Origin of the sequence: Variovorax nivicola (assembly GCF_051216475.1) — a bacterium.
Lineage (GTDB): Bacteria > Pseudomonadota > Gammaproteobacteria > Burkholderiales > Burkholderiaceae_C > Variovorax.
Map to the genome: position 1 here is coordinate 53,468 of NZ_JBPJZK010000003.1, position 226,098 is coordinate 279,565.

The following is a 226,098-nucleotide window of genomic DNA, read 5'->3' on the forward strand; positions in this document are numbered from 1 at the left end:
TCGGAGCGCAGGGTGATGCCCGCATTGGCGACCATCACATCGACACCGCCGAACTCGTCGGCTGCTTTCAGCAGATCGTCGACTTGCGCCCGCTGGCTGACGTCCGCGCGATGGAATCGCGCCGGCACGCCCAGTTCCTCGATCTCCTCCATCGTGGCGCGGCCTCCTTCGCGGGGCTCGGGCGTCACGTCAGAAACGATCACTGCCTTTGCGCCGTGCTTCGCGGCTTGCACGGCCACAGCCTTGCCGATGCCACTTGCAGCGCCGGTCACGACGACCACCTTGTCTTGAAGAATGTTGGTGTTCATGACTTGTCTCCAGCGGCGCGGGGCCATGCGCCCAGCTGTTGAAGCACGGAGAAGAGATTGGCTACGCCCCAGTGCTCCGTGATCTTTCCGTTTTGCACGCGCATCGCGTCCACAGTTTCGAAATGGATCGCGCGGCCGGTCGGCGCGATGCCGAGGAAGGTTCCCTGCTGCGTGCCGTGATAGGTCTTGTAGGTCGTGACGACGTCGCCATCGGCGCGCTGCCAATGGATCTCGGCATGAAAGTCGGGGAACGCCTCGCGCAGGATGCGATACAGGCCCAGCGCACCGGCCTTGTCGGGCGTGCAGTTCGGCTGTGGTGTGTGGTCGAGGAAGTCGTCCGAGAACAGCTCGTCGAACAGAGCCCAGTTTCCGCGCCCTTGTACTTCCTCGGTATTGCGGCGAATGACGGCCTTTGCCATCTCGCCCGCATTCAAATTGCTCATGGTGTTGCTCCTTGTCGGTTCGGTTTGTTCAAAGTTCGACGCCGCCGATGGTCATTCCACCGTCGACGACCAGCATCTGGCCCATCACGTAGCTGGCGGCATCGGAGGCCAGCCACACGGCGGCGGCAGCTACCTCTGCGGGATGGCCGCCTCGCTTGGCGGGAATCGCGGTGGTCACCAGCCTGGCGAAGGCCGGGTTCTGGTCGCTCGCGACCTTCACCATCGGCGTTTCCGTCCAGCCGGGCGCGAGGGCGTTGACTCGCACGTTGTGGGCGGCGTTTTCCATGGCCGCAACACGCGTGAGGCCATGCACGCCGTGCTTGGAGGCTGCGTAGGCGCTCATTCCGCCGGGGCCCGTCAGTGCTGCCACGGAGGCTGTGTTCACGATGGCACCGCCACCGCTCTTCTTGATGAGCGGCAACTCGTGCTTCATGCCGAGAAAGACGCTGCGCAGGTTGACCGCGATCACCCTGTCGAAGTCTTCGGTCGGATAGTCTTCGATGCGCTGCGCCTTGCCGGTGATGCCGGCGTTGTTGAAGGCCACGTCGAGCCGGCCTGCCTCGCGTTCGATGCGTGCAATGGCGCTGGCAACTTCTTCCTCGACGGCCACGTTGGCGATGACTGCCTGGGCCTTGCCGCCGATCTCGGTGATGAGGTCGACGGTTTCTGCGAGGCCATGCTCGTTCAGGTCGGCGGCATACACGAGGCCGCCTCGCGCCGCGAAGGCCTTGGCGGCTTCCCGCCCGATGCCGGAGCCCGCGCCCGTGACGAGCACGACTCGTCCTGCAAAGTCGTTGGAGACCATGTCTTTCTCGCTTCTACAGATGGAGGGTGCGGGCGCTCAGGCAAAGAGCTTCGCTGCGGTCTTGGCCACCAGCTCGCCTTGATGGCGCGCGCCGGCCAGATCGATCGCCGTCGGTTGCCGCGAGCCGTCGCCGCCTGCGACGGTGGTGGCACCGTAGGGCGCGCCGCCAACGATCTCGTCGACGCTCATCTGGCCCTGGTGGCTGTACGGCAGGCCCACGATGGTCATGCCGAAGTGCAGCAGGTTGGTGATGATCGAGAACAGCGTCGTCTCCTGGCCGCCGTGCTGCGTGGCCGACGACGAGAAGGCCGCACCCACCTTGCCGTTGAGCGCGCCGCGTGCCCACAGCCCACCGGCCTGGTCGAGAAAAGCAGCCATCTGAGAAGACATCCGGCCGAAGCGGGTGCCGGTGCCGACGACGATGGCGTCGTAGTTCTCGAGATCGGCGACGCTCGCGACGGGCGCGGCCTGGTCGAGCTTGAAGTGCGCGGACTTTGCGACCGCTTCGGGGACCGTCTCGGGGACGCGCTTCACGTCGACCTGGGCGCCGGCTTCACGCGCACCAGCGGCAATGGCCTCGGCCATCTTTTCGATATGGCCGTACGACGAGTAATACAGAACGAGGACTTTGGGCATCTCTGAATCTCCTGGTTGGACAGCTCGGCGAGCTGCATGGCCTGAAGATTAGGGATGCGGGATCTATCCAGGAAGCCTGTTTGTTTCGATGGAATGCATCGTCAGGACAGATGGATCAGACGGCGAATGCCGTCAACCAGAGGGCTGGAGCTTTGCAAATATCGGGATCGAGATCGGGCAGGACATTTCGTAGAAGCAGTTGATCGCGCCCACGATCTCGCCTTGTGCGTCTTGAAGCGGCCGTATGTTGACGATCACCGTCACCCTGGAGCCGTCGGGGCGCTCGACCACTACCTGGGCGTCGGTTACTTCGGCGACAGCACCGCTCACCACCTGGGTCATGGGGCATTCGTCGTGCGGCAGCGGCGTTCCGTCAAGAAGGTACATCTGATGAGAACCACAGAATTTCTCGTCGGTGTCACCGAGCACGGGTTCTCTGCCCCATAGCTTTGTCGCAAGGTCGTTGAACTTGACGATGACTCCGGCAGCGTCGATCACGTATGTCGCGATGGGACAAAGGTCGAACAGGACGCGAAATTCTTCAGCGCTCCGGTAGAGCTCGTTTCCGGGGGAAGTAGTGTCATTCATGGCTAGCCTCGGTAAGCGTCGGCCACGTATGGCTATCTGACGAAACTTGCTGCCAGCAGTGGGGAATCTTTCGCTACGCCCATTCTGCGCTTCTGCGAGCCTCTTCAGGGCGATTTCTCGGCCGGGGCAGTCCGAGTCGTGCAGACCCTCGCTCCAGGCAGGTCAACACGGCCTAGAGCTCGAGCCACTCCCAGTGCTTGTAGGCCCACTCGTATTTTCCGCACGCATAGGACACCAGGGTGTCGACGGCCTGATCGGCGCTTAAGGGCTCGGCACTGCGGTAGTGCGCCCCGGTGGTGACCAACTGGTGCTCCAGATGAAAACCCTTGGCATCGGCGAACACCTGCATGTACGTGCCGCCGCGCAGCTCAATGACTGCGAACGCGTTCGCATCGTTCTGCAGCAGCGGGACCCAGTGACGGATGTTGGCTTCGTTCGCCGCCTCCGCCACGCCGAAGTCGGGGCAATCCAGCATGGGCTGCTGGTACTCCGCGCCGATGTCGAAAAGAAGGTGCTCCTGCGCGCTGGATGCGCCGTTCCTGAATATGGCGATGAAGAAGCAATCAGGAATGCCGAGCGACACATGAACCAGCAGTGCATCGTGCGCCTTGGAGCGGCGGGCGAAGACCTGCGCCAACTCGGGAGCCGTCCATGCGTTCAATCGCAGGGGTTCGCGAAGGCTGCCGGCAAGATCCACGGCACTGCGTTTGATTGCATCGCTCGCGGCGTGATCCTCGGTGCCTCCGTGGAGCAGATCGAGGTACTCGTGGAGTTGGATGAGCCTCGAAGGAGGCGGCTTCGGTTTGCGAGAAAAGAACATGTGGATGTAGCTCCCATCGATCCTGCATTCTGTCGCAAGGCCGGGCGACAGCCGTTGGTCGTCAGTTGTCGCAGTGTGTGCCGAACTCTCCCTTCGCATTTTCCGCAGACAGGATGAATACCGCAGCGAAGAACGACAGCGCCGAAGACGTCAGCATTACTCCAAGCACAGCAAGGTGTGCGTTCGAAGCGTTGACAACCAGCCCCGAGAGAAAGGCGACGATCCCGGCGCCGATCACAGTCAAGGCCGCGGCCAGACCCGATGCCGTACCCGCGAGGCTTGGGCGTATGGACAGGACTCGCGCATTTGCCGCAGGCATGGTCAATCCGTTGCCTAGGCCCACGCATGCACACGGGCCGAAGAACGCGAGCGGGTGCGTCAAGCCGCAGGCGACCAGAGCGAGTCCAGCCAGCAGACCCAGGCAAGTAAGAGTTCGACCGGCAAGGATGAATCCGGTCGGCGTATGCCGGGAACTGGCGTGCCCGACAACATAGCTTCCGATGATGAAGCCTGCGGGAACCATCCCCATGTAGAAGCCAAGCGCCGTGCTCGATGTTCCGCCCAGTTGTGCAGCCACCAGCGGTGCTCCACCGAGAAACGCATACAGCGTCCCTATGGCGAATGCCATGCAGCATGCATATGCCCAGAATCGCGGCGAACGGATCAATTCACCATAGCCCTTGAGTTGAAGAGCGGTGGATTTCGTGCGATGAATGTTCGTCTCTCTCAGGCAGAACGCCACGAGGCACAAGCCGACGAGCCCAAGGATCGAAAACACAATGAAGCTTGCACGCCAGCCGAAGTACGAATCGAGTAGTCCGCCGATGGCCGGACCCATCATCGGCGCTACGGCCCAGGCGGAGGAGACATAGCCGATCCGGCTCGCCGCGGTGCGCTCATCGGAGGTGTCCCGAATTGAAGCAAGGGAAACCGCATATCCGGCGATGACGGTGCCCTGGCACAGCCGACACAACAGGAATGTGCCAATGTCGCTCGCCAGGCTGCAGCCGATCGACGCCATCGTGAAGACCACCATAGCGATCAGCGCGATGGGCTTGCGTCCGAATCTGTCGGACAGCGCGCCGGCAATCAGGTGCGTGAAGGCCGTGGCAATTGCATATCCGGCGACTGAGACGTTGACGAGTGCGAAGTCTGCGTTGAGGTCCCTGGCAATGCTCGGCAGCGAAGGCACGAACATGTTGACCGGCAGAACCGCGATCGCGGAAAGGGCAATCAAGACTGGGAGACGTGGGGTTTCCTGCGAATGCATTGCTGTTGAACTCCTTGACACGGCAAGTTAATCACTGAGGGCCGTGCGGTTGCACGACCTTGATCTACTCGTGTCGGGTCAAACAGGAGTCAACGCGTCGCCAATCCTTATGGAGTTGAACGACATGAATGCGAGCAGGTTGAATACTGCTCAAACGAGCGGGTGCGCTCTGGGGCGGATTCTGCCCCATTTGGACTGCGGGTTGCTTCGAAGCCTACTGATTCTGCGACCCGCGATGCGCCCAGCCCGTGGTGTGCTTCTCGATCACGCTGAAGAGCTCATACATCAGCATGGCCATTGCGCCCACCACCATCAGGCCCGCGAAGGCCAGGCCCATCTGCATGGCCGAGCCGGCCGAGATCAGCAAATAGCCGATGCCTTCGTTGGCGGCCGTCATCTCGCTCACCGTGGTGCCGACGAAGGCCAGCGTGATCGCCACCTTCAGCGAGCCGAAGAAGTAGGGCATGGAGCGCGGCAGGCCGATCTTCATGAGCACGTCCCAGCGCTTGGCGCCGAGCACCCGCAGCACGTCTTCGAGCTCGGGTTCGAGCGTGGCCAACCCGGTCGCGATGTTGACCATGATCGGGAAGAAGCTGATCAAAAAGGCCGTGAGAATCGCCGGCCCCACGCCGATGCCGAACCACACCACCAGGATAGGCACGAAGGCCGCCTTGGGCAGGGCGTTGAAGGCGGTCATCAGCGGGTAGATGGCTGCGTACGCGATGCGCGAGCTGCCGATCACGAAGCCCAGCAGCACGCCCACCACGATTGCCAGGCCAAAGCCGGCCATCGTGACCCAGAAGGTGCGCCACGCGTGGCCCGCGATGATTTCCTTGTATTCCCAGAACTGCGTCCAGATGCGCCAAGGGCTTGGGAAGATGAAGTCCGAAACCTCGAAGCCCGCGCAGATAACCTGCCACAGGATGAGCACCGCGACCAGCAGCAGCCATGGCGACCAGCGTTCGATTTGCTTGGTGTTCTTCATGGTGCGCCCGCTCAGTGAGACACGGCCGCGGCCGTCTGCGCCGCGCTGATGCCGGTGTTTCGGATGGCGCCGATGTGCCCGCGCAGCTCCAGCACGATGTCGGTGAACTCCTTCGTGTAGGTGAGCTCGAGTTCGCGCGGACGCGGCAGATCGATCTCGCGCTTGACCACGAAGCGCCCCGGGCTCTTGCTCATCACGTACACCGTGTCGGCGAGGAACACCGATTCGCGCAGGTCGTGCGTCACCAGGATCACGTTGAACTGCTGCTCGGTCCAGAGGTCGCGCAGGATGCACCACAGCTCTTCGCGCGTGAATGCATCGAGCGCGCCGAAGGGCTCGTCGAGCAGCAGCATCTTGGGCTCGTGGATGAGCGCGCGGCAGATGCTCGCGCGCTGCTGCATGCCGCCCGAGAGCTGCCACGGGAACTTGTCTTCATAGCCCGCGAGGCCCACCTTCTGCAGCAGCTTGCGCGCGCGCTCGACGTACTCCTTGCGCTTGGCCTTGAAGTTCGAGCGGTAGGGCTCGACGATTTCCAGCGGCAGCAGCACGTTGTCGACCGTGGTGCGCCACGGCAGCAGCGACGGTGCCTGGAAGGCCATGCCCGAGATCTTGAGCGGCCCGGTCACGGGCTGGCCGTCGATGCGGATCCGGCCCATCGACGGCATCTTCAGCCCGGTGGTGAGCTTCATGAAGGTCGACTTGCCGCAGCCCGAGGGGCCGACGATGGCGATGAATTCGCCGCGCTTCACTTTCAGGTCGATGGCTTCGACCGCGAAGTGGTTGGCGCGCAGCAGCTCCTCGTTGTAGGCGAGCCAGACGTCCTGGAAATCGACGAAGGGGGCGGTCGCGTCTTGCTGTTGCGATGCGTTGTCCGCCATCACTTGCGCAGGATGTTCAGTTCAGCGGCGGGCGGCAGCAGCGAGGCGGTCCACACCGCGTCGGGGCTCACGCGCGTCTTGGTGTTGAACGCATCCGACACCTGCGAGGCCATCAGCGACATGCGGCCCGCGTTGACCGCACCGAAGCCTTCGGCGCGCGCGTCAGGGCTGTTGATGACGGTGTCGATGGCCAGCTGCAGGCGGCGGGTTTCGAGCTTGCTGTCGATGATGCCGTCGCGCGCCTTCACCGATTCGATGGCCACGGCCGGGTTGGCGATGACTTCCTTCGCGCCCTTGGCAAAGGCCGAGAGGAATTTCTTCACCGCCGCCGGGTTCTCCTTGATGAGCTTGGGCGAGGCGATGATGACGTTGCCGTACAGCTTCACGCCGTAGTCGGGGTAGGGCAGCACCACCACGTCGGCCGTCTTGGCGCCACGCGCCTCGAGGTTGAGCAGCGAGGTGAAGGTAAAGCCGGTGATGGCGTCGATGTCGCCGCGCATCAGCATGGTTTCGCGCAGCGTCGGGTCCATGGCGGTCCAGTTGACGGCGCCGATGTTGTTGGCCTTGGCGAAGATCGGGAACGCACGGCGGCCCGCGTCGAACACCGGCGCGCCCAGCTTCTTGCCGGCGAGGTCGGCCGGCTTGGTGATGCCGCTCTTCTTGAGCGCCATGACCGAGGCCGGCGTGTTGTTGTAGACCATCATCACCGCGACCGGCTTGTTGGGGCTGTCGGGGTTGTTGGCGTGGAACTCCATCAGCGCCGCGAGGTCGGCAAAGCCCATGTCGTAGGCGCCCGAGGCCACGCGCGTGACGGTGCCGCCCGAGCCGTTGCCCGCGTCGATGGTCACGTCGAGCCCGGCCGCCTTGAAGTAACCCTTGGCGGCGGGGTGCAGGAACAGGGCGGCCGGTCCTTCGAAGCGCCAGTCGAGCTGGAACTTGATCGGCGTCGGGCTCTGTGCAAGGGCCGGTGTGAGGCCGAAGCAGATGGCCGAGGCGGCGAGGAAGGACTGGAGCAGTTGGCGCTTGTTCATGCGGAGATCGATCCGTTAGGGGAAGGGTGAATGCTTCGGCATTCAAGCAAAAACGGTGCCCGCACGCGATTGGTGCGAACCCTTCCAGTGGATCGAGACGGTGCGCCTTTGCACCCCGCAAATGCAAAAACGCGGCGAGGCCGCGTTTTTGGCACCGAAGGCGGGCAAAAACACCCACCAGCTGAAGGCTCTTACTTGTCGACCGTGACCTTCGCCACCGCCAGCGCCGTCATGTTGATGATGCGGCGCACCGTCGACGAAGGCGTGAGCACGTGCGCCGAGCTCGCGGCGCCCAGCAGCACCGGGCCGACCGTGATGCCGTTGGCACCGGTCATCTTCAGCACGTTGTAGAGGATGTGCGCCGAGTCGAGGTTCGGGCACACCAGCAGGTTGGCTTCGCCGCTCAGCGTGGTTTCGGGCAGGGCGGTGCGGCGGATTTCTTCAGACAGTGCCGCGTCGCCGTGCATTTCGCCGTCGCATTCGATGTCGGGCGCCATCTGCGCGAACAGGTCGCGCGCCAGCCGCATCTTGCGGGCCGAGCCGCGGCTGGAGGTGCCGTAGTTCGAGTGCGACAGGAAGGCCACCTTTGGCGGCAGGCCGAAGCGGCGCACTTCCTCGGCGGCCATCAGTGCGATGCTTGCCAGCAGCTCGGCGCTCGGGTCTTCGTTCACGTTGGTGTCGGTGATGAACACCGTGCGCTTGTCGAGCGTGAGCGCGTTCAGCGTCGCGAAGCCCGGCGCGCCGCGCTTCAGGCCGATCAGGTTGCGGATGTGCTCCAGGTGCACGTCGAAGCGCCCGACCAGGCCGCAGATCATGGCGTCGGCGTCGCCCAGGTGCAGCATCAGCGCGGCAATGGTGGTGTTCGAGCGGCGCACCATGGTCTTGGCGGCCTCCGGCGTCACGCCGCGGCGGCCCATGATCTTGTGGAAGCTCTCCCAGTAGATGCGAAAGCGCGGATCGTCCTCGGGGTTGACGATCTCGAAGTCGGTGCCCGTGCGGATGTGCAGGCCGGCCTTCTTGATGCGCGCCTCGATCACGGCGGGGCGGCCCACCAGGATGGGCCTGGCCAGGCCTTCGTCCACGGCCCACTGGGCGGCGCGCAGCACGCGCTCGTCTTCGCCCTCGGCATACGCCACGCGCTTGGCGGTGGCGATCTTGGCCGCGCTGAACACCGGGCGCATGAACATGCCGGTCTGGTAGACGAAGCGCGTCAGGTGCTGGCGATAGGCGTCCATGTCTTCGATGGGGCGCGAGGCCACGCCCGAAGCGGCGGCGGCCTTGGCCACGGCCGGCGCAATGCGCAGGATCAGGCGCGAGTCGAAGGGCTTGGGAATGATGTAGTCGGGGCCGAAGGCCAGCTCCTGGCCGGCGTAGGCGGTTGCCACCTCTTCACTGATGTCGGCCTTGGTCAGGTCGGCGATCTCGCGCACGCAGGCCAGCTTCATTTCTTCCGTGATCTTGCTGGCACCGCAGTCGAGCGCGCCACGGAAGATGTACGGGAAGCACAGCACGTTGTTGACCTGGTTCGGGTAGTCCGAACGGCCCGTGGCAATGATGCAGTCCGGCCGCACGGCCTTGGCCAGCTCGGGGCGGATTTCAGGCTCGGGGTTGGCCAGCGCCAGGATGATGGGCTGCGTGCCCATGGTCTTGACCATGTCGGCCGTCATCACGCCCGGGGCCGAGCAGCCCAGGAACACATCGGCGTCCTTCACCACGTCGGCCAGGGTGCGGGCGCCGGTGTCTTTCTGGGCGTAGCGTGCCTTGGATTCGTCGAAGCCGCCCGCACGGCCCATGTAGATCAGGCCCTTGGAGTCGCAGGCATGGATGTTGGCGGGCTTGGCGCCCAGGCCCACCATCACGTCGAGGCAGGCAATGGCGGCGGCGCCGGCGCCCGAGACGGCGATCTTCACGTCTTCGATCTTCTTGCCGACCAGTTCCAGGCCGTTGAGCAGCGCGGCGGCCGAGATGATGGCCGTGCCGTGCTGGTCGTCGTGGAACACCGGAATGTTCATGCGCTCGCGCAGCTTCTTCTCGATGTAGAAGCACTCGGGCGCCTTGATGTCTTCGAGGTTGATGCCGCCCAGCGTGGGCTCCAGCGCCGCGATGATGTCGACCAGCTTGTCGGGGTCGCGCTCGGCCAGCTCGATGTCGAACACGTCGATGCCGGCGAATTTCTTGAACAGGCAGCCCTTGCCTTCCATCACCGGCTTGGCGGCCAGTGGGCCGATGTCGCCCAGGCCGAGCACGGCCGTGCCGTTGGTGATGACGCCCACGAGATTGCCGCGCGCGGTGTATTCGTTGGCCGTGGCCGGGTCCGCGGCGATGTCGAGACAGGGATACGCCACGCCCGGCGAATAGGCCAGCGACAGGTCGCGCTGGTTCAGCAGGGGCTTGGTCGGGGTGATCGAGATCTTGCCCTTGACGGGCGAGCGGTGGTATTCGCGCGCTGCCTCGCGAAGTGCTTCTTCTGCGGGGGAAAGGGGTGCAGCCATGAAAGTCTCCTTGTTTCTGACGGGCAATGAGGCTACCGCAAAAGCGTGACCCCTTCTTACAGGGTGAATGCCGAAAACGCCTGGATCTATATCTTTAGCTTGATAAGACGGGCTGGCCGGTTCGCTAAACTGCAGATCGTTACCTACGGTTAACAGGGTATTGGCCGGGGTATCTCCAACAACGACAAAACCAATGAGGGGCAACAGCGCATGACATCCGGACCTTTCACCAGCAGCGACCCCGATGTCGTGGTCATCGGCGGCGGCCCTTCGGGCTCCACGGTGGCCGCGTTGCTCGCGGACAAGGGGCACGACGTGGTGCTGATCGAGAAGGCGCAGCATCCGCGCTTTCATATCGGCGAGTCGCTGCTGCCGATGAACATGCCGCTGTTCGACCGGCTGGGCGTGCGCACCGAGGTCGAGGCCATCGGCATCCGCAAGCACGGCGCCGAGTTCGTCTCGCCCTGGCATGACCACACCAGCCACTTTCACTTCGCCGAGGCCATGGACAAGAGCTTTCCGTACGCGGTGCACGTGCGCCGCTCGGAGTTCGACGAACTGCTGTTCCGCCATGCCGGCACGCGCGGCGCGCGCACCTTCGAGGGCCAGCGCGTCACAGGCGTGGACATGGAGGCCGGCAAGGGCACGCCAGACAACCGCCCGCTGGTGAAGGTCAAGGCCGACGACGGCGCCGAGACCACCTGGCGCCCGCGCTTCGTGATCGACGCGAGCGGGCGCGACACCCTGCTGTCGAACCAGTTCGATGCCAAGCGTCGCAACCGCAAGCACGCCAGCGCCGCGCTGTTCGGCCACTTCGCCAACGCCGAGCGCCGGCCGGGCCGCTTCGAGGGCAACATCACGCTGTTCTGGTTCGACCACGGCTGGTTCTGGTACATCCCGCTGAAGGACGGCACCGTGAGCGTCGGCGCGGTGGCGTCGCCTGCGTACTTCAAGAACCGCAAGGGCACGCTCGAAGAGTTCCTGATGGAAACCATCGCGCTCGCGCCCAAGCTGGCTGCGCGCCTGAAGAACGCCACGCTGATGGAAGGCGCCACCTCCACCGGCAACTACGCCTACGACTCCGCGTTCTGCCGAGGCGACCGCTTCATGATGGTGGGCGATGCCTATGCCTTCGTCGACCCGATGTTTTCGTCGGGCGTGTACCTGGCGATGAACAGCGGCTTCGAGGCCGCCACCGCGGCCGACCACTGGCTCAAGGGCGAGGCGAAGGAAGCCGAAAAGGCCTTCCGCCACTACGAGAAGGTGATGAAGCGCGGGCCACAGATGTTCTCGTGGTTCATCTACCGCATCACCTCGCCGGCCATCCGCCGGCTGTTCATGAACCCGCGCAACATCTGGCGGATGCAGGAGGCGCTGCTGTCCATCCTGGCCGGCGACCTGTTCCGGAACACTCCCATCGGCCCGCGCTTCTGGGGTTTCAAGGTGACGTACTACGCGTCGTGCCTGGGCATCCTGCCGCAGGCCATCAAGACCTGGGCATGGCGCCGGCGCAACCTCAAAGAGTCTCTCGAGGCTGCTGCGAAAACCTGAGCCTCAGTCGGGAGTGACGGTGTGCTGGGCGAGCGCTTCCAAAGCCCGCACCAGCGCCGAGTGGTCCAGCTGACCGTAGCCCAGCGCCGCGCAGGCATTCATCAGCTGCGCCGCCCCAGCCGTCTGCGGCAGCGCCACGCCCAGCGAGCGTGCACTCTGCATCGCGAGGTTCAAATCCTTCTGGTGCAGCGCGATGCGGAAGCCCGGCGCGAAGGTGCGCTTGATCATCCGCTCGCCATGCACTTCGAGAATGCGCGAGCTGGCAAAGCCGCCCATCAGCGCCTGGCGCACCTTGGCCGGATCGGCGCCGGCCTTTGATGCGAACACCAGCGCCTCGCCCACGGCCGCGATGTTTAGCGCCACGATGATCTGGTTGGCCACCTTGCAGACTTGGCCGTCGCCCGCGCCGCCCACCAACGTCACGTTCTTGCCCATCTTGTCGAGCAGCGGCTTCACGCGCTCGAAGGTGCCTTCGTCGCCGCCGCACATGATCGTGAGGCTGGCAGCCTTGGCACCCACTTCGCCGCCGGAGACCGGCGCATCGATGTAGCCGGCGCCGAGCGCGATGATGCGCTTGGCAAAGCCCTTGGTGGCAATCGGGTCGATGGAGCTGCAGTCCACTACGATCTTGCCGCGCGAATCCTTCAGGCCTTCGGCCACGCCCTGCGTGCCCGGCTCGCCGAACAGCACCTTCTCGACGTCGGGCGTGTCCGGCACCATGATGAAGATGATGTCGGCCTGGCGCGCCACCTCGGCGGCCGAGGCGCAGATAGTGGCCTTCGAGATGAAAGGCTCGGGCGTGTTGCCCTGCGTGTTCACGAAGAGCTGGTGGCCTGCGTCGAGCAGGTGGCCCGCCATGGGCGCGCCCATGATGCCGAGGCCGATGAATCCGATTTTTTGTTGGGTCGTCATGTCTCTGGTTTCCTTATCCGATGTTCGCGAGATTCGCGATGTTCATTGCTTCTGCGTGAGCGCCTGGCGCCAGCCGAGGCCTTCCACGGTGGTGGCGCGAGGCTTGTATTCGCAGCCGATCCAGCCGTCGTAGCCGATCGAATCGATGTGCCTGAAAAGCCACGGGTAGTTGATCTCGCCCGTGCCCGGCTCGCCGCGGCCCGGGTTGTCGGCCAGCTGGATGTGGCCTATCTGCGCGAGGTGCTTCGTGAGCGTGTTGCCCAGCTCGCCTTCCATGCGCTGCGCGTGATAGATGTCGTACTGCACGCGCAGGTTGGCCGAGCCGACCTCTTCGATCAGCACCAGCGCCTGCTCGGTGCGCGTGAGAAAGAAGCCCGGAATGTCGAAGGTGTTGATGGGCTCGATCAGCAGGCGCAGGCCCGCCGCTTCGAGTTCGCGCGCGGCAAGGCGAAGGTTGTCCACCACCGTCTTGTGCGCAAGCTCCCTGCTCACGCCGGCAGGCACCTTGCCGACGAGGCAGTTGACCTGCGGGCAGCCGAGCGCCGTTGCGTAGTCGATCGCCACGCCGATGCCTTCGGCGAACTCGCCCGTGCGGTCGGGGTGGCAGGCAATGCCGCGCTCGCCCTTGTCCCAGTCGCCGGCCGGCAGGTTGTGCAGTACCTGCTGCAGGCCGTTGTCGCGCAGGGCGGCGGCAAGTTCCTTCTTCTCGAAGGGGTAGGGGAATAGATATTCGACCCCCTTGAAGCCCGCCTTGGCGGCGGCCTCGAAGCGCTGCATGAAGGGCAGCTCGGTGAAGAGCATCGTGAGATTGGCTGCGAACTTGGGCATGTCGTTTTTCTTTCTTGCAGTCTCAATCCAGCATGGCCGCAACAGCGGTCGGCGCATCGGCGATGGTCTCGGCCAGCGGCTCGAACTCGGTGATGTTGTCGATCTCGGTGCCCATCGCGATGTTGGTCACGCGCTCGAGCATCACTTCGATCACCACCGGCACGCTGAACTCCGACATCAGCGCTTCGGCGCGGCGGATGGCCGGTGCGATCTCTTCCTGCTTGTTCACGCGGATCGCCTTGCAACCCAGGCCCTCGACCACTTTCAGATGGTCCACGCCGTAGCTGCTCTCGATGCCTGCGTCGGGGCCCGCGTTGATGTTGTCGAAGGCGAGCTGCACGCAGTAGTCCATCTCGAAGCCGCGCTGTGCCTGGCGGATCAGGCCGAGGTAGGAGTTGTTGACCACGATGTGGATGTACGGCAGCTTGAACTGCGCGCCCACGGCCAACTCTTCGATCATGAACTGGAAGTCGTAGTCGCCCGAGAGCGCGACGATCTTGCGCGTCGGGTCGGCGGCGCGCACGCCCAGCGCGGCGGGAATGGTCCAGCCCAGCGGGCCGGCCTGGCCGCAGTTGATCCAGTGGCGCGGGTTGTACACGTGCAAAAACTGCGCGGCCGCGATCTGCGAGAGCCCGATGGTGCTCACGTAGCAGGTGTCGTTGCTGAAGTTGTTGTTCATGCACTGGTACACGCGCTGCGGCTTCATCGGCACGTCGTCGAAGTTGGTCTTGCGCAGCATCGTCTTCTTGCGCTCGATGCATTGCTTGGCCCAGCCGCGGCGGTCGGGCAGGCGGCCTGAAGCCTTCATTTCCTCGGCCACTTCGACGAAGAGTTCGAGCGCGGCCTTGGCGTCCGAGACGATGCCGAAGTCAGGCGTGAACACGCGGCCGATCTGCGTGGGTTCGATGTCGACGTGCACGAAGGTGCGGCCCTTGGTGTAGACGTCGACCGAGCCCGTGTGGCGGTTGGCCCAGCGGTTGCCGATGCCGAGTACGAAGTCGCTCGCCAGCATCGTTGCGTTGCCGTAGCGGTGGCTGGTCTGCAGGCCGCACATGCCGGCCATCAGCGGATGGTCGTCGGGAATCGCGCCCCAGCCCATCAGCGTGGGAATCACCGGCACGCCGGTGGCTTCTGCAAAGCGCACCAGCAGGTCGGCCGCATCGGCGTTGATGACGCCGCCGCCGGCCACGATCAGCGGGCGCTCGGCCGCATTCAGCATGCCGATGGCCTTTTCGATCTGGGCGCGCGTGGCGGCCGGCTTGTAGGGCTTGAGCGGCTCGTAGCTGTCGATGTCGAACTCGATCTGCGCCATCTGCACGTCGAAAGGCAGGTCGATCAGCACCGGGCCCGGGCGGCCCGAGCGCATCAGGTGGAAGGCCTGCTGGAACACCTGCGGCACCTGGCCCGGCTCACGCACCGTGACCGACCACTTGGTGACGGGCTTGGAGATCGACTCGATGTCGACCGCCTGGAAGTCTTCCTTGTAGAGCCGCGCGCGCGGCGCCTGGCCGGTGATGCAGAGAATGGGGATCGAATCGGCCCAGGCCGAGTACAGGCCCGTGATCATGTCCGTGCCCGCCGGGCCCGAGGTGCCGATGCACACGCCGATGTTGCCCGCAATGGCACGGGTGTAGCCCTCGGCCATGTGCGAGGCGCCCTCGACGTGGCGCGCAAGAATGTGCGAGATGCTGCCGCGCTGGCGCAGTGCCGAATACATCGGGTTGATTGCCGCGCCCGGCACGCCGAAGGCCTGCGTCACGCCTTCTTTTTCCATCACCAGAACCGCGGCTTGCACCGCTGTCATCTTTGCCATTTGAGTCTCCTTGAGGTAGTCCCACTGTAGGAAGCGGGGGGCATTCGAAGAAGACGGCTGGGGACCATAAAACCTATTCCATGGCGGAATAACTGGCTACGATCCGGCCCATGGACAGATTGTTGGCAATGGAAATGTTCGTGCGCGTGGTCGAGACAGGCAGCTTCTCGAAAGCGGCGCGCGAGTTCAACACCACGCAGCCCACCGTGACCAAGCAGATCGCGGCCACCGAAGAGCGGCTGAAGGTGCGGCTGCTCAACCGCAACACGCGCGGCGTGAGCCTCACCGAACCGGGCGCGCTGTATTACGAGAAGTGCAAGACCATCGTGCGCGAGGCCGAGGAGGCCGACAGCATCGTGCAGCTGCGGCAGACCCAGGCGCAGGGGCTGCTGCGCGTGGGCACCTCGGTGGCGTTCGGGCGGCGCGTGGTGGTGCCGCTGGCGCTGGAATACATGCGCCGGCATCCGCAGGTGCAGCTGGACCTGAGCTTCGAAGACCGCTACGTGGACCTGATCGCGCAGGGCATCGACGTGGCGATCCGCATGGGCAAGCTGGCGGATTCGTCGCTGGGGGCGCGCTACCTGGGCGTGAATCCGTGGGCGATGGTCGCGTCACCGGCCTACCTGAAGAAGCACGGCACGCCCAAGCGCGCGCAAGACCTGAGCGCGCACGTGGCGCTCATCTACAGCAGCGTGGTGGGCGATGAGTTCTGGCGCATGCACACGCCCAGGGGCGAGCCGGTGACGGTGCCCGTGTCGGGCCGCTTCCGCTCGAACAACCTCTCTGCCGTGCTGGCGGCGGCGCGCGACGGGCTGGGCATTGCGTTGATGCCGCGCTACGTGGCCAGCGACTCGCTGGCCGCGGGCAAGGTGCGCGAAGTGCTCGGCGACCACGCGCTGCCCGAGCAAGAGATCCACGCCGTCTTTCCCTCGCCCAAGCTGGTGCCGGGCAAGGTGTCGGGCTTCGTGGCCTTCCTGCAGGGGCGCTTCGACGAAGGCTGGTGGGCGGCCTGAGCTTCTTCAGGCCGACATGAAGGCGCCGTGCAGGCCGAGCGGCAACGCATAAGGCAGTGTGGCCTGCGCTACCGGTCCCGCAGCCAGGTTGTCGGCTGAGAAGCACGACAGCACCGTCTTCTGCCGCCCGAAGTCGAGCACCGTGCCCAGCACCCAGCCCGGCTTGGAGCCGTCCGGCACGAACACGTGTTCTTCCACCATGGTCTGCGCGCCGTAGCTGAAGCGTTGGCTGCGGCCGGTCTCGACGTTTGTGCGCGCGATCGAGCCGAAGCCCGGCAGATCGGGCCGGATCTGCGTGGCATGAACCACGTTGCGGTGGCGCATGCCCACGCGGCGTGGATCGATGCGCGGGAACTCGGCCTCCAGCGGCAGCGCCTGTTGCGTGGCCTCTCCAGTGCCGAGATTCAGCGTGGCGACGGTCAGGTGTGGAAGGGTGCTTCTCACAACGCGTGCACGCATCACTTCGCGGTTGCTCGTGAACACCGAGTCGGCGTTGTCCGAACGCACGTAGTCGATGTGAATGCGCGTGCCGCGCGGCGTGTCTTCCTCCCAGGCATTGCCAACGTGGAACAGGAAGCCAGCCGGCAGCGCGAGCATCTGGCGCTTTTCCCAGTTCTGCTTGTCGACGACCAGCGCGCGCATGCCGAGTTCGGGTCGCCAGACGTGGGCGTCGAGAAAGCTCGCGCCGGCCTCTTTGCGCTTGCCGTCGTAGACCAGCGGCGGCATCAGGAACACCAGGTGCCGCTCTGTCACGGCGAAGTCGTGGACCATCGGCATGTCGGCCACCGGCACCACGGTCGCGCGCCGTAGCGTGCCTTCGGGCGCGATCTCGTACAGCGCCAGCAGGCCCTGGCCGGAGCTCACGCCGAAGTTCCACACCGTGCCGTCCGGGTCGACCTTTGGATGGGCCGAGAACGGCATGCCCGCGAGGTCGGCGCGCCAGGTCTTCACGCCCAGAGTGTCCAGCGTGCGCGCATCGATGCGCGTGGCCGAGCCGCCTTCCCACAGCGCCAGCACCTCGCCGCGCATCGGCAGCACGCTGGTGTTGGCGACGTTGATGCTGTCGGCCGAGGTCGGCGGCTCCACGCCCGGCGGCATGGTGCCGAAGGCTTCCAACAGGTGGCGGCCGGCCTTCACCTCGGCCACGCGCTTGGGCGTGGCGACATAGCGGCCCTGGTGCCGCACATCGGCGCCGTCGATCGCGAAGCTGTGCACCATGCCGTCGCCGTCGAACCAGTGGTGGTAGCGCTCGCCGCCCAGGTCGTGGCCGGCCGGGCCGATGCGGAACAGCGTGCCGGCGACGGCATCGGGGAAGCGCCCGCGCACCGTGGCGCGGGTCAGCGGCAGGTCGCCCGGGGGCGTGGTGAAGCCGGTCTTCCAGGGGGCGCTGGCGGCTTCGAACTGGGCTTGCCAGTCGTCTGTGCCGGCTGCGCGGGCCAGCGGTGCCAGCAGGGGCAGGGCGCTGGCCGAGGCCAGCAGGCGCAGGAGTTCGCGTCGTTCCATGGCGGTTTGCTCCTCAGTGCAGGTGAATGACGGTCTGCAGGTCGGCGTCGACGCTGATCGCCGCGGCCTCGAAGGTGGGCGGGGCGCGGTTGCCCTTGGCGTCGTTCGAGAAGCCGTAGCGCTCGGTCGGCATGCCCATGAGGTTGGTGTCGAGCTTGCCGTTGCCGTTTTCGTCGGCAAACACCCGCAGCGCGTAGCGCCCCGGCGCCAGTCCCGCGAACACGAGCCGGGCCTTGCCTTCGCGCATCGGCGCGGTCTGCGAGGCTACGGCCTTGCTGTCGGCGTAGCCGGCTGCGTCGTTGTACAGCGCGACGTAGAGCGTGGCTTCGGCGGCGGGGCCGTCTGCGACGCTCAGGCTCAGGTCGGCGGCAAGGGCACCGAACGGCGCGAGGGCCGCGGCAGTGCACAGGGCGCGCACGACCGGGCGGGACAGGAGGGCGGGAAGTTGCATGGCAGGCCTCGTTGGAAGTTGGAGGCCCGACGATCTCGCAGGCTGGGCGCGGTGCCCAGCGGCATGTGACGAAACGCAGGTTTGCGCGCGTGAAATGCGCGCGGGCGGGGACAGAACGGGCCGGTGCCCTTGCCTGCCTCAGCCCTTTTTCTTGTCTACGGCACTTTCCGCGCCTTCAGCCGCCTCGTGGCCGTTGCCCACGTGCCCCGAATCGGCGAACAGGCTCCATGCGGCCATGAACAGCGCCGCGATCACAGGCCCGATCACGAAGCCGTTGATGCCGAAAATCGCCATGCCGCCGATGGTCGACATCAGCACGATGTAGTCGGGCATCTGCGTGTCCTTGCCCACCAGCACGGGGCGCAGGATGTTGTCGACCAGGCCGATCACGAACACGCCCACGAAGATCAGCACGCCGCCCTGCCAGAAATGCCCCGTGGCCAGGAAATAGATGGCCACCGGCCCCCAGATCAGCGCCGCGCCCACCGCGGGCAGCAGCGACAGGAAGGCCATCAGCACCGCCCAGAGCAGCGCGCCCTGCACGCCGAGAAACCAGAAGGCCAGCCCGCCGATGGTGCCCTGCGCAATGGCCACCGCCACGTTGCCCTTCACGGTGGCGCGGATCACGGTGGTGAACTTGTTGAGCAGGTAGTGCGTGTGCGGCTTGGCCAGCGGCACGGCATCGCGCATCGTCTTCGACAGCGCCGCGCCGTCGCGCACCAGGAAGTACAACAGATACAGCATCACGAAGAAGCTGACGATGAAATCGAAGGTGTTCTGGCCGATGGCGAGCGCCTGGCTCGCGATGATCTGGCTGGCCTGCCCGGCAGCCGCCGAGATGCGCGCCTGCCAGGCTGCCATGTCGCCGAGATTGAAGCGCTCCACCAGGTTCAGCAGCCATTGCGGCGAGGCATCGAGGATCTGCTGGAAGTAGGCCGCGAAGTTGATCTGCCCCGAGCGGATGTTCTGCGTGACCAGCGCGATCTCTTGCACCAGCGACACGCCCACCATGGCTAGCGGCAGGATCACGATGAACAGGCATATGGCCAGCGTCGACAGAGCCGCGGCATTGGGCTTGCCGCGCATCTTCTTCAGCAGCCACTTGTAGAGCGGCGTGAAAAGAATCGCCAGCGCCACGCCCCACAGCACCGCGCCGAAGAACGGCATCAGCACCCAGAGGAAGGCGGCAGTCACGGCGGCGAGAAGGGCGAGGAACACGCCGCGCTGGAGTTGGGGTGAGTTCATAGTTGTCTCGGACTGTAGCCGAGCGCAGCGGCGGCGGGAGCCGTTCGCCGGTTGTGTCTCACTCGATCGATTGAGGGGCCGCCCTTTTTTGCGTTGCGTATATCGAGATAAATCACGCACCAGAGGCCGTTCGTTTATTTAGATACCCGTATTTGCGCCTGATCGCTTTCTAGAATGATTTGCGGGAAGTGAAAGAGGAGGTGGGCGTGAAGCTCAATTTGCAATCGATATTCGTATAGAGCGAATTAGCGAATTGCCTTTAGGCGGTTTGTCGTATCTGCATGCACTGATTCGGCAATGACCCGGCGCGGCCAAGCCTTCTCTTTTCAATTGATTTTCACAACAGAACAGACGCAGTCAGGGAGACTGGACAATGGGACCAGACACGCCGCAGCAGCCACCATCGAGCACACACCAAGGCCAGCCTGCACCGACATCGACCGCCGAGCGCGAGCCTCAGACGGCTGTCGCTCCGCTGAACACCATCGCCAAGGAAGATATCGCCGCCGCGAGCAAGGTGGTGGACGAGTGGCTACGTTCCTTCACCGGCGGCTACGTCACGCTCGATCGGCTGACCACGGTGCTGGGCAGCATCCCCATCGTGGGCAACATCATGGCGCTGGTGGATGTGTTTCTCGACATCGTCACCATCCTCGAGAAGAGGTCGACCGATGCCGTCACAAGGTTCCTGAACTGGGCCAGCCTGGGCATCAATCTCATCGGCCTGATTCCTGCGCCGCCCACCATGGCCGCAGCGCGCATGAGCCTGCGGCCCACGCTGCATCTGGTCAAGCAAGAGCTCATGCATGGGGCCAGGAATCTTGGCGAGACCATCGTCACCACGCTGGTGGGACATCTGAATGCATCCATCGTCGGTGAACTTGAGACCTTCATCGACGGGGCCATCGCCAGGCTCTCGGGCATTCTGGAAGACTGCGCAAGGCTCTCCGACAGCATCCTGGACAACCTGATCGGCATCCTTCAGCGCGTTCTCGGCGGGCAAGACCTCTTCACCATCGCCAAGCCGGGTGCCGCGGAAACCAACGACTACGACCCCAAGACCCAAAGCACATGGAGCGGCATGTGGCGCCGGGCGGTGAAGTACTCCGAGGGCACGGCCAAGCGAGCCGCCAACTACGCCGCCAGGAAGGCAGCCGGCTACCTGCCTGAAAGCGTCAGGGTCAAGGTCAACGAGGTGATCGCGAGTCTGAGCACCTTGAAGGTGGACTTTCGCAAGCAACTGACGGACCTCGCCAGCCAGGAACTGGAGGGCAGCATCATGTGGCTGCTGCGCAAGCTGCTGGCGGCCATTGCGCAGCGGAAGAGCCCGCGCGCGGCAATCGTGTCGCCAGGTGCCGGTGCCGAAGCAAAAAAAAACAGGGCCGACACCCGGGTCGAGCACCTCCGTGTGCAGGCTCCTGTCAACGGCGACCCCGGTTGCAAGAACTGTCCGGTTTCCGGTGCACCGGTGCCCTCGGCAAGCAAGTTCGCCATCAGCCTTGCGACCGGCTGTGAAAGCTTCACTCACGTCGACTTCACGCTGGCTGCGCCGTTGCCCATCACCTGGGCGCGCACCTACCGCAGCAATCTTGGCGCTTTCGATCAGGGCAGCCTCGGCGCGAGATGGCTCACGCCCTACAGCACTCGCGTGGACATCGCCACGCCGGCCCAAGGTCCGCGAGCCGGCCAGCTCAGCCTGATCTATCACGGCGCGGACGGCCGCAGTCATGCCTACCCGCTGCTGGCCGTGGGCCAGGGCCATCGCGATGCCATCGAAGAAGTGACGCTCACACGTCTGAGCGAGACGCTGTTGACCGTGGATTTCGGCAAGCCCGTATCGGCCGGCGAGGCCAGCGACTGGCGCGAGGTCTACGAACTCGTGAATACCGTGGCTCGCAAGGTTTCGACCCAGAGCAGGCAGCGCTTTCGTCTCGTCGCGCTGCATGCCGGCAAAGAAGCCGTCATCGGCTTGCGCTACGACCACGTGATTGCAGCCACAGGCGAGCAGGTTCTGAGCGACATCATCAGCAAGCAAGGTGGGCTCACGATTGCCCATGTCGGCACGCGCCCCGATGCGCAAAGCGGATTGATCACCAGCCTGTGGGAGATCAAGGGCGGCCAGGTCGTGCGCCAACTCGCCGCCTATGTTCACGATGCCGAAGGCGACCTCGTCTCGGCCCAGGACGAAAACGGCGAGAGCTGGAGCTACAGCTACAGCCATCACCTCGTGACCCGTTACACCGACCGCACCGGCCGCGGCATGAACCTCGAATACAACGGCACCGGCGCCGAGGCAAAGGCCGTGCGCGAGTGGAGTGATGACGGGAGCTTTGCCCTCAAGCTGGAGTGGGACAGGAACATCCGGTTGACCTATGCGACCGACGCGCTTGGCGGCGAGACCTGGTACTACTACGACATCCTCGGCTACACCTACCGGATCGTCCATCCAGACAAGCGCCAGGAGTGGCTCTTCCGCGATGAAGCAAAGAACATCACTCGCCATGTTCATACCGATGGCAGCACGGACGACTTCAGCTACGACGCCGACGGCAACCTGCGGACCCACACCCGGGCTGACGGCAGCCAGGTGCACTTTGCGCACGACAAGCGCGGGCGCATGACGGGACTGCGCGACGCCGAGGGTGGTGTCTGGAAGCGCGACTACGACGCCGACGGCAACCTCGTCGAAGAGATCGACCCGCTGGGGCACAAGACCGAATACGCCTACGACAAGGCCGGCCGGCCGTTGCGAATTACCGATTTGAAGGGCGGCGTCAAGACGCTGGCCTACACGTACGCTGGTCAACTTGCCAGCCACACCGATTGCTCGGGCAAGACCACTCGATGGGAATACGACGAGCAGGGGCGCTTGGTCAAAGCGACCGATGCAATGGGCCAGAGCACCCGCTATCGCTACACCGGGGCGAACGGACAGCGGCAGGCCACGACCGCGACGAACGCCAGCCGTCCAGGCCAGCTCGAGGAAATCACCCTGCCCGACAACACCAGCGAGTATTTCGTGCACGACGCTGAGGGACGCCTGCTCGCGCACTCCGATGCGCTGGGGCGCAGGACGAGCTACGACTACACGCGCTCCGGCCTCGTGTCCGAGCGCACCGACGCGGCAGGCCACACGCTCAAGTACCGCTGGGATCTGCTTGGACGCCTGAGCGAACTGCACAACGAGAACCGCAGTCGCTACAGCTTCCGCTATGACCCGGTGGGTCGGTTGCTGGAAGAAACCGGCTTCGACCGCAAGATCACACGGTATCGCTATGAAGAGTCCACCGGGGTGCTGTCGGAAGTAGTCGAGGGCGAGCACACCACGCTGCTGCAATTCGATCCGATCGGTCGCCTGAGCGAGCGCCAGGCCGGCGGCGACGCCGAAAGCTTTGCCTACGACCGCAACGGCCGATTGATCGAAGCCAGGAACAGCGATGCGAAGCTGCAATGGTTCTATGACCCCGCGGGCAACCTGACGCGCGAGCATCAGCTCTACGTGGAGGGCGCACGCACCGCGGTCTGGCAACACCGCTACGACGAACTCAACCAGCGCATTGCAACCATTCGCCCCGATGGTCACGTGACCCAGTGGCTCACCTATGGCTTGGGCCACGTGCACGGATTGCTCATCGACGGGCAAGACATCCTGGGCTTCGAGCGCGACAACCTGCACCGCGAGATTGCGCGCGAGCAGGCCAACGGGCTCATACAGAAACAGAACTACGACCCGGCCGGCCGATTGCTGGAGCAGCAAATCTCCCAGACCAGACGTGGCGCGCTCGAACCCACCGGCATCCGTCGCAGCTACCAATACGACAAGGCCGGCCAGTTGATCGCCATCGGCGACAGCCGGCGCGGCAACCTGAGCTATCGCTATGACCCGGTAGGGCGACTGCTCGAAGCCAACAGCCGGCTGGGGCGCGAGACCTTCGCGTTCGATCCAGCGGGCAACATCGGCAGTCCGTCCGAAGTCGGCACCGACGTGCAGGCAACTGGGCGCATCACCAACCGCGTGGCCGTTCGCCTCGACGGTGAAGGCCGCAGCATTGCCGGCAGGCTGATGGACAACCTGTTGAAGGACTATGCAGGCACCCACTACAGATGGGACGAGCGCGGCAACCTGACTGAGCGCAGCCGCAACGGAGAAAAGACCACCTTCACGTGGGATGGCTATAACCGCATGCGCAGTGCCGAGACCTTCGGCGAGACCACGCACTTTAGCTACGACGCTCTGGGAAGGCGCATCACCAAGCGGACGTCACACGCTACGACCTTGTTCGGGTGGGATGGGGATACGCTGGCGTTCGAGAGCACCCAGAGTACCGAAGGGCAGCAGGAGCGGGCCTGGCGCGGCGACAGCGTGCACTACATCCACGAACCTGGCTCGTTCGTGCCGCTGGTGCAGATCAGGCAGGCGCAAGCCGTCGCATTGAGCGAGACCACGGATGTGAAGGCGCTGATCGTGGCCAATGGCGGGCACTACGACATCGAGCAGGATCCGTTGTGGAACGGAGAACAGAGCCGAACACCTGCGCCCTTCCGCAAGGAAGAGATCGCGTTCTATCAATGCGATCACCTGGGTACGCCGCAGGAGCTGACGGATCATGAGGGGCGGATCGCCTGGTCGGCCAGCTACAAGGCTTGGGGTGAGGCAAAGCAGGCGATCAGCGAAGCAGGTCGGAAGGCGGGGTTCAGGAATCCGATTCGGTTCCAGGGGCAGTACTTTGACGACGAGACGGGGCTGCACTACAACAGGTATCGGTATTACGACCCGGCGAATGGGCGGTTCGTATCGAAAGATCCAATTGGTCTCTCCGGCGGCATCAATTTGCATACGTATGCCCCCAGTTCAATCGGATGGATTGATCCACTGGGGCTAAGCGGATTTCAACCTAAACCACTTAAAACCGGAAGCGTTTATAGAGGTGCCTCTGGAACTTCCGATAGCATGACTCCGCGTCCAGGGGTAGATGATGTTAGAAAAGGAAGTGGCCCGCCTGGGCTTTCTGCTGCTACAAGTATTGACGGATTGGATTCTGGAAAATATGTCGAATTAGACGTTGCACATGCGTGCTCTTGCGGGTTGGATGTAATACACGACAAATCTGATGGGCATGTCACCATACGGCCGGCAAATGATCCAACTGATGAAAAACTCAAATCCTGGTCAGCTACTCGCGGCACTGGGAAACCACATTTATATACAGAAGGTCTGCTCGGAGGCATTCGATCAAAAGGCAAAAAGTAACCGCACATGAAGCATTTTTTGGAAAAATATCTCAAGGAAATAGAGGTGCGCCTCCTGAGTGCAGGCAACGTGACGAGAGTCAACTCTGGAGTGAATGACAATGGAAGAGTGTTTTATGGTTACGCAAGTTTTTATCCGCAGGAACTTGATTTGACAATTCAACTAAGCGAGCACGAAAAAGGAGATTATCTCGTTGTAGCGGAAATAATGAATCAAGAAGGACAAGAGGATGAGGAAATATTCACTTTCGTGAGCGATGAATTTTTTCTCAAGAAAGAATTAAATGCACGTCAGGATGAGCTGATTTTCAGAATTCTTTTGCGCCTAAAGCAAGTTCTTTGAGTGAAAGCTCCAAAAGCTGCGATTGATCACGTGCACGCATATCAACCGGATGAAATAAAAAAGTTGTGGCGCCAGTTGCTGGAAACGCACATTTCCCGACAAAAGAACCATTAAAATGAAAGGACCTATAAAACGCTACACCTCCGCAGATGGCTGTGTTGATGCTTGGATCGAGCAAGACTCATCTATTCAGTTGAAAGCGATATCAAAATTCGGAGATCCAGTTGAGCTTGCGGCCGGTGAAGTTCGCACACTGGCTGAAAACTTAAAAAGGCTAGCCGAACTATTGGATGAAATGGATCAGTAACTCGTTGAGATCGATCGAAACCGTCGGCATTCGACGCAGCTGTTAGTACGACAAGTCTGGCCAGTGGGGATCATTGCCGGGTATCCCGAATTAGGGTTGGGAGGCTCTGATTCATGCGAATCTTTCTCGACTACATCCATGAGATGTACTACTACTTGCTTTCCATGAGCGATGACGACATCGACAATTTCTAAATTAACGACGAGGTTTGTCGCGCCAAGTTGTTTGATGCGATGAAAATCGACTTCGATACTTATGGGCCGGTGAACAAGCAAAGGGTTCTGGAGGCTATTGAGTTCATTCTGTCATCGGGGGACATCAATGGGTATTGGCGCGCCGTGGTGCCGCATGCGGTGCCACTGGATGAGGCTTAAGACAAACCGGGCTACCTGCGTGCGCTGTACGAGAAACTAACGGGGCATCCGCCTCTGCCAAGAGACTTCGTGTTGAATTCCGCCGACCTCTGAGCCGAGGGTCAATTTTCGGCGGCAATCAACAATGCGGCCCCAACTCGACCCAATTCCTTAGCAATGTCGATCAGCTCGATGCGATTCAACGCGGTATGGCGGAGATGAATCGAACGGGAGCTAATAGAGCAACCGTCCCAATGGGACGAGTTGTTGGCGAGGGCTACAGAAAAGGAGGCGGATGCTCAGAAACCACTGGATACGCAACTGTGGTTAGAGGCCCTCAAGGAATTATCACTGCTTACCCAGAACTCGACCCCTGATGAAAAAGAAAATCTTCCCTCGCTACATCCGTGAATTGGATTACTTCCTTCTGGCCATGAGTGATGATGACCTAGATGAGTTTTACATCAACGAAGAGAGTTGTCGTGCCAGATTGTTTGATGCAATGAAAGCAGACTTTGACCGTTTTGGCCCGGTGAGCAAGCAGAGGGTGCTGGAAGCCATCGAGTTCATCTTGTCGTCCGGCCAATTCGAAAAGTTCTGGGGTTACGTGGTTCCGCAATCAGTACCCTTGGACGAAGTCGAAGATAAGCCCGGCTACCTTCGTGCTTTATACGAGAAGCTGTCGGGCCACGCGCCACCCATGTGCGACTTCGACCCTGATGTGGAGCTGGTTTCCACCATCAGCCCGCCTGGCATCGACATACGCGAGTAGTTGGAGGTGCTGCCGCACCAGCGTTGCGAGTGCGCGTGGCCGAACGCCCCTCAGCGCCGTGCGCGCGGCAGCGCCACCGGCGCCAGCGTGGCCTTGAGCCTGCTCGGCGCATCAGGCTCGGCCGCAGCATCGACTTCCAGCGCGCGCTCGACATTGCCGATGTGCTCCAGCATCAGCCGCCGCGCCCCGGCGGTGTCGCCGGCCTCAAGGGCCGCGACGATGGCGCCGTGCTCCGCGCAGGACTGCCCCGCCTCGTGCTTCGACTGATAGAGCGTGGCCGCCAGCGTGGTGCGCGCCGTGAGGTCGCGCAGCACGTCGACCAGCAGCTGGTGCCCCATCTGCTCGGCCAGGCACACGTGGAAGTCGGCCAGCAGGAAGGCGCGCGTGGCGGCATCGGCACCTTCGATGGCGCGCTGCTCGTCGGCGATGTGGTCGCGCAGCTTGCGGATCACCTTCGACAGCGGCCGCCCCTCGCTCGCTTCGAGGATGCCGGCCTCGACGATGCGCCGTGCCGAGAAGGCATCGCGCGCTTCTTCGGCCGAAGGCTCCACCACGTACCAGCCGCGGCGCGACTGCACTTCGACAAAACCGCGCGCCTGCAGCTGCATCAGCGCCTCGCGCACCATCGTGCGGCTCACCGAGAAATTCTCGGCCAGCGCCTGCTCGCCGAGCCGTTCACCGGGCGCGAGCTTCTGCGCGAGGATGGCCTCGACGACGCGTTCGGCAATGACGGTGGGGCTGACGTCGGCGGGCATGTTTCTCTTCGGCTTCTTTTCTTCAGTGGGCGCGCGATGCTGCTGCGGTGGCGGCGCCCGCGGTGTTTACCACGGCGGGTTCCACCTCGGCCAGCGGCTCGTCGTCGGGCGAGTAGTTGCCGTCGAGCACCGCATGGGCGCGTTCGCGGTCGATGTCGCCTTCCCACGCCGCAATGGCCACAGTCGCCACGCAGTTGCCGATCAGGTTGCCCAGTGCGCGGGCGATGCCCATGAACCAGTCGACCGACAGCACCAGCACCAGCCCGATGGCGGGAATTGCCGGAATGGCGTGCAGCGTGGCGGCCAGCACCACGATGGCCGAGCCTGGCACGCCGTGCGCACCCTTGGACGTGACCAGTGCGATTGCCAGGATCGTCATCAGGTCGGTCATCGAGATCGGCGTGTTGGTGGCCTGCGCGATGAACACCGCCGCCAGCGTGATGTAGATCGAGAAGGCGTCGAGGTTGAACGAGTAGCCCGTGGGAATCACCAGGCCGACGGTCGAATCGCGGATGCCCATGCGGCGCAGCTTGGCCATGATCTGCGGCAGCACGCTGTCCGACGAGGTGGTGGCGAAGACGATGGTGAGCTCTTCGCGCAGGTAGCGCAGCAGCTTGATCAGGCTGAAGCCCGACATGCGCATCACCAGCCCGAGCACCACGAACACGAAGATCAGCACCGCGCCGTAGAAGAGCGCAACCAGCATGCCCAGCTGCTTGAGCGAGCCGATGCCGTATTGCCCGACCGTGAACGCGATGGCGCCCAGCACGCCCAGCGGCGCCAGCTTGATGATGATCCCCATGATCTTGAACAGCACCAGCGAGAGTGCATCGACCACCACGGCTACCGGCTTGCCGCGCTCGCCCAGCAGCGTGAGCGCGCAGCCGAACAGCACCGCGAACAGCAGCACCTGCAGCACGTCGCCAGTGGCGAACGCGTTGACCACCGTGGTCGGAATGAGCTTCATCAAAAACTCGACCGTGCCGCCGCTCGTGAGCTTGTCGGCGTTCGAGGCGTAGGCGCTCATCGCGGCCGGGTCGAGCTTCGACGGGTCGACGTTCATGCCCGCGCCGGGCTGGAACACGAAGGCCAGCACCAGGCCCATCGCCAGCGCGATGGTGGTCAGCACTTCGAAGTAGATGAGCGACTTCACGCCTACCCGGCCCACGCGCTTCAGGTCTCCCGCGCCGGCAATGCCGTGCACCACCACGCAGAACACCAGCACCGGGATGATCATCTTGATCAGCTTGATGAACGCGTCACCGAGGGGCTTGAGCTTGACGGCGTACTCGGGCGCAAAGAGCCCCGCGAGCACGCCGAGCACCAGCGCGATGACCACCTGACCGAAAAGCGATTTGGCGAAGCGGGGCATGGAGTCTCCTGTCTGTCTTGTCTAGGTTTTGCATGCAAGCAACGCCTTGTCTTGCATACAAGAAATGTAGGCAAGAAGACTTCGAGGAGGTCAGAGGGTATTCCCGGGCCCGCCATTCATCGACGGACGATGAAGTTGCAGCGATTCAGAACGCCACGGTCGCCTGCGCCCACAGCCGCGCGCCGCGGCGGCCATCGCTGGCCCGGCCCTCGGTGGCCCAGGCAGAGGTGAGCGAGAACGCCAACTTGTCCGTCACCCAGCCCACGCCCAGACCGGCGCCAGCCAGACGCGCGCGGTTGCTGGTGCTGCCGGTGCGGTTCCACGCACGGTGGTTGAGCTGCACGCCTCCCGCGTCGTAGAAGGCTTGCAGTTGCCAGCCCGGTGCGGGCTGCCAGCGCAGCGCCGCACTGGCCAGCCAGCCAGCGTCGCCAAGGGCCTCGCCTTGCGCATAGGCCCGCACGCCGTTGCTGCCGCCCAGGCTGAATTTCTCCGCCGAAGCCAGGTTCCGGTCGGCCATCTGGCCGCTGAGGTTCAGGGCCAGCGACCAGTCGGGACGCAGGGCCTGCAGGCGTTGCAGCTGGTAGTTCAGCTTGCTGAAGTGCCCGGCGCTTTGGGTGCTGGCCGCGTCTTGCGCCAGGCTGTCGTTGTCCAGCCGCAGTTGGCCGGTTGTCAGGTTCACGGCCAGGGCGTTGCTGGCGCCACCGCCCAGCGCATCCTGCCAGTCGCCGTTCAGCCCCAGCACGACATTGCGCAGCTGGTGCACCGACGTGGTGGCGGTGCTGCCCACGTTGTCGCGCAGATTCTTGGCGTCCACCTGGAGCTGGGCATACCAGTTGTTCTCCAGGCTGCGCAGCAAGGGATGGCGCACATACAGGCTGACGGTATCGGCCTTGCCGTCGGCGTCCAGTGCCGCGAAGTCTTTGCCCAGGCGGTAGTCGAGGTGCGACACGGCCACGCCCACGCGCGTGCCGCTGGAGCCCAGAGGCAGCTGGTAGCCCAGGCGCGCGTAGTGCATGCTGGTGTCGCTGGCCTGCAGCCGCAAGCTCATCTGGTCGCCCCGGTCCAGTGGGTTGTTCCAGTACAGGCTGGTGCCGACGCGGTACTGCCCGGTGTAGGTGCTGCCGAAGTTGTCGATATCGGCAATGCCCTGGAAGGCGCGGGTCTTGTTCACCTCCACCAGCAGGTCCGATGCCCCAACGGTCGTGCCCGGGCGCAGGGTGGACTGCACGCGGGTGCCCGGCAGATCCGACAGTGTGAGCAGCGTGCGGTCCAGGCTCTGGGCCTGCACCGGGGCGTTCAGCGGCAGGGCGCCCAAGGGAGCGAGGGCCGAGTCCTTGAGGCCGGCGTTGTTGGTGACGCTGACCTGGCCCAGGTTGCCTTCCAGCACGGCGATGTCGAGCACGCCGTCTTTGACCGCCTGGGCCGGCAGGTAGGCACGCGCGACCAGGTAGCCGGCTTCGCGATAGTGCCGGCTGACGCGGTCGGCCAATCGTGTCAGCTCGGCAAAGGTCAGCTCCTTGCCGACTGCGTCGGTCAGCAAGGCCTGCAGCGCGGCGCTGCTGAAAGCAGTGTTGCCGCTGAAGCGGACAGCTGAAAGCCGGACCTTCATGCCCCCCTCGGACACGCTGCGCGCCGACGGGGCGTCGACGTTCAGCGCCGGCGTACTGGTGCCCGGGGCTGCCAGGGGCGCGCGGGGTTCCTGCAGGATCTGCCCGGCATCCGGGGTGGCGGCTGAAGCCGTTGTGGTGCCCAGTGCCAAGGTCAGGGAAGCGCCCAGCAGGCTCAGCGGGATTCGAGGCGTGACATGCATGAAAGCTTGTTCTCGTTGCGGGTGAAGAAGTCGGTCGCGGGTTGGTCCATGTTCAGACCGCACAGCTCGATGCGCAGCGGCTCGTGCGGCTGGCTCGGTGGCCTCGGCGAGTCGGGTTGGTCGGCCTGTGCTCGCTGCTGCGCTTCGCGCAGCGAGGAATCGGCGCGCGACGGCGAGGGTCCGGTTGCTGCCGCGCTGACCACTACCACCGGGCCATCGACCGGTGCGGGTCCGGGTGAGGGTCCGGTCGCCGCCGCGCTGATCACCAGCGTGCCGTCGACATAACTCAGCGCGTAGTTGCCCGAGCTCAACCCGCTGGCGGCAATGCTGTAGCCGCCGGCTGCGGTGGCGCCCTGCGCAGTACCGCCGTAGACCAGGTTGCCGCCGAGCACGCTGCTGGTTTCGCCATTGACGAAGCCGCTGTAGTTCACGCCGTTGCCGCCGCTGTAGGCCGTGCCGTCGGCGGTCTTGCTGGCGTCGTTGGCGGTAACGGTCAGCGCAGCGGCGGTGATGCTGGCCGTACCCGCTGAAATCAGGTCGTAGCCCTGCTGGCTGGAATACAGGCCGCCGACGGTGATGGCGTAGCTGCCCACGTTCTTGCTGCTGGTGTTGTAGCTCGCGGTACCAGCGATGAGGCTGGTGTTGGCACCTGGGTCGCTGAGGGTGTAGCTGTCGCTGAAGCTGGTCGTGCCGTCGTAGGTCTTGCTGACGTTGCCGGCCGTGACGGTCAGCGCGGTCAGGAAGCTGCGCAGCAAGGGCATGGTGTCGCCCTCGTAGATGCGCCACACCGCGCTGCTGCCGCCGACGGTGGCGATGTCCCAGCCGGCGGCGCTGTAGGTGCTGGCGCTGGTGGCTTCGCTGATGCTCAGGCCCCGTGTCAGTACATCGACCGAGCCCGCATCGGTGCCCACGCCAGTGTTGCCCGCACCGAGCCAGAACGATGCCGTAATGCTGCCGACGTTGTGGCCCACCAGGCGGCCCACATCGCTGGCGCCGCTGACGACGCCCGTGGCGTAGGTGTTGAGGATGCTCCCGGCATTCCAGCCCATCAGGCCCCCTGCATAGCCATTGGCCGCGCTGACGGCCCCGGTGGCGTAGGCATTGCTGATGTTGCCGGCACCACTCCAGCCCACCAGCCCGCCCGCATAGTTGTTGGACGCGCTGACAGTGCCCGTGGCGTAGACATTGCTGATGCTGCTGGTGCCGCCGAAGTTGTAGCCCACCAACCCGCCCACACTGTCCGTGCCGGCAACGCTGCCGGTGGCGTAGGCCTTGCTGACGCTGCCGTTGTTGAGGCCTACCAACCCGCCCACACCAACAACCCCGCTGACGGAGCCCGTGGCGTAGGCATCGCCGATGCTGCCGCTGTTGAGGCCCACCAGGCCGCCGGCATAGTTGGCACCGCCACCGACCGTACCGGTGGCGTGGGCATCGCTGATGCTGCCGGTGTTGAAGCCCACCAGGCCTCCGACATTGCTGCTGGAGCCGCTGGCATCGCCGCTGACGTCGCCGCTGGCGTAGGCACTGCTGATGCTGCCCCTGTTGAAGCCCACGAGGCCACCGACATCGACAGAACCACTGACGGTGCCCGTCGCGTAGGCATTGCTGATGTTGCCGCTCTGGTTGTAGCCCACCAGGCCGCCGGCCTGGTTACCGCTGACATTGCCCGTGGCATAGGCGTCGCTGATGCTGCCGTTGTTGGAGCCCACCAGGCCACCGACCTCGTTGCCCGGGCCACTGACGTCACCCGTGGCGTAGGCATTGCTGATGCTGCCGATGTAGCTGTAGCCCACCAGGCCACCCAGGGTGCCGGTGCCGCTGACAGCCCCCGTGGCATAGGCGTTGCTGATGCTGCCGCCGGCGTTGTAGCCCACCAGGCCGCCCACGACGCCCGCCACATCGGAACTGCCGACGGTGCCGGTGGCGTGGGCATTGCTGATGCTGCCGCCGTCGAGAAGACCGATCAGCCCCCCCACGTAGCTGCCCGCGCTGGTGACGGTGCCGCTGGCGTAGGCGTTGCTGATGCTGCCGCCGCTGCTGGAGCCCACCAGGCCGCCAACATCGTCGCCGGTACCGATGACGGTGCCGGTGGCGTAGACATCGCTGATGTTGCCGCCGGTGCGGGAGCCCACCAGGCCGCCGATGCTGTTGCCGGTGCCACTGACGGCTCCGGTCGCGTAGGCATCGCTGATGCTGCTGGCATAGCTGAGCCCCAGCAGGCCCCCCACAGCGGAGCCGGCACCGTTGACGGCGCCGGTGGCGTAGCTGCCGCTGACGCTGCTGCTGGAGTTGTAGCCGACCAGCCCGCCCACGTAGCCGCTGCCGCTGACATCGCCCGTGGCATGGGCATTGCTGATGCTGCCGCCGATGCTGTAGCCCACCAGGCCGCCCACGCTCGAATTCCCCGTGACGGTCCCGGTGGCGTAGGCGTTGCTGATGCTGCCCTGGTTGTAGCCCACCAGGCTGCCCACCGTGTCGTTGCCGGTGACGCTGCCACCCAGCAAACCAACGTCGTGGATCGCGCTGGTGCTGCCGGTCTGACCGAACAGCCCGACCGTCGACGTCGCGCTGCGGTTGATCACCAGGTCGGTGATGGTGTGGCTTTGGCCGTTCAGGCTGCCGCTGAACACCAGCGTGCTGCTGCCCACCGGCGAGAAGCCGGCCGTGGTCCACATGCCGCTGGTGTTGGTGCCGTCAGTGGCGCTGGCGTCGACATCGGCGGCCATGCTGTAGCTGGCCGTGAGGTCGTAGGCCATCAGCTGCAGTTGGTGGGCGTTGCGGATGCTGGTGGAGTACTCGCTGTACAGAAAGGGGCGGGTCGCGCCTTCGACCATCACCCACTGCGGGTTGCCGCTGCCGTCCTTGGCCACCCATACGCCGGAGCCCGAAGCCGTTTCGGTCCAGGTGCCGAGGATGGCGTAGCTGCTGTGGCTGTAGGCGGTGCTGCTGGTGACGGCGCTGACGTTGGTGACCGTGCCGCCGCTGCCCGGGCCCACCGCGGCGCTTTGGCCGGTGGTGCTGCTGTCCCAGTAGGCGTTGCCGATGCTGCCGTCGTTCAAGCCCACCAGCCCGCCGACGTCGCCGCCAACCCCCGAGACACTGCCGGTGGCATAAGCGTTGCTGATGGTGCCGGGGTTCCAGCCCGCCAGCCCGCCGATGTAGTTGCTTCCCGAAACGCTGCCGATGGCATAGGCGTTGCTGATGGTGCCGCCGAAGTAGTTCACGCCCACCAGCCCGCCGGCGTAGTCGAGAGTCGCCGAAACGCTGCCGGTGGCATAGGCGTCGCTGATGCTGCCGGCGTTCACGCCCACCAACCCGCCAGCGAAGTGGTTTGCCGAAACGCTGCCGGTGGCATAGGCGTTGCCGATGCTGCCACCGTCGTTCCTGCCCACCAGCCCGCCGACGGCGTTGCCGGCCCCCGAAACGCTGCCGGTGGCATAGGCGTTGCTGATGCTGCTCGCGTTCGTGCCCACCAGCCCGCCGACGTAGTCGCCAGTCCCCGAAACGCTGCCCGTGGCATAGGCGTTGTCGATGGTGGAGTTGTAGCTCGCGCCCACCAGCCCGCCGACGTCGCCGCCAGTCCCCGAAACGCTGCCGGTGGCATAGACGTTGCTGATGCTGCCGTTGCTGTTGTAGCCCACCAGCCCGCCGACCCTGTCGGTTCCGGAAACACTGCCGGTGGCATAGGCGCCGCTGATGCTGCCCCCGTTCGAGCCTGTCAGCGAACCGACGAACTCGCCGCCCGACACACTGCCGCCGACCAGGCCCAGGTCACGGAGGGTGCCGATGTTTCGCGCAAACAGGCCCGTGTAGTTGGCGCTGCCGGCGCTGATGACCAGGTTCGAGATGGTGTGGCCCAGGCCGGCAAAGCGGCCGCCGAAGGTGGTGGCAGCCGAGCCCACCAGTGCACTGGTGTAGGTGGTGCCACCGGCATCCAGGTCCTGCGCCAGCGCATAGTTGCCGTTCAGCCCGGTGCTGTCGATGGCATCGAGCTGCGCCATGCTGCGGATCAGCGTGTAGCTCGTGCCGTTGATGCCCAGCGTGGCGCTGGCCCCGTTCAAGGTGATGGGCGCCTTCACGTTGTAGTCGGTGCCGCTGGTGGCGCTGCCGGCCGTGGCGTAGTTGCCGTAGTTCAACACCAGCCCGGCGCTGGTGCCCGTGGCGGTGATCGCCGCATTGATGTTGATGTCGTGGTAGGCGTTCAGCGTCAACGTGGTGTTGGCGCTCCAGCTCACCGCTGCGTTGACGTTGATGTCGCCGCTGTCGGTGCCCGTGCTGGCATCGGTGGCGAGCGTGACGCTGGTCGTGGCCAGGTTGCTCGACAGCGTGTCGGCCCCGATGCCGCTGGTCGTTTGGGCCCCACTGCCGCTGGCGATGGTGAAGTCGGTCGGGTCGATCAGCCAGGTGCCGGTCTTGCCGCTTTCGGACAGAGTGCTGATCCTGGCCCCGTCGGCGACCTGCACGTGCGCGCCGCTGGTCTCGATGAAGCCGCCGTTGTTGGAGCCGTTGGCTGAGGCATCCAGCGTGCCCGCCACCTTCACGGTGCCGCCGTTGAAGCCGCCGAGCAAGAGGATGGTGCCGCCGCTGCTGTCGATGCCCCGTGCTTCGATCACGCCTTCGTTGTTGACCACGGTATCGAGCAGCGCTTCCTTGGCGCTAGCGGTGAGGATCACCGTGCCGTTGTCGGCGCGGATCAGGCCCTTGTTTTCCACCAGGGCGTTGAGCGTGCCCTCATCCACTTGCACCGATAGCAACTGGTTGCCGCTGAAGTCCAGCGTGATCTTGTCGCCGGCGGCCAGCGCGGCCGTGCCGTTGGCCGTGGTGATCGTGCCTTCATTGCTGACCTTCTTGCCGAGCAACGCGACATAGCCGCCGGTCAGGCTGCCCTGGTTGACCACCGTGCCCTGGGTGCCATCCGCTGTGAAGCTGCGCTTGCCGGCCAGGAAGTCGGCATCGCTCAAGGAGAGCGTGGAGGCCACCAGGCCGCCGACGTTGACGCTGGCCGTGCTGCCGAACAGCACGCCGTTGGGGTTGAGGATCCACACTTGGCCGTTGGCGCTCAGGCTGCCGTTGATCACCGAGTTCTCCGAGCCGATGACGCGGTTCAGTGCGATGGCGCTGGTGCCGGGCTGCACGAAGTTGACGCGCTCTCCGGCGGCAATGCCGAAGCTGGCCCAGTTGATGGACAGGTTCTGGCTGCCCTGCGTGATGGTGGTGGTGGCGCCGCTCTGGCTGATGCTGCCGCTGCCGGCGCTCACGCTGCCACCACTGGGGCCGGCCCACGCGCCGCTGGCCAGCAGCGTCCCGCAGAGCGCCACGACGGCGGCGACACGGACGGACGACCTGCCGCGTCCCTTGGCGGTCTCGGGGGCGGGCACGCAGCATGCGGCGTCGCTCCAGACGAGGCGGTAGGCGTGGTTCATGGAGAAATAGCCCTGTTCTGTGCATGAAAAAGATTGCATGCTGCCCAGGGCGTACCGACCCGCATATAGTCAATATTGACTGATGGAAACTTTTTGCAACTGATGTTTTAATTTGCGCATGCCGCTCTTGCATTTGCTGCTCATAGACGACCACGCGCTTTTCCGCTCGGGTCTGCGTCTGGTTTTGCTGCAGGGCATGGCCGATGTCGAGGTATCGGAGGCAGCATCCCTGGAGCAAGCCGTGCGCACGACGGACGAGCCACCCGCGCTGGTGCTGCTCGACATCCAGCTGCAGGGTGTCAACGGACTGGAGGGGCTGGGGCTGCTTCGGCAACGCTGGCCACAGGTGCCGGTGGTGATGCTGTCCTCCATCGCGACGCCCGACACCATCGCCCAGGCTCTGGCACGCGGCGCGGCGGCTTTCGTCTCCAAGGGCGATACCCCGGACAAAATCATCGCGGTGATTCGCCACACCCTGGCGCCGCCCCTTACCAGCAGCCCCCCGATAAAGCCCAGCGTGCCCCGGCTGACCCCCCGCCAATGCGAGGTGCTGGACCTGCTGTGCGAGGGTCTGCCCAACAAGCTCATTGCCCGGCGTCTGCAGGTGTCGGAGTTCACCGTGCGCGGGCATGTGCAAGCGGTCCTGGGCTTGCTCGGGGTCAACAGCCGCTCGCAGGCCACGTTTGCGGCACGCCAAAACGGGCTGATTGGTTAACAGGACTTGCGCAGCGCCCCCTGTCCGCCCGAGGGTGGACAGGGGGCGTTGCGCAAGCAAATCCTCAACGTGAAACAACGCAGGCTCCGGTAGCTGCCGGAGGTTGCCTAAATGAACCCGTCTCCCGCTTCTGCACCCCTGTCTTCCAAGGCCGAATCCCAGATCCAGTTGCACCAGTTCATCACGTTGCAGAGCAACGTGCCCTTCATCGTGCTTGGTAGTCTATTGGTGGCCACCGCACTGCTGTGGGTGATGCACGAGGTTCTTCCTTTGACCGTGCTGCTGGTGTGGAGCGGGTTGCTGGTTGGGCACGCATTGGTGCGCCTGGCATGCTGGTGGTGGCTGCGGCACCAGACCGTTACAGAAGCGGAGGTCAGCCGTCGGATTCAACTGCACATGGTCCTGTCGCTCGGCTCGGGGTTGCTGTGGGCTGGTGGTGCTCTGTGCTTGCTGCAATACGGCGAAGTCGAGCACCGCTTGCTGATCACCCTCATGCTGGCCGGCCTGGTCTCGAGTTCCCTGATTTCGCAGACGATCCATCTGCCGACCTTCCATGCCTTTTTCCTGCCCTGCGCGGTGAGTGCCGTCGCGGGCAACCTGATGCTTGGCAGTCACTTGTACCAGGCTGTCGGCCTGACGATTTTTGCCTATTCGCTGCTGGCGGTGCGCTTTGCCCGGACGCTCAACGACAAGCTGACCGAATCGTTGCGGGCTCGCTTCCAGATTGCCGACCTGGCCGAACGCCTGCATGTCCAGAAAGAAGCGGCCGAACAGGCAAACCTGGCCAAGTCACGTTTCCTGGCCGCCGCCAGCCACGACTTGCGCCAACCAATCCACGCCCAAGGCATGTTTCTGGACGTGCTGTCACGTACCCCGCTGTCAACGTATCAAAGCGAGGTGTTGGTCAGCACCCAGTCGGCCTGGCGCGCCTCCAGCGACATGCTCAACACCCTGCTGGACTTTTCGCGCATCGAAGCCGGTGTGGTGCAGCCCCAGATACAACCCTTTCTCCTGCAAGACCTGCTGTACCAGATCGAGAACGACTTCGCTCCGCTGGCCGATGCCAAAGGGCTGGTCTACCGCTCGCGGGAAACCCGGCTTGCCGTGCAATCCGATGCCATCCTGGTCGGCATGGTGGTGCGCAACCTGGTCTCCAACGCCATCCGCTATACCCAGCACGGCGGCCTGCTGGTTACCTGCCGAAAACATCGGCACACCGTGAGCATCGAGGTGTGGGACACCGGCATAGGCATCGCACCAGCCGACCAGCAAGCCATCTTTCGGGAGTTTCACCAACTGGGCAACCCCGAGCGCGACCGGCACAAGGGCCTGGGGCTCGGCCTGGCCATTGCCGACGGACTGGCGAGGTCAATGGGCCATGGGCTGACGTTGTCATCCAAGCCTGAGCGGGGCAGCGTATTCCGGCTGGAGCTGCCCCTGTCGGTTGCACCTGTGCCACCTCCGCGACAAAAGGGGCCGCAGTTGCAACCCATGCGGGTACTGGTAATTGACGACGATGCCGCTGTGCGCAGCGCCATGGTGCACCTGCTGCAAAGTTGGGGCTGCGCCTGCGACAACGCCGAATCCCTGGAGGAGGCACTGCCGCTGGCCCTGCAAAATCCCCCTGCGTGCATCATCAGCGACTATCGACTGCGTGGGCCGCGCACCGGGGCTCACGCCATTTCAGAATTGCGTCAGCAATTACATCGGCAGGGGGGGCGTCATACACCCGCCCTCATCATCACCGGAGACACTGCCTCAGAGCGTCTGCGCGAAGCCCTGGCCAGCGGCATTCCACTGCTGCACAAGCCGATCTCGCCCGAGCAGCTGTACCGGGCGCTGGTGGAGTTGCAGACCGATGAGCAATCGCGTTGAACCGGGCTGCCAATTCGAATCCCGCTGACTCAGGTCGACGGGAAGTCCTCGTTCGATTCCGTCAGTTGGTCACACGGAAGGTGGCATCGGCGCGACCGGTCTGATTGCTGATCGGGTCCAGACGCAGCTGGTAGGCGTAGTGGCGGATGTAGTAGCCCGGCTGGCTGTAGGCCTGGAAGGAGCTGGCGCCCGCGTCCGCCAGGCCTGTCTCCTGCTTGAACGTTGCGTCGGCAGCGAACTGCGGCGATCCGTCATAGGGCGCCAGTTCGAACACGAAGTTCTTGTGGCGCAGGTAGTAGCCCGGCAGGTTCACCGACGCAAAGGACACGTAGTCCGCGTTGTTCGCCAGGCCCTTCACCATCCGGAACTTCGAATCGTCCAGCGGGGAAACGTTCGGATCGATGCGCACCGTCGTCAAGTCGGCGTGCCGCACATACCGGTCCGGGAAGTTGGAGGACTGCAGGCGGTTGATGGGCGTGGAGCCGCCCCACTGCGCGTTCAGGCGGCTCATCTCCACGGCGCTGAGGTTCAGGATGCCGCCGTGCCGCTTGCGGTCCGCCCCCAGGTTGTACGAGCCCGATGGCGCGATCTGCCAGTTCTGTGCGCTGCCCATGTTGATCGACGTTAGCGGCAGGTAGCCTTTGCTCGCGGCGTACTGGTCGACCCACAGGCCCCACTTGTTCTCGCCGTTGAACTTGAAGAGGATGGGGCCTTCCACCATGCTGCCCGTGAGGCCGATTTGCGACAGGTCGCCGATGGTCGTCCAGGAACCCAGCACCGACTGGCTGCCTTCCAGGGTGATCTGGCCGTCGCCGGAGGCGCGCACGTACTTGTAGCCGCCCACGCTGCCTGCCACTTCGAGGATCTGCGTGTCGATGATCTGTTGCGTTCCGGGCCGGTCGATGTACATCTGCGGCGCAGTGAAGTTGCGGAAGTCGGTCGTCTTCGAGTAGTAGATGCGAGGCTTGTCGATGCCGTTGAGCGGCGAGATGGTCGTCCAGTACACGATGTAGGCGTTCGACACCGGGTCCCAGATGGCTTCGGGTGCCCATGCGCAACCTGCATTCGGAATGGCGCCGGCAATGTCCACCAGGCGTGGCTCGGACCAGTGCACGAGGTCGGTGGATTCCCAGATGACCAGCTTGGTGCTGCCCCGATGCATCGCGGCGTCCCAACCCTTGCCGCTGGCGATGCGCAGGTCGGTGGCGAGGATCCAGTATTTGGAGCCGTCGGGCGAGCGCACGATGCTGTGGTCACGCACGCCCTTCTCGCCCACGTTCGACATGAGGACAGGCTGGCTGTTGTTCAGGTCCGTCCAATGCATGCCGTCGGTGCTGACGGCCATGTAGGTCTGCTCGCCTTGCGCGGATTCGCCGGTGAAATGAACCAGCAGGTAACCCGCCGATTGCGCCTGAGCGCCGCCGAATGCAGCGACCAGCGCGGCGGCCGCAAAAGCCGAACGGATTGATTTCAAAAAAGTCTTCACTAAGGAATTCCTGTCTCCATATAAAGGCAGCCATTTCGTTTCCACGCCGCCTGCCGGCGAAGGCGTTGAAGGCTTGCCCAAATCCCGTGATCGCAAAACCAGCGTCGTTGAAAGGACGGGTTCACGACTCAACGGGGCTCGTTGCCTCTCGCTCATCCGGCGAGTTGGCGACGGCGATGCTATGGATGCATCCGCGGGAGGACCAATCGTTTTTTTGCGTGTTGTGATACCAGATCAAACAGCCTCACTACTTCGACGGACGGATACACGGATGCCGCGCCTCGAGAACGATCAAGAACGAGTTCTGCAAGTCGCCAGTTGGATGGAGGGACGCTGAATAGGCTCATCAAGCATGCCGTCAAGGTGGGTTCGCCAGCCGCTTACGGGTCTGGCGTCATTGCCCCGAAAAACGAGTGACTGCATTTCATTCCTCGGCGTAGTCGAAAACATTTTTCCCTGCAAATATCGCCGCGCCATCGCGCAGCGCGTCATTTTGGAGAGGGGGCCGCGCCTGCGGAGCAGCCAGAGGCCGGACGCGGTCGTCGGCAGATCCCGGAAGCGAAGTACGCGCCGCGTGCGGTGGCGGTTTCTCTTCAATCTCAAAAAAACTATTCCCATAACTATGTTTTCCCGACGATACGTTTCTGCACTGATGCTTTCGGTGCTCCTGTCTGGCTGCGGTGGCGGAGGTGGCGGCAATCAAGGCAGTGGCTTGGGTGGCCTGATCGGCTTGGGCGCCAATGGTGGCAGCCAAGGCAGCAATGGCAGCAGCCAGGGCAGTGATAGCCAAAGTGGTAGCGGCACAGGTGGCACAGGTGGCGACGCTTCGCCCGTTGCGGCGACCGCTGCGTTGGTGACCAAGCTCGGCAAGCCGGCTCGGGTGTTGATCGGACTTGGCTCCAGTCCCATCGATCAGATGAAAAGCCAGAGCATTCATCCGGACATCGTGGACACCTACCTCGTGGGCGTCGGCGCAGGTGCCTGGCCCACTTGGAACAGTCCCGATGGTGCGTATGTCACATACACCGCGCAGGCCATCCAGGCCTACGGCGCGATTCCCATGTACACGCTGTACCAGATGACGGCGAACGGCGAAGGCAATCTGAGCGGCATCAACGACGCGACGTTCATGAACAACTACTGGGCCCAGGTCCGGCTGATGTACCAGCGCATCGCAGACCTCGGTACGCCCGTTCTGATCAACCTGGAGCCCGACTTCTGGGGATTCGTTGCTTCGCAGGCACCCAACCGCGACGCGACGCAGTTGCCCGCCGTGGTGAACAACCAGCCGGAATGCAGCGGGCTGCCGAACACCGCCGCAGGCCTTGGCCAATGCCTGGTGCAGATGGGCAGGCAGATCGCGCCCAAGGCGCTGGTCGGGTTCCCGCCGGCTTTCTGGAGCGGCACCCCTGCCGAGATCGGTGCCCAGATGCGCGCGGTCGGCGCACACCAAGCGGACTTCATCGTCGCCCAGACCAGCGACCGCGATGCGGGTTGCAGGGAAGTCGCGTCGCCGCCCGACGAATGCAAGGGACGAAGCGGTCCGTTCTATTGGGACGAAACCAACCAGACCAGCCCCAATTTCCACGAATCCCAGAGCCAGATCTCGGACTATCGCGCGGCGTTGGGCAATGGCCTGCCGATCCTGTGGTGGCAGACGCCGATGGGCGTGCCGTCCGACACGCCCGGCGGCACCGACCTGCACTACCGCGACAACCACGTCGACTACATGCTGCGCAACACCCAGGAGTACGGCGATACCCACACGTTCGCGATCGTCTTCAGCCCAGGTGGCGGCCATCAGACTTCGATCACCACCGATGGCGGCCAGTTTGCGCGCCTGTCGGGTCAGTACTTCGCACGAGGCGGCGCGACCTTGAAGTAGCGATCGGCAAAGGAGCTGAGCCCGCCGGCTCCGCACGGACATGCCGAACCCCACCGGAAGGAGGAGCACCGCGAGTAGCGCAGCGGTGCGCTGCGCCATCGCGCACCTCTCTATCCCGCGGCGATACGAGCGATCTCAGCCTGTGTCAGCGCGCCGCTGTATAGCCGGAAGTCCTGCACGGCACCTTTGAAGTAGGGGTCCGAGGCATAGGGAGACCGGCCCAGCCAGTTGTCGGGCGTTTCGCCCAATTGGTAGGGTGCGAAATCCATCGTCGAATCTGTCCCGACGATGTTTCCGTCGAGGTAGAGCGTGCCGGTCGAACCGGAGAGCGTGACGGCCAAATGCACCCAACGGCCAGCGGGAAGGGCTGTGGGGGCCGAAACGCTCTGCTCGCCAAAGTACAGCGTGCCGGTGATGGTGCTGCGCAGGGCCGCTTGCCCATCGGAGGGAAGCACTCCGAAGTACGAGACGTAGCTCGAACTCATGGCAACCAGCCAGGCGTTTTTCGCAGACGCGGTGCAGTTCACCCACAGACACAGAGTGAAATCGTGCAGGTTCGCCATGACGCCGGCAGGCAGCGTGACAAACGCGCCGTTGCCGTCCAGGAGAACTGCCTTTTCTCCCGCGAGCCGGCCTTCAGCCCACGTTGCGCCACCGGACAGGAGCGCGGTTCGCCGCACATCCACTGCGTCGGTGGCCGACGACCCGGTACCTTCGTTGAACGGAACATGAAGAACCAACTGGCCCGGCATGGACACGGTCTGCACCTGCTTGCCGACTCGTTCGCCCGACGGTGTGACCGCAACGATGCGATAGAGCCACGTGCCCGCGCCGGGGACGTCGGTATACGCGCGAGTCTCCGGGACAGAGGCCAAGGTCGTGAAGGGGCCGCACGCCGAACTCGCCCTCTGGACCTCATAGGCCGTCGCGTCGGAACTGCCCCACCAGTCCAACTCGACCGTGTCCTGAACCACGTGCGCAGTCAGCCCGCTGGGTGCCGCCCCCGAAGCAAGTGGATCGAGCGTCGCGGTCAGCGTGCCGAAGCTCGGCTCATCGCCGCCGGTGTCGCGCTTCTCCGGCCTCATCCTGGCAGCCATGGCTGAAACGTATGGGGCCGAAAGCCCCTTTCGATTCACGTAGTGGTTGTAGAAGAGCTCCCAGCAAGGCCGAAGGAGAGGGCGACCGTCCGTCGAAATGGCCGTGAAGGTCCCTTGGATGTTCGTGTACACCGAGAAAGGCAGATCCGGGTACGCGCCGCTCGCGTCCTGCAGGTTGGATGCAGCGACATATTCCGCGCCGGACAGCGTGCGGTTGTTCCAGTAGCCATAGAGGTCGTCTCCCTGCTTCCAGGCCATCTCGCAGGCAGAGGCGAGACAGGCAACGCTCAGCGTCGAATGCCCTTGATCGCGCCCGCTTTCCTGCCATTGCCCCAGGTGCCCGCGATGCAGCCGGTAAACCATGTGCTGCGCCGCGCCATTGCCCAGCCCACTCTTGAAATAGGTGATCGCCTCGTCGTAGAGAGCGAGGTCGTCGCAGAAGACCCCAATGGCCATTACCCCGCATAGGGTGAGCAGGTCCCAGGAGCTCCAGTAGTTCGTGACTGTTCTGCTGCTCGTGTTGGTGCCGTTGTGGTCGGTCAGAAAGCTGTGGCACAGCGGGTAGAAGACCTCCTTCATCAACGCCTGGAAGCTCGCAATTCCCGCAGGAGACCAACCCTCGTAGGTGCGCATGATCTCGGCGGCGTTGGCCCATTGGTAGCCATACAGGCCGGCCGCGATGAACCGGTCTGCATCGCCGGTGAGCGTCTTCATCTTCGAAGACCACTGATCCAGGAATTGGACCGCCAGATCGGCATAAGCAGCGTCCCCGGACACCCTCCAGCGCACGGCCAGTTCATAGGCGGTCAGCATGTCGAACACCATCGTTCCGAAGTTCTCGCCCGAGCCTCCGCGAATGACGGTCTCTTGCGGATTCGGCTTGCGGCTCAGGCTGGTGTAGTCGCCGCTGATCAATTGCTGATATCCACCGAGCCAGGGCTGCGCCTGTGCCTCGACCTTGGCGCGCATGCGCAGCAGGTCTTCTTCGTTGTGCAGCAATCCGGGATGAACGAATGCGCTTCGGGCAGCGATCTGTTCGGGTTCGGTCGCGATGCTGCTTTCACACGTGCCTTCAGGCTGCGGCGAGGGCTGCTGGGCCGGCGCTGGAGAAGGAACAAGCGCAAGAGGCAAGCCAAGCCCAAATGGCTGTCCGCCGCCACTGCCACCGCCGCCACACCCCGACAGCATCATTGCCAGGATCGTGCTGGCCTCCTGGATGAACCGACGCCGGGCGCCCGATTCAACCGGAATGTTCTCGCTCTCAAACTTGCTCATTCGCTCGTGCCAGCCTCGTTTCGTTTATCGGGAAAGCGCGCAGCCGCATTAGCGGCGTACAGGCCTCCAAAGATTCGAAATCTGACGCTTCAAATCACGCTTACAACAGAATTGTTTCACTCCAGATAAGAACAGTCGGGATTGTGTTGGGAAGCCGCACCGATATTCATTTGCCATTTCGAATGCCCTGATTTGGTCAGGATCGGGTCAGCATTAATTTGTTTTTTTATGCCCTCGAATTCGCAAATCGGATTACGTGGAATTCTGAGTTAATGGCGTGTGAATGCCGCGTTTTACGTGGTAATGAATTCACAAAAGCATCATATTACGTCACTAAAGTCTCGGCCGTTCGGGGTCGTCCAGTATCCCGTAAATATTGAATGCCTCACGGAACCGAAGAATGACGAATCAGAAAGATGCCAAGGAAAATTTCATTGATTTGAATGAGCTGGCTCGCGTGCCGGAGACTCGGCGGCGAGAGTTGTTGAAATTGATGATTGCCGGTTCCGCGGCCGGAATTGCAACCTTGTCTGGCTGCGGTGGTGGCAATGGAGGAGGTACTGGCTTTGGAACATTTCCAGCAGCAGGAGCGAGTGGTTCGTCGGGTAATGGGGCGGTATCCGGAGTTCAAAACCCTGCTGCCCAAAATCTCCCGGCGCAAAAGATATCCAGCTTTGCCATTTCAGTTCTTCCGGATACCCAGTTCTACCCTCGATATGCCTCGGAAAAGATGGGTGAGCTGTACCAGAAGCTGTATGCGAACATCAATCCGCAATACGACAATCCATTCAAGACCCAAACGCAATGGATTGCGCAGAATTTCCAGCAACTGAAAATGCCGTTCACGATCCATCTTGGCGACATCGTGGATCAGTCCTGGTATTACAACGACGAAAAATCGGTACCGTGGAGCGATTCGACCGATCTCGTGAGCAACGGTCAATTGAGCAACGGTCAGGTCACGAAGGAATGGGAACTCGCAAGCCAGGCCATGCAGGTGCTCGAGACGGCAAAATGCCCTTATTCGATTTGCGCCGGAAATCACGACGTTGGAGCCGACAAGAACAACAATATGCAATGGGGCCCCGATTGGGGAGTGGGCGTCACCGGCTTTGCCAATAACGACGGCTATCAGGACGGTGGCAGCCACCGAGTCGGCCTTTTTGAACCGTACTTGCAAGTTTTTCCTTCGGCACGTGCCCAAAAGCAGTCGACTTTCGGAGGCCGGCATGCCTCTGGTTTTCACGAATACCATATTTTCCAGGCCGAGGGGAATCAATTCCTGGTGCTCTCCATGTCGTGGAGAGCATCAGACGATGCCATCAGCTGGGCGAATCAGGTCATACAGATCAACAAGAATATCCCGGTCATTCTGGTGAACCATCAGCTGGTTGGCATCGGAACAGACGGGACAACCGCCGCGGATACCGCTTATTCGAATTACATGTGGGACAAGCTCATCAGGAGCAACGACCAGATTTTCATGGCCGTCAGTGGTCATTACCACGGCTCATGCACGAGCACCAAGAGAAATTCATTCGGCAATGATGTTCATTTGATGGTCGTGGACTACCAGATGGCGTACATGGGTGGCAATGGCCTCATGCGGATGTTCGAGTTCGACCTCACCAACAATAAAATAATCGCCAGTTCATTTTCTCCGTGGGTGCCCTTGAAGCCCGCGAATACCCTCAATGAATTCGATGCTGCCTGGCTGACGGATTCGAATCAGTCTTTCTCTATAAGCATAAATTTTGCAGAAAGATTTGCCTCTTTCAATGCAAAGTTTTCTGTTCCAGACGGATCGTCCGAAGTCGGCCTGACCGATACGGCAAAAAGCCTGATCTTGACGAACTTCAGCCAGCCTCCGCAAAAACAGGCCAAACTCCCGTCAGGCACGGAAGACTATCCGAAGGTGGATGGAACCCTTGCGCATTGGCGTTTTTTCAATGCAGCAGCAGCGGAAGGAGATCTTTTCCCTTATCAGGCAGGGCAGCAGATCCTGGATTCATCAGCCGCCGGGAAGAATCCGATTTCGGTGAATATCTGGATGGGAAGCCCGGGCGACCTGGCGTGGTCGAAGAGCCATCACCCCTTGTCGTCCGCACCTGGGAGCCTGCGTTTTCTGAACGCGACCAAGACCCGATCGACCTATTTCACGACCGATCAAAATTCGGCGCTGAATGTGGAGACTTTTCCAAACGGCTACACCATCGAAGCCTTCGTCAATATCGACCCGGCTTTTGACGCGAACATCAATGGCTGGATGGGGATCATCTATCGCCTGGGCGCGCGATCGCAGCTGCCTGGCTTCGACTCGGGCGATGGCGATTGCGCCTTGATGTTCGCTTTTTCGAATCTGATGGAATTCCAGTGGGAAATTGTCCCGGTCGATCAAAACACCAATCTGACCTGCTGGTCCGGAGGCGTATCGGCAGGCCAGTGGCTGCACGTTGCCATCGTCAATGATCCGGCCGCCTCATATTCGACAACCATGTACGTGGAGGGCGCTCCGGTTCTGCGGAACAACACGAACATGAAGGGCATTCGCTATGTAGCTCCCAACCAGCAAATAGCGATTGGCTGCGGCCAATGGGCCGGAAACATGTCCACGGGTTTCCTGGGGAAAATGGGTGAAATCCGCATCGTCGGCGCGCCACTTTCCTCGGACAAATGGCTGACGGCACGAGCGGCCTGAGACTGCCACCAGCGGTATCGGGCAAGGAGGCCTCCAGCGTCCAGGCCTGAGGCGACCTGGCGACAGCAACGGCTATATCCGGCTTGCGGTCGACGGGTCGTCCGGCTCGCACTGCAACGCGGGCCCGTGGCAGTGAATGGAGTCTTGAAGGGAGTGGGCGAGCCAGAGATCGAGCATGTTGCTTGAAGGTGCGGCGCTGCGTTCGTGTTGAGGCGGCGCACTGCCAACATCACGCCGTTGGTCGTGCCCCACCACTTCGCTGGCGAACCATCGGAAGATGTTGCTCCGGCTTTTCAGCCCATCGCTGGATCGCACGAAGAGAAAGCCTTGCTGCTCATTGCCCTCAGCGTCGACCGGGATGCCGGCGGCTCGCAAGGCTATGACCTTCGCGCCGGTCTCCATGTCGAATGGCAGCTTCAAGGTGATGGTTGCGTTGTGGACCGTCCGTCTCGACATATGGCTTTACCCTCATGTTTCCTGGTGGCTCCGTGGACCCGGGAGAGCTTCTCCGAAGGGTCCGTCCCGCGTTGTCGCTCTACTTGTCGTGATGCAGGTATGTCGCCTGCTTCGGCAGCAGCAGGCTCACCAGCAACGCCACGACCATCATTCCCGTCACGTACCAGTAGAAGTACGACTCGTGCCCGATCGACTTCAGCCCCAGCGCCACGTATTCCGCGCTGCCGCCGAAGATCGCGTTGCCCACCGCGTACGACAGGCCCACGCCCAGCGCACGAATCTCGGGCGGGAACATCTCCGCCTTCACGATCCCGCTGATCGAGGTGTAGAAGCTCACCACCGCCAGCGCGAGCGTGATCAGCATGCCGGCCACCAGCGGGCTGCTCACGCTTTGCAGGTTGCTCAGCACCGGCACCGTCATCAGCGCACCCAACGCGCCGAACAGCAGCATGTTGGTGCGCCGGCCGATGCGGTCCGACAGCGCGCCGAACAGCGGCTGCATGCACATGTAGATGAACAGGCAGGCCGTCATCACATTGCTGGCGGTCTTGATCGACATGCCGGCCGAGTTCACCAGGTACTTCTGCATGTAGGTGGTGAAGGTGTAGAAGATCAGCGAGCCGCCGGCCGTATAGCCCAGCACCACGAAGAAAGCGCGCTTGTGGTGGGTGAACAGTTCGCGCATCGTGCCCGCGCCCTTGGCAGCGCGGGTCTTGGTGCTGGCGGTTTCGGTCAGCGTGCGGCGCAGCATGAGTGCGACCACGGCGGCGATGGCGCCGATGACGAAGGGAATGCGCCAGCCCCAGCTCTTGAGCTCGGCTTCGTCGAGCACCTGCTGCAGCACAACGACGACCACCACAGCGAGCAACTGGCCGCCGATCAGCGTGACGTACTGGAACGACGAGAAGAAGCCGCGTTGACCGCGCATTGCCACTTCGCTCATGTAGGTGGCGGTGGTGCCGTACTCGCCGCCGACCGACAGGCCCTGCAGCAGCCGAGCGGCCAGCAGCAGCGCGGGTGCGGCGGCGCCGATCTGTGCATAGGTCGGCAGGCAGGCGATGACGAGCGAGCCCACGCACATCATGACGACCGAAGTCACCATCGAAGTCTTGCGACCCTTGCGGTCAGCCAGGCGGCCGAACAGCCAGCCGCCGATAGGGCGCATCAGGAAGCCGGCGGCGAACACGCCGGCGGTGTTCAGCAGCTGCACGGTCGGGTCCGACTTGGGGAAGAACGCTGGCGCGAAGTAGATGGCGCAGAACGCGTAGACGTAGAAGTCGAACCACTCCACCAGGTTGCCGGACGAGGCGGCAAAGATGGCGAAGATGCGCTTGCGCTTTTCTTCGAAGGTGTACGGGGTGTTGTTGGCGGTGGTCGCGTCGGGGCTGGAGGCGCCGGCGGTCGCACTGCTTGCGATGGCGGTCATGGAAAAGGGTCCTTGCTTGTCTCTTGCTGCGGCCCGCCGCAAAGCCGCGCGAAGCCGTTGCGCCAAGTCTGTCCGGCCGCCGCCGGGCTGTCGTCCGTAGCCTGCCGCCGGGCGGCTACGTATCGGTACGCAAGGGTAAATACCTAGAATGGGGGTGCCGCAAGCAAGCGGACTCGCAATGGAGGTCGATGATGGAAGAGCAAAACATCCGGACGGCTATCGACCGACATTGGGCTGCGTCCGCCGCAGGCGACCAGGTCGTCGAGCATGAGATCTATCACGACGATGCTGTGTGCACCTACCCGCAGTCAGGCGAGGTCATCCACGGCCGGCACAACCTGCAAGCACTTCGCAGCCACCACCCCGGCAAGCCATCGGGGTTCGTGGTCCGGCGGATCGTGGGGGAGGGTAGTCTCTGGATAACCGAGTACGTGATCAACTACGAGGGCAAGAGCGCCTTCACCGTGAGCATCATGGAGTTTCGAGATGGAAAGGTGTCGCGCGAGACTCAATACTTTGCCGATCCCTTCGATGCCCCCGCTTGGCGCGCCCAGTGGGTCGAGCGGGCAGTGTGAGAGACACGGCACCCCGCCAGAAGGAGTTCTCCCCGCCATGACTTGGTCACTGTTCTACTGCTTCGACAACGAGGTGCCCACCGACTTCCACGAATTGCGCCAGTTCGGCAGTTCGCTGTGGGCCGCGAACGGCAAGGTGAAAACCATGGGGCGCTCCAGCGTTGCCGAGTTTGCCAATGCCCAGGCTGCGAAGGACGCTTTCGTGCAGCGCAGCAGCGAGATCGAGGCCCAGGGCTACAAGCGGGTGCGCCAGGGCACACACGACCCCGCTCGCATCGACTTCCCCCTGCTCACCGCCGAGATTCGCGATGGCGCCCGCCGCGCCTTCCAGGCCATTCGCGCGGCCCACCCCGACGAAACCATCCGTCTCTTCGCGCTCGGCAGTGACGACAGTGCGATGACCATCATCCACGCCGCCGGCGTTCTTGCGCTGGGTGAGCCCGGCGACATGGACGACGAAAGCGAGATCTGGTGCTCCGCCGAGTGGCCTCACTCGGAGGGTGACGAGTTCCTCGACATCGCCTACCGCATGATCCTGCCCTGCCACCGCAACGACCTGCCCTGCAGCGTTGAATTCGACGTCTTGCACGCGGGCCTCTTCGAAGCCTGCGTCGCCGCGATGGAACAACTTGATCGCGAAGGATTCTTCGGTACCGGCGCGGTGCGCGAAGAAGTTGTGCTGCTGTGCCAGAGCGAAGGCGCCGAGGACATGGAAGGATCGATTGCCCGGCTCAATACTCCGCGTGTGGTGGGTCGACTTGAACGCTGGATCAGGCTCTGCGAATGAGCTCTGGCCATATCGACGCGTTTGATCCTGGCTGTCCGCTTTGGAGCAAACGAGACGTCGGCTTGGGGCGGCGGATTCAACCGGTCGATGCAACATCTGGCTTCGCCCGCCGTCGCCCGCCCCTCATGTCATCCGTCAGGCCTAGGAGTGCCATTCATGCCAATCGAACTCACGCTAGTAAAGCCGGTTGCTCTCCCCACGCAGTCTGCCGTCGCTACTATTTATGAATCAACGAATCTCGCAGACGCATTTGCGGTTCAACTTCCCTTTGGCACCTCCAGCGATCCAGATGTCCTGTGGCGATTCCTTATTTCACAGCAGCCATCCTGGATCGGATGGCTCACCAACATTCGAGATGCAATCGTTGCGTGCGTTGGTCTGAAGACCGCCAAACACCTTGCGACTCTCTCTGGCGAAGCCAACACTGACCGCATTGGCATCTTCAAGGTCTACGGCAGAAGCGAAACCGAGATCGTCCTGGGCGAGGACGACAAGCACCTTGATTTCAGACTGTCAGTACTCCACACCCCCGACTTGTCTCCAACACTCGGTGGCCAACTGACTGTCTCAACCGTCGTCCACTGCCACAACCTCTTGGGCCGAGCCTACATATTGGTTATCGCTCCTTTTCATCGCCAGGTTGTGAAGGCCAGTCTTCGTCGCGCTGCACATATCGGTTGGCCCAAGGCAGCCGCAAGATAGAGGCATGCGATGTCCGCTCCACCGAGGCCTAAGGATGATCTCCACAACAGGTGCTGCGAGTCCCACTGAGCCATGAGCTTCAAAACGTTGAACGGCCGCTTCCCGGCCCCTGGATCGACGAGCTGAAGGTCTGCAGAGGGTCGAGAGCGGCGTCGAACGGCTGCTTTCTGGCATGCACATTGAATAGCTGGTGATGGCCGTTGGCCGTCGGATTTTCTGGGCTCAAGCCGCCTTAGTTTTTCAGCGCAAGGAGCCCACAGCAGCGAGCGCAGCGTCCAAGTGTGCTTATGCCACTGAAGAATCATTCTTGGGGATTTCAGCTGGAACGACTTTTCCGAGTTCGGCTTCAATCGAAACCCTCATTCCAGGAACGCGCTGCACAAAGTTGTGTAGCGCGAACGGCGTTAAAGAATCCAAAGGCGGGATGAGAAAGGAAAACTCCCGTAGCAGGCTCGAAGCGTCTACCCGATAGAGGAACGCAAGCACTTCCTGCTGCGGTCTAGGGTCCACGTCTTTAGCCTGTAGCTTCTTTTTGTTCTTTCGAACATATTGCTCGACTGACGCCAAGGCGCGCTCGTCACCTGTTACGCCGATGGCCCACAGCGCATAGACCTTGTTGCGGCCGCTCAGTGGGTCTTCAAGGGTCTGTACAAAGTAAGGCGTTTCCGCTGCGCCGGCTATTTGCGCAATCGTCAGAATTGCACTGTCCCTTACATCTTGCTTTGGGTACTCGGATAGCGTTTTTAACGTTGGTACGCTCTGCTGAGTACCGCAGTCACGCAATGCAATCACTGCCCAGAAAACATCATGCTTCGATTTGGCAGTGTCGATTGCTGAAAGAAAAAACTGTTCGGACCACGAGAAGGATTTGTTCCTTTTAAAGTGTTCGCTGATGGTCTCTTTGTTTGATGCGTCAAGTGAAAACATGCAGTCTGATCTCTGTGCTAGGAGTAGTTAAGCCGTTGAATTTATACACGGTGCGTTGCAAATCGCCGTTCCGAGCTTTCCAGCGACTTGGAATGAGTGACCGCTCATGGCCGAATTCAGTCATTGGCCGCTTCAACGAAGTACCGACCATAGAACGTCCGCGCATCCTCCCAATCGTCCTCAAAGGCGTCAAGGTACTTACCGTAGTCTGCGATGGCTGACCAGTCATTCCGAGCGACCGCCAAGCGGGACTGCTCCTCGAAGAAAGAACGCAATTTCGGCCATCGAAGCGCGTGTATGCAGACCTGTACGAACTCTTTTGGCGCGTATACCCGCATCGTTCTGAATTCGTGCTCGAAGTCTTCGCGCAGGGCTGGAAAACTCGCAACTAGATCAATAGCTTTCGATGCGAACGGAAGGACCTCGGGCGCGTCGAAGACCTCGCTGAGCTTGTGCTCGGCTCGCTTCGCAAGGTCAACGAGTTGGTCGGAAGGTCTCAAAAAATCCTCTTACTGGTGGGTACGCACGAATGTCCGGTCTTGGCCGGCAGCCGCTATCCCTTGCAGAACAGTAGAGTGTCAGGGGCGTTCGCTTGCGTCAGGCGGTTCAGGATCAGCCCTCCACTTCTTTGCATCGACAAACGCCACCAGGCGCCGTTCGGCTCCGAGTAGAACGTTACGTCGTCTTCATCTGGTGCTTGCCCAAGATACGGCGATGGAAATCTCGCAGGTACTTCGTAGACGCCCAGCCTGCTCATGTGGCGTCTGACCAACCATACAACCCGGTAGTGCTCGGAGATGCTGGACTCGTCAGTACTCGGCGGGGGATAGGGCCCAGCTAGTTTTTTCTTGTGTTCGATTGCCCAAGGTGGAGGCTCACCCGACTCGATAAACGCATATAGACCTCTCCAAGACTCAGGCTCAGGCCAGATCTCCCGATAGCGGTGGCGGTCTCTTTCATTCAGCGCTAGGAAAAAATTTCGCCATTCACCCCAATACGCTTCACCCCAGCCCATGCGCCACCCGATGCTGCCCCATGGGATGTCAGGATGCTTGACCCATAGCGGCGGCTTTCCTGGAGTCATATTTCTGGATTAGTGAGTTGGAGTGGCTAGTAGATCGATGCTTCGAAGTCGGCTCCTGGCAGAAGTCTAGCCTCCGTGCCGGAGAGACGGGATGGCCACCGGAGCGTGAACTGTCGGTCTCTAGCGCGCTTGCGAAGATGTCCACAATGGCCCCCTTATCGGTCAGGGCCTGTCCGGGCCGCAGGACAGACATCTTCGCGGCCGTGAGTTCGCCAAGAAATGTCAGGTCTTGCCGTCAGCCCGGCTCAGCTTCAGCCGGCGAATCTCGGCGAGCTGGAACCTGAAGGCATCTACCGCTTCCTTGGCCTTGGGCTCCCAGGTGTCGGTCTTCATGTGCGCGAGAACTGCCTCCAGCGCATCACCGAGTTGTCCAATCTGCCGTCCGTAGCTTCCCACGTCATCCAGGATCTGCTGCTCCAGAGCAGGGTCTGACGACTTGCCCATATTGATGTTGATGAACCCAAGCTGCCCATTGGCAATCTTGGTAAACCAAGTCCAGGGGTTGATTTCCTGGCGCACATTGCCGGAGAGCGGCAAGTAAAAGTTCGGCATAGGAGTCCTCCTGCGCAACGCGACTGGCTGCTGCGATGAGGCCAAGCAAGAAGCTCGCCGAGCCACTTCCGGTCGGGTCGCGACAGATATGCTCCGACGGTCGAATCAGGACGAGGACGGGATGACAAACATCGCTGGACATGTCGGCCCGCCGGCCGCCTTCAAGGCGCTACAGCGCGTGTTCCCGCAGGAACCGATCCAACTGATGGCTGTTCGCCAGCCCCAGCTTCGCGAACACGTGCGCGCGGTGGGTTTCCACCGTGCGCTGTTCCAGCGGCGCGAGCTCCAGTGCGATCTGCTTGTTGGGCTTGCCCTCGGCCACCAGCCGGGCCACCTGCATCTCGCGCGGCGTCAGCTTGGCCCATAGAGCCAGTGCGGCCTGGCGAGCCTGCCGGCGCGCGGCGATCTCGCCGGCCTGCTCCAGGGCACGGGCGATGCTGTCGAGCAGGCGCTCGTCGTTGCAGGGCTTTTCGAGCCAGCCGAAGGCGCCGTTCTGCACCGCCTCGACCGCCATGGGTATGTCGCCGTGGCCGGACAAAAAGATCACCACCAGCGGGCTGTCTTGCGCGCGCAGTGCATCGAACACCTGCAGGCCGCTCACGCCGTCCATGCGCAGGTCCAGGATCACGCAGCCTGCGCGCTGCAGGTCGGCGCCGGCCAGAAAGGCTTCGCCCGAGGCAAAGGTCTGCACTGCGTAGCCGCGCGACAGCAGCAGCAGGCCCAGCGAACGGCGCACAGCCTCGTCGTCGTCCACCACGCACAGGTTGTTGGCAAGAGCGCTCATGGCGTTCATGGGGGTGAGATTTCCAGTTCGAGGGTGAAAACTGTGCCACCGCCAGCCCGGTTGGCAAAGGACAGCCGGCCGCGATGGGCCTCCACGATGGTGCGGCAGATGTTCAGCCCCAGCCCCAGCCCGCCGGTCTTGGTGGTGAAGAAGGGCGCGAACACCTGCTCGGCCAGCGCGGCGTCGATGCCCGGACCGCGGTCGGCCACGCGGATGTGCATGCGTTCTTCGAGCACCTCGGCCTCGATCTCCACCAGCCGCTGCTCCGGCGGCGTGGCTTGCATGGCATGCAGGCTGTTGGACAGCAGGTTCAGCAGCACCTGTTCGAGCAGCACGCGGTCGCCGCGCACCTCGGGCAGCCCTGCCGGTATGCGAACTTCGGCGCGCGCCTGGCGCATGCGCATCTCGCCCTGCAGCAGCGCCAGCGCGTTGCTGACCAGCGCCGCCACCGCGCAGTCTTCGGTGCCGGCGGTGCGCTGGCGCACGAAGCCGCGAATGCGCCGCACGATCTCGGCGCTGCGCTGGGCCTGGGCCATGGTCTCGTCAAGGCTGCTCACCAGCAACTGCTGGTTGCCTTGCTCTGCAAAAGCCTTGGCGGCGCTCGCGAAGTTGCTCAGCGCCATCAGCGGCTGATTCAGTTCGTGGGCCAGCGTCGAGGCCATCTCGCCGAGGCTGGCCAGGCGCTGGGCGTGCTGCAGCTGCTCGTCGTTCTGGCGCTGGCGCAGTTCGGCGCGCTTCTGCTCGGTAATGTCCACCACCGAGCTCATCCAGCCGCTGTGCTTGCCGTCGGCGTCGATCAGCGCGGCGGTGTAGACCATGGTGATCACCTCGTGCCCATCGCGGTGCCGCAGGCGCGACTCGAAGCCCGCATGCGCGGGCTCGCCGCTCATCATCGCGTCGTATTGGCGCCAATGCAGCGTCACGTCGTCGGGGTGCCAGTAGGGGTAGGGCGGCAGCCGGCCGAGCAGCTCGTCGGCGCCGTAGCCGGTCATTTCGCAGAAGGCCAGGTTGACGTAGATGATGCGGCCGTCCAGGTCGCGTGCGCGCATGCCCACCAGCAGCGAATCTTCCATCGCCTTGCGGAAGGCGTGGGCCTCGTCGAGTTCGTGGGTGCGCTCGCGCACGCGCAGTTCCAGGTCGCGCCGTGCGTCGCGTTGCTCGGCGAAGCGGCGTTCGCGCAACTGCCAGTACAGGCCGCCCAGCAGCAGCAAGCTGGCGCACAGCAGGCCCAGCATCCAGGCGCGCTCGCGCGCGCGGGTGACTTCGGCATGGTCGGCCATCACCGTCAGTGTCCAGCCGAGGTCGGGCAGCGGCTCGTCTACGGCGAGGAAGCTGCGCGACTGGCCGCCGAGGTTCGTGCGCACCAGATAACCGGGCTCGCCCTCGTCGCGCTCCACCTTCCACGGCAGCATCGGAAAACTGGTGCGCGCACCGTATTGCTGGTCGCGCTGCACGCGATCGAGTTCGGCGGTGCGCAGGGGTCGCGTGGCCTGGTATGTCCACGGCTGCACCGAGCTCAGGAACACGATGCCGCGCGCATCGGTCAGCAGGATGGGGTCGCGCGCGAAGGTCCAGGCTTCCTGCAACTGGCGCAGGCTGACCTTGACCGTCACCACGCCCAGCACCGCGCCGCCGTCCGGCCGCACCGGCACCGAGATGAAGAGCCCAGGCTCGCCGGTCGTCTGGCCCACGCCGTAGAACAGGCCGTTGTGCCCCGCGCGAGCGTCGATGAAGTAGGGCCGGTTGGCATACGACTGGCCGACGAAGGTCTGCGGCGTTGCCCAGTTGCTGGCTGCCAGCGTGAGGCCTTGCAGGTCGATGAGGTAGAGCACGTCGGAGCCCGCCTGGCGGTTCACTTCCTCGATGTAGCGGTTGGCGCGCTGCTTCACCGCCGCGTCTTGCGGATGAGTCAGCGCGGCCAGCACGTCCGGATGCAGGCTCGCCGTGAACGGCAGATAGCTGTACTTGCCGGCGGCGTCGCGCAGGCCCAGCACGTGGACTTCCATGGCGCGGCGGATCGAGTCGGCCTGGAAGTTCGCCTCGCGGTTCGCGGCCCATTGGGCTGCGAGGCCGATCAACAGCAGCGCCAGTGCGAGTGCGGCCGCCCATGCGGCTGCCGCGCGGTAGCGGCGGCGCGGGCGGGTTGGGGGTGGCGGAGGAGCGGGCGTGATTGGCGGCATGGAAGACAGGGGCCGACCGGCGCGGCGATCAGAATTTTGCCCTGATCGCCGGAAGGCCCCCGAATGCCGCTAGCGCTTGGCTCAGGCCGCCACGGGTTGCGCCTGCTCCGTGGCCCGCGCGCGGGCGGCGGGCGCCGCGTCCAGTTGCTTTGCCAGCGCGCCCCATCGCACGCGCGCCGACACCACGCTCTCTTCCTTCACATGCCCGAAGCCGCGGATCTGCTCGGGCAGCCGTGCCAGCGACAGCGCGGTGTCGAAGTCGATGCGATCGAAGCGCGCGAGCAGGTCTTCGACCATCGCGCGGTAGTCAGCGATCAGCTGCCGCTCCATGCGCCGTTCGGCCGTGCGGCCGAACACATCGAAGGCCGTGCCTCGCAGGCCGCGCAACTTCGCGAGCAGGCGGAACGCGCCCATCATCCAGGGCCCGAAGCTCGTCTTTACCGCGCGGCCTTCGGCGTCGCGGCGGCCGAGTAGAGGCGGGGCGAGGTGGAAGCGCAGCACCGGCTTGCCTTCGAACTGCTCGCCCAGCTTTTCCATGAAGCGCTTGTCGGTGTACAGCCGCGCGACCTCGTACTCGTCCTTGTAGGCCATGAGCTTGAAGAGACCCGATGCGACGGCCTTCGCCAGCAGGGTGCTGCCGCGCTCGCGCTGTTCGACCACGCGCACGCGCTCCACCAGCTCGGCATAGCGCTGCGCATACGCCGCGTTCTGGTACGACGTGAGAAACGCGGTGCGGTCTGCCACCAGCGCCTCGAAGCTCTGCGGCCGCTGCAGCGCCACCACCTTCGAAGGCGCGGCTTCGCGCGTCACCGCCGCAAGATCCAGTGCCGCCTTGCGGCCCCAACGGAAGGCTGCCTGGTTCGCCTTCACGGCCACGCCGTTGATCTCGATGGCCTTGTTCAACGCCTCGGCGGACAGCGGCACAAAGCCCTTCTGGAACGCAAAGCCCAGCAGGAACAGGTTCGCCGCAATCGCATCGCCCATGAGTCGCGTTGCAAGCTGCGTCGCATCGATGAAGTCTGTGCGGCCCTCGACCGATTCCTCGATCAGCGCGCGCACCTGCGCGGCCGGAAACTCCCAGTCGGGCTGTTGCGCGAAATGCCCCGTCGGCTGCTCGAAGGTGTTGACCAGCGCGTAGGTGCGCCCCGGCCGCATGCGCGCGATGGCGTCGGGCGCGCCGGCCGTGAGCATGTCGCAGCCCAGGATCAGGTCGGCCTCGCCCGTGGGAATGCGCTGTGCCTTCAGCTGCGCCGCGTCGCGCGCGATGCGCACGTGCGACGTTACCGAGCCGTTCTTCTGCGACATGCCCGTCATGTCGAGCACGCTCACGCCTTTGCCTTCGAGGTGCGCCGCCATGCCGATCAGCGCGCCGATGGTGATGACGCCCGTACCACCGATGCCGGTGATGAGGATGTTGTGCATGCCTTCGAGCGCGAGCGATGCCGGATCGGGCAGGGCGGCTTCTTCCGCCGAAGCCTTCGCCGCCACCGGCGCCTGCTTGCGCGGCTTCACGCCTTCGACCGTCACGAAGCTAGGGCAGAAGCCCTTGATGCACGACTCGTCGGCATTGCAGGCGCTCTGGTCCACGCTGCGCTTCAAGCCCAGGTCGGTCTGCTTGGGCAGCAGTGCGGTGCAGTTCGACTGCTCGCCGCAGTCGCCGCAGCCTTCGCACACCGCGTCGTTGATGAACACGCGCCGCGCAGCCTGAGGAAACTCGCCCTTCTTGCGGCGGCGGCGCTTCTCGGCCGCGCACACCTGGTCGTAGATGAGCACCGACACGCCCTCGAACTCGCGCAGATCGCGCTGCACCGTGTCCATGTCGTCGCGGTGGTGCACGGTGAGCACGAAGCCGTCGCGTTCCGGCGGCAGCACGCTGCGGTCGGCCCAGCGCGTCGGGTCTTCGGCCACCAACGCAAGGCGCTTCACGCCCTCGGCCGCCATCTGGTGCGTGATGCGCGGCACGGTGATGGGGCCGTCGACCGGCTGCCCACCCGTCATCGCGACCGCGTCGTTGTAGAGGATCTTGTAGGTGATGCTCACGCCGGCAGCCACGGCCGCGCGGATGGCGAGCGAACCCGAGTGGTAGTACGTGCCGTCGCCGAGGTTCGCGAACACATGCTTGCGCTTGGAGAACCACGCCTGCCCGAGCCAGGGCGCGCCTTCTCCGCCCATGTGCGTGGTCGTCTTGTTGTGCTCGGGGTAGATGGCCGTCGCCATCACATGGCAGCCGATGCCCGCGAGTGCGAGACTGCCCTCGGGCACCTTGGTCGAGGTGTTGTGCGGGCAGCCCGAGCAATACCAGGCCGGCCGCGAGGGCGTGGCCACGGCTTTGCCGAGCACCACGTCCTTCGCATCGAGAATGGCCAGCCGCATGCGGATGCGGTCGCTGGTGTGAAAGCGCGCCACGCGAGCCGCGATCACGCGTGCGATCTGCGCCACCGAGAAATCGGCCGTCGCCGGCAACAGCCAGCGGCCGCGCGGATGCACCCATTCGCCCTGTTCGTCGAACTTGCCGATCACGCGCGGGCGCACGTTTTCGCGCCAGTTGTAGAGATGCTCCTTGAGCTGGTACTCGACGATCTGGCGTTTTTCTTCCACGACCAGGATCTCTTCGAGCCCGTCGGCAAACTCGCGGATCGAGTCGGGCTCCAGCGGCCACGGCATCGATACCTTGAACAGGCGAATGCCGATGCGCGCGGCCTCGTCTGCATCGATGCCGAGTTCTTCCAGCGCTTCGAGCACGTCGCGGTACGACTTGCCCGAGGCCACGATGCCCAGCCGCGCCTTTGGCGAATCGATGGTCACGCGGTTCAGCCGGTTGGCGCGCGCATAGGCGATGGCGGCGTAGATCTTGTAGTCCTGCATCAGCGCTTCCTGCTTGCGCGCCTGCACGCCGAGCGTGTCGGTCGACAGGCGCGCGTGCACGCCACCGGGCGGAAACACGAAGTCCGAAGGCAGCCGCGTGTGCACCTCAAGCGCGCCGGCCGGTATGGAGCCCGACGATTCGACTGTGTCGGCCAGTGCCTTGAAGCCCACCGGCAGCCCCGCGAAGCGCGACATTGCGAAACCGTGCAGGCCCAGTTCGATGTATTCCTCCACGCTCTGCGGATAGAGCATCGGGATCATCGAGGCGGCGAACAGGTGGTCGCTCTGGTTGGGCAGCGTGGAAGAAGACGCGCCGTGGTCGTCGCCCGCCACCAGCAGGATGCCGCCGTTGGGCGAGGTGCCAGCGTGGCTCATGTGCTTGAACACGTCGCCGCAGCGGTCCACGCCGGGCGCCTTGCCGTACCACATGGCAAACACGCCATCGACCGCGCTCTCGCCGGTCAGGTGCACCTGCTGCGTGCCCCAGACGGCGGTGGCGGCCAGTTCCTCGTTCACGCCGGGCAGGAACTTGACGGCGTTGGCCTCGAGCTGCGGCTGCGCCTTCCACAGCGCTTCGTCCAGGCCGCCGAGCGGCGAGCCGCGGTAGCCGGAGACAAAGCCCGCGGTGTTCAGCCCCGCCTTCTGGTCGCGCCATTTCTGCACGAGCATGAGGCGCACCAGCGCCTGGATGCCGCTGAGGTAGATCCGGCCTTCGGTGGCCGTGTATTTGTCGTCCAGCGCAACGCTGGCCAGTTCGTGGGATGCCATGACTGAAAAAGACTCCGGGTAGGACTCGTTGGAATGCGGGCGTGGCCCCGGTAGAGGGCCGGCTCGCGAGATGCCTCGCCGGGGTAAACGGCGAGGCAGCAACGATTCTTCCGCCTTGTCTTCTGAAAGTGCTTCTTCGTTTTGGCAAAGCGCAGCGCTTTACGGAAGATCTGTCTTTTGCAGGTGCGATCGACCGAAAGGATTTCGGCGGGCTCAAGGCCTCCCGCTGGCCCGACAATGGCGGCCCCCGCAGCACGACGAGAACCCGATGAGACCCGACCTCGATTCGCTGGCGCTTTTCCTGCGCGCCATTGAGCACGGCAGCCTGTCGAAGGCCGCCGCCGAGAGCCACATGGTGCTGTCGGCCGCGAGCCGCCGCCTGTCCATTCTCGAAGGCCACCTGGGCGTTGCGCTGCTGAACCGCACCTCCAAGGGCGTGACGCCCACCGGTGCCGGCGAGTCGCTCGCCATGCACGCGCGCCAGATCCTGCGCGACGTCGATCGCATGCGCGCCGACCTCTCCGACTACGCGCAGGGTGCCACCGGCCGTGTGCGGCTGCACGCCAATGCCTCGGCCATGGGCCAGTTCTTGCCCGACGACGTGGCGAGCTTTCGCCAGCGCTACCCCGAGATCCGCGTGAGCGTGGAAGAGCACCGCAGTGTCTACATCGTGCAGGCCATTCGCGACCGGCAGGCCGACGTGGGCGTCATCACCAGCGAGGCGGCCGACCCAGCGCTCAACTTCATTCCTTACCGAACCGACCGGCTGGTGGCCATCGTGCGGCAGAAGCATCCGTGGCGCGGGCGCGATGTGTCGTTCGAGGAACTGCTCGACTTCGATTTCGTGGGGCTGGAAGACGACTCCGCCATTTCCCGCACGATGGAAGACGCCGCCATGAGCGCGCGCAAGGTGCTGAAGCTGCGTGTGCGCGTGAAGAGCTTCGAGGCGGTGTGCCGGATGATCGAAGCGGGCATGGGCGTGGGCATCTTGCCCGAGGGGGCTGCGGTGACTTATCGCAAGGAGATGAAGCTACGCTTTATCAACCTCACCGACGCTTGGGCTTCGCGCCGGATGTATCTGTGCACGCGGCAGGAGGCGTTGAGTTTTCCGCAGCGCCGGCTTGTCGATCATTTGCTGGCGCGGGGGATGCCTTAGGGCTCGGGGTCGGGTTCGGGTTCATTCAGGGCGACGCTCACGCCGACGGGGTACCTTGCTCCGCGAATGTCCTCCACCCTTCGGGCTCCCCCTTTATTTCGCTGCGCAAGGTACCCCATCGGCGTGAGCGTTCAGAGCCGCTGCGGAAGCTGCATTTGTTGGCAGTCTCCGCGACTTCGTGCTGTAGCAGCGGCTACTTTGCCGGGTTCTTCTCTAGAGTGAATGCCCCTGTCACTCGATACCCCAACAAGGGGAGAAGAAAGGCGCACACACCAAGCCACCACCGAGATGTTTGAAGGCTGCTTGCCTCGCGGCAGGTTGTCGGTGCGAAAGCAGCGATGCAGATGCGAGGTATCAAAAGGCGACGGCCAGGGCGTTATCAGCACCCCAGCCGTCTAACCAAGTTCGTGCAACACCTACGAAGGACCGCACAAAAATGGCTACCAAGACTATAGCCCGGCCTCGCACGCCGGTAGCTTCCGAAGACAACGCCCAAGACCCGGCGGATCTTCTTGAAAACACCCTCTCTCAGCTTGAAGCTCTACTGTGGGTCTGCCATGGGGAAGAGATCGACTGGTGCAGCGGGGATGGGCCTCGACAACTGGACAACCTGCTTTGGCTTGCGGCTGAACTTGCTCGCAAGGCTGGAGAGCTGTTTCAGGTGAGCGAGAAGGCGCGACGCGCAGCGCCTGAGACCTGCGGCTAGCGGCCGGTCTGCGGGCCGCGGGTTTCGCGGCCCGCCTGGCGAACGCGATTCTTCCGGGCACGACGGTTGAAGCCCTCGCAGTGGAGCGAATTCGGCTCGGTTGAGGTTGCTTGTGGGGCAGGCCTCGGTGGCAGCTATGCGCTCCATGGTGATCTTCGACAGACAATGCGGGCGTTCGCTTTGCAAGGCGGATTGTCGTTGGCCGAAGTTAGACTTCAGAGTTCGCCCAAGAGCGGACATTTGGCAAGCAGGAAGTATTCTCGCTATGACTCTCGACGATTTTGCTGAAGTTACTCAGCGCATCATTGCAAAGCAGGGGTTCGCCGACTTCCACCCTACGGCTTGCTTTCCGAGTCGGCGTGAAGTCCGCGTTCTTTCGGAACTGCCGTCCGACCAAGATGTGGAGGCCTCTTCGATGGATTGGGCTCGCGGCTTAGTCGAACCCGATGAAGGTTTCCTAGTCGCAGTCAAGGTCAGTAGCGCGAGCTTCAAGGTCATCCGTGTGGTTGGTGCGACGACTGAGAGTCGGGTCTTCCGAGTCGAATAGGCAGCAGTCGGCCAGAAGTGGCCGCTCAGCACTGCACACAGATTTGACGAAGTGAATCCTTCGATCTTTGTGATTCGCACGAAAAAAACGGGAAATTCACGATGGGTTTGAGCCTAAATTTCGTCGACAACGGCACTGAGCACAACGATATCGTATTGGAGTGGACAGGACAGACTTGGGTTTGCGATTCCTATTATCTAGCGCTTGATGACTACCTGCAGCCAGAAGTCGAAGACGCAGCGAAGACTCGAGCCGTCCTGTGGCGAGTGTTGGAGCAATGGCTGGAAGTGCTAAACGATCTGCGCGTCGATGAGATCGCCTTCCTGCCATATGACTTCTCGGACCAATACACCGGTTGGCTGCGCTGCACTCGTCGCCAAGATGGATTCCTAGTTGCGCGAGGTTGGTCCAACGTCGAAGGGTGGTCTTTCGCTCCATCAAGAGTCGGTGGTCTGCTGCGCAACCTTGACGGATTCCGCACCGATGGTCCGTCTGTCGAACTGCCTACAGAAGAACTCTTGGAATCGATTCGTAAGTCTATGTCCCGTGTTGCGAGCTAAGAGGACACCAGAAGTGGTTGGCCTTGTGAGTTGTCGGTAATGACTGCATGTGCCAAGAACGGACAGCTGCTTTGGGGAGGTTTGAAAGACCGCTCTCGGCTCGCAACGATGGCGGCTTAGGGCCCGATGCTGCGGCACAATCAGCCGGACCGTGAGGCCGCACCCGGCCACAACCAGACATTGCCCAACCCAATGCTTTCACTTCGTATTGATCAATTCGAGTTCACCGATCCCGGCAGCGAAGAGTCGCTCGAGATCGATGTATCGGGTAAGTCAAAATTTCCGCATCCTGATGTGAAGGCGTTTGTCGGATCAACTGTCGGCGCCTCCTGTGCGCTGGTGCTCGCTGAGCCGATGCCTTTCTATCGCGTGACGGATAGGGTGCGCGTTAGCGAATACCTCAAGCGCTTTGCCAAAGTCGACGTGCCGCCGCATTGCGATTGGCCCACCTACTTGCTCTCAAAGGATTCGTGGGACGAGACGCACCTAGTCATATCCGGGCCGGCATCGTTCATCCGCTACTGCTGGTCGACAAGTGCGTAGCGGACTGTGATTTCATGGACTTCAACCAAGAGCTGTACGACCAACGAGTACAAGGACAGCATCGACTTTGTGGTGCGCACAAGGGGACCGTTGCGCCAGTGGAAGACTACAGGCGGCCAAGAGCAGTCCTTCGCTGCTGCAGCGATTGAGTATCTGGTCTGGTGCCAACAATCGAATCATGAAACTGTCGATCGCGCTTTTGCCGGATTTTTCATACACGTCGGGCGGGTTGTCACTGCCGTTTCTTTATCAATTGAAATTCGAGAAGGCAGTTGTGCTGCATGGCCCTATCCATGTCACGGCATGTCTTCTCGTTAATAGTGACGACAGTATTTGCGCGGGGTACACCCAGAACATTTCCAGCTTCCTTCCCGGTGCAGAGTTCGTCGTCCCGCCGGGAAGGGAACTGGTTCTGGCCGCCGATGTGCTGGAGGATCAGGATGGACCGAGTGAACTAATCAGTGGGACGTATGAACTATCGGCAAAGGTTCAAATGCGGGCGCAGGTAGAAGGTAGTTCGAGTCGCTTCTATGAGTTGAGATCTTCGCGCCAGATCCTGCTGTCATAAGGGGAGCACGCACGAGATCGCAGAAGCAAGCCAAAGCCGGGCCGGATGTTTTCTAAGTGGCCGCTTTGGAGCAATGCTTACAGCCGCTTAGGGCCCGAAGCGGCTGTACGCCTTGCTCCGAAGCGGACATCCAATGTGCTCAGCCCAGTGACGTCAGCGCCTTCGAAAAGGCTTGCATGGAAGCCATCTCGAAGCTCCCTTCGTTCGAATCGGTTTGATGAAATGAGCCCGCCACCACGCGGACAAGCAGGCCATCGGGGCTGTACCCATCGAACTGAGCATCAGCTTCGAACGACCGTCGGACACCCCGGTAGACGGCGTCCTTGAACATGTCTGGAATCTGTTCCGGCAGCACCTCCCAGTTGAACGACAGGTTGGCACCGGACGAAGCCTCGACGGACAGCACGACGTGACCGTACCGATGGAGTCCACCGGATTGGCGCACGATTCGACCTTCCCCCCTCACGGGGGCAGGAAAAAGCAGCTTCTTGATCGCTTCGTATGTCCGTTCATGGCCGCTATAAGCAGTAAGGGGGCGTCAATCCGAGAAGGTGCGAGGCCCTCCCGAAAATTGCCAATGCGCCGGTGAAATCTTTTTATGGTCGTCGGAATGCCCATTCCATGTGTATGTGTGATTGCCGACTAGTTCCGTCTCAAGATGCACTCTCACGTATGTGAAGTCGAGCATAGCTACCGCAGACCTGAATTAACGGGGATGCCACCTTGCATAGAGATCGACAAATGCAACCGAAGGCGGCGATTCGGAAGACCAGTTGATCTGAGCAAGCGCGGTGGATTCTGTCGGCTTGCCATCTCTTATTCCTGGTAGAAACTTGCACATGCGGATCGCGGCCAGGGAGGCCGCATCCAGATCGGCATCTCCAGTGGTGCGGTAGATGGTGATGCTTTCCACCACTCCGCCCACTGACACACCCATCTGAGCACTATACGTTGCCGTGCTTGAGCTTACCGAGCCTGCTGGGCGGACCAATGTGCCGCAGCTTCCCGCGACATTCGTTGGCGGGTACTGATTGATTGGCTCCATCCGTCTCATCTGCTGCCCAAACGCCGCGAAGTGAACACACAGCGCAAAGAGAATCGCCAGTTGTGTAAGAGATGAAGACGCATTGCGCGCCGCAACGAACTCCTGCAGGGGTATCAAGGCCATGGCCTTTTCGCACGCTTGACGGCCTGCATTGAGGCCATTCCAGTTCCTCACAAATTGCGCTGCGTTCATTCAAGGAGGCCTGCTGGTTGAAGGGCCGGTTGCGGGCGAATTCTGCTTCGTCGCTGAGCGGCCAGTCATGGCCGAAACATGCGCTTAGCCTAGGCGCTCTGGTGGGACTTGAAATCTGATACTTGATACGTACCATTGCACGCTCCGCAGGAGCAGTTCAGACGAATCAGACGCTGAGAACTCTTGACCCTCAGTGCAATGTGCTGTCTGCACAAGGGGCACATATGCAGAGACTTGTGGCCGGATCTTTTGTACGTTTGCAGGATTGATGCGACGACCGGGGCCACGTCTACCTGTCGCTTGACAGATTCAGCAGGGTCTTCTGGTGCAACCCGCCTGATGAAGTAAATCACGACCGCCAAAAAAAAAACGATACCGATTCCGAGGCCTAGCAAGAACATCTGTTCTCTCATTTTCGACGGCTCGTGTATAGGATAGGTCTCACAGCATGGATCCAGTTCGAGGGTTATCAACTCTAGCCGCCGCGAAGCGGCTGCACGGCACCTCGAAGGAACTGGATGCTCGTGATGACTTCCGCTTTTGGCCGGCAGGCGTCATTTTTGATTCACCCACATGAGTGCAAGAGCTTGCTCAGAATTCCTCGCTCTTCATCGCTGAAAAAGCCCTCCAGGTCCTCGAAGTCGCCTTCAATGAAGTGCTTTTGCATGTTTCTAAGACTTGCTCTCAGCAGGAGTAGTAGCCCTTTGGCGTCGTAGTCATAACCTGGCCCGCTGAAGCCTACCCAGTCCTCTACAAAGTTCAGCAACTCATCGCTGGTTTCGAAGTGCATATTTCGCTCGAATGACTGGTTGTGGACTAAGTTTTCCCAACGGAGCGACCGACCGGTTCTGGCCGACTGTAGCCTGTGAACCCCTACGCAGAATCATCGGCGTAGCCGTCCGTAGACGGAGCCTGACGCAAGGTTGCGCCGTAGTTTGCGGTGACGGCTTCAGCCTGCTTTAGGAAGCGTGTCGCATCCTCATTCGGCCGAAATTTCGTGTACACATCGATGACCAACGGGCGGCCTTTGGCGTTTGGGTATGAGACATAGATTTCACCAGACTCGACGAAGCCAAGGTACACGTTGATTTTGTCCTGCAGGAGACGGAGGTGGTTGGTGTCCCAAGGCAGGTGGTCGAAGATGCCCAGATGAACCTCGCCGGTCTCCTTGTCGGTGTCGACGGTTGAGGTGTTTTCGACGGTCATCAGGAGGCTCGCGGGAAGGTCCAGTTGTGGCCGAGTTCCGTCCTTAGGGACCGTCCGGCACGCGAGGCTTTTTGCCATCGACTTGGATAAGTATGGACTCATCGACCTCAACGATTTCGAATCGATTCCCCTCGCGTTCGTGGACTTCGCCCGACAAGAACCGGATGACAGACGAGTCGACCCTTAGGAGCAATTCAATGACGCTGTTCGCCGCGTCCCGACGAAGCTCCAGCACTTGCATCGGTCCCTTCGGCAGTTCGACGAGTTCTCTCACTCTGTAGATTTCCGCAGCTGGGGTGGTCAGTCGTGATGATGCGTGTGATCCTGAAATCAGGTAAAGCCCATGGACGCCGGTCCCATCCTCGTGCTGCGAAAGCAACGTGAAGTTGCGTCTATCAGCCAGGCTTATGACGACTTCAATCATTTGGAGATGCGGCACCGCCGGGTGGCTCCACTGAACCTCGCCTGGCCGGAAGGATTCCTGCCCCGTGTTGTCTAGCACCCATGCACCGCTCTCGGAGAGAGCCATCTCGCAGCCTGCCCAGCTGACAACGACATGCCCGTCAAGTTCTGAAAGTGAGTGCGGTCGTGTGTTTTCCATGGTTTCAACTGGCCCGGCCCCGGCCCCGGCCACGTCGGCTTCTGGCCGAGTGGCGTCTATGACTCTCGGTGCCAATGAATGAACACGGCATTGGCACGTGAACTCAGCAGTAACACATGCCCAAAACAATGCTCGCATCCATTTATGACACGAAAGCACTCGTCTATCGGCGTCAAAAAATTGATCGTCGCGACACTTTTCACTCCAACAAGATCACGCCGAATGGTTTCTAGAATGCCGTGTAGGCGGGCCGGGTCTGTCGCCTCTATTTGAGCTCGCAGGGGTTCAATGGACTGGTCAGCGCTAAGGCATGATGCCCAGAAGGTGTCGAGTTCATGCTTGGATGCGACCGTGTTCTGCAAGACACGAACATAGCCGGACGCAGTTTCTACTTCTACCCTTAACAGAACGCGGTCGCTTCCCGCGGAGGGAGGCTCAACTGCCTGGAGGAGGATCTGATCGGTGCGATGAGTTGCACTCATGAGTTGAAGTGGTGTGGGCTATTTAGAGATATTCAAGTTTGCTTGCACTGCGCTATTGCCCGGTTTTGGCCGATAGTACTCGTCCGCGCGCGCCCTATCGAACGACAGAAAACCAGTCTGAAGCGAACATTAAACGCAGTCATGCCAATGCCGGCTGTGGTCGACGCCGGCCGTTCAGAGTTCTGCTTGTCCAGCGCCCGTCTCTCGCAAAAGCTCAGTGATGCGCCCGCGCATGTTCATCTGCAATCCGCCGCAGCGGTCGAACCGCAAACGCCACAGCCGCGCTCATCGTGCGCAGGGCATCGGGTGCTCCCCGCAGCGAAATAAAGGAGGAGCCCGAAGGGCGGGGGACATTCGCGGAGGGGAGTACCCGGTGTCCTGTGCACGCGCCCTGAACAACGGCGGCGCACAGAACACAACAAGAAATCAGCGCAGCGCTTCGACCAGATCCAGCACCATCCGGTCAGGTCCGAATTTCTCGACACCCTGAGTCAACAGCGCATCGACAGCCTGCGCAATGCCATGACTGGAAGAAGACTGCTCCGCCATGTCGTTGTAGTACCCCAGGTCCTTCTTGGCATTGGCCATCGAGAACTTCAGCGAATCGGTGCTGCCCGTCAGCAGCTTGGGCTTGACGCGTTCCAGCGCCACGCCGTTGCCACCGCCCTTGGCGAGCACATCGACGAACACATCGGGCTTCACGCCGGCACGCTCCGCGCAGGCAGCGGCCTCGCACAGCAGCGCCACGGTACCCAGCGACACGAAGTTGTGCAGCAGCTTCATCGCGTGGCCCGCGCCGATACCGCCCACGTGCGTGACGTTCTCGGCAAAGCAGCGCAACAGGGGCAGGCACGAGGCCAGCACTTCGGCATCGCCACCCACTAGCAGGTTCAGGCGGCCTTCGGCGGCTTCCTTCGCGGTGCGGGTCATGGGCGCGTCGATGAACTTGCCGCCCTTGGCGCTCACCGCTTCCGCCACCTTGGCGGTGGAGGCGGGAACGGCCGTCGAGCAGTCGATCACCACCGTGCCGGGGCGCAGCGCAGTCAATGCACCCTTGTCGCCGAGCATCACCGCCTCGACCTGCGGCGTGCCGGTAACGCAGAGGATCAGCACGTCGACCTGCGCGGCCAGCGTGGCCACATCTTTCACCGATGTGGCGCCGGCCTTCAGCAGGCCGTCGATGGGCTGGTTGCCCGCGTGCTCCAGCACGGTGAGCTGGTGGCCGTGCTTGACGATGTTGCTGGCAATGCCGTGGCCCATCAGGCCGACGCCGACGAGGCCGACTTTGCGCGGCGTTTGCTGTTCAGTGGTTGTCATGTGTTGTCTTCATCCGTGCTTGATGGCGATGGTCTTGAGGGTCGTGAATCCGAGCAGGGCCTCGAAGCCCTTCTCGCGGCCGAAGCCGCTTGATTTCACGCCGCCGAAAGGCAGTTCTACACCACCCGCCGCACCGTAATTGTTGACGAAGACCTGGCCACAGTGCAGCTTGTGCGCCATGCGCAGTTGGCGCGCGCCGTCGCGGGTCCACACGCCAGCCACCAGGCCGAAGTCAGTGCCGTTGGCCAGGCGCACTGCCTCGGCCTCGTCGGCGAAGGGCATCACGACCAGCACCGGGCCGAAGATCTCGCGTTGCGCCAGGTCGCTGTCGTGGGGCACGTCGCGGAACAGCACCGCCTCCTGGTAGTAGCCGGTGGCCGATGCGTTGGGCGACACCGTGCCGCGCGCTGCCACCTTCAGGCCGCTGGCCTCGGCCGTCGAGACCATGTCGCGCACCTGGCGAAACTGCTTCTCGTTGATGAGCGGGCCCATGTCCAGGTCTTCGGCCGGCGTGCCCGCGCGCACGGCCGTGAAGCGCTTGGCGAGCCGCTGCACCACCTCTTCGTAGACCGACTGTTCCACCAGCACGCGGCTGCCCGCTGAGCAGGTCTGGCCGGCGTTCTGGATGATGGCGTTGAGCAGCACCGGCTCGGCTGCGTCGAGGTCGGCGTCGGCGAACACTATCTGCGGCGACTTGCCGCCCAGCTCCAGCGTCACCGGGCAATGGCGCTCGGCTGCAGCCAGGCCCACGCTGCGGCCGGTCATGGTGGAGCCGGTGAAGGAGATGTGGTCGATGCCCGGGTGCGCGCACAGCGCGGCGCCGGCTTCCTTGCCGTAGCCCGTCACCACGTTGAGTGCACCGGCCGGAAAGCCCACCTCGGTCGCGATCTCGGCCAGGCGCAGCAGCGACAGGCTCGCGTCTTCCGCCGGCTTCACCACACAGGCGTTGCCCGCGGCGAGCGACGCGCCCACGCTGCGGCCCGCGATCTGCATCGGGTAGTTCCAGGGAATGATGTGGCCCGTTACGCCGTGCGGAATGCGCACCGTCAGCACGGTGTAGCCGCGCTCGTAGGGCAGGGTGTCGCCGTGCAGCTTGTCGCACGCACCGGCGTAGTACTCCATGTAGCGGGCCAGCGCGGTCGCGTCGTTGCGCGCCACGCGCAGCGCCTTGCCGGTGTCGCGGGCTTCGAGCTGGGCGAGTTCTTCGTGGTGCTGCATCACGGCGGCGCCCAGCTTGGCGAGCAGGCGGCCGCGCTCCAGCGCGGTCATCGCGCCCCAGGGGCCGTCGAAGTTCTCGCCCATCGCCTTGCGTGCGGCGCGCACGGCCGTGTCGACGTCGGCGGCGGTGCCGCGCGCGATCTGGCCGAATTTCTGGCCGTCGCTCGGGTCGATCACGTCGATGGTGGCGTTGCCTTCGGACGGCACGTGGCGGCCGTCGATGTAGTGGGTTGCGCTCATTTGATTTGTCTCCTTGCGGCCGGTTACTTGGGTTCCGGCCAGGGGTGTTGTGCTTCGCGGATCTGCTCGAAGGCGCGGCTGAACTGCAGCACGCCCAGGTCGTCGAAACGGCGCCCGGCAATCTGCAGGCCGATGGGCAGGCCCTCGGCCGAGTAGCCGCAGTTGATCGAGGCAGCAGGCTGCTCCGACATGTTGTAGGGCACCGTGAAGCCAATGTGCTCCATCGACAGCAGCGGGTTGTTGGTCGGCGAGGCATGGTCCGCTGGCGCGGGCATGTTGGGCGACACCGGCGAGATCACGAAGTCGTAGCCCTTGGTGGCAGCAACGGTGGCCGCGCGCGTGGCGATGAACTGGCTGTAGGCCTCGAAGATGTGCTCGCCGGAGAACCCGGCCGCGCTCTCGGCCCAGGTGCGGATGTACGGCAGGATCTTCGCGCGCTTCTCGGCGGGCATGGCCTGCGTGTCGATGAACGAGCGCATGCGCCAGAAGTGGTCCATGCCCTGCAGCATCTTCGGCGTCATGAAGGGCTTGATTTCTTCGATCAGTGCGCCGGCAGCCTCGATGCGCTTCGCCGCGCGGCGCACCGCCTCCGCGATCTGCGGGTCCAGAGGCAGGCCGCAGCCCGCGTCCATGTGCAGCGCTACGCGCTTGCCCTTGATGAACGACGGATCGACTTCGAAGGCCGCCCAGTCGATGCCCGGCGCCGGCAGTTCCGAATAGTCGCGGTCGTCGGGCTGTGCGACTGAGGCCATCATCAGCGCCGAGTCGGCCACCGTGCGCGTCATCGGTCCGGCGCAGCGGCCCATGTAGGGCGTGCTCAGCGGAATGCGGCCGAAGCTGGGCTTGAGCGTGTAGATGCCGCACCAGCTGGCCGGCAGGCGCAGCGAGCCGCCGATGTCCGTGCCCACGTGCAGCGGGCCGTAGCCCGCGGCAGCCGCCGCGCCCGCACCCGCGCTGGAGCCGCCCGGCGTGCGCGACAGGTCCCACGGGTTGCGCGAGAGCTCATGAAAGCTCGACAGGCCCGACGACAGCATGCCCAGGTCAGGCATGGTGGTCTTGGCGACCAGCACCGTGCCGTCTTCCTTCAGGCGAGCGGCGGGCGGGGAGTCTTGCGTCATCGGCACGAGGTCGTAGGCGGCGGTGCCCAGCGGCATCGGGTCGCCTGCGGTCGCGAGGTTGTCCTTGATGGTCACGGGCACGCCGTCGAGCGTGCCGCGCGGTGTGCCGGCCAGCCAGCGCGCCTCGGAGGCGCGCGCCTGTTCGAGCGCAAGCTCGGGGCGGAACAGCCACGTCGCGTGCAGCTCGGGCTCGTACGCCGCGATGCGCTCGTTCACTGAACGCGCCACTTCCACTGGCGAGAGTTCCTTGGCGGCGTAGGCCGCGTGCAGCTCCTGCACGCTCAGGGAGTACAGGGGCTTGGTCATTGCATCAGCTCCACGAGATTGCGGCCAGGTCGTTCACCACGATCGGCATGCTCGGCCACAGGCCCTTCACTTCCTTGCGCGCGATGGTCGGGAACACCGCCTGGTAGAGGAAGCCATTGACCGCATCGGTTGCCAGCTGGCGCTGCGCCTCGGCCAGCAGGTCGGCGCGGCGCTTCTTGTTCTCTTCGTTCTGGATGGTGATGAACAGGTCGCGGAATTTCTTCGAGTCGTAGCCCCAGTAGTAGTCGGGCTCGGTGTACTTCACGAGGTCGAAGGGCTCCACGTGCGCGACCATCGTCAGGTCGAAGTCGTGCGCGCCGCCGAAGGTGCCGCTGAGCCACTGGGCCCACTCGACGTTCTGGATCTTCACGTTGATGCCGATCTGCGCCAGTTGCGCCGCGATCATCTCGCCGCCCTGGCGTGCATACGAGGGCGGGGGCAGCTGCAGGCGCAGTTCGAGCGGCGTCTTCACGCCGGCCTCGGCCAGCAGCTTCTTCGCCTTCTCGATGTCGAAGGGGTTCATCGCCGTGGTGTCGATGAAGCCCGGCGCGCCCAGGGCGTAGTGGCTGCCGATGGGCCTGCCGAAGCCGTCCGCCGCACCCTGGACGATGGCGTTGCGGTCGATGGCCGCGAGGATGGCGCGGCGCACGCGCACGTCGTCCAGCGGCTTCTTGCGGTTGTTGATGGTCAGAATCACCTTGCCGCGCGTGCCCACCTCGATCACCTGGAAGCGCGGATTGCCCTTGAACTGGCTCACCGAGCGGGTGCCGGCGCGCGGGAAGATGTCGATGTCGTTCGACAGCAGCGCGGCGGTCTGCGCGGCCGTGTCAGACATGAAGCGAAAGACGAACTTCTCGGTCTTCGCAAGGTTCGGATCGCGGTAGGTCGACGACTTCACCAGCGTGCACGAAGCGCCGCGCTGCCACGCGCTCAGCTTGTACGGGCCGGTGCCCACCGGCGCAGTGACGTTGGTCTCTGCACTCTTGGGCTCCACGATGCAGGCGGTCGATTGCCCCAGCATGAACGGCAGGTCGGGGTTGGGCAGCGTGCTGTTCACGCCCACCATGTACTCGTCGAGCACCACGGTGCCGATCTCGCTGAAGAAGCGCTTGTCCTTGTTGGTGCTCTTGGCATTGCCCGCACGGTCGAACGAGAACTTCACCACCGACGCGTTGAAGGGCTGGCCGTTCTCGAAGCGCACGCCCTTGCGAAGCTTGAAGACGAAGGTCTTCATGTCGGGCGACGACGTCCAGCTCTCGGCCAGCATCGGCGTGACGGAGCCGTCGGCGTTCACCTTGGTGAGCGTCTCGAAGATGTTGTACTGCGTGATCTCCGCGATGGCCGATGCGGCGCCGCTCGTCGGGTCCAGGCCTGGCGGTTCGAGCGGCATGCCGATCGTCAGCGTGTTCTTGCCGGCCTGGGCGCGCGCCTGGGGCAGGAAGACACCCGGGATTGCCGCGGCCATGGCGGAAGTCATGAGTGTGCGTCGCTTCAACATTCGATAGTTCCTGGAGGTGAGGGTGGAGGAAAGGAAGGCCTTGTCCGGCTAGCGGGACGGCGTGTGCAGAACGGCGGAGAGCAGGGTGCGCGTGTATTCGTGCTGGGCGTGCTGGAACAGGTCGGCCGGGCGGCCCCGTTCGACGATGCGGCCCTTGAAGACCACGCAGACCTCGTCGCACAGGTGGTTGACCACCGCGAGGTCGTGGCTGATGAGCAGGTAGCTGATGCCGAACTGCTGCTGCAGGTCCTGCATGAGGTTGAGCACCTGGGCCTGCACGGACACGTCGAGCGCACTCACAGGCTCGTCGGCCACGATGAGCTTGGGGCGCGTGATGAGCGCGCGTGCGATGGCGATGCGCTGGCGCTGTCCGCCGGAGAACTCGTGCGGGTACTTGTCCATGTCGGTGGTGCGCAGGCCGACCGCTGCCAATGCTTCGGAAGCACGCTCGCGCTGCACGGCGCGGCTGGTTTCGGCCAGCGCTTCGAGCGGCTCGGCGACGATGCGCGCCACGGTCTGGCGCGGGTCGAGCGAGCCGTACGGGTCCTGGAACACCATCTGGAAGTCTCGCCGCGCGGTGCGCAGTTCGGCTTTCGACAGCGCATGCAGGTTGCGGCCTTCGAGCGAGACGGTGCCCGAGGTGGGCGTGTCGAGCGCCATCACGAGGCGCGCGATGGTCGACTTGCCCGAGCCCGATTCGCCGACGATGCCTACGCTCTTGCCGGCTTGCACCTCGAAGCTCACGCCGTTGAGCGCCTTCACGGTGGGCGGCGGGCCGAAGAGCTTTTCGCGTGGCAGCGCGTAGTGGCGGTAGAGGTTGTTCACGGCCAGCAGGGGCTGGCCGGCGGTGGTGGGCTTGCTCATGCGGTGGCCGCCTTGGCATTCAACGCGGCGATTTCGCCTAGCCGCAGGCAGCGCACCGTGTGGTCGTTCGGCAGCATCGTGGCCTGGGGCCGCGTGCTCTGGCACAGGTCGATGGTGTGGGCGCAGCGGCCCGAGAAGGCGCAGCCCCGGGGCATGTCGACCAGCTCGGGAACGCTGCCGCGAATGGTCGGCAGGCGGCCGGCACGCACAGCCCCGATGGCGGGCCGCGCAGCGAACAAGCCGCGTGTGTAGGGATGCGCACGGCCGGCGAAGACCGTGTCGGTCGGGCCGCTTTCCACCGCGCTGCCGCCGTACATCACGAGCATGCGCTGCACGCTGTTGGCGATCACGCCAAGGTCGTGCGAGATCAGGATCAGCGCCATGCCCATTTCCTTGACCAGGCCCTGGATCAGGTCGAGCACCTGCTTCTGGATCGTCACGTCGAGTGCGGTGGTGGGTTCGTCGGCAATCAGCAGGTCGGGCCCGCAGGCAAGCGCCATGGCAATGCCGATGCGCTGGCGCTGGCCGCCGGAGAACTGGTGCGGATAGGCGTCGAGGCGCGAGGCGGCATCGGGAATGCCCACGCGGTCGAGCAGGCTCAGCGCTTCCTTGCGCGCCTGCGCCTTCGTCAGCCCGCGATGCAGCTGCAGCGGTTCGCCGACCTGGCGCGCGATGGTGTGCACCGGGTTCAGTGCAGTCATCGGCTCCTGGAAGATCATGCCGATGCGGTTGCCGCGGATCTGGCACATCTGCTTTTCTGGCAGGCCGACGAGCTCTTGCCCGTCGAGCTTGATGCTGCCCGCGACCTTGGCGCTCGATGGCAGCAGGCCCATGAGCGACATCACGGTGATCGACTTGCCGCAGCCCGATTCGCCGACGATGCCCAGCGTTTCGCCGCGCTCCAGCGAGAAAGAAATGCCGCGCACGGCCTGCGCCGGCCCGCGCTGGGTCTGCAGGCCGATCTGGAGGTTGTTGACTTCGAGGAGGGGCATGGCGCTTACCGGGCTCTGGCGAGGCGGGGGTCGAGCAAGTCGCGCAACCCGTCGCCAAGGAGGTTCAGCCCGAGCACTGCGAGGGCGATCGCCATGCCGGGGAAGACGGCCAGCAGCGGCTGCTGGAACATGAGGGTCTGTGCTTCACTGAGCATGCGGCCCCACGAGGGTTGCGGCGGCTGCGTGCCCAGGCCAAGGTAGGAGAGGGCAGCTTCGGCCAGGATGGCGATGGCGAAGCGGATCGTGATCTGCACGATCAGCACGGCCGAGATGTTCGGTAGCACGTGCTGCATCGTGATCGCGAACGGGCCCTTGCCGCAGGCGCGTGCGGCGGCGACGTACTCGCGCGACCAGATGGCGTTGGCTGAAGCCCGTGTGATGCGCGCGAAGGTCGGGATGTTGTAAATGCCGATGGCCACGATGGCATTCACGATGCCTGCGCCGAACACGGCGGTCATCATGATGGCCGAGAGGATCGCGGGGAAGGCCAGCGTGAAGTCCGACAGTCGCATCACCGCCTCTTCGACCCAACCGCGCTTCGCAGCCGCGAGCAGGCCCAGCGCGGTGCCGACCACCAGACCAATGCCGACCGCGATCACGCCCACGAGGATGGATGCGCGCGCACCGACCAGCAGCAACGAAGCCACGTCGCGACCGAACGCATCGGTGCCAAGCCAGTGCGAAGCCGAAGGGGCCTGCATCTTGTTCGGCATGTCCATCGCGTAGGGCGACCAAGGCGTCCACACGAAGGACACGAGGGCGGCCAGGAGCAGCAGGGCGGCCAGCACGCCGCCGATGACGAAGCTGCGGTGCTTCAGCGCGCGCTGCCAGAAGCCGGGGACCTTGAGCGCCGCGGCGCTTGGACTTGGAATGGCAAGGGTGCTCATATGTCGCTGGCCTTGATGCGCGGATCGATCACGGCGTAGAGCACGTCGACCACGAAGTTCACGATGACCACCATGGCCGCCAGCAGCATCACGCAGTTGCGCACCACGATCAGGTCGCGGTTGCTGATGGCCTGGAAGATCAGCCGGCCCAGGCCCGGCAGGTAGAACACGTTCTCCACCACGATGGTGCCGGCCAGCAGCTCGGAGAACTGCATGCCCATCACGGTGATGACGGGGATCATGGCGTTGCGCAGCACGTGGGTCCACAACACCGCGCGCTGCGAGACACCTTTGGCGCGGGCGGTGCGCACGAAGTCTTCGCGCATCACTTCGAGCACCGCCGAGCGCGTGATGCGTGCGAGGATCGCGGCTTGAACGACGGCCAGTGACAGGGCAGGCAGCAGCAGCGACTTGATGCCCGAGAAGATGCCTTCGCCCCAGCCTTCGAAGCCGCCTGCAGAGAACCACTGCAGCTGCACCGAGAACACGAGGATCAGCAGGATGGCGAACCAGAAATTCGGGATCGCGATGCCGACCTGGGCCATGCCCATCAGGCCGACGTCGCCGAGCTTGTTGTGGCGGGCAGCGGCCGTGACGCCGACGAGCAGCGCAATCACGACGGTGAGGGCCATCGCCAGCATGGCGAGCGGCACGGTGAGCGCGAGGCGTTCGAGGATCAGGTCGAGCACCGGCGAGCTGTAGGCATAGCTGTCGCCGAGGTTGCCGGTGAGCAGGCCGCCGATCCAGTGCCAGTAGCGGGTCCATGCGGGCAAGTCGAGGCCCAGCTTGGTTGCCAGCGCTGTCACGGCTTCGGGCGAAGCATCCGGCCCCATCAGCATCTGTGCTGCATTGCCCGGAAGAATTTCCAGAACTAGGAACACGATGATCGAGGCGCCCACCAGGGTGCCGATGAGCGTCAGCGTGCGTTTCAGCAGGAACAGGCCCATTTCAGTGACCTCGCTGTTGGTTGTGTTGCGGGATGCTCCTGTTCGGGGCGTGTGCGAATGACACCGGGTACTCCCCTCCGCGAATGTCCCCCGCCTTCGGCTCCTCCTTTATTTCGCTACGGGGAGCACCCGGTGCCATTCGCACATGGGCGCAGCGCTCATGTGAGCCGATCAACCTCCGCGGCCATCGATCACGTCGATGGTGTGCTCTGCGCAGCGAAATAAAGGAGGAGGCCGCAGGCCGGGGGACATTCGCGGAGCAGAGCACGCCGTCGGCGTGATCGCGCCCCGAATAAGAGCAGTGCGTCATGCCGAGATGCAGCTAGCAATCGCGCGACCCACATCCACGGTGTTTGCAGTACCGCCCATGTCGCGGGTGCGCGGACCTTCGCTCAGCACCGTCTCGATAGCCGAGATCACCGCAGCCGAAGCCTCTGCGTACACAGGGTCGTTGTTGCCCAGATGGTCGAGCATCAGCGCGGCCGACCAGATCTGGCCGATCGGGTTGGCGATGCCCTTGCCCGCGATGTCGGGTGCCGAGCCGTGCACGGGCTCGAACAGGGACGGGAATTTGCGTTCGGGGTTCAGGTTGGCCGAGGGCGCGATGCCGATCGTTCCGGTGCAGGCCGGGCCCAGGTCGGACAGGATGTCGCCGAACAGGTTGGAGGCCACGACCACGTCGAACCAGTCGGGGTGCTGCACGAAGTGCGCGCACAGGATGTCGATGTGGTACTTGCTGGTTGCGATGTCAGGATGGCGCTTGGCGATTTCGGCGAGGCGCTCGTCCCAGTAGGGCATGGTCACCGAGATGCCGTTCGACTTGGTCGCGGCCACGAGGTTCTTGCGCTTGCGGCGGCTGGCGAGTTCGAATGCGTATTCGATGATGCGGTCTACCCCGACGCGCGTGAACACCGCTTCCTGAATCGCCATCTCGCGCGGCGTGCCTTCGAACAGGCGCCCGCCCACCGAGGTGTATTCGCCCTCGGTGTTCTCGCGCACCACCAGAAAGTCGATGTCGCCGGGCTTGCGGTGCGCCAGCGGGCCGGGCACGCCGGGCATCAGGCGCACGGGGCGCAGGTTCACGTACTGGTCGAAGTCGCGGCGGATCTTGATGAGCAGGCCCCACACGGCGATGTGGTCGGGCACCTTGTCGGGTGCACCCACCGCACCGAAATAGATCGCGTCGTGGCCCTGGATCTTGTCGGCCCAGTCGGCCGGCATCATCAGGCCCGTGCGCACATAGTGGTCGGAGCCCCAGTCGAAGTGGTCGTACGAAAAATCGATGCCGAAGCGGCGACCGACCGCGTCGAGCACGCGCAACCCTTCGGGCATGACCTCGACGCCGATGCCGTCTCCGGGAATGACGGCAATCCTGTGCTTTTTCTGCATTGACTCAACCTGTTCCAAGTTCGTTTCGTTCGGTGCGCCAGCGCTCGTGACGCGGGGCTTGTCGAAAAATTCTAGAAGCGAGAACTGGGCCCGAAGAGGGGGTTGGCACCCAAATTGCCTTGACAAAATCAGAAGGCAAAGCGGAATGCCTTTGCAGGGAATTTCACAAATTCCCTGTCGTGAAATTGACTTTGACTTCAAAAAATTAGAAGGCGACAGGCATCTACGACCGACCACTTGCCGGCTCCAACAACCGGTTCATGAAGGTTTTCTGAAGCCCCCGGCGCGGGCGTGCCGGATACTCCACGCGCTTGCGATGCGCTCCGCAGAGACCGCCGCCTGGAGGACCATGAATCTTTTGCCTGTCGCCATGACGGCGCTTGCCCGGCGCTGGAAACGGTGGTTGCAGCCCTCGCTGCTGCGGCGCCTGCTGCTGGCGCAGATCGCGGTGGTCGTGCTGCTGTGGAGCGCCATCCTGGCGCTGTTCCTGTACGACTCCAACCGCGTGCTGGACCTGGTGCGCTACGACAAGATCTTCGCCAGCGTCATCGCGATAACGCAGAGCCTTGCGGCCGACCCTGCCCGTCAACAGGAGGCCCTGAAGGCTTTTGACCTTGCGCTGCTCGAAACCTCGGGCGACTTCGCTTCCGAGAAGGACAGGGCGCCCGTCATGCAGGTGTGGCAGCAGGGCCGGCTCATCTACAACTCCACGGCCGCCGCGCCGGTCATGTACACAGCGGTGCCGGGCCAGGTGGAAAACGTGCGCGTCGGCGAGCGCGTGTGGCGTGCGCGCACCATGACTTCGCCATCGCTCGACACCCGCGTGCTGCTGGCGGAGCCGAACGTCCTGCGCTTCAGCTTCACTGTCGACCACCGCAGCTACTACCTGCTGCCGCTGGCAATCAGCCTGCCGTTTCTCGTCTTTCCGGCATGGCTTTCGGTGTTGTTCGCGCTGCGGCCCTGGCGGCAGGTGACGCGGGAGACCGCCGAGCGCGGACCGGCCGACCTGACGCCGCTGAGCTTCGAGCCGCCGCACAAGGAGCTGCAGCCGCTGGTGCGCAGCATCAACGGCCTGCTGCGCAGCGTGCGTGACCGGGCGTCGCGCGAGCGCGGGCTGATCGCCGATGCGGCGAATGAACTGCGTACGCCGCTCGATGCGATGCGCGTGAACGTCGAGGCGCTGAAGGAACAGACCGCCGACGCAGGCCAGCGCGAGCTCATGGTCAACCTGCTGCGCAGCAACGACCGCGCCGCGAGGCTGGTGGGCCAGCTTCAGCAGTTGATGCGCAGCGACGAGATACCGCAGGATGCCGTGCCCATGCGGCTCGCGTTTGATGCGCTGGTGCAGGAGCGCATCCCGTTCGTGGAAGGCCTTGCCCGCGTGCGTGGCATCAGGCTGGACTTCGCGTCCGAGGGCGCGGTGCTGGTGTTCGGAGAGCGCGAGAGCCTGATCTCGATGGTGAGCAATCTCGTTGAGAACGCTATCAAGTACAGCCCGGATGGCGGCACAGTCACCGTGCGTGTCGGGTGCGAACCGGAATCGTCGAAGGCCGTGCTGCGCGTGACGGACCAGGGGCCAGGCATTCCGCCCGAGCTACGCGAACGCGTGTTCGACCGCTTCTTCCGCAACCCGGACCAGACGCAGTCGGGCAGCGGGCTGGGGTTGGCGATCGTTCGCTCGGTGTTGAACAAGCATGGCGGCCGGATTGAACTGGCAGCCGGTGAAGACGGGGGCGGCCTGCTCGCGACCGTGTGGCTGCCGTTGTCGACGGGCTGACAGGGCCTTGCGCGCCCCGTACCATGGCCCGATGCGAACACTCCAACTCCCCACCGGCGGCGAGATGCCGGTCCTCGGCCTCGGCACTTGGCGCATGGGCGAAAACGCCGGGCATCGCGCGGCCGAAGTAAAGGCTGTGCGCGAGGCCATCGCGCTCGGCTACCGGCTCATCGACACCGCCGAGATGTACGGCGAAGGCGGTGCAGAAACCGTCCTGGGCCAGGCCGTCGGCGAGGCCTTGCGCGCGGGCGACGTGCGGCGCGAAGAGCTCTTCATCGTCAGCAAGGTCTATCCGCACAACGCCAGCCGGCGCGGCACGCGCGAGGCCTGCGAGCGCAGCCTGAAGCGGCTGGGGCTCGACGCCGTCGACCTCTACCTGCTGCACTGGCGCGGCAGCCATCCGCTGCGCGAGACGGTCGCGGCGATGCATTCGCTGGTGGCCGACGGGCGCATAGCCCACTGGGGCGTGAGCAACTTCGACACCGACGACATGGAAGAGCTGGTGCAGGCCGTCGGCGACGGTCCTGGGTGCGCGGCCAATCAGGTGTACCTGTCGCTCGGCGAGCGCGGCCCGGAGTTCAGCCTGCTGCCCTGGCAGCGCGAACGCGGCATGCCGCTGATGGCCTACAGCCCGATCGACCAGGGCGCGCTGGCCGAGGACGATGGGTTGGGCGAATTGGCCAAGCGGCTCGGCGTGACGGCCGCGCAACTGGCGCTGGCCGCGGTGATCGCGCGGCCGGGTGTGGCGGCGATTCCGAAGGCGGTGCGCAGCGTGCACCTGAAGGAGAACCTGGCGGCCGCAGAGCTGAAGCTCGATGCGGCGACTCTCGAAGAACTCGACCGGTTGCACCCACCGCCGCGGCGCAAGGGGCCGCTGGCGATGATCTAGCAAAGGCTCAGTGAGCCTCGGCCTGCTTGGCCGCAGCGATCACTGCCTGCTCATCGTGCTTGGCGCCGTTGAGGAACAGGTTCAGCAGCACCGCCGCAATCGACGCCAGCAAGATGCCCGACTCGATCAGCGAGTGAATCGCATGCGGCATCCATTGCTTGAAGTTGGGCGCGATCAGCGGAATCATGCCGATGCCGATGGACACCGCGACGATCATCGCGTTGTGGCGGTTGGTCTTGAAGTCCACACCCGACAGGATGCGGATGCCGGTGGCCGCCACCATGCCGAACATCACGAGGCCCGCGCCGCCGAGCACCACCGTGGGCAGCGACTCGATCAGCGCGGCCATCTTTGGCAGCAGGCCCAGCACGATGAGGATCGCGCCGCCGGCCACGCACACGTAGCGGCTCTTGATGCCGGTGACGGCCACGAGGCCCACGTTCTGCGAGAAGCTGGTGTACGGAAAGGTGTTGAAGATGCCGCCGATCAGCGTGCCCAGGCCATCGGTGCGCAGGCCGCGGGCCAGGTCCTTCTGGCTGATCTTGCGGTCTGTCATTTCTCCTAGCGCGAGGAACATGCCGGTCGACTCGATCATCACCACGATCATGATGAGCGTCATCGTCAAGATCAGGATCGGATCGAACTGCGGCATGCCGAAGTGAAAGGGCAGCACGACGTCGACCCACGCGGCCTTGCCCACTTTCTCGTAGGTCATGAGCCCGGTGACTGAGGCCACGACGGCGCCGATCACGATGCCCAGCAGCACCGAGATGTTGGCGATGAAGCCCTTGGCGTACTTCACGATCAGCAGGATCGACACCAGCACCAGTGCGGCTACGCCAAAGCCCGACAGGTCGGCGTACTTGGGGTTGGGCACCGTCGGCATGATCGCGAAGCCCTTGGGCACGGCGGGAATGGAGCTGCCCGGCGAAGTCACTTCGGCCAGCCACTTCGCATAGACCGGGTCGACCAGCGCGGGTGCCGTCGGGCCCACCGGGTTGCCGAAGATCCAGTTGATGCCCACGCGCATCAGGCTGATGCCGATGACCGCGATGATGGTGCCAGTGACCACCGGCGGAAAGAAGCGCAGCATTCGGCTCACCAGCGGCGCGATCAGTATCGACACCACACCCGCGCCGATGATGGCGCCGAACAGCAGCTGCGCGCCGTTCTGACCGGGGTTGGCATTGGCGATGGCCACCATTGGTGCGACGGACGCGAAGGTCACGCCCATCATCACGGGCAGCTTGATGCCGAAGAACTGCGTGGCGCCCAGTGCCTGGATCAGCGTGGCGATGCCGCAGCAGAACAGGTCGGCCGAGATCAGCAGCGCGACCTCGTCGGGTGTGAGCTTGAGCGCGCGCCCGACGATCAGCGGCACCGCGACGGCGCCCGCATACATCACCAGCACGTGCTGCAGGCCGAGGGCCGCGAGCTTGCCCGAAGGCAGGCGCTGGTCCACGGGATGGACTGTTGAGAGAGAACTGTCGGCCGTCATCGTTGGGCTCCTGCTGCGGCGAGAAGGAAGGTGGGCGACACGGCTTGGCATGCGCACACCCCGTTTTGTGTACGCCAAACTGTATACAACTTATGCAACAATCCGACTCAGGAAAACCCGCATCCGGCGCGGGCCCTCATGGCGCCCCCGCCTGGTGCTACGCGACGGGGTAAGGGCCTTCGTCGAAGGCTTCGGCGTGGTAGCCCTTGCTGCCCACGTCGCGCGCCAGCTGGCTGCGGAAGTCGCGGCCCTCGCGCAGGCACTGCAGCACATGGGCGAAGTCGTGGCGCGGCTGCCAGCCCAGGTAGCGCCGTGCCAGTGCGTTCACGTAGACGCGGTCGAGCTGCGCGGGCAGCTTCCATCCTTGCTTCGCGTACAGCGCCTCGCACTCGGGGAACAGGCGTCGCAGCACCCGTGGCGCGCTTTCGCGCAGCATTGGCAGGTCGTCGCGCGCGAAGGGCGTGGTGGCCGAGACGATGTAGCTGCCGAAGCCCAGCGCCGGGGCGCGCGCGGCGGCGAGCAGGTGCGCTTCGACCACGTCCTCGATGTCGACCCGCCGGTGCAGCAGCTCGTTGGCTTGTGCGTTGTCCAGCGAATAGAGGCTGCGCACGGCGGCATCGTCGTCGTCTTCGGGGAAGAAGCGCGACGTTTTCAGCACGACGACCGGCAGGCGCTGCCTGCGATGGAACAGCTCGCACAGGCTCTCGGCGGATGTCTTCGTCACGCCGTAGATGTTCTTTGGGGTCGGCGTCACGTCTTCCGTGATCCAGGCGGCGGGCATGCCCTCGGCAGGCGTGAGCGCCGAGCCGAAAGTGCTGGTCGTGCTCGTGAACACGAAAGAGTTGACGCCAGCCGCCACCGCTTCTTCGAGCAGCACCAGCGTGCCCGTGATGTTGGTGTCGACGAAGTCCTGTAGGCTGTGCGTTGCCACATGGGGCTTGTGCAGCGTGGCCGCATGGATGACGGTGCGCACACCTTTCATGCACTCGCGAACGAATGCGCGGTCGGCGATGGAGCCGACGCGGTCGGTGAAGGCGGAGGGTGCGATGTCGATGCCGAGTGCGGCTTGCGAAGTCGTGCGCAGGGTGCGCATCAGGGCCTCGCCGAGGTGGCCGGCGCTGCCGGTGATCAGGGTGGTCATGGCCGCGAGACTATCGCCCGACGCCAGGGCCGTCCACGCATAAGTTATGCGCGTGGCCGGGCCTCGCGCACCGTGAGGCCCGAGGCCGTCTGCTTGGCGTCGTGCTTTGCAATGGCGGCTTCGCTCGCCACATCCTCGGCATGGCTGAACATGCCCGGTGGAATGCGCACCGCGCCGATGGACAGCGTCGAGAAGGGCGTGAACCGGACCACGCCATGCCGGTCCTCGCCTTCGATGCCACCGGACTGCCTTTCCGCCTCGTCGTAGAGGCTGGGCGCCTGCCGGTTGAAGTCGTCGATCAGAGCGGTGCAGCGCCGGTGCCAATCAGGGCTCTGGAACAGCACCAGAAAGTCGTCGCCGCCGATGTGGCCGACGAAGTCGCGATGGGCGTCTGCGTGCTGCGTTGCCAGCCGTGCGAGCAGCAAAATCATTTCGTCGCCGCGCCAGTAGCCGTAGTGGTCGTTGAACACCTTGAAGTTGTTCAGGTCGGCGTAGCAGGCAGCAAAGTCGGCGCCGCTGTCGAGCAGGCGCGCGATGTGGATGTTGATGGGGATGTTGCCCGGCAGCGAGGTCAGCGGGTTGGCGTGCCGCGCCGCCTCGATGCGCGCCTCGGTCACCGCGCGCACGAGCTGGTCGCCCGTGCCAAGGCCAACGTAGCGCTTCTTCTCCGTGACGATGAAACCTTCGCTCAGGTAGCGCTGGTCTTCCGACATCAGGATGCCGAGCAGGCTCTCGACGTTCTCCTCGCGCTCCACGATGCGCGGGGTGCTGCTGCCGTAGGCCAGGCAGGGGCGGCGGCCGTGGACCTCGCGGAAGTACATCCGTGCGTAGTCGTTCATGAACGACTGCCGGTTGATCAGCGAAACGGGGGTGCCCTTATCGACCACGGCGAGTGCATGCAGCTCGGGGTGCTTCTGGAAGATTTCAGAAACCTCGTCGATCGGCGTCTGCGGGCTGAGCGCAGGCGCCTGGATGACCAACAGGCTGCGCAGCACATTGGGCTGCGACGTTTGAGACGCATGCGGCATCACCGCGATGCGAGTGTCGCGGATGGTGGCCGCCATGGGCTCGGGCAGGGCTGGCTGCAGCGCCGGTGCCGGCCTGCCGAACAGGTAGCCCTGGCCGTGGGCAATGCCGAGGTCGCGCAGCACGTGCAGGTCTTTCGCGTCTTCCACGCCTTCGGCGATGAGCTCGGTGCCCAGCGCGTTGCCGAAGCCGACGATGGCGCGTACAAGTGCCACGCTCTGCGGGCTGTTCGCGATGCCCTGGGTCAGCAACTTGTCGATCTTCACGAAGTCCGGCTGCAGCTCTTTCCAGCGTCGCAGGTTGGAATGGCCTTCGCCGAAGTCGTCGAGCGCAACGCGCGCGCCCAGCGCATGCAGCGCCTCGACCGCGCGGCCCAGCGCTTCGGGGCTGCCGGTGGCCTGCTGCTCGGTGAGCTCCACGGTCACGTCGCGGGCGCTGACGTCGTGGTGCGCGAGCATGCGTTCGAGCCAGCACGCCGTGCCCACGCCGCCCATGGCCGCGACCAGTGCGTCGGCGCTCATGTTCACGAACAGCCGGCCCGCATCGGGCAGGCGGCCCCACTGGGCGAGGATGGCTTCCACGCACAGCAGCTCGAACTCGGTCAGCCGCGACTCGGCCGCGGCAAGTGCAAGCAGCGCCTGCGGGCTGTGGAGCGGGGTGCCGGCCGGTCCGCGAATGAGGGCTTCATGGCCGAAGACCGTGCCCTTGCGCAGATCCACGATGGGCTGGAAGAAGGGCGAGATCGCAGGAGGCGAGGCAGGGGTGGCGTTGGGCCGGGTTTGCCGGGGCATGCTGTGGAAGTTGTTCGTCGGCGACGCTCGCGCACGGGAAAAACGCGTAAGCCATTTGGGCTACATCATGACGCGGTTGTGTGACAGCCGCACCGGCCCTGCCGGCCGTGGGGTCAGGCGACGGTGGTGACGATGCGGCCCGTGTGCCCATCGGCCAGCGCGATGCGCTCCCACAGCACGCGGCCCGGGAGAATCGGGATGATCCGGTCGGCGTTGGCCTCGGTCGAGATCTCCAGCGAAGAGAGCTCGCCTGCGTGTCAGGCGAGCAGCGCCTTGACCAGGTCAAGTTGGCGGTCGGGCTTGTCGGTGCCGAGTTCGAGGCTGGATTCGATGCGCTCCAGGTGGTCGATCATGCTTGTCACGGCCGCTTCCACGTCGCCCTTGCGGCACAGGCGCAGGAAATCGGCGTGCTCGTCCGACGAGCAATGCGGGTCGTTCGACGAGTGGTAGAGCATGGCGATCAGCGAGCTGCGCGCCACCAGTTCGCGCACCAGTTCGGCCAGTGTGCGGTTGCCGGTGGCCTCGGCCAGCGCCACGTGGAAGTCGCCCAGCAGCTTCTCGCGCACGGTGCCCGTGGTGGTGGTCTGGCGCAGCGCGGTGCGCTCGAACTTGATGTGCTGCTCCAGCACCTGGTAGTCGCGCGGCCGCGCGGCGGCGATGAAGAGGCGCACCACCTCGCTTTCGAGGATGCGGCGCACCGCGAACACCTCGCGGGCCTCTTCCACCGAGGGCTGGCAGACGAAGGCGCCCTTGTCGGGAATCATCTCGATGAGCTTGTCCTTCGACAGCATCAGCAGTGCGGCGCGCACCTTTGTGCGGCTCACCGAATACACCCGGCCCAGCGCTTCTTCGCGCAGCCAGGTGCCGGGCGGCAGGCGCTTTTCGACGATCGCGGTGGCGATGTCGTTGGCGATGCTTTCGATGGAGCTGTTCTTGTCGGCTGCAGCCACGCCGTTCTCGTCCGGAACGGCGGTGGCAGGGGAAGCGGAGGGTTTGGAACTGGCGCGGGGCATGCGCGGATTGTGGCCTAGCGCGGCAGGGTGAAGCCCTCGAGCGCACCAATGATGGGCTTGGGCAGGGGCTTTGCCAATTCGCCGCGCTTGCTGGTGCGCAGCTTCAGGGCAACGAGCGATTCGATGACCTTGGTGCCCGCGGCCACGCCGTCGATCACGGGCACGCCGAGCACTTGCTCGATGTGCGCGCACAGGTCGGTCATGCCGGCGCAGCCGAGCACGATGCAGTCTGAGCCGTCTTCTTCGAGCGCGCGCCGGCACTCGTCGACGATGCGTTCCCGCGCACCCGAGCCGGGCTCTTCCAGTTCGAGCACGGGCAGTTCGCAGGCGCGCACGTTGGCGCAGAAGCGTTCCATGCCGTAGATCTCGGCCAGGTGCCAGGCTTGGCCCATGGTGCGGCCCAGCGTGGTCACCACGCTGAAGTGGCTGCCGATCATGCTGGCCAGGTGCATCGCCGCCTCGGCGATGCCCACCACGGGGCCGCGTGCCAGCTCGCGCGCGGCCTTCAGGCCCGGGTCGCCGAAGCAGGCGATCACGTAGCCGTCGATGCCTTCGCGCTCGCCCGCCGCGATCTCCTGCAGCAGCCCCGGCACGGCCAGCGCTTCGTCGTAGTGGCTCTCGATGGAGACCGGCCCCATGGCCGGGCTCACGGCCACGATCTCGGTGCCGGCATGCGCCACCGCGCGGGCGCAGGCACCGATCTTCTCGGTCATGCTCCAGGTGGTGTTGGGGTTGATGATCTTGATGCGCACGGCGCGGTCCCTTTCTTTCTCTTTCAGTTCAAGTCTTGCTGTTGCGGTTCAGCAGGGCATAGAGGACAAAGCCCAGGCCCATGCCGATGAACCAAGCATAGTTGGCGCCACCGCGAAGCGCCGGCACCATCACGCACAGGATCGGCACGAGGGCCGACGGCACCAGCGCCTGGATCGCCTTCGGGTTGTAGCCGCCGCTGTACCAGTATTCGCCCTTGGGGCTCATGGTGTAGAGCGCGTCCACGTCGATGCGCTGCTTGCGCACGATGTAGTAGTCGGCAATCAGAATGCCGAACAGCGGGCCGATGAACGAACCCAGCACGTCCAGCGTGTAGTGAATGACCTCGGGGCTGTTGTAGAGGTTCCACGGCGTGAGAAACACCGAGCCCACCGCGGCGATCATGCCGCCCGTGCGCCAGCTGATGTGCTGCGGCGCCACGTTCGAGAAGTCGAAGGCCGGCGAGACGAAGTTGGCCACGATGTTGATGCCGATGGTGGCGATCATGAAGGTCAGCGCGCCCAGCACCACGGCGGTGGTGCTGTCGATCTTGCCCACGGTGTGCACCGGATCGGTGATGAGTTCACCAAACACGGGCAGCGTGGCGGCGGTGGTGATGACGGTCAGCAGCGAGAAGAACACGAAGTTCACCGGCAGGCCCCAGAAGTTGCCCTTTTTCACCGCGTCGAAACTCTTGCCGTAGCGCGAGAAGTCGCCGAAGTTGAGCATCGGGCCGCTGAAGTAGCTCACCACCAGCGCAATGGCCGAGAGCATCACGGGCAGCGCGTCCCAGCCCTGGAACTTGATGCCGCCCAGGTTCAGGTCGATGTTGCTCCAGCCGGCCTTCCACACCAGCCAGCCGCAGAGCACGGCCATCACCACGTACACCGCCGGGCCGGCCCAGTCGATGAACTTGCGGATGGCGTCCATGCCGCGCCAGAACACGAAGGCCTGCAGCACCCACATGACCATGAACGCGACCCAGCCGAGGGCCGAGAGGCCGACGAAGCCGTACTGCGCGACATCGGCATACGGCGCCAGGCCGGGCGCCATGTGCAGCGCCAGCACCATGAAGGCCGCCGAGGCGAGGTACGTTTGCACGCCGTACCAGGCCACCGCGATCAGCCCGCGGATGATGGCCGGAATGTTCGCGCCCAGCACGCCGAAGGACGCGCGGCAAACCACGGGGTAGGGCACGCCCGTCACCTGGCTGGGCTTGGCTACCAGGTTGCAGAAGAACTGCACGATCACGATGCCCACCAGCAGCGACACCAGCACCTGCCAGCTCGACAGGCCCAGCGCGAACAGGCTGCCGGCCGTGATGTAGCCGCCCACGCTGTGCACGTCGGACATCCAGAACGCAAAGATGTTGTATTGGCCCCAGGTCTGCTTCTTCAGCGGAGCGAGGTCTTCGTTGGTCAGGCGCGGGTGGTAGCCGGGCTTGATGACGGCGTTCGATTCCGCGTGCGGCGCGATGCCGGCTTCGCTTGCCCCCGCGGGGGCCTGGCTGACGACTGTGCTCATGGTCTTTCCTCGTGCGAGTGGGGTGGATTGAGTGCCTGCTTTTCGGATGCGTTATTTGTATACAAAAAATGCACTCAATCAAGACCATTCGAGGAATCATATATCCGTAGATTCCCTGATGCGCTGTGGGTGGTGCTCCGCAGGAACAAGGTGCGTCGGAAGAACAAGGTGCGTCGGCGTACATCCGGCCCGAACTCGCGCCCGACGCTATGGCGCTGTTCGGCCCACGGCAACCGAATGGCTGCGCAGCGCCGGACGATCTGGTCTATCGATTGCTAGAGAACATTCGCCGGGGCTGAGCCCGGCAACACATGATCCCTGCAAATTTTTCGGCAACTCTCCTGAACACCATGAACATTCGACGCTACATCTGCGCTTTCATTCTCGGAGCCTCCTTCATTGGAGCCCATGCGCAGAGTGCGGCACCTTCAGCGGCAGCCTCGTTGCTCTCGCAGGCCCTGGCACTGTCCGATGGCGCGCAGCCCCAGGTTGTCGAATGGCGCCGGCACATTCACCAGAACCCCGAACTGGCCTACCAGGAGACCGGCACCGCGAAGTACATCGCCCAGGCCCTCGCCGGCATGCCCGGTCTGGAGGTGCATACCGGAATCGCCGGCACGGGCATCAAGGCCGTGCTTCGTGGCGGCCGCCCGGGCCCCGTGGTGGCGCTGCGGGCGGACATGGACGCCTTGCCCGTGGAGGAGCGCAACGAGCTGCCTTTCAAGTCCACCGCCAAGGCGGACTGGTTGGGCAAGCCCGTCGCGGTGTCGCATGTCTGCGGGCACGACTCGCACGTCGCCATGCTGCTGGGTGCGGCCAAGGTGCTGTCCTCATTGCGTGACCAGTTGGCGGGCACGGTCGTCTTCATCTTCCAGCCGGCTGAGGAAATCGGCCCGGGCCTGGGCAAGTCCAGCGGTGCCATGGCCATGGTGCGCGAGGGTGTGCTCGACAACCCCAAGGTCGACGTCGTGCTCGGCCAGCACATCAGCAACCAGGCGCCTTCCGGCGCGATCCGCTACAGGCCGGGTCCGATGCTGGCCAGCATCGACGTGTTCAACATCAAGTTCAAGGGCACGGGCGGACACGGCGCAGCGCCGTGGGCCTCCAATTCGCCCATGCTGGCCGCGGCCGAGACCGTGCTGGGCTTGCAGAACATCGTGAGCCACCGGCTCAACCCGACCATCGACGGCGGGCCAACGGTCGTGACCACCGGCATGCTGCAAAGCGGGAATCGCTTCAACGTGCTTCCCGAGACGGCCGAGATTGCCGGCACGATCCGTGCGCTCTCGTCCACGAACCAGAAGATCGCCCAGGAGGAGATCCGCCGTCGCGCCACAGGCATCGCGGCCAGCTACGGCGTGCAGGCGGACGTGAAGATCGACAGCGGCGATGGCTACGAGGTGCTGGTCAACGACCAGGACGCCACGCTCTCGCTGGTGGGGGCCTTCGGTGCCGCCGCCGGCGGCGCCGCGAAGGTGAGCCAGATGCCGGCTTCCATGGGATCGGAAGACTTCGGCGCCTTCGGCTCGACCGGTGTGCCGGTCGTGTTCTGGATGCTGAACGCTTCGCCGATGGGCGACAAGGACGGGCCGGTGAATCACTCGCCGTTGTTTCAGATCGACGAGTCGGCGATGCGCGTGGGCGTTCGCGCACTGACCGCGGCGACGCTTTCTCAACTGACCAGCGCGCGGTTCCAGGGGCGCTGAACGTTTGCGGCGGCGAACGGCCGCAGAGAGGAGACCGCTCAGTGCAGGCTGTAGTGGTAGTCGTAGCTGCGCAGCCGAAGCCTTGGCTTGCGCGGTTCATCGAAATGAAGCTGCAGCAGATTGCGCGGGTGGGCGGTGTCCACCAGCAGCTGGTTTTCGGACTCGGGCGAGCCCGCCTGCGACAGCGCGAGGCGTTTGAACACGTTGGTTAGGGCGGCTTCGGCGTCCTGTGGCTTGTACTCGTCGTCCAGCAGCAGTCCGGGTTCGGCGATGTGCGCCTGATGGAGCCAGTACCAGACTCCTTCATTCGGTATCGCGGGTTGGGCGCCGGGGTTGCCTTCGTCTGCCGGGGTGTTGGGCGGCTCCTTGGGAGCGACGCCATCCGGGTCCCAGGCCAGGGCGCCGAGGCCGTCGCCGATCTCCACGAACACGGCCACGCTGCGCTGGTAGCGCGCGAGAACGGCGGGGGGCAGCAAGGCGTTCAGGGCCTGGTCGCCACCGCCGAGAGCATGGCCGCCCAAGCCCAGCAGCAGGTCGATGGGCGTCTGCAGGCGGTGGGGAGGCAGGAAGTACGAGTTGCCGATCTCGATGTTTGCCCCGCCCAGCACTTCGCGCAGCACCGCGGGCAACCGGACGTTCAGGCGCGTCTCCGATTCGAGGAGTGCTGCTTCCGCGGTGATGCCGGCAGGCAAGTGCGGCTCGCCCACCTCTACCAGCCGGGACAGATGGGCAAAGGCCTGGACCCGATCGATCAGGGGCTGGCTCCGGTCGTACAGCGGATGGGAGACAGGGGCCATGTCGAGCACGGCCCAACGCTTCTTGAATGATGTGGCTCGCCCTTGCGCGTCGACATGCGATCCGCGCAGTTCGAGTCGCTGGAGTCCGGCGGGCAGATCGAAGACCACCGCAGGGAGCTTCTTCAGCCCGGGCAGCACGGCCTTGTGCTCCAGCCGGGCGACGGTCCTGCCATCGATCAGCACATCGGCATTCACCTGCTCGCCTGCGGCGAGCCAAGGGTGGATTCCGGCCTTGCCGTTCTTGGCTCCCTGCGGCATCGCCTGCGCAGGAGCGCTCTTGCCGAAAATCCGCGACAGCCCCGTCCACAGTCCGGCAAGAGGCGATCGCGGGTGCTGGTGGACATGATCGGCAGGAGAGGGAGGAGTCGCTGGCATCTTCGCTGTGGATTCAGAAATTCGATGCCCCGCAGTGTCGCTCGACTGATGCATCGAAATTGGTGTGGCTCACAAGAAAAATATATCGCTTTCGATAATGAGGGCCGCTGCCTAAAGTTGCGCCCATCCCACCCCTTGATCCGATGGAAAGCCCATGAGCACCACCAGCACCCGCATCCCGTTTCATCTCGCGTTCCCCGTGCGCGACATCGCCGAGGCACGCGCCTTCTACGGCGACCTGCTGGGATGCCCCGAAGGCCGCAGCGCGCCTGAATGGGTGGACTTCGATTTCTACGGCCATCAGATCGTGGCCCACCTGGCGCCTGACGAATGCGGCCACCACCAGAGCAGCCAGGTCGACGGTCACGACGTGCCTGTGCGTCACTTCGGCGCGATCGTTCCCATGGACCAATGGCAGGCCATGGCCGACAAGCTCATCGCCCGCCAGACCAAATTCGTCATTGAGCCCTACATCCGCTTCAAGGGCGAGCCCGGCGAACAGGCGACGATGTTCTTCCTGGACCCCTCCGGCAACGCCATCGAGATGAAGTCGTTCGCAGACCTGAGCTCGCTCTTCGCACGCTGAACGGGCAATGGCCCATGGGTCGCGGGGGCGCTGGTGCCCGATGCGCGCGCGCCTTTAAGATGCGCTCGCCCGCCGCGGTCGCCGACCGCGCGTTAACGCAACAGAGTCGCGCCCATGCTCCAACTTCTCTCCGATCCCCAAGTCTGGATTGCCTTCGCTACCCTGACCGCGCTTGAGCTGGTCCTCGGGATCGACAACATCATCTTCATCTCGATCCTGGTCGACAAGCTGCCGCTGGCCCAGCGGGAGTTCGCGCGGCGCATCGGTCTTTTCATGGCCATGTTCATGCGCATCGGCCTGCTGTTGGTGCTGGCGTGGATCGTCGGGCTGGTGAAGCCGCTCTTCGAGGTGTTCGGCCAGGAGATCTCGGGCCGCGACCTGATCCTGATCCTGGGCGGGCTGTTCCTGATATGGAAGAGCACGAGCGAGGTTCACCAGTCGCTGGAGGGCGAACACGAGCACAAGCAGAGCACGGCCAAGGCGACCTTCGCCTCGGTGATCACGCAGATCATGATCATCGACCTGGTGTTCTCGCTCGACTCGATCATCACCGCGGTCGGCATGGTGGACGACGTGCGCGTGATGATTGCGGCGGTTATCGCCTCGGTGCTGCTCATGATGCTGTTTGCCGGGCCGATCGGCCGCTTCGTCTCCAACCATCCCACCATCAAGATGCTGGCGCTGTCCTTCCTGGTGGTGGTGGGCGTCGTGCTGGTCGCCGAAGGCTTCGAGCATCACGTGCCCAAGGGCTACGTGTACTTCGCAATGGCTTTCTCGCTGAGCGTGGAAATGCTCAACATCCGCATGCGCAAGAAGTCGGCCAAACCCGTGGTGCTGAATCCGCCCCACATACCGGGCGATTGAAGGGCCGAGCCGGTCAAGTCGGCATTACGCCGAACGTCGGCGAGTCGGTGTCGTTGCTTCGGCCGCATCGCGCAGGCACTGGGCGAAGTGCGCCACCACGGGCGGACTGGCGCGGGGCTTGCGATGAAGCAGGCCGATCTCGCGATGGAAGGTGAACTCGCCCAGCGAGACGATGCGCACCCCCGCAGGCATCGGAAGATGCGCCTCGACCAGCGGGACAAGTGCCACGCCCAGGCCTCTGGAGGCCAGGTGGATCAACCCGGGGATCTCGTCGATCTCGATGGCGTCGTTGACGGAAAGGCCTTCACGGCGGAGAAACGCCTCGACCATCCGCCCTCCGAACGAAGCCCTGTCGTAGCGAAGGAACGGCTGTTCCTGGATCAGCGCCCGCCAGTTCTTCGTTGCGGGCATGGCCTTGGGCACGACCAGCACGAAGGGCTCTTGCACCAGCGCCTGCCATGTCAGGTCGGGAGGCATTCCGAAGGGCGGGCGGATGATCACGGCCGCATCGATCTTGCCGGCGTCCAGATCGTCCATCAGACGCATCGAAACACCGGGCGACACATGCACGCGCACAAGGGGAAATGATTTGCGCAACTGCTCGAGCGCACGCGCCAGCAACGTAGGCTGCGCCGAGGCAATCGAGCCGATGCGAAGGAGCCCCCGCGTGGCGTCGTCTTGAGGGAGTTCGCCGAGCTTGGCGAACAGGGCACAGATTTCTTCCGCCCGCGGCAAGGTCGTCTGGCCCGCGACGTTCAAGGTGGCCGATCGGCCCGTCCGGTCGAAGAGCTCGAAGCCCAGGGCTTCTTCGAGCCGCTTCATCTGGCTGCTCACTGCCGATTGCGTGAGGCCGATCCGGTCGCCGGCTGCCGCGAAGGTGCCGAGCTTGCACACCGCAATGAAGGTCTTGAGTTCGTTGATCACGCCTGGAGCATCGCAAACATCGATGCTCGGGTCAATCGAGCTTCAACAGAAGTGATGGATGTCCGGCCATCCAACGGCCATGGGCTATTCTTCGCACCCTTCAAAGCAGGTATGCGCCTCGCACCGATCGATGCCTTCCATCAAATTCCGCTCGCGGCTCTCGCTGGCCTTTGCAGCCCTCGTTGCGCTGGTCTGCGTGCAGGCCGCGTTCATCTACCTGGGCTCCGAGCGCGTCACCTTCTATGCGCAGCACAGCCGGCTGGCGAGCGACATCCAGTCCGACCTGTTGGAGCTGTCCGCCAACAAGCAGCGGCTGCGGGTCTGGGCCTCGCTGCGGCTGATGAACGGCGATGCACCCATCGAGTCGCGCGACCGCTGGCTGGCCGGCATGCGCTCCAGCGCAGCCAGCCTGCGGGACCTGACGCAGCGCGACCTGGCCTGGTGGACCACCGTGACCTCGGCGCGGGGCACGCAGGTGCCCGAAGCGGTGAACCAGCTCGCGGCCAGCATCGACCTGCTCGATGCCAACATCGCCGCGGTCCAGGATCGCCTGCTGCAGCTCACGCCGCTGGAGTCGGGCGCGGAGTTTTCATCGGTGTGGCAGCAGATCAACCAGGTGTTCGACGTGACGCGCGGGCGCGATCTGCGCGAACTCGTCAACGGCGCGATCGAGCGACAGAAGCAGGCAGTGCCGGCCGCGCGCCTGGCCACCGAACACGCCATCGAAGTGCTGCGCCTGCAGGCCGTCGGCCTCGCTGTGCTGACCCTGGCCGCCGCGGTGCTGCTCGCCATTCGCCTGAACCGGCGGCTGCAGGCGCCCATCGCCAGCCTGCTGACCGGCACGCAGGCTTTGCAGGCTGGCCAGATGGACCATCGCATGGCGGTCGGCTCGGGTGATGAATTCGGCCAGGTGGCCGAGAACTTCAACGCCATGGCCGCCGAACTGCAGCAGCGCCGAAGCGATGCCGAAGCCGCACGGCACAAGCTCGAAGAAGCAGTGGACGCGCGCACGGCCGAGTTGCAGACCGCTCACGTCACGCTGCAGAACATCGATCAGCGCCGGCGCCAGTTGTTTGCCGACCTGAGCCACGAGTTGCGCACGCCGGCCACCGCCATCCGCGGCGAGGCCGAGATTGCGCTGCGCGGCACCGACAAGCCGCTGGCCGAATACAAGGAGACGCTGTCGCGCATCGTCGGCGGCGTGGAGCAGCTCGCGCGCGTGATCGACGACCTGATGCTGATCGCGCGCGCCGAGGCCGACCAGCTCGTCATGCGGCAGGACCAGGTGGACCTCGGCCTGCTGGTCGGCGATGCCGCCGAGCAGGCTGAGGCGCTGGGTGCGCTGCACGGCGTGGGGGTTCGCCTCGACGCCTCGCACGACGCGCAGCCGGGCATGCTTTACGTGCATGCCGATGCCGACCGGCTGCGCCAGGCCTTGGTGATCGTGCTCGACAACGCGGTGCGCTATTCGCGCTCGGGCGGCGAGGTTCGTATCGGCTGGCGTGAAGTCGATGGATGCGCGGAGATCGCGGTGCGCGACAAGGGCATAGGCATCGACGCCGACGAGTTGCCCACGGTGTTTCAGCGCTTCACGCGCGGGCAGCGCGCGCGGGCACACCGGGTCGACGGCACCGGCATTGGCTTGTCGATCGCACAGGCCATCGTTGCCGCGCACGAAGGTCGCATCGACATCGACAGCGAACCGTTCGTGGGCACGACGGTTCGCATCCGGCTGCCGCGCTTTGATGGCGCAGTTGCCCCCACAACGCCGGAGGCCGCATGAACAACATCCTCGTGGTCGAAGACGATCCGCGCGTGGCCGACTTTTTGCAGCGCGGCTTGCGCGCCGAAGGCTATGGCGTGCAGCTGGCCCGCACCGGCACCGAGGGCCTGGCGCTGGCGCGCGGCGGCGAGCCGGCGCTGCTCATCCTCGACCTGATGCTGCCCGGCATCAGTGGCCTGGAACTCTGCCAGACGATGCGCGCCGAAGGCCACCACGTGCCCGTGCTGATGCTCACGGCCATGAGCTCGCTGGAAGACAAGGTGAACGGCCTGCGGCTGGGCGCGGACGACTATCTGACCAAGCCCTTTGCCTTCGAGGAACTGCTCGCGCGCATCGAGGCGCTGCTGCGGCGCGGCCGCGAGCAGCGCGTGAAGGCGAGCAGCCTGCAGGTGGCCGACCTGGTGCTGGACCGCGAACGCATGCAGGTCACGCGGGCCGGACAGCCGATTGCGCTGACGGCGAAGGAGCTGGCCTTCCTGGAACTGCTGATGAGCGCACCCGGCCGCGTCTACAGCCGCGAGCGCATCCTTTCGAACGTGTGGGGCACCAACGAGGACCCGCTGACCAACGTGGTCGACGTCTATGTGCGCCGCCTCAGGGCCAAGATCGACGAGGGCCACCCGCTCGCGCTGCTCAAGACCGTGCGCGGCTTCGGCTACCGGCTCGACGCTCAGGAGACCTGAGCGTCCGGGTGCACGGGTGTGTGGGCTATTACAGCGCCGCGACCTTCACGAACACCGGGTTCGAGTAGAACCACAGATCGCTGTAGTTGCGCACGTTGATCGCATTGAAGCGCGCCACGTTGTCGGTGCCCGTGGTCTGTGCATCGGGCAACGGCTCGCCGGCGGCGGTTTCGTTGGGCACCTCGGTTCCCAGATTGGTGCCTCGCAGGCGGAAGTACTGGTTGTTGCCGGCCTTCACCGTGTAGCTCACTGCGAAGTAGCCGTCGGCGTCGAGCTTCCAGTCGTTGCGGGTGAAGCGCTTGAGCACGCGCGTCGACGGGTTGGTGTCGCGTGCGTAGCCCGGCGTGCCCGCCAGCTCGGGGCCGGTCACGTCGCCGGCGATCAGGTCGATGTGGTCGACCACCGGCTTCACGTTGGCGAAGTTGCCGCTGCCTAGCTGGTACTCGAAGTTGTTGCGCTCGGGGCTCTTGAAGCGGATGGTGATCTTCAGGTCTTCACCCGTCTTGGCCGCCACGTCCGAGCCCATTTCGCCAGAGCCCTTGGCGCTTTGCACCTTGAAGTCGAGCGCGTCGATCAGGCCGCCGTTCACCGCGAAGAGCTTGCCCGTGCGCAGGGCCGCGAGCAGCGACTTCGGGTCCTTGACGTCGCCCCACAGGTGGTTCCTGGCGTATTCGCCCGGCGCGTAGCCGCTGCTGTACTGGCCCTGCGAGGTGGTGAAGTGGTAGTCGGAGTCGGCCACGTTCCAGATGTGGCGGCCTTCGGACAGCAGCGCGTCCCAGGTGCCGCCGAGCTTGGCGACGAGGTAGTCGACGCCGCCGTAGGTGCGCGAAGGCAGGTTGGCCGGGATGTAGGCGCTGTTGTAGCCGCCGCGATCGGGCTCCATCTGGTTGCCGACCATGCCTTCGAGCGAGAACACGATGTTCGGCGCGAGGTCGTTCATCTCGCGCAGCTGGGCGATGGTGTACTTGCCGGGGTTGCGCGAAGGATGGTTGATCTGCAGGTAGCTGGTGTCGGGGTAGTTCTTCTTGAGCCAGGCGATCGCAGCGAGCGTCTCGGCGTGCGTGTCGTAGTTGACGCCGGCCTTCGGGCCCCAGGCGGTGACGTCGCCGGCCGGGAAGAGCGCGGCGGCGCGGTTGGTGAAGAGGTATTCGAACTGGCTCGCGGCCTTGAGCGCGGCATCCGACATGGGGTTGTCGGTCAGGATGCCGACGTTGCCGTGGTCATGCGAGGGCATGTCCCATTCGAAGGACGCGAAGATCGTCTTGTCGGCATATTTGCCGCCTGCCTGCAGCGCCTTGATGCGCGGCACCTGGTACTTGGCCATGCCTTCCGAGAACGGAATCTGCGCCGCCAGCTTGGTGCCGTTGTTGTCGTAGGAAGACAGGCGCAGGTGGTCGGACAGCGCCGCCCAGTCGAGCCCGAACTGGTCGAAGGCCTTGGCCAGCACCTGGTCGAGCGTGGAAATCTGCTGCGTGTCGTCCGACTGCATCGTGTGGATGTGCAGGTCGCCGACGGTCCAGCGGCCGGGCGGTACGGGATCGGCGGCGGGCGCGGGGGCAGGCGCGGGCGCGACGGCCGCCGGGGTGCTGGGCGCCACAGGGAAGAAGGCTGGGCCGCTGGAGTCTCCGCCGCCACAGCCGGCCAGCATGAGCGTGCCGATGGCGAGGGTGGAGAACAGCGAGCGGCGGAACGGGAGGGGAGTCGGAAGGATGGACATGGCGGTCTGAAAAAAGTGACGCGCACCTGAAGTGCGCGTGTCGAAGGAAGTCGCCGAGTCTCGAATGGCGCCATGACGCTTCGATGAAAGCAAAACGAAAGTTCGTTGTTTTCGCGCCCGCAACCGGGCCGCCGGATGGCTTGCCCTCTATAAACTGTGCCCCTTCCATGATCCCCAGCGCGCCTGTCCCCTTGCCCACCGCGTCCGTCGACGATGGAGTGCTGTCGCGCATGGTGCGCACCGATCAGCTCGTGACGGTGCGCCGCAGCGTTCTCTCGGCCATTCCGATCAGCGTGGTGCTGAGCTTCACCGCGGCGCTGGTCGCCCTCAATGCCGGCCGCGCGTTCGAAGGGCTGAGCTGGCTGCTGCTGTCGCTCATGGTGAACGGGGTGCGCAGCTACATCTGCCGCTGGCCATTCGCGCCGTCGCCCGGCGCCGAGCCCGGCAGTGGCGTTGCGACCTCGCCGGACGGCCGCCCGGTCGAATGGCACCTGCGCATCGCTGCGGTTCTGGCTGCGGTGTCGGGCTGTGTGTGGGCCCTCATTCCGTTTCTGTGCGACGGCTACTCATCGCCGCATGCGGTGTTCTACCTGACGGTGGTGTGCGGCATCTGCGCGGGTGCGGTCACCTATGGCATTGCCTATGCGCTCGTGCCCATCAGCTTCATCACGCCGGCGCTACTGTCGGTGGTGGGTTGCCTGATTTATGCAGGCGGCTTCGACAACCTTAGCCTGGCGGCGATGGTGTTGCTGTACCTCGCGGCACTGGTGCGCGGTGCGCTGCACAGTGACAGGACCTTCCGCGAAGGAAGCCGCCTGCGCAACGAAGCCACCGCAATGGCCGCACAGCTGCGGCTGGTGCACGCGATGTCACTGGACGCCACGCAGCAGCTGGCCTTCCGGGCCTCGCACGATTCGCTCACCGGCCTGCTCAACCGCGAAGGCTTCACCGAGGCGGCGACGCTGCACATCGCCGCACCCGGCGGCGGCCAGCATGGCCTGCTGCTGCTGGACCTCGACGGCTTCAAGGCGGTGAACGACGCCTTCGGCCACAAGGTCGGCGACCGCGTGCTGCAGGACGTGGCCCGCTGGCTGCAGCGGGAGACCGCCGACATGCAGGCCGTGCTCGGCCGCTGGGGCGGCGACGAGTTCGCGGTGCTCTACAGCCTGCAGGACGAGCGGCAGGCGCCCACGGCCATTGCGCAGGCGCTGATCCGTTCGATTTCCTTCGCCACTGCGCACTACGGCGGCCACCTGGGCGTGAGCATTGGCATCTCCGTCTCGGGCGATGCCGAGATCGCCGACATGCTCAGCTTTGCCGACGAGGCGCTCTACGAGGCCAAGCGCACCGGGCGCAACCGCTACCAGGTCTTCGACAAGGCGCTCAACCAGCGGCTGGCCACGCGCCGGGACGTGGAGCGTGACCTGCTCCATGCCATCGAGGCGCGCGACATCGGCGTGTGGTACCAGCCGATCATGAACAGCGACGGCCGCGAGGTCCACAGCCTCGAGGCGCTGATGCGCTGGAACCATCCGCGCCACGGCCACATTGCCCCCGAAGAGGTGATCTACGCGGCAGCGAGCACCGGTGTGGCCGAGCCGCTGCTGCGGCATCTGGTCGACGAGGTCTGCCTGGGCATGCGCCAGCTGGAGGCCGCGGGCTCCAGCCTGGCCGCCGTGCCGGTTGCCATCAATGTCTCGCCGCGCGAGATGGCGCAGCTGGCGGTCGACGACATCGTGCTCGGCATGCTGAAGGCGCGCGGCGTGGCACCGCGCCGGCTGCAGATCGAGATCACGGAAGAGGTGGCGCTCGACACCCATGCCACGCGCAGTCGGCTGAGCGCGCTGTCGGCCGCGGGCGTGGCAATCGTGGTCGATGACTTCGGCGTGGGCTATTCGTCGTTGGCGTCACTGCGCAGCGAGTACGTGCGGCAGGTGAAGATCGACCGCAGCTTCATCCTCGGCCTGTCGTCCTCGCCGGGCAACGTGGTGCTGGTGGACGCCATCGTCCAGCTCGGCCGCTCGCTGAACATCCAGGTGGTTGCCGAGGGCGTGGAAACGCAGGACGAGCTCGATGCCCTGCACGCGATGGGCTGCCGGCTGGTGCAGGGCTATCACCTGGCGCGGCCCGCGCCGCTGCCCGAGGTGATGGCATGGGCCGCGGCGCGCTCGGCGCCCGCAGCCGTCAAGGTCATCTGAGCCGGATCAGGATCAGGATCAGGATCAGGATCAGGCCAGCAGGTCGCTGAGCGTGCGCGCGATCACTTTGGTGGCGCGTCGCAGGTCTTCGAGCACCACGCGCTCGTCGCTGCGCTTGGCGTGCGATTCGAGCACCGTGCGCGGGCCGGCACCGTAGATCACGCCGGGAATGCCGGCTTCGACGTACAGGCGCACGTCGGTGTACAGCGGCGTGCCCATGGCCTTGATGGGCTCGCCGAACAGTTCGCCGCCGTGCTTCTGAATCGCATCGACCAGCGGCTTGTTGCCGGCCAGCGGCTTCATCGAATTGGCGAGCAGCAGGCGCTTGATTTCGACGGTGATGCCCGCGCTCTCGGCGGCGGCATCGGCAATCACCTTGCGGATCGCGGCTTCGACTTCGACCGGGTTCTCTTCGGGGATCATGCGGCGGTCGAGCTTGAACATGACCTTGCCGGGTACCACGTTGGTGTTGGTACCGCCTTCGATGCGGCCCACGTTGAGGTACGGGTGCGTGATGCCCTCGACCTTCGACGTGACCTGCTGGTAAAGCGTGTTCTGCGCATACAGCGCGTTGAGGATCTTCACGGCGCCTTGCAGCGCGTCGATGCCGGTGGCCGGCACGGCGGCGTGGGCCATCTTGCCGTGCACCGTCACTTCCATCTGCAGGCAGCCGTTGTGCGCGGTGACCACTTCGTAGCTGAAGCCGGCCGCGATCATCAGATCGGGCTTGGTCAGGCCTTTTTCGAGCAGCCAGCCCGGGCCGAGGATGCCGCCGAATTCTTCGTCGTAGGTGAAGTGCAGCTCGACGCTGCCCTTGGTCGGCTTGGCCACCGCTTCGAGCGCACGCAGCGCGAAGGTGAAGCTGGCGAAGTCGCTCTTGCTGACTGCTGCTGCACGGCCATAGAGGCTGCCGTCGGCGATTTCGCCGCCGTATGGGTCATGCGTCCAGCCTTCGCCCGGGGGCACCACGTCGCCGTGGGCGTTCAGGGCCACGGTGCGGCCTTCATTGCCGTACTTGCGGCGCACGATCAGGTTGGTGATCGATTCGAGGCCGTAGTCCTTCACTTCCTGCGCGGGCACGGAGTGCTTCTCGGCGTCGAGGCCGAAGTCTTTCAGCAGCTCGGCGGTGCGCTCGGCGTGCGGCGCGTTGTTGCCTGGCGGTGTGTCGGTGGGCACCTGCACCAGTTGCTGCAGGAATTGCACTTCCTCGTCGAAGTGCGCGTCGATCCAGGCGTCGAGCTTGGCGTAGTCGGTCATGGTTGTTCTTCTGTGAATCAGTGGGCTTGTTCGGTGGCGAGGTTTTCCAGCAGCAGCTGGAAGGCCTGCACTGCGAGCTGGATGTCGTCGTTGGTGCTCGATTCGAGCGGGTTGTGGCTGATGCCCGAGTTGATGCCGCGCACGAACAGCATGGCCTGCGGCATCACCTCGTGCAGCTTCATCGCGTCGTGGCCGGCGCCGCTGGGCATGCGGAAGAGCGGAATGCCCAGCGTATCGACCGCCTTCTCCCAGCGCTGCTGCCATGTGGGCGCGCTGGGTGCGGCGGCGGCGCGCATCGTCTCTTCGAGCTCGTAGCGCACGCCGCGGCGCTCGCAGATGTCTTTCAGCGCGTTGACCACGTCGGTGGCCAATGCATCGCGCTGCGCGTTATTGGGCGCGCGCAGGTCGAGGCTGAACTTGCAGCGGCCCGGCACCACGTTGATCGAGCCGCTGGGCACTTCGAGCATGCCGACGGTGCCGACCGAGTCGCCGTCTTTCGCGGCGCGCTGCTCGGTGTAGAGGATCAGCTCGGCCACGGCTGCTGCGGCGTCGCGGCGGCGGTCCATGGGCGTGGTGCCGGCGTGGCTGGCCATGCCGATCACTTCGCCCACGTAGCGCACGCTGCCGTTGATGGAGGTGACGATGCCCAGCGGCAGGTCGAGCTCGGTCAGCACTGGGCCCTGCTCGATATGCACTTCGACGAAGCCGAGGTAGCGTGCCGGATCGCGCTGGATCTTCGGGATATCTTCCTGCTTCAGGCCCGCTTGCTGCATGGCCTCGCGCATGGTGATGCCGTCGACGTCCTTCTGGTCGAGCCAGCGCTGGTCGAAGTGCCCGATGAGCGCGCCCGAACCCAGGAAGGTTGCCTTGTAGCGCTGGCCTTCTTCTTCGGCGAAGCCCACCACCTCGAAGGCGAAGGGCAGGCGCTTGTTCTGCCGCTTGAGTTCGCGCACGCAGGCCATCGGCACGAAGATGCCGAGGCGTCCGTCGTACTTGCCGCCGTTGCGCACGGTGTCGTAGTGCGAGCCGGTGAGCAGGGTCTTGGCGCCGGGCGTCGAGCCTTCATAGCGGCCGACCACGTTGCCCACGGCGTCGATGTGCACGGAGTCGAAGCCCACGTCGCGCATCAGCGCGCTGATCTGCGCGGCGCAGGCGCGGTGCGCGTCGGTCAGGTAGGTGACGGTGAGCTGGCCCTTCTCGGCATAGCCCGGGTCGGTGTGCACCGAGAGCTGTTCCTGCCAGTCCCACACATCATTGCCGAGCGCGACGTCGGCGGCGAACTTGTCGTCGAGGCGGATCTCCGCAATGCGATGGATGTTGCGCAGCGCCTCGCCGAGTTCGAAGTCAGGGTGGTTGTACAGCCGGCGCGCAAAGGTGTCGATGATCTCGCGCTTGGGCAGCCCCGTGCCGCGCGGGCCGCGCACAGCGAGGATGAACGGAAAGCCGAACTTCGCGTTGTAGTCGGCGTTGAGTTGCTGGATCTTCGCGAACTCCTCGGGCGTGCAGTCGGTCAGGCCGGCCTTGCTCTGCTCGTTGGTCGATTCGGCCGTCAGCGTCTTGCTGACCATGGCCTTGCCTGCGAGTTCGGGGTGGGCGCGGATGAGGCCGATCTGCTCCTCGGCCGATGAAGCGGCCAGCGCCTGCACCAGCGCATGCTTGAGATGCGCGAGCGAGCGGAACGGGCGAGCGGCCAGGGCGCGCTGAGCGATCCAGGGTGAGTGCTCGTAGATGCCGTCGAGCAGCGCGACGGCTGCGGCCGGCACGGCGGCGTTGAGTTGGGCGATGGTGAGGCTCATGATGCGGCTCCGGCAATAGCTCCGGTTTCGAAGGGGTGCGCCTGCTTCCAGTGGCGCGCGATATCGACGCGCCGGCAGACCCACGCGCGGTCGTGCTGTGCGATGTGATCGAGAAAACGCTGCAGCGCCGTGATGCGGCCCGGCCGCCCGAGCAGGCGGCAGTGCATGCCGATGCTCATCATCTTCGGGCTGTTGTCGCCGTTCGGGTCGCCTTCGGCGTACAGGGCGTCGAAGGTGTCCTTCATGTACTGGAAGAACGGGTCGGCGTGCGAATAGCCCTGCGGCAGCGCGAAGCGCATGTCGTTGCAGTCGAGCGTGTAGGGCACGATGAGCTGAGGCACCACGGTGCCGTCGGTCTTTTGCACCTTCATCCAGAAGGGCAGGTCGTCGCCGTAGTAGTCGCTGTCGTATTCGAAGCCACCGTAGTCGGCCACGAGGCGGCGCGTGCGCGGGCTGTCGCGGCCGGTGTACCAACCCAGGGCGCGTTCGCCGGTGAGCTTTTCAATCGCTTCCATGCCCAGGCGCATGTGCTCGCGCTCTGTGGCTTCGTCGAGGTTCTGGTAGTGGATCCAGCGCCAGCCGTGGCAGGCGATCTCGTGGCCCAGCTCCTTGAAGGCGGCGGTCAGCTCGGGGTAGCGTTGCAGCGCCATGCCCACGCCGAATACGGTGAGCGGCAGGCCACGCTTTTCGAACTCACGCAGGATGCGCCATACGCCGGCACGCGAGCCGTACTCGTAGATGCCTTCCATGCTGATGTGCCGGTCGGGAAAGCTGGCCGGGTTGAACATCTCGGAGAGGAACTGCTCGGAGCCCGCATCGCCGTGCAGCGTGGCGTTCTCGCCGCCTTCCTCGTAGTTGAGGACGAACTGCACCGCGACGCGCGCACCGCCCGGCCATTGGGCGTGGGGCGGGTTGCGGCCGTAGCCGACGAGGTCGCGCGGGTAGGGCAGGGTGGTGTCGTAGACGGTCATGGTGTAGATCAGGACAGCGCGAGTGAGATGTCGTTGGTGGGCACCTTGCGGTCGAACGTGAGATTGGCCTCGACGTGCTCCAGGTGTTCGGTCATGAGGCGTACGGCGCGTTCTTCATCGCGCGCGGCCAGCGCCTTCACGATGTCGGCATGCTCGTCGTTGGAGTGCTCGGCTGCGCTGGCGCTCTGGTACATGAGCGTGATGAGGGCGCAGCGCGAGATGAGCTCGCCGAGGATCTGCGCCAGCACCTGGTTGCCCATGAGCTCGGCCATGCGCACGTGGAAGTCGCCGAGCAGTTCGGTGCGGCCCGAAATGTCTTCGCCCGACACGGCGGATTTTTCGAGCGCAACGTGCTCCTTCAGCGCCTTGATCTTGGCGGGCGTGACGGTGCGCACGAACTCGCGCGTCATCTCGGCCTCGAGCATGCGGCGCACGGCGAACACCTGCTTGGCCTCGTCGACGGCCGGTGCGGCCACGAAGGCCCCGCGCGCGGGTTCGAGCCGGATGAGCTTGTTCTGCGACAGCTGGAACAGCGCCTGTCGCACCAGCGTGCGCGACACGCCGAAATGATCGGCCAGCTTCTGCTCGGCCAGTTTGGTGCCGGGCTGAAGCCGATGCTCGACGATGGCCTTCGTGAGGGCATCGACGATCGAACGGGTGGTGGAGGACTCCATGTTTTTCATGATAGACCCAAAGCCGGTAACTGTATACACTTTTGTCCACCGGAATTTCCCGCACCCATTTCAAGGAGCGCCCCATGGGCCTGAGCACTCACGTACTGGACACGATGCATGGCGGCCCCGCGGCCGGCATGGAGGTTGCGCTGTACACCACCGACGGCGACGCCGCGACGCTGGTGAAGCGCTTCACGCTGAATTCGGACGGCCGCAGCGACGGCCCGCTGTACGACAACAACTCGTTGAAGGCCGGCACCTACCGGCTGGTGTTCGATGTGGCGGGTTATTTCAAGGTCCGCGGCGTCAAGCTGCCGGAGCCCAATTTCCTGAACAAGGTGTCGCTGGACTTCGGCGTGGCGCACACCGACCAGCACTACCACGTGCCCCTGCTCGTCAGTCCGTGGAGCTACTCCACGTACCGGGGCTCCTGAGGTCAGTCACCTTGTTGCTGCCCCTCTGTCAGGGTGTCGAGCTGAAAGCGCCCGCTCTTGTCCCACAGCCAGGTGTCGGTCCACGTGACTGCGCCGAGGCGGGTGGCGGCGGGGAAGGGCGCGGCCTGCAGCACGAAACGCTCGATCTCGGCGACCACTTCGGGCGCATGCTGGGGCGCGCGCAGCCAGTGCATCGAGACCACCTTGCCGCCAGCATCCAGATTCACCTGCAGCGTACCGACCGCATAGAGCATGGGCGGCAGTTGCCCACCGTAGATGCGCGAGCGGTTGATGTCGTAGATGTGGCGCGCCGCATCGCGGCGGTAGTCGCGCGCCGTGGCGGCGTTCGAGGCGCGGGGCACGCGGCCGGATGCGCTGGAAGGGGAGGCACTGCTCAACTGGCCGGGCACGGCGCCAGGGCTGCCGCAGCCGGCCAGCCAGAGTGCGGAAAGAACGGAAGCGGCAAGTGCGAGGCGGCGGGGCGTAAGCTGGCGATTCATCGCCGGGTTTATACCGTGAGTCTTCACGGGCCCGGCAACCGAAGGTATCGACAACGATGAGCGGTGCGGTCGATCAACTGCTGGCACGTCTTCGCCACGAAGACGCGGTGCTGGTGCGCGTCGAATCGACGCAGGGCTCGGCGCCGCGCGAGGCCGGCACCTGGATGGCGGTGTGGGCCGATGCGCTCACGGCCACCATCGGCGGCGGACAGCTCGAATTCCAGGCCACGAAAGAAGCACGCGAAATGCTGGCCGGCACGCGCGCGCCCTTCGACGGCATCCAGCGCTACCCGCTGGGCCCGAGCCTGGGGCAGTGCTGCGGTGGCGTGATGTTCCTGTCGTACGAGCGCGTCACTGCCGCCGATGCGCCAAGGCTGCAGCGCGAACTGGTCGCGCAACTCAAGCCCGTGGCGCTGTTCGGCGGCGGCCATGTGGGGGCGGCACTGGCGCGGCTGCTGGCCGCGTTGCCGTTTGCAGTGCGCTGGATCGACAGCCGCGACGGCGTGTTCCCCGAAGAATTGCCCGCGCAGATCGACACCGAACATTCAGAACCCGTGCAGGACGCCGTGGCCGCGCTGGCGCCGGGCAGCCGCGTGCTCATCATGAGCTTCAGCCATGCCGAAGACCTAGACATCGTCATCGCCTGCCTGAAGCGCCTGCGCGAGCGCAACGACTTGCCCTACGTCGGCCTGATCGGCAGCAAGACCAAGTGGGCCACCTTCAGCCATCGGCTCGAAGCGCGGGGCTTCACCGCTGACGAACTGGCCCGCATCACCTGCCCGATCGGCGTGCCCGGCATCACGGGCAAGGAGCCCGAGGTGATCGCCGTGGCAGTGGCGGCACAGTTGTTGCAATCGTTGGGCTGAACAGGGTTTTCCCGGCGGCCGCCGCCCCAAAAAACAGCCCCGTCCTTTGTCAAAACTGTATACACTTTCGGTCCACAACAAGCCGCAGCGGAGCGAGGCCCATTTTTCCATGGAGCCTGCGTTCGCGGCACTTTCTCTGCTTACAGCGCCCGCGGTGGTGAGCAGGCTGAAACCCCTCCTTGGCGCCCCCACGCGCCGACTGGGTTGAGAGAGAGCACATGGAAAGCTATTACCTCGACTGGGCCAACCTGCTGCTGCGCTGGGTCCACGTCATCACCGCCATCGCCTGGATCGGCGCCTCCTTCTACTTCGTGATGCTGGACAACAGCCTCGAGAAGCCGCAGGACCAGGAATCGCTCGACAAGGGCGTGGGCGGCGAGCAATGGGCCGTGCACGGCGGCGGCTTCTACAACATGCAGAAGTACGCGCTGGCGCCCAAGAAGCTGCCGGACCACCTGCACTGGTCGTACTGGGAGAGCTATTCGACCTGGATCACGGGTTTCACGCTCTTCACCATGTCGTACCTGTGGAACGCGAGCACGTACCTCATCGACAAGTCGAAGATGGACTGGCAGCCCGGTGCCGCCATTGCCGTTGCACTGGCCTTCTTCGTGGTGTTCTGGATGGTGTACGACGGTATCTGCCAGGTCTTCGGGCGCCGCAAGCACGGCGACACCATCGTCGGCGTGCTGATCGCGATCTTCATCGCCTTCGCGACCTGGCTGGCTTGCCAGTGGTTCGCGGGCCGCGCGGCCTTCTTGCTGGTGGGCGCGATGATGGCCACGACCATGAGCGGCAACGTGTTCTTCTGGATCATTCCCGGCCAGCGCAAGAACGTGGCGGCGCTGCGCGAGGGCAAGCCGGTTGACCCGGTGCACGGCCAGCGCGGCAAGCAGCGCAGCGTGCACAACACCTACTTCACGCTGCCGGTGCTGTTCGCGATGCTGAGCAACCACTACAGCTTTACCTACACGCACAAGTACAACTGGATCGTGCTGCTGCTGATCATGCTCGGCGGCGCGGCGATTCGTCAGTTCTTCGTGGTGCGGCACCGCTTCAAGCTGGGCAATGCGGGCAACCCGCTGCCTTACGCGCTGGTCGGCATCGTGGTGCTGGGCCTGACCATCGTCTGGATGAAGCCTGAACCCGTGGCGGCGCCTGCGGTGGCTGCCGCCGCGCCCGCCGTGCCGTTCAAGGACGTGCAGAAGGTGCTCGAGCAGCGCTGCTTCATGTGCCACGGCGCGGCCGTGCAGATGAAGAACGTGCGCGTCGATTCGCCGGAGCAAGTGGCCGCGCATTCGCAGGCGATCTACCAGCAGGTGGTGGTCACGAAGATCATGCCGATGAACAACGCGACCGGCATCACCGACGAGGAGCGGGCCCTCATCAGCCGCTGGTTCCAGGCCGGCGCAAAGACCAACTAGACAGGCAGAAGTTGACCGGCGGCAAGAGGGCGGGTCACGGTCCGCAGCACAATCGCCGGATTGGAGACAAAGCAGCAATGACCGCATCGAACCCCGCCTTCGGCCCCGCCCCCGATCCGCGCGAAGCCCCGCGCGCTTTCCTCGAACACCTCTACCGCGTGGCGGTGGACCGCGCGCTGCCGCTGTCCACGCTGGGCGCCCACCTGCCGCCGCCGCCCCAGGGCCGCACGCTGGTGCTGGGTGCCGGCAAGGCAGGCGGCTCGATGGTGCAGGCGCTCGAGGCCCTGTGGCCGGCCGATGCACCGCTGTCGGGGTTGGTCGTCACGCGCTACGACCACATTCCGCCGCGGCCCGAAGGCGTGCCGCAGCGCATCGAGATCGTCGAGGCCGCGCACCCCGTGCCCGACGCGGCAGGCCAGCAGGCCGCCGAGCGCATCCTCGCGCTGACTCAGGGCCTGACGGCCGACGACCTCGTGCTGTGCCTGATCTCGGGCGGCGGATCGTCGCTGCTGGTGTTGCCGGCCGAAGGCCTGACGCTGGCCGACAAGCAGCGCATCAACAAGCAACTGCTCGAAAGCGGCGCAGGCATCGGCGAGATGAACTGCGTGCGCAAGCATCTGTCGCGCATCAAGGGTGGCCGGCTGGCAGCGGCATGCGCGCCGGCCCGCGTGGTGACGCTGACGATCAGCGACGTGCCCGGCGACGACGCAGCCGTCATCGCCAGCGGCCCGACGGTGCCCGACGCCACCACTTGCGCCGAGGCGCTCGCCATCCTCGACCGCTACGGCATCGAAGTGCCCGCGCCGGTGCGTGCGCAGCTCGAAAGCGGCGAACTCGAAACGCCCAAGCCGCACGACGCCGTGTTCAAGGGCCACGAGACACACATGATCGCCACGCCGCAGCAGTCGCTCGAAGCGGCGGCCAGGGCGGCGCGCGAGGCCGGCATCGAGGCGCACATCCTCAGCGACGAAATGGAAGGCGAATCGCGCGAAGTCGGCAAGGTGCATGCCGCGCTGGCGCGCGCCGTGGCGCACCGCGGCGAGCCGTTCGCGCGGCCCTGCGTGATTCTTTCGGGCGGCGAGACCACGGTGACGATCCGCCCCCGCCAGCCAGGCCAGGCCAAGGGCCGCGGCGGGCGGGCCGGCGAGTTCTGCATGGGGCTGGCCGGCGCGCTCATGGGCCAGCCGCAGGTGTGGGCGCTGGCCGCCGATACCGACGGCATCGACGGCGTGGAAGACAACGCGGGCGCTTTCGTCACGCCCGACACGCTGGCGCGCGCCACGGCCGCGGGAAAAAAGCTGTCGGACCATCTCGACCGCAATGACGCCTACGGCTACTTCGACGCCATCGGCGATCTGTTCGTGACCGGCCCGACCCACACCAACGTCAACGACTTCCGCGCGTTGCTGGTGTTGTAAGGAGCCTTCTTACTCCTTCAGCACCATGTCGATGCACATCACCGCCGCCACGATCAGCAGGCGGCGGGCGTCGTTGGCTGGCACGCCCGGATCGATCGACAGCATGTAGTTGTCGGCGGTGGTGAAGAGCTCCTTGCCCAGCCCCGCCCATTTCTTGGAGACGGCGGCAAACTCGCTGCTGCCCTGCACGAAGCGGAAATCCCAGCTGGTCCACTTGCCCTTGAGCGTGCAGGCGATCTGCTCCTGAGCGTCGAGCACGTCGAACTTGCCGCCGATGGAAAAGAGCTTCTGCTTGAACGAGCCAACGACCTGGTCGTTGCCGTCCAGCACCTGCACCTTCGACAGGAAGATGGACACGCCTCGCTTGACCGACAGCACCTTCTGCCCCTCGGGCGTCGACACCACCACGTCGAACGGCGTGAAGCGCTTGTAGTCGGTGAAGCGCAGCAGCTTGCTGAAGAAGCCGAGGTTCGGTTCGCGGCACTCCAGAATTTTCTGTTGCGAATTCGGGTCGAAGATGTCGTAGTTGTTGGCCGCCTTGAAGATGCCGACGTGTTCCTTGATGAAAAACAGGTTGTTGCGCAGCGCTGCGTGCATGGATTTCCCTCGTCCTCTGTGTGTTTGTGTGACGGGGATTATGTTCGGCGCGCATGACGGCCCCGTTCCCCGCCCATTCCCCGCCCGTGCCCGCCGGCGGGCGAGGTTTGTGAACTCGGGTTAATCTATACCCCCGGCGGCCTGTGGCTGCCGTTGAAGCCGGCGCATCCTTTCGGGTGCAGAGCCGCACAGCACATCCAGAATTCCCCATTCTTCTTTTCATCATCCAGTCCCCGAAGGAAAGTTCGCCATGACCGCCACCTACACCGACACCCGCCTGCTGATCGACAACGAATGGGTCGACGCCACCGGCGGCAAAACGCTGGACGTCGTGAACCCCGCCACCGGCAAGGCCATCGGCAAGGTGGCTCACGCCAGCATCGCCGACCTCGACCGCGCCCTGGCCGCCGCACAGCGCGGCTTCGAAACCTGGCGCAACACCCCCGCCAACGAGCGCGCCGCCGTCATGCGCCGCGCCGCCGGCCTGATCCGCGAACGCGCCCCCGAAATCGCCAAGCTGCTGACGCAGGAGCAGGGCAAGCCGCTGGCCGAAGCCAAAGGCGAAACGCTGGCTGCCGCCGACATCATCGAATGGTTCGCCGATGAAGGCCGCCGCGTCTACGGCCGCATCGTGCCCTCGCGCAACCTGGCTGCGCAGCAACTCGTGCTGAAGGAGCCGCTGGGCCCCGTCGCCGCTTTCACGCCGTGGAACTTCCCGATCAACCAGATCGTGCGCAAGCTCGGCGCCGCATTGGCCACCGGCTGCTCGTTCCTGGTGAAGGCGCCCGAAGAAACCCCGGCATCGCCCGCCGCGCTGCTGCAGGCTTTCGTCGACGCCGGCATTCCGCCCGGCACCGTGGGCCTGGTGTTCGGCAACCCCGCTGAAATCTCGAACTACCTGATCGCCCATCCGATCATCCGCAAGGTCACTTTCACCGGCTCGACCCCGGTCGGCAAGCAACTGGCCGCGCTGGCCGGTGCGCACATGAAGCGCGTCACGATGGAGCTGGGCGGCCACGCCCCGGTGATCGTGGCCGAGGACGCCGACGTGGCGCTGGCCGTCAAGGCCGCGGGCGCGGCCAAGTTCCGCAACGCGGGTCAGGTCTGCATCTCGCCGACCCGCTTCCTGGTGCACAACAGCCTGCGCGAAGAGTTCGCCCGCACGCTGGTCAAGTACACCGAAGGCCTGAAGCTCGGCGACGGCCTTGCCGAAGGCACGACCATCGGCCCGCTCGCCAACGCCCGCCGCCTCACGGCCATGGCCCATGTGCTGGAAGATGCGCGCAAGAAGGGCGCCACCGTGGCCGCCGGCGGCGAACGCGTGGGCGACACCGGCAACTTCTTCGCCCCGACCGTGCTGACCGACGTGCCGCTGGACGCCGACGTGTTCAACAACGAACCCTTCGGTCCCATCGCAGCCATCCGCGGCTTCGACAAGCTCGAAGAAGCGATCGCCGAAGCCAACCGCCTGCCCTTCGGTCTGGCCGGCTATGCCTTCACCAAGTCGATCAAGAACGCACACCTGCTGAGCCAGAAGCTCGAACTCGGCATGCTGTGGATCAACCAGCCCGCCACGCCGTCGCCGGAAATGCCTTTCGGCGGTGTGAAGGATTCGGGCTACGGCTCGGAAGGCGGCCCGGAAGCGCTCGAGGCTTACCTGAACACCAAGGCCGTTTCGATCCTCGGCGTTTAATCTTCGGCAGAGGCGTTCCAGAACGCCTGCTGCACGCCGTCGAGCGTTTCGAGCTCGGCAATCACCTGGTCGAGCTCCAGCGGCTCGACCGCGGTGGCGTACAGCGTTGCCTCGATTTCCGTGTCGGCCGGCCCGAAGGCGTGCTGGTCGACATCGCGCACCGGGTAGTTCGCGGCTTCCAGGAGCAGCAACAGCTGGTCCATCACCTCGGGCCGTGCCGCGCGCGAGCAGATCACGCGCACCGCATAGGTCGCCTCGCTCGATTCTTCGCTGATCGGGCGGCGGTTGATGCGATTGACAACCGGCCGCAGCAGCGTGTTGCTGGCCAGCACGAACAGCGCGGCGATCATCGCCTCGCCCAGCAGATCGGCACCCGCGCAGGCGCCCACCGCCGCCGACCCCCACAGCGTGGCCGCCGTGTTCAGGCCCGTGATGTTGGCACCTTCCTTCATGATCGCGCCCGCGCCCAGAAAGCCGATGCCCGAGACCACGTAAGCCACCACGTGCACCGCCCCGTCCTGACCGTGCAGGCGATTGGCCATGTCGACGAACACCGCCGCGCCCACGGCCACCAACGTGTTGGTGCGCAGGCCCGCGGTGCGCTGTCGTATCTGGCGCTCGAGGCCGATCAGCGAGCCGAGGACGAACGCGGCCGCGACGCTGATGAAAGTGTCGAGCAGCGAGAGCAGGTTGATGTTCTGGATGGCTTGCATCGAAAGTTTCCCTGTTGTTGTGATGTCGATGTTCAATCGGCCGGCGGTGTCATGCCGGTATGCCGCTGGATGTGTTCACGCCAGTTGCGCTTCTCGATGTGCCTCACATTCGGAACGTCCGCAAGGTGCGTCAGATACGTCGCCAGCAACGGCAACTCCGCATCGCTCCTGTCGCCCACGAACTCGCGCACCGTCACCAGGTTGCCGTAGCTCCTTGCGTACTTCGATGGCGTGTCGTCGACGGCGATGATCGATTCGAGTGGATAGCCCTTGGACTTCAATTTCTGCAGGTTCTTGATGCTCTGGTACTCGCCCGTCATCCAGTCTCGCGTTGTCGTGCAACGTGCGCTCGACCAGACAAACTCCAGCGTGCCGCCCGGGAAGATGCGCTCGACGATCTGCGACGCGTAGCTTTCGCCCGATGCAGTCCAGACGCCGACCTTGAACTGTGCGAGCACGTTGCTCACGAAGTCGGCAAGGTGCGGCCGCAAGTGCACGCGGTAAGGGCCGACGCGAAAATCCTCGTCGTGGCCGAGTGTGTTCTCCGTGGCGTGAACCAGCGTTTCGTCGAGATCCAGCACCAGCAGTTTGCGGGTCTTGAGTGTCATGTGCATGTGGGGCGGCTTCACTCTGAGAGACAAAGCATATTCGACCGTTGTGCGTTGTTTCGGGGCGCGAGCACCCCGTCGATGTGATCAGCCAGAGTAGTGGTTGAACGGCCAGCACAACAGCCGCGCCCATGTGCGAATGACACCGGGTGCTCCCCGCAGCGAAATAAAGGAGGAGGCCGCAGGCCGGGGGACATTCGCGGAGGGGAGTACCCGGTGTCATTCGCACGCACCCCGAACAGTCCCCTCAGCACAGGCACATCACTGCCACCCATACCGCCGCGCATACCACCCCTTCACCGCCTGCGTCAGCACCGCATAGCCGACCAGCATGGCGACAAGCCAAGGGAAGTACATCAACGGCAGCGCCTGCAGCTTGAAGTAGTGCGCCAGCGGTCCCATCGGCAGCCAGATGCCCACCGCGGCAATCGCCGCGGCCATGATCAGCAGCGGCCATGCCGCGCGGCTTTGCAGGAACGGGATCTTGCGCGTGCGGATCAGGTGCACGATCAGCGTCTGCGACAGCAGGCCCTCGACGAACCAGCCCGACTGGAACAGCGTCTGGTGGCCCACCGTGTTGGCCGCGAACACGAACCACATCACCGCGAACGTGAGGATGTCGAACACCGAACTCAGCGGGCCGAAGAACACCATGAAGCGCCCCAGGTCGGCCGGGTTCCAGCGCTGCGGGCTCTTCAGGAACTCGTTGTCCACGTTGTCGAACGGAATCGCGATCTGCGACACGTCGTACAGCAGGTTCTGAACCAGCAGGTGCAGCGGCAGCATCGGCAGAAACGGCAGGAACGCGCTCGCCACCAGCACCGAGAACACATTGCCGAAGTTCGAACTAGCAGTGAGCTTGATGTACTTGAGCATGTTCGCGAAAGTGCGGCGGCCCTGGATCACGCCTTGCTCCAGCACCATCAGGCTCTTCTCCAGCAGGATGATGTCGGCCGATTCCTTGGCCACGTCCACTGCGCCGTCCACCGAGATGCCGATGTCTGCGGCGCGCAGCGCAGGCGCGTCGTTGATGCCGTCGCCCATGAAGCCCACCACATGGCCGTTGGCATGCAGCGCGTGCACGATGCGTTCCTTGTGGGCAGGGGTGAGCTTGGCGAACACCTGATGTGCTTCGACCACGAGCCGCAGGTCGGCATCGGCCATGTCCTCGATCTCGCGGCCGAGCACCATGCGACCGACCTGCAGGCCCACATCGGCGCAGACCTTGCGCGTGACCAGTTCGTTGTCACCGGTCAGCACCTTCACCGCCACGCCGTGCTCAGCCAGCGCGCGCAATGCGGGCGCGGTCGATTCCTTTGGTGGATCGAGAAATGCCACGTAGCCCAGCAGCGTGAGTCCCGACTCGTCGGCCACGCCGTAGGCAGGCTTCTGCGCTTCGACCTTCAGCGAACGGCTTGCCACGGCCACCACGCGCAGGCCCTGGGCATTGAGCTCCGATGCCACGCGATGAATGCGCGCCAGCACCTCGGCATCGAGCGCCAACACCTCGGCACCGCGCTCGACCGAAGTGCACACCGACAGGATCTCTTCCAGCGCGCCCTTGCAGATCAGCAGGTGCTCGCTGCCGCCATTGGCCACCACCACCGACATGCGCCGGCGCGAGAAGTCAAAAGGCACTTCGTCGATCTTGCGATAGGCCGTCTGCAGACGCGTTTCGAGCTGCATCTCGGCATGGCTCAGCACGGCCTTATCGAGCAGGTTCTTCAGGCCCGTCTGGTGAAAGCTGTTGAGGTAGGCCAGCTGCAGCACGTGGTCCGAGCCTTCGCCCCAGGCGTTGGTGTGACGTTCGAGCACGATGCGGTCCTGCGTCAGCGTGCCGGTCTTGTCGGTGCACAGCACGTCCATGGCGCCGAAGTTGTGAATGGCTTCGAGCCGCTTCACGATCACCTTCTGGCGCGACATCACGACCGCGCCTTTGGCCAGCGTGGCCGTCACGATCATCGGCAGCATCTCGGGCGTGAGGCCGACCGCGATCGACAACGCAAACAGCGCCGCCTCCCACCAGTCACCCTTGGCCACGCCGTTGATCACCAGCACCAGCGGCGCCATCACCAGCATGAAGCGGATCAGCACCCAGCTCACGCGGTTGATGCCCGCCTGGAAGGCGCTGGTGCCGCGATCGGTGGCCGTTACGCGCTGCGCCAGTGCGCCGAAGAAAGTACGGTCGCCCGTGTGCACGATGAGCGCGGTAGCGGTGCCGCTGATCACGTTGGTGCCCATGAAGAGCAGGTTCTCGCGTTCGAGCACACCCGCCGCGTGGTCGCCGCGGTCGACGACGAACTTCTCCACCGGCATGGCCTCGCCCGTCAGTGCGGACTGGCTGATGAACAGATCTTTCGCGGTGAGCAGGCGGCAGTCGGCCGGGATCATGTCGCCGGCCGACAGCGCGATCACCTCGCCCGGCACCAGGTCGCGCATCGGAACCTCGACACGAACCGTGCCGGCGTGCGTGGTGTCGAAGCCCTCGTCGCCAGCAGCGCCCGTCTTGTAGCCCGGCGCAGGCCGCAGCACGGTGGAGGTGTTGCTCACCATCGCCTTGAGCCGGTCGGCCGCCTTGTTGGAGCGCGACTCCTGCAGGAAGCGCAGCACCGTCGACAGCACCACCATGCTGCCGATCACGATCGTGGCCTTCATGTCCTCGGTGACGTAGGAGACCAGCGCCAGCACCGTCAGCAGCAGGTTGAACGGATTGCGGTAGCACTGCCACAGGTGCTGCCACCAGGGCAGCGGTTGCTCGTGGCGCACCTCATTGCTGCCGAAGCGCTTGCGCAGCACCTGTGCGTGGCCTTCACTGAGGCCGCGCGGCGAGCTGTTGAGCTTGATCAGCATCTCGCCGGCATCGATGCGCGAGGCGGCGCCCAGTGCCTTCGCGATGTCGGGCGGCATGCTGATGGCGGAGCCGATGCCGACGGGTTTCGAGCCCAGCAGCGTCTGCCAGCGCTCGAAGTGATGCAGCATGTGGCGGCTGCGCAGGAAGCTTTCGAAGAAAGACTTCAGTACGTTTTTCATGAGGTTCTCCTTCAGGGGCGGCCGCCGCCCGCCCAGGGAGAACCTCCAGGCATCAATCAGCCAGGAGCAACCCTTTGCGAAGCGCGGCGGCGGGCCGCGTTGTTGTTGGTGCAATCGATCGAAGCGAAGGGGGCGCGCTACGGCGCAAATGAGAGGCTGGGTCCATCGTGTGCTCCCGGGTTGCTTGCAGGTTGGAAGAAGGGCGCGGAGAGCGGCTCAGCGGCGAGGCGTGCAGGCAGGCTGGAGCACCAGGAAGCTGCGGATGCGGCGTGTGGTCCAGAGCGCTGCGGCCTGGTCGAGCGAGGCATCGACGACGGGCGCGGCATCAACTGCCGCAGGGTCGCGGGCAGGCACGTGCGCCGATGAGCGAACGCGCTGCTGCTGTTCGTGCGGCTGACGACGAAGATGAAAGTGACGCATGACAAGGCTCCTTCGCGATGAAGGGCCTCGCGCACGGACGCACGCAAGCTGACTGAAAAAGTCAGCGACGAAACGACGGGAATCGGGAGGAGGAGAACCGCTTGCCGATGAGGCAAGAGGGTCACGCTGTGTGCACACCGGCACGCAGCGCGGGGGAAGCCTGCGCTAGAGAGCCGGGTGTGTCACGCCTGCCGAGGCACGCGTCTTGTCACTGATCCAACTGGCACTGTCCACGCACGGGGCTCCGAAATGAAGATTCCGAATTGTTGCACCGCATCACAAAGAGCGTCAACCCTTTTGGCTATGTCCCCCGATGCCAGCATGGTGGTTATCGCCTCACTGTTGCGGTTACGCCCCGGCTCGCGCCGACGCCCGAGACGGTCGTGCGAACTGCACGCCCTCGCTTCACAGAACACCCGCGCCGACTTCATGCTGAATTCACTTCGCTTGAGCACACTGGCTTCGACAGCAGACGGCGCTGGTAGAGGCGAGGGAGGAATAAAACCGCTCAGGGAAGTGCCTCGATGCCGACTGCTGTCACCTTTCAAATCGCTCGGGCGTAAAAAAGCCCGCTCGAAGCGGGCTTTGGGAATGTGGTCGTGAACTCTTACGCGGTCCACGCTACGGCAAATTCTTTTGCATGAAGTCATTTTTGTTTTTCTCGTCGTAGTGACTTCGACGCGCTGGTGTGAGATTCAGCTTGCCTGGCCAGGCAACGCTCAGGATCATTGAGCGAGGCCGTATTGTAGCCTCTGCCGCATATGAAGAAACTGGCGATCCTGTTTATTTGCACCGGCAACATCTGCCGCTCCCCCACAGCCCACGTCCTGTTGATGCACAAGGCCCGTGCTTCGGGCTTCGACGTCGAAGTCGACAGCGCCGCCATCTCCGACGAAGAGCGCGGCAACCCGCCTGACTCACGCTCCGTGGCCGAGGCAAAGCGCCGAGGCATCGAGATGCACGTCCATTCCGCGCGCCAGGTCCGCAAGGCCGACTTCGAGCGCTTCGACCTGATCATCGGCATGACTGCCCAGCATTGCGCCGCGCTGCGCAGGCTCGCCCCCGCGGGCACGGCCAGCAAGATCCACCTGTTCACCGAATTCGCCGCCGGCATCGAAGGCGACGTGCCCGACCCCTGGTACGGCGGCCACAAGGATTTTGTCGAGGTCTTCGACCTGATTGACCTTGGCGTCGACGGCCTGCTTGCAAAGCTGCAGGCCGAAGCGCGCTGACCCGTCGTTACTCGCAGAGCGCCCGAATCGAAGGCGGAATCGCGACCGCCCGAATGCCTCCGCCTTCACGCTTCGCCCCGAAGATCCGCACCTCCTCACACTCGAGGATCAGGTCATCCCCACGCGTCACGCGGTACGTCTGCACAAAGCTCTTCTCGCGCCACTCGGTAACGCGCACCGCAATCTGCAACGTATCCCCATAGCTCGCGGCTTTCACGAAGCGCGTGTGGGTGTCGACCAGCGGCGTGCCGATCACGCCCAGCGTCTCGGCAGTCTCCTCCCAGCGCGGCACGCCGCACCCGGCAAAGAAGTGCCGCGATGCCGCATCGATCCAGCGGAAGAAATTGGGAAACCAGACGATGCCGGCCGGGTCGCAATCGCCGAATTCGACGCGTGCGGTGTAGACGATTTCTTTGATGCTGCTCATCAGCCCATTCTCGTCGGCAGCCACAAGGCAATGATGGGGAAGGCGATGAGGATCACCAGCCGCACGATGTCGGTCACGATGAACGGCAGAACGCCCTTGAAGATGGTGGTGAAGCTCACGTCCTTCACCACGCTCTTGATGACGAACACGTTCATCCCCACCGGTGGATGGATCAGCCCCAGCTCCACCGTCATCACGATGATCACGCCGAACCAGATGGGGTCGAAGCCCAGGTGCACGATCACCGGATAGATGATGGGCACGGTCAGGATGATCATCGCCATCGCGTCCATCAGGCAGCCCAGCACCAGGTACATCAGCATGATGAGCGCGAGCACGCCGTAGCGGCCGATGCCCAGGCCGGTCAGGAACTCGGTGAGCTTCTGCGGGCTTTGCGTGATGGTGAGGAAGTAGCCGAACAGCAGCGCACCGATCAGCACCGTGAACACCGCCGCGGCCGTGCGCGTGGCCGAGAGCAGTGCCTCGCGGATCTTCGGGCCGTCGAGCTTGCGCCGAACCAGCCCGAGGATGAACGCGCCGCTCGCGCCCACGCCGCCCGCCTCGGTCGGCGTGAAGAAGCCGCCGTAGAGCCCGCCGATCACGAACACGAACAGCACCAGCGGTGCCCACACGTTCTTCAGGTCCTTCAGGCGCTCCGACCACGGCTTGATCTCGCCGCCGGGCAGCCAGTCGGGCCGCAGTTTCACGATGATCGCGATGGTCATCACGTACATCGCCATTGCGAGGATGCCGGGCACGATGCCCGCCATGAAGAGCTTGCCGATGTCCTGCTGCGTGAGGATGGCGTACACCGCCAGCACGGTCGAGGGCGGCAATATCGCGCCCAGCGTGCCGCCCGCAGCAATCACGCCGGTGGAGAAAGACTGCGGATAGTTGAAGCGCCGCATTTCCGGATACGCCACCGCCGAGAATGTGGCAGCCGTGGCCACCGACGAGCCGCAGATCGCCGCGAAGCCGCCGCACGCCACCACGGTGGCCACGCCGAGCCCGCCGCGCAAGTGGCCGATCATCGAGTTCGCGGCCTTGAAGAGTTCGCGGCTCACGCCCGACACCGACACCAGCGCCCCCATCAGCATGAACATCGGGATCACGCCGAAGGTGTAGTCGGTCACGGTGCGCATGGAGGTCTGGCCCACCAGCTTCAGCGCGGGCCCGGGCCCGACGAGGTAGCTGTAGCCCACCACGCCGACCAGCCCCATCGCCATGCCGACCGGCACGCGCAACAACATCAACACGAAGAGGGCGACAAAGCCCAGGATGGCAACTGCATCGGGGCTCATTCATCAGCCTTCTGTTCGGGGTGGATTTCTTCGAGCTGCTCGGGATGAAAGATCAGCCTGTAAGTGCGAATGGCGATCAGCAGCACCGCGCACACGTCGCCGGCCCAGGCCACGGCATAGAAGGGCCAGGTCGGAATGTTGAGGTCGTAGGTCTGCACGTTGTCGACGTAGGTACCGCGCACCTTGTCGAACAGCATGGCGGTCTGCACCGCCACCACGAACAGCAGCACCAGCGTGGCGAACACGTCGATCACGCGCTTCATGCGCGGGCCCGCCGCCGTCCACACGAGGTCGACCGTGATGTGGCCACCGCGGTAGCTGGTGGCCGCGATGCCCCAGAAGATCAGGATGCCCAGCAGCATGCGGCCGAAGTCGTATGCGTCGGGGATCGAAGTGTCGAAGAACTTGCGCAGCACCACGGCCACGAAGATGTTGAGCGCGACGATCCCCACGAAGATGGCGGCGAGCCATTCGATCGTGTTGATCGCGCGGTCCATGTAGCTGGCGGACCGTGTAGCCATCGCTCAGAGCGCCGATTTGTATTTGACGAGGCTGGCCTTCAATGCGTCCATGATGGCCTTCGGGTCTTCGCCCACCTTCTTCACGCTCTCGGCCCATTGCGCCTCCGAAGGCGCTGCCGCCTTGCGCCATGCGTCGAGCTGCTCGGGCGTGAGCTTGTAGATCTCATGCCCCGAAAGCGCTGCCATCTTGGCATGCCCCGCAAACTCGAAGTCGGCCCACGGACCGGCCACCTTCTGCGCCCATTCGCTGGTGCAGTGGTCGTCGATCACCTTCTTCTGCGCGGTGGACATGGCGTCGTACTTGCCCTTGTTCATCACCCACACGAAGGGCGTGACATAGAGCGGTGCGTCCATGTGGTACTTCACCACCTTGTCGATGCCGAACAGGCCAATCGATCCCCACGGGAAGGTGATGGCGTCTGCCACGCCGCGCTCCAGCATGTCGCGCGACTCGGGCGCCGAGGCCTGCACGTTGGTGCCGCCCAGCGAGGTGATGAGCTGGCCCACGGTGCTGGTGGCCGGGCGCACCTTCATGCCCTTGACGTCGCCGGGCACCGTGATCTTCTTGCGCGAGTGGAAGGTGCCCGGGTCATGCACGAACGCGAAGCAGTACTTCACGTCCTTCATTTCCTTGGCCGCGTAGTTGCGATACCAGGCGTCGATGGCGGCCGAGCCTTCCTTGCCGTTGGCGAACAGGAAGGGCAGCGACGCACCAGCCATCACAGGAAAGCGGCCCGGCTGGTAGCCGGGGTTCACATACGAGAAGTCGGCGATGCCGTCGCGCGCCATGTCGTAGTGGTCGAAGGCCTTGCCGAGCTGCTCCGACGGAAACAGGATGGCGGTGATGGTGCCGCCCGATTCCTTCTTGATGTCGTCGGCCCAGGCCTGCAGCGCGGGGTTGAGCGGATGCTGCGCGGGCACCCAGCTCGACAGCTTGAGCTGCACGGGCTTGTCTTGCGCCTGCACGGCGGGCGTGCCCGCGACGAGCGCGGCGCAGGCTGCGAGCAGGGCAAGGGGCTGAATGCGGCGAGCGACGCGTTGCGGGCGTGGTGTGCCGCGGCGGCGGGGTTGGTGCGTGGTTTGCATGGTCTCCTTCGTTATGGGTGGCGTGTGAAATCGTCGAGCCTGGTGAGCCTAGGCAGGCGCGCGCGCGGGGTAAATGGAGGGTTTCCCGCGCGTGCTTTCCAAAGGGCGTTGCGCGGAGCCGTTCTGTTGTTCGTCGAGCGAACGCGGTGTGGGCCGATCGACATGGCGCGGGCCGAGCTCGCGTGCATGCGCCGCACCGATCAGCGTCATCGTGCGTTCGGTCTCCTGCGCCAGCAGTTGCAGCACAGACAGTGCTCCCCGCTCGCCGTCGCAGGCCAGTCCGTAGACGGGCGCGCGGCCGACGAGGACCGCACGCGCACCCAGCGCGAGTGCCTTCACGATGTCGCTTCCGCGCCGGATGCCTCCATCCATGAGCACGGGAATGCGCCCGCCGACCGCATCGGCAATGGCAGGCAGCGCCGCGATGCTGGCCGGCGCCGCATCGAGCTGACGCCCGCCGTGGTTCGAGACCACGATGCCGTCCGCGCCATACCGCACGGCGCGCCGTGCGTCCTCCGCGCCGAGCAGGCCCTTCACGAGCAGCGGGCCGTCCCAGAGCTTGCGCAGCCACGCGAGGCTTTCCCATGTCAGTGTGCGGTCCATGGTGCGCGAGAGCAGCGCGGCCTGTGTCTGCGCGGACACGGGCGCTCCGTCGTCATCGGGCAGCAGGTTCGCGAACTGAGGCATGCCGCCACGCGCCAGCCGCAGCAGCCACGCCGGGTGCCGCGCCATGTCGAGCACCGTGCCGGGCGTGAGCCGCATCGGCACGCGAAAGCCGTGCCGCAGGTCGCGTTCGCGCAAGCCGCTGACGGGCACGTCCACCGTGAGCACCAGCGCCTCGAAGCCTGCGGCGCGCGCGCGGTGCACGATGCGCTCGGCGATGGCGCGGTCGCCCATCACGTAGAGCTGCATCCACAGCGCCGCGTTGGGGGCGGCGGTGCGCACGTCCTCGATGCGGGTGTTCGATGCGGTCGAGAGGATGAAAGGCACGCGCGCGGCCTGCGCGGCGCTGGCCAGCAGGGCATCGGTGCGCGGGCGCACGAGGCCGGCCAGCCCGATGGGTGCGACCGCGAAAGGCGCGCGCCAGCGTCGGTCGAAGAGTTCGATGCTCATGTCCACGGTGCTGGTGTCGCGCAGGCACTCCGGGATCAGCGGCAATGCTTCGAGCGCGTCGCGGTTGCGCCGCAGGCAGCGTTCGTCCTCCGCGCCGCCGTCGACATAGTCGAACACCAGGCGCGGCAGCACGCGCCGTGCGCGGCGGCGGTAGTCCTCGACGTTGAGCAGTTGCGTCATCGTGGGGGCCTTGCGTCTCAGGCGCCGCCGGTCGGCTTGCGCTTCATCCAGCGGATGGGCTGGGCCTTGATGGGGCGTGCGGGCGCGCCATGTTCGACCAGTGCCGCATCGAGCGCCTTGCCCGCGTCGTCAGCCAGCGCGGCTGTGCGCGCAGCAGCCACGGCCAGCGCGCGTTCGGCCGGCGCCACATCGGGCTGTGCGGCGAGGTGGTCGGTCACGTGCAGCAGGTTGTCCTTGCCGCGTTCGTTGGTGCTGCCGTAGCCCTTGATGAGCCGTCCGCACAGCGCCAGTTCGTGGCCCAGCGCCCAGGTTTCGCGCGTGCCGATTTCCACGGCGGCGAGCCAGCGTTCGATGAGAGCCTGTTCCTCGGCAAAGCGGCTGCCACGGCGGCGCAGCCAGCGCAGTGAGGCCAGCAGCCGCAGCGAGGCCATGCCGAACACCGAATGGCTGCCCACCTTCAGCGGCAGCGCCCACGGCGCGAGGCCGCGCGCTTGCCTGCCCCGGTCCCATGCCGTCACGCGGCGCGAGAGCGAAGGAGGCAGCAGCGCCGCGAACTCGGCGGCGCCGGGTTTGAAGTGGTCGTAGACCTTCACGATGTCTTCATCGCCGGCCCGCACCTCCTGCCGCACCCGCTGCGCGCGGCTCGCGCGGCCCTTGAGCGCGGCCACGCGCACGATGTCGTCGAAGGCCATCCACAGCGCGAGCCAGCGCGCGGCCTCGCGGGTGATGGCAAAGCCATGCGCGCCGGCTGGGTCGGCGGCGCGCTCGGCGTCGAGCACGCGGCCCAGGCGTTCGGCGTAGAGCGCGGCGTAGGCGCTGTCCTGGTAGTCGAGCACGCGGGCGTGACCGAGCGTGAGCATGTCGTGCACGGCGGGCGGAAAGCGCCGCGCGAGGTCGGCGGGCAGGGCGCTGGCTGGCGGCGGCGCATCGTTCGTGTCGCCGGCCAGCACGCTGCTCACGAAGGCGGCCTGCGCGCGCGGGGCGCTCACCGCATCGAAGGCCGCTGCAAAGCCCCGCAGACTGGCGGCAGCCATTTTGCCGAGCTTGTCCGGCGCGCTCGTGTCGCCGCCGCGCACGACGTGCTCGTAGGCCTCGCGCGGGAACGGAAACAGCCCGCTGCCCGCAATGGCGCCGAGCATCACCGCGCTGACCACCGTGCCGCTGTCGCGTGCGATGGCGTTCATGTCGAACACATGGTGCTCGCGGCTGAATGCCTTCACCACGTCGAGAAGCCGCTGCGCGTCGGCACGGCCGTCGCCGGGCTCCATGCGCTCGGCCGTCGTGAAGATGCGCGCCGACGAGCTGATGACCAGTGTGCGCAGCGGCGCGCTCATGCCGTTGCCGATCTGCCGTGCGGTTTCCAGCAGCTCCGACGAGACGATCGCGTCGAGCGCGCCCGGCACCGGGCTCAGGCTGAACACGGGGCGCTTGCCGCCGAGCTGCGCGAGCGGCACCGGGAACACTTCGAGGTAGTAGGTGGTGGCGCCCGTGCGCTGGGCGACGCCGGGAATCGACGTGCTCTGCGCCGCGTAGCCGGCGTGGCGTGCGATGTCGACCAGCCATTCGGTCAGCACGCCACCGCCTTCGCCGCCGAGGGCGCAGACGAGCAATGTGAGGGGGCGGTTCTGTTCCATGACTTCGCCCCTCACGCCGGTTGCAGTGCACGAACGACCGCACCGCGCAGCCCATGCAGCAAGCGCTCGTGCCACTTCGGGTTCTGCACCACCTCGGCCCGGTAGAAGCTCGGGCACAGCGTGGCGGCATGCGCATTCGCGCCACACAGCCCGCAGCCCACGCAGCCGTCGATCACGGTGGCGACCGGGTCCACCTTCAGCGGATCGGGGTTGTCCTTGAGCGTGAGCGTCGGGCATCCTGACAGGCGGATGCAGGCGTGGTCGCCGTTGCACACGTCCTCGTCGACGCCGTACTTCACGCGCACCACGCGCTCGCCCTTTTTCAGCAGGCCGGCAATCCACGGCTTGATGCGGCGCTGGCGCTCCAGCTGGCATTCGCCCTCGGCGATCACCACCTTCAGGCCGTTGAAGTCGCTGGTGAGCGCCTCAGTCAGCGTCTTGCGCATGCGCTCCACGTCGTAGGTGGTGACGGTGCGCATCCATTTCACGCCAAGGCCCTTGAGCGTGTCCTCGATGGTCTGGTTCTTGTCGATCAGGCTTTGCTGCTTGTCGACTGCGCGTTCCTTGATTTCGTCGTCGGGCGTCGAGATGATGTCCTGCGTGCCGGTGGCCGAGGTGTAGCCGTTCTTGAAGATCAGCAGCACCGCGTCGTCGCCGTTGAACAGCGCGCTCTGCACGCCCGTGAGCAGCCCGTTGTGCCAGAAGCCGCCGTCGCCCATGATCGACAGCGTGCGGCGGTTCATCATCGGCGCCACGCCCGCGCGGCTCGCCAGGCTCATGCCGTAGCCCAGGATCGAGTGGCCCATCGAGAACGGCTCGAAGGTGCCGAAGGCATGGCAGCCGATGTCGGCCGCGATGTGCACTGGGCCGGTTTGCTGCTGCGCGAGCTTCAGCGCCGAGAACACCGGCCGTTCGGGGCAGCCGATGCAGAAGCTCGGCGGCCGGTTGGGCAGCGGCGCGCTCAGGCTGCGCGCCACGGCCTCGCGGCGCTCGCGGTTGCCGGCCAGCCAAGCCTGCGCCGAAGACAGGGCCTCGCCCGCCTCGATGTACTTCGCGGCAAAGGTGCCGATGCCGCCCGACAGCACTTCCACGCCGTACTCGCCCGCCGACGGCAGCATGTCCTTGCCATGCAGCGGCGTCTGGATGTCGCGCCTGCGCAGCAGCGTGGCAATGTCCTGCTCGATGTACTCGGGCTGGCCTTCTTCCACCACCAGCACCGCGCGCTTGCCCACACAGAAGTCGGCGACCTGCTCGGGCACCAGCGGGTAAGTGACGTTGAGCACGAGGATCGGGATGTCCGTTTCGCCGAAGGCATCGGCCAGCCCTTGCTGCTGCAGGCTGCGGATCAGCGCGTTGTAGAGCCCGCCCTGCACCACGATGCCAAGGTCGGCGTGGCGGCGGCCTGGTATCAGCTCGTTGAGGCCGTGCTCGACGATGTAGCGCCGTGCTGCCGGAATGCGCTCGTCGCCCTTGAGCTTCTCGTGTCGGAAGGTGACTGGCGGATGCGCGAGCCGCATGTAGTCGAAGCCCGCGGGCTCCGTCATCAGCGCACGGGTCGAAATGGCGGGTGCCATGTTGTCCTTGCACTCGAAGCTGCCGCGCACATGGCAGGTGCGGATGCGCAGCTCCATCAGGCAGGGCATGTTCGAGCTTTCGGAGAGGCGAAAGCCTTCTTCGACCATACGCACCATCACGCCCAAGTCGGGCCGCGGGTCGAGCAGGCACATGCTCGATTTGAGCGCGTAGGCATGCGTGCGCTCCTGGATCACGCTGGCGCCTTCGCCGTAGTCTTCACCCACCACGATCAGCACGCCGCCGGTCACGCCCGGCGAAGAGAGGTTCGACAGCGCATCAGCCGCCACATTGGTGCCGACGATGGACTTCCACGTGACCGCGCCGCGCAGCGGGTAGTGAATGGACGCGCCGAGCATCGCCGCGGCCGAGGCCTCGTTGGAGCAGGCCTCCACGTGTACGCCCAGTTCGTCCATGTAGGCCTTGCCCTGGACCATCACGTCGAGCAGGTGCGACACCGGCGCGCCCTGATAGCCGCCGACGTAGGCCACGCCCGACTGCAGCAGGCCCTTGGTGATCGCGAGGATGCCCTCGCCGTGAAAGGTGTCGCCTGCGCCGAGGCGCAGCATTTCCACTTCCTTGCTGAATGAGACTTCCAAGAGATTCGGCTCCGATGTTCGTTGGGGGGAGGGTTCGGGGTGCGCAGTGCCAGCACCGTGCATCCGCCGGTGCCGCACGCCGGAAGAGGGCGTTTATTTGGGAGGCGGCTTGGGCGCCGCGCCGGGAAAGCGCGCCACGTAATAGGCGAGGGTGTCCAGGTCCTCCGGCGGAACGCGGCCCACCGCTTCGCCCATGGCCTGCGTGTAGCCCGGGCGCTTGCCCGTGCGGAAGCCTTGCAGGGAGAGCTGCAGATAGTCTTCGTGCTGCTGCGCGATGCGCGGCACCTGCTGGCCGCCGCTCAGGTCGGCGCCGTGGCAGAGCAGGCAGCGATGTTCCTGGGCCAGCGCCTGGCCGCGAGCCATGCGCGCCGGGTCGGCCGGCGTGGCAGGCGGCGGAGCCGGCACCGCGGGCAGGGTGGCGATGAAGTCCGAGAAGCCGCGCAGGTCTTCGTCCTTCATGGTCTTCGCCACTGCAGTCATCGCCGGGTTGTCGCGCCGGCCTTCGCGGAAGAGATACAGCTGCGTGATCGCGTAGAACGAATGCTGCCCTGCGAGCACCGGCGTGCCTGCCATGTCGCTGCGGCCGTTGGCGCCGTGGCATGAGGCGCAGAGCTCGGCGTAGCGCTGGGCGTAGCCGCTGCTCTTTACCGCTTGCGTCGCCTGTGCATTGGCAGACGATGCCACCGCCATGATCATTGCCGCCATCGCATGTCGAAAGAGAAAGCCCGCTGGTGTCATCGGCCGCCGTAGCTGATGCGGTAGATAGCGCCGGCGTGGTCGTCGCTCACGAGCATCGAGCCGTCCTTCAGCACCAGGAAGTCCACCGGCCGGCCGAGGTAGGTGTTGTTCTCGACGAAGCCGGTCATGAAGGGCTCGACCTTCGCGCCGCCCTTGCCGTCGGGCCAGGCGACCGCGATGTCGGCGTACTTGACGGTGCGGTTCCACGGGCCGTGGCGCGCGATGAACATCGCGCCGCGGTACTTGGCCGGGAACATCTTGCCCTTGTAGAAGGTGAGACCCAGCGCGGCGGCGTGCGGGCCGAGCAGTGCGGCGGGCTTCACGTAGTCGTTGCAGCTCTTGCCCCAGCCGAATTCCGAATCGAGGATGTTGCCCTGATGGCAGTACGGGTGGCCGAAATGCTGGTCGGGCTTGGTCACCACGTTCAGCTCGTCGTTCGGCAGGTCTTCGCTGAGCCAGTCGCGGCCGTTGTCGGTGAACCAGAGGTTGCCGGTCTTGGGGTCGAAGTCGAAGCCCACCGTGTTGCGCACGCCGCGCGCCACGGTCTCGATGCTGCTGCCGTCGGGGTTCATGCGGAAGATGCGCGCGTGCGCGTCGTCGGGCTCGCACAGGTTGCAGGGCGCGCCGACCGCGTAGTAGAGCTTGTCGTCGTGCATGCGCAGGTAGCGCCAGCTGTGGTCCTGCCCGCCGGGCAGTTTGTCGTTGAGCACCATGGGCGTGCCGGGGTTGTCGAGCTTGTCCTCGATGCCGTCGTAGCGAACGATCTGCTTGTGGGTCGCGAGGAAGAGCGCGCCCTTGTAGAACTCGATGCCGGTGGCGAACTCGGTCTTGTCGATGATCGTCTTGGGTTTGTGGTCGCCCTTCTCGGGGATCGCGTAGACCTTGTTGCCCACGAAGAGCGTGCTCACGAACACCGTGCCCTTGGCGCCCTGGCGCAACTCGCGCGCGTCGAGCACGCCCGAAGCCCAGGTCTCTACCTTGAAGCCCGGTGGCAGCTTGAACTTGGCGGTGGGCAACTGGTCGGGCGCAGTCGGAATCGGGAAAGAGGGCACCGGCGCCAGGCGCGTGGCGGCGTCGTTCTTCGGCCTGCCCTTGGCCCAGCCCGGCTCTTCGGCCGGCGGCTGCTGGGCCCATGCGGTAACGGCTGCGCAGAGAAGGGCGGCGAGCGCCGCATGCGCGCGGAACGCGCGGAATGCACGAATCGGGGCCATGTCTTGTCTCCTTCTTTCTTGTCGTGGGCTGCTGCTGCCCGGTCGTAGGGGCGATCCGGACAACGCCCGCCAGTGTGCGTGGCGGTGCTGCTGCGTTCAATAAAATAATCGAGCTAAGTAATATGAATGGCATGCATATGGAAACGCTCGACCTCAATCTGCTGCGGCTGTTCGACGCGGTCTATCGCGAGCGCAACGTGAGTCGCGCTGCCGAATCGCTGGGCCTTACGCAGCCGGCCGCCAGCCATGGCCTGGGCCGGCTGCGGCTGCTGCTCACTGATGCGCTCTTCACGCGCGCGCCTGGAGGCGTGGCGCCTACGCCGCGCGCCGACCGGCTTGCGGTGGCCGTGCAGGCGGCATTGAGCGTGCTGGAAGAAGCGCTGCACGAGTCCGACCACTTCGAGCCGCTGGTGTCGCGCAAGACCTTCCGCATCCACATGAGCGACATCGGTGAAGGGCGTTTTCTGCCGGCGCTGATGGCGCGGCTGCGTGAGCTGTCGCCTGGCGTGCGGGTGGAGACCATGCCGCTGGCGCCGGGTGACATTGCCACCGGCCTCGATGGCGGCAAGGTCGATTTCGCCTTTGGTTTTTTGCCTCGCGTGAAGGACACCCAGAGCACCCAGCTGTTGAAGGACCGCTACATCGTGCTGCTGCGTAAGGACCATCCCTTTGTGAAGCGGCGGCGTAGTGGGCAGGCGCTGCTTGAAGCCCTGCAGGAGCTTGAGTACGTGGCGGTGCGTACGCATGCGGATACGCTGCGCATCCTGCAGTTGCTGAACCTCGAAGATCGGCTGCGGCTGACTACTGAGCACTTCATGGTGCTGCCGGCTATCGTGCGGGCTACTGACCTTGCGGTGGTTATGCCGCGGAACATTGCGCGTGGCTTTGCTGAGGAGGGGGGGTATGCCATTGTTGAGCCGCCGTTTCCATTGCGTGATTTCACGGTGTCGCTGCATTGGAGTAAGCGGTTTGAGGCTGATCCGGGGAATCGGTGGTTGCGGGGGGTTATTACGGAGTTGTTTTCTGAGCGGGTTTGAGGGTTGATGTTGGTTTGTTTTCCGGGGCCGGGACTCGCCCCGGCGGGCGACCTACTTTTCTTTGCTTCGCCAAAGAAAAGTAGGCAAAAGAAAGGCGACCCCACTGTCTGCGACCCCTTCGCTGTGCGAAGGGGCAACCTGCGGTGCTCGCGTTTCGCGGGGTCTCGCCCAAACTCGCTTCGCTCAGACAAGGGCGAGCCCTGATCCGCGAAACGCTGTGCTCCTCGGCGCAGCCAGAGGGGAGGGGAGACGGAACGGGCCTTTGCTTCGCTCGGCCACCAGGCCACCGCAGGCGCTACGCGCCTGCGGTGGTTGGTGTTGGCTGTTGGTATTGGATGTCCGAAGGCCGAGCGCAGCGATGGCCTGCTCGAAATCCCTTCTGGCTGCGCCGAGGAGCGCAGACGTAGGAGGGATCAGGGCCGCAGTTGTTTGAGCGAAGCGAGTTCTGCGGACCCCCTCCGGAGTCGAGCACCGCAGGTTGCCCGAAGCGAAGCGTAGGGACGCAGACAGTAGGGTCGCCTTTTCTTTGGCTACTTTCTTTTGGCGAAGCAAGAGAAAGTAGCTCGGCCGCCGGGCCGAGACCCGGCCTCCGTCCTCCACAAGGAGCAAAAGTGGCCCAGTAATTGCACGCCCAACGCAAGGGTTTCCCCGTACATGGCATACCGCCCCCCACATACGCGTTATGGGCCCCTCCATATGCAAGACCCCGAACAAGCCGCTAACGTCCATGACTGACCCACAACGGGTCCCCCACGAGCCAAAAGCATGAGCACCGACAGCAGCAGTAGCAGCCAGATTCACCCGATCCGCTTTTTCCATCGCGGAAAGATCGTCGCCGTCACCGGCGTCCACCCGACTCGTTCCGTGCTCGACTGGCTGCGCGAGGACGCCCGCTGCACCGGCACCAAGGAAGGCTGCAACGAAGGCGACTGCGGCGCCTGCACCGTCGTCATCGGCGAACTCGCCACCGACCCGAACGCTCCGGGCGCCGTAGGCGGCCTGAGCCTGCAGACGGTCAACGCCTGCATCCAGTTCCTCCCGACCTTGCACGGCAAGGCCCTGTTCACGGTCGAAGACCTGAAGGCGCAGAGCGCCGCTGCTGCGCAACCGCAAGACAGGAAGCACCCCGTGCACACGCTGCACCCGGTCCAACAAGCCATGGTCGACTGCCACGGCTCCCAGTGCGGCTTCTGCACGCCCGGCTTCGTGATGTCGCTGTGGGCCACCTACGAGCACCACCAGGCCGACGGCACGCAGCCCACACGCCAGCAACTGGCAGACGACCTTTCCGGCAACCTGTGCCGCTGCACCGGCTACCGCCCGATCCTCGATGCCGGCCAGCGCATGTTCGATCTGCCATCGGTCCGCCTCGACACGAAGCCCGTGGTCGCCGCACTCACCGCCCTGCAGAACGACGGCCTGGACCTGAACTACGCCGCCCCGCTCGGCGCCCGCATCGACCACTTCCACGCCCCCAAGACCCTGGCCCAGCTTGCCGCGCTGCGCGAGCAGAAGCCGCGCGCCCAGTTGCTGGCCGGTTCGACCGACGTCGGCCTCTGGGTCAACAAGCAGTTCCGCGACCTGGGCGACATCATCTACGTGGGCGACGTGGCTGAAATGAAGACCATCGAAGACCGCAAGGATGAGCTCTATATCGGCGCCGGCGCCTCGCTCGAATCCGCCTTCGCCGCACTGGTCGAGCGCGTGCCCAGCCTGGCCGAGGTGTGGCTGCGCTTTGCCTCGCCGCCCATCCGCCATGCCGGCACCATGGGCGGCAACGTGGCCAACGGCTCGCCCATCGGCGATTCGCCGCCGGTGCTGATGGCGCTCGACGCGCAGATCGAGCTGCGCCGGGGCGACGTGGTGCGCCGCATGCCGCTGCCCGAGTTCTATCTCGACTACATGAAGAACCAGCTGCAGCCGGGCGAATTCGTCCAGGGGCTGGCCGTTCCCCATGCCGCGCTGGACCGCCAGATCCGTGCCTACAAGATCAGCAAGCGCTTCGACTGCGACATCTCGGCGCTGTGCGCGGGCTTCGCCATCGAGCTCGAAGCGGGCAGCGACACGGTGAAGGCCGTGCGCCTGGCCTTCGGCGGCATGGCCGCTACCGTCAAGCGCGCCGCGAATGCCGAGGCAGCTTTGCTCGGCAAGCCATGGACGCAGGCGAGCGTGGCCACCGCCAAGCTCGCGCTCGCGCAGGACTTCAAACCGCTGTCGGACATGCGCGCTTCGGCCGACTACCGGCTGCAGGTGGCGCAGAACCTCATTCAACGCCTCTGGCTCGAAACCCGCGCCGAAGACGCCCTGTCGCTGGAAGAAACCAGCGTCTGGAGCGTGATGCCCCACGCGACCCCGGCCGCTGCCGCAGGAGTCTGACCATGAACAAGCCCATCGACGCCCGCCTGCTGCAGCCCTCCGAGGCCTTTGCCGACTACCTGACCAACACCGCCGCCCGCATCGACGTGGGCGCCGAAGCGCTGGCGCACGAGCGCGGCATGCGCGTGGGCATCAGCCGGCCGCACGAGTCGGCGCACCTGCACGTGGCCGGCGAAGCGACCTACATCGACGACATTCCCGAGCTCACCGGCACGCTGCATTGCGCGCTGGGCCTGTCGCCAGCCGCCAATGGCCGCGTCACGGCGCTGTCGCTCGACGCTATTCGTGCCATGCCGGGTGTGGTCGCGGTCATTACCGCCGACGACATTCCGGGCACCAACGACTGCGGTTCGATCATTCACGACGACCCGATCCTGCTGCCCGTGAACGACGGCGGCGAGATCCGCTACCTGGGCCAGCCAGTGTTCGCCGTGATCGCCGAAACGCGCGCCGACGCGCGCCGTGCCGCCGCGAAAGCCAAGGACGCGCTGACCATCGAGGCGCAGCCGCCCGTGATCACGCCGCAGGCCGCGCACGAACGCGGCCAATACGTGGTGCCGCCGATGCACATCGTGCGCAGCGGCGGTGCCGCCAACGAAGGCGACGAGGCTGCCGTGCGCACCGCCATCGCCAACGCGCCGCATCGCCACAAGTCCACGCTCGACGTGGGCGGGCAGGAACAGTTCTACCTCGAAGGCCAGATCAGCTACGCCATTCCAAAGGAAGGCGGTGCGCTGCACATCCATTGCTCCACGCAGCACCCGAGCGAGATGCAGCACCTGGTGGCGCATGCAATGCATCTGCAGTCGAACGAGGTGCATGTGGAGTGCCGGCGCATGGGCGGCGGCTTCGGCGGCAAGGAGTCGCAGTCGGCGCTGTTCGCCTGCGTGGCGGCCATCGCGGCGCGGCAGTTGCAGCGGCCGGTGAAGCTGCGGCTCGACCGCGACGACGACTTCATGGTCACGGGCCGGCGCCACTGCTTCTGGTACGAATACGAAGTCGGCTACGACGACGAAGGCCGCATCCTCGGCGCGGAGATCACGATGGTCTCGCGCGCCGGCCACTCGGCCGACCTGTCGGGCCCGGTGATGACGCGCGCGCTGTGCCACTTCGACAACGCCTACTGGCTGCCGAACGTGGCCATGCACGGCTTCTCGGGCAAGACCAACACGCAGAGCAACACGGCCTTCCGCGGCTTCGGCGGTCCGCAGGGCGCGATCGCCATCGAGAACATCATGGACTCGGTGGCCCGCGAGCTGAAGTGCGATCCGCTCGACGTGCGGCGCGTCAACTTCTACGGCAAGGCGGAGAACAACGTCACGCCCTACCGCCAGACGGTGACCGACAACATCGTCCACGAACTCGTGGCCGAGCTGGAGGCCAGCAGCGACTACCGCGCGCGGCGCGAAGACATCGCGGCCTTCAACAAGAAGAGCACTGTGCTCAAGCGCGGCCTGGCACTGGCGCCGCTGAAGTTCGGCATCTCGTTCAACGTGAAGCACTTCAACCAGGCCGGCGCGCTGGTGCACGTGTACACCGACGGCTCGATCCTCGTGAACCACGGCGGAACCGAAATGGGGCAGGGCCTCAACACCAAGGTGGCGCAGGTGGTGGCGCACGAGCTGGGCGTGAGCTTCGAGCGCGTGCGCGTTACGGCGACCGACACGACCAAGGTGGCCAACACCTCGGCCACGGCCGCATCGACCGGCGCCGACCTGAACGGCAAGGCCGCGCAGGATGCGGCCCGCCAGATCCGCGAGCGCCTGGCCGAGAGCGCGTCCGAGCGCCATGGCGGCAAGGCCAGTGAAGTGCGCTTTGCCAACGACAAGGTCGAGGTGAACGGCCGCACGCTGGCCTTCAGCACCGTGGTGGGCGAGGCGTATCTCGACCGCAAGCAGCTGTGGTCCGACGGCTTCTACGCCACGCCCGGCCTGAGCTGGGACAAGGACAAGATGCAGGGCCGCCCGTTCTACTACTACGCCTACGGCGCGGCGGTGAGCGAGGTGATCGTCGACACGCTCACCGGCGAGTGGAAGCTGCTGCGCGCCGACATCCTGCACGACGCGGGCAAGTCGCTGAACCCGGCGGTGGACATCGGCCAGGTCGAGGGTGCTTTCATCCAGGGCATGGGCTGGCTCACCACCGAAGAGCTGGTGTGGCATCCGCAAAGTGGCAAGCTCACCACGCACGCGCCCAGCACCTACAAGATTCCGACGGCCAACGACTGCCCGCCCGTGTTCAATGTGCGCCTGTTCGAAGGCCAGAACTTCGAGGACTCCATTCACCGCAGCAAGGCCGTGGGCGAGCCGCCGCTCTTGCTGCCGTTCTCGGTGTTCTTCGCGATACGCGATGCGGTGTCGGCCGCGGGCGACCACAGGGTCGATCCGCCGCTGAAGGCGCCAGCCACGAGCGAGTCGATTCTTCGCGCCATCACCGCCGTGCAAGCGGTGGAACCCGCATCGGCCGAATGACAGCGGGCCGTGCTCGCACGGTCCGAGCTTCACTTCCACACCCGGTTTCGCCAAATGCTGCGCTGTATAACTGTTCGCACAGACAAGAAAGGTGTGAACAGCCATGAGAGACCAAGCGCTTTTCGACAAGATCGATCTTCATTTGATCCGGGTGCTTCACACCGTGTTGACCGACCGCAGCGTCTCGCGCGCAGCCATCCGTCTGGGCATGTACCAGCCGGCCGTCTCGGCCGCGCTGAAGCGCCTGCGAGAGCTCTCGGGCGATCCGCTGCTGGTGCGCTCGGGCTCGGGCATGGTGCCGACCGACGCGGGGCTGCGCATGATCGAGCCCGCGGCGAGCATTCTTCGCGCGGCCGAGATGCTGTTCTCGGATGCGCGCGGCTTCGATCCGCAGTCGGCGGCCACCACCTTCCGCATTGCGGCCAGCGACTACATGGACCCGCTGTTCCTGCCCATGCTGGTGGCGCAGGTCAAGCGCGATGCGCCGCTGTGCCAGATAGAGATTCACGCGCTCTCGCCCGACTCGGACTACCACGGCCACCTGGCGCTCGGCCAGGTCGACCTGGTGATCGGCAACTGGCTCAAGCCGCCGGAAGATTTGCACATGGCGCGGCTCTTCGGCGACGAGGTGGTGTCGCTGGTCAACAAGGATCATCCGGCAGTGCGCCGCGGCTGGGACCTGGAGACTTGGCTCGCGGCCGAGCACATCGCGCCCACGCCCATGCACCCGGGCGGGCGCGGCATCATCGACCAGATGCTCGACGAGCTGGGTCGGCAGCGCAACATCACGGCGCGCTGCGCGCACTTCGGGCTCATTCCGGACATGGTGGCCTCCAGCCTGCTGGTGCTGACCACCGGGCGCCAGTATTGCGAGCGTTTTGCCTCGCGGCTGCCGCTGAAGATTCTCGAATGCCCCGTGGCGCTGCCGCGCCTCATGTACTACCAGCTCTGGCACGAACGCACCCATTCGTCGAGCTCTGCGCGCTGGCTGCGCGAATGCATCAAGGACGTGGCGGCGTCGCTGCGGCCTCCGGCTTCCGCGATACCCGGTGTATCTGGCGCCGCAACGCGCCCGCCCGCAGCTCCTGAAACCTCGGATCCCTGAGAAAACCCCGTTCGCGCCGGCGTCGTGAGCGGGGGAACGATGAAAACCGCCACTACAACAGCTGGAGACAAGCGAAATGAGTACGTTTGAACAGGCGCCGAAAGGCGCCGAGCCCCACATTCCGGGGCATGTCGAGTCCGCGCGTCCGCGTGCGGCTGTGGGCAGCGCAAGCGGCTCGGGTCTGCTTGAACGCGTGTTCAAGCTCAGTGCGCACAACACCACCGTGCGCACCGAGGTCATCGCGGGGCTCACCACCTTCCTGACGATGGCCTACATCATCTTCGTGAACCCGTCGATCCTCGGGGACGCGGGCATGCCGAAGGGCGCGGTGTTCGTCGCCACCTGCCTCATTGCGGCGCTGGGCACGCTCATCATGGGTCTGTACGCCAACTACCCGATTGCCATGGCGCCGGGCATGGGCCTGAACGCCTACTTCGCCTACGTGGTGGTGCTGGGCATGGGCTACACGTGGCAGGTGGCGCTGGGCGCGGTGTTCATCTCGGGCTGTCTGTTCCTGATCGTCACGGTCACGGGGTTGCGGGAGCTTTTCATACAGGGCATACCGCAGTCGCTGCGAACTGCGATCACGGTGGGCATCGGCATGTTCCTGGCGCTCATCGCGCTGAAGAGCGCCGGCATTGTGGCCGCATCGCCCGCTACCTTCGTCACGCTGGGCGACCTGCACTCGGCGCCGGTGGTGCTGGCGACGCTGGGCTTTCTCATCATCGTGGCGCTCGACAAGCTCAAGGTGCGCGGCGCCATCCTGATCGGCATCATCACGGTGACGGTGCTGTCGTTTTTCTTCGGCGGCAACAAGTTCCACGGCGTGTTCGACGCGCCGCCGTCCATCGCGCCCACCTTCATGCAGCTCGACATTTTGGGCGCGCTGAAGGGCGGCATCCTGAACGTGGTGCTGGTGTTCTTCCTGGTCGAGATGTTCGACGCCACCGGCACGCTGATGGGCGTGGCCAAGCGCGCCGGCCTGTTGGTGCCGGGCAAGATGGAGCGCATGAACAAGGCGCTCTTGGCCGACAGCGGCGCGATCTTCGCGGGCTCGCTGCTCGGTACGTCGAGCACCACGGCTTATGTGGAAAGCGCGGCGGGCGTGCAGGCGGGCGGACGCACCGGCCTCACGGCCGTGGTGGTGGCGCTGCTGTTCCTGGCCTGCCTGATGATCTCGCCGCTGGCGGGCTCGGTGCCGGCCTACGCCACCGCACCGGCGCTGCTCTTCGTGGGCTGCCTGATGCTGCGCGACCTGGTCGAGCTCGACTGGGAAGACACCACCGAGGTGATCCCGGCCGCAGTGACCGCGCTGGCGATGCCTTTCACCTACTCGATTGCCAACGGCCTGGCCTTCGGCTTCATCACGTACGCCGTGCTGAAGCTCTGCACCGGCCGGGCACGGGAAGTGCATGCGATGGTCTGGGTCATCGCAGCTGTGTTTCTCTTCAAGTTCGCCTATATCGGCGGGCATTGAAATGCTGAACTGAGCGAAGCGCCGTCGGGCGCCGATGGTCGCGGGGACCGCTATTAAACTGATAGCTGTTCCCGCTTTGTTGCAGTTGAACGAGACAAATCCACGAAACCCGGCATGACAACCCCCAGACTCCAGCTCGCGAACATCACCAAGCGGTATCCCGCGGTGGTGGCGAACAGCGACATCTCCCTGGCCGTGCAGCCCGGCGAAATCCACGCCGTGCTCGGCGAGAACGGCGCCGGCAAGTCGACCCTGATGAAAATCATCTACGGGTCGGTCAAGCCCGACGAGGGCACCGTGATGTTCGACGGCCATGCCGTCAACCTGCGCAACCCGCAGCAGGCGAGGGCGCTGGGCATCAGCATGGTGTTTCAGCACTTCAGCCTGTTCGACACGCTCACCGTGGCCGAGAACGTCTGGCTGGGGCTCGACAAGTCGCTGCAGCTCGCCGAGGTGGCGCGCAGCATCACCGCCAAGGCGAGCGAGTACGGCCTCGACATCGACCCCTCGCGCCCGGTGCACACGCTGTCGGTGGGCGAGATGCAGCGGGTGGAGATCATCCGCGCGCTGCTCACCAACCCCAAGCTGCTGATCCTCGACGAGCCGACCTCGGTGCTGACGCCGCAGGCGGTCATCAAGCTCTTCCATGTGCTGAACAAGCTGGCTTCCGAGGGCTGCAGCATCCTCTACATCAGCCACAAGCTGCATGAGATCCAGGAGCTGTGCAGCGCCTGCACGGTGCTGCGCGGCGGCAAGGTGACGGGCGTGTGCAATCCGCAGAACGAGAGCACCCAGTCGCTGTCGCGGCTGATGATCGGCAGCGAGCCGCCGCCGCTGCAGCACCGGCCGGTGCATGCGGGTGCGGTGGCGCTGCGTGTTGACGGGCTGTCCCTGGCGCGCGAAGACCAGTTCGGCATGGACCTCGAGGGCATCTCGTTCGAGGTTCGCGCGGGCGAGGTCGTCGGCATTGCCGGCGTCTCGGGCAACGGCCAGCGCGAACTGCTCTACACGCTCTCGGGCGAAGACGTGCGCGCCGAGGCCTCGATGGTCCGGGTGTTCGACAAGCCGGCCGGCCGGCTGCGCCCGCGCTCGCGCCGTGCGCTTGGCCTGCACTTCGTGCCCGAAGAGCGGCTGGGCCGCGGCGCGGTGCCGACGCTGGGGCTCGCGCACAACCTGCTGCTCACGCGCAGCGATGCGGTGGGCCGGGGCGGGTGGATTCGCACCGGCGCGCTGGAGCGCCAGGCCAAGGCCATCATCGAGCGCTTCAAGGTCAAGGCCGGCGGGCCGCGCGCCGCGGCGCGGTCGCTCTCGGGCGGCAATCTGCAGAAGTTCATCGTCGGCCGCGAGATCGACGCCAACCCGAAGCTCTTCATCGTCTCGCAGCCGACCTGGGGCGTGGACGTGGGCGCGGCTGCGCTCATCCACGCCGAAATCCTTGCGCTGCGCGATGCCGGTTGCGCCGTGCTGGTCATCAGCGAGGAGCTCGACGAGCTGTTCAACATCTGCGACCGGCTGCACGTGATTGCAAAGGGGCGGCTGTCGCCCTCCATCGACCGCGCGGCTGCCACGCTGCCGCAGATCGGCGAGTGGATGAGCGGCCTGTGGCAAGCCGGAGCCGGCCAGAAGGCGGAGGCCGCCCATGCTTAAGCTCGAACCCCGCCCGGAGCTGTCGCGCTTCTGGAGCTATGCCTCGCCGATCCTGGCGCTGCTGATCACCGTGCTGATTGGCGTGGCGCTGTTCGCCGCGCTCGGCAAAGACCCGGTCAAGGGCCTGCTGGTGTTCTTCTACGAACCCATCAAGAGCGGCTACGCCATCGGCGAACTGATGGTCAAGGCCACGCCGCTGCTCATCATCGCGCTGGGGTTGGCCGTGTGCTTCCGCTCGAACGTGTGGAACATCGGCGCCGAAGGGCAGTTCGTGTTCGGCGCCATCGCGGCGGGCGGCGTGGCGCTGCTGGCCGACAAGACCACGGGTCAGTGGATCGTCGCGGCCATCCTGCTGGCGGGCATTCTCGGCGGCATGGTGTGGGCGGGCATCGTCGCGTTCCTGCGCGACAAGTACAACGCCAACGAAATCCTGGTGAGCCTGATGCTGGTCTACGTGGCCACGCTGCTGCTGGGCTACATGGTCTATGGACCGTGGAAGGACCCGAACGGCTACAACTTCCCGCAGACCAAGACCTTCGAGGCGGTCACGCAGATTCCGCGCCTGTTCAAGGGCTCGCGCGTGAGCATCGGGCTGATCATCGCGCTGGTGGGAGCGGGGGCGCTGTGGGTGTTCCTGTTCCGCACGCGGGCGGGCTTCGCGCAGCAGGTCGGCGGGCTGGCGCCGGCGGCCTCGCGTTACGCGGGCTTCTCGGCGCGGCGTGCGGTGTGGATTGCGCTGCTGACCTCGGGCGGCGCGGCCGGCCTGGCTGGTGCGCTCGAAGTGGCCGGGCCGCTCGGCCAGCTCACGCCTTATGTGCCGGCGGGCTACGGCTTCGCGGCCATCATCGTGGCCTTCGTCGGGCGGCTGCATCCGGTGGGCATGATCTTCTCGGCCATCCTGATGAGCATGTTCTATATCGGCGGCGAGCTTGCGCAGTCGCGGCTGGGCCTGCCGAAGTCGCTGACCGGTGTGTTCCAGGGGCTGTTGCTGTTCACGCTGCTGGCCTGCGACACGCTCATTGCGTACCGTATCCGGCGCAAAGCGGCCGCAAAGGCCGCCACCATGACCACCGCCTCGCTGCAGGCGAGCACGCCGATCACCGCACCCGTCGCGCGTGCCACCGAAGGGAGCCACTGACCATGGAAAGCTACGCACTGCTGCTGGGTTCGACCCTGAGCGCGGGCACCGTGCTCGCCATCGCGGCGCTGGGCCTGCTCATCAACGAGAAGGCCGGCATCGTCAACCTCGGCGCCGAGGGAATGATGCTGTGCGCAGCCATCGCGGGCTTTGCCACGGTCGTCACCACGCACAACCCCTGGCTCGGCTTTCTCGCCGGCATGGCGGCGGGCGCCTTGCTCGCGGCCTTCTTCGGTGTGCTGGTGATCTGGCTCAACACCAACCAGTACGCAACGGGCCTTGCGCTGAGCCTGTTCGGCGTGGGCTTCTCGGCCTTTGCCGGCATCAACTTCGTGCAGGCCAAGCTGCCGGAAAGCACGTCGTACGCGATCCCCGTGCTGAGTGACATTCCGCTCGTGGGCCCCGCGCTGTTCCGCCATCACCCGATGGTGTATTTCGCGGTGGTGTTGACCGTCGCGCTGATCTGGTTTCTTTACCGCACGCGCGCAGGCCTGGTGCTGCGCTCGGTCGGCGAATCGCCCGAGTCGGCGCATGCGCTGGGCTATCCGGTGCGGCGCATTCGCTTCATGGCGGTGATTGCGGGCGGCTCGCTGTGCGGGCTGGCGGGCGCGTACCTGTCGACCGTGTACACGCCGTTGTGGGTCGAGGGCATGGTGGCCGGCCGTGGCTGGATCGCGCTGGCGCTCACCACCTTCGCCACCTGGCGACCGGTTCGTGTGCTGCTGGGCGCGTACCTGTTCGGCGGCGTGTCGATGCTGGGCTTTCATCTGCAGAGCAGCGGCGTCGACGTGCCTTCGCAGTTCCTCAGCATGCTGCAGTACATCGCGCCCATCGTGGTGCTGGCGCTGATCTCGCGCAACCCGGCCTTCATCCGCGCCAACATGCCGGCTTCCATCGGGAAACCGTTCTACCCCGGCTCATAATCGCTTTCTCGTTTTTCCGCCAACCTGTCCTTTTGAGGATTTTCGACAATGAATGATCTGAACAAGCGCTCCCTGCTCAAGCTGGCCGCTCTCACTGCGGTCGCTTCGGCGGCCCTGATCGGCTGCGGCAAGAAAGAAGAAGCGGCAGCACCGGCCGCGGCACCCGCGCCGGCCCCGGCACCTGCTGCGGCCGCTCCGGCTCCGGCAGCGCCGCTGAACATCGCATTCGCCTACGTCGGACCGGTGGGCGACGGCGGCTGGACCTTCGCGCACGACAACGCCCGCAAGGCGCTCGAGAAGGAATTCGGCGACAAGATCAAGACCACTTTTGTCGAAAGCGTGCCCGAGGGCGCCGACGCAGAGCGCGTGTTCCGCGACATGGTCGGCCAGGGCAACAAGCTGATCTTCGGCACCACCTTCGGCTACATGGAGCCCATGCTCAAGGTCGCGGCCGACAGCAAAGAGGTGAAGTTCGAGCACGCCACCGGCTACAAGACCTCCGACAACATGCGCACCTACGACAGCCGCACGTACGAGGGCGCGTACATGGCCGGCGTCATTGCCGGCGCCATGACCAAGAGCAACACGCTGGGCGTGGTCGGCTCGGTGCCTATTCCCGAAGTGCTGCGCAACATCAACAGCTTCACGCTGGGCGCGCAGTCGGTCAACCCGAAGATCACGACCAAGGTCGTGTGGGTGAACGAATGGTTCAGCCCGCCCAAGGAAACCGAAGCCGCCACCGCCCTCATCAACGGCGGCGCCGACGTGCTGTTCCAGAACACCGACTCGCCGGCAGTGCTCAAGACCGCGCAGGAAAAGGGCAAGCGCGCCTTCGGCTGGGATTCGGACATGACCGCCTACGGTCCCAAGGCCCACCTGGCCTCGGCCACCATCAACTGGGCTCCGTACTACATCAAGGCCACCCAGGAAGCACTGGACGGCAAGTGGGCCACCGGCCAGGCCTGGTGGGGCGTGAAGGAAGGCGCCATCGACATCGTGTCGATCGCCGAAGACGTGCCGGCCGAAACCAAGGCCAAGGTCGAGGCGGTGAAGAAGGGCCTGAAGGACGGCAGCTTCGTGATCTGGAAGGGCCCGATCCTCGGCCAGGACGGCAAGGAAGTGGTCGCCAAGGACGCAGTGGCCGACGACAAGTTCTTGTCGGGCGTGAACTTCTACGTCAAGGGCGTCGAAGGCAAGGTGCCGGGCGGCGACAAGAAGTAAGCAGGACAAGGCGCGATGCGCCTCGGGCCACCATGGAGCAATGCCGTGGTGGCTTTTTTTTGCCCAAAACAGAGGAGGGAGGAAAAGATGACTTCAGGAGCGAATAGCTTTCTTCGACGGTGCGCGGCATCTCTTGGCGCGTTCGTTCTCTTCACCGGCCTGGGAGGCACGGCGTGGGGAATGGATGCGGCCGCCGAGCGGCGGCCGGTGCTCGATGCGGCTCGTCCGGTGGCGGCAAGCCGTGCGGGGCAGCCCGTCAAGATCAAGGTCGATGTCCTGAATACGGACGCAGGATGGGCGGTGCTGATCGGCGAGCTGGTTTCGCCATCCGGCGGTTCGCTCGACTGGGAGAAGGCCGAGGGCTGCCATCCGGCTCTGGACAAGATGCTGTGGGTGGTCCTGAAGAAGTCGGCAGGCAAGTGGAAGGTCAGGCACATCGACATCTGTGCGAGCGAGCCTCCCTATTGGTCTCTTGATGCGCTGTATGGAGGCCTTGTCTGGCCTTGCGGTGTCTATGCCGGCCTGGATGCCGGCGGGGAGGACGGGCCTTTGGAGAAGCAATGCCGCGAGCAGAAAGCGCGTCGCCGGCCATGATCGGAGGCACCATATACACCGGAAAGTTCTAACTTCTCGCGCGTGTTGCGCGTTTTCTTTTTTACGGGCTACTTGGTTGAAAAGTCCTCGCGTCCGCTACAGTAACAATTAGTGTCTAATTCGCGTGCTGCCGCAGTGCAGATCGCGGCCGCGGCACGCTCCGGAGGACTCTCAACGATCCATCACGACGAGACTGAAATGCAGGATGCCGTCACCAACCCCACGCACGCAGTGTCGCAATCATCATTGCCGAATCCGTTGGAGATTCCGGGCTATGAGTTGCTTGAGGAGCTAGGCGCCGGCGGCTATGGCACCGTGTATCGCGCGCTGCAGAAGAACACGGGCACCGTGGTCGCAATCAAGGTCGTGAAGCTGCAGGTCGGCAGCCAGCGCGTTGCACGTTTCCACCGCGAGACGAAGCTCTGCGCCTCGCTGCACCATCCGCACATCGTCCAGTTGCTCGACAAGGGCGAGCAGGGCCCATGCGTCTATGGCGTCTTCGAGTACGTGCCGGGCGAAACGCTCACCAGCCTGATCCGGCGCAAGGGCGCGCTGACGGCCACCGAGACCGCTCACCTCATGGCGGAAGTGCTGGACGCGCTGGACTGCGCGCACAGCGCAGGCATCGTGCACCGCGACCTGAAGCCCGACAACGTGATGGTCACGTTCACCGGCGCGGTCCCGCATGCGAAGGTGCTCGACTTCGGCATCAGCACGGTCATTCCCGCGAACAGGGGCGCCGAGTTCCCTACGCTCACGATGACCGACGAGTCTCTGGGCACGCCGGCCTACAGCGCGCCCGAGCAACTGCGCGGCGAGCCGCCCGGCGTCAAGTCAGATATCTATGCCTGGGGCCTGATGTTCATCGAGTGCCTCACGGGCGTGCCCGCCATCCGCGGCGCATCGGCGGCAGAAATTCTTCACCAGCAACTGAGCCCGCAAGAGGTGCCGCTGCCGGCGGAAATCGCCAGCCATCCGGTGGCCTCCGTGCTGCGGCAGGCATTGCGCAAGAAGGCAGCCGACCGCAGCGATTCAGCAGCCACGCTGCTGGCCGAACTCGGGCGCCTGCGGCTTGACGACCTGGTGGGCGTGCTGCGATCGGCGAAGCAGGCGCAAGACGAGGCTCTCAGCCACACCGTGGTCACCACGCGCGGCTTTTCCGAAAAGCGGCAGCTCACCGTGCTGTGCTGCAGCGTCTCCGTCTGGCCGGACGCCGGTGCGGACGAAGAGGGCATCGACGACGCCTTGCCCTCCGACATCGAAAACCTGGAGCTGCTGCAGCGCAACGAGCTCACCCTGTTCGCGGAAACCGCCACGCGGCGCGGCGGATTGCTGGCGGGCACGCTGGGCGACCGGATGATCGTGCTCTTCGGCTATCCGCACGCCAGCGACACCGACGCGCGGCAGGCCGGCATGACGGCGCTGGAGCTGATCGAACTGAGCCGCCAGCGCTCGGCTGCCATCGAGCAGGCGCACGGCGTGCACCTGGGCATTCGCATGGGCATGCACACCGGCATGGCGGTGGTGGCCGCCGGAGAAATTCCGTCGGGCCATGCCGTCAACGTCGCGGTGCGGCTCGAGGGCGTGGCCGATACCGGCACGCTGCTGGCAAGCGAAAGCAGCTACCGGCTGCTGGGCCGCCATGCGCGCTTCGACAAGGCCGGCAACGTGACCTTGCCGGGGCAGTCCGGCGGCATCCAGACCTACCGCCTGGGCGGTGAACAGCAGGCGCCCGCGCCGCATGGATCCGTGGAGCAGGCACTGCACAACGCGTGCATCGGACGCGAGCCCGAACTGCAACAGCTGCGCGCCGCATGGGCGCAGGCCCGGCAAGGCCACGGCGGCGCAGTGTGGGTTCGCGGCGAGCCCGGCATCGGCAAGTCGTGCCTCGCCGACGTGCTGCGCGAGCAGGTGGCGCGGGAAGGCTGGCAGACCGTCAGCGCGCAGTGCCAGCCCGAAAACCAGAACAACGCGCTGACGCCGTTCCTGACGCTGCTGCGCCAGCATCTCGACGCCGCGCCGGACGCAACCACGCCCGACGCCCGGCGTGAGCGGCTGCGCGAGGCCCTGCAGGCCGCCGGCTGCGACGCCGAAGCGGTGCTGCCGATCTTCTGCGCGTGGCTGTCTCTCCCACTGGGCGACCGCGCACCCAGCCAGGTGTCTCCCGCGATGCAGAAGGGATTGCTGCTGCAATCGACCGCACAGTGGCTGCTGCACATGGCCGAGGCGGCGCCGCTGCTGCTCCTGCTCGAAGACGTGCACTGGGCCGACCCCACCAGCATCGAGTTCGTCGAGCAGCTGGTTACCCAATTGCCGCAGCAGCGCGTGCTGCTGGTGCTGACTGCGCGGCCCGAATGGGTGAAGCCGCCGGCGCTGCAGGCCGAGTGCATCGAGGTGCGCCGGCTCGAAGACACGCAGGCGGCCGAACTGGTCCGGCAGGCGCTGGCGCCGAGGGTCGCCGCGCAGCAGGTGATCGACAACGTGGTCGCGCGCACCGACGGCGTGCCGCTGTTCATCCAGGAAATGGCGCGCATGCTGCTCGACGCCTACCTGGTGGAACAAGAGGGCGTCTGGGTCTTCAAGGACACGGCGCAGCCGGCTGCCATTCCGGTCACGCTGCGCGACTCTCTGGTCAGCCGCTTCGACCGGCTGGGCTCCGTCAAGGGCCTGCTGCAGCTGGCGGCCACCATCGGGCGGCAGTTCGATGCCGAATTGCTGTGCGCCTGTTCAGGCAAGTCGCCCGAAGCGATGGACAAGGACATGGCTGTGCTGCTCGACGCGGGGCTCGTGGCCCCGGCCGGGCCGCCGGGCGCCTTCATCTTCCGCCACGCGCTGATCCGCGACACCGCCTACGAATGCATGCTCGACGCGCAGCGCCGGCAGCAGCACCGCAACGTCGCGCAGACGCTGCTGAGCAGCCAGCCGCAGCGCGTGGCGAGCGAGCCGGGCAGCGTGGCCCAGCACTGGGCCGATGCGGGCGAGCACGCGGAGGCCGTCGCGCTGGCCGTGCGGCAGCTGCTCATTACCCAGCACCGCTCGCTGAACGACGAAACCATCGCCTATGCCCAGCACATCGACGGCTGGATGGCGCACCTGGACAGCGCCGCGCAACGCGAGGCGCGGCTCGACGTGAACAGCTACGTCACGCAGGCGATGATGAACAAGTACGGCTGGGCGCATGCGCAGGTGGTGGACCGCATCGCCCTGTCGCAGGAGCTGCTCTCCGACGACGTGGCGCGCGAGAAGCAGGTGCAGCACCTTTGGACGCTGATCACCTTCCACCACGTCGCGAGCAACCGCGCCGAGGTGCAGCAGCTGAGCAACCGGCTGCTCGACCACGCCACCCAGCAGCAGGACGAGGGCGTGTTCGTCGCGGCGCAAACGTACCTCGGGCTCGCGCACTATTCCGACGGCTATTTCGAGCGCGCCGAGCAGTCGCTGACGGACGGCATCGAGCGCTACAGCCCCGAGGCGCACGCGCACCATGCCGCCTACTTCGGCTTCGACACCCGCGTATGGGCGACCACGGGGCGCGCGCTGGTGCGCTGGTTTGCGGGCCACGACGCGGCCGCGCGCGCCGACGCCACGAACGCCGTGCGCTGGGCTCGCGAGATGTCGCACATTCCGTCGCTGAGCATGGCCCTGCTGTACCAGAGCCTGGGCCATCAGGGCCGCAACGACAAGGCGCGGGCGCTGGTGAGCACGGGCGAGCTGCTCGGCATCACCGAGCGCTACGGCCTGCCGGCGTTCCAGGGTTACGCGGCAATCATCCGCTGCTGGGCCACCGGCGACGTCGACAGCATCGCGCAGGCCGACGCCTGGATACAGGCGCTGTGGGGCATGGGCTGCCGCTATTGCCAGACCTACTACCGCGCCTTTGCGGCCGACACGCTGGCCGCAAATGGCCGCTGGGGCGAGGCGCTGGAGCGGATCGACGAGTGCCTGCGCCTGGCGGACGAGCTCAAGGAAGGGCTCTACAGGTCCGAACTCCATCTGCAGAAGGCCCGCTACCTGCAGTCCGCGGGCGGCGAACACGACGCAGTGGCCGAGTGCTTCTCGCAGGCCGCCAACGTGGCGCGCGAGGGAGCGAAGTACAGAACCGAATACGAGGCCCTGGTGGCGTTGCAGGCACTGGCACCCGCCGGGCGCGACGTGGCCGGACGCCTCAAGGAGCTGGCCGACCTGCGGCCGGAACTGCCGTCGCGCGTGCCCGTGCATGCGCCTGTTTCTCGAACCATGTCTTGAACCAAGGATGAAGTCACCATGACCTTTCAAAGCCAAGCTGCCGACCCGTTGCTCGAATTCCGCCTTGCTTACCTGCGCGGCATTGCCAAATCGTGGCAGGACGATGCTTACCGCGCAAAGCTGCTCGACACGCCGGACATCCAGCAGATGCTGCACGACGACTTCGGCCTGCCGACGCAGTGGCCGCTGCTCGACATCTCGCTCTTCCAGGACCCCAATCCGGACATGCGCGCCGCATGGAAGCCGATGCTGACGTCCGGCTGGGTCGGCCCTGACGATTCCTTTGTCATCGTGCTGCCGCAGGCACCGTCGTCGCAGCCTACGGAGGCCCTGGCCGCTTACTACCAGCTGTTCCCGGACTTCATGGGCCCTGCTGCCGCCTTCGAAACGCCGACCGGCCTCATTGGTGGCGCGCTGCCCACCGGCCTCGGCATTCCTGGCGGCGGCGACGGTTCGCTGCTGGCGTTCGGCGGCGTGGTGCTGCGTGCGGTCGCCCTCGCATGGCAATCGCCGGAGTTCCTTTTCGACCTGACGCGCGAGCCCGACACCGACAAGGCGCCTGTGCTGAGCCAATGGCTGGGCTACAACAACCCGTTCAACTTCAAGATCCTGTTCACGACCAACTCCGCCTTCACGTGGGACGCGGCGAAGGGCGAATGGAACCTGAAGAACGCCAACGACTCGCTGATCAAGAACGGCATCCGTCTCAACTACCCGACTGCTCCGGTGGAAGTGGAACTGCGGCCGATCGCGCTCACCTCGTACAACAACACGGGCCCGGCCTATCCCTTCACCTGCTGAGTCCGATGCCGAACAGGGGCAGGCCACGGGCGCGCTGCAAGGCGCCTCGGCCACGCTTCTGCTGACGCTGGCCGCGCGTGCCGACTCCGGCAGCGTGGCCGATGCGTCGGTGTTTTCCGATCCCGAGGCGCGGCGCATCGCGGCGTCGCTGCCTTTCGATCTGTCGGCCTATGCGACGGACGCGGCATTCGTCAGGAGCGTTGTCCTGCGTGCCGCACTGTTCGACCGCTACGCGGCCGAGTTCCTCGCAGCCCACCCTGCCGGCCTGTGCATCACGCTCGGCGCGGGGCTGTGCACCCGGCGCAGCCGCCTGGGGGCGGCCGTGACGGCGGATTCCCGCTGGCTGAACATCGATCTGCCGGAGGCCATTGCCCTGCGGGCGCAGCACGTGGTGCGCCATGAGAGCGAGAGCGACCTTGCGTGCTCGGTGCTCGACGACGCCTGGTTCGACGCCGCCGGCCTGCCCGGCGAGCGGCCCGTGCTCGCGATGCTGGAGGGTGTTTGTCCGTATCTGCCGCAGGTGCCGTTGGAGGCGCTTTTGCGCCGGTTGGCCGGGCGCTTCGAACACAGCACGACGCCATGTGTTGTCGTGCTCGACCACGTGCATCCGGTGTTCGCGCGCATGCCCATGGAGGTGGGCGGCATGCGGCTGCCGGTGGTGTCGGGCTTCGAGGATGGCGCCCGCATCGCAGGCCTGCATCCGTCGATGCGGGTGCTGTCCGAAGACCATATCTACGCGCAATTCTCGGAACAGCATCGGCTGTTCGAGGCGGCGTTCCGGGCCACGACAGGGGCCTGGCCCTACGCCGTCGCGCGCCTCGCGCTGGGCCTGAAAGACGATGAGTAGCGCTGCGGCGGCGCCGGATTTCTTTGGCGAGGTTTTTCGTTGGCACGACAAGTACCTGCCGCCGGTTGTGTTGCAGGACCGCTTGCTGCTGCCGAGCGAAGACGATCTTCTGGTGCTCGGTTCGCCGGGCGTCATGGCCGTCGAACGCGTGCTGCGCGAGCGCGTCAGCCTCGCCACCTATTGCCGCACCGAAGGCGCAGCCACGCTGCTCGCGCAGATGCTGCATGCGCTCGAGGCGTTAACGCGCCAGGGGCTCGTGCGACCCGTTGCGATGGACGGCGGCGAGCCGCACCTCGTGCCTGATTTTTCGGCGGTGCATGTGCGCATGGCCATCTCTGACGATGTGGATGTCATCACGCTGTCGACCGCTGTGAGCGACGACGCGGCAATCAACTGGGCGCAGGCATTCGCCGACACCGGTCTCACCCTCGTTTTTTGCGACGACTACCTCGACCCCCGGCTCGGCTCCATCGATGCGCAGCAGCGCGCTTCGGGACGTCCATGGCTGCTGGTCAAACCCACCGGCGAACGGGCCATGGTCGGCCCAATCTTCAGGCCGGGCGCGGCGACAGCCGGTCCCTGCTGGCATTGCCTCGAGCACCGCTGGCTGAGGAATCGGCCGGCGCGTGCATGGTGGCAGGCGCGGCATGGCACCCCGGGCAGCGGCCTGCCGGTGCGGGCAGGTGACCGGCTCGTCGCCGAACGCCTCGGCCAGTTGCTACCCATCGCGCGGCAGATCGCCACGCATGCGGACGCACAGGTGCGGACGCTTGATTCGCCGCAGCCGCATTTCGTCGCTGCCCGCCCCCAGTGCCCGCACTGCGGAACGCCGGGGCTCGTGGCGCAGCGGCAACGCGAGCGCATCACGCTGGCGCCGGGTCTGCCTATTGGCCTGCCCATTGGCCGGCGCGATGGCGGCTGGCGCACGGTGCCGGCCTCGGTCACGGTGGAGCGGCTGGCGCCACACGTCAGCCCGCTGTGCGGCGTGATTGCGCAGATCACGCCGCTGAACGCCGAGTCCGAGGGCGCGCTGACGGTCTATCGCAGCGAGATCTTCAGGACGCCGCCGCCCGGCGACGACCTTTTGCCCGGCGCGCTGACCCAGATCTGCCTCGGCAAGGGCATGTCGATGGACCAGTCCCGCGCCAGCGCGCTGTGCGAGGCGGTCGAGCGCTATGCCGCCTTCCACCAGGGCGAGGAGGCCTCGGTCGTGGCCTTCGCCGACGACCTCGATGCGCGCTGCATCCAGCCGCAGGCGCTGGCGCTCTTCAGCGACCGGCAGCGCGAGCGATTCGACACGGCGCAGAAGCCTCCGCATGCTGTGGCGTCGTCCGTGTCGTCCGAGCCCGCGTGGTGGACGCCCGCCTGGTCGCTCACGGCCGACGAGCGCTGCTACCTGCCGCTGGCCTTCTGCTTCGCCCACGCGCCGGCGCAAAGCCAGCGCCACGTCAGCTGGACATCGAACGGTTGCGCCGCCGGGAACACACGCGAGGAAGCCATCCTGCAGGGCTTTCTCGAACTGGTGGAGCGCGATGCCGCCGCCATCTGGTGGTACGGCGAAGTTCCCAGGCCGGCCATCGACCTTGGCGACCTGTCCGACGAAATCCGCCAGCGCGTCGAACGCACCTGCGGCCCGCAATGGGAGCGCTGGGTGCTCGACATCACCCACGATTTCGGCATTCCGGTGACGGTTGCCGTCGGCCGGCATCTGCAGACGGGCGCGTGGGCCATCGGCTTCGGCTGCAGCCCCGACCGCGCGCTGGCCTGCGAGCGCGCGCTCACCGAAATGAGCCAGCTGATCGCGGCCGGCAAGACCTTCGCGATGCAGCGTGCCCCTGGGGAAGAAGGCCCGCCGCTCTTTCTCATGCCGTCGGACGCGGGCAACGTCGTACCGGCGCCGGCCGCGCGCACGGACATCGCCGGGGAGATCCGGCGCTGCGTTGCCCTTGCCGCCGCGCTCGGCCTGGAAACCATCGTCCTGGACCACACGCGCCCCGACATTCCCCTGCACACTGTGAAGGTGGTCGTGCCGGGGCTGTGCCACATCTGGCCGGAGTTGGGCAATCCGCGTCTGTACCGCGTTCCAGTCGCCATGGGATGGCGCGACACTCCGGTGTGCGAAAGCGACCTGAATCCGCAGGCGCTGTACGTTTGATACGGTCCGATTTCAAGAGAAGGAGAAAAGGGAAAGCCGATGGCCATTTTCAGGAACAAGCTCGACGAGCGCGCCATCATGCTGCGACCCGTGCACGCCTTCGGCCGCCGCGCCTCGGCGTGCCAGACGGTGCTGAAGGCGCCGGACGTGTCGCAGGTCCATGCGATGGTGCGGTGGAACAGGCACACCTGGGAAATCGTCGACCAGAGCCGCAACGGCACCACCGTGAATGGCGAACGCCTGCCCAGCGGCCGCTGGACTGCCTTGCCCGCAGGCGCTGAAGTCCGCATGGGCGTGGGCGATGAAACGGCCTGGACCGCGGTCGACCTGGCACCGCCGGTCACCTGTCTTTTCCCCGAGGGCGGAAGCGGTGCTCCGCTGGCGCTGGGCCTGCGCGAAAACCTGCTGCCGGACGAGCACCAGCCCGAAGTGAACGTGTATTTCCAGGACGGCAGATGGATGCTCGAGCACATCGACGGCATCGAGCCCCTGAGCGACGGTGCCATGGTCCAAACCTCAAGCCGCACCTGGGAGTTCGTGCTGTGCGACGACCTGGCGTTCACCTCCGAGAACCCGATCACGCCGTCGGCGCCGGGCTCGGCATCGGCGGATGTCGCGCTGCACTTCAACGTCAGCCAGAACGAGGAGCACACGAGCCTGAGCCTGGTGACGGAAGGCAAGTCGGTGTCGCTCGGCGAACGCATCCATCACTACACCCTCGTCACGCTTGCGCGCGTGCGCCAGAAAGACGCGCAAAGAGGAGTGGCGCCGCAGAGCCAGGGCTGGATCGGGCTGGACGAACTGTCGCGCATGCTGGGCGTGGAGCCCTCGTACGTGAACATCCAGATCTTTCGCGCCAAGCACCAGATCCTCAATGCATTGCCGCCCCATCTGGCCGAGCCGCCGCTGGTCGAGCGGCGTCGCGGGACCGTGCGGCTGGGCAACTATCCCTTCGAGATCCAGGGCGGTGCACAGCCTGTGTAATCGTCTGTAATTCCATCCGACCCCTGCGCTCCCTAAAGTGACGTCAAGTTCGGTGCCGCCATCGCGGCATGAACTGGCTGATCAACCACTTCCGGGAAGTTGTCATGGGCATGATCTATTCCGTCACGGTCAACAACCATGCGAGCCATTCGGCTTATTTCATGGTGTTCCAGAACGACCCGACGCAATGGGCGCCGAATGCCCTGTCGCTGGCCTGGTTCGCCAAGTTCTCGAACCCGAGCCCGACTTCGCGCGTCAAGTTCCAGTGGAGCATCGACACCGGCTTCTCCTGGGCCGAAACGGGCGAGCTGCAGCCCGGCATCCAGTTCATCGCCACTGAAACCTACGACCCCAGCGGCCTGAACAACAAGATCACGCTGGACTACAACGGCGCCTACCGGTTCGTGAACCCCACCCAGGGCCCCGACCAGTCCCGCTTCTATCTCGCCGAATCGCCCAACATCCCGATCAGGTCCGCGGCCGCCGTGGGCGTGACCATGGGCGGCAGCACGGTGTATGCGGCGCAGGCGCGCCCCAACCAGAACCTGGCCTTCTCGCCGCGTCCCAAGTACTTCATCGCCTACGGTGACTACGAGGAGGGCGGCGTGATCGACGTCAGCACGGTCAACAACCCGCTGGAGCTGCCGTTCCCGGCGGGCGTCTACGCGTTGACCACCACGCTGAACGCAGACGGTACCTGGGACCAGCCGGAGAGCCTGGCCCATTCCAACGCGAGCCGCCTGCGACTGCTCGCGGCCTGAACTTCCAAGCCTGTCACACAACGTGCGCCTCCGCCGAGGATGACGACCATGAGAAAGCCACGCCATGTTGCAATACCCCGCGCCGCTGAGGCAGCCATCACCGCTGAAGTTCCGGAGTCCGGCGATGCACTCGCAAACCGCCGTTGAAAGAGTCGCCATGCGGCGCGTGTTCCTGGTGCCCCCAGGTGCTCGCCCGGAGGATCCCGGCGTCGACTGCCTGCCCATGGACGAAGAGGTCTGGGAGCGCGGCTATACGCTCGTGATCGACGAAGTCAAGCGCGGCCTGCTGCAGGACTTCTGGAAGAACTACTATGGCGCCTCCGCCGAAATGGCGATGTCTGGCGACCGGCTGATGGAGTTCCGCAAGGACATCATGGCGATCACGCCGGACTGCCTGAGCGAGCCGACCGTGTTCCGCTTTCTCGTGCAGCTGACCCGCATGTGCGTTCGGGCGTACAGCGTGCAAGGCAGCCTGCAGGTCGTCGCTGAATAAAGGTACTCCCCCAGGCTTCGCGCACTTCGTGTCGCTTCGCCTTCCCCCTCGCCGGGGGCGACACCTGCGGCCCGGCAAAGCCGGTTCCGCGGTGTCTCGCGAATGGGCCGGGTGCAATCAGGATTGCGCGGCCTGAAGCTGCGCGGCCATCTTCTGGTGAATCAGGTTCACCGCCTTCAGGGGGCGCAGCATCACCTTGAACTCGGTGATCCTGCCTGCGTCGTTCCACTTCATCATGTCGACGCCGTTGATCTGGATGCCGTCCAGCTCCAGTGCAAATTCGAGCACGGCGTCGTTCGCCGACCGGAGCTCGCGCACATAGCGGAAGCTCTCGTTGAAGAAAACCTGGAACGCCGCGGCCAGGTACTTCTGCGTGATGGCTTTCCCGACCTGGGGCTTGTGCACCACCGGTGAGTGGAAGACGGCCTCGTCGTCCAGCAGGGCATCGAGCCCCGCCGCATCGCGTTCCTTGACGAGCCGGTGCCAGGTGGCGAGGGTGTCGATGGCCATGGTTCTCCTGAGGCTGTGAGTGAAGATGCCCGGCATTTGACGCACCCGCGTGCGACATGGCAAGGCTTCTCCCGCGCCTTGGCGACTCGACTCCCTCAGACAGCAGACACCGCGGCAGCGCCCGTACGGCGGCGGTCGAAGACCGGCGGCGTCTTGACGATCGAAGTCAGCGCGGGTTCGGCCATGCGCAACGAGGCCAGGTCGGGCCGCGGGCGGCGCAGTTGCGCGTGGGCCGAGAAGGCTTCTTCCATCGCCCGCGCCGCGCCCAGCACCTGGTGGTCGGCGCGAAAGCCGCCCACCACCTGCAGCCCGAAGGGCATGCCCGCATGGTCGAGTCCGCAGGGCAGCGAAATGGCAGGGTGCGTGGTCAGCGTGACAACGTAGGTCAGCGCCAGCCAGCGGTAGTAGTTGGCCTGCTGCTCGCCGTTGATGTGGCCGGCGTACAGCTGCGTCCACGGAAAGGGCGACACCGGCGTGGTGGGCGACAGCACCAGGTCGTAGTCGGCAAAGGTCGTCTGAAAGCGCTTGATGAGCCGCGTCTGCTCGGCCTGCGCCCAGGCGCTGTCGAGCAGGCTCATGCGCGCGCCCATCTCGTAGTTCGCGCGCGGGTTGGGCCCCAGGCTGGCGGGGTCGCGTTCGTAGGCCGCCTGCATGCCCGCCACGAAGGCCTCGGCGCGCAGCACGTCGAAGCAGCGGTGCGCCTCGCCCATGTCGAACTCGACCTTGTCGCAGCGGCGGAAGAGATGCCGCATGGCGTTGATCTTCTGGCGGAAGGTGGCGCGGATGCCGTCGTCCACGGCGCAGGTGCCGAAGTCTTCGGTCCACGCCACGCGCAGTCCGGCCAGGTCGACCTGCGCGGGCGCCAGAAAAGACATCGGGTCGAGCGGATAGCTCAGCGGGTCGCCCGCGTGCATGCCGGCGGATGCCGCCATCTGCAGGCAGGCGTCTTCCACAGTGCGGCCCATGGGGCCGACGACCGAAATGGGCGTCCAGCCCAATGGCTTGCGCACGCTGGGCACGATGCCCGGCGACGGCCGGAAGCCCACCACGCCGCACTTGGCCGCCGGAATGCGCAGCGAGCCGCCGGTGTCGGAGCCGGTGCACACGGGCAGCATGTCGCAGGCCAGCGCGGCAGCCGAGCCGCCCGAGGAACCGCCGGCATTCAGGTTCGGATTGAAGGGGTTGCCCGTGGCGCCCCACACGTCGTTGCGCGAGTTGGCGCCCGCGCCCATCTCGGGCACGTTGGTCTTGCCCGCCACGATGGCGCCCGCGCGGCGCAGGCGGGCCACCAGCTCGATGTCTTCCGTGGGCACGTGGTCGCGGTAGATCGCCGAGCCCCAGGTCGTGAGCAGGCCTTCGGTGGGCTCCAGGTCTTTCACGCCCAGCGGCAGGCCGTGCAGCAGCCCGAGGGTGTCACCGCGCATCACGGCGCTTTCGGCCACCACGGCTTCGGCACGGGCGCGCTCGAAGCAGGTTGCGGTCACTGCGTTGACGAACGGGTTCACGCGCTCGATTTGCGCGATGCACGCTTCAAGGAGGTCGACGGGCGAGATGGCCTTGCTGCCGATGAGGTGGCGCAGTTCAACGGCGGATTTTTCGACGAGCTCGGTGCTGGTGTCGCGGGATGTGTTGTTCGTTGGGTTCATCAGTCGGCTGTGATGTTTGCGCGTGCCGCAACGGCGCGCATCAAGGGCAGTTCGCGGCTGATCAGCTCACTCGACGCGGCACTGCTGCTGAACGCCGGCTCCATTCCCTGGCCCAGCAGCTTGGTACGCGTTTCGGGGTCGGCGATGGTCGTGGCCAGCGCCTTCTCGAGCCTGGCTCTCACGTCGGCGGGCACGCCCTTCGGGGCGGCGATCATCAGCCACGAGTCGATGTCGACGTCGGCATAGCCGCTCTCGGCGAAGGTGGGCACGTCGGGCAGCAGGGCGGAGCGCTTCGCAGTCGTCAGCGCAATGGCCTTGATCTTTCCGCTCTTGAGCTGCGGGATCGCCGCGCTCACCGTGTCGATGCTGAACGGAATCTGGCCGCCCATCAGGTCGGTCATTGCGGGCGCGCTGCCCTTGTAGGGTATGTGCGTCATCTTCAGGCCGGTGGCATGCAGGACGGTTTCGCCGGCGAACTGCGCGGTGGTGCCGGTGCCGAAGGAGCCGTACGAATACTTGCCCGGCGAAGCCTTCACGTAGTCGACGAATTGCTTCACCGTCTGCACCGGCACCTCGCTGTTCGCCAGCAGGATCAGCGCGACGCGACCCGCGATGCCGATGGGGTCGAAGCTCTTCACCGGGTCGTAGGGCAGGGTGGCGCGGATCGCGGGGTTGACGGTGAACGTCGAGCCCGAGCTGATCAGCAGCGTGTAGCCGTCGGGCGCGGCCTTCGACACATAGCTTGCGCCGACCACCGTGCCGGCGCCCGCGCGGTTCTCGATGATGACGGGCTGGCCGAGCTCCTTGCCCAGCCGCTGCGCGAGCACGCGCCCGTTGACGTCCGTCGCACCCCCCGGCGGGAACGGAATGACCAGCGTGATCGGGCGCGAGGGAAAGTCCGCCGCTGCGGCGGCAAGCGTGGTCAGCGGAACGACGCCAAGTGCGAGGCCACATACCAGTGCCATGCGCGCCATGAGCGGGAGACGGTTCATCGGGAACTCCTGGATTTCGACGGGGATTTCGATGGGGATTGGGAGAGGGCGGGCTCATCCTAGGATCGTCATGCTGGTGTCACAAGCGCAATGTTTAGAATTCTGCGTTGCCGAATCGGCAATCCATGCAATCCGTCTCAGGCCACGCCACAGGAGAAATTCATGCAGCTTCGTGCCTTGCAGGAGACTGCGGTGCGCTACTTTCTCGAGGTGGTGAAAACCGGCTCCGTGAAGGAGGCAGCGCTCAAGCTCAACGTGGCGCCCTCGGCGGTGAGCCGGCAGGTGGCGCGGCTGGAGCGCGAACTCGACACCCTGCTGTTCGAGCGCCATGCGCGCGGCATGGTGCCCAATGCCGCAGGCGAGCTGCTGGCGGCGCACGCCAAGCGGGCGCAACAAGACATCGAGCGGGTCACCAACGACATTGCCGGCCTGCGCGGCCTGCGCAGCGGGCATGTGCGCGTGGCGAGCACCGAGGGCTTTGCCTTCGACTTCATTCCCAGGCTGATCGCGGACTTCCGCCGCAAGCACGCGGGCATCCGCTTTCACCTGGAGGTTTGCTCGCAGGGAGATATTTCCAGGCGGGTGCGCGACGGCGAAGCCGACGTGGGCATCACTTTGAGTGCCGTGCCCGAGCCCGGCATCGAGATCGAACTGCGGCACCCCAGCCCCATCCTGGCCGTGATGGCCGTGGACCACCCGCTGGCGCAGCAACGGCAGCTTTCGCTGCGCCAGGTGGTGGCGTACCCGCTGGGGCTGCCGCAGGAAGACAGCTCCATACGGCGCCTGCTCGATGCCAGCTGCTCCCGGCAAGGGCTGCGCTACGAGCTGGCCATGTCCAGCAACCACGCGAACGCGCTGCTGAGCTTTGCAGCCGCTGGCGGCGGCAGCATCGCCTTTTACGGCCCGCTGTCGATACGCACGCTGCTGCAGAGCAAGGCGCTGGTCGCCCTCCCCGTGAAAGACCGCGAAATGAACGAGCGGCACCTGGAGATAGAGACCATGGCGGGCCGCTCGCTGCCCGATGCCGCGAAAGCCTTCGTGCGGCATCTGGTGGAGGCCGTCAAGGCCAGCGGATAGGCCTTGGGGTTGCGCCGCCTTCAGAGGGGCATCAGGCTGGTCTCAGCTATCCGCGCCGTTCGAGCGCAGCCTTGATGAGCGAGGGGTAAGGCGGGCGCGATTGTGGTGTGGCTGCAAAGCGTTGGTCGGCGATGTCGATTTCGTACTCGCCGTGCATTGCCTCTTCCCTCGTCAGTGGCTCGGCGCTGCGTACGTAGCCCATCACCACCATCCGCTCCAGTACCGCGCTGTAAGCCGTGGAGGTCAGCTCGCCGACGGCCTTGCCGTTGCGCAGGATCGGTTCGCCACCCCATGCGAAGGCCTGTGGGTCGTCCAGCGTGAACATCATCAGCCGCTTGGAGAGCCGTTCGGGTGTGATCTTCGCGAGCGCGGCCTGTCCGATGAAGGCGACCGGCTTGTCAAGCTGGACCGCGAATTCCAGGCCTGCCTCGAACGGGTTTTCGTCCGGTCCAAGTTCGAGGCCGAAGGCTCGGCGCCCGGCCTCGATGCGCAAGGCGTCGATCGTGTAGTAGCCGCCGTCGCGCAGGCCCAGGTCGGCGCCCGCGTCGAACAGCGTGTCGTACACATGCACCGCCATTTCAGTCGGGATATACAGCTCCCATCCCGGACCGCCGACGTACGAGACCTTGGCCGCGAGTGCGCGCGCGTAGCCGACATCGATCTCGATCACTGCCGACTGCGGGAATGCCTCCTTGCCCAGGTCCTGCGGCGTGACCCGGGACAGCAGCTGCTGTGCCTTCGGGCCGGTCACCGTGAGGGTGCAGTAGCTGGAGGTCACGTCCGTCACTGTCACATGCTCGTGCGCATGCAGGTGGCGCCTGATGTGGCCGATGTCGCGGCAGGGCTGAGCGGAGCCGGTGATGATCAGGAAGCAGTCTGCCGCCAGCCGCATCACCGTGAGGTCGCTCTCGAAGCCGCCGCGTTCGTTGAGCAGCGCGGTGTAGACCATGCTTCCAGGCCGGATCGCCACATCGTTGGCGCACAGGCGCTGCAGCAGCAGCTCGGCGTCGCGGCCCTGCACCATCAGCTTGCCGAACGAGGTCTGGTCGAAGACGACCACGTCTCGCCGTACTGCCATCTGCTCTTCGATGCAGGCATCCAGCCAGTCGGGGCGACCGAAGCCGTAGCGGGCATGCGCCTCTTGCCCCGGCAATGCGAACCAGCTCGCGCGCTCCCATCCCAGCTTGCTGCCGAAGGCGGCACCCTTGGCCTTGAGCCGGTCGTACAGCGGCGAGCGGCGCAGCGGCCGTCCGGACTCCAGCTCGTGGCGCGGCCAGCGCATTGCGTAGTGCAGCCCGAGCGCTTCCACCGTGCGGTCCTTCAGCCAGCGCTTGTTGCTGTTGAAGGGCGCGAAGCGGCGGATGTCCACGTCGAGCAGGTCGGCCGGCGCAGCGCCGCCGACGATCCATTCGGCGATCAGCTTGCCCGCGCCGCCCGCGTTGGCGATGCCGGCCGAGTTGAAGCCGGCGGCCACGAAATAGCCGCGCACCTCGGGCGCTTCGCCGAGGATGAAGTTGCCGTCCGGCGTGAAGCTCTCGGGGCCGTTCAGGAACAGCTTGATCTCGGTGGTCTCCAGTGCCGGCGTGCGGTGCACCGCTTCGTCGAGCAGGATCTGGAACTGGTCCATGTCGTCCGGCAGCAGCTGGAACTCGAACTTCGGCGGAATGCCGTCCATGCCCCAGGGCTTGGCCACCGGCTCGAAGCCGCCCATCACCAGACCGCCGACTTCTTCCTTGTAGTAGATGTAGCCGTCGGGGTCGCGCAGCACCGGCAGGTCCCGGTGGACGCCTTCGATCTCCTTGGTGACCAGGTAGAAGTGCTCGGCCGAGTGCAGCGGGATGTTGACGCCCGACATCTTGCCCAGCTCGCGCGCCCATTGGCCGGCGCAGTTGAGAAAACTCTCGCAGCGCACCGTGCCCTGGCTGGTCTCGACGCCGACGATGCGGCCGTTCTCGATGATCGTGCCGGTGATCTGCACGCCCTCGAAAATTTTCGCGCCGCGATTGCGCGCGCCCTTGGCCAGCGACTGCGTGAGGTCGGTCGGGTTCGCCTTGCCGTCGCCGGGCAGCCAGACGGCGCCTACGAGATCGTCGATGCGCATCAGCGGCCACAACTCCAGCGCTTCGGCCGGCGTGATGAACTCGGCCTCGATGCCGAAGCTGCGGGCCGTGGCGATGGTCCGTCTCAACAGCGTCATGCGCTCGGGCGTGCGCGCAACCGTGATGCTGCCGCACTGCTTCCAGCCGGTGGCCAGGCCCGTCTCGGCTTCGAGCGAGGCATACAGGTCGATGCCGTAGCGGCTCATCTTCGTCATGCTGCGGTTCGCGCGCAGCTGGCCGACCAGCCCGGCGGCATGCCAGGTCGTGCCGCAGGTGAGCTGGCCTTGTTCGAGCACGATCACGTCGGTGCAGCCGAGCTGGGTGAGGTGGTAGGCCGCGCTGCAGCCGGCAATGCCGCCGCCCGCGATGATGACCTGCGCATGGGAGGGAAGTGGCGTCGCCATGATGTGTCGGAGGACTCGTTGGTTGATGGAGGGTTACTTGAAGACCACCGTCTTGTTGCGATGGACCAGGATCCGGTCTTCCAGGTGCAGGCGCACGCTGCGCGACAGCACGCTCTTTTCGATGTCCTTGCCGAGCCGCACCATTTCTTCGATCGAGTTGCCGTGGTCGATGTCGATCACGCCCTGGTCGATGATCGGGCCGGCGTCGAGCTCGGCCGTCACGTAGTGGCTGGTTGCGCCGGTCATCTTCACGCCGCGCTCGAAGGCCTGGTGATAGGGCTTGCCGCCGACGAAGGCCGGCAGGAAGCTGTGGTGGATATTGATGATGCGGTTGCGCAGGCGATGGGTCATGTCGTCCGACAGCACCTGCATGTAGCGCGCGAGCACCATGAAGTCGCCGCTGAACTCGCGGAACAGCCGCTCCACTTCGGCATAGGCCTGCGTCTTGGTGTCGGGCGTCACCGGCACGTGGAAGAACGGGATGCCGTGCCATTCGACGAAGGAGCGCAGGTCGTTGTGATTGGAGATCACGCACGGAATTTCGCAGTGCAAGTCCTTGTTGCGCCAGCGGTGCAGCAGGTCGTTCAGGCAGTGGTCGAGCTTGCTCACCAGCACCAACATGCGTTTCTTCACCGAGCTGTCGGAAACGCTCCACTCCATGTCGAACTGCTTCGCGATCGGCGCGAAGCGTTCGCGCAGTTCGTCCAGATAGAAGGGCAGCGTGTCGGCCTGGATCTCCACCCGCATGTAGAAGCGGTTGTGCAGCGCGTCACCGTGCTGTGCGGCCTGGGTGATCAGGCCGCCGTGACTCGCGATGAAGCTGCCTACGCCCGCCACGATGCCCGTGCGGTCCGGGCAGGTGAGGGTGAGGATGTATCGGCGTGGCGTTTCGTCGCTCATTGCCATGCCCCTTCAGGCGGCAACGGGCGCGGTGACGCGCCTGATGCCCATGGCCTTGAGTGTCTCGCCGATGGCGGCCACGGCGCCCGGAATGCCCGCCTCGCCGAAATGCCCCATGCAGCCGACGCGGAAGGTTTCCACCTGCGTGAGCTTGCCGGGGTAGAGGATGTAGCCGCGCTTCTTCACCTCCTGGTAGAAGGTCTTGAAGTCGTAGTTGGCATCGTCGGGCGCGTGGAAGGTGACGATGATCGGCGCCTGGATGGCGGGATCGAGAAAGCTCCGGAAGCCCAGCGTCGCCAATCCGTCGATGAGCGCCTTGCAGTTGCGCGCATAGCGCCCGCCACGCGCCGCCAGGCCGCCTTCCTCGATGTACTGCGCAATGGCGGTGTCGAGCGCGGCGACCACATGCGTGGGCGGCGTGAAGCGCCACTGCGTGGTTTTCTCCATGTACACCCACTGGTCGTACAGGTCCATGCTCAGCGAGTGGCAGTTGCCTTCGCACTTCTCGAGCGTGCTGCGCCTGATGACGACGAAGCCCATGCCCGGAACGCCTTCGAGGCATTTGCCCGAAGCGGCGACGACCGCATCGAATGGCGTCTTGCGCGCATCGATCTCCAGCGCGCCGAAGGAGCTCATGGCGTCGATGATCAGTCCGCGGCCGTGCTTGGCGACGACCACCGCGATCTCGTGCAGGGGGTTGAGCACGCCGGCGCCGGTTTCGCAGTGCACCACCGCGACATGGGTGATGCCTGGGTCGGCCGCGAGCGCCCGGTCAACGTCGGCCGGCGAGACCTGCTTTTCTTCCGTGTAGTCGATGGTGGTCAGCTTGCGGCCGAGCACCTTGCAGATCTTGGCGAGCCGCTGGCAGTACGCGCCATTGCTCGGCACCAGCACGTGGCCGTTGCGTGGCACGACGGTGCCGATGGCCGCTTCCACCGAGAAGGTGCCGCTGCCCTGCAGAGGAACGCACTCGTGGGTGCCGGTGCCGTGCACGATCTCCAGCACATGCTTGCGGATGCGCGCGGTGATCTGGTTGAAGTCGGCGTCCCACGATCCCCAGTCGCGCAGCATCGCCTGGCGCGTGCGGTCCGAAGTGGTCAGGGGGCCGGGCGTGAGAAGAATGGGGTAGGGGGCTTGACTCATGATGTCTCCAGGCAGGAAAAGGAATGAGAAAGGGGGCCGCCGTTCAACCGCGGCTCAGGTTGCGCCAGGCCTGCGTGCGCGACAGCAGCACGCGCGTGAGCAGCGAATAGGCGATGCACACGATGGTCGAGGTGACGACGATCAGGCTGGCCAGCGCCGCGGCCGGGCCGATGTCGCCGGCGTCGTCCAGATGCATGATCGCGACCGAGGCCAGGATGGTCTCCGGCGTGTAGAGAAAGATGGCGCACGACAGGCTGGCCATCGACACCACGAAGAAGTAGCGCCCGATGTCCAGGATCGCCGGCAGGCACACCGGCACCGTCACCCGCAGGAAGGTTTTGAAGAACGGCACCTTGAGCGAGGCCGACACGGCTTCGAATTCGTTGTCGATCTGCTTGAGCGCCGTCACGGCCGTGAGATGGCTCGAGGTGTAGTAGTGCACCACCATCGAGATGATCAGGATTGCCATCGTCTGGTAGAGAAAGTTCAGCGGGTTGGCCGGATGGTTGAAGAACATCACGTAGCCCAGCCCGAGCACAAGGCCCGGCACCGCCATCGACAGCACTGCCATCAGGTGCATGCCCTTGCGCATCAGGCCGAGGTTGCGCGTCTTCTCGATCAGGTAGGCGCCCACGAACACGATCAGCGAGCCGGCCACGGCAGTGGCCATGGCAACGATCAGGCTGTTGCCGTAGGCCGCGGCCATGTCGCTTTCGACCAGCACGAAGTGGTAGTGCTTGAGCGTGAGCGAAAGGTCGTAGGGCCACAGCGAGATCAGCGAGGTGTAGATCGCCATGCCGATGGTGGCCAGCAGCAGCCCGCACACCACCGCGCAGAACAGCATCAGCAGCGGATCGGCGAGCTTGCGGCGCTTGGGGCTGTAGGGCACCGAGCGGGCCGTGAGCTGCGCCTTCAGCTTGCGCCGCACCACGTAGTCGATCACGAAGGAAATGATCGATGGAAGCAGCAGCAGCATGCCCACCACCGCGCCGATGGAGAAGTTGTGCTGCCCGACCACCTGCTTGAACACATCGACCGACAGCACGTTGAAGTTGCCGCCGATCACCTTGGGCGCGCCGAAGTCGCTCACCACGTAGGTGAAGACCACGGTCGCCGCGCTGATGAGGCCGTACTTGCACGAAGGCAGCGTGATGGTCATGAACTGGCGCAACGGTCGCGTGCGCAGCGCGGTGGCCGCCTCGTACAGCCGGCCGTCGGCGAGCGACAGCGCGGTGACCAGGATCATCAGCGCGTGCGGAAAGGTGTTGTAGACCTCAGCCAGGATGATGCCGGGCGCGCCGTAGATCGACGTGCCGCCCAGCAGGAACTTGAGAGCACCCTGGTTGCCGAACCACTGCACGAACGAAATGGCCGACAGCAGCGAGGGCGCCAGCAGCGGAATCAGCGCGATGAGGCGGAACACCGCCTTGAGCGGCGCCGGCATGCAACTGCGCGTGAGCGCATAGGCGAAGACGAAGGCGGTGGGCACCGAGATCATCACCACGGCCGCCGAGACCCACACCGAATTCCACGCCGCGCGCAGCAGGCTCGGCGTCTGGAAGTAGGTGATGAAGTGGGCGAGGCCGACGAAGCGGCCGTCCTTGTCCTGCACCGCATGGGCCAGGATGGTCGCCAGCGGTGCGATCAGGAACACGAAGAGCATCGCCATCACCACGAACAGGATGACCCGGGCGATGGTCTCGTCGCGGCTCCAGCGCATGGCCGGTCGCGCGGCGAACGAAGGACGAGGGTGTGCCAGCGTGTTCATGGCTTCGGGCTGCGTGCGGAGAAGGCGCGGATGCGGTTGGCGCGCAGCGCGATGTCGATGGTGTTGCCTTCGCGGATGTCGAGGTCGTGCAGCTGGTTGAGCGAGAAGTGCAGGCCGAGCGTTTGTCCGTGCAGCGCATCGGCCGTCACTTCGGCGATGCACAGGCCGCCGAGAAACTCGACCTTGGTGACCAGCGCCTGCAGGCGGTTGGCCGTGTCGTCACCCAGATGCTCGACTGCGCGGTCTTCGGGGCGCAGGTAGAGGTTGACGGCTTCGCCGGGCTCGAAGGCGCCGTCGCAGGCGTCGCACTGCAGCTCCATGTCGCCGACCTTGAAGCGGTGGTTGCCCAGCGCCACCGCGCGCAGCACATTGACCTTGCCGACGAAGTCGGCCACGAAGGGCGTGGCCGGCTGTTCGTAGACTTCCATCGGCGTGCCGACCTGCTCGATCACGCCGTGGTTCATGACCACGATGCGGTCGGCCATCGACAGCGCTTCTTCCTGGTCGTGCGTGACCATGATGGTCGTGATGCCGACCTGCTTCTGCAGCCGGCGGATTTCGCCGCGCAGGCGGATGCGCTCCAGCGCATCGAGCGCCGACAACGGCTCGTCGAGCAGCAGCAGGCCGGGGCGCGTGGCGAGCGCGCGGGCCAGTGCCACGCGCTGCTGCTGGCCGCCTGAAAGCTGGCTCGGGTATTTGTTGCCCGAGGTCGGCAGGCCGACGAGCTTCAGCAACTCCTCGACTCGCACCTTGACCTCACCACGCTTGGTGCGACTGTTGACCAGCCCGTAGCCGATGTTCTCGGCAATCGACAGGTTGGGAAAGAGCGCATACGACTGAAACACGATGCCGTAGTCGCGCCGGTCCGGCGGCAGCCACGAGACGTCCTTGCCGTTCTGCAGGATCTGCCCGGCGGTCTGCGTTTCCAGCCCCGCGATGATGCGCAGCAGCGTGGTCTTGCCGCAGCCCGAGGGGCCAAGAAAACACAGCATCTCGCCCGGGTTCACGCGCAGGTGCACGTCGCGCAGCGCGCTGAAGGATTCGAAGTCCTTGCGAACGCCGACGATCTCGAGCGCTGCGGGAGCGCTCGCAGGCACCGGGCTGGCAATGAACTTGGTGTCGGTCATATCCATTTTTCGCACTCGTCGTTGGCGGGCGTCACCAGTGCGGCAGCGCCCGCGGATTGAAAGTCGTCGGGAATGCCGTCCGCCTACTTGGGTTCGGCCTTGCCTTCGTAGCGCTTGCTCCATTCCGCGAGGATGCGTTCGCGGTTCTTCGCTGCCCAGTTGATGTCGTTCTTGGCCAGCAGCTTTTCGTAGTTGTCCGGAATGCCTTCGAGCTTCGAGGCCACGCCGGGGTAGGCCACCACCGCCCACCATGTGGAGGTGATCTGGTTGGCCTCCTTGCTGGCCATCCAGTCGGCGAAGCGTTTGGCCTGTTCCGTCTTCTTGCTCGTCTTCATGATGCTGGTGGCCTCGATGTCCCAGCCCAGGCCTTCCTTCGGAAAGATCAGGTCGACCGGCGCACCCGACTTCTTGACCTGGTGCGCGCGGAACTCGAACGAGATGCCGATCGGGAACTCGCCCGCGCCGGCCTGCTTGCAGGGCTTGGAGCCCGAGTGCACGTACTGCGCGATGTTCTGGTGCAGCGCGTCCATGTACTTCCAGCCTTCGGCGTCGCCCATGTTCTGCAGCCAGGAAGACACGTCGAGATAACCGGTGCCGCTGGAGGCCGGGTGCGGCATCGAGATGGTGCCCTTGTAGACGGGCTTGGCCAGGTCCTTCCAGCTCTCGGGCTTGGGCAGGCCGAGCTTCTGGGCTTCGATGCGGTTGAAGCAGATGGTTGCGGCCCAGACGTCCATGCCGACCCAGGCCGGCGGGCGGGCGGTGTCGGAGTAGGCGGGGTTCAGGTCCTTGAAGCCCTTGGGCTCGTAGGGCAGGAGCATGCCTTCCTGCTGCAGCAGCGCGAGGCTGCTGGCGGCCAGGCCGGCCACCACGTCGGCCTGCGGGTTGGCTTTTTCGGCCAGCAGCTTGGCGGTGACGATGCCAGTGGAGTCGCGCACCCACTTCACTTCGATGTCGGGGTTGGCTTTTTCGAAGGCGTCCTTGTAGAGCTTCATGGCGTCGGTCTCGAGCGCCGTATAGACCAGGAGCGGAGTCTTCTGCGCCCAGGCGGCGCCGCCGGCCATGAGGCCTAGCGCCGCAACGCACAGGGCCGCCGTGAGACGGCGCGTGCTTTGTTTCATCGTCATCTGTTTCTCCTGAAGTGGCTTGCTGTCACAGGGGGGGGTGAGTGAGTGGCGGGCTCCGGCGCGTGGCGTTCCAAGGTCCGGTGAACGCAATGTAGATTGCTGATTGAAGACTGTCAATAAAAAATTGTTGACAGTTTTCAATCCTCGGGGAAAATACGCCCCATGGTCACCACCAATCACTCCGCCGCCCTCGCGTTTCTCCAGTCCAGCTCGTTGCCGATGCTGATGCAGGAAGAAATCGAGCGTTTGATCATGACCGGCGAGCTCCCCGTGGGCAGCCGCATCAACGAGAGCGAACTCTCGCAGCGCTTCAACACCAGCCGCGGCCCGATCCGCGAGGCGTTGCGTGCGCTGGAAGAGGCCGGCCTCGTGCGCAACGAAAAGAACCGCGGCGTCTTCGTGCGCGAGATCGCATTCGAGGAAGCCGACGAGATCTACGAACTGCGCGAGGCGCTGGAAGAAATCATCGGCCGGCGCGTGGCGCTCGCCATCAAGCCCGACGCAGTCGAGCGCCTGCGCGCCATGCTCGATGCAATGCGCTCGGCAGCCCAGGCGCAGGACGTGGAGCAGTACGCGCAGCTCAACCTGCAGTTCCACGAGATCCTGCTCGACACGGCCGGCAGCAAGAAGCTCACCGAAACCTACAAGCGCCTGGTCAAGGAGCTGCACCTTTTCAGAATGCGCGCGCTCGACAGCGGCGGCGGCCTGCGCGTGTCGGCCGACGAGCACCGCGACATCGTCGACGCCATAGCCAGCGGCAACCCCGACACGGCAGGGCGCGCGCTGCGCCAGCACGTTGCCGGCAGCCGCGCGCGCATGCACAAGGCCTTCGGCCGCGCCGATTCCGACGCGGCGACCGCATCGAACAACCCACTCCAAAAGGAAGTCTGAAATGACACCGGAGACACTCGAAGTCAATGCCCGCAGCTACCGCTGGATGAGCCGCCCCGTCGTGGTGGTGTGCGTCGACGGCTGCGAGCCTGCGTATCTGGACGCCGCCATCGCAGCCGGCGTGGCCCCGTACATCGAGCGCATGCGCAAGAGCGGAGCCGACCTGCTGGCCGACTGCGTGGTGCCCTCCTTCACCAACCCGAACAACCTGTCGATCGTGACCGGTGCGCCGCCCGCCGTGCACGGCATCTGCGGCAACTACTTCTTCGACCGCGAGCTCGGCCAGGAAGTCATGATGAACGACCCCAAGTACCTGCGCGCGGGCACCGTGCTCGCGGCCTTCGCCGATGCGGGCGCTTCGCTCGCGGTGGTCACCGCCAAGGACAAGCTGCGCAAGCTGCTGGGCCACCGCATGAAGGGCATCTGCTTCTCGTCCGAGAAGGCCGACCAGGCCACTCTGGAAGAGAACGGCATCGACGCCGTGGTCGAGATGGTCGGCATGCCCGTGCCCTCGGTGTACAGCGCCGAGCTCTCGGAGTTCGTCTTCGCCGCCGGCGTCAAGCTGATGGAATCACGCCGCCCCGACCTGATGTATCTGTCGACCACCGACTACGTGCAGCACAAGGCCGCGCCCGGCAGCCCCGCGGCCAACGCCTTCTACGCCATGATGGACGGCTACCTCGCGCAGCTCGATGCGCTGGGCGCCACCATCGTGCTCACGGCCGACCACGGCATGAACGACAAGCACGACGCGGACGGCGCGCCCAAGGTCATCTACCTGCAGGACGTGCTCGACGATTGGTACGGCACCGGCCAGGCCCGCGTGATCCTGCCGATCACCGACCCGTACGTGGTGCACCACGGTGCGCTGGGCTCCTTCGCCACCGTGTACGCGCCCGACGAGGCCCGCGTGCCGGGCTGGATCGACCGCATCCAGCGCCTGCCGGGCATGGAGCTGGTGCTCTCGCGCAAGGACGCGGCCGCGCGCTTCGAGCTGCCGCCCGACCGCATCGGCGACATCGTGGTGGTGAGCGAGCAGAGCACGGTCATCGGCACCTCGGCCAGCCGGCATGACCTGTCGGCGCTGGAAGTGCCGCTGCGCTCGCACGGCGGGGTGTCGGAGCAGCGCGTGCCGCTGATCTGCAACCGGCCCGTCACCGGCATTGCCGCTGGCCGCCGGCTGCGCAACTTCGATGCGCTCGACCTCGCGCTGAACCACGCCCAGTAAACCCGGAGTTCCCATGAGCCAAGCCATGTCGTTGAAGCCAGGCACCGTCCACAAGGAAGCGCTGCGCATCGCCGGAGAGAAAGTCTGGCGCGACCGCACGATCGAAGTCACCTACCCCTACACCGGCGAAGTGATCGCCACCGTGCCCAAGGCCACGCTGGAAGACGTGCGGGTGGCCTACAAGATCGCGCGCGACTACAAGCCCACCCTCACGCGCTACGAGCGCTACAAGATCCTGATGCGCGCGGGCGAACTCATCGCCTCGCGCCTGGACGAGATCTCGCGCGTGATCACGATGGAGTCGGGCCTGTGCCGCAAGGACTCGCTGTACGAGGTGGGCCGCGCTTCCGACGTGCTGCTGTTCGCGGCCAACCAGGCGCTGGTGGACGACGGCCAGGTGTTCTCGTGCGACCTCACGCACCACGGCAAGAGCCGCAAGGTCTATACGCTGCGCGAGCCGCTGCAGGGCGTGGTCACGGCAATCACGCCGTTCAACCATCCGCTGAACCAGGTGATCCACAAGGTGGCGCCGTCCATTGCCACTAACAACCGCCTGGTGCTCAAGCCCAGCGAGAAGACGCCGCTGACGGCCTTCATCCTGGCCGACATCCTGTACGAGGCGGGCCTGCCGCCGCCGATGCTGTCGGTGATCACGGGTGATCCGCGCGAGATTGCCGACGAGATGCTCACGAATGCGGACGTCGATCTGGTCACCTTCACGGGGGGCGTGGCCATCGGCAAGTACATCGCGGGCAAGGCGGTGTACAAGCGCCAGATCCTGGAGCTGGGGGGCAACGACCCGATCATCGTGATGGAAGATGCCGACGTCGAAGAGGCCGCGACGCTGGCGGCCAGCGGCTCGTACAAGAACTCGGGCCAGCGCTGCACGGCGATCAAGCGCATGCTGGTGCACGAGGCGGTGGCGGACCGGTTCGTGGAGCTGCTGGTGGCCAAGACGCGGGCGCTGAAGTACGGCGACCCGATGGACCCGGCCACGGACATGGGCACGGTGATCGACGAGGCGGCTGCGATCCAGTTCGAGGCGGTGGTCAACGAGGCCATCAAGGCTGGCGCGAAGCTGCTGTACGGCAATGTGCGTAGCGGTGCGCTGTACTCGCCCACGGTGCTCGACCATGTCGAGCCGGGAATGACGGTCGCGAAGCACGAGACCTTCGGGCCGGTGTCGCCGGTGATCCGCTTCAAGACCATCGAGGAGGCGATCCGCATTTCCAACGGCACGGCCTACGGGCTGTCTTCGTCGGTGTGCACGAACCGCATGGACTACATCACGCGCTTCATCCGCGAGCTGAACGTGGGCAGCGTCAACGTGCGCGAGGTGCCGGGCTACCGCCTGGAGCTCACGCCCTTCGGCGGCATCAAGGACTCGGGCCTGGGGTACAAGGAAGGCGTGCTCGAGGCCATGAAGAGCTTTACCAACACCAAGACTTATTCGCTGCCGTGGTAGCCGCAGCACCGCTCGCTGTGCCGCTGGACGTGGCGGGCATCGTCGCCCTGTTCGAGGCCCAGGGCCACGCGCAGTACGACGGTGAACCCGTCACGCAGCTCCAGCACGCGCTGCAGTCCGCGCACTTGGCCGAGCAGGCCGGTGCATCCAGCGAACTCATCACCGCCAGCCTGCTGCACGACCTGGGCCACCTGCTGCACGACATGGGCGGCACGCCCACGCAGCAAGGCCTGGACGACCTGCACCAGTACCGCAGCCGTGCCTTCCTGAAGCACCTGTTCGGCCCGGCCACGCTCGACCCGATCCGGCTGCACGTGGACGCCAAGCGTTTTCTGTGCGCGCGCGAGCCGGGGTATCTCGAGGCGCTGTCGGCCGATTCGCAGCGCAGCCTGGTGCTGCAGGGCGGTGTGTTCGACGAAGCGCAGGCAAGGCAGTTCGAGGCGCTGCCGCATGCGCTCGACGCGGTGCGCCTGCGCCGCTGGGACGACAGCGCCAAGTGCGCCGATGCGATGACGCCCGACCTGATGCACTACGCGCGGCACATGGTGCTCGCGTCGAGGCAGGCTGCCACGCAGCAGCCATAACCTGAAACCGAGAGCCTTCCGACATGCGCCCCTTCTGGATCGAACAGGCCCTCTTCAACGACGGCGACCTCGCACCTGCACTGCAGGGCGCGCAGCGCGCCGACGTCTGCATCGTCGGTGGCGGCTTTACCGGGCTGTGGACCGCCATTCAGGCGAAGCAGCGCAACCCGGCGCTCGACATCGCCATTGTCGAGAGCGATCTCTGCGGCTCCGGCGCGAGCGGGCGCAACGGCGGCTGCCTGCTGACATGGTCGACCAAGTTCTTCACACTGCGCCGGCTGTTCGGCGAAGCCGAGGCCATCCGCCTCGTCAGGGCCTCGGAAGATGCGGTGCAACACATCGCCGACTTCTGCCGCGCGCAAGGTATCGATGCCGAGCTGCGGCAGGACGGCACGCTGTACACCGCAACCTCGCAGGCCCAGGTCGGCGCGCTCGACCCTGTGATGAAGGGGCTGGAGGACTGCGGCATTCATTCCTACCGCACGCTGCCGCCCGAAGAAGTCGCACGCCGCACAGGCTCCGTGCGCAACCTGGCAGGCGTGTATTCGCCCATCGCCGCGACCGTGCATCCGGGCAAGCTGGTGCGCGGGCTGCGGCGCGTGGCGCTGCGCATGGGCATCCGCATCTACGAGCGCAGCCCGATGATCGACTTCACGCAAGGCCATCCGGTCACGGTGCGCACGCCGGCCGGCAGCATCGAGGCGCCAAAACTGGTGCTTGCGATGAACGCGTGGATGGCCAGCGCCTTGCCTCAGTTCGAGCGCACGATCGCCATCGTGTCGAGCGACATGGTCATCACGGAAAAATGCCCCGAGCTGCTGCGCGCAACGGGGCTCGTCGATGGCGTCTCGGTGCTCGATTCGCGCACCTTCGTCTATTACTACCGCACCACTGTGGACGGCCGCCTGATGCTGGGCAAGGGCGGCAACACCTTCGCTTGGGGCGGGCGTATCGCGCCGGTGTTCGACCAGCGCTCGCCGTACGAGGCAGAGCTCACGCGTGCGCTGCATGGCTTCTTTCCTTCGCTGCGCGACGTGCCCGTGACCGCGAGCTGGAATGGGCCGTCGGACCGCTCCGTGACCGGCTTCCCATTCTTCGGCAGGCTGAACGGCGCGCCGCACATCTACTATGGCTTCGGCTATTCGGGCAACGGTGTGGGGCCGACCTACATGGGTGGGCAAATCCTTTCATCGCTGCTGCTGGACGAGGACAACGCCTGGACGCGCAGCCCGATCATCCAGGGGCCGCTGGGGCAGTTTCCGCCGGAGCCGATCCGCTACATCGGCTCCATCGTCGTGCGCGACGCGATCCGCCGCAAGGAAGCGGCCGAGGACCTCGACAGCCGGCCTTGGATGGTCGACCGGCTGCTGAGCAAGTTTGCCGACGCGGCGGGCAAGTCGGACAAAGGCTGAGCGCGTTCAGGCCAGCCGGTCGAGCAGGCTGTACCAGGCCACGCCGCCGGCCACGTAGAAGCGCTGCAAGCCATGCAGCGGGATCGGCTGGATCGGCGTGACCGGATACGGAAAATCCGCGCCCGCATCGACCAGCCGCGCCGCCACGTGCTTGCCCATGCTCGTGGCCAGCGCGATGCCGCGCCCGTTGTAGCCCAGTGCCACCGTCACGCCCGGCGCGGGCGTGTGCACGTGCGGCATGAAGTCGCGCGTGACCGCGATGCGGCCGGCCCAGCGGTACTCGTAGCGCAGCGGCCCCAGTTGGGGAAACAGCAGTTCGAGCGAACGTTCGAGGTGCGCGAAATCCGCGGGCCCGCTCGGGTCGGCAAAGTGGCCGCGCCCGCCCATCAGCAGGCGGCCCTGCGCGTCCTTGCGGAAGTAGAGCAGCAGGCGCTGCGAGGTCGATGCGGTTTCGCCGCCCGGAAGAATGGCATCGGCCGCAGCGCCCTTGAGCGGCTCGGTCGCGACGATGAAGCTGTTGGCAGCCAGCACGGTGCTCGACAGCTTTGGCCAAAGCGCGCCGGTGTAGCCGTTGGTGGCGATCAGCACCTGCTCGGCCGTGACGCTCGCGCCTGTCGATGTGCTCGCATGCCAGTGCGTGCCGCGGCGTTCCAGGGCCGTGACCTCGGTGCCGCCGTGCACGGATGCACCAGCAGCCTGCGCGGCACGCACCAGCCCGCGCGTGTAGGCCAGCGGCTGGATGCTGCCCGCGCGGCCATCGAGCCAGCCGCCCGCAAAGGCCTCGGTGCCGAGCCGTGCGCTCACTGCGGCGTGGTCGAGCTGCTCCGTCTTGACGCCGCGCTTCGCCCATTGCTCGGCACGCGCATGCAGGCCGGGCACGTCCTTCTGCGCGTACGCCACCTGCAGCCAGCCGTTGCGTACCGGCTGGCACTCAATGCCGTGGCGCGCGATCAGCTCGAACACCAGGTCGGCCGATGACGAGACCGCATCGATCAGCCGCGCGGCGCGCTCCTGGCCGTGAATGCGCACGAGCTCGTCGGGGTCGTGCTTGAGCGAAGGATTCACCTGCCCGCCGTTGCGCCCCGACGCGCCCCAGCCGGGCTCGTGCGCCTCGAGCACGCAGGCCTGCACGCCGGCCTCCGCCAGGTGCAGCGCGGCCGAGAGGCCGGTGAAGCCGCCGCCGACGATCAGCACGTCGGCCTTGCGCGATTCGGTCAGTGGCGGTGTCGGTGGAGCGGGTGGTGCGGTGTCGGCCCAGAGCGAAGGAGGCAAGGCGCGAACGCTCATGCGCGCACCTCCGCGGACGCCGTAGAGGCGGCGGCACCGGAGGGGTGCAGCACGCGCCGCAGGAAGTCTTGCGTGCGCGCCTGGCGCGGCGCGCCCAGCACCTGCGCGGACGGGCCTTCCTCGACGATGCTGCCGCTGTGCAGAAAGCACACGCGGTCGGCCACTTCGCGCGCAAAGCCCATCTCGTGCGTGACCACGATCATCGTCATGCCTTCGTCGGCCAGTGCGCGCATCACGCTGAGCACGTCGCCGACCAGCTCGGGGTCGAGCGCAGACGTGGGCTCGTCGAACAGCATGGCCTCGGGCTTCATCGCGAGCGCGCGGGCGATGGCCACGCGCTGCTGCTGGCCACCTGAGAGCTGCGCCGGATACGCCTGCGCCTTCTCGGCCAGCCCCACCTTGGCCAGCAGCGCCAGCGCCTCTTCGCGCGCTTGCGCCGCGTTCTGGCGCAGCACGTAGACCGGGCCTTCCATCACGTTCTCCAGCACGGTGCGGTGCGGGAACAGGTTGAAGCGCTGGAACACCATGCCCATGCGGCTGCGCAGCCGGTGGATGTTGGGCGCGTTGCGGTCCACCCGCTCGTCGAAGGCGCGCACCTCGCCGCCTTCGTACGACTCCAGCCCGTTGATGCAGCGAAGCACGGTGGACTTGCCCGAGCCCGAAGGGCCGATCAGGCACACGACTTCGCCTTTGTCCACGTTCAGGCTCACGCCCTGCAGCACGCGGTGCGTGCCGAAGCGCTTTTCCAGTCCTTCGACGTGGATCATGGTTGTTTTCTCCCGGCGGCAAAGCGCTTCTCGAGCCGGCGCAGGCCGTAGACCAGCGGCAGGCTCATCAACAGGTAGAGCAGGGCGACCAGCGTGTAGACCGTCATGTTCTGGAAGGTCGACGAGGCGATGAGCTGGCCGGCGCGCGTCATCTCGGCCACGGTGATGGTCGAGACCAGCGAGGAGTCTTTCAGCATCATCACCAGCGTGTTGCCGTAAGGCGGCAGCGCGATGCGAAAGGCCTGCGGCAATATCACGCGCCGCATGATCAGTGCCGAGCGCATGCCCATGGCCTGCGCCGCCTCGCGCTGGCCCGGATCGACCGCCTCGATGCCGGCGCGGAAGTTCTCGGCCTGGTACGCCGAGTAGGCAATGCCCAGTCCGATCACGCCGGCCTGGAAGGCCGTGAGCTGCACGCCGAACTCCGGCAGCACGAAGTAGATATAGAAGAGCTGCACGATGATCGGCAGCCCGCGAATCACGTTGATCGTCACCGTGGCGGCCCACGAGAGGGCGCGCACGGGCGACAGCTTCATCAGCGCCAGCGCAAGGCCGAGCGCGCTGCTCAGCAAGAAGGCGAGCACCGTGACCTGCACGGTGACCACCGCGCCCTGCAGGAGGATCGGCAGGAAGTCCTGCGCGTTCTGGAGAAAGGTGGGAGCAGCCATGGGTCAGCGCGCGCTCAGATGCCCCACTTCTGCACGATCTTGGCGAGCGTGCCGTCGGCCTTCACGGCGGCAATCGCCTTGTTGATGCGGGCCATCGTCTCGGTGTCGCCCTTGCGCACCACCAGGCACACGTCGCCCACGTTCACGGGCTTGTAGCTGTCGACCAGCTTCACACCAGGAAAGGTGTTCTGCCGGATCTGATAGGCCATGATGGGTTGGTCGCCCAGCCCCGCCTTGATGCGGCCGAGCGAGAGGTCGCGCGTCATGTCGGCCACCGAGTCGTAGCTGCGCACCTCCTTGAAGATGCCCTTCTTGTTCAGCATGTCGAGGAACACCGTGCCGACCTGCGCGCCCACCACTTCGCCCTTGAGCTCGTCGAGCGAGACATACGCACGGGTGTCGTCGGCCTTGACGATCAGGCCTTCGCCATACGAGTACACCGGGTCGCTGAAATCGACCACTTCCTGGCGCGCCGCCGTCTTCAGCATGGCCGCCGAGACGATGTCGATCTTGCGGGCCGTGAGCGAGGGAATCAGCGCCGAGAACACCGTCTGCTGCACGTTGACGTTGAAGCCGCCCGCCTTGCCCACGGCGGTGACGGTGTCGACCATCATTCCCTGGATGGTGTTGGTCTTCACGTCGAGGAAGGTGAAGGGCACGCCGGTGGCGGTGGCGCCCACGTTGTAGGTCGGGGCGGCGCCCTGCGCCGCGGCCAGCGAGGCGCCGCCGGCGATGCAAAGACCCAGGGCCAGTCGGTGAAGGCGGCGAACGATGCGATTCATGGAAGCACTCCTCGGAGGAAAAGGACGTTGAAAAGTGGAAATGGACGGAAAGGGAGCGGAAAAAGGTGGTGCACCCTGCGATGCAACATGCGTGCCAATAATCGATTCTTTTGAATCTCTAATCAATAAATAGAAACCACTAGTCGAACTTAAAGAATCGATATTCGATATTTCGAAGGACTATAGCTATACTCCATCGCCATGGACGCCACACCCGACACAGCCCCCGAAGACAGCCAGAGCCTGCTTTTCAACCAGTCGCTGGAGAAGGGCCTGGCCGTGCTGCGCGCCTTCAGCGCACGGCGGCGCACCATGACGCTGGCCGACGTGGCCGAGGCCACGGACATCACCAAGAGCTCGGCCCAGCGCATGGTCTTCACGCTCGAAAAACTGGGCTATGTGCGCAAGCACCCGAAGACGCGGCGCTACCAGCTCACGCCGCGGGTGATGGAGATCGGCTTCAACTACCTGGCGGCCCATTCGCTGATCGACATGGCCAACCCCTTCCTGTCGGAGCTGACCAAGGTGACGACGGAAACCTCCTGCCTCACCGAGCCCGACGGGCTCGACATGGTCTACGTGGCGCGTTTCGTCAGCGCGCAGTTCGTGCCGGTGCACATGCCCATCGGCAGCCGCATTCCCATGTACTGCACGGCTTCGGGGCGCGCCTTTCTGAGCGCCTTGCCCGAGGATGAGGCGCGCGCACTCATCGAGGCCTCCGACCGCGTGGCCCACACCATGCACACGTGCACCGATGTGGACGCAATTCTCGAAACGCTGCGTCAGGCGCGGCTGCAGGGCTTTGCCACCAATGCCGAGGAGCTGTTCCTCGGCGACATGACCATCGCGGCGCCCGTGCTGGGCAGCCAGGGGCGGCCGGTGGCGTCGGTGCACATCGTGGCGCCGACCAGCCGCTGGACGATCGACGAAGCCGTGCGCAAGCTGGCGCCCACGCTGCTGCTGTGCGCGCGCTCGCTGACCAGTTCGGCGCGCAGCATCGACTGAGGCCTATACGGTTTTGGGCATCGCGGCGGCGGTGGCTGGCTTTATGCTGTGCGGGATCACAACGCAGCAGCAGAGTCCCCCCACCATGACCGATTTTCGCCCCGCCTACGACAAGAGCTTCGACCGCATCGCAGCCGACCGCCTGCCCGAGTTGCTGCGCGCCATGCCCAAGGCCGAACTGCACATGCACATCGAGGGTTCGCTCGAACCCGAACTCATCTTTGCGCTGGCGCAGCGCAATGGCGTGTCCATTCCCTACGCCAGCGTCGAAGAGCTGCGCAAGGCCTACGCCTTCACCAACCTGCAGAGCTTTCTGGACATCTACTACGCCGGCGCCAGCGTGCTGCTGAAGGAACAAGATTTCTACGACATGGCCTGGGCCTACCTGGAGCGCGCGGCCGCCGACAACGTGGTGCACACCGAGATGTTCTTCGACCCGCAGACGCACACGGCGCGTGGCGTGTCGATGGAAACCGTCATCAACGGCCTGCACCGCGCCTGCGTCGATGCGCAACCGAAGCTGGGCGTGAGCGCCACGCTCATCCTGTGCTTCCTGCGCCACCTGAGCGAAGAAGAAGCCTTCGAGACGCTGGAGCAGGCGCTGCCGTTTCGCGACAAGTTCATCGGCGTGGGGCTTGATTCGAGCGAAGTCGGCCACCCGCCCGAGAAGTTCGCGCGCGTGTTCGCACGCTGCCGCGAGCTGGGCTTTCACCTTGTCGCGCACGCGGGCGAAGAGGGCCCGCCAGCCTACGTATGGAGCGCGCTCGACGTGCTCAAGGTCGAGCGCGTCGACCACGGCGTGCAAAGCACCAAAGACCCGGCGCTGATGAAGCGGCTCGCGCAAGACCGCATTCCGCTCACCGTGTGCCCGCTGTCGAACCTCAAGCTCTGCGTGTTCCCAGACCTGTCGCAGCACAACCTCGGTGCGCTGCTCGATGCGGGCCTGGTCGCCACCGTCAACTCGGACGACCCGGCCTACTTCGGTGGCTACATGAACCAGAACTTCACGCAGACCTTCGCGGCCACCGGGCTCAACGTGCAACAGGCCTGGCAGCTCGCGGCGAACAGCTTCGAAGGCAGCTTCATCGACGCGGCCGCCAAGCGCGCCTACGTTGACCGGCTCAACGCGGCCTTCGCGAGCTTCTGATCTGGCACAGCGGGCCGCGGCACCAGCAGCGGCATCGCTACCAGCGCGCAGGCGCTGGCCGCCAGCCACACCATCGGCCAGCCATGCAGCGCCAGCAGGTGCGGAATGGAAAACGGCGTGACGAAGCACACCAGGAACACGCTGGTGTTGGCCATGCCCAGTGCCGTGCCGGCGCGAGCCGCACCGGCCAGCGTGGCGAGCTCGGTGTAGGCCACGCCGTGCCATGCCGACACGCACACGCCGCACACACCCAGCAGCACGACCAGCGCGATGCGCAGCGCCAATGAATCGGCGGCGTGCGTGCCCGAGGCCATCACCAGCACCGCGAGGCCCGCGAACAGCAGCACGCTGAGCGCACTGCAGGCACGCAGGTAGGCCGGCCGGTTGCGCCGCCGGTCGGTCCAGCGGCCGCTCCACACGCGCATGACCATCGCGCCGACCTGCGTGAACACCATCGTCGCAGTGATCGTTGCGAAGCCCGCATGGCCGAAGTCGTGCAGGAACACGGTGCCGAAGGACAGCACCGCGAACTGCGGCGCGCAGAGGATGCCGATGCCGGCCACGATGCGCCATACGCGCACGTCGCGCAGCGGGCCGCTCTTCGGTGCGACCGCTTCCGGGGTCTTGTTGCTGCGCGGGGCAATGGGCGGCTCGTGCACCCACGCCCAGCTCATCGCCGCGCTCAGCGCGCACAGCAGCGCGAGCAGGCCGTACAGCGCGGCAAAGCCGAAGTGCAGCGCCACGAAGGGCAGCACCAGCGCGCCGATGCCGCCGCCCAGCGGCACGGCCGTCTGCCGGATGCTCATCGCGAGGCCGCGCTCGCTGGCGTCGAACCACGTCATCACCGCGCGGCCACTGGCGCCGTTCACGCTGCCGCCCAGCAGGCCGACCAGCAGCAGCCCGGCACCGAGCCAGCCCAGGCCGGGAATGTGCCCTGCCGCCGGTGCGGCCCACAGCGCCATCGCCACGAGCGCGATGGCCGTGCTGCCCAGGCCCATCAGCAGCACAGGCCGGTCGCCCCAGCGGTCGGTCAGCAGGCCCCATGGCAGCTCGCTCACCGCGATGCCCAGGCCCATGAGGCCGAGCACCAGCCCGAGCGTGGCGTTGTCGAGCTGGTAGCCGGTGCGCATGAGCACGGCCGTCATCGGGATGCCGCTGAAGGCCACGGAGAACGCCGCGTTGGCGGCCACGCCGGCAGTCAGCACCTTCCAGCGGTGGCGCGGCGGAAACGAAGAGGAGAGGGGGGATTGCGTCATGTTGCGGTGCAGTGTCCGCCGCTACCAAGGTTTTGAAAATCAGAAAATAATGCGTCAACCGTCCTGAAAAACAGGATGGTCAAGAAGGAGCTCCGACATGAGCCAGGTGATGTTCGATCTCGACGTGCTGCGCACTTTCTCCACCGGCATCGCACTCGGCAGCTATGCGCGTGCAGCCGACAAGCTGGGCCGCTCGACTTCAGCGGTGAGCGCGCAGTTGAAGAAGCTTGAATCGCAGGCAGGCACCGTGCTGTTCCGCAAGGCCGGCCGGGGGCTGGAGCTAACCGACGCCGGCGAAACGCTGCTGGCCTACGCCCACCGCATGCTCGAACTGAATGAAGAAGCCAGCGCCGCCATGCGCGGTGCCGACCTGCAAGGCTGGGTGCGCCTCGGCCTGCAGGAAGACTTCGGCGAGACGCTGCTGCCGGCCGTGCTCGGCCGTTTTGCACGAGCGCATCCCAAGGTGCGCATCGAGGCCTGCGTGGCGCGCAGCGGCGAGCTGCGCGAGCGACTCGAACTCGGCCAGCTCGATCTGGCGCTGGCATGGGACGCGGGCGACCAGCCCCTGTCGCCGTACGCCGAGCGCGTGGCGCGATTGCCCCTGTTGTGGATCGGCCCCAACGCGCCCGACCGGGTCGAGGCCGACTGGTGGACGCAGCGCGAGCACCGCGGCACTGGCACGCGCCAGGCCAAGAGCAAGGAGCCGCTGCCGCTCATCATGCTCGACGCGCCGTGCCCGCTGCGTGAGATCGTCATCGCCGCGCTCGACCGTGCCGGCGTGCCATGGCGCCGCGCCTTCGGCAGCGCCAGCCTTGCGGCGCTGTGGGCTGCTGCCTCGGCTGGCCTGGGCCTCACTGTGCGTACGCCTTTCGGCTTGCCATCGCACGTGCGCGTCATCGATCGCACGATGCTGTCCCTGCCGGCGCTGCCGCAGATATCGCTCGTGCTCTATCGCGCGCAGGCCCACTCCGAGGCCCCGGCGAGCCGGCTGGCCACGCTGCTGCTGGAGGCGGTGCGCCAGCATGTGCAGCCCATGGCCGTGCCGATGCGGGAGAATCCGCCGCTGGAGACAAAAACAAAAGTGATACGGCATGGCAACGCAAAACTTCCTGCACCTGTGGGATGACCGGTTCCTCTACATCACGCCGGCGATCCAGTCGGGCCTGACGGCCCGTTCGTCGGCCACGCTGCTGGCGTCGGTCAGCGGGCATCCCTTCGCGCTGGAGGCGGTCGACGGCACGCGAGTTCGCTGCACCGCAGCGCTGGTCGCTCCGCACGTGTCGCGCCGGCTCGACGTCGACGGCTGCGGGCTGCTGTCGCTCAACCTCGATCCGGCATCGCCCGCCTACCGCATGCTCGCCAGGCGCATGGGCGGCCACGGCATCCTGCCGATCGATGCGCGTCGCTTCGGCCGGCTGCGCGACGATTTCGATCCGGCGCAGCACGGCGCGCTTTGCAGCCGCGGGCTGCGGGCGCTGAGCGTGAAGCTGGTCGAGGCCATCAACGAATTCCCCGAGGCCGAAGCGGCCGTCGACCCGCGCATCGAACGCGTGCTGCAGGCCATTCGCGCACATGCGGGGCAGATTCCGCTGCGTGACTTGTCGGCCGTGGCCTGCCTCTCGCCCGACCGGCTGACGCACCTGTTTGCCCGGCAGGTGGGCGTGTCGGTCAAGCGCTATGCGCTCTGGACCAAGGTGCGGCGCACGGTGCAGCAGTTCACCGCACGGCGCCCGCTCACTGACGTGGCGCTGGTCAGCGGCTTTACCGACGCAGCGCATATGAGCCGCACTTTCCAGCGCTACTTCGGCCTGCCGCCGTCCTTCCTGGCGAGCCAGGTGCGCGTGACCGCCGACGACGGCGCCTCGCACGCCTGGGGCCATCAGCAAGGGCTGGCGTCAATGTAAAGAAGGGCACGGGCGCGAGGCGTCCGAGGCTCCCGTCTTAAGATTGGCGCCGAACGCGCCACGCACGCTCACCGCCCACGCAGCTGCGTTCCTCATACACAACAGGAACACTGCATGCGCTCGAAATTCAAGTGCGGCCTCGGGCCGCTTTTTCTCGTGCCGGTTGCCATGGCCCTTGCGGCATGCACCGGCATTGCCGACCGTTCAACACCACCGCACGGCAGCTACAAGGCCGAGATCCGCCGCACCGCCATGGGCGTGCCGCACATCAAGGCCGACGACTGGGCCGGTGCCGGCTATGGCTACGGCTATGCGCAGGCGCAGGACGATCTGTGCACCATGGCCGACAGCTTTCTCACCTACCGCGGCGAGCGTTCGCAGTTCTTCGGCGCCGAGGCGCTGCTGCTGGCCAAGAGCACCATCGGCCAGCCGAAGAACATCGACTCCGACTTTTTCCACAAGCATGTGATCACGGCCGACAGGGTCGATGCCATGGCCCGCGCGCAGCCGGCCAACATCCGCGGCATGGTCGAAGGCTTTGCCGCTGGCTACAACCGCTACGTGCGCGACCTGAAGGCCGATGCAGGCAACGCACATGCGGCCTGTCGCAACGAAGCGTGGGTGCGACCGGTGAGCGCCGACGACATCTACCGCCGCATGTACGCCACCAATCTCGCGGCGGGCTACAGCAACTTCCTCTCGAACATCGCGAACGCGGCGCCGCCTGCCGCCAAGGTGTCTTCGCATGAGGAGCGTGGCGCGCAGCCGCTGGCGCTGCAGGTCGGCGGCGAGGCGGGCGTGGGCAGCAACATGATCGGCTTCGGCACGGCCGCCACCGGTGATGCGAGCCCGCTGCTCTTCGGCAACCCGCACTGGTACTGGCGCGGGCCCGACCGCTTCTATCAGGCGCAGCTCACCATTCCGGGGCAGCTCGACGTCAGTGGTACGTCTTTCCTCGGTGTGCCGGTGATCCTGATCGGCTTCAACGACAACATTGCGTGGAGCCACACGGTGTCGGCGGCGCGGCGCTTCGGCCTCTTTCAATTGCAGCTCGCTCCGGGTGATGCCACGAGCTACCTGCGCGATGGTCGCGTGGTGAAGATGCAGGCGCGCACCGTCACCGTGAAGGTGAAGCAGGCCTCGGGCCAGATCGATCCGGTAACGCGCACGCTCTACACCTCCGAATACGGCCCGCTGGTGAACCTGGGCGCGATCAACCCGGCGCTGGCCTGGAATCAGAGCACGGCCTTCGCCATCCGCGACATCAACGCCGACAACTACCGCACCTTCCGCACCTGGCTGCGCTGGGCGCAGGCGAAGTCGCTCGACGAACTCATCTCCATTCAGCGCGAGGAAGCCGCGATTCCCTGGGTCAACACCGTGGCCGTGGGCCGTGGCAGCGCCAAGGCCTGGTATGCCGACATCGGCGCGGTGCCCAACGTGTCGCCCGAGCAGATGGCGAACTGCACCACGCCCGCCGGCAAGGCGATGGCGGCCGTGCTGCCGCGCGTGCCGGTGTTCGACGGCTCGCGCAGCGCCTGCGATTGGCAAAGCGATGCCGACTCGGTGCAGAAGGGGGCCGTCGGCCCTTCGCGCATGCCGAGCCTGCTGCGCGACGACTACGTCGCCAACATGAACGACAGCTACTGGCTCGCCAACCCGAAGGCGCCGCTCACGGGGTACCCGGCCATCTTCGGCCCGGCGGGCAGCAGCGCGCAAACCTTCCGCACGAGGCTCGGCCACCTCATTGCGCAAGGTACTGGCAAGGGCGCGACGGTCGATGCCGTCGAGCGCGTGACGCTCGGCAGCCGCGCCTACACCGCTGAACTGTTCAAGGACCGCGCGTTGGAGTTGGTGTGCAGCGTGCCCAGCATCGCAGTGAAGAGCGATCCGCAGACCGGGGGTGCATTCGCGCCGCCGCGCAGCGTCGACACCGGTCCCGCCTGCGCGGTGCTGAAGGCGTGGAACAACACCGGCCTGGCCTCGGCGCGCGGCGCCCATGTGTGGGACGAGTTCTGGGCGCGTGCCTCGCGGCTGCCCGCCGACAGGCTCTATGAAGTGCCCTTCAGCGCGAACGATCCGATCAACACGCCGAGCGGCCTGAAGACTTCGGCCACCGAGGACCTGCGGCAGGCCTTCGGCGCGGCAGTGCTACGTGTGCAGGCCAGCGGCTATGCGCTCGACGCGCCGCGCGGCGACACGCTGTTCGTGACGCGCAACGGCCAGAGGATCCCGCTGTCGGGCGGCTGCGACGGCCAGGGCTACTTCACGATCCTCTGCTCGGAGAACCGGCTCGACAAGGGCGGCTACACGATGGACGCCAACCCCAACGGCAACAGCTATATGCAGGTCGTGCGTTTCCCCGCAGGAGGCGTCGAGGCTCACACCTTCCTCACCTTCTCGCTGTCGGACGATCCCGCGTCGCCACACAACGCCGACTACACGCGCGCCTACAGCGCCGGGAAGTGGCTGCGCGTGCCGTTCTCCGAACCGGAGATCAAGGCCGACGCCGCCTACAGCAGCGTGACCATCCGCGAGTAGGAAAGAAGAAGGGCGCAGCGGTGCTTCTTCAGCGCCGCTTCGCCAGCCAGTTCCACCCGGCGCCCGCGGCCATCAGCACGCAGGTGCCGAGGAACACGGCGCGCATGCCGATGTGCCCACCCACGAAGCCGCCGAGCAACGGCCCCGCGACCTGGCCCGTGTATTGCGCCGAGGTCGAGTAGCCGAGCATGTTGCCTGCCACGCGCTCGGGCACGTTGTGGCGGATCACGCTCGCGATGCAGGGCAGCAGCCCGCCGAGCGACAGCCCCATCAGAAAACGCAGCACCACCAACTGCCAGCCCGAGCTGACGAAGGCCTGCGGCACCAGCAGCAGCGCCGACACCGCGAGACAGCCGACGATCACGTTCCAGTGCCCCACGCGGTCGGCCAGCTTGCCCAGCCACGAGGCCGAGAGAATGCTGCCCAGCGCCGCTGCCGACATCACCAGGCCGGCCATCATCGTCACGCGGTTCGGGTCATCGACCAGCGTGGCAACGTAGACGGTGATGATCGGCTCGATCGACATGTTCGCGAGCATCAGCAGCATGCCGGTGAAGAGCATCGCGACGAGCGGGCGCTTGTCGGGTACGGCGGCCCAGCCGGTGTCGGTGGTGTCGCGTTGCTTCGATGTGGAAGGCGCCTTCTTCTCTTCACGGATGAGAAAGGCCGTCGCGAGAAAAGCCGCGAAGATCATTGCGCCCGCTGCGAAGAAGGTGTTGCGGATGCCGACGAGCGGCGGCAGCACGCCACCCACCAGCGGCCCGACGAGGTTGCCCGCCATGATGGCCGACGACATCGTGCCCAGCGCCCAGCCGGTGCGGTCCTTGGGCGTCTGCGTGGCGACCAGCACCATCGAGCCCGAGGCATAGCCGCCGAGCAGCCCCGCCAACAGCCGCAGGCCCACGAGCTGCCACACGTTGCCGGCAAGACCGATCAGCGCCATCGCCACAGCCATGCCGAGGCTCGCGCGGATCAGCATCGGCTTGCGCCCGTAGCGGTCGGCCAGCCGGCCCCATAGCGGTGCCACCAGCGCGGCGCTGAAGAAGGTGGCGCCGTAGGCCGCGCCCGACCACTGCACGATGGCCGCATGGTCCTTCACGCCCAACTGCTCGACGTACAGCGGCAGGAAGGGCAGCAGCAGCGTCATCGCGATGATGGTGGTGAGGGAACCGAGCATGCAGACGGCGAGGTTGCGCTGCCAGTGTGCGTTGGCGCCCGTCTCGGCTGGCGGGGCGTTCGCTGCGTTCGTTGTCGTCGGGTGCGTCATGGGGAACGCCCATTGTGGGACGACGCGCGCTGGCTGGCGCTTGCCGATTGGTGGGGGCACCCATCGCGCGAAGCGGGGGCAGAGGGGTCTTCCGACGGCCCCGGGCCCGCTTCTTCAGCGGCCCTTCACCTGCGTGCGGGCGAACTCGAACACCGAGGTCTTCCCGCTTGCAGTGACTTCGAGCCGGATCAGGTCGTTGGCCTGCGGATAGGGGTCGCAGCAGTTCTTCAGGATAAGGTCGCCCGTCACCATCTGCAGCGGCTCTACCGTGTTCAGCTGCAGGATGGAATTGGCCGATTGCTCCTGGTTCTCGGCGTTGTATTCGATCTGCCGGATGCCCAGCACGGTGGCGCCACCCACGGCCGCGCCGGCCAGCATGCCGGCGACGGGGTCGTACACACGCACGGTGTTCGAACCGGCAAAGCTCGTCACGCCGCGGCGGCCGACAACGGAGCCGGAGTAGTTCGAGCGATAGGTCTGGCGCGAAGCTCCATAGGCGGCCGCGCCGGCGGCCAAACCGCCGATGATTGCCAGCGCGACCTGCTTGGCCTGCTTCTCCGACTGGATTTCTGCGATCCGCTCGTTGTACGTATAGATCTGCACCGGGGCGCCTCGGAAGAAGGCCTTGACGTTATCGGTGCTGAAGTTCACCGGCTCGGCGGTGTTGTTGGCATAGCCGATGGTGAAGGTCGGCTGCGTCGGCCCCTGTGTCTTGAACCGCGAGTAGACAAAGAGCTCGCGCGCCTCGTCTTTCTCGGACAGCGTGCCGACGCCGTCGGTGTATTTCAGTGTCTGCGGCGCATCCTTGCTAGGGCGCGGCGTGTACGCAATGGTCGTGGAGCAGCCGCTGACGAGAACCGCGAGTGCGACGAAGCAGCAGGTCTTGCGCGCGACCGCGCCTTGCTGGCTGAGGGACTCTCCAAATTTGCGCGGCAAGGCGCTGTCGAAAGCGATCACGAAAACTCCGTTTGTTGTGTTTTTGGGGTCAAGCGGTCGAACTGACCAAGACCTGACTACACAATCGTAACTTCTCGTATCTAAATGTCAGCAGAAAGTTTCCTGGTGGGCGGCGTGTGCACCGAAATAGGGAGCCAACTTTCGTGAACTTTTTCACGAACCTGAAGGGGTGCCTCTTGTCAGCCTGGTTCAAGCCGTGTCGAGGTGGCAGTCAGTGCGCGCTGCGTATCCCTCACGCCCGCGCGGTCAGCGCAAGCCGTTTAGCCTTGCGTCTGTCATTTGACGCAAACCTCTTTTCAGGACATGACCATGAAACGCATCGGCGTGCTCGTCTTCCCCGGTTTCCAGATCCTCGACCTCGCTGCCATCGCCGCGTTCGAGCTTGCCAACCTGCATACCGGCAAAGAGGTCTACAAGGTCGAGCTCCTGTCCGAAGAAGGTGGCCTCGTGGCCAGTTCGGCGGGCGTGATCACCGACAGCAAGCGCTTCGGCACGGCGAAGTTCGACACGCTGCTGATGACCGGCGCGCTCGACATCGAACCCACGTCCGAGAAGATGTGCCGCTTCCTGCGCGCCGGGCTGCGCAACGCGCGCCGCGTGGCGAGCATCTGCACCGGCGCCTTCGGGCTCGCCGACGCCGGTTTGCTCGACGGGCGCCGCGCGACCACGCATTGGGCTTTCGCGAACGAACTGCAGAAGCTCCACCCGGCCATCAAGGTGCAGCCCGACCGCATCTTCATCAACGACGGGCCGGTGTGGACTTCGGCCGGCATGACTGCGGGCATTGACCTCGTGCTGGCGCTGGTGGAGGACGACCTGGGCGTGGAGACGGCCCGGTTCGTCGCGAAGAAGATGGTCGTGTACCACCGCCGCGCGGGCGGGCAGTCGCAGTATTCCGCGCTGCTCGAGTTGGAGCCCAAGTCCGACCGCATCCAGAAGGCGCTGGTGCATGCGCGGGCCAACCTGCACGAGACGCTGTCGGTGGAAGAACTGGCCGAGGTCGCGCACCTGAGCCCACGCCAGTTCAGCCGTGCCTTCAAGGCCGAGACCGGCCAGTCGCCAGCGCATGCCGTGGAGAACCTGCGCGTGGAGGCGGCGCGCGCGCTGATCGACGAGGGCAGCCTCGCTCTCGGCGTGGTCGCGCGCGAAACGGGTTTCGGCGACCCCGAGCGCATGCGCCGTGCCTTCCTGCGCACGCTGGGCCTTCCGCCGCAGAGTGTGCGCCGCGTGGCCCGGCGAGAAGCAGCGACGGCCTGAAACGCTGGATGTCCTGAAAGGTGGCTTATATGACATTTACGCCATAGCCTTACAGAAGGAGACTTCCCCCACGGCCACAAACCCGTGGCGAAAAAAGGAAACTCCATGACTGCGACTTCAGCAACTCCCAAGGGCACAGCCCTCATTACCGGCGCATCGTCGGGCATCGGCGCCGTGTACGCGGACCGCCTTGCGCGGCGCGGCTTCGACCTGATCCTGGTGGCGCGCAATCGCGAACGCCTCGAGGCACTGGCCGCGAAGCTCGCGAGCGAAACCGGCCGCAAGGTCGACATCCTCCCCGCCGACCTGACCGACAAGAAAGACATCGCACTCGTCGAGGCTGCGCTGCGCACCCGCAGCGACATCACCATGCTGGTGAACAACGCCGGCGTAGGCGCCACCGCGCCGCTGCTCGCGTCGGACATCGACAAGATGGAAGAAATGATCGCGCTCAACGTGAACGTGCTCACGCGGCTCACCTACGCGGCCGTGCCCGGGTTTGTCGAGCGCGGCGCGGGCACGCTGGTGAACATCTCCTCCATCGTGGCGGTCTCGCCCGAAACGCTCAACGGCGTGTACGGCGGCAGCAAGGCCTTCGTGCTGGCGCTGAGCCAATCGCTGCAGCACGAGCTGAATGGCAAGGGCGTGCGCGTGCAGGCGGTGCTGCCGGGCGCGACGGCCACCGAGTTCTGGGGCATTGCCGGCCTGCCGGTGCAGCACCTGCCCAGCGAGATCGTGATGACTGCGGAAGACCTGGTCGACGCGGCCCTCGCAGGGCTCGACCAGGGCGAGCAGGTCACTATTCCCTCGCTGCCCGATCTCGCCGAGTGGAATGCCTTCGATGGGGCGCGGCGTGCGATGTCGGGCCGGCTGTCCAGCACCGCTCCGGCTGCGCGTTACCGGGCCGTCTAGACGACACGGACATAAAATCCGTACCCCGCAGCAGGGCGTCCCGGCCTGCTGCGGGGTTTTGCATTTCCGGGGCCATGTAGAGGAACACCATGTACAAAAACCTCGCGGGCCGCGCCGTTCTGGCGCTGGCAGTCGCGTGCTTTTTATCTCCCGCCTTTTCGCAGACGCAGCAGGCCAAGGCTCCGCTGAAGATCGGCTTCGTCTACGTCACGCCCGTCACCGATGCCGGCTGGGTGCGCCAGCACGAAGAGGGCCGCAAGGCCGTCGATGCGGCGCTGGGCGACAAGGTCAAGACCACCTACGTCGAGAACGTGGCCGAAGGCGCTGACGCCGAGCGCGTGATTCGCGATCTCGCGCAGCAGGGCAACACGCTCATCTTCACGCCGAGCTTCGGCTACATGGAGCCGACGCTGAAAGTGGCGAGAGACTTCCCCGAGGTGAAGTTCGAATCGATCACCGGCTACAAGACCGCGCCCAACGTGGCGACCGCCAATGCGCGCTACTACGAGGGCCGTTATCTCGCGGGCATCGCGGCCGGCCGCATGACGAAGACCAATATCGCGGGCTACGTCGCGGGCTTTCCGATTCCCGAAGTGCTGCAGGGCATCAACGCCTTCACGCTCGGCATGCGCTCGGTGAACCCGGCAGCGAAGGTGCACGTGGTGTGGCTCAACGAGTGGTTCGATCCGCCGAAGGAGCGCGACGCGGCCATGGCGCTGTTCAACCAGAACGCCGACGTGATCGCCTTTCACACAGGCTCCACCGCCGTGATGGCGGCGGCGCAGGAGCGCGGGAAGCTGGCGGTGGCCTATCACTCCGACATGCGCAAGATCGCGCCCGACGCGCAGATCGTCGCGGTCACGCACCAATGGGGCGGCTACTACACGCAGCGCGCGAAGGCCGTGCTCGACGGCAGCTGGAAGAGCGGCAACCTCTGGGGCGGCGTGAAGGAAGGAATGATCCGCGTCGGCGACTTCGGCACGAAGGTGCTCAAGGCCGTGCAGGACGAGGTGCTGGCGCGGCAGAAAGACATTGCGGCGGGCAAGCTGCAGCCGTTTCGTGCAGTTGCCGCTGATGTGCGCGACAACGAAGGCCACGTCGTGATCGCCAAGGGCGCGCAGCTGAGCGACGAGCAGATCCTGAAGATGAACTGGCTGGTCGAGGGTGTGCAGGGGCGGGTGACGCGCTAGCCCAACCGCTCGACCACGAAGTCCACGAAGGTCCGCAGCTTGGCGCTTGGCCGCGCTTCAGGCAGTCGCATGATGTGCACCTGCCGCGTGGGCAGTTCCCAGTCGGGCAACAGCCGCACCACCTGACCCGACGCCAGGGCAGGCCCGAGCAACGCATCGGCCTGCACGATCACGCCCACGCCGGCCATAGCCGCAGTCAGCAGCGCCTGGCCGTTGTTGGTGGTGAGCGGGCCGCGCACCGGAACGTGCACCGTCTCGCCCTTGCGCGTGAAGCGCCACGAATGGTTCGGCCCCCAGGTCGCGAAGCCCAGCAGCGGAAAGGCCTCCAGGTCGGACGGGTACTTCGGCTGCCCGTGGCGCGCGACCCATGCGGGGCTGGCCACGGCGTACATGCGCGCCAGCGCGAGCGGTCTTGCAATGAGCCGCTCGTCGACCGCAGCGCCCGAGCGGATGCCGCAGTCGAAGCCTTCTTCGGCCAGGTCGACCACGCGGTCGTTGAGGCTCAAGTCGACCTTCACCTGCGGGTAGGCGGCGATGTAGTCGCCGATTACCGGTGTGAGCCGGTGCGCGCCGTAGGCCACGGGCGCGGTGACGCGCAGCACGCCTTGCGGCATGGCACGCAGCGACTCGGCCACGCCATCGGCGGTGTGCACGCTGGCCAGCACGTCGCGGCAGCGCTCGAGGTAGGCAGCGCCGATTTCGGTGAGCGCGTGGCGGCGCGTGGTGCGCTCCAGCAGGCGCGCACCAAGCTGCTCTTCGAGCGCGCGAATGTGCTTGCCGACCATCACTGCAGACAGGTCGAGCGCCTCAGCGGCGGCCGCGAAGCTGCCGGCATCCACCGTGGCGACGAAGACTTCCATGGCGCGGAGCTTGTCCATATTGAGAATCCAGAGTTTCGAATGACCGAACCAGATGGCAATTTATCAAATCAATAGTTCGCAAAACAATCGCCGCATGTTGATTCACTTTTGGCGAGGTTCTCCATGAAGGTTCTTGTTGTGGGCGCGACGGGCGCGATTGGCAGTGCGGTGGCGCAGGTGTTGGCCGAGCGTGGTCACGAGGTGATTCGCGCAGGGCGCACGCGCGGCGACTACCAAGTCGACATCACGAGCGACGCCAGCGTCGAGGCGCTGTATGCGGCTATCGGTCGGGTCGATGCCATCGTGTCGGCGGCGGGCGGGCTGTTCTTCGGGCCGTTGAATGAAATGCGGCCGGCCGACTTCAACGTCGGCCTGCAGGACAAGCTGCTAGGCCAGGTGCGGCTCGCATTGCTGGGGCAGCATGTGCTGACCGATGGCGGCTCGATCACGCTGACCACAGGCATCGCGGCCGATGACCCGGTTCGCGGGGGAGGTAATGCGGCCGCCGTGAATGCGGGGGTCGAGGGTTTTGTGCAAGGCGCAGCGATCGAGTTGCCGCGCGGCCTGCGCATCAATGCGGTGAGTCCGACGCTTCTGACCGAATCGCTGGCGGCGTATGGCGCGCTCTTTCCGGGTGTCGAAACCGTATCGGCCGCGCGCGTGGCGCTGGCTTATGTGCGTAGTGTCGAAGGACCGCTGACGGGTCGCGTGTTTCGCGTGTGGCAATGAGCAGGCACACACGGCTGGCCGGCGTGGTGCTCGCGCTCGCCACGACAGCGGCCACCGCCGCACCGCCTGTCGTGCAGGCGCTGCCCGAAGACTGGTATCCGGAGAGCGTGGCTGTCGGCCCGGACGGCTCGTTTTACGTCGGCAGCTGGCGCGAGGGCGCAGTCGCGCGGCTGAAGCCGGGTGTGGCCCCGAAGGCCGAAGTGCTTGTGAAGCCAGGTGCCAACGGGCTTGCGAACGGGCAGGGCGTGCTGGTCGATGCGAAGCATCGGGCGCTGTGGGTCTGCTCGGGCAGCAGCGGCTTCACCACCGTGCCGCAGACGCCGAGCGCGCTCAAGCGCTACGACCTGGCCACGGGCGCGCCGCGCGCGAGCTATGCGATGCCCGACAGCGGCTACTGCAACGACCTCGCGCAGGACGCTCGCGGCAATCTCTACGTGACCGACTCCTACCACCCGCGCGTGCTGAAGCTCGCGCCAGGTGCCACCGCGCTCACGGTGTGGAAGGAAGATCCCGCGCTGGTCGGACCGGGCCCCTACAAGGGCCTGAACGGCATTGCCATCGATGGTGGGCGCGATGTGTATGTGAGCCTCGTGGCGGCGGCTCCTTACGTGCTGCGCATCGGCCTGGACGCCGACGGCAGCGCTGGCGAGGTCACGCGCATCGAGGCGCCGCGCGTGCTGAAGAACGTCGACGCGATCCGCGCCTGGAAGCCCGGCCGGCTCGTGCTGTTCGAGAGCAATGCCTTCGGCGAAGGCCCCTACGGTGGCCAGATCACCGTGGCGCGTGTCGACGGCACGAAGCTCGGCCTGCAGACGGTGGTGGCGGGGCTCAACGATCCGTCGTCCGGTGCGGTATGGGGCGATCGCGTCTACTTCATCGAGTCGAAGTACTCGCTGCTGACGAAGCGCAAGGATGGCGACGGGCCCGTACCGACAGGCGTGCCCTTCGACATCCAGTCGCGTGCGTTGCCGCCGGCGCGGTGAGTGCGTTCCGCATATAGCACTCATATGCGCATGGAAATTGCGGTGCGGCGGGGCTGGATTACCCTCCGCACCCACGATGAAAAAAGCCTACCGCGCCTCCCTCCTGCGATTCGATGCCGCCGGCCAACCCGTTTTCGATGAAGACGGCCTGCTGGTCGTTGCCCCCGACAGCACCGGCCGCCAGCGCGTGCTCGATGCCGGCAGCCATGCCGCCGTCGCGCCGCGCCACCCCGGCGCCCACGTGACCCACCTGCCGGGACGCATCCTCGCGCCGGGCTTCGTGGACATGCACATTCACTATCCGCAGACCGACATCATCGGTTCGCCCTCGCCGGGCTTGCTGCCCTGGCTTGAGAACTACACCTTCCCCGCCGAAAGCAAGTTCGCCGACCCCGCGCATTCGAATGAAGTGGCCGACGTGTTCTTTGACGAGCTGCTGCGCAACGGCGTCACCACCTCGCTGACCTTCGCGACTTCGCACGTGGCCTCGGTCGATGCCTTCTTCGAAGGTGCGCAGCGCCGCGGCCTGCGAATGATGACCGGCAAGGTGCTGCAGGACCGCAATTCGCCCGACGGCGTGCGCGACCAGACCGAGCAGAGCCTGATCGACACCGAAGCGCTGATCCGCAAGTGGCACAACGTCGACCGGCTGGGCTATGCCATCACGCCGCGCTTCGCACCCGCGAGCACCGACGCCCAAATGCGCGGTGCGAGCGAGCTGGCTGCCAAATACACCGACACCTGGATCCAGTCGCACGTGGCGGAGAACCGCGACGAAGTGAGCTGGGTGCGCGAGCTGTACCCCAAGGCGCGCTCGTATCTCGACGTGTACGCCGGCTTCGGCCTGATGCGCGAGCGCGCCGTGTACGCCCACTGCATCTACCTCGACGACGCCGACCGCGCCCTGCTGCGCGAGACGAAGACGGCTGCGGCCGTGAGCCCGACCAGCAACCTGTTCCTCGGCAGCGGCTTCTTCGACTTCGGCGCGGCCGATCGCGTGGGCTATCCGTACGGGCTGGCCAGCGACGTGGGCGGCGGCACCAGCTTCAGCCCCTTCCACACCATGATGGCCGCCTACTACGTCGGCCGCACCACCGTCGAAGGGATCCAGACCAAGACCGGCCTGAGCATCGCGCCCTCCGAACTCTGGTGGCGCCACACCGGCGGTGCGGCGCGCGCGCTGGGGCTCGACGGCGTGGTGGGCAATCTGCAGCCGGGCTGCGAGGCCGACTTCCTGGTGCTCAACCCGTCGGCCACGCAGTTGCTGGCGCGCAAGACGAAGCTGGCGAACACGCTGGAAGAAATGCTCTTCGCAATGATCGTGCTGGGCGACGACCGGCTGGTCGAGCGCACGGTGATCTCGCAGGCGCTGTAGCACCCCGGGGCGGCGGGTAGGAGGGGGAGGCGGTGGCGCATGCCACAATTCGCGCCATCTCCCCCCGCAGCAGCAGTAGTAGCGACCGCATATGAGCATCAAGAGCGACAAATGGATCCGGCGCATGGCCGAAAACGAAGGAATGATCGAGCCCTTCGAGCCCGGCCAGGTGCGCGAGAGCGACGGCCACAAGATCATCAGCTACGGCACCTCGAGTTACGGCTACGACATCCGGTGCGCGCCTGAATTCAAGGTCTTCACCAACATCCACAGCACCGTGGTCGACCCGAAGAACTTCGACGAGAAGAGCTTCGTCGACATGCACGGCGACTACTGCATCATTCCGCCCAACAGCTTCGCGCTGGCGCGCACCGTCGAATACTTCCGCATCCCGCGCAACGTGCTCACCATCTGCCTCGGCAAGAGCACCTATGCGCGCTGCGGCATCATCGTCAACGTCACGCCCTTCGAGCCTGAGTGGGAAGGCTACGTGACGCTCGAATTCAGCAACACCACGCCGCTCCCCGCCAAGATCTACGCGGGCGAGGGCTGCGCGCAGGTGCTGTTCTTCGAAAGCGACGAGGTCTGCGAAACCAGCTACAAGGACCGCGGCGGCAAATACCAGGGCCAGCGCGGCGTCACCTTGCCGAAAACCTGACGAAACACCAAGCCGTCTGCTGACGGCCAGTTACCCCGGAGGGCGCCGGGGCAAGTACCATCCTGCGACCGCCGGCAAATCCTCCTGCAATGGCCGGCAAGGAGACTGCGATGAGATGGGAAGGCAACGAACAATCGGACAACGTCGAAGACCGCCGCGGTGAAGGCGGCGGCGGCGGTGGTGGTGGCGGCTTCATCGGAGGCCGCAGCATCGGCATCGGCACCATTGCGGTCGCGCTGATCGCGGGCTGGGTCTTCGGCATCAACCCGCTCACGGTGCTGAGCCTGCTCAGCGGCGGCGGTGGTCCGGCCCAGGTGCAGCAGCAACAACAGGGGCCCGCGCAAAAGCCGCCGTCCGGCGACCGCGAGGCGGCATTCGTCTCCACGGTGCTCAAGAACACCGAAGTGGTCTGGACGGACATCTTCAGGCAGAACGGCGGCACCTACCACGCGCCGCGGCTCGTGCTGTTCCGCAATGCCACGCCCACGGCCTGTGGCACGGGGCAATCGGCCATGGGCCCTTTCTACTGCCCGGGCGACCAGAAGGTCTACATCGATCTCGGCTTCTATGACACGCTGAAGAACCAGCTCGGCGCGCCGGGCGAGTTTGCGCAGGCGTACGTCATTGCGCACGAGGTCGGCCATCATGTGCAGGACGAGCTCGGCATCACCGCCAAGGTCGACGGCATGCGCAGCCGCCTGAGCCAGACGCAGAACAACGCAATGAGCGTGCGCGTCGAGCTGCAGGCCGACTGCTTCGCCGGCGTGTGGGCACACCATTCACAGGAGTCGAAGAAGTGGCTCGACCCGGGCGACATCGAGGCCGCGATGAACGCCGCGCAGAAGATCGGTGACGACGCCCTGCAACGTTCAGCAGGCCGTGCAGTGGTGCCCGACAGTTTCACCCACGGCACGAGCGCGCAGCGCCAACGGTGGTTCGGCGCGGGTTATCAAAGCGGCGATATCAAGTCTTGCGATACCTTCAATGCGCGCAGCCTCTGAGCTGCATCGTCTTGAAGGGCTTGCCAGTGTTGGGTTTTCTGCTATCTAATAAATAGCAATTCCGCTGGCGCGGGCGTTGTCATGCCGCCGTCACTGCCGTTTTTTGCGGCAGTGCGACAATAGCGGGCTCAATGACAAGCTCCTTCTCCAATCTATCGCTGGCGGAACCGCTGGCGCGCGCCGTAGCCGAAATGGGCTACGAGACCATGACACCGATCCAGGAGCAGGCCATTCCGGTCGTGCTCGCGGGCCAGGATGTGATGGGCGCCGCCCAGACCGGCACCGGCAAGACGGCGGCGTTTTCGCTCCCGCTGCTGCAGCGCATGCTCAAGCATGAAAACGCCTCGACCTCGCCCGCGCGGCATCCGGTCCGGGCTCTCGTGCTGCTGCCCACGCGCGAACTGGCCGACCAGGTCGCGCAACAGGTCAAGCTGTACGCCAAGTACACCAACCTGCGCAGCACGGTGGTGTTCGGCGGCATCGACATGAAGCCGCAGACGCTGGAGCTGAAGAAGGGCGTCGAGGTGCTGGTCGCCACGCCGGGTCGGCTGCTCGATCACATCGAAGCCAAGAACGCGGTGCTCAACCAGGTCGAATACGTCGTGCTCGACGAAGCCGACCGCATGCTCGACATCGGCTTTCTGCCCGACCTGCAGCGCATCCTGAGCTACCTGCCCAAGCAGCGCACCACGCTGCTGTTCTCGGCCACGTTCTCGCCCGAAATCAAGCGCCTGGCCGGCAGCTACCTGCAGAACCCCGTCACCATCGAAGTGGCGCGGCCGAACGAAACGGCTTCCACTGTCGAGCAGCATTTCTACAGCGTGGCTGACGACGACAAGCGCCGCGCGCTCAAGCAGATCGTGCAGCAGCGCGGCATTACGCAGGCTTTCGTGTTCGTCAACAGCAAACTGGGCTGCGCGCGCCTCGCACGCTCGCTGGAGCGCGATGGCCTGCGTACCACCGCACTGCACGGCGACAAGAGCCAGGACGAACGCCTGAAGGCGCTTGCTTCGTTCAAGGCCGGCGAAGTCGACTTGCTCGTGTGCACCGACGTCGCGGCCCGCGGCCTCGACATCAAGGACGTGCCCGCGGTCTTCAACTTCGACATTCCGTTCAACGCCGAAGACTACGTGCACCGCATCGGCCGCACGGGCCGTGCCGGCGCCTCGGGCTTGGCCGTGAGCTTTGCCAGCGGCGGCAACGATGCGCGCCTGGTGGCCGACATCGAGAAGCTGATCAAGAAGAAGATCGAGCTCGAACCCGTGGAGTTCGAAGAAGACCGCCCGCGCGGCCGTATCAACGACGGACGCCGCCACTGGCGCGAAGAAGGCGAAGCCGGCGACGCACGCGACGTGCTCGACCAGCCGCGCGAACGCCGCGAGGCCGAAGCCCGCCGCGGCGGCGGACGTCCGCATCGCGCACCATCGGCGCCGCGCGATCCGTTCTTCGACAAGCCTTACGAAGCCGGCGAGCCCGATGCCACACCGGCATGGGAAGCTGCCGCCAAGGCAGCGACGCCCGCACGCGGCATCTCCAGCAACATCAAGACCAAGCGCAAGGTCGCGGCGCTGTTCAAGAGCGCCGAGCCGAGCTGATCCAGGTGCGTAGAGGCGGCATCAGCCGCCTCGGTTCAGCGCCAGCCGCGGTGCCAGCCGTATTGAGGGTGGTGCCAGCCCCAGCCGTAGCGCGGGTGGTAGGCCCACACGAAGCCGATGCCGGGCGACACATACGTGGGTGCCACGTAGGCCACGCCCGGAGGCGCCGAATACATGGGGGCTACCGGTGCGACCACGCAGCCGGTCAGGACTGCTGCCAGTGCGGCAGCGGACAAGGCAAGAACAGGGAATCTCATGATGGCGAAGCTCCTGGGACGAGTTGTTGTCGGTATGCACAACCAACGTCCCGTGGCATCGCCGGATGACGGCCTTTACCCGGCCTACACAGTGTCACCGCCGTGTTGTCATCCTTTCAAAACGCTTGCACTAGATCACGCTGAAATGATGCGTGCCGTCGCGTCCTAACTGAGCCACCAAACCGTACTCCCAATCGAGATAAGCCTGCATCGCTTCGGCCGGTGCATCGGTGCCTTCGTAGGGCCGGCGATAGCGGTCGGTGCGCGCGGTTGCAAGGCGTGTCTCGCCGGTCTCCGCGTCGAGGTCTGCGGCGAACCATGCCGCGTTGCCGCCGGTCAGCACCAGCACTTCGACATCGCCCTTGCCGCGCGCATCGATCAGCGAGCGGAGGTCGGCCGCGGCGTAGCGGGCGAGCAGACTGCTGCCGCAGGTCAGCACGTAGCGCTGCGCTGGTGGAATGACCGCATCGAGCGCCTGCGCCAGTTGCGCGCGGATTACATACCAGGCGCCGGGAATGTGGCGCTTCACGTAGTTCGCGCTCGTCGTCACGTCGATCACTGCGGTGCCGGGTTGCTTCAGCAACGCCGCCAGTTCCTTCGGCGCGAGCTCGCCCACAACGGCCGCAACCGGTGGGTACGAGCTCGGCGGTGCCGAGGTCTCGATGAAGTCGGCAGCCGTTGGTACGACCTCCGGCACATAAACCTCCCACCCCATCTGCGCAAGCCACGACGCGCTCATCGACGCCCGCACGCCATCGTCATCAGCCAGCACGATGCGCGCGCCGCGTACCGGCACTTGGTGATCGGTCTCCTGCACCAGCTGCCCACCGGGTGCGCTGGCAAAGCCAGGCAGGTGGCCCGCCGCATATTCCTCGGGCGTGCGCACGTCGAAGCGGTACACGGTGCGTCCCGGCGCTTCGAGCGTCTGCAGTGAGTCGAGCGCGATGCGGCGCACGCCAGCCAGATCGGCCACGCGTTTTGCGTCGGCCTGCGCCTGTGCGCGATGTGCTTGCGACACCGCAGCGGGTGCCTGCCGGTCGGCACCATGGTTCAGCACCTGTCCCGCAAGCTTCCACCCGATCGTGCCGTTGCGCAGTGCAGCCACCGGGTTTGGAATGCCCGCATTCACCAGCGACTGCGTGCCGATGATGCTGCGCGTGCGTCCCGCGCAGTTCACGATCACCTGCGTCGAAGGATCGGGCGCCAGCTCGCGCACGCGCAGCACCAGCTCCGCGCCCGGCACGCTGGTGGCCGAGGGAATGCTCATCGTCTGGTATTCGTCGAAGCGGCGCGCGTCGAGCACCACCACGTTGGCCTTCGCGTCGACCAGCGCCTTCACTTCGGGCGCGGACAACGAAGGTGTGTGCCGCTCGTGCTCGACCAGCTCGCCGAAAGATTTGCTTGGCACGTTCACGTCGCGGAACAGCTCACCGCCCGCGCGGTGCCAGCCTTCGAGGCCACCTTCGAGCAGATGCACGTTCGTGTAGCCCAGTGCAGCCAATGTCTTCGCGGCCAGCGGCGCAAGATCGACGCCACCGTGTTCGCCGTACAGCACGATCAGCGTGTCGCGCCGCGGAATACGCCGCCACGCTTCGATCTCGATGCGCGAGAGCGGCAGGTTCGCTGCCCACAGCGGATGCTCCTGTGCGAACGGGTCTTCCTCGCGCACGTCGAGTAGGGCGGTTTCGTCGCGGGCGATGAGCCGCTCGCGCACGGCAGCAAATGAAAGAACGGGAAAGGAGGCAGTCGTCGTCATGCGGTGTTCGAAGATGCGAGTTCAGCGGAGCGGTCCCACAGATTGGGCAGCAGCGCATTGGAGTATCCGGAGACAAAGGGCTTGCGGCCGCCCTCCGTCGGGTAAGTATGCCGCCGCACGGCGCCGATGTTCGCGCCGTACACGTGGATGCTGATCGACACGCGGTCCGCGTGCGCGTTGTGCACGCGATGCAGGTCGCCGATGGTGGGCGACACGGCTTCCACGTCGCCCGCATCGAGCCGCACCGGCTCGCCCTGCGGTTGCGCGTGTCCGTCAGCGTCGAGCGCATAGCCCTGGCTGTACTCCGCGCCGCGCAGCATGCCGATCAGCCCCCACACCGTGTGGTCGTGCACCGGCGTGGCTTGCCCCGGCCCCCATACGAAGCTCACGACCGAGAAGCGCTCGGTGCTGTCCGCGTGCAGCAGAAATTGCCGATAGCGCACAGGGTCGGGCTGGGCAAAGGCCTCGGGCAGCCAGTCGTCGCGTGCAACCAGCGTGCGCAGCAACGCACCGCCTTCAGAAAGAATGCGGGGCTCGTCGGGCGCGCTGTCGAGCAGTCGGCCGAAAGCGCCGACGAATTCGCGCAGTGGCGCGATCACGCCGGGCGCTTCCAGACGCTGGTGTCGGTAATCGCGCGCACGTCCACCCGCACCGGCAGGATGCCGTCGCGTGCCGAGCGGTCGGCCACGGCCTGCAGCGCGACGATGTCGGCTTCGCTCACCGGCCGGCCCGTCACCGAAGCCCGGGCGGTGATGATGCGCGACGACTCGATCGGCAGCCGCGTGAGCTGGCTGTAGGCCTGCGCATAGGCCTCGGGGTTGGCCAGCGCCCAGTCGCCCGCACGGCCGAGCCGGTCGAGAAACTGCACGATGGCCGCGCGCCTGGCCGGGTCGGCCAGCGAATGCTCGCTTGCGGTGAGGAAGCCCAGGGCCGTGTTGATTCCGCGCCCGTCGCGAAGGATGCGGCCGCCCTGCTGCAACGCAATCGTGTAGTACGGATCGAAGACGGCCCACGCGTCGATCTGCTTCGACGCGAAGGCGGCGGCCGCGTCGGTCGGCAGCACGAACTTCACCGTGACTTCTTCGCGCCGCACGCCGGCTTCTTCGAGCGCGCCGTACAACTGGTACTGCGAGATGCTGCCGCGCGCCGACGACACGATCACCGTCTTGCCGCGCAGGTCCGCCACGCTGCGCAGCGGCGAGTCGCTCTGCACCACGATGCCCAGCGAATCGGCCTTGCCGACACGCGTGGCGACGATCTTCAGCGGCGTCTTGCCCACGGCCGCGGCCAGCACGGGCAGGTCGCCGGCCACGGCGGTATCGACCGCCGCGCTGCGCTGTGCCTCGAACAGTGGCGCCGCACCCTGGAAATTGGCCCAGCGGTACGCGAACGGCGCGCCTTCGAGCGCGCGCGAGGCCTCGAACAACGCGCGCAGGCCGCCGGCCTGGTCGCCGAGCACCAGCGTCACCTGTTGTTGAGGCTGTGCCCACACACGCAGCGAGCCGGTAGCGGCCAGTGAGAGCGCGGCGCCTTGCTTCAGCCAGCTTCGGCGCGAAGCCTTGGAAAACAGCAGGTCGGTCATGCGGCAGCTCCCGGCGACAGCAGCGCGCGCTTGCCCGCGCCGACCAGGATCGCGTCGTTCTGCGGCGTGTGGATGCGGCTGCACAGCACGTCGCGGTAGTGCCGCTCCAGCGGGTTCTGCCGCGTGAGGCCGTGGTTGCCGCTGAGCTGCAGCGCCAGCTCGACTGCGCGGATCGCGTTGCCCGTTACCGTGTACTTGAGCAGGCCGCTGTCGGCGGCGGGTTGTGCATGGCCGCGATCGACGGCGGCAGTCGCGTCGTCGAGCAGCACGCGGTTGGTGCGCAGCAGCGCCTCGATCTCGCCCACGTGCTCCTGCACGCGCGGCAGGCTGGCCAGCGGCGCGCCAAGGCTGCCGGGCGTGCGCTGGTTCAGGAAGCCGACCAGCCAGTCGCGCGCGGCCGTGGCCACGGCGTCGTAGAGGCTGCCGAGCAGCACCGTCATCCACGCCTGCTGCGTGGCATGGGCGTCGATGTCGGTCTGGCTGCCCGCATCGGGCGCCCAGTCGGCCGGTGCGCGCAGGTCCACTGCTTGGTCGAGGTCGATGGCGACGTTCTCGAACACCACCTCGTGGCTGCCCGAGGCGCGTAGGCCCAGGTGGTCCCAGCTTGCGATCACGCGCACGCCGGGTGCGTTGCGCGGCACCAGGAACACGCCGGTGCGCGGCGTGGCTTCATCAGCCTCATGGGTACGAGCCCACACCGCGAGCCAGCTCAGGCCCTCGATGCCGGTGGTGTAGAGCTTGTGGCCGTCGATCTTCCAGCCGCTGCCGTCGCGCCGCGCGACCGTGCCGGGCAGGCCGCCACGGGCCGGCGAGCCGAGCGCGGGCTCCACGCGCAGCGCGTTGATCAGCGCGCCGTGTGCCACGGCATCGCGCGCCACGCGTTCGCGCAGATGCGGCGGCCAGCGGCTGTCGGTGCGCGTCAGTGCGTGGTGCTGCAGATAGGTCATCGTGAGGATCAGCGCCGTGGCCGGCTCGCCCTGCGCCACGGCTCCGATCACGCGCCGCGCCGTCGCCAGCGTGGCACCGCCGCCGCCATGCTCGGCGGGCGCGACTAGCCCGATGAGCCCGTGCGCCTGCAGCGCCTCGAAGTTCTCGCGCGGAAAGGCGCCGCTGCGGTCGTGGTCGGCCGCGGTGGCGGCGAACTGGGCCGACAGGCGCGCCAGCACGGAGGCATCGACGGTGGAGGGCGGGGAGGGGTGTTCAGGCGTGGCCGGCGTGCGGCGCAAGGGGAGTGCACTCATGGTTCCCGCACGGTACCGGGCCGCCCGGCGCGGGAAAACGACGCATCCCGCATATGCAAACTCGTTTTTCTGCGTTCGCTTCCGTGGAGCGTCTGGTTACGGTTCGGTGCATGAAACCAGACTTTCCTTTGGACAGGCGCCGCCTGCTGCAAGCCGCCGCGGCGTTGGCCGCGACCGGCACAGCAGGCTGGGCGCAGGCCGCCACGCCGTCGCGTGACCTGTCCGGCGTCACGCTGCGAGTGGGCACCTACAAGGGCCTCTGGCGGCCGCTGCTCGCGGCTTCGGGCCAGGCGAACACACCCTACAGGATCGACTGGCGCGAGCTCAACAATGGCGTGCTGCACATCGAGGCCATCAATGGCGACGCGCTCGACCTGGGCTCGGGCAGCGAGATTCCACCAGTGTTCGCGGCGCGGCAGAAGTCCAGCGTGAAGCTGGTGGCCGTCACGCATGAAGACCTGAACAACCAGGCCACACTGGCGCGCAAGGACGCACCGATCCGCACCATTGCCGACTTCAAGGGCAAGCGTGTGGGCTACGTGCGCGCCACAACCTCCCACTACTACCTGGCCAAGCAACTGGCCGAGGCGGGCCTGTCGTTCAGCGACATCCAAGCCGTGAGCCTCACCCCTTCGGACGGCCTCTCGGCCTTCGCGCGCGGCGACCTCGATGCCTGGGCCATCTACGGCTACAACGGCCAGCTGGCGCGCACGCAGTACGGCGCGCGCGTCATCAAGACCGGCGTGGGCTATCTCTCGGGCAACTTCCCGATCTACGCCAATCCGCGTGCTCTCGACGACGCGTTGCGCCGCGCCGCGCTGAGCGACCTGCTGCAGCGCCTGCAACGCTCCTTCGCGTGGATCAACGGAAACTTTTTGGCCTATGCCCGTGCGCAGTCGGCCGAAACGCGCGTGCCCGTCGGCGACATCGTCGAACTCTTCAACGGCCGCAGCGGCGACTACAGCCTCGGCCCCGTCAGCGATGCCGTGGTGCGCAGCCACCAGGACGTGGCCGACACCTTCCTGAAGATCGGCGTGCTCGACGGTCCGGCCGACGTCAAGCCGCTGTGGGACCGCAGCTTCGAGAACGCGCTGCGCCTGCCCGCCGCCTGACATACCCACCTCCTATTCATATTCAAACAAGGACAACACCATGAGCCAGCAACACCAAGACGGCGTCGAATTCATCGGCATGATCCAGGGCCAGAAGGTCTCGGAGATTCACGCGGCCAAGGGCCCCTCGCTCGACCGCGACTACGTGCGCGCCTTCGCGCAGGCCCACGAAACGGCCGGCTTCGACCGCGTGCTGGTGCCGCACCACTCGACCAGCCCCGACGCCACGCTCACGGTGGCCTACGCCGCCTCGGTGACCGAGCGCATCCACTTCATGCTCGCGCACCGCCCCGGCTTCGTGGCACCCACGCTGGCTGCGCGGCAGTTTGCCTCGCTCGACCAGTTCAGCGGCGGCCGGCTCGGCGTGCACTACATCTCGGGCGGCTCCGACGAAGAACAGCGCCGCGACGGCGACTGGCTCGACCACGACCAACGCTATGCCCGCACCGACGAATACCTCGAAGTGCTGCACAAGGTGTGGACGGCCGAGAAGCCCTTCGACCATGAAGGCGCGCACTACCGCTTCCAGAACGCGTTCTCCGAAGTGAAGCCGCTGCAGACGCGCAACGGCAAGCCGCACGTTCCGGTGTATTTCGGCGGCGCTTCCGAGGCTGCGATTCCGGTCGCGGGCAAGTACGCCGACGTGTACGCGCTGTGGGGCGAATCGCTCGACCAGGCGCGTGAGCTGACCACGCGCGTGCGCGCCGAAGCGGCCAAGCACGGGCGCAGCGTGCGCTTCTCGGTGTCGTTCCGTCCGATCCTGGCGGAGACCGAAGAGGCCGCATGGGCGCGCGCCGAGAACATCCTGGCAGAGACCAAGCGCCTGCGCGTGGTGCAGGGCTACAACCGCGGTGGTCCGCAGCAGAGCGAAGGCGCCAAGCGCCTGCTGGCCGCGGCCGAGAAAGGCTCGCGGCTCGACAAGCGCCTGTGGACTGCCGTCGCGCAGGAAATCGGCGGCCGCTCGAACAGCACCGCGCTGGTCGGCACGCCAGAGCAGGTGGCCGACGCGCTGCTCGACTACTACGACCTGGGCGTGACGACCTTCCTGATTCGTGGCTTCGACCCGCTGGAAGACGCGCTGGACTACGGGCGCGAGCTGATCCCGCGTACGCGCGAACTGGTGGCACAACGCGCGCAAGCACAACGCAAGGCGGCCTGAGTCATGAGCGCTGTTCTTTCCATCGACCGCAACGCCTCCCAGCCGCTGAAGCTCAACCCGAACCCGCAGCAGAAGTACTGGTTCGACCCCATTCCGCCGCGCACCACCGTGCAGGCCGAGCGCCGCCACCGGCAGGAGCGCCTGGCTGGCGCCTTCCGCCTGTTCGCGCGCTTCGGCTTCGCGCAGGGCCTGGCTGGCCACATCACAGCGCGCGACCCTGAACTCACCGACCACTTCTGGGTCAACCCGCTGGGCATCCATTTCTCGCGCATCAAGGTCTCAGACCTGCTGCTCGTCAATTCGAAGGGCGAGACCGTCATTGGCGACAGGCCGCTCAACAAGGCCGCCTTCGCCATCCACGCCGCGATCCACGAGCACAACCCGAAGATCATTGCCGCCGCCCATACGCACTCGACCTACGGCAAGGCCTGGTCCACGCTGGGCCGCAAGCTCGACACGCTCACGCAGGACAGCTGCGTGTTCCACGAAGACGTGGCGCTGTTCGACGACTTCACCGGCATGGTGGTCGACACTAGCGAGGGCGACCGCATCGCCCACGCGCTGGGTGACAAGAAGGGCGCCATCCTCAAGAACCACGGCATCCTGACCGCAGGCCCCACGGTGGAGGCTGCCGCGTGGTGGTACATCGCGCTCGACAACGCCTGCCACACGCAGTTGCTGGCAGAAGCCGCCGGCAAGCCGCAACCCATCGACGAAGCCACCGCGCGCCACACGCACAGCCAGATCGGCGGGCCCGAAGGCGCCATCCATTCCTTCGACAGCCTTTATGAAGGCCTGGTCGAGGCCGAGCCCGAACTGCTGCTGTAACGCGACGACGATGAACGCAACCCTTTCCCGCCGCAGCGTGCTGCGCGCCGGCGGTGCAGCCGCCGTGGTCGCCTCGGGCGGCCTGATCGCTTCGCAGGCCTTCTCGCAGCAGGCGCGCAAGCTCACCTTCGCCTGGAACGCCGCAGCCTTCTGCCTCTCGCCCGTGGTCGTGGCGCAGGAGCGCGGCTACTTCGAGCGCAACGGCCTGCAGGTCGACCTCATCAACTACACCGGCTCTACCGACCAGCTGCTGGAATCGCTGGCCACCGCCAAGGCCGATGCAGCCGTGGGCATGATCCACCGCTGGCTCAAGCCGCTCGAATCGGGCTTCGACGTGAAGATCGTCGGCAGCTCGCACGGCGGCTGCGTGCGGCTGGTGGGGGCGAAGAGCGCGGGCGTTACCAACCTGGCGAGCCTCAAGGGCAAGACCATCGGCGTGTCCGACATCGCGAGCCCGGGCAAGAACTTCTTCTCTATCCTGCTCACGAAGAACGGCATCGACGCCGACAAGGACGTCACCTGGCGCCAGTACCCGGCCGACCTGCTCGACATCGCGGTGAAGAAGGGCGAGATCCAGGCCATTGCCGACGGCGACCCCAACGTCTACCTGATCGAGAAGCGCAACCAGGGCGCCTACGTCGAGGTGGCGAGCAATCTCTCGGGCGAATACAAGGACAAGGTCTGCTGCATCGTCGGCGCGCGCGGCGAGCTCGTGCGGAAAGACAAGGCCACCGTTGCCTCGCTGGTGCGCGCCATCGCGCAAGCCTCCGACTACGTGGCTGAGAACCCGAACGAATCGGCCAAGCTCTTCGCCAAGTACTCGCCCAACGTTGCGGTGGAAGACCTGCGCGCCTTGCTCGGCACGCTCACGCACAGCCACCATCCACTGGGCCGCAATCTGCGCGACGAAGTCGAGTTCTATGCGCGCGACTTCCGTGGCGTGGGCGTGCTCAAGAAGAGCACAGACCCGGTGCGCTTCGCCGAGCACGTTTCTTTCGACCCGCTGGCATGAAGCTCAGCATCAGCAAATCCATGACCCACAGTTCACGCCGCCAGTTTCTCGTTCAAGGCACCACCGCAGCCGCCGCCATCGCATTGCCCGGCTGGGCCTCCGCGCAGGGCCGCCCGGTGCTCAAGGCCGGTGACCAGAAGGGTGGCCTGCGCGCGCTGCTCGAAGCGGCGGGCGGGCTCGAAGGCCTGGGCTATGACATCCAGTGGTCGGAGTTCCCGGCCGCCGCACCGCTGGCCGAGGCTCTCAATGCCGCCGCGGTCGATTCCGGTCCCATCGGCGATGCGCCGTTGATCTTCGCGCTGGCCGCCGGCACGCGCGTGAAAGCCATCGGCGCGAACCGCTCCGATTCCTATGGCACGGCTGTGCTCGTGCGCCCCGATTCACCGCTGAAGACCGCCGCCGATCTCAAGGGCAAGAGCGTCGCGACCAATCGCGGCTCCATCGGTCACTACATCACGCTCAAGGCCATCACCTCGGCCGGCCTCAAGCCTGAAGACGTGAACATCCGCTTTCTCGCGCCGGCCGATGCCAAGCTCGCGCTCACGCAGGGCTCGGTCGATGCCTGGGCCACGTGGGAGCCCTACACCGCACTGGCCGAGGTCAGCCACCATGCGCGCGTGCTCGTCAGCGGGCGCGGGCTGCTGCCGGGCCTGAGCTACCTTGCAGCGACCGACAGCGCCATCGCGGCCAAGCGGCCGGTGCTGCAAGACTTCCTGCAGCGTGTGGTGAAGGCCCAGGTCTGGTCGTACCGCAACGTCGACGCCTACTCGGCCGCGCTGGCGCGCATCATCGGCATTCCGCCCGAGGCGGCGAAGCTGCAGTTCGAACGCCGCCAGCAGAAGTGGGTGCCCATCGACGCGCAGGTCATCGCGGATCAGCAGGGCACTGCGGACTTCTACCGGCAGGTCGGGCTCATCAAGCAGCCGCTTGATGTGAAGGGCACTTTCGACACGGGCTTCGGGGTGGCGGCTGGCTAGTGATGCCCGGGCGCGCCGGCCTTCACCGAGTGCTCTGCCGCGGAGGCAGTAGCGGCCGCGGTGCCCGCCTCCAGCGAACACCACGCTGCCGAAGGTTTGCCTGCTTCGAGCGAACACCATGCTGCTGCGGGTTTGCCTGCTTCGAGCGAACACCACGCTGCTGAAGGCTTGCCCGTCTCGAGCGAACACCATGCTGCCGAAGGTTTGCCGACCTCCGCCGAACACCATGCTGCTGCAAGCTTGCCCGCCTCAAGCGAGCACCATGCGGCCACATCCTTCGCCGGCTCGTGTCGGGGCGCGGGCGTCGGCTCGCCGAATTCCTCGACAGTCAAACGCTGCATCTCCAGGAAGGCCGCTTGCAGCGCCTGGGCGTCTTCCTCGCCGCGCAGGCCGAGGTACGGAAAGTGGTGCAGGAAATAGCCGAAAGTGGTTTCGCAATCGGCTGCGTACTTTCTCGTGTCGAGGATGTGCATGTGCCAGAAACGGTCGACGTCCTGCTCTGGAGCGAGCGTCAGGTCGGGGTGCTTGGCGTGCAGTATCAGGTAGCGCTTGTAGGCCACCTCCATCTGATCCGCGTAGGCTGCCGACCAGCCGTAGCCGTCCTCCTTGCGGCAGGCCTTGAACTTGATCGGTGTGAGGTCGAGCGCATTGATCGCGGTGATCGTCTGCTCCAGTGTCTTGCCTTGAGTGGAATGAGTCATTAATGCTCCTGTTGAGTTGCTGGAAGGTCCGAGCGAACGTGCCCGGTGAAGATTGCCCCGAAGGTTCGGCCGTCAGACCACTACCGATGGAGCAAATTGGTTGCGCAGGTGACGCGCCATGAAATCGCGCGCCTCGTCGGCAGGGACGGGCTTGCACAGCCAATAGCCCTGGGCCTCGTCGCATCCGTGGCTGCGCAGGTAGTCGAGCTGGGCCGTGGTCTCGATGCCCTCGGCCACCACCTTCATCCGCAACCCGTGGGCCAGGGTGATGATGCCGTCGATGAGCGCTCGTGCGTCGGGGTCTTGCGAAAGGTCGTTGATGAAGGAGCGGTCGATCTTGACCGTCGACAGCGGGAAGTGCTTCAAGTAAGAGAGCGAGGAATAGCCCGTTCCGAAATCGTCGATGGCGAGTCTGACGCCCATGTCTCGAATCGTCCGGAGCAATTTCGCCGCATGCTCGGGGTTCGCCATCACCGCGCCTTCGGTGATTTCCAGCTCCAGCAGCGACGGCTCCAGGCCCGAGGCTTCCAGGACGGCCCGTATGTCGGCGATGAGCGTGCGGCTTTCGAATTGGCGCGGCGACAGATTGACGCTCACCAACACCTCGGGCAAACCGTATTTCTGCCATGAACGCGAGTCGGCGCAGGCCTTCTCCAGCGCCCACTTTCCCATCGACACGATCAAGCCGATCTCTTCGGCGATCGGAATGAACTGCATCGGCGGAATCAGGCCCAGGGCCGGATGGTGCCAGCGCATCAGCGCCTCGACACCGACGATGCGCTGGGTCTGCAGATTCATCTTCGGCTGGTAATACATTTCCAGCTCGCCGCGTTCCAGGGCATGGCGCAGCGCGCTTTCCAGCATCAGCTGCTCGGTACTCTGCGCATTCATCTTCGCCGCGTAGAGCCGGTAGGTGTTGCGGCCTTTTTCCTTGGCGCGGTACATCGCCGTGTCGGCATTTTTCAAGAGCGCTTCGGCATCGGCGCCGTTCTCCGGATAGACGCTCACGCCGACGCTTGCGCTGACGTGCAGTTCGCGCCCCTCGATCACGAAAGGCTCGGCGCAACAGGCCAGCACCTTTTCGGCGAGCACCTCGGCATCGTTCGGGCCGGACAGGTTCTCCAGCAGCAGCACGAACTCATCGCCGCCAAAACGCGCCACGACATCGGTATCGCGCAGCAGCGCCGTGAGGCGCTCGCCGCAGATCTTGATCATCTCGTCGCCCACACCGTGGCCCAGCGTGTCGTTGATGTGCTTGAAGCGATCCAGGTCGACGAACATCACCGCGAACTGCCTCTGATGGCGGTTGCTGCGCCTGATGGCACGGGCAAGCTCGTGCTGCAGCGCGGCGCGATTGAGCAATCCGGTCAATTCGTCGTGGCTGGCGATGAAGCGAAGACTCCGCTCGGCCCGCTTGCGTTGCTTGTACTGGGCGATCTGCAAGGCGATCACACGCAGCGACTCCAGTGTCTCCGCATCGGCAACATACGGATTGGAGCCAAAGAGTTCCAGCGCCGTGGTCGCATCGGTGGAGACCATCGGCACGATGAGGCCGACGGTCAGCCCCGCCTGGCGGGCCATCGCATCGCGCGCGAAATGACTCGGAGCCGCCAGCGTGTCGATTCGCACGACGCCACCGATCCCCCAGGCACGGCCCAGCGAACCTTCGCTGGGCCGGTAGGTGAGCGACCGGCTGGCGCCGACGAATTGCCGCACCGCCGGGTCGTTGTCGGCATGCCAGGCCGCGGCACAGCGAGCCAGGCCGTCGTCGCCAACGCTCCACAGCGCGCCGCAGTCCCAGCGCAGGTCGGTGCACACCGCCTCCAGCGCCAGTGCCATCACCGTCTCGGTCCTGCCGTCGCCGGCAAGCAGCCGGGCGATCTTGTACTCGAGCTTCTGGCGCAACGCATCCTTGCGCGGCTGCGTGGCGTCGCGCACGGTGCCGCGCACCAATCTCCTGCCTTCATCTTCGGCCGACTGCACGATGACGTGGAGCCAGCGTTCGGTGCCATCGGGCAGGCACAGACGGTGCTCGAATTCGCTGCGTTCCGTGGACCGGGAGGCCAATGCGATGCGCTGTTCGACCGCGAAACGTTCTGTGGCCGGAATGCGCAAGAGCAGCGCTGGCAGGTTCGGCGGCAAGGGGCCCGCCTCGAAGCCCAGGATGCGCCGGGCTTCTTCGGAGCATTGCAGGGCCCCGGTTTCGGGGTCGAGGATCCAGCTGCCCAGGCTTGCCAGGTGCTGGGCCTCCTCCAGCTGCCGTTCGCTCCTGCGCAGGTGGCTGGTCATCCTGTTCGCCAGGACCTGGGCCCGGCTGCGTGCGGTGGTCAACGAAAAGACGATGCCGGCAAGCAGCATGCTGGTGGCCAGGCCACCGAGGACGATGAGCCACGGGATGGCCTTGTCGAGCGGGCCGAAGACCTGGTTTTCGTCCTGGCCGACTTCCACAAGCCAGGAGTGGCCGCCCAACTCGAAGCCGAGCATGCGCTCGAGGCTGTGCGCCGGTGCGGCAGCGGGCTTCGCCAGGGCCGCGCTGTCGAACAGCAATTGCCGCTCGTCGAATGGGGTCGGCGTTACAAATCTGGTCTCGACGCGCGTCCCGATCGCCCCCTTACCCGGCCCGGCGCCGATCAGGCGCAACCGGAACGTCCTCGTGGCATCGGTACCAACCACATCGCTCAGCATCCCCGCGATGCTGAAGCCCGCGCCAACCGAACCGATATAGGCACTGCGCCGCTGCTCGAGCGTATCGAGCGGTTGTTTTGGACGGTAGACCGGCAGCCGCATCGCCAATCCAATGTCGGACTCGCGACCCGGGATGCGGACCTTGCGGCCGGACATGACGAGCCCGCCGGTGTCGCGCCCCTGCTCGAGCGCGTCTCCTCTGTTGGGCATCGCGCCCAGGTCATTGCCGAGCAGCTTCTCGTTGCCGCCCTGCGGTTCGACGTAGATCAGCGGGTAGTACGTGTCCCGCCCACCGGGCGGCTTGATGGCGAAGCTGGAGGCAACGCCGGCGTCGAGGCTGGCATCGGCGCGAACCTGCTCCTCGAAGGCCTGCTTGTCGTTGCCTGCAATGCGGGGCGCATAGTTGACGGCCTGAAAACCGGGGTAGGCCTTCGCCAGGTTCAGCCCCGCGACGTAGTCCCTGAAATCGCTTCGCGTCACGGTATCGGAGGTGTTGAATCGCGCACGCAGGCCGATCAGGACGGCGATGTAGTCGTCGAAGCGGGCTTCGACCTTGCGTGCCAGATCGAAGGCGGCTGCGTCGAAGCGCGCCTGGGCACTGCGCCCGATTTCCTGGTGGGCGGAGACGCCGAGGGCGATGGATAGCGCCGTGCCGAGCACGAAAATTACCAGCGGCAAGCGAATCCTGACCCAGACGGACAATGACATCGGATTTGATCCTGTCGTTGGCACAGGCCGGTTAGCTCTGTGTGTTGCGGCACGGCAGAGAACGCAGCAGGTTGCTTCGTTGCCGCAATATATATGGCTGACGGGAGAGCGTCACGCAATTTGTTACAACAATATCAGGACATGGGCAGGCGGCTTACTCTGGGTTTGAATGCTTAAGTTTTCACTTGGATAAGGCGGAACCTGGCATTCGGGTCAACCTGGCGATTCGGGAGGCGGCAGTTGATTGCCCGGCGCAACGACGGCGCTTCCTGTGCACGCGCCCCGAATAGAAGCGTCAAAACGAAAACGTAGCCAAGTCCAAGACTCGCGTAGATGCGTCCCCCGGAAGCGAGGTGCCGCTGGCTAGAGTTGTTACATGACTTCCGCCACCGACACCCTCTACGCCATCGCCCCCGCGCTCGTTTACTCCCTGCCCATCCAGGGCGAACGCACGCGCTTCCCGGTCAACCGCATCTTCTGCGTGGGCCGCAACTATTCAGAACACGCCCGCGAGATGGGCCACAACCCTGATCGCGAGCCGCCGTTCTTCTTCATGAAGCCGGCCAGCGCCATCGTGGCCGACGGCGGTGAGTTCGCGTACCCCACGCTGTCGAACGACGTGCACCACGAGATCGAACTGGTGGTTGCGCTCAAGACCGGCGGATCGAACATCGCCGCTGCCGACGCGCTCGGCCACGTGTACGGCTATGCCGTAGGCCTCGACATGACCCGCCGCGACCTGCAGGGCGAGGCCAAGAAAATGGGCCGCCCCTGGGACACCGGCAAGGCCTTCGACGGTTCGGCGCCCTGCGGCGAACTGGTGCCCGTGGCCAAGGCCGGCCATCCGGCAGCCGGCGAGATCCGCCTCGAAGTGAATGGCGCGCAACGCCAGGTCGGCGACCTCGCCGACATGATCTGGAACGTGCCCGACACCATCGCCTACTTGTCGACCCTGTTCACGCTCCAGCCCGGCGACCTGATCTTCACGGGCACGCCAGCGGGCGTGGCCGCCGTGCAGCGCGGCGACCGCATGCGCGGCACGGTGGCGGGCGTCGGTGCGCTGGAAGTCGTGGTCGTCTGAGCCTGAAGACGGTCCGCGCATCGGACCTGCCGGGCCTGGCCGGTTCACACGGCCGCAAGTTGGCGTACCCTCGCGGGCAGACGCCTGCCGCCACGCCTGTTCCGATGCGCCCCTCTCCCTCCACGTCCGTCCGTACCTACGGCATGCACGAGCGTGCCGACCACCTCGACTTCGATATTCGCTTTCAGGGTGCGCGCAACGAACTCACGCTGCCGCATCGGCACGCGTACTTCCAGATCCAGATCGGCATCGAGGGCAGCTCGCAACAGGCCATTGGCGGCGAGGTGCGACCCTTCGGGCCGCGCCACCTGGGCTTCGTGCTGCCGTACCGGGTGCACGTGATTCCGCATCCGCCCGAGGCGCTGTACTGCATCGTCAACTTCGACCAGCGCTTCCTGTGGCCCGAGCTCGAGGTCGATGCGCTCGACCTCGACGATGTATCGCTCGCGCGCTACCCCGACCTCGCGCCCTTCCTGTTCCAGGAGTACGTCGACTTCGCCTTCGACGAGACCGACTTCGCCCGCATCCGCGGCTGGCTCGACGAGCTGCACACACTGAACGCGGGCCGCAACTTCGGCGCCAAGATCGCGATGCGCGGCATCGTGCAGCAGATCATCGGACTGGCCTGCATGCGGCAGGAGCAGGCGCTGATGCGCCTTTCACTCCAGCACAACGGCAAGACATCGCAGCGCGATGCGCTGCAGCGCGTGGTGCGCTACGTGCGCGACAACCTCGACAAGCCGCTGTCGCTCACCGATGCGGCGGCCGCTGCATTCCTCTCGCCCAACTACCTCGCCAACCTGCTGCGCAAGGAAACCGACCGCACCTTCACCGACCTCGTGACCGAGCGGCGCATCGAGCGGGCGAAGGAACTGCTGTCGTCCACCTCGCTGCTGGTGCGCGAGATCGCGCACCAGTGCGGCTTCACCGACGAGGCGTATTTCAACCGGCGCTTTCGCCAGTGGGTGGGGACCACACCGCGCAATTTCAGGCGCGATCACGTGGTGGGTACGCGAGGCTGATTTCCCTCGGATCAAGTCTTCGCGACTGATCAGGCCTGGGTCACGCCGTCGATGGGACTTACGTCACCTACGAGCTGAAGCAAGTCCACCATCGTGAAAGTCCCAGGCGTGCGCGAGGGAAGAGTTGGCGTCCAGTCCGGGCCCTTCTTCCAAAGGTAGGACTCATGATCGCCGTGGACCAATCCGATGAAGACTTCCGCCACGATCCGCGCGCCCACAGGCCCCAACCGCTCGCCACCCTCCCTGACCGCTGCTTCCTTGAGGATGTAGTACCACAAGGGCGTCTGCTCATGCAGTCCCTGCGCCTTGGCCACAGCGCCGTCCGTGCCGGACGAGATCTCGGCGCTTGTCAGAGGGTTGGGCACTTCCATTAACTGCGCAACCGATTGGCCTGAAGGCAGTCCGAGCATCACGCCCCGCTTCAGGTTCAGGAACGGCAGGCTGGCGCCGCCAGGCAGCGTATGCAGCGTCTTGACGACGAAAGGATCGATGCGCCGCGCATGATTGAGCGTGACCCCTGGCGGGTTGTTGCCGAAATCGTAGAAGCGCCGCCAGTCGATGATCCAGTTGCTGGCAAGTTTGCTTATTGGAGTCGGTTTGGTGAGCGGATCGGGCGCCAGGTCACCCACGATGCCGCCGGAGAGACCGGAGAATGCGAAGAGAAGTCCCAGCGAGGCGGGGGCGGTCCCGCCTGGGGTGAAGACCCTGTTATGGCTGTAGACCTCCCGAACCATGCTGTGTCCGAGCCGGTAGGCCGCACCGGAGAACTCCACGGGCATGTAGGGCGTCTTCTTGAACCGGTAGAACTGGCGGCCCTCGTTGAGAATGCGAGCCACGATGCCGTCTTCGGTGAGTCGTTCCACGAAGTCGTGCAGGACGAGCCATTGGTAGTGCCAGGTCACCTCGCGACGGGCTTCAAAGAAAAGCTCGGCGGGCGTGGGCGCCGTTGGCGAAGCCATCAGCAGGTCCACCACCTTGTTGTGGAACTTCATGAAGGCCAGATGGGTTTGTGCGACCAGCAGGTTCTCGTCATTGCGATGGTCGCCGATCAAGGCCTGGCCCTCCGGGCTTCTCGGGAGGTCGTTGGGGAACACGCCAGGGATGTCGGCCGCATTCTGTTGAAAGCCCAGGGTGGTCTTGCCGATCAGCAGTTTCGCGCTCGGTGCGTTGTTGGGGCCGCGGGCGTAGAGGTGCGGACTGCCGTCCGGACCTCGTCCATAGATCGAGTCCAGGTCCAGCGCCGGCGTCCTGAAGTTCTCGACCCCGGTCGGGTCCTCCAGCTTGTCGCCGATGGAGGTCAGATCCAGCGTGATGTCGTGGTCGACGAATTGGCCCAGGTAGGTGAATCCCGCTGGCACTCGCGCGTTGTCCGCGCTGCTGTTGTCATCCAGCATTGCAGCGGCGAGCGCCTTCAACTTGTCGTCGGAAACAGAAAGAGGCGGCAGCTGAGGGAACATCCTGCCGAACATGCCCGGGTCGCCATGCCCTGCGAGCGCATCCAGCGATCCTTTGGTGGGGTGGCGGCCGGCTCGGCCGTGCTTGGGATCGACACCGATTTCATCAGACATAGTGGCTTCCTTTGCTTCGTGTGTGGGGCTTCGAGCAACATGATCGGAGCGGGTTTGCATCCTACGGAGCGGCCGCAGAATTCATATACGCTGCTCGCGGTAGACCGGTTGTTCGCGATAGGCCGGTTGCGCTAGAAGCTTTACGACGAAGAGCCAACTGAGTAACCAGATTTTTCTAGGGCCTGCCCAACCTTTCTGCTGCACGCGCGAGTTGCGACAACCGCTTCACCAGCGGCTCGAAGAGTTCCGCCGGCGTGTTGCCGTAGCCCAGCACCAGCCCGTTGTCTAACGGCGTGGGCCGCAGCGCGAAGCCTGACAGCGGCGTGGGCGCGATGCGATGGCGCAGTGCCTCGGCTGCGATGCGGCGGTCGTCGTAGCGCGCGGGCAACCGCACCGTGAGGTGCAGGCCGCAATACCCGCCGTCGATCTCATGCGGCACCTTGAAATGTTTGTTCAGCGCGAGCCGCAATGCCTGCTGCCGGTCGCGGTACAGCCGGCGCATGCGGCCCAGGTGCCGGCTGAACTGGCCGCTCTCGATGAAGTCGGCCATGGCCAGCTGCTCGTGGCGGTGCCCGCCGCGCAGCATTTCTTCCAACGGCGCCTGCACAGCAGACATCAACTGGGCAGGCAGCACGAGGAAGCCCAGCCGCAGCGACGGAAACATCGTCTTGCTGAATGTGCCGACGTAGAGCACGGGCGCGTCGTCCACCAGCCCCTGCATCGCGCCGATGGGCTCGCCCGTGTGGCGGAACTCGCTGTCGTAGTCGTCTTCGATGATCCACGCGCCATGCAGGCGGGCCTGTGCGATCAGGTCGAGCCGGCGCGCGATGCTCAGCACGGAACCCACCGGGTATTGGTGTGAGGGCGTGGTGTAGATCAGCCGGGGCGGGTGCTTCTGCCAGTGGTGCTCGCTCACGCACAGGCCTTCGGCGTCGACCCGCACGGGCACGATGCGCATGTCGCCCGCATGCATGGCGGCCTTTGCGCCGCGGTAGCCCGGGTCTTCGACCCAGCCGATGTCGCCGGGGTTGGACAGCAGCCGCACGCACAGCGAGATGGCTTCCTGCGCGCCTTCGGCAATGACGACCTGGTGCGGCTCGCAGCGCACGCCGCGTGCCACCGACAGGTGTCGCGCGATGGCTGCGCGCAGCGGCGGCTCGCCCAGCGGATCGCCATAGCCCAGCGCGGCAGAACCGGCGCTGCGAATCGCCCGGTCGAGCGCGCGCCGCCACGTGGCCGACGGAAAGTGCGACAGCGCGGGCAGGCCGGGGCGCAGTGCCGCGTCCATCTCGGCGCGAGAGACGCTGGGCCTGATGTTCGAGAGCCGCAGCGCGGTAGCCGGTATGCCGGCCTGCTTGCGTGCGCGCTTCGGCAGGGCGGGCGACGAAAGCTCGGTCACGCGCGTGCCCTGCCGGTCGGGCCGCACATAGCCCTCGGCCGCCAGATGCTCGTAGGTTGCGGTGACGGTGTTGCGCGAGATGGCCAGCGCCTCGGCCAGTGCGCGAGAACCGGGCAGGCGGCTGCCCGGCGCAAGGCTGCCGTCGAGGATGGCGCGCTTGAGCCGGTCGTACAGCTGGCGCTGCATCGAGCCAGCGTCGCGCTCCTTCACGAGAGGAGATTCGAGCAGGGCGGTGGGGGAAGAGAGTGAGCGTGGCACCATGGAATAAGGCATTCGTGGCACTTTCCTTGGAGCCACGACGCGGGTACTTTACGTCCTCCGACCTTGTCGCTCCAGCTTTTCAGAAAGACACCCGCATGCCAGTCCGCCACAACGAGTTCGGCCAGTCCATCGGCCCCGACCTGCCCGAATGGACCCCGCGTTCCCTGCCGCCGCGCCGTTCCCTCGAGGGCCGTTACTGCACACTCGAACCGCTCGATGCCGCGAAGCACGCCGACGACCTGCACGCCGCCTACGCGCAAGCCCCGGACGGCCGCGACTGGACCTACCTGGGCGTCGAGCGGCCCGCCGACCTTGACAGCACCCGGGCCTACGCCGAGCGCATTGCGAAGAGCACCGACCCGATGCACTTTGCCGTCATCGACAGGCAAAGCGGCCGCGCCGTCGGCTCGCTGGCGCTGATGCGCATCGACCCCGCCAATGGCGTCATTGAGGTAGGCACCGTCAATTTTTCGCCGCTGCTCAAGCACACGCCGATGTCCACCGAGGCCCAGTACCTGCTGATGAAGCTCGTCTTCGACGAACTCGGCTACCGCCGCCATGAATGGAAGTGCGACAACTTCAACGAGCCTTCGAAGCGAGCGGCCCTGCGGCTGGGCTTCAAGTACGAAGGGCTCTTCCGCCAGGCCGTGATCTACAAGGGCCGCGGCCGCGACACGGCTTGGTTCTCGATCATCGACAGCGAATGGCCGGCGTTGCGTACAGCCTTCGAGCGCTGGCTGGCGCCGGAGAATTTCGACGCGCAGGGCAAGCAGCGCATGTCGCTCGACAAGTTCCGGCTGCCCTCCTGACCGGCACTACTTGCCCGGCTTTTGCGCCTGTTCGCACTCGACCTGGATCAGCTCCCGCTCGTCCAACGTCGCGCCAATGCGCACCGCGCTCAGGCAGCCGCCCCACACGCAGCCCGTGTCGGTCGAGAGCAGGTCGGGCCGCGAGAGCCAGCCCAGCGTGGACCAGTGGCCGAAGGCGACCGTGGCGTTGGCCGTCTTGCGCCCGGGCACATCGAACCAGGGCATGAAGCCTTCGGGCGCGGTGGCCGCGCTGTCCTTGGCATCGAACTCCATCACGCCATCGGTTGTGCAGAAGCGCAGCCGCGTCAACGCATTGACGATGGCGCGCAGCCGGGCGCTGCCCGTGAGCGTGTAGCTCCATTGCGCCGGCTCGTTGCCGTACATCGACATCAGGAACTCGCCCAGCGCCGGCCCGCGCAGTACCGATTCGACCTCGGACGCCAGCACCAGCGTGTCGCCCACCGTCCACTGCGGCAGCACGCCCGCATGCACCATCAACAGATCGCCGCTGCCGATGCGCATGTGCAGCGCCATGTGCTGCTGGCGCACCCAGTCGAGCAGGGTCTCGATGTCGGGCGCGGCCAGCAGCTCGGCCAGCGTGTCTTTGCGGCCAGCCTTGCGCGCGCCGTGTGCCACGCCCAGCAGGTGCAGATCGTGGTTGCCCAGCAGGCTCAGCGCCGAGGCGCCGTAGCCCTGCACGCGGCGCAGCACCGCGAGCGAATCGGGGCCCCGGTTCACCAGGTCGCCCAGCAGCACGATGGTGTCTCGGCTGGGGGAGAAATCGATCTTTTGCAGCAGCTGCCCGAGGGGGGCGTCGCAGCCCTGGAGGTCGCCAATCAAGTAAAGTGACATTCCCTCATTCTCTCCCTCAGTTCATGGATGTCTTCCTCCTGGCCTTGTTGACCACGCTCAACGCGTTGTTCGCAATGTCCGAAATGGCCCTTTCCACCAGCCGGCGCGCACGTCTCGCGGCATTGGCCGAAACGGGAGACACCGGCGCGGTGGCCGCGCTGAAGCTGATGGAATCGCCCACGCAATTTCTCTCGACGGTGCAGATCGGCATCACCTCCATCGGCATGCTCAGCGGCATCGTCGGCGAGGCCGCCTTTGCCGAGCCGCTCTCGGTCTGGATGGAAAGCGTCGGCATGGGCCGCGGCACCGCCAGCATCGCGTCCACCGCGGTGGTGGTCACCTGCATCACCTTCTTCACCATCATCTTCGGCGAGCTGGTGCCCAAGCGCATCGGTCAGCTGTATCCCGAGCCCGTGGCGCGCTGGGTGTCTCGCCCCATGCGCGGGCTGGCCAAGGCTGCCAAGCCCTTCGTGTGGATGCTGGCGGGCGCCACGGCCACCATGCTGAAGCTGCTGCGCATCGATGCCAACGCAGCCCGCTCCGTTACTGAAGAAGAGATTTCGGCCAGCCTCGAAGAAGGCGTAGACGCCGGCGTCATCGAGCAGCACGAGCATCAGATGGTGCGCAACGTGTTTCACCTCGATGACAGGCGCCTGTCGTCGCTGATGATTCCGCGTGCCGACATCGAATGGCTCGACGCCTCTTTCACTGTGCAGCAGGCGCTGCAAAAGGTGGCCGAGGCCGGTGCGCTCAACCTCGTGCATTCTTGGTACCCCGTGTGCCGCAACTCGCTCGACGACGTGGTCGGCGTGATCAGCGTGGCGCACCTGCTGCGCCTGGGCGCCGCGCACCCCGGCGTGCTGGGCCAGGAGGCCACGCCCGCCGTGTTCGTGCCCGAAACCCTCACCGGCATGGAGCTGCTGGAGCAGTTCCGCGCCCGCGCTGGCCGCCTCGTGTTCGTGGTCGACGAATACGGCGTGGTGCAGGGCCTCATGACCCCGCGCGACCTGCTCGAAGCCATCACCGGCGAGCTGCAGCCCGGCATGCTGACCGACGCCTGGGCGCGCGAGCGGCCCGACGGCGTGTGGGAGCTCGACGGGCTCATGCCAGTGTCGGAGCTGCGCGCGCGCCTGGGCATCCGCGAGCTGCCCGACGAAGAGCGCAACCGGTACAACACCGTGGCAGGTCTGCTGATGGCCGTTTCTGGTCATCTGCCCGAGGTGGGCGAGCACATCGATTGCGCCGGCTGGTGTTTCGAGATCGTCGCGCTGGAAGGCCGCCGCATCGACCGCGTGCTCGCATCGCCCGACCCGACGGCGCCCCCCAAGGAAGATTGAGGCGCGGGCCATGCTGTCGCTGCTTGCTCTCAGCTGCCCTCAATGCTCTGCGCCGCTGCCGCGCGCCGCTCGCTGGCGCACCGTCAATTGCAGCTACTGTGGCGCTACTGTGGTGCGCGGCGAGGAAACCGTCGAGCGCGAGAGCTTCCGCGCCGCGTTGCGCCGGGCGAATGCCGACGTGCCTGGCGGCCGCATCCTCACATGGCGCGGCGCGCGCTACCGTGTGCTGGTGCCGCTGGCCACAGGTGAGCACAGCGAAGTGCTGTTGGCTGAACGCCTCGGCGCATTGCCCGAGCGCGTCACGCTCAAGCTCGCGCGAGACGGCGCCGCCAACGACGTGCTGATGCGCGAAGGCGCGGTGCTGCAGGCGCTGCAAGACTTGTCGGTGCCCGGTGCCGCCTACTTCACGCGTCGCCTGCCGCAGCCCTTGGGTGTGGGCGTGGCCGAGGGGCTAGGCGACGGCGCTCGGCAGGCGCTGGTGCTGCGCCATCCGCCCGGCTTCTGGGGCAGCCTGCAAGACGTGCAGCAGGCCAACCCGCAAGGTATCGACCCGCGCCATGCCGTGTGGATCTGGCGCCGCATGCTCGAAGTGCTGGCCTTCGTGCACGGCGCTGGCTGGACGCACCGCGACCTGTCGCCCGCGCATGCGCTCGTGCATCCGCGTGACCATGGCGTGCTGCTCATCGGCTGGTTGCGCGCGCAGCATGCCACCGGTGCGACCCATGACTCCGCTGTTGCTCGCGACCTCATGCAAGCCGCCTGGACCGTGCGCGCCGTGCTCCATGGCGACGCGGCCGGCGAGCCCGGCTTCGGCTCTCACACCCCCGCACCGCTCGTCGCCTTGCTGCGCCAATGCAGCGAAGACGCCGCCACCTGCCGGCGCCTCGGCGCACAGGGCATCGAGCAAGAACTCTCTGCCGCATCGCGCGAAGCCTTCGGCGCATCGAAGTTCGTTCACTTCGACCCCGCGCCGCGCGCCGGCGCCTGAACCGCAGTCATCAAGGAAGAAAAGCTCATGGGATACGGAAACTACTCGCACGCCGCCCACACGGCACTCATTGCCGATCGCGCCGCCAAGCCCGGCGCCGAGGTCTTCACCCAGCGCTCCACCCACCCGCTGATGAACCCGAAGGGCCTGAAGGTGCGTGAGTCGCGCGACAACGCCGACCACCCCGACTCGCTGGGCATCGTCTTTGCGCTCGACGTCACCGGCTCCATGGGCGACATTCCGCAGACCCTGGCGCGCCGCGAGCTGCCCACCTTCATGAAGCTGCTGACCGACTGCGGCGTGGCAGACCCGCAGCTCATGTTCATGGCCATCGGCGACGCCACCTCCGACCACGCGCCGCTGCAGGTCGGCCAGTTCGAGTCGACCGCCAACCTCATGGACCAGTGGCTCACCTGGAGCTATCTCGAAGGCGGCGGTGGCGGCACCGGCGAAGAGAGCTACGAACTGGCCTTCTACGTCGTGGCGCAGCACACCGACATGGACTGCTGGGTCAAGCGCAAGAAGCGCGGCTACCTGTTCGTTACCGGCGACGAGCTGCCGTACCCGGCAGTCTCGCGCCACCAGATCGAAGGCCTCGTCGGCGAGAAGCTCGACGAGGACATTCCCATCGAAGAAGTCATCGCCGCCGCGGCCGAGACCACCAACCTGTTCTTCCTGATTCCCGACGCACAACGCCGCCGCCGCTGCGAGCCGCGCTGGCGCGAGCTGCTGGGCGATCACGTCATCTGCATGGACTCGCCCGACGACGCCTGCGCTGTGGCCGCCGGCATCGTCGCCCTCACCGAGAAGGCCGTGCCCAGCCTCGAAGCGCTGGCCGGCGTGATGAGCGGCACCGGCATGGCCAAGGAGCGCGTCGGTGGCGTGCTGCATGCGCTCGACGGCTATGCGGCGCTGCTCGACCCGACCGCATCGCGCCGCGCACCGCCGGCCGTGGCCACTGCGGCAGCGGGCCCGCGTTCGTCGTGGTGGAAGCGGCTTTTCGGCTGATGGCTGGGTGACTGCTGCCACGCGCTACGTCTCGCTGCTGGGCCTTGGATTTGGAGACTGCGGCAAGGGGCTCTTTACCGACCACCTGTGCGGCGCGCTGCAGGCCCACACCGTCGTGCGCTTCAACGGCGGCGCGCAGGCCGGACACAACGTGGTGCTGGCTGACGGTCGGCATCACACCTTCTCGCAATTCGGCGCCGGTAGCTTTCATGCAGGCGTGGGCACCGTGCTTGCAAGTCCGGTGGTGGTGCACCCGACGGCATTGCGCGTAGAGGAAGCGGCATTGCGCCGCGTGGGTGTGGAAGACGCTTTCTCGAGTTTGCTGATCGACGTTCGCTGCCGCGTGACCACCCCGTTCCACCAGGCTGCAGGGCGTTTGCGCGAATGGATGCGAGGGGAGGGCGCGCATGGCAGCTGCGGCGTGGGTGTTGGCGAGACCGTGCGGCACGCGCTTGCTTCACCCGACGAAGCCTTGCTCTACGGCGACTTGCTGCAGCCCGCACGCGCACTTGAAAAACTGGAAGCCTCGCGCACCACGCTGCTGCGCGAGTTCGCAACCAACGCAGTTCCCTTGCATGCAGATGCCGCGCAGGAGCTCGCCATGCTTCGAGACGACACGCTCGCACAGCGCTGGCTGGATGCCGTGGCGCCGTGCCTGAAGCAGTCGCCGCCCGCAAGCGCGGACCGCATCGCTGAACGCCTCGCGCAGCCCGGCACCGTGATCTTCGAAGGCGCGCAGGGCGTGCTGCTCGACGAGTGGCGCGGGTTTCATCCGCACACCACGTGGAGCACCATCTCGACCACAGCGGTCGAAGCCGTGCTGCGCGACATGAGCATCGATGCGCCCGTGCAGCACCTCGGCGTGCTGCGCAGCTATCTCACGCGCCACGGCTCAGGTCCGCTGCCCACGCACGACCGCGCGCTCGACGCGCGGCTGGCCGAACCGCACAACGCTGACGACGGCTGGCAAGGGGCGTTTCGGCGAGGGCATCCGGATGCGGTGCTGCTGCGGTACGCGCTCGATGCGGTCGGCAAGCTCGATGGGTTGGTGGCGAGCCATCTCGACGCCATCGAAGGATCGAACCTGCGCTGGTGCTCGGGCTATCGCAGCGCAGATGGTTCACGGCTCGACTCGTTGCCTCTCAGCGATGCGCCCGACCTCGATCACCAGCATGCCCTGACGCAACGGCTGAACACAGCGCAGCCGCTGTACGAGCCCGGCGCCATCGCCACGACGCAAGAATGGATCGAGCGCGTCGAGGCTCTCAGCGGCCTTGCCGTGAACTACGGCGCTTTCGGCCCGACACGCGACACGGTGCGCGCACTGCGGCCCGTCAGTCGCTTCTGAAAGACCTCGTGCCCTACAACACTCCCCTGATCGTCGGCGCCGCACTCAGCGCCATCGCCGCGCTGCTGCATATCTGCGTGATCTTCGGCGGGCCCGCGTGGTATCGCTTCTTCGGCGCGGGCGAGCGCATGGCCGCAGGTGCGGCGGCCGGGCATCTGTATCCGCCCATCGTCACGTTGCTGATTGCGTGCGTGCTGGGGGTGTGGGCCGCGTATGCGCTCTCGGGGGCAGGGGTGCTGCAACCGCTGCCGCTGCTGGTGTTCGTGCTGCCTGCAATCACGGCTGTGTACCTGTTGCGCGGGCTCGTCGTATTGGCGTTGTTCGTCTTCGATCGGCGGCGCTTGACGGCCTTCTGGGTGTGGAGTTCGGCGATCTGTCTCGTGTTCGGCATCTTCCATCTGGTTGGATTGATGCAGGTGTGGGAAAGTCTGTAGCCGATCGGAGTTGGACATTCGCGGTGAGCGCTCAACCAAGTTGCAGGACGCTCCAGCACAACGAACTAATCAAGGAACGCGACATGGAGACAAGAGGGATTCTTCGCAGGCTCATGTTCACGGCAGGTTGCGCCCTGCTGCTGGGGCTTTCAGGCTGTGGCGGCGGAGGTGGTGGCGGAGGTGGTGGCGGAGGAGGAGGCGCAGCGATATTGCCCGTAACGCCTGTAGTCACCACACCGCCGCCTGCGAACACCTCGAGTGGCCGGGTGGTCAGCATCTCGATGAAATCTGACGCCACGGGCGCGACCTACCCCATCCAGTTCTACCTGCCGGCCGGATACGACAGCGCAACGTCGTTCTATCCCGCGATCTACATCACCGATGGCGACGCCGTCTACAACAACAGCGTGACGCGCTTCAAGAACTTCACGGACATCCTCGAGGCGGCAGGCAAGAAAGCGATCGTCGTTGGCATTGGCGGCACCGCGCGCCGCAACACCGACTACCTGATGCCGGGCGCCAAGGCGTACCACGACTTTCTCACCGGCCAGCTGGTGCCGTATGTCGAATCGAACTACCGCGCCAACCCGGCCAAGCGCATGCTCTCGGGCTTGTCGAACGGCGGCATCTTCGTCGCATGCGCCTTCTTCATGGAGGGCGCGAGTCAATTCACCTTCCAGTACTTCTTCTCTTCCGAGGCGCCCTTCAACGGCGCACACGACCAGATCGACCCGCTCGAGAGCCAGATGTATGCGGTCAGCAGCGGGCGGGACGTTCCCGTGACCTTGCTGCTGGGATATGGCATCGGAAACGTCGGCGGACAGATCATCACGGCGATGTACGACCAGATCGCCAGCCGCAACTACAAGGGCTTGCAGCTGAGCGTGAAGGGCTATCCGGGCGGCCACACGCAGATGGACCTGCCGTCATTCGAGGACATCGTTGCGAGGTTCATCGATTAGCGGCGCAAGCCGGTTTCCCTTCTTCCATCGGTCAGGCCCGGCGGGTGCCCTTGGGCAACAAAGCCGCCACCACACCCAGCAGCGGCAGGTAGGCGATGGTCTGGTAGACGAAGGCGATGCTGGTGTGGTCCGCGAAGATGCCCAGCACCGCGGCGCCCAGCCCGCCCATTCCGAAGGCGAAGCCGAAGAACAGGCCCGACACCATGCCCACCTTGCCCGGCATCAGTTCCTGCGCATAGACCAGGATCGCCGAGAAGGCCGAGGACAGCACAAGCCCGATCACGACGGTCAGCGCCGTAGTCCAGAACAGATCTGCATGCGGCAGCAAAAGCGCGAACGGCGCCACGCCCAGAATGGACACCCAGATCACCGGCTTGCGGCCGATGCGATCGCCAACGGGCCCGCCGAGCAGCGTGCCCAGCGCCGAGGCGAAGAGGAAGAAGAACAGGTGCAGTTGCGCGTTCTGCACCGTCAGGCCGAAGCGCTCCATCAGGTAGAACGTATAGAAGCTGCTGATGCCCGCCACGTAGAAGTACTTGGAGAAGATCAGCACCAGCAGCACCGCGATGGCGCCCATCACCACCTTGGGCGGATACGGCGCCGCGGCGGCCGGCTTCTTGCGACCGGCGGCGGCGACATGGTGCGTTGCATACCAGCGGCTCACCTGCAGCAGCAGGACGATGCCCAGCAATGCCGCCAACCCGAACCAGGCCACGCTGCGCTGGCCGAAAGGCACGATGACGGCGGCAGCAAGCAGCGGCCCGATGGCCGTGCCCGTGTTGCCGCCCACCTGGAACACCGACTGCGCGAAGCCATGCTGCCCGCCCGAGGCCAGCCGCGCGATGCGCGACGACTCCGGATGGAAGATGGACGATCCGATGCCCACGAATGCCGCGGCCAGCAGCACAAAGCCGAAGCTGGGCGCGAAGGCCAGCAGCATCAGGCCAATCAGCGTGGACATCATTCCGAAGGGCAGCGAATACGGCTGCGGCCGGCGGTCGGTGAACAAGCCCACCAGCGGTTGCAGCAGCGATGCGGTCAACTGATAGGTCAGCGTGATCAGCCCGATCTGGGTAAAGCTCAACGAGAACTCGCCCTTCAGGATGGGATACATCGCCAGGATCAGCGACTGCATCATGTCGTTGATCATGTGCGAGCTGCTGATGCCGGCGAGGATGCCGAAGGCCGGCTTGGCTTTTTGAGAAAGAGAGGTCGGATCGCTGGCCGCGCCGGTCGGCGTGGCGCTGGCGTCCAGGGATGCTGCTGCGGAGGTTGTCATGGGAGAATTATCGAAAGCGCCGCCGCGCCTGTCTCGCACCAATCCACCAGAAACCCTCGCGAAAAGGACATGAACCCATCTCGCAAGCCCAAGGCCCTGCCTCAGGTGCTCAAAGAGATCGACGACGCGCCTTCGCCCATCACCGGCCGGGCCACCGACTACCCAAGCGGCTGGTACATCGAGCCGCATGCGCACACCAAGCACCAGCTGATCTATGCCGTGCGCGGCGTAATGGTGGTGCAGGCCCGGGCGGGCCGCTGGGTGGTGCCGCCCACTCGCGGCATCTGGATGCTGGCCGGCATGACCCACAAGATCCGCTGCATCGGAGAAGTACACATGCGCAGCCTGCAGGTGGCGACCGATGCTGCTCCCAAACTGCTGGGCGAGACCCGGGCGGTGGGCATATCACCCCTGTTGCGCGAACTCATCCGCGCCGCCATGGAGGTGCAGCAGCCTTACGTGCCTGGCACCCGCGACGGCCGCGTCATGCGCTTGATTCTGGACGAACTGCGTGCCTTGCCGGTGTTGCCACTGCACCTGCACATGCCGTCCGACCCGCGGCTGCTGCAGATCTGCGAACTGCTGCAGCAGCAACTGGACGACAGCTCCACCATGGCCGATTGGGCGCGGCGCCTTGCTGTGAACGTGAAGACCATCCAGCGCTTGTTCGTGAACGAGACCGGCATGACCTTCGGTCAATGGCGGCAGCAGGCTCGGCTGCTGCGGGCGCTGGAGCTGCTGGCCGCCGGCGAGAAAGTCATCGACGTTGCCCTTGCGCTGGGTTACGAAAGCCCCAGTGCCTTTGCCACAATGTTCCGCAAGCAATTCGACCAGACGCCCAGCCAGTTCTTTGCCGAAGGCTGAGTCCTCGCGGTAATCATCGGAACGAACCATGAAGATCGACGCATTCGACGAAGGCCTTGAGCACCGGAATATCGTTCCGTATGACCCTGCATACGCCCGCGTCTTCGCCGGGGTGCAGGAGTACGTGCGCATGCACCTGGCCGGCGTGGAACTCGTGCACATCGGGAGCACGGCGGTAGTCGGGCTGCGTGGCAAGCCGATGATCGACATCACGGCGATCACGTCCCGCGATGACCTTCGGGAAGAGCAGAAGGCATTCGAGCGCATCGGCTTTCACCGTCGGCCGGTCTGGGTCGACAGGGATGAGAAGCCGTATGTCTGTGGCTCCGTCTTGCATGAAGGGCGGCGCTTCAATGTCAACATCCACATCTGTCATCGCGGTGATCCTGTTCACAAGGATTCACTGGCCTTCATGGACATACTCAGCCGCCGCCCGGATCTGCGCAGAAGGTACGAAGAAGCAAAGGATCGCGCCCACGCGGTAGACCCGGCCGATCCCCAGATCTACAACCGGGAGAAAGAGGCCGTGATCAAAGAGATAGAGGCGCAGATTCCAAAGGCCTGAACAAAGGAAGGATGCATGGAAGTTCATCAAATTGGCGCTTCAGAACTCAAGGACCTTCTGGCCTTGTACAAGCATCTCCACGATACGGATGACCCCTTGCCCGACGCCGCAACTGTCGAGGCCGTCTGGCAAGAGCTGCTGAGCAACCCGCGCTACAAATATCTCGGCGGCTATGTGGACGGAAAACTCGTCGCAAGCTGCGCCCTCACCGTCATCCCGAACCTCACTCGCGGCTGCAGGCCCTATGGCGTGATCGAGAACGTCGTGACCCACGCTGACCATCGCAAGCGGGGACATGGCAAGGCGGTGCTCGCGGAGGCCTTGTCCTTTGCATGGACACAAGGCTGCTACAAGGTCATGCTGCTGACCGGCAGGAAGGACGAAGCGACCTTTCAGTTCTACGAGTCGGCTGGCTTCGATCGCAATGACAAGCAGGCATTCATTGCAAAGGTGCCTGCCGACCAGGGCCCTTCCTTCCCGTGAGCCTCGCAACGAGGCTCATCCTCTTCACTTCAGGAGAACACAACCATGGCTACCAACACCGTCCGTCTGCACCGCGTGCTGCGCACTCCGCCAGACCGGCTCTACCGTGCCTTCGTCGAGCCCGGCGCTTTCGAGCGCTGGCTGCCACCATTCGGATTCACCGGAAAAGTCCACAGCATGGAGCCCGTGGTCGGCGGCGCCTGGCGCATGTCGTTCACCACCTTTGGTACAGGCCACAGCCACTCGTTCGGCGGGAAGTACCTGGAGCTCGTTCCCGGTCAGCGCATTGCATACGATGCCACGTTCGACGACCCCAATCTGCCGGGCACCATGAAGACCACCGTGACGCTGACCCCAGTGTCCTGTGGCACTGAAATGGCTGTCGTGCAGGAGGGCATCCCCGACGTGATTCCTGTCGAGATGTGCTACCTGGGCTGGCAGGAGTCGCTTGTCGCGCTGGCTCAGTTGGTCGAGCCGAATATTCCGGGTTGAGGGGGGCGC

General features: G+C 65.4%; 191 protein-coding genes (1 of these 191 running past the window's edge). 89 read left to right on the forward strand and 102 right to left on the reverse strand.

Annotated elements, in window-relative coordinates; translation table 11 throughout:
* The 11 genes from ACSFBF_RS13020 to ACSFBF_RS13070 form a co-directional block, all read right to left on the reverse strand.
* A protein-coding gene (locus ACSFBF_RS13020) for an SDR family NAD(P)-dependent oxidoreductase (RefSeq protein WP_435467522.1) crosses the window boundary here: on the reverse strand, positions 1 to 308 show its 5' end (the start). 466 nt of this gene lie to the left of the window's left edge; 308 of the gene's 774 nt are visible here — the first part of the coding sequence; its start codon is at positions 306 to 308; its stop codon lies off the left edge, out of view.
* Positions 305 to 751 carry an ester cyclase gene (locus tag ACSFBF_RS13025; protein WP_435467524.1) on the reverse strand — a complete coding sequence of 149 codons (447 nt, stop codon included), beginning with the start codon at positions 749 to 751 and terminating at the stop codon, positions 305 to 307. The genes ACSFBF_RS13020 and ACSFBF_RS13025 overlap by 4 nt, the downstream gene beginning before the upstream one ends.
* A 28-nt stretch (positions 752 to 779) precedes the next feature.
* On the reverse strand, positions 780 to 1,556 hold the full coding sequence (locus tag ACSFBF_RS13030) for an SDR family NAD(P)-dependent oxidoreductase (RefSeq protein WP_435467526.1): 777 nt from the start codon (positions 1,554 to 1,556) through the stop codon (positions 780 to 782).
* A gap of 36 nt (positions 1,557 to 1,592) precedes the next feature.
* Positions 1,593 to 2,192 (reverse strand): NAD(P)H:quinone oxidoreductase, encoded by a 600-nt coding sequence (wrbA, locus tag ACSFBF_RS13035; protein ID WP_093080563.1) that lies wholly within the window; start codon positions 2,190 to 2,192, stop codon positions 1,593 to 1,595.
* Between the two features lie 132 nt (positions 2,193 to 2,324).
* Positions 2,325 to 2,780, reverse strand: coding sequence for a PAS domain S-box protein (locus tag ACSFBF_RS13040; protein ID WP_435467528.1), 456 nt, complete (start codon positions 2,778 to 2,780; stop codon positions 2,325 to 2,327).
* Positions 2,781 to 2,952: 172 nt separating this feature from the next.
* Positions 2,953 to 3,600, reverse strand: coding sequence for a hypothetical protein (locus tag ACSFBF_RS13045; protein ID WP_435467530.1), 648 nt, complete (start codon positions 3,598 to 3,600; stop codon positions 2,953 to 2,955).
* Between the two features lie 61 nt (positions 3,601 to 3,661).
* Positions 3,662 to 4,837: a multidrug effflux MFS transporter gene (locus ACSFBF_RS13050; RefSeq protein WP_435467531.1), complete on the reverse strand. Its 1,176-nt coding sequence runs from the start codon at positions 4,835 to 4,837 to the stop codon at positions 3,662 to 3,664.
* 247 nt (positions 4,838 to 5,084) lie between these two features.
* Positions 5,085 to 5,855 (reverse strand): ABC transporter permease, encoded by a 771-nt coding sequence (locus ACSFBF_RS13055; protein ID WP_093058140.1) that lies wholly within the window; start codon positions 5,853 to 5,855, stop codon positions 5,085 to 5,087.
* Positions 5,856 to 5,866: 11 nt separating this feature from the next.
* Positions 5,867 to 6,733, reverse strand: a complete 867-nt coding sequence (locus ACSFBF_RS13060) for an ABC transporter ATP-binding protein (RefSeq protein ID WP_435467533.1) — start codon at positions 6,731 to 6,733, stop codon at positions 5,867 to 5,869.
* Positions 6,733 to 7,764: an ABC transporter substrate-binding protein gene (locus tag ACSFBF_RS13065; RefSeq protein ID WP_093058142.1), complete on the reverse strand. Its 1,032-nt coding sequence runs from the start codon at positions 7,762 to 7,764 to the stop codon at positions 6,733 to 6,735. The genes ACSFBF_RS13060 and ACSFBF_RS13065 overlap by 1 nt, the downstream gene beginning before the upstream one ends.
* Positions 7,765 to 7,955: 191 nt before the next feature.
* A complete protein-coding gene (locus ACSFBF_RS13070) occupies positions 7,956 to 10,256 on the reverse strand; it encodes an NADP-dependent malic enzyme (RefSeq protein ID WP_435467536.1) in 2,301 nt (766 codons plus the stop codon).
* 210 nt (positions 10,257 to 10,466) lie between these two features.
* Between ACSFBF_RS13070 and ACSFBF_RS13075 the strand changes: the two genes are divergently transcribed.
* Positions 10,467 to 11,807, forward strand: coding sequence for an NAD(P)/FAD-dependent oxidoreductase (locus tag ACSFBF_RS13075; protein ID WP_435467538.1), 1,341 nt, complete (start codon positions 10,467 to 10,469; stop codon positions 11,805 to 11,807).
* Between the two features lie 3 nt (positions 11,808 to 11,810).
* Here ACSFBF_RS13075 and ACSFBF_RS13080 read toward each other — a convergent pair whose 3' ends face one another.
* The 3 genes from ACSFBF_RS13080 to gcl are packed head-to-tail and all read right to left on the reverse strand — an operon-like array spanning position 11,811 to position 15,360.
* Positions 11,811 to 12,719, reverse strand: coding sequence for a 2-hydroxy-3-oxopropionate reductase (locus ACSFBF_RS13080; RefSeq protein ID WP_093058145.1), 909 nt, complete (start codon positions 12,717 to 12,719; stop codon positions 11,811 to 11,813).
* Between the two features lie 42 nt (positions 12,720 to 12,761).
* Positions 12,762 to 13,547, reverse strand: a complete 786-nt coding sequence (gene hyi, locus ACSFBF_RS13085) for a hydroxypyruvate isomerase (protein WP_435467540.1) — start codon at positions 13,545 to 13,547, stop codon at positions 12,762 to 12,764.
* Between the two features lie 22 nt (positions 13,548 to 13,569).
* A complete protein-coding gene (gcl, locus tag ACSFBF_RS13090) occupies positions 13,570 to 15,360 on the reverse strand; it encodes a glyoxylate carboligase (protein ID WP_435461264.1) in 1,791 nt (596 codons plus the stop codon).
* Between the two features lie 110 nt (positions 15,361 to 15,470).
* Between gcl and ACSFBF_RS13095 the strand changes: the two genes are divergently transcribed.
* Positions 15,471 to 16,373: a LysR family transcriptional regulator gene (locus ACSFBF_RS13095; protein WP_125947051.1), complete on the forward strand. Its 903-nt coding sequence runs from the start codon at positions 15,471 to 15,473 to the stop codon at positions 16,371 to 16,373.
* 6 nt (positions 16,374 to 16,379) lie between these two features.
* Here ACSFBF_RS13095 and ACSFBF_RS13100 read toward each other — a convergent pair whose 3' ends face one another.
* From ACSFBF_RS13100 to ACSFBF_RS13110, 3 genes are all read right to left on the reverse strand, one after another.
* Complete coding sequence (locus ACSFBF_RS13100) at positions 16,380 to 17,876, reverse strand: carotenoid oxygenase family protein (protein WP_435467543.1); 1,497 nt, start codon at positions 17,874 to 17,876, stop codon at positions 16,380 to 16,382.
* Between the two features lie 13 nt (positions 17,877 to 17,889).
* Positions 17,890 to 18,327: a DUF2141 domain-containing protein gene (locus ACSFBF_RS13105; protein ID WP_435467545.1), complete on the reverse strand. Its 438-nt coding sequence runs from the start codon at positions 18,325 to 18,327 to the stop codon at positions 17,890 to 17,892.
* A 138-nt stretch (positions 18,328 to 18,465) separates the two neighbouring features.
* Positions 18,466 to 19,572 (reverse strand): AI-2E family transporter, encoded by a 1,107-nt coding sequence (locus ACSFBF_RS13110; protein ID WP_435467547.1) that lies wholly within the window; start codon positions 19,570 to 19,572, stop codon positions 18,466 to 18,468.
* Between the two features lie 373 nt (positions 19,573 to 19,945).
* Here ACSFBF_RS13110 and ACSFBF_RS13115 point away from each other — a divergent pair, with 373 nt between their 5' ends.
* The 5 genes from ACSFBF_RS13115 to ACSFBF_RS13135 all read left to right on the forward strand — a co-directional run bounded on the left by ACSFBF_RS13115 (position 19,946) and on the right by ACSFBF_RS13135 (position 26,597).
* Positions 19,946 to 24,823, forward strand: a complete 4,878-nt coding sequence (locus ACSFBF_RS13115; protein ID WP_435467549.1) for an RHS repeat-associated core domain-containing protein — start codon at positions 19,946 to 19,948, stop codon at positions 24,821 to 24,823.
* Between the two features lie 6 nt (positions 24,824 to 24,829).
* Entirely contained in the window at positions 24,830 to 25,165 is a 336-nt protein-coding gene (locus tag ACSFBF_RS13120) for a hypothetical protein (RefSeq protein WP_435467551.1), read from the forward strand.
* 115 nt (positions 25,166 to 25,280) lie between these two features.
* Positions 25,281 to 25,472 (forward strand): hypothetical protein, encoded by a 192-nt coding sequence (locus tag ACSFBF_RS13125; RefSeq protein WP_435467553.1) that lies wholly within the window; start codon positions 25,281 to 25,283, stop codon positions 25,470 to 25,472.
* 233 nt (positions 25,473 to 25,705) lie between these two features.
* A complete protein-coding gene (locus ACSFBF_RS13130; RefSeq protein ID WP_435467555.1) occupies positions 25,706 to 25,846 on the forward strand; it encodes a hypothetical protein in 141 nt (46 codons plus the stop codon).
* A gap of 355 nt (positions 25,847 to 26,201) precedes the next feature.
* Complete coding sequence (locus ACSFBF_RS13135; protein WP_435467557.1) at positions 26,202 to 26,597, forward strand: hypothetical protein; 396 nt, start codon at positions 26,202 to 26,204, stop codon at positions 26,595 to 26,597.
* A gap of 50 nt (positions 26,598 to 26,647) precedes the next feature.
* Here the strand turns inward: ACSFBF_RS13135 and ACSFBF_RS13140 are convergent, their stop codons facing one another.
* The 4 genes from ACSFBF_RS13140 to ACSFBF_RS13155 all read right to left on the reverse strand — a co-directional run bounded on the left by ACSFBF_RS13140 (position 26,648) and on the right by ACSFBF_RS13155 (position 35,957).
* Positions 26,648 to 27,352 (reverse strand): GntR family transcriptional regulator, encoded by a 705-nt coding sequence (locus ACSFBF_RS13140; RefSeq protein WP_435467559.1) that lies wholly within the window; start codon positions 27,350 to 27,352, stop codon positions 26,648 to 26,650.
* A gap of 22 nt (positions 27,353 to 27,374) precedes the next feature.
* Positions 27,375 to 28,724 carry a C4-dicarboxylate transporter DctA gene (locus tag ACSFBF_RS13145; RefSeq protein ID WP_435467561.1) on the reverse strand — a complete coding sequence of 450 codons (1,350 nt, stop codon included), beginning with the start codon at positions 28,722 to 28,724 and terminating at the stop codon, positions 27,375 to 27,377.
* Positions 28,725 to 28,869: 145 nt separating this feature from the next.
* Positions 28,870 to 30,534 carry a ShlB/FhaC/HecB family hemolysin secretion/activation protein gene (locus ACSFBF_RS13150; protein ID WP_435467563.1) on the reverse strand — a complete coding sequence of 555 codons (1,665 nt, stop codon included), beginning with the start codon at positions 30,532 to 30,534 and terminating at the stop codon, positions 28,870 to 28,872.
* Positions 30,507 to 35,957 carry a GLUG motif-containing protein gene (locus tag ACSFBF_RS13155; protein ID WP_435467565.1) on the reverse strand — a complete coding sequence of 1,817 codons (5,451 nt, stop codon included), beginning with the start codon at positions 35,955 to 35,957 and terminating at the stop codon, positions 30,507 to 30,509. The genes ACSFBF_RS13150 and ACSFBF_RS13155 overlap by 28 nt, the downstream gene beginning before the upstream one ends.
* A gap of 118 nt (positions 35,958 to 36,075) precedes the next feature.
* Between ACSFBF_RS13155 and ACSFBF_RS13160 the strand changes: the two genes are divergently transcribed.
* Both ACSFBF_RS13160 and ACSFBF_RS13165 read left to right on the forward strand, forming a co-directional pair.
* Positions 36,076 to 36,672: a response regulator transcription factor gene (locus ACSFBF_RS13160; protein ID WP_435467567.1), complete on the forward strand. Its 597-nt coding sequence runs from the start codon at positions 36,076 to 36,078 to the stop codon at positions 36,670 to 36,672.
* A gap of 111 nt (positions 36,673 to 36,783) precedes the next feature.
* Positions 36,784 to 38,547: an ATP-binding response regulator gene (locus ACSFBF_RS13165; protein ID WP_435467569.1), complete on the forward strand. Its 1,764-nt coding sequence runs from the start codon at positions 36,784 to 36,786 to the stop codon at positions 38,545 to 38,547.
* Between the two features lie 61 nt (positions 38,548 to 38,608).
* Here ACSFBF_RS13165 and ACSFBF_RS13170 read toward each other — a convergent pair whose 3' ends face one another.
* Both ACSFBF_RS13170 and ACSFBF_RS13175 read right to left on the reverse strand, forming a co-directional pair.
* The gene (locus tag ACSFBF_RS13170) at positions 38,609 to 40,033 is read right to left on the reverse strand and encodes a glycoside hydrolase family 43 protein (RefSeq protein WP_435467571.1); all 1,425 of its coding nucleotides are present in this window, start codon (positions 40,031 to 40,033) and stop codon (positions 38,609 to 38,611) included.
* Between the two features lie 424 nt (positions 40,034 to 40,457).
* Positions 40,458 to 40,970, reverse strand: coding sequence for a hypothetical protein (locus ACSFBF_RS13175; protein ID WP_435467573.1), 513 nt, complete (start codon positions 40,968 to 40,970; stop codon positions 40,458 to 40,460).
* On the opposite strand from ACSFBF_RS13175, the gene ACSFBF_RS13180 reads away from it, so the two are divergent.
* Positions 40,950 to 41,918: a hypothetical protein gene (locus tag ACSFBF_RS13180; protein ID WP_435467575.1), complete on the forward strand. Its 969-nt coding sequence runs from the start codon at positions 40,950 to 40,952 to the stop codon at positions 41,916 to 41,918. The genes ACSFBF_RS13175 and ACSFBF_RS13180 overlap by 21 nt on opposite strands.
* Before the next feature lie 110 nt (positions 41,919 to 42,028).
* Here ACSFBF_RS13180 and ACSFBF_RS13185 read toward each other — a convergent pair whose 3' ends face one another.
* Entirely contained in the window at positions 42,029 to 44,290 is a 2,262-nt protein-coding gene (locus ACSFBF_RS13185; protein ID WP_435467577.1) for a LamG-like jellyroll fold domain-containing protein, read from the reverse strand.
* Between the two features lie 400 nt (positions 44,291 to 44,690).
* On the opposite strand from ACSFBF_RS13185, the gene ACSFBF_RS13190 reads away from it, so the two are divergent.
* Positions 44,691 to 46,988: a LamG-like jellyroll fold domain-containing protein gene (locus tag ACSFBF_RS13190; RefSeq protein ID WP_435467579.1), complete on the forward strand. Its 2,298-nt coding sequence runs from the start codon at positions 44,691 to 44,693 to the stop codon at positions 46,986 to 46,988.
* Positions 46,989 to 47,060: 72 nt separating this feature from the next.
* Here the strand turns inward: ACSFBF_RS13190 and ACSFBF_RS13195 are convergent, their stop codons facing one another.
* Entirely contained in the window at positions 47,061 to 47,408 is a 348-nt protein-coding gene (locus ACSFBF_RS13195; protein WP_435467581.1) for a hypothetical protein, read from the reverse strand.
* Between the two features lie 115 nt (positions 47,409 to 47,523).
* Positions 47,524 to 48,870, reverse strand: coding sequence for an MFS family transporter (locus tag ACSFBF_RS13200; RefSeq protein WP_435467583.1), 1,347 nt, complete (start codon positions 48,868 to 48,870; stop codon positions 47,524 to 47,526).
* A 191-nt stretch (positions 48,871 to 49,061) separates the two neighbouring features.
* Here ACSFBF_RS13200 and ACSFBF_RS13205 point away from each other — a divergent pair, with 191 nt between their 5' ends.
* From ACSFBF_RS13205 to ACSFBF_RS13215, 3 genes are all read left to right on the forward strand, one after another.
* On the forward strand, positions 49,062 to 49,445 hold the full coding sequence (locus ACSFBF_RS13205; RefSeq protein ID WP_435467585.1) for a nuclear transport factor 2 family protein: 384 nt from the start codon (positions 49,062 to 49,064) through the stop codon (positions 49,443 to 49,445).
* 37 nt (positions 49,446 to 49,482) lie between these two features.
* Positions 49,483 to 50,232, forward strand: coding sequence for a DUF4303 domain-containing protein (locus ACSFBF_RS13210; RefSeq protein WP_435467587.1), 750 nt, complete (start codon positions 49,483 to 49,485; stop codon positions 50,230 to 50,232).
* A gap of 156 nt (positions 50,233 to 50,388) precedes the next feature.
* Positions 50,389 to 50,934, forward strand: a complete 546-nt coding sequence (locus tag ACSFBF_RS13215; RefSeq protein WP_435467589.1) for a DUF2867 domain-containing protein — start codon at positions 50,389 to 50,391, stop codon at positions 50,932 to 50,934.
* A gap of 285 nt (positions 50,935 to 51,219) precedes the next feature.
* Here ACSFBF_RS13215 and ACSFBF_RS13220 read toward each other — a convergent pair whose 3' ends face one another.
* From ACSFBF_RS13220 to ACSFBF_RS13245, 6 genes are all read right to left on the reverse strand, one after another.
* Entirely contained in the window at positions 51,220 to 51,861 is a 642-nt protein-coding gene (locus ACSFBF_RS13220; RefSeq protein WP_435467591.1) for a HEAT repeat domain-containing protein, read from the reverse strand.
* A gap of 116 nt (positions 51,862 to 51,977) precedes the next feature.
* Positions 51,978 to 52,361, reverse strand: a complete 384-nt coding sequence (locus ACSFBF_RS13225; protein WP_435467593.1) for a hypothetical protein — start codon at positions 52,359 to 52,361, stop codon at positions 51,978 to 51,980.
* A gap of 806 nt (positions 52,362 to 53,167) precedes the next feature.
* A complete protein-coding gene (locus ACSFBF_RS13230) occupies positions 53,168 to 53,497 on the reverse strand; it encodes a hypothetical protein (RefSeq protein WP_435467595.1) in 330 nt (109 codons plus the stop codon).
* Between the two features lie 169 nt (positions 53,498 to 53,666).
* Entirely contained in the window at positions 53,667 to 54,281 is a 615-nt protein-coding gene (locus tag ACSFBF_RS13235; RefSeq protein ID WP_435468774.1) for a response regulator transcription factor, read from the reverse strand.
* A 5-nt stretch (positions 54,282 to 54,286) separates the two neighbouring features.
* On the reverse strand, positions 54,287 to 56,461 hold the full coding sequence (locus tag ACSFBF_RS13240; protein ID WP_435467597.1) for an ATP-binding protein: 2,175 nt from the start codon (positions 56,459 to 56,461) through the stop codon (positions 54,287 to 54,289).
* 81 nt (positions 56,462 to 56,542) lie between these two features.
* Entirely contained in the window at positions 56,543 to 60,094 is a 3,552-nt protein-coding gene (locus tag ACSFBF_RS13245) for an indolepyruvate ferredoxin oxidoreductase family protein (RefSeq protein WP_435467599.1), read from the reverse strand.
* Between the two features lie 268 nt (positions 60,095 to 60,362).
* Between ACSFBF_RS13245 and ACSFBF_RS13250 the strand changes: the two genes are divergently transcribed.
* The 6 genes from ACSFBF_RS13250 (at position 60,363) to ACSFBF_RS13275 (ending at position 64,174) form a co-directional block, all read left to right on the forward strand.
* A complete protein-coding gene (locus tag ACSFBF_RS13250) occupies positions 60,363 to 61,250 on the forward strand; it encodes a LysR family transcriptional regulator (protein WP_435467601.1) in 888 nt (295 codons plus the stop codon).
* 436 nt (positions 61,251 to 61,686) lie between these two features.
* Complete coding sequence (locus tag ACSFBF_RS13255; RefSeq protein WP_435467603.1) at positions 61,687 to 61,956, forward strand: hypothetical protein; 270 nt, start codon at positions 61,687 to 61,689, stop codon at positions 61,954 to 61,956.
* 265 nt (positions 61,957 to 62,221) lie between these two features.
* Complete coding sequence (locus ACSFBF_RS13260) at positions 62,222 to 62,503, forward strand: hypothetical protein (RefSeq protein WP_435467605.1); 282 nt, start codon at positions 62,222 to 62,224, stop codon at positions 62,501 to 62,503.
* Positions 62,504 to 62,604: 101 nt separating this feature from the next.
* Complete coding sequence (locus ACSFBF_RS13265; protein WP_435467607.1) at positions 62,605 to 63,063, forward strand: hypothetical protein; 459 nt, start codon at positions 62,605 to 62,607, stop codon at positions 63,061 to 63,063.
* A gap of 126 nt (positions 63,064 to 63,189) precedes the next feature.
* Positions 63,190 to 63,606 carry a hypothetical protein gene (locus tag ACSFBF_RS13270; RefSeq protein WP_435467609.1) on the forward strand — a complete coding sequence of 139 codons (417 nt, stop codon included), beginning with the start codon at positions 63,190 to 63,192 and terminating at the stop codon, positions 63,604 to 63,606.
* A gap of 178 nt (positions 63,607 to 63,784) precedes the next feature.
* Positions 63,785 to 64,174, forward strand: coding sequence for a hypothetical protein (locus ACSFBF_RS13275; protein WP_435467611.1), 390 nt, complete (start codon positions 63,785 to 63,787; stop codon positions 64,172 to 64,174).
* A gap of 139 nt (positions 64,175 to 64,313) precedes the next feature.
* On the opposite strand, the gene ACSFBF_RS13280 is transcribed toward ACSFBF_RS13275, so the two are convergent.
* The 14 genes from ACSFBF_RS13280 to ACSFBF_RS13345 form a co-directional block, all read right to left on the reverse strand.
* The gene (locus tag ACSFBF_RS13280; RefSeq protein WP_435467613.1) at positions 64,314 to 64,640 is read right to left on the reverse strand and encodes a hypothetical protein; all 327 of its coding nucleotides are present in this window, start codon (positions 64,638 to 64,640) and stop codon (positions 64,314 to 64,316) included.
* 240 nt (positions 64,641 to 64,880) lie between these two features.
* The gene (locus ACSFBF_RS13285; RefSeq protein WP_435467615.1) at positions 64,881 to 65,411 is read right to left on the reverse strand and encodes an energy transducer TonB; all 531 of its coding nucleotides are present in this window, start codon (positions 65,409 to 65,411) and stop codon (positions 64,881 to 64,883) included.
* Positions 65,412 to 65,976: 565 nt separating this feature from the next.
* Positions 65,977 to 66,201 carry a hypothetical protein gene (locus ACSFBF_RS13290; RefSeq protein ID WP_435467617.1) on the reverse strand — a complete coding sequence of 75 codons (225 nt, stop codon included), beginning with the start codon at positions 66,199 to 66,201 and terminating at the stop codon, positions 65,977 to 65,979.
* 83 nt (positions 66,202 to 66,284) lie between these two features.
* A complete protein-coding gene (locus tag ACSFBF_RS13295; RefSeq protein WP_435467619.1) occupies positions 66,285 to 66,617 on the reverse strand; it encodes a DUF6572 domain-containing protein in 333 nt (110 codons plus the stop codon).
* A 43-nt stretch (positions 66,618 to 66,660) separates the two neighbouring features.
* Entirely contained in the window at positions 66,661 to 67,218 is a 558-nt protein-coding gene (locus tag ACSFBF_RS13300; RefSeq protein WP_435467621.1) for a hypothetical protein, read from the reverse strand.
* A gap of 908 nt (positions 67,219 to 68,126) precedes the next feature.
* Positions 68,127 to 69,017 carry an NAD(P)-dependent oxidoreductase gene (locus ACSFBF_RS13305; RefSeq protein ID WP_435467623.1) on the reverse strand — a complete coding sequence of 297 codons (891 nt, stop codon included), beginning with the start codon at positions 69,015 to 69,017 and terminating at the stop codon, positions 68,127 to 68,129.
* A 9-nt stretch (positions 69,018 to 69,026) separates the two neighbouring features.
* Entirely contained in the window at positions 69,027 to 70,475 is a 1,449-nt protein-coding gene (locus ACSFBF_RS13310) for an aldehyde dehydrogenase family protein (protein ID WP_435467625.1), read from the reverse strand.
* 23 nt (positions 70,476 to 70,498) lie between these two features.
* Positions 70,499 to 71,899, reverse strand: coding sequence for an amidase (locus tag ACSFBF_RS13315; protein ID WP_435467627.1), 1,401 nt, complete (start codon positions 71,897 to 71,899; stop codon positions 70,499 to 70,501).
* A gap of 4 nt (positions 71,900 to 71,903) precedes the next feature.
* Positions 71,904 to 73,397: an ABC transporter substrate-binding protein gene (locus tag ACSFBF_RS13320; RefSeq protein WP_435467629.1), complete on the reverse strand. Its 1,494-nt coding sequence runs from the start codon at positions 73,395 to 73,397 to the stop codon at positions 71,904 to 71,906.
* A gap of 48 nt (positions 73,398 to 73,445) precedes the next feature.
* Positions 73,446 to 74,261: an ATP-binding cassette domain-containing protein gene (locus ACSFBF_RS13325; RefSeq protein WP_435467631.1), complete on the reverse strand. Its 816-nt coding sequence runs from the start codon at positions 74,259 to 74,261 to the stop codon at positions 73,446 to 73,448.
* Positions 74,258 to 75,253, reverse strand: coding sequence for an ABC transporter ATP-binding protein (locus ACSFBF_RS13330; RefSeq protein ID WP_435467633.1), 996 nt, complete (start codon positions 75,251 to 75,253; stop codon positions 74,258 to 74,260). Before ACSFBF_RS13330 ends, ACSFBF_RS13325 begins: the two co-directional genes overlap by 4 nt.
* Before the next feature lie 5 nt (positions 75,254 to 75,258).
* Positions 75,259 to 76,140 (reverse strand): ABC transporter permease, encoded by an 882-nt coding sequence (locus ACSFBF_RS13335; RefSeq protein ID WP_435467635.1) that lies wholly within the window; start codon positions 76,138 to 76,140, stop codon positions 75,259 to 75,261.
* Positions 76,137 to 77,087 carry an ABC transporter permease gene (locus ACSFBF_RS13340; protein WP_435467637.1) on the reverse strand — a complete coding sequence of 317 codons (951 nt, stop codon included), beginning with the start codon at positions 77,085 to 77,087 and terminating at the stop codon, positions 76,137 to 76,139. The genes ACSFBF_RS13335 and ACSFBF_RS13340 overlap by 4 nt, the downstream gene beginning before the upstream one ends.
* Before the next feature lie 306 nt (positions 77,088 to 77,393).
* Positions 77,394 to 78,476: a tartrate dehydrogenase gene (locus ACSFBF_RS13345; protein WP_435467639.1), complete on the reverse strand. Its 1,083-nt coding sequence runs from the start codon at positions 78,474 to 78,476 to the stop codon at positions 77,394 to 77,396.
* Between the two features lie 349 nt (positions 78,477 to 78,825).
* Between ACSFBF_RS13345 and ACSFBF_RS13350 the strand changes: the two genes are divergently transcribed.
* Positions 78,826 to 80,253: a sensor histidine kinase gene (locus tag ACSFBF_RS13350; protein WP_435467641.1), complete on the forward strand. Its 1,428-nt coding sequence runs from the start codon at positions 78,826 to 78,828 to the stop codon at positions 80,251 to 80,253.
* A 31-nt stretch (positions 80,254 to 80,284) separates the two neighbouring features.
* Positions 80,285 to 81,142 (forward strand): aldo/keto reductase, encoded by an 858-nt coding sequence (locus ACSFBF_RS13355; RefSeq protein ID WP_435467643.1) that lies wholly within the window; start codon positions 80,285 to 80,287, stop codon positions 81,140 to 81,142.
* 7 nt (positions 81,143 to 81,149) lie between these two features.
* On the opposite strand, the gene ACSFBF_RS13360 is transcribed toward ACSFBF_RS13355, so the two are convergent.
* From ACSFBF_RS13360 to ACSFBF_RS13385, 6 genes are all read right to left on the reverse strand, one after another.
* Positions 81,150 to 82,640 carry a nucleobase:cation symporter-2 family protein gene (locus tag ACSFBF_RS13360; RefSeq protein WP_435467645.1) on the reverse strand — a complete coding sequence of 497 codons (1,491 nt, stop codon included), beginning with the start codon at positions 82,638 to 82,640 and terminating at the stop codon, positions 81,150 to 81,152.
* 157 nt (positions 82,641 to 82,797) lie between these two features.
* A complete protein-coding gene (locus tag ACSFBF_RS13365) occupies positions 82,798 to 83,781 on the reverse strand; it encodes an NAD-dependent epimerase/dehydratase family protein (RefSeq protein WP_435467647.1) in 984 nt (327 codons plus the stop codon).
* A gap of 44 nt (positions 83,782 to 83,825) precedes the next feature.
* Entirely contained in the window at positions 83,826 to 85,598 is a 1,773-nt protein-coding gene (locus ACSFBF_RS13370; protein WP_435467649.1) for an EAL domain-containing protein, read from the reverse strand.
* A gap of 257 nt (positions 85,599 to 85,855) precedes the next feature.
* Positions 85,856 to 86,611: a GntR family transcriptional regulator gene (locus ACSFBF_RS13375; protein WP_093081335.1), complete on the reverse strand. Its 756-nt coding sequence runs from the start codon at positions 86,609 to 86,611 to the stop codon at positions 85,856 to 85,858.
* 14 nt (positions 86,612 to 86,625) lie between these two features.
* Positions 86,626 to 87,363 carry an aspartate/glutamate racemase family protein gene (locus tag ACSFBF_RS13380; protein ID WP_435467652.1) on the reverse strand — a complete coding sequence of 246 codons (738 nt, stop codon included), beginning with the start codon at positions 87,361 to 87,363 and terminating at the stop codon, positions 86,626 to 86,628.
* A gap of 28 nt (positions 87,364 to 87,391) precedes the next feature.
* On the reverse strand, positions 87,392 to 88,885 hold the full coding sequence (locus ACSFBF_RS13385; protein WP_435467654.1) for an NCS1 family nucleobase:cation symporter-1: 1,494 nt from the start codon (positions 88,883 to 88,885) through the stop codon (positions 87,392 to 87,394).
* A gap of 350 nt (positions 88,886 to 89,235) precedes the next feature.
* Here ACSFBF_RS13385 and ACSFBF_RS13390 point away from each other — a divergent pair, with 350 nt between their 5' ends.
* On the forward strand, positions 89,236 to 90,591 hold the full coding sequence (locus tag ACSFBF_RS13390) for a M20 metallopeptidase family protein (RefSeq protein WP_435467656.1): 1,356 nt from the start codon (positions 89,236 to 89,238) through the stop codon (positions 90,589 to 90,591).
* A 38-nt stretch (positions 90,592 to 90,629) separates the two neighbouring features.
* Here ACSFBF_RS13390 and ACSFBF_RS13395 read toward each other — a convergent pair whose 3' ends face one another.
* Positions 90,630 to 91,817 carry a hypothetical protein gene (locus ACSFBF_RS13395; RefSeq protein ID WP_435467658.1) on the reverse strand — a complete coding sequence of 396 codons (1,188 nt, stop codon included), beginning with the start codon at positions 91,815 to 91,817 and terminating at the stop codon, positions 90,630 to 90,632.
* A gap of 145 nt (positions 91,818 to 91,962) precedes the next feature.
* Here ACSFBF_RS13395 and ACSFBF_RS13400 point away from each other — a divergent pair, with 145 nt between their 5' ends.
* Together ACSFBF_RS13400 and ACSFBF_RS13405 are read left to right on the forward strand one after the other, a co-directional pair.
* A complete protein-coding gene (locus ACSFBF_RS13400) occupies positions 91,963 to 92,349 on the forward strand; it encodes a VOC family protein (RefSeq protein ID WP_435468776.1) in 387 nt (128 codons plus the stop codon).
* 114 nt (positions 92,350 to 92,463) lie between these two features.
* Positions 92,464 to 93,213, forward strand: coding sequence for a TerC family protein (locus ACSFBF_RS13405; protein WP_435467660.1), 750 nt, complete (start codon positions 92,464 to 92,466; stop codon positions 93,211 to 93,213).
* 24 nt (positions 93,214 to 93,237) lie between these two features.
* Here ACSFBF_RS13405 and ACSFBF_RS13410 read toward each other — a convergent pair whose 3' ends face one another.
* Entirely contained in the window at positions 93,238 to 94,137 is a 900-nt protein-coding gene (locus ACSFBF_RS13410) for a LysR family transcriptional regulator (RefSeq protein WP_435467662.1), read from the reverse strand.
* A 130-nt stretch (positions 94,138 to 94,267) separates the two neighbouring features.
* Between ACSFBF_RS13410 and ACSFBF_RS13415 the strand changes: the two genes are divergently transcribed.
* Together ACSFBF_RS13415 and ACSFBF_RS13420 are read left to right on the forward strand one after the other, a co-directional pair.
* Positions 94,268 to 95,920 (forward strand): sensor histidine kinase, encoded by a 1,653-nt coding sequence (locus ACSFBF_RS13415; RefSeq protein ID WP_435467664.1) that lies wholly within the window; start codon positions 94,268 to 94,270, stop codon positions 95,918 to 95,920.
* A complete protein-coding gene (locus ACSFBF_RS13420; RefSeq protein ID WP_435467666.1) occupies positions 95,917 to 96,603 on the forward strand; it encodes a response regulator transcription factor in 687 nt (228 codons plus the stop codon). Before ACSFBF_RS13415 ends, ACSFBF_RS13420 begins: the two co-directional genes overlap by 4 nt.
* Positions 96,604 to 96,631: 28 nt before the next feature.
* Here ACSFBF_RS13420 and ACSFBF_RS13425 read toward each other — a convergent pair whose 3' ends face one another.
* The gene (locus ACSFBF_RS13425; protein ID WP_435467668.1) at positions 96,632 to 98,320 is read right to left on the reverse strand and encodes a CehA/McbA family metallohydrolase domain-containing protein; all 1,689 of its coding nucleotides are present in this window, start codon (positions 98,318 to 98,320) and stop codon (positions 96,632 to 96,634) included.
* Between the two features lie 191 nt (positions 98,321 to 98,511).
* Here ACSFBF_RS13425 and ACSFBF_RS13430 point away from each other — a divergent pair, with 191 nt between their 5' ends.
* Positions 98,512 to 100,518, forward strand: coding sequence for a putative bifunctional diguanylate cyclase/phosphodiesterase (locus ACSFBF_RS13430; protein WP_435467670.1), 2,007 nt, complete (start codon positions 98,512 to 98,514; stop codon positions 100,516 to 100,518).
* Positions 100,519 to 100,548: 30 nt separating this feature from the next.
* Here ACSFBF_RS13430 and ACSFBF_RS13435 read toward each other — a convergent pair whose 3' ends face one another.
* The 4 genes from ACSFBF_RS13435 to ACSFBF_RS13450 are packed head-to-tail and all read right to left on the reverse strand — an operon-like array spanning position 100,549 to position 105,225.
* Positions 100,549 to 101,775 (reverse strand): M20 family metallopeptidase, encoded by a 1,227-nt coding sequence (locus ACSFBF_RS13435; protein ID WP_435467672.1) that lies wholly within the window; start codon positions 101,773 to 101,775, stop codon positions 100,549 to 100,551.
* Between the two features lie 17 nt (positions 101,776 to 101,792).
* A complete protein-coding gene (gene uraD, locus ACSFBF_RS13440; RefSeq protein ID WP_435467674.1) occupies positions 101,793 to 103,571 on the reverse strand; it encodes a 2-oxo-4-hydroxy-4-carboxy-5-ureidoimidazoline decarboxylase in 1,779 nt (592 codons plus the stop codon).
* The gene (puuE, locus tag ACSFBF_RS13445) at positions 103,568 to 104,542 is read right to left on the reverse strand and encodes an allantoinase PuuE (protein ID WP_435467676.1); all 975 of its coding nucleotides are present in this window, start codon (positions 104,540 to 104,542) and stop codon (positions 103,568 to 103,570) included. Before puuE ends, uraD begins: the two co-directional genes overlap by 4 nt.
* Positions 104,543 to 104,550: 8 nt before the next feature.
* Positions 104,551 to 105,225, reverse strand: coding sequence for a GntR family transcriptional regulator (locus ACSFBF_RS13450; protein ID WP_093058863.1), 675 nt, complete (start codon positions 105,223 to 105,225; stop codon positions 104,551 to 104,553).
* A 74-nt stretch (positions 105,226 to 105,299) separates the two neighbouring features.
* On the opposite strand from ACSFBF_RS13450, the gene uraH reads away from it, so the two are divergent.
* The gene (gene uraH, locus ACSFBF_RS13455) at positions 105,300 to 105,650 is read left to right on the forward strand and encodes a hydroxyisourate hydrolase (protein ID WP_435467678.1); all 351 of its coding nucleotides are present in this window, start codon (positions 105,300 to 105,302) and stop codon (positions 105,648 to 105,650) included.
* Positions 105,651 to 105,652: 2 nt separating this feature from the next.
* Here uraH and ACSFBF_RS13460 read toward each other — a convergent pair whose 3' ends face one another.
* A complete protein-coding gene (locus ACSFBF_RS13460) occupies positions 105,653 to 106,150 on the reverse strand; it encodes a hypothetical protein (RefSeq protein WP_435467680.1) in 498 nt (165 codons plus the stop codon).
* A gap of 56 nt (positions 106,151 to 106,206) precedes the next feature.
* On the opposite strand from ACSFBF_RS13460, the gene xdhC reads away from it, so the two are divergent.
* From xdhC to ACSFBF_RS13475, 3 genes are all read left to right on the forward strand, one after another.
* Positions 106,207 to 107,016 (forward strand): xanthine dehydrogenase accessory protein XdhC, encoded by an 810-nt coding sequence (gene xdhC, locus ACSFBF_RS13465; protein ID WP_435467682.1) that lies wholly within the window; start codon positions 106,207 to 106,209, stop codon positions 107,014 to 107,016.
* Positions 107,017 to 107,234: 218 nt separating this feature from the next.
* Entirely contained in the window at positions 107,235 to 108,440 is a 1,206-nt protein-coding gene (locus tag ACSFBF_RS13470; RefSeq protein WP_435467684.1) for a urate hydroxylase PuuD, read from the forward strand.
* Positions 108,441 to 108,517: 77 nt separating this feature from the next.
* Positions 108,518 to 109,858 carry a glycerate kinase type-2 family protein gene (locus tag ACSFBF_RS13475; RefSeq protein ID WP_435467686.1) on the forward strand — a complete coding sequence of 447 codons (1,341 nt, stop codon included), beginning with the start codon at positions 108,518 to 108,520 and terminating at the stop codon, positions 109,856 to 109,858.
* 9 nt (positions 109,859 to 109,867) lie between these two features.
* Here the strand turns inward: ACSFBF_RS13475 and ACSFBF_RS13480 are convergent, their stop codons facing one another.
* Positions 109,868 to 110,455: an LURP-one-related family protein gene (locus ACSFBF_RS13480; protein WP_435467688.1), complete on the reverse strand. Its 588-nt coding sequence runs from the start codon at positions 110,453 to 110,455 to the stop codon at positions 109,868 to 109,870.
* Between the two features lie 250 nt (positions 110,456 to 110,705).
* On the opposite strand from ACSFBF_RS13480, the gene ACSFBF_RS13485 reads away from it, so the two are divergent.
* Positions 110,706 to 112,148: an NAD-dependent succinate-semialdehyde dehydrogenase gene (locus ACSFBF_RS13485; protein ID WP_435467690.1), complete on the forward strand. Its 1,443-nt coding sequence runs from the start codon at positions 110,706 to 110,708 to the stop codon at positions 112,146 to 112,148.
* Here ACSFBF_RS13485 and ACSFBF_RS13490 read toward each other — a convergent pair.
* From ACSFBF_RS13490 to ACSFBF_RS13505, 4 genes are all read right to left on the reverse strand, one after another.
* Positions 112,145 to 112,861, reverse strand: a complete 717-nt coding sequence (locus tag ACSFBF_RS13490) for an MgtC/SapB family protein (RefSeq protein ID WP_093058856.1) — start codon at positions 112,859 to 112,861, stop codon at positions 112,145 to 112,147. The genes ACSFBF_RS13485 and ACSFBF_RS13490 overlap by 4 nt on opposite strands.
* Before the next feature lie 32 nt (positions 112,862 to 112,893).
* On the reverse strand, positions 112,894 to 113,469 hold the full coding sequence (locus tag ACSFBF_RS13495; protein ID WP_435467692.1) for an NIF family HAD-type phosphatase: 576 nt from the start codon (positions 113,467 to 113,469) through the stop codon (positions 112,894 to 112,896).
* 261 nt (positions 113,470 to 113,730) lie between these two features.
* The gene (mgtA, locus tag ACSFBF_RS13500) at positions 113,731 to 116,499 is read right to left on the reverse strand and encodes a magnesium-translocating P-type ATPase (RefSeq protein WP_435467694.1); all 2,769 of its coding nucleotides are present in this window, start codon (positions 116,497 to 116,499) and stop codon (positions 113,731 to 113,733) included.
* Between the two features lie 216 nt (positions 116,500 to 116,715).
* Positions 116,716 to 116,919 carry a hypothetical protein gene (locus ACSFBF_RS13505; protein WP_435467696.1) on the reverse strand — a complete coding sequence of 68 codons (204 nt, stop codon included), beginning with the start codon at positions 116,917 to 116,919 and terminating at the stop codon, positions 116,716 to 116,718.
* Positions 116,920 to 117,680: 761 nt separating this feature from the next.
* Here ACSFBF_RS13505 and ACSFBF_RS13510 point away from each other — a divergent pair.
* Positions 117,681 to 118,151 (forward strand): low molecular weight protein-tyrosine-phosphatase, encoded by a 471-nt coding sequence (locus ACSFBF_RS13510; protein ID WP_435467698.1) that lies wholly within the window; start codon positions 117,681 to 117,683, stop codon positions 118,149 to 118,151.
* A gap of 7 nt (positions 118,152 to 118,158) precedes the next feature.
* Here the strand turns inward: ACSFBF_RS13510 and ACSFBF_RS13515 are convergent, their stop codons facing one another.
* The 9 genes from ACSFBF_RS13515 to ACSFBF_RS13555 form a co-directional block, all read right to left on the reverse strand.
* Entirely contained in the window at positions 118,159 to 118,578 is a 420-nt protein-coding gene (locus tag ACSFBF_RS13515; protein WP_435468778.1) for an acyl-CoA thioesterase, read from the reverse strand.
* Positions 118,578 to 119,879 carry a TRAP transporter large permease gene (locus tag ACSFBF_RS13520; RefSeq protein ID WP_435467700.1) on the reverse strand — a complete coding sequence of 434 codons (1,302 nt, stop codon included), beginning with the start codon at positions 119,877 to 119,879 and terminating at the stop codon, positions 118,578 to 118,580. Before ACSFBF_RS13520 ends, ACSFBF_RS13515 begins: the two co-directional genes overlap by 1 nt.
* A complete protein-coding gene (locus ACSFBF_RS13525; protein ID WP_256216979.1) occupies positions 119,876 to 120,400 on the reverse strand; it encodes a TRAP transporter small permease in 525 nt (174 codons plus the stop codon). Before ACSFBF_RS13525 ends, ACSFBF_RS13520 begins: the two co-directional genes overlap by 4 nt.
* A gap of 3 nt (positions 120,401 to 120,403) precedes the next feature.
* Positions 120,404 to 121,486 carry a TRAP transporter substrate-binding protein gene (locus ACSFBF_RS13530; RefSeq protein ID WP_435467702.1) on the reverse strand — a complete coding sequence of 361 codons (1,083 nt, stop codon included), beginning with the start codon at positions 121,484 to 121,486 and terminating at the stop codon, positions 120,404 to 120,406.
* A 48-nt stretch (positions 121,487 to 121,534) separates the two neighbouring features.
* Positions 121,535 to 122,779, reverse strand: a complete 1,245-nt coding sequence (locus tag ACSFBF_RS13535; RefSeq protein ID WP_435467704.1) for an alpha-hydroxy acid oxidase — start codon at positions 122,777 to 122,779, stop codon at positions 121,535 to 121,537.
* A 17-nt stretch (positions 122,780 to 122,796) separates the two neighbouring features.
* Positions 122,797 to 124,413 (reverse strand): indolepyruvate oxidoreductase subunit beta family protein, encoded by a 1,617-nt coding sequence (locus tag ACSFBF_RS13540; protein ID WP_435467706.1) that lies wholly within the window; start codon positions 124,411 to 124,413, stop codon positions 122,797 to 122,799.
* 11 nt (positions 124,414 to 124,424) lie between these two features.
* The gene (locus ACSFBF_RS13545; RefSeq protein WP_435467708.1) at positions 124,425 to 126,584 is read right to left on the reverse strand and encodes a thiamine pyrophosphate-dependent enzyme; all 2,160 of its coding nucleotides are present in this window, start codon (positions 126,582 to 126,584) and stop codon (positions 124,425 to 124,427) included.
* A gap of 93 nt (positions 126,585 to 126,677) precedes the next feature.
* Positions 126,678 to 127,289 carry a c-type cytochrome gene (locus tag ACSFBF_RS13550; RefSeq protein ID WP_435467710.1) on the reverse strand — a complete coding sequence of 204 codons (612 nt, stop codon included), beginning with the start codon at positions 127,287 to 127,289 and terminating at the stop codon, positions 126,678 to 126,680.
* Positions 127,290 to 127,318: 29 nt separating this feature from the next.
* On the reverse strand, positions 127,319 to 128,533 hold the full coding sequence (locus ACSFBF_RS13555; RefSeq protein WP_435467712.1) for a PQQ-dependent sugar dehydrogenase: 1,215 nt from the start codon (positions 128,531 to 128,533) through the stop codon (positions 127,319 to 127,321).
* Between the two features lie 131 nt (positions 128,534 to 128,664).
* Here ACSFBF_RS13555 and ACSFBF_RS13560 point away from each other — a divergent pair, with 131 nt between their 5' ends.
* From ACSFBF_RS13560 to ACSFBF_RS13640, 17 genes are all read left to right on the forward strand, one after another.
* A complete protein-coding gene (locus ACSFBF_RS13560; protein ID WP_435468780.1) occupies positions 128,665 to 129,570 on the forward strand; it encodes a LysR family transcriptional regulator in 906 nt (301 codons plus the stop codon).
* A gap of 765 nt (positions 129,571 to 130,335) precedes the next feature.
* The gene (gene xdhA / locus ACSFBF_RS13565; RefSeq protein WP_435467714.1) at positions 130,336 to 131,946 is read left to right on the forward strand and encodes a xanthine dehydrogenase small subunit; all 1,611 of its coding nucleotides are present in this window, start codon (positions 130,336 to 130,338) and stop codon (positions 131,944 to 131,946) included.
* Positions 131,947 to 131,948: 2 nt separating this feature from the next.
* Positions 131,949 to 134,417, forward strand: coding sequence for a xanthine dehydrogenase molybdopterin binding subunit (gene xdhB, locus ACSFBF_RS13570; protein WP_435467716.1), 2,469 nt, complete (start codon positions 131,949 to 131,951; stop codon positions 134,415 to 134,417).
* 103 nt (positions 134,418 to 134,520) lie between these two features.
* Positions 134,521 to 135,522, forward strand: coding sequence for a LysR family transcriptional regulator (locus tag ACSFBF_RS13575; protein ID WP_435467718.1), 1,002 nt, complete (start codon positions 134,521 to 134,523; stop codon positions 135,520 to 135,522).
* A gap of 76 nt (positions 135,523 to 135,598) precedes the next feature.
* Positions 135,599 to 136,999: an NCS2 family permease gene (locus tag ACSFBF_RS13580; protein ID WP_435467720.1), complete on the forward strand. Its 1,401-nt coding sequence runs from the start codon at positions 135,599 to 135,601 to the stop codon at positions 136,997 to 136,999.
* Between the two features lie 114 nt (positions 137,000 to 137,113).
* The gene (locus ACSFBF_RS13585; RefSeq protein ID WP_435467722.1) at positions 137,114 to 138,646 is read left to right on the forward strand and encodes an ABC transporter ATP-binding protein; all 1,533 of its coding nucleotides are present in this window, start codon (positions 137,114 to 137,116) and stop codon (positions 138,644 to 138,646) included.
* A complete protein-coding gene (locus tag ACSFBF_RS13590; RefSeq protein ID WP_435467724.1) occupies positions 138,639 to 139,784 on the forward strand; it encodes an ABC transporter permease in 1,146 nt (381 codons plus the stop codon). Before ACSFBF_RS13585 ends, ACSFBF_RS13590 begins: the two co-directional genes overlap by 8 nt.
* Positions 139,785 to 139,786: 2 nt before the next feature.
* Positions 139,787 to 140,707: an ABC transporter permease gene (locus tag ACSFBF_RS13595; protein ID WP_435462130.1), complete on the forward strand. Its 921-nt coding sequence runs from the start codon at positions 139,787 to 139,789 to the stop codon at positions 140,705 to 140,707.
* A 48-nt stretch (positions 140,708 to 140,755) separates the two neighbouring features.
* Entirely contained in the window at positions 140,756 to 141,928 is a 1,173-nt protein-coding gene (locus ACSFBF_RS13600; RefSeq protein ID WP_258353583.1) for a BMP family ABC transporter substrate-binding protein, read from the forward strand.
* Positions 141,929 to 142,108: 180 nt separating this feature from the next.
* A complete protein-coding gene (locus ACSFBF_RS13605; protein ID WP_435467727.1) occupies positions 142,109 to 142,522 on the forward strand; it encodes a hypothetical protein in 414 nt (137 codons plus the stop codon).
* A 198-nt stretch (positions 142,523 to 142,720) separates the two neighbouring features.
* Positions 142,721 to 146,767 (forward strand): TOMM system kinase/cyclase fusion protein, encoded by a 4,047-nt coding sequence (locus ACSFBF_RS13610; protein WP_435467729.1) that lies wholly within the window; start codon positions 142,721 to 142,723, stop codon positions 146,765 to 146,767.
* Positions 146,768 to 146,785: 18 nt separating this feature from the next.
* Positions 146,786 to 147,568, forward strand: coding sequence for a BMA_0021/BMA_0022 family TOMM bacteriocin (locus ACSFBF_RS13615; protein ID WP_435467731.1), 783 nt, complete (start codon positions 146,786 to 146,788; stop codon positions 147,566 to 147,568).
* Positions 147,569 to 147,662: 94 nt separating this feature from the next.
* Positions 147,663 to 148,415 (forward strand): class I SAM-dependent methyltransferase, encoded by a 753-nt coding sequence (locus ACSFBF_RS13620; protein WP_435467733.1) that lies wholly within the window; start codon positions 147,663 to 147,665, stop codon positions 148,413 to 148,415.
* Positions 148,408 to 150,570: a TOMM precursor leader peptide-binding protein gene (locus ACSFBF_RS13625; protein ID WP_435467735.1), complete on the forward strand. Its 2,163-nt coding sequence runs from the start codon at positions 148,408 to 148,410 to the stop codon at positions 150,568 to 150,570. The genes ACSFBF_RS13620 and ACSFBF_RS13625 overlap by 8 nt, the downstream gene beginning before the upstream one ends.
* 39 nt (positions 150,571 to 150,609) lie before the next feature.
* The gene (locus ACSFBF_RS13630) at positions 150,610 to 151,554 is read left to right on the forward strand and encodes an FHA domain-containing protein (RefSeq protein WP_435467737.1); all 945 of its coding nucleotides are present in this window, start codon (positions 150,610 to 150,612) and stop codon (positions 151,552 to 151,554) included.
* A 68-nt stretch (positions 151,555 to 151,622) separates the two neighbouring features.
* Complete coding sequence (locus ACSFBF_RS13635) at positions 151,623 to 152,315, forward strand: hypothetical protein (protein WP_435467739.1); 693 nt, start codon at positions 151,623 to 151,625, stop codon at positions 152,313 to 152,315.
* A 124-nt stretch (positions 152,316 to 152,439) separates the two neighbouring features.
* On the forward strand, positions 152,440 to 152,808 hold the full coding sequence (locus ACSFBF_RS13640) for a hypothetical protein (RefSeq protein WP_435467741.1): 369 nt from the start codon (positions 152,440 to 152,442) through the stop codon (positions 152,806 to 152,808).
* Between the two features lie 117 nt (positions 152,809 to 152,925).
* Here the strand turns inward: ACSFBF_RS13640 and ACSFBF_RS13645 are convergent, their stop codons facing one another.
* From ACSFBF_RS13645 to ACSFBF_RS13655, 3 genes are all read right to left on the reverse strand, one after another.
* Entirely contained in the window at positions 152,926 to 153,318 is a 393-nt protein-coding gene (locus tag ACSFBF_RS13645; RefSeq protein WP_435467743.1) for a nuclear transport factor 2 family protein, read from the reverse strand.
* Between the two features lie 95 nt (positions 153,319 to 153,413).
* Complete coding sequence (locus ACSFBF_RS13650; RefSeq protein ID WP_435467745.1) at positions 153,414 to 154,964, reverse strand: amidase; 1,551 nt, start codon at positions 154,962 to 154,964, stop codon at positions 153,414 to 153,416.
* Positions 154,964 to 155,956 carry a Bug family tripartite tricarboxylate transporter substrate binding protein gene (locus tag ACSFBF_RS13655; protein ID WP_435467747.1) on the reverse strand — a complete coding sequence of 331 codons (993 nt, stop codon included), beginning with the start codon at positions 155,954 to 155,956 and terminating at the stop codon, positions 154,964 to 154,966. The genes ACSFBF_RS13650 and ACSFBF_RS13655 overlap by 1 nt, the downstream gene beginning before the upstream one ends.
* Positions 155,957 to 156,118: 162 nt before the next feature.
* Here ACSFBF_RS13655 and ACSFBF_RS13660 point away from each other — a divergent pair, with 162 nt between their 5' ends.
* On the forward strand, positions 156,119 to 157,033 hold the full coding sequence (locus ACSFBF_RS13660; RefSeq protein WP_435467749.1) for a LysR family transcriptional regulator: 915 nt from the start codon (positions 156,119 to 156,121) through the stop codon (positions 157,031 to 157,033).
* Positions 157,034 to 157,079: 46 nt separating this feature from the next.
* Here the strand turns inward: ACSFBF_RS13660 and ACSFBF_RS13665 are convergent, their stop codons facing one another.
* From ACSFBF_RS13665 to ACSFBF_RS13690, 6 genes are all read right to left on the reverse strand, one after another.
* A complete protein-coding gene (locus ACSFBF_RS13665) occupies positions 157,080 to 159,536 on the reverse strand; it encodes a GcvT family protein (protein WP_435467751.1) in 2,457 nt (818 codons plus the stop codon).
* A gap of 33 nt (positions 159,537 to 159,569) precedes the next feature.
* Positions 159,570 to 160,436, reverse strand: a complete 867-nt coding sequence (gene purU, locus ACSFBF_RS13670; RefSeq protein WP_435467754.1) for a formyltetrahydrofolate deformylase — start codon at positions 160,434 to 160,436, stop codon at positions 159,570 to 159,572.
* A 12-nt stretch (positions 160,437 to 160,448) separates the two neighbouring features.
* Complete coding sequence (locus ACSFBF_RS13675; RefSeq protein ID WP_435467756.1) at positions 160,449 to 161,579, reverse strand: 2-aminoethylphosphonate--pyruvate transaminase; 1,131 nt, start codon at positions 161,577 to 161,579, stop codon at positions 160,449 to 160,451.
* A 43-nt stretch (positions 161,580 to 161,622) separates the two neighbouring features.
* Positions 161,623 to 163,347, reverse strand: coding sequence for a putative 2-aminoethylphosphonate ABC transporter permease subunit (locus ACSFBF_RS13680; RefSeq protein ID WP_435467758.1), 1,725 nt, complete (start codon positions 163,345 to 163,347; stop codon positions 161,623 to 161,625).
* Positions 163,344 to 164,480, reverse strand: coding sequence for a putative 2-aminoethylphosphonate ABC transporter ATP-binding protein (locus ACSFBF_RS13685; protein ID WP_435467760.1), 1,137 nt, complete (start codon positions 164,478 to 164,480; stop codon positions 163,344 to 163,346). The genes ACSFBF_RS13680 and ACSFBF_RS13685 overlap by 4 nt, the downstream gene beginning before the upstream one ends.
* 77 nt (positions 164,481 to 164,557) lie before the next feature.
* The gene (locus tag ACSFBF_RS13690) at positions 164,558 to 165,598 is read right to left on the reverse strand and encodes a putative 2-aminoethylphosphonate ABC transporter substrate-binding protein (RefSeq protein WP_435467762.1); all 1,041 of its coding nucleotides are present in this window, start codon (positions 165,596 to 165,598) and stop codon (positions 164,558 to 164,560) included.
* Positions 165,599 to 165,760: 162 nt separating this feature from the next.
* Between ACSFBF_RS13690 and ACSFBF_RS13695 the strand changes: the two genes are divergently transcribed.
* The 5 genes from ACSFBF_RS13695 to ACSFBF_RS13715 are packed head-to-tail and all read left to right on the forward strand — an operon-like array spanning position 165,761 to position 171,178.
* A complete protein-coding gene (locus tag ACSFBF_RS13695; protein WP_435467764.1) occupies positions 165,761 to 166,489 on the forward strand; it encodes a phosphonate utilization associated transcriptional regulator in 729 nt (242 codons plus the stop codon).
* Position 166,490: 1 nt separating this feature from the next.
* Positions 166,491 to 167,717 (forward strand): phosphonoacetate hydrolase, encoded by a 1,227-nt coding sequence (phnA, locus tag ACSFBF_RS13700; protein ID WP_435467766.1) that lies wholly within the window; start codon positions 166,491 to 166,493, stop codon positions 167,715 to 167,717.
* Positions 167,718 to 167,730: 13 nt separating this feature from the next.
* Positions 167,731 to 169,182: a phosphonoacetaldehyde dehydrogenase gene (phnY, locus tag ACSFBF_RS13705; protein ID WP_435467768.1), complete on the forward strand. Its 1,452-nt coding sequence runs from the start codon at positions 167,731 to 167,733 to the stop codon at positions 169,180 to 169,182.
* A 17-nt stretch (positions 169,183 to 169,199) separates the two neighbouring features.
* Positions 169,200 to 169,766: a phosphonate degradation HD-domain oxygenase gene (locus ACSFBF_RS13710; protein WP_435468782.1), complete on the forward strand. Its 567-nt coding sequence runs from the start codon at positions 169,200 to 169,202 to the stop codon at positions 169,764 to 169,766.
* A 23-nt stretch (positions 169,767 to 169,789) separates the two neighbouring features.
* Entirely contained in the window at positions 169,790 to 171,178 is a 1,389-nt protein-coding gene (locus tag ACSFBF_RS13715) for an FAD-dependent oxidoreductase (protein WP_435467770.1), read from the forward strand.
* Positions 171,179 to 171,184: 6 nt separating this feature from the next.
* On the opposite strand, the gene ACSFBF_RS13720 is transcribed toward ACSFBF_RS13715, so the two are convergent.
* From ACSFBF_RS13720 to ACSFBF_RS13735, 4 genes are read right to left on the reverse strand one after another with little or no spacing between them, the layout of a single operon-like run.
* Positions 171,185 to 172,465: an NAD(P)/FAD-dependent oxidoreductase gene (locus ACSFBF_RS13720; RefSeq protein WP_435467772.1), complete on the reverse strand. Its 1,281-nt coding sequence runs from the start codon at positions 172,463 to 172,465 to the stop codon at positions 171,185 to 171,187.
* Positions 172,462 to 173,232, reverse strand: coding sequence for an amino acid ABC transporter ATP-binding protein (locus ACSFBF_RS13725; RefSeq protein ID WP_435467775.1), 771 nt, complete (start codon positions 173,230 to 173,232; stop codon positions 172,462 to 172,464). The genes ACSFBF_RS13720 and ACSFBF_RS13725 overlap by 4 nt, the downstream gene beginning before the upstream one ends.
* Positions 173,229 to 173,900, reverse strand: a complete 672-nt coding sequence (gene ehuD / locus ACSFBF_RS13730) for an ectoine/hydroxyectoine ABC transporter permease subunit EhuD (protein ID WP_435460187.1) — start codon at positions 173,898 to 173,900, stop codon at positions 173,229 to 173,231. Before ehuD ends, ACSFBF_RS13725 begins: the two co-directional genes overlap by 4 nt.
* Before the next feature lie 14 nt (positions 173,901 to 173,914).
* On the reverse strand, positions 173,915 to 174,682 hold the full coding sequence (locus ACSFBF_RS13735; protein ID WP_435467777.1) for an ABC transporter substrate-binding protein: 768 nt from the start codon (positions 174,680 to 174,682) through the stop codon (positions 173,915 to 173,917).
* Positions 174,683 to 174,883: 201 nt separating this feature from the next.
* Here ACSFBF_RS13735 and ACSFBF_RS13740 point away from each other — a divergent pair, with 201 nt between their 5' ends.
* Both ACSFBF_RS13740 and ACSFBF_RS13745 read left to right on the forward strand, forming a co-directional pair.
* On the forward strand, positions 174,884 to 175,687 hold the full coding sequence (locus ACSFBF_RS13740; RefSeq protein ID WP_435467779.1) for an IclR family transcriptional regulator: 804 nt from the start codon (positions 174,884 to 174,886) through the stop codon (positions 175,685 to 175,687).
* 85 nt (positions 175,688 to 175,772) lie between these two features.
* Entirely contained in the window at positions 175,773 to 176,834 is a 1,062-nt protein-coding gene (locus ACSFBF_RS13745; RefSeq protein WP_435467781.1) for an adenosine deaminase, read from the forward strand.
* Here ACSFBF_RS13745 and ACSFBF_RS13750 read toward each other — a convergent pair.
* Positions 176,795 to 178,090: an MFS transporter gene (locus tag ACSFBF_RS13750; protein WP_435467783.1), complete on the reverse strand. Its 1,296-nt coding sequence runs from the start codon at positions 178,088 to 178,090 to the stop codon at positions 176,795 to 176,797. The two genes, ACSFBF_RS13745 and ACSFBF_RS13750, sit on opposite strands and share 40 nt — an antisense overlap.
* Before the next feature lie 97 nt (positions 178,091 to 178,187).
* On the opposite strand from ACSFBF_RS13750, the gene ACSFBF_RS13755 reads away from it, so the two are divergent.
* The 3 genes from ACSFBF_RS13755 to ACSFBF_RS13765 all read left to right on the forward strand — a co-directional run bounded on the left by ACSFBF_RS13755 (position 178,188) and on the right by ACSFBF_RS13765 (position 182,535).
* On the forward strand, positions 178,188 to 179,216 hold the full coding sequence (locus tag ACSFBF_RS13755; RefSeq protein WP_435467785.1) for a LysR substrate-binding domain-containing protein: 1,029 nt from the start codon (positions 178,188 to 178,190) through the stop codon (positions 179,214 to 179,216).
* On the forward strand, positions 179,182 to 179,994 hold the full coding sequence (locus ACSFBF_RS13760) for a helix-turn-helix domain-containing protein (protein ID WP_435467787.1): 813 nt from the start codon (positions 179,182 to 179,184) through the stop codon (positions 179,992 to 179,994). The genes ACSFBF_RS13755 and ACSFBF_RS13760 overlap by 35 nt, the downstream gene beginning before the upstream one ends.
* 114 nt (positions 179,995 to 180,108) lie before the next feature.
* Positions 180,109 to 182,535 carry a penicillin acylase family protein gene (locus ACSFBF_RS13765; protein WP_435467789.1) on the forward strand — a complete coding sequence of 809 codons (2,427 nt, stop codon included), beginning with the start codon at positions 180,109 to 180,111 and terminating at the stop codon, positions 182,533 to 182,535.
* 28 nt (positions 182,536 to 182,563) lie between these two features.
* On the opposite strand, the gene ACSFBF_RS13770 is transcribed toward ACSFBF_RS13765, so the two are convergent.
* Together ACSFBF_RS13770 and ACSFBF_RS13775 are read right to left on the reverse strand one after the other, a co-directional pair.
* Positions 182,564 to 183,802, reverse strand: coding sequence for an MFS transporter (locus ACSFBF_RS13770; protein ID WP_435467791.1), 1,239 nt, complete (start codon positions 183,800 to 183,802; stop codon positions 182,564 to 182,566).
* A 114-nt stretch (positions 183,803 to 183,916) separates the two neighbouring features.
* Positions 183,917 to 184,759: a hypothetical protein gene (locus ACSFBF_RS13775; protein ID WP_435467793.1), complete on the reverse strand. Its 843-nt coding sequence runs from the start codon at positions 184,757 to 184,759 to the stop codon at positions 183,917 to 183,919.
* 309 nt (positions 184,760 to 185,068) lie between these two features.
* On the opposite strand from ACSFBF_RS13775, the gene ACSFBF_RS13780 reads away from it, so the two are divergent.
* The 3 genes from ACSFBF_RS13780 to ACSFBF_RS13790 all read left to right on the forward strand — a co-directional run bounded on the left by ACSFBF_RS13780 (position 185,069) and on the right by ACSFBF_RS13790 (position 188,118).
* The gene (locus ACSFBF_RS13780; protein WP_435467795.1) at positions 185,069 to 186,016 is read left to right on the forward strand and encodes a GlxA family transcriptional regulator; all 948 of its coding nucleotides are present in this window, start codon (positions 185,069 to 185,071) and stop codon (positions 186,014 to 186,016) included.
* Positions 186,017 to 186,121: 105 nt separating this feature from the next.
* On the forward strand, positions 186,122 to 186,928 hold the full coding sequence (locus tag ACSFBF_RS13785) for an SDR family NAD(P)-dependent oxidoreductase (protein WP_435467797.1): 807 nt from the start codon (positions 186,122 to 186,124) through the stop codon (positions 186,926 to 186,928).
* An 89-nt stretch (positions 186,929 to 187,017) separates the two neighbouring features.
* Positions 187,018 to 188,118, forward strand: a complete 1,101-nt coding sequence (locus ACSFBF_RS13790) for a BMP family ABC transporter substrate-binding protein (RefSeq protein ID WP_435467799.1) — start codon at positions 187,018 to 187,020, stop codon at positions 188,116 to 188,118.
* On the opposite strand, the gene ACSFBF_RS13795 is transcribed toward ACSFBF_RS13790, so the two are convergent.
* Positions 188,115 to 188,996, reverse strand: coding sequence for a LysR family transcriptional regulator (locus ACSFBF_RS13795; RefSeq protein WP_435467801.1), 882 nt, complete (start codon positions 188,994 to 188,996; stop codon positions 188,115 to 188,117). The two genes, ACSFBF_RS13790 and ACSFBF_RS13795, sit on opposite strands and share 4 nt — an antisense overlap.
* Positions 188,997 to 189,101: 105 nt before the next feature.
* On the opposite strand from ACSFBF_RS13795, the gene ACSFBF_RS13800 reads away from it, so the two are divergent.
* From ACSFBF_RS13800 to ACSFBF_RS13825, 6 genes are all read left to right on the forward strand, one after another.
* The gene (locus ACSFBF_RS13800) at positions 189,102 to 189,707 is read left to right on the forward strand and encodes a short chain dehydrogenase (protein ID WP_435467803.1); all 606 of its coding nucleotides are present in this window, start codon (positions 189,102 to 189,104) and stop codon (positions 189,705 to 189,707) included.
* Positions 189,704 to 190,690 (forward strand): hypothetical protein, encoded by a 987-nt coding sequence (locus tag ACSFBF_RS13805; protein WP_435467805.1) that lies wholly within the window; start codon positions 189,704 to 189,706, stop codon positions 190,688 to 190,690. Before ACSFBF_RS13800 ends, ACSFBF_RS13805 begins: the two co-directional genes overlap by 4 nt.
* 76 nt (positions 190,691 to 190,766) lie before the next feature.
* Positions 190,767 to 192,065 carry a guanine deaminase gene (gene guaD, locus ACSFBF_RS13810; protein ID WP_435467807.1) on the forward strand — a complete coding sequence of 433 codons (1,299 nt, stop codon included), beginning with the start codon at positions 190,767 to 190,769 and terminating at the stop codon, positions 192,063 to 192,065.
* 91 nt (positions 192,066 to 192,156) lie between these two features.
* Positions 192,157 to 192,723, forward strand: coding sequence for a dCTP deaminase (dcd, locus tag ACSFBF_RS13815; RefSeq protein WP_093179585.1), 567 nt, complete (start codon positions 192,157 to 192,159; stop codon positions 192,721 to 192,723).
* Positions 192,724 to 192,833: 110 nt separating this feature from the next.
* Positions 192,834 to 193,724 (forward strand): KPN_02809 family neutral zinc metallopeptidase, encoded by an 891-nt coding sequence (gene ypfJ, locus ACSFBF_RS13820; RefSeq protein WP_435467809.1) that lies wholly within the window; start codon positions 192,834 to 192,836, stop codon positions 193,722 to 193,724.
* A 131-nt stretch (positions 193,725 to 193,855) separates the two neighbouring features.
* The gene (locus tag ACSFBF_RS13825; RefSeq protein WP_093080851.1) at positions 193,856 to 195,319 is read left to right on the forward strand and encodes a DEAD/DEAH box helicase; all 1,464 of its coding nucleotides are present in this window, start codon (positions 193,856 to 193,858) and stop codon (positions 195,317 to 195,319) included.
* Between the two features lie 35 nt (positions 195,320 to 195,354).
* On the opposite strand, the gene ACSFBF_RS13830 is transcribed toward ACSFBF_RS13825, so the two are convergent.
* The 5 genes from ACSFBF_RS13830 to ACSFBF_RS13850 all read right to left on the reverse strand — a co-directional run bounded on the left by ACSFBF_RS13830 (position 195,355) and on the right by ACSFBF_RS13850 (position 200,155).
* The gene (locus ACSFBF_RS13830; protein ID WP_435467811.1) at positions 195,355 to 195,576 is read right to left on the reverse strand and encodes a hypothetical protein; all 222 of its coding nucleotides are present in this window, start codon (positions 195,574 to 195,576) and stop codon (positions 195,355 to 195,357) included.
* Between the two features lie 130 nt (positions 195,577 to 195,706).
* Positions 195,707 to 197,332, reverse strand: a complete 1,626-nt coding sequence (locus ACSFBF_RS13835) for a rhodanese-related sulfurtransferase (protein ID WP_435467813.1) — start codon at positions 197,330 to 197,332, stop codon at positions 195,707 to 195,709.
* Positions 197,329 to 197,931, reverse strand: a complete 603-nt coding sequence (locus ACSFBF_RS13840) for a cysteine dioxygenase family protein (protein WP_435467815.1) — start codon at positions 197,929 to 197,931, stop codon at positions 197,329 to 197,331. The genes ACSFBF_RS13835 and ACSFBF_RS13840 overlap by 4 nt, the downstream gene beginning before the upstream one ends.
* On the reverse strand, positions 197,928 to 198,914 hold the full coding sequence (locus tag ACSFBF_RS13845) for an ABC transporter substrate-binding protein (protein WP_435467817.1): 987 nt from the start codon (positions 198,912 to 198,914) through the stop codon (positions 197,928 to 197,930). Before ACSFBF_RS13845 ends, ACSFBF_RS13840 begins: the two co-directional genes overlap by 4 nt.
* Positions 198,911 to 200,155, reverse strand: a complete 1,245-nt coding sequence (locus ACSFBF_RS13850) for an acyl-CoA dehydrogenase family protein (RefSeq protein ID WP_435467819.1) — start codon at positions 200,153 to 200,155, stop codon at positions 198,911 to 198,913. The genes ACSFBF_RS13845 and ACSFBF_RS13850 overlap by 4 nt, the downstream gene beginning before the upstream one ends.
* Positions 200,156 to 200,265: 110 nt before the next feature.
* On the opposite strand from ACSFBF_RS13850, the gene ACSFBF_RS13855 reads away from it, so the two are divergent.
* Genes ACSFBF_RS13855 through ACSFBF_RS13875 form a run of 5 tightly spaced genes read left to right on the forward strand, consistent with a single transcriptional unit; the run spans position 200,266 to position 205,243 of the window.
* On the forward strand, positions 200,266 to 201,267 hold the full coding sequence (locus ACSFBF_RS13855; RefSeq protein WP_435467821.1) for an ABC transporter substrate-binding protein: 1,002 nt from the start codon (positions 200,266 to 200,268) through the stop codon (positions 201,265 to 201,267).
* Positions 201,268 to 201,307: 40 nt separating this feature from the next.
* Complete coding sequence (locus tag ACSFBF_RS13860) at positions 201,308 to 202,426, forward strand: LLM class flavin-dependent oxidoreductase (RefSeq protein WP_435467823.1); 1,119 nt, start codon at positions 201,308 to 201,310, stop codon at positions 202,424 to 202,426.
* Between the two features lie 3 nt (positions 202,427 to 202,429).
* Positions 202,430 to 203,254, forward strand: a complete 825-nt coding sequence (locus ACSFBF_RS13865) for a class II aldolase/adducin family protein (protein WP_435467825.1) — start codon at positions 202,430 to 202,432, stop codon at positions 203,252 to 203,254.
* Positions 203,255 to 203,264: 10 nt separating this feature from the next.
* Positions 203,265 to 204,266, forward strand: a complete 1,002-nt coding sequence (locus tag ACSFBF_RS13870) for an ABC transporter substrate-binding protein (protein WP_435467827.1) — start codon at positions 203,265 to 203,267, stop codon at positions 204,264 to 204,266.
* 20 nt (positions 204,267 to 204,286) lie between these two features.
* A complete protein-coding gene (locus ACSFBF_RS13875; protein WP_435467829.1) occupies positions 204,287 to 205,243 on the forward strand; it encodes an ABC transporter substrate-binding protein in 957 nt (318 codons plus the stop codon).
* On the opposite strand, the gene ACSFBF_RS13880 is transcribed toward ACSFBF_RS13875, so the two are convergent.
* Complete coding sequence (locus ACSFBF_RS13880; protein ID WP_435467831.1) at positions 205,240 to 205,944, reverse strand: glycine-rich domain-containing protein; 705 nt, start codon at positions 205,942 to 205,944, stop codon at positions 205,240 to 205,242. The genes ACSFBF_RS13875 and ACSFBF_RS13880 overlap by 4 nt on opposite strands.
* 72 nt (positions 205,945 to 206,016) lie before the next feature.
* Positions 206,017 to 209,337 carry a bifunctional diguanylate cyclase/phosphodiesterase gene (locus tag ACSFBF_RS13885; RefSeq protein ID WP_435467833.1) on the reverse strand — a complete coding sequence of 1,107 codons (3,321 nt, stop codon included), beginning with the start codon at positions 209,335 to 209,337 and terminating at the stop codon, positions 206,017 to 206,019.
* Between the two features lie 376 nt (positions 209,338 to 209,713).
* Between ACSFBF_RS13885 and ACSFBF_RS13890 the strand changes: the two genes are divergently transcribed.
* Together ACSFBF_RS13890 and ACSFBF_RS13895 are read left to right on the forward strand one after the other, a co-directional pair.
* A complete protein-coding gene (locus tag ACSFBF_RS13890) occupies positions 209,714 to 210,418 on the forward strand; it encodes a fumarylacetoacetate hydrolase family protein (protein WP_435467836.1) in 705 nt (234 codons plus the stop codon).
* A 104-nt stretch (positions 210,419 to 210,522) separates the two neighbouring features.
* Complete coding sequence (locus ACSFBF_RS13895; protein WP_435467838.1) at positions 210,523 to 211,440, forward strand: helix-turn-helix transcriptional regulator; 918 nt, start codon at positions 210,523 to 210,525, stop codon at positions 211,438 to 211,440.
* Between the two features lie 29 nt (positions 211,441 to 211,469).
* On the opposite strand, the gene ACSFBF_RS13900 is transcribed toward ACSFBF_RS13895, so the two are convergent.
* On the reverse strand, positions 211,470 to 213,008 hold the full coding sequence (locus ACSFBF_RS13900; protein WP_435467840.1) for a peroxidase family protein: 1,539 nt from the start codon (positions 213,006 to 213,008) through the stop codon (positions 211,470 to 211,472).
* 175 nt (positions 213,009 to 213,183) lie between these two features.
* Entirely contained in the window at positions 213,184 to 214,668 is a 1,485-nt protein-coding gene (pdxR, locus tag ACSFBF_RS13905; protein ID WP_435468784.1) for a MocR-like pyridoxine biosynthesis transcription factor PdxR, read from the reverse strand.
* A 95-nt stretch (positions 214,669 to 214,763) separates the two neighbouring features.
* Between pdxR and ACSFBF_RS13910 the strand changes: the two genes are divergently transcribed.
* A complete protein-coding gene (locus tag ACSFBF_RS13910; RefSeq protein WP_435467842.1) occupies positions 214,764 to 215,477 on the forward strand; it encodes a GNAT family N-acetyltransferase in 714 nt (237 codons plus the stop codon).
* A gap of 6 nt (positions 215,478 to 215,483) precedes the next feature.
* Here ACSFBF_RS13910 and ACSFBF_RS13915 read toward each other — a convergent pair whose 3' ends face one another.
* Positions 215,484 to 216,329, reverse strand: a complete 846-nt coding sequence (locus ACSFBF_RS13915; RefSeq protein ID WP_435467844.1) for a symmetrical bis(5'-nucleosyl)-tetraphosphatase — start codon at positions 216,327 to 216,329, stop codon at positions 215,484 to 215,486.
* 23 nt (positions 216,330 to 216,352) lie between these two features.
* Here ACSFBF_RS13915 and ACSFBF_RS13920 point away from each other — a divergent pair, with 23 nt between their 5' ends.
* The 6 genes from ACSFBF_RS13920 to ACSFBF_RS13945 all read left to right on the forward strand — a co-directional run bounded on the left by ACSFBF_RS13920 (position 216,353) and on the right by ACSFBF_RS13945 (position 222,406).
* The gene (locus ACSFBF_RS13920) at positions 216,353 to 217,666 is read left to right on the forward strand and encodes a hemolysin family protein (RefSeq protein ID WP_435467846.1); all 1,314 of its coding nucleotides are present in this window, start codon (positions 216,353 to 216,355) and stop codon (positions 217,664 to 217,666) included.
* A gap of 10 nt (positions 217,667 to 217,676) precedes the next feature.
* Positions 217,677 to 218,654 carry a lipopolysaccharide kinase InaA family protein gene (locus ACSFBF_RS13925; protein ID WP_435467849.1) on the forward strand — a complete coding sequence of 326 codons (978 nt, stop codon included), beginning with the start codon at positions 217,677 to 217,679 and terminating at the stop codon, positions 218,652 to 218,654.
* 27 nt (positions 218,655 to 218,681) lie between these two features.
* Positions 218,682 to 219,662 carry a VWA domain-containing protein gene (locus ACSFBF_RS13930; RefSeq protein ID WP_435467851.1) on the forward strand — a complete coding sequence of 327 codons (981 nt, stop codon included), beginning with the start codon at positions 218,682 to 218,684 and terminating at the stop codon, positions 219,660 to 219,662.
* Between the two features lie 7 nt (positions 219,663 to 219,669).
* A complete protein-coding gene (locus ACSFBF_RS13935) occupies positions 219,670 to 221,010 on the forward strand; it encodes an adenylosuccinate synthetase (RefSeq protein WP_435467853.1) in 1,341 nt (446 codons plus the stop codon).
* A gap of 8 nt (positions 221,011 to 221,018) precedes the next feature.
* On the forward strand, positions 221,019 to 221,444 hold the full coding sequence (locus ACSFBF_RS13940) for a hypothetical protein (protein WP_435467855.1): 426 nt from the start codon (positions 221,019 to 221,021) through the stop codon (positions 221,442 to 221,444).
* Between the two features lie 281 nt (positions 221,445 to 221,725).
* Entirely contained in the window at positions 221,726 to 222,406 is a 681-nt protein-coding gene (locus ACSFBF_RS13945; protein ID WP_435467857.1) for an alpha/beta hydrolase, read from the forward strand.
* Between the two features lie 31 nt (positions 222,407 to 222,437).
* Here ACSFBF_RS13945 and ACSFBF_RS13950 read toward each other — a convergent pair whose 3' ends face one another.
* A complete protein-coding gene (locus ACSFBF_RS13950) occupies positions 222,438 to 223,685 on the reverse strand; it encodes an MFS transporter (protein ID WP_435467859.1) in 1,248 nt (415 codons plus the stop codon).
* Between the two features lie 69 nt (positions 223,686 to 223,754).
* Between ACSFBF_RS13950 and ACSFBF_RS13955 the strand changes: the two genes are divergently transcribed.
* From ACSFBF_RS13955 to ACSFBF_RS13970, 4 genes are read left to right on the forward strand one after another with little or no spacing between them, the layout of a single operon-like run.
* A complete protein-coding gene (locus tag ACSFBF_RS13955) occupies positions 223,755 to 224,549 on the forward strand; it encodes an AraC family transcriptional regulator (RefSeq protein WP_435467861.1) in 795 nt (264 codons plus the stop codon).
* A gap of 28 nt (positions 224,550 to 224,577) precedes the next feature.
* The gene (locus ACSFBF_RS13960; RefSeq protein ID WP_435467863.1) at positions 224,578 to 225,114 is read left to right on the forward strand and encodes a GrpB family protein; all 537 of its coding nucleotides are present in this window, start codon (positions 224,578 to 224,580) and stop codon (positions 225,112 to 225,114) included.
* 15 nt (positions 225,115 to 225,129) lie between these two features.
* The gene (locus tag ACSFBF_RS13965) at positions 225,130 to 225,597 is read left to right on the forward strand and encodes a GNAT family N-acetyltransferase (protein WP_435467865.1); all 468 of its coding nucleotides are present in this window, start codon (positions 225,130 to 225,132) and stop codon (positions 225,595 to 225,597) included.
* A 45-nt stretch (positions 225,598 to 225,642) separates the two neighbouring features.
* Entirely contained in the window at positions 225,643 to 226,089 is a 447-nt protein-coding gene (locus tag ACSFBF_RS13970; RefSeq protein WP_435467867.1) for an SRPBCC family protein, read from the forward strand.
* The last annotated feature ends 9 nt before the right edge of the window (positions 226,090 to 226,098 follow it).

What these genes read in the sequence shown, in the direction of transcription:
- ACSFBF_RS13025 (WP_435467524.1), bottom strand. Translation starts at nt 751, where the DNA reads ATGAGCAATTTGAATGCGGGCGAGATGGCAAAGGCCGTCATTCGCCGC.
- ACSFBF_RS13030 (WP_435467526.1), bottom strand. Translation starts at nt 1,556, where the DNA reads ATGGTCTCCAACGACTTTGCAGGACGAGTCGTGCTCGTCACGGGCGCG.
- wrbA (WP_093080563.1), bottom strand. Translation starts at nt 2,192, where the DNA reads ATGCCCAAAGTCCTCGTTCTGTATTACTCGTCGTACGGCCATATCGAA.
- ACSFBF_RS13040 (WP_435467528.1), bottom strand. Translation starts at nt 2,780, where the DNA reads ATGAATGACACTACTTCCCCCGGAAACGAGCTCTACCGGAGCGCTGAA.
- ACSFBF_RS13045 (WP_435467530.1), bottom strand. Translation starts at nt 3,600, where the DNA reads ATGTTCTTTTCTCGCAAACCGAAGCCGCCTCCTTCGAGGCTCATCCAA.
- ACSFBF_RS13055 (WP_093058140.1), bottom strand. Translation starts at nt 5,855, where the DNA reads ATGAAGAACACCAAGCAAATCGAACGCTGGTCGCCATGGCTGCTGCTG.
- ACSFBF_RS13060 (WP_435467533.1), bottom strand. Translation starts at nt 6,733, where the DNA reads ATGGCGGACAACGCATCGCAACAGCAAGACGCGACCGCCCCCTTCGTC.
- ACSFBF_RS13065 (WP_093058142.1), bottom strand. Translation starts at nt 7,764, where the DNA reads ATGAACAAGCGCCAACTGCTCCAGTCCTTCCTCGCCGCCTCGGCCATC.
- ACSFBF_RS13070 (WP_435467536.1), bottom strand. Translation starts at nt 10,256, where the DNA reads ATGGCTGCACCCCTTTCCCCCGCAGAAGAAGCACTTCGCGAGGCAGCG.
- ACSFBF_RS13075 (WP_435467538.1), top strand. Translation starts at nt 10,467, where the DNA reads ATGACATCCGGACCTTTCACCAGCAGCGACCCCGATGTCGTGGTCATC.
- ACSFBF_RS13080 (WP_093058145.1), bottom strand. Translation starts at nt 12,719, where the DNA reads ATGACGACCCAACAAAAAATCGGATTCATCGGCCTCGGCATCATGGGC.
- hyi (WP_435467540.1), bottom strand. Translation starts at nt 13,547, where the DNA reads ATGCCCAAGTTCGCAGCCAATCTCACGATGCTCTTCACCGAGCTGCCC.
- gcl (WP_435461264.1), bottom strand. Translation starts at nt 15,360, where the DNA reads ATGGCAAAGATGACAGCGGTGCAAGCCGCGGTTCTGGTGATGGAAAAA.
- ACSFBF_RS13095 (WP_125947051.1), top strand. Translation starts at nt 15,471, where the DNA reads ATGGACAGATTGTTGGCAATGGAAATGTTCGTGCGCGTGGTCGAGACA.
- ACSFBF_RS13100 (WP_435467543.1), bottom strand. Translation starts at nt 17,876, where the DNA reads ATGGAACGACGCGAACTCCTGCGCCTGCTGGCCTCGGCCAGCGCCCTG.
- ACSFBF_RS13105 (WP_435467545.1), bottom strand. Translation starts at nt 18,327, where the DNA reads ATGCAACTTCCCGCCCTCCTGTCCCGCCCGGTCGTGCGCGCCCTGTGC.
- ACSFBF_RS13110 (WP_435467547.1), bottom strand. Translation starts at nt 19,572, where the DNA reads ATGAACTCACCCCAACTCCAGCGCGGCGTGTTCCTCGCCCTTCTCGCC.
- ACSFBF_RS13115 (WP_435467549.1), top strand. Translation starts at nt 19,946, where the DNA reads ATGGGACCAGACACGCCGCAGCAGCCACCATCGAGCACACACCAAGGC.
- ACSFBF_RS13120 (WP_435467551.1), top strand. Translation starts at nt 24,830, where the DNA reads ATGAAGCATTTTTTGGAAAAATATCTCAAGGAAATAGAGGTGCGCCTC.
- ACSFBF_RS13125 (WP_435467553.1), top strand. Translation starts at nt 25,281, where the DNA reads ATGAAAGGACCTATAAAACGCTACACCTCCGCAGATGGCTGTGTTGAT.
- ACSFBF_RS13130 (WP_435467555.1), top strand. Translation starts at nt 25,706, where the DNA reads ATGAAAATCGACTTCGATACTTATGGGCCGGTGAACAAGCAAAGGGTT.
- ACSFBF_RS13135 (WP_435467557.1), top strand. Translation starts at nt 26,202, where the DNA reads ATGAAAAAGAAAATCTTCCCTCGCTACATCCGTGAATTGGATTACTTC.
- ACSFBF_RS13140 (WP_435467559.1), bottom strand. Translation starts at nt 27,352, where the DNA reads ATGCCCGCCGACGTCAGCCCCACCGTCATTGCCGAACGCGTCGTCGAG.
- ACSFBF_RS13145 (WP_435467561.1), bottom strand. Translation starts at nt 28,724, where the DNA reads ATGCCCCGCTTCGCCAAATCGCTTTTCGGTCAGGTGGTCATCGCGCTG.
- ACSFBF_RS13150 (WP_435467563.1), bottom strand. Translation starts at nt 30,534, where the DNA reads ATGCATGTCACGCCTCGAATCCCGCTGAGCCTGCTGGGCGCTTCCCTG.
- ACSFBF_RS13155 (WP_435467565.1), bottom strand. Translation starts at nt 35,957, where the DNA reads ATGAACCACGCCTACCGCCTCGTCTGGAGCGACGCCGCATGCTGCGTG.
- ACSFBF_RS13160 (WP_435467567.1), top strand. Translation starts at nt 36,076, where the DNA reads ATGCCGCTCTTGCATTTGCTGCTCATAGACGACCACGCGCTTTTCCGC.
- ACSFBF_RS13165 (WP_435467569.1), top strand. Translation starts at nt 36,784, where the DNA reads ATGAACCCGTCTCCCGCTTCTGCACCCCTGTCTTCCAAGGCCGAATCC.
- ACSFBF_RS13180 (WP_435467575.1), top strand. Translation starts at nt 40,950, where the DNA reads ATGAAAAGCCAGAGCATTCATCCGGACATCGTGGACACCTACCTCGTG.
- ACSFBF_RS13175 (WP_435467573.1), bottom strand. Translation starts at nt 40,970, where the DNA reads ATGAATGCTCTGGCTTTTCATCTGATCGATGGGACTGGAGCCAAGTCC.
- ACSFBF_RS13185 (WP_435467577.1), bottom strand. Translation starts at nt 44,290, where the DNA reads ATGAGCAAGTTTGAGAGCGAGAACATTCCGGTTGAATCGGGCGCCCGG.
- ACSFBF_RS13190 (WP_435467579.1), top strand. Translation starts at nt 44,691, where the DNA reads ATGACGAATCAGAAAGATGCCAAGGAAAATTTCATTGATTTGAATGAG.
- ACSFBF_RS13200 (WP_435467583.1), bottom strand. Translation starts at nt 48,870, where the DNA reads ATGACCGCCATCGCAAGCAGTGCGACCGCCGGCGCCTCCAGCCCCGAC.
- ACSFBF_RS13205 (WP_435467585.1), top strand. Translation starts at nt 49,062, where the DNA reads ATGGAAGAGCAAAACATCCGGACGGCTATCGACCGACATTGGGCTGCG.
- ACSFBF_RS13210 (WP_435467587.1), top strand. Translation starts at nt 49,483, where the DNA reads ATGACTTGGTCACTGTTCTACTGCTTCGACAACGAGGTGCCCACCGAC.
- ACSFBF_RS13215 (WP_435467589.1), top strand. Translation starts at nt 50,389, where the DNA reads ATGCCAATCGAACTCACGCTAGTAAAGCCGGTTGCTCTCCCCACGCAG.
- ACSFBF_RS13220 (WP_435467591.1), bottom strand. Translation starts at nt 51,861, where the DNA reads ATGTTTTCACTTGACGCATCAAACAAAGAGACCATCAGCGAACACTTT.
- ACSFBF_RS13230 (WP_435467595.1), bottom strand. Translation starts at nt 53,497, where the DNA reads ATGCCGAACTTTTACTTGCCGCTCTCCGGCAATGTGCGCCAGGAAATC.
- ACSFBF_RS13235 (WP_435468774.1), bottom strand. Translation starts at nt 54,281, where the DNA reads ATGAGCGCTCTTGCCAACAACCTGTGCGTGGTGGACGACGACGAGGCT.
- ACSFBF_RS13240 (WP_435467597.1), bottom strand. Translation starts at nt 56,461, where the DNA reads ATGCCGCCAATCACGCCCGCTCCTCCGCCACCCCCAACCCGCCCGCGC.
- ACSFBF_RS13245 (WP_435467599.1), bottom strand. Translation starts at nt 60,094, where the DNA reads ATGGCATCCCACGAACTGGCCAGCGTTGCGCTGGACGACAAATACACG.
- ACSFBF_RS13250 (WP_435467601.1), top strand. Translation starts at nt 60,363, where the DNA reads ATGAGACCCGACCTCGATTCGCTGGCGCTTTTCCTGCGCGCCATTGAG.
- ACSFBF_RS13255 (WP_435467603.1), top strand. Translation starts at nt 61,687, where the DNA reads ATGGCTACCAAGACTATAGCCCGGCCTCGCACGCCGGTAGCTTCCGAA.
- ACSFBF_RS13260 (WP_435467605.1), top strand. Translation starts at nt 62,222, where the DNA reads ATGACTCTCGACGATTTTGCTGAAGTTACTCAGCGCATCATTGCAAAG.
- ACSFBF_RS13265 (WP_435467607.1), top strand. Translation starts at nt 62,605, where the DNA reads ATGGGTTTGAGCCTAAATTTCGTCGACAACGGCACTGAGCACAACGAT.
- ACSFBF_RS13270 (WP_435467609.1), top strand. Translation starts at nt 63,190, where the DNA reads ATGCTGCGGCACAATCAGCCGGACCGTGAGGCCGCACCCGGCCACAAC.
- ACSFBF_RS13275 (WP_435467611.1), top strand. Translation starts at nt 63,785, where the DNA reads ATGAAACTGTCGATCGCGCTTTTGCCGGATTTTTCATACACGTCGGGC.
- ACSFBF_RS13285 (WP_435467615.1), bottom strand. Translation starts at nt 65,411, where the DNA reads ATGAACGCAGCGCAATTTGTGAGGAACTGGAATGGCCTCAATGCAGGC.
- ACSFBF_RS13290 (WP_435467617.1), bottom strand. Translation starts at nt 66,201, where the DNA reads ATGCACTTCGAAACCAGCGATGAGTTGCTGAACTTTGTAGAGGACTGG.
- ACSFBF_RS13295 (WP_435467619.1), bottom strand. Translation starts at nt 66,617, where the DNA reads ATGACCGTCGAAAACACCTCAACCGTCGACACCGACAAGGAGACCGGC.
- ACSFBF_RS13300 (WP_435467621.1), bottom strand. Translation starts at nt 67,218, where the DNA reads ATGGAAAACACACGACCGCACTCACTTTCAGAACTTGACGGGCATGTC.
- ACSFBF_RS13305 (WP_435467623.1), bottom strand. Translation starts at nt 69,017, where the DNA reads ATGACAACCACTGAACAGCAAACGCCGCGCAAAGTCGGCCTCGTCGGC.
- ACSFBF_RS13310 (WP_435467625.1), bottom strand. Translation starts at nt 70,475, where the DNA reads ATGAGCGCAACCCACTACATCGACGGCCGCCACGTGCCGTCCGAAGGC.
- ACSFBF_RS13315 (WP_435467627.1), bottom strand. Translation starts at nt 71,899, where the DNA reads ATGACCAAGCCCCTGTACTCCCTGAGCGTGCAGGAGCTGCACGCGGCC.
- ACSFBF_RS13320 (WP_435467629.1), bottom strand. Translation starts at nt 73,397, where the DNA reads ATGTTGAAGCGACGCACACTCATGACTTCCGCCATGGCCGCGGCAATC.
- ACSFBF_RS13325 (WP_435467631.1), bottom strand. Translation starts at nt 74,261, where the DNA reads ATGAGCAAGCCCACCACCGCCGGCCAGCCCCTGCTGGCCGTGAACAAC.
- ACSFBF_RS13330 (WP_435467633.1), bottom strand. Translation starts at nt 75,253, where the DNA reads ATGCCCCTCCTCGAAGTCAACAACCTCCAGATCGGCCTGCAGACCCAG.
- ACSFBF_RS13335 (WP_435467635.1), bottom strand. Translation starts at nt 76,140, where the DNA reads ATGAGCACCCTTGCCATTCCAAGTCCAAGCGCCGCGGCGCTCAAGGTC.
- ACSFBF_RS13340 (WP_435467637.1), bottom strand. Translation starts at nt 77,087, where the DNA reads ATGGGCCTGTTCCTGCTGAAACGCACGCTGACGCTCATCGGCACCCTG.
- ACSFBF_RS13345 (WP_435467639.1), bottom strand. Translation starts at nt 78,476, where the DNA reads ATGCAGAAAAAGCACAGGATTGCCGTCATTCCCGGAGACGGCATCGGC.
- ACSFBF_RS13350 (WP_435467641.1), top strand. Translation starts at nt 78,826, where the DNA reads ATGAATCTTTTGCCTGTCGCCATGACGGCGCTTGCCCGGCGCTGGAAA.
- ACSFBF_RS13355 (WP_435467643.1), top strand. Translation starts at nt 80,285, where the DNA reads ATGCGAACACTCCAACTCCCCACCGGCGGCGAGATGCCGGTCCTCGGC.
- ACSFBF_RS13360 (WP_435467645.1), bottom strand. Translation starts at nt 82,640, where the DNA reads ATGACGGCCGACAGTTCTCTCTCAACAGTCCATCCCGTGGACCAGCGC.
- ACSFBF_RS13365 (WP_435467647.1), bottom strand. Translation starts at nt 83,781, where the DNA reads ATGACCACCCTGATCACCGGCAGCGCCGGCCACCTCGGCGAGGCCCTG.
- ACSFBF_RS13370 (WP_435467649.1), bottom strand. Translation starts at nt 85,598, where the DNA reads ATGCCCCGGCAAACCCGGCCCAACGCCACCCCTGCCTCGCCTCCTGCG.
- ACSFBF_RS13375 (WP_093081335.1), bottom strand. Translation starts at nt 86,611, where the DNA reads ATGCCCCGCGCCAGTTCCAAACCCTCCGCTTCCCCTGCCACCGCCGTT.
- ACSFBF_RS13385 (WP_435467654.1), bottom strand. Translation starts at nt 88,885, where the DNA reads ATGAGCACAGTCGTCAGCCAGGCCCCCGCGGGGGCAAGCGAAGCCGGC.
- ACSFBF_RS13390 (WP_435467656.1), top strand. Translation starts at nt 89,236, where the DNA reads ATGAACATTCGACGCTACATCTGCGCTTTCATTCTCGGAGCCTCCTTC.
- ACSFBF_RS13395 (WP_435467658.1), bottom strand. Translation starts at nt 91,817, where the DNA reads ATGCATCAGTCGAGCGACACTGCGGGGCATCGAATTTCTGAATCCACA.
- ACSFBF_RS13405 (WP_435467660.1), top strand. Translation starts at nt 92,464, where the DNA reads ATGCTCCAACTTCTCTCCGATCCCCAAGTCTGGATTGCCTTCGCTACC.
- ACSFBF_RS13415 (WP_435467664.1), top strand. Translation starts at nt 94,268, where the DNA reads ATGCCTTCCATCAAATTCCGCTCGCGGCTCTCGCTGGCCTTTGCAGCC.
- ACSFBF_RS13420 (WP_435467666.1), top strand. Translation starts at nt 95,917, where the DNA reads ATGAACAACATCCTCGTGGTCGAAGACGATCCGCGCGTGGCCGACTTT.
- ACSFBF_RS13425 (WP_435467668.1), bottom strand. Translation starts at nt 98,320, where the DNA reads ATGTCCATCCTTCCGACTCCCCTCCCGTTCCGCCGCTCGCTGTTCTCC.
- ACSFBF_RS13435 (WP_435467672.1), bottom strand. Translation starts at nt 101,775, where the DNA reads ATGACCGACTACGCCAAGCTCGACGCCTGGATCGACGCGCACTTCGAC.
- uraD (WP_435467674.1), bottom strand. Translation starts at nt 103,571, where the DNA reads ATGAGCCTCACCATCGCCCAACTCAACGCCGCCGTGCCGGCCGCAGCC.
- puuE (WP_435467676.1), bottom strand. Translation starts at nt 104,542, where the DNA reads ATGACCGTCTACGACACCACCCTGCCCTACCCGCGCGACCTCGTCGGC.
- ACSFBF_RS13450 (WP_093058863.1), bottom strand. Translation starts at nt 105,225, where the DNA reads ATGAAAAACATGGAGTCCTCCACCACCCGTTCGATCGTCGATGCCCTC.
- uraH (WP_435467678.1), top strand. Translation starts at nt 105,300, where the DNA reads ATGGGCCTGAGCACTCACGTACTGGACACGATGCATGGCGGCCCCGCG.
- ACSFBF_RS13460 (WP_435467680.1), bottom strand. Translation starts at nt 106,150, where the DNA reads ATGAATCGCCAGCTTACGCCCCGCCGCCTCGCACTTGCCGCTTCCGTT.
- xdhC (WP_435467682.1), top strand. Translation starts at nt 106,207, where the DNA reads ATGAGCGGTGCGGTCGATCAACTGCTGGCACGTCTTCGCCACGAAGAC.
- ACSFBF_RS13470 (WP_435467684.1), top strand. Translation starts at nt 107,235, where the DNA reads ATGGAAAGCTATTACCTCGACTGGGCCAACCTGCTGCTGCGCTGGGTC.
- ACSFBF_RS13475 (WP_435467686.1), top strand. Translation starts at nt 108,518, where the DNA reads ATGACCGCATCGAACCCCGCCTTCGGCCCCGCCCCCGATCCGCGCGAA.
- ACSFBF_RS13480 (WP_435467688.1), bottom strand. Translation starts at nt 110,455, where the DNA reads ATGCACGCAGCGCTGCGCAACAACCTGTTTTTCATCAAGGAACACGTC.
- ACSFBF_RS13485 (WP_435467690.1), top strand. Translation starts at nt 110,706, where the DNA reads ATGACCGCCACCTACACCGACACCCGCCTGCTGATCGACAACGAATGG.
- ACSFBF_RS13490 (WP_093058856.1), bottom strand. Translation starts at nt 112,861, where the DNA reads ATGCAAGCCATCCAGAACATCAACCTGCTCTCGCTGCTCGACACTTTC.
- ACSFBF_RS13495 (WP_435467692.1), bottom strand. Translation starts at nt 113,469, where the DNA reads ATGACACTCAAGACCCGCAAACTGCTGGTGCTGGATCTCGACGAAACG.
- mgtA (WP_435467694.1), bottom strand. Translation starts at nt 116,499, where the DNA reads ATGAAAAACGTACTGAAGTCTTTCTTCGAAAGCTTCCTGCGCAGCCGC.
- ACSFBF_RS13505 (WP_435467696.1), bottom strand. Translation starts at nt 116,919, where the DNA reads ATGCGTCACTTTCATCTTCGTCGTCAGCCGCACGAACAGCAGCAGCGC.
- ACSFBF_RS13510 (WP_435467698.1), top strand. Translation starts at nt 117,681, where the DNA reads ATGAAGAAACTGGCGATCCTGTTTATTTGCACCGGCAACATCTGCCGC.
- ACSFBF_RS13515 (WP_435468778.1), bottom strand. Translation starts at nt 118,578, where the DNA reads ATGAGCAGCATCAAAGAAATCGTCTACACCGCACGCGTCGAATTCGGC.
- ACSFBF_RS13520 (WP_435467700.1), bottom strand. Translation starts at nt 119,879, where the DNA reads ATGAGCCCCGATGCAGTTGCCATCCTGGGCTTTGTCGCCCTCTTCGTG.
- ACSFBF_RS13525 (WP_256216979.1), bottom strand. Translation starts at nt 120,400, where the DNA reads ATGGCTACACGGTCCGCCAGCTACATGGACCGCGCGATCAACACGATC.
- ACSFBF_RS13530 (WP_435467702.1), bottom strand. Translation starts at nt 121,486, where the DNA reads ATGCAAACCACGCACCAACCCCGCCGCCGCGGCACACCACGCCCGCAA.
- ACSFBF_RS13535 (WP_435467704.1), bottom strand. Translation starts at nt 122,779, where the DNA reads ATGACGCAACTGCTCAACGTCGAGGACTACCGCCGCCGCGCACGGCGC.
- ACSFBF_RS13540 (WP_435467706.1), bottom strand. Translation starts at nt 124,413, where the DNA reads ATGGAACAGAACCGCCCCCTCACATTGCTCGTCTGCGCCCTCGGCGGC.
- ACSFBF_RS13550 (WP_435467710.1), bottom strand. Translation starts at nt 127,289, where the DNA reads ATGGCGGCAATGATCATGGCGGTGGCATCGTCTGCCAATGCACAGGCG.
- ACSFBF_RS13555 (WP_435467712.1), bottom strand. Translation starts at nt 128,533, where the DNA reads ATGGCCCCGATTCGTGCATTCCGCGCGTTCCGCGCGCATGCGGCGCTC.
- ACSFBF_RS13560 (WP_435468780.1), top strand. Translation starts at nt 128,665, where the DNA reads ATGCATATGGAAACGCTCGACCTCAATCTGCTGCGGCTGTTCGACGCG.
- xdhA (WP_435467714.1), top strand. Translation starts at nt 130,336, where the DNA reads ATGAGCACCGACAGCAGCAGTAGCAGCCAGATTCACCCGATCCGCTTT.
- xdhB (WP_435467716.1), top strand. Translation starts at nt 131,949, where the DNA reads ATGAACAAGCCCATCGACGCCCGCCTGCTGCAGCCCTCCGAGGCCTTT.
- ACSFBF_RS13575 (WP_435467718.1), top strand. Translation starts at nt 134,521, where the DNA reads ATGAGAGACCAAGCGCTTTTCGACAAGATCGATCTTCATTTGATCCGG.
- ACSFBF_RS13580 (WP_435467720.1), top strand. Translation starts at nt 135,599, where the DNA reads ATGAGTACGTTTGAACAGGCGCCGAAAGGCGCCGAGCCCCACATTCCG.
- ACSFBF_RS13585 (WP_435467722.1), top strand. Translation starts at nt 137,114, where the DNA reads ATGACAACCCCCAGACTCCAGCTCGCGAACATCACCAAGCGGTATCCC.
- ACSFBF_RS13590 (WP_435467724.1), top strand. Translation starts at nt 138,639, where the DNA reads ATGCTTAAGCTCGAACCCCGCCCGGAGCTGTCGCGCTTCTGGAGCTAT.
- ACSFBF_RS13595 (WP_435462130.1), top strand. Translation starts at nt 139,787, where the DNA reads ATGGAAAGCTACGCACTGCTGCTGGGTTCGACCCTGAGCGCGGGCACC.
- ACSFBF_RS13600 (WP_258353583.1), top strand. Translation starts at nt 140,756, where the DNA reads ATGAATGATCTGAACAAGCGCTCCCTGCTCAAGCTGGCCGCTCTCACT.
- ACSFBF_RS13605 (WP_435467727.1), top strand. Translation starts at nt 142,109, where the DNA reads ATGGATGCGGCCGCCGAGCGGCGGCCGGTGCTCGATGCGGCTCGTCCG.
- ACSFBF_RS13610 (WP_435467729.1), top strand. Translation starts at nt 142,721, where the DNA reads ATGCAGGATGCCGTCACCAACCCCACGCACGCAGTGTCGCAATCATCA.
- ACSFBF_RS13615 (WP_435467731.1), top strand. Translation starts at nt 146,786, where the DNA reads ATGACCTTTCAAAGCCAAGCTGCCGACCCGTTGCTCGAATTCCGCCTT.
- ACSFBF_RS13625 (WP_435467735.1), top strand. Translation starts at nt 148,408, where the DNA reads ATGAGTAGCGCTGCGGCGGCGCCGGATTTCTTTGGCGAGGTTTTTCGT.
- ACSFBF_RS13630 (WP_435467737.1), top strand. Translation starts at nt 150,610, where the DNA reads ATGGCCATTTTCAGGAACAAGCTCGACGAGCGCGCCATCATGCTGCGA.
- ACSFBF_RS13635 (WP_435467739.1), top strand. Translation starts at nt 151,623, where the DNA reads ATGAACTGGCTGATCAACCACTTCCGGGAAGTTGTCATGGGCATGATC.
- ACSFBF_RS13640 (WP_435467741.1), top strand. Translation starts at nt 152,440, where the DNA reads ATGCACTCGCAAACCGCCGTTGAAAGAGTCGCCATGCGGCGCGTGTTC.
- ACSFBF_RS13645 (WP_435467743.1), bottom strand. Translation starts at nt 153,318, where the DNA reads ATGGCCATCGACACCCTCGCCACCTGGCACCGGCTCGTCAAGGAACGC.
- ACSFBF_RS13650 (WP_435467745.1), bottom strand. Translation starts at nt 154,964, where the DNA reads ATGAACCCAACGAACAACACATCCCGCGACACCAGCACCGAGCTCGTC.
- ACSFBF_RS13655 (WP_435467747.1), bottom strand. Translation starts at nt 155,956, where the DNA reads ATGAACCGTCTCCCGCTCATGGCGCGCATGGCACTGGTATGTGGCCTC.
- ACSFBF_RS13660 (WP_435467749.1), top strand. Translation starts at nt 156,119, where the DNA reads ATGCAGCTTCGTGCCTTGCAGGAGACTGCGGTGCGCTACTTTCTCGAG.
- ACSFBF_RS13665 (WP_435467751.1), bottom strand. Translation starts at nt 159,536, where the DNA reads ATGGCGACGCCACTTCCCTCCCATGCGCAGGTCATCATCGCGGGCGGC.
- purU (WP_435467754.1), bottom strand. Translation starts at nt 160,436, where the DNA reads ATGAGCGACGAAACGCCACGCCGATACATCCTCACCCTCACCTGCCCG.
- ACSFBF_RS13675 (WP_435467756.1), bottom strand. Translation starts at nt 161,579, where the DNA reads ATGAGTCAAGCCCCCTACCCCATTCTTCTCACGCCCGGCCCCCTGACC.
- ACSFBF_RS13680 (WP_435467758.1), bottom strand. Translation starts at nt 163,347, where the DNA reads ATGAACACGCTGGCACACCCTCGTCCTTCGTTCGCCGCGCGACCGGCC.
- ACSFBF_RS13685 (WP_435467760.1), bottom strand. Translation starts at nt 164,480, where the DNA reads ATGGATATGACCGACACCAAGTTCATTGCCAGCCCGGTGCCTGCGAGC.
- ACSFBF_RS13690 (WP_435467762.1), bottom strand. Translation starts at nt 165,598, where the DNA reads ATGACGATGAAACAAAGCACGCGCCGTCTCACGGCGGCCCTGTGCGTT.
- ACSFBF_RS13695 (WP_435467764.1), top strand. Translation starts at nt 165,761, where the DNA reads ATGGTCACCACCAATCACTCCGCCGCCCTCGCGTTTCTCCAGTCCAGC.
- phnA (WP_435467766.1), top strand. Translation starts at nt 166,491, where the DNA reads ATGACACCGGAGACACTCGAAGTCAATGCCCGCAGCTACCGCTGGATG.
- phnY (WP_435467768.1), top strand. Translation starts at nt 167,731, where the DNA reads ATGAGCCAAGCCATGTCGTTGAAGCCAGGCACCGTCCACAAGGAAGCG.
- ACSFBF_RS13715 (WP_435467770.1), top strand. Translation starts at nt 169,790, where the DNA reads ATGCGCCCCTTCTGGATCGAACAGGCCCTCTTCAACGACGGCGACCTC.
- ACSFBF_RS13720 (WP_435467772.1), bottom strand. Translation starts at nt 172,465, where the DNA reads ATGAGCGTTCGCGCCTTGCCTCCTTCGCTCTGGGCCGACACCGCACCA.
- ACSFBF_RS13725 (WP_435467775.1), bottom strand. Translation starts at nt 173,232, where the DNA reads ATGATCCACGTCGAAGGACTGGAAAAGCGCTTCGGCACGCACCGCGTG.
- ehuD (WP_435460187.1), bottom strand. Translation starts at nt 173,900, where the DNA reads ATGGCTGCTCCCACCTTTCTCCAGAACGCGCAGGACTTCCTGCCGATC.
- ACSFBF_RS13735 (WP_435467777.1), bottom strand. Translation starts at nt 174,682, where the DNA reads ATGAATCGCATCGTTCGCCGCCTTCACCGACTGGCCCTGGGTCTTTGC.
- ACSFBF_RS13740 (WP_435467779.1), top strand. Translation starts at nt 174,884, where the DNA reads ATGGACGCCACACCCGACACAGCCCCCGAAGACAGCCAGAGCCTGCTT.
- ACSFBF_RS13745 (WP_435467781.1), top strand. Translation starts at nt 175,773, where the DNA reads ATGACCGATTTTCGCCCCGCCTACGACAAGAGCTTCGACCGCATCGCA.
- ACSFBF_RS13750 (WP_435467783.1), bottom strand. Translation starts at nt 178,090, where the DNA reads ATGACGCAATCCCCCCTCTCCTCTTCGTTTCCGCCGCGCCACCGCTGG.
- ACSFBF_RS13755 (WP_435467785.1), top strand. Translation starts at nt 178,188, where the DNA reads ATGAGCCAGGTGATGTTCGATCTCGACGTGCTGCGCACTTTCTCCACC.
- ACSFBF_RS13760 (WP_435467787.1), top strand. Translation starts at nt 179,182, where the DNA reads ATGGCAACGCAAAACTTCCTGCACCTGTGGGATGACCGGTTCCTCTAC.
- ACSFBF_RS13765 (WP_435467789.1), top strand. Translation starts at nt 180,109, where the DNA reads ATGCGCTCGAAATTCAAGTGCGGCCTCGGGCCGCTTTTTCTCGTGCCG.
- ACSFBF_RS13770 (WP_435467791.1), bottom strand. Translation starts at nt 183,802, where the DNA reads ATGACGCACCCGACGACAACGAACGCAGCGAACGCCCCGCCAGCCGAG.
- ACSFBF_RS13780 (WP_435467795.1), top strand. Translation starts at nt 185,069, where the DNA reads ATGAAACGCATCGGCGTGCTCGTCTTCCCCGGTTTCCAGATCCTCGAC.
- ACSFBF_RS13785 (WP_435467797.1), top strand. Translation starts at nt 186,122, where the DNA reads ATGACTGCGACTTCAGCAACTCCCAAGGGCACAGCCCTCATTACCGGC.
- ACSFBF_RS13790 (WP_435467799.1), top strand. Translation starts at nt 187,018, where the DNA reads ATGTACAAAAACCTCGCGGGCCGCGCCGTTCTGGCGCTGGCAGTCGCG.
- ACSFBF_RS13795 (WP_435467801.1), bottom strand. Translation starts at nt 188,996, where the DNA reads ATGGACAAGCTCCGCGCCATGGAAGTCTTCGTCGCCACGGTGGATGCC.
- ACSFBF_RS13800 (WP_435467803.1), top strand. Translation starts at nt 189,102, where the DNA reads ATGAAGGTTCTTGTTGTGGGCGCGACGGGCGCGATTGGCAGTGCGGTG.
- ACSFBF_RS13805 (WP_435467805.1), top strand. Translation starts at nt 189,704, where the DNA reads ATGAGCAGGCACACACGGCTGGCCGGCGTGGTGCTCGCGCTCGCCACG.
- guaD (WP_435467807.1), top strand. Translation starts at nt 190,767, where the DNA reads ATGAAAAAAGCCTACCGCGCCTCCCTCCTGCGATTCGATGCCGCCGGC.
- dcd (WP_093179585.1), top strand. Translation starts at nt 192,157, where the DNA reads ATGAGCATCAAGAGCGACAAATGGATCCGGCGCATGGCCGAAAACGAA.
- ypfJ (WP_435467809.1), top strand. Translation starts at nt 192,834, where the DNA reads ATGAGATGGGAAGGCAACGAACAATCGGACAACGTCGAAGACCGCCGC.
- ACSFBF_RS13825 (WP_093080851.1), top strand. Translation starts at nt 193,856, where the DNA reads ATGACAAGCTCCTTCTCCAATCTATCGCTGGCGGAACCGCTGGCGCGC.
- ACSFBF_RS13830 (WP_435467811.1), bottom strand. Translation starts at nt 195,576, where the DNA reads ATGAGATTCCCTGTTCTTGCCTTGTCCGCTGCCGCACTGGCAGCAGTC.
- ACSFBF_RS13835 (WP_435467813.1), bottom strand. Translation starts at nt 197,332, where the DNA reads ATGACGACGACTGCCTCCTTTCCCGTTCTTTCATTTGCTGCCGTGCGC.
- ACSFBF_RS13845 (WP_435467817.1), bottom strand. Translation starts at nt 198,914, where the DNA reads ATGACCGACCTGCTGTTTTCCAAGGCTTCGCGCCGAAGCTGGCTGAAG.
- ACSFBF_RS13850 (WP_435467819.1), bottom strand. Translation starts at nt 200,155, where the DNA reads ATGAGTGCACTCCCCTTGCGCCGCACGCCGGCCACGCCTGAACACCCC.
- ACSFBF_RS13855 (WP_435467821.1), top strand. Translation starts at nt 200,266, where the DNA reads ATGAAACCAGACTTTCCTTTGGACAGGCGCCGCCTGCTGCAAGCCGCC.
- ACSFBF_RS13860 (WP_435467823.1), top strand. Translation starts at nt 201,308, where the DNA reads ATGAGCCAGCAACACCAAGACGGCGTCGAATTCATCGGCATGATCCAG.
- ACSFBF_RS13865 (WP_435467825.1), top strand. Translation starts at nt 202,430, where the DNA reads ATGAGCGCTGTTCTTTCCATCGACCGCAACGCCTCCCAGCCGCTGAAG.
- ACSFBF_RS13870 (WP_435467827.1), top strand. Translation starts at nt 203,265, where the DNA reads ATGAACGCAACCCTTTCCCGCCGCAGCGTGCTGCGCGCCGGCGGTGCA.
- ACSFBF_RS13875 (WP_435467829.1), top strand. Translation starts at nt 204,287, where the DNA reads ATGACCCACAGTTCACGCCGCCAGTTTCTCGTTCAAGGCACCACCGCA.
- ACSFBF_RS13880 (WP_435467831.1), bottom strand. Translation starts at nt 205,944, where the DNA reads ATGACTCATTCCACTCAAGGCAAGACACTGGAGCAGACGATCACCGCG.
- ACSFBF_RS13885 (WP_435467833.1), bottom strand. Translation starts at nt 209,337, where the DNA reads ATGTCATTGTCCGTCTGGGTCAGGATTCGCTTGCCGCTGGTAATTTTC.
- ACSFBF_RS13890 (WP_435467836.1), top strand. Translation starts at nt 209,714, where the DNA reads ATGACTTCCGCCACCGACACCCTCTACGCCATCGCCCCCGCGCTCGTT.
- ACSFBF_RS13895 (WP_435467838.1), top strand. Translation starts at nt 210,523, where the DNA reads ATGCGCCCCTCTCCCTCCACGTCCGTCCGTACCTACGGCATGCACGAG.
- ACSFBF_RS13900 (WP_435467840.1), bottom strand. Translation starts at nt 213,008, where the DNA reads ATGTCTGATGAAATCGGTGTCGATCCCAAGCACGGCCGAGCCGGCCGC.
- pdxR (WP_435468784.1), bottom strand. Translation starts at nt 214,668, where the DNA reads ATGGTGCCACGCTCACTCTCTTCCCCCACCGCCCTGCTCGAATCTCCT.
- ACSFBF_RS13910 (WP_435467842.1), top strand. Translation starts at nt 214,764, where the DNA reads ATGCCAGTCCGCCACAACGAGTTCGGCCAGTCCATCGGCCCCGACCTG.
- ACSFBF_RS13915 (WP_435467844.1), bottom strand. Translation starts at nt 216,329, where the DNA reads ATGTCACTTTACTTGATTGGCGACCTCCAGGGCTGCGACGCCCCCCTC.
- ACSFBF_RS13920 (WP_435467846.1), top strand. Translation starts at nt 216,353, where the DNA reads ATGGATGTCTTCCTCCTGGCCTTGTTGACCACGCTCAACGCGTTGTTC.
- ACSFBF_RS13925 (WP_435467849.1), top strand. Translation starts at nt 217,677, where the DNA reads ATGCTGTCGCTGCTTGCTCTCAGCTGCCCTCAATGCTCTGCGCCGCTG.
- ACSFBF_RS13930 (WP_435467851.1), top strand. Translation starts at nt 218,682, where the DNA reads ATGGGATACGGAAACTACTCGCACGCCGCCCACACGGCACTCATTGCC.
- ACSFBF_RS13945 (WP_435467857.1), top strand. Translation starts at nt 221,726, where the DNA reads ATGAAATCTGACGCCACGGGCGCGACCTACCCCATCCAGTTCTACCTG.
- ACSFBF_RS13950 (WP_435467859.1), bottom strand. Translation starts at nt 223,685, where the DNA reads ATGACAACCTCCGCAGCAGCATCCCTGGACGCCAGCGCCACGCCGACC.
- ACSFBF_RS13955 (WP_435467861.1), top strand. Translation starts at nt 223,755, where the DNA reads ATGAACCCATCTCGCAAGCCCAAGGCCCTGCCTCAGGTGCTCAAAGAG.
- ACSFBF_RS13960 (WP_435467863.1), top strand. Translation starts at nt 224,578, where the DNA reads ATGAAGATCGACGCATTCGACGAAGGCCTTGAGCACCGGAATATCGTT.
- ACSFBF_RS13965 (WP_435467865.1), top strand. Translation starts at nt 225,130, where the DNA reads ATGGAAGTTCATCAAATTGGCGCTTCAGAACTCAAGGACCTTCTGGCC.
- ACSFBF_RS13970 (WP_435467867.1), top strand. Translation starts at nt 225,643, where the DNA reads ATGGCTACCAACACCGTCCGTCTGCACCGCGTGCTGCGCACTCCGCCA.